Origin of the sequence: Sphingomonas sp. JC676 (assembly GCF_014489075.1) — a bacterium.
Lineage (GTDB): Bacteria > Pseudomonadota > Alphaproteobacteria > Sphingomonadales > Sphingomonadaceae > Sphingomonas.
In genome coordinates, this window is sequence record NZ_JACTGR010000003.1 from 262,501 (window position 1) to 486,110 (window position 223,610).

Annotated in this window: 222 protein-coding genes, 1 tRNA gene and 1 pseudogene (2 of these 224 only partly in view); 119 read left to right on the forward strand and 105 right to left on the reverse strand. The window is 66.1% G+C overall.

The features are described from left to right. On the forward strand, positions 1–1,221 hold the 3' portion of the coding sequence (locus IAG41_RS11845; protein ID WP_187728842.1) for a lipopolysaccharide biosynthesis protein. The gene continues 282 nt to the left of window position 1, outside the view; the window shows 1,221 of its 1,503 coding nt (coding positions 283–1,503); the start codon falls outside the window, past its left edge; the stop codon is at positions 1,219–1,221. Positions 1,222–1,485: 264 nt separating this feature from the next. Here the strand turns inward: IAG41_RS11845 and IAG41_RS11850 are convergent, their stop codons facing one another. Beyond that, the gene (locus tag IAG41_RS11850) at positions 1,486–1,914 is read right to left on the reverse strand and encodes a CBS domain-containing protein (RefSeq protein WP_187728843.1); all 429 of its coding nucleotides are present in this window, start codon (positions 1,912–1,914) and stop codon (positions 1,486–1,488) included. Between the two features lie 65 nt (positions 1,915–1,979). Here IAG41_RS11850 and IAG41_RS11855 point away from each other — a divergent pair, with 65 nt between their 5' ends. Then, positions 1,980–2,291, forward strand: a complete 312-nt coding sequence (locus IAG41_RS11855) for a hypothetical protein (RefSeq protein ID WP_187728844.1) — start codon at positions 1,980–1,982, stop codon at positions 2,289–2,291. On the opposite strand, the gene IAG41_RS11860 is transcribed toward IAG41_RS11855, so the two are convergent. The 7 genes and pseudogenes from IAG41_RS11860 to hisS all read right to left on the reverse strand — a co-directional run bounded on the left by IAG41_RS11860 (position 2,288) and on the right by hisS (position 9,652). After that, positions 2,288–3,832 carry a DUF4139 domain-containing protein gene (locus IAG41_RS11860; protein ID WP_262408629.1) on the reverse strand — a complete coding sequence of 515 codons (1,545 nt, stop codon included), beginning with the start codon at positions 3,830–3,832 and terminating at the stop codon, positions 2,288–2,290. The two genes, IAG41_RS11855 and IAG41_RS11860, sit on opposite strands and share 4 nt — an antisense overlap. Before the next feature lie 22 nt (positions 3,833–3,854). Beyond that, entirely contained in the window at positions 3,855–5,333 is a 1,479-nt protein-coding gene (locus IAG41_RS11865; protein WP_187728846.1) for a DUF4139 domain-containing protein, read from the reverse strand. 103 nt (positions 5,334–5,436) lie between these two features. After that, positions 5,437–5,565 carry a hypothetical protein gene (locus IAG41_RS23480; protein ID WP_316251154.1) on the reverse strand — a complete coding sequence of 43 codons (129 nt, stop codon included), beginning with the start codon at positions 5,563–5,565 and terminating at the stop codon, positions 5,437–5,439. A gap of 513 nt (positions 5,566–6,078) precedes the next feature. Continuing rightward, positions 6,079–6,267: pseudogene (locus IAG41_RS23485) on the reverse strand (DUF4167 domain-containing protein); the annotation flags it as partial. A gap of 261 nt (positions 6,268–6,528) precedes the next feature. After that, entirely contained in the window at positions 6,529–7,341 is an 813-nt protein-coding gene (gene prmC / locus IAG41_RS11875) for a peptide chain release factor N(5)-glutamine methyltransferase (protein ID WP_187728848.1), read from the reverse strand. After that, the gene (prfA, locus tag IAG41_RS11880; protein ID WP_187728849.1) at positions 7,338–8,411 is read right to left on the reverse strand and encodes a peptide chain release factor 1; all 1,074 of its coding nucleotides are present in this window, start codon (positions 8,409–8,411) and stop codon (positions 7,338–7,340) included. The genes prmC and prfA overlap by 4 nt, the downstream gene beginning before the upstream one ends. Next, the gene (gene hisS, locus IAG41_RS11885) at positions 8,408–9,652 is read right to left on the reverse strand and encodes a histidine--tRNA ligase (protein WP_187728850.1); all 1,245 of its coding nucleotides are present in this window, start codon (positions 9,650–9,652) and stop codon (positions 8,408–8,410) included. The genes prfA and hisS overlap by 4 nt, the downstream gene beginning before the upstream one ends. A gap of 276 nt (positions 9,653–9,928) precedes the next feature. Between hisS and IAG41_RS11890 the strand changes: the two genes are divergently transcribed. The 3 genes from IAG41_RS11890 to IAG41_RS11900 are packed head-to-tail and all read left to right on the forward strand — an operon-like array spanning position 9,929 to position 15,798. After that, positions 9,929–11,146 carry an efflux RND transporter periplasmic adaptor subunit gene (locus tag IAG41_RS11890; protein ID WP_187728851.1) on the forward strand — a complete coding sequence of 406 codons (1,218 nt, stop codon included), beginning with the start codon at positions 9,929–9,931 and terminating at the stop codon, positions 11,144–11,146. A 6-nt stretch (positions 11,147–11,152) separates the two neighbouring features. Then, positions 11,153–14,344 carry an efflux RND transporter permease subunit gene (locus tag IAG41_RS11895; protein ID WP_187728852.1) on the forward strand — a complete coding sequence of 1,064 codons (3,192 nt, stop codon included), beginning with the start codon at positions 11,153–11,155 and terminating at the stop codon, positions 14,342–14,344. Then, positions 14,341–15,798 (forward strand): efflux transporter outer membrane subunit, encoded by a 1,458-nt coding sequence (locus IAG41_RS11900; RefSeq protein WP_187728853.1) that lies wholly within the window; start codon positions 14,341–14,343, stop codon positions 15,796–15,798. The genes IAG41_RS11895 and IAG41_RS11900 overlap by 4 nt, the downstream gene beginning before the upstream one ends. A 36-nt stretch (positions 15,799–15,834) precedes the next feature. Here the strand turns inward: IAG41_RS11900 and IAG41_RS11905 are convergent, their stop codons facing one another. Beyond that, positions 15,835–18,849 (reverse strand): TonB-dependent receptor domain-containing protein, encoded by a 3,015-nt coding sequence (locus tag IAG41_RS11905; RefSeq protein ID WP_222950666.1) that lies wholly within the window; start codon positions 18,847–18,849, stop codon positions 15,835–15,837. A 267-nt stretch (positions 18,850–19,116) separates the two neighbouring features. On the opposite strand from IAG41_RS11905, the gene IAG41_RS11910 reads away from it, so the two are divergent. Together IAG41_RS11910 and IAG41_RS11915 are read left to right on the forward strand one after the other, a co-directional pair. Continuing rightward, complete coding sequence (locus tag IAG41_RS11910; RefSeq protein WP_262408631.1) at positions 19,117–20,667, forward strand: permease; 1,551 nt, start codon at positions 19,117–19,119, stop codon at positions 20,665–20,667. Next, positions 20,664–21,668, forward strand: coding sequence for a serine hydrolase domain-containing protein (locus IAG41_RS11915; protein ID WP_187728854.1), 1,005 nt, complete (start codon positions 20,664–20,666; stop codon positions 21,666–21,668). The genes IAG41_RS11910 and IAG41_RS11915 overlap by 4 nt, the downstream gene beginning before the upstream one ends. A gap of 199 nt (positions 21,669–21,867) precedes the next feature. Here the strand turns inward: IAG41_RS11915 and IAG41_RS11920 are convergent, their stop codons facing one another. The 8 genes from IAG41_RS11920 to IAG41_RS11955 form a co-directional block, all read right to left on the reverse strand. Beyond that, positions 21,868–22,293, reverse strand: coding sequence for a DUF1801 domain-containing protein (locus tag IAG41_RS11920; protein ID WP_187728855.1), 426 nt, complete (start codon positions 22,291–22,293; stop codon positions 21,868–21,870). 82 nt (positions 22,294–22,375) lie between these two features. Next, entirely contained in the window at positions 22,376–22,663 is a 288-nt protein-coding gene (locus IAG41_RS11925) for a hypothetical protein (RefSeq protein WP_187728856.1), read from the reverse strand. A 118-nt stretch (positions 22,664–22,781) separates the two neighbouring features. Further along, positions 22,782–24,209, reverse strand: coding sequence for a D-alanyl-D-alanine carboxypeptidase/D-alanyl-D-alanine-endopeptidase (gene dacB, locus IAG41_RS11930; RefSeq protein ID WP_187728857.1), 1,428 nt, complete (start codon positions 24,207–24,209; stop codon positions 22,782–22,784). Positions 24,210–24,219: 10 nt separating this feature from the next. Continuing rightward, complete coding sequence (locus IAG41_RS11935; protein ID WP_187728858.1) at positions 24,220–25,464, reverse strand: dicarboxylate/amino acid:cation symporter; 1,245 nt, start codon at positions 25,462–25,464, stop codon at positions 24,220–24,222. Next, positions 25,465–27,051, reverse strand: a complete 1,587-nt coding sequence (locus tag IAG41_RS11940; RefSeq protein ID WP_187728859.1) for an N-acyl-D-amino-acid deacylase family protein — start codon at positions 27,049–27,051, stop codon at positions 25,465–25,467. Then, positions 27,048–28,037, reverse strand: coding sequence for an N-acetyl-D-Glu racemase DgcA (gene dgcA, locus IAG41_RS11945; protein ID WP_187728860.1), 990 nt, complete (start codon positions 28,035–28,037; stop codon positions 27,048–27,050). The genes IAG41_RS11940 and dgcA overlap by 4 nt, the downstream gene beginning before the upstream one ends. Further along, positions 27,995–29,029, reverse strand: coding sequence for an N-acetyltransferase DgcN (gene dgcN / locus IAG41_RS11950; protein ID WP_187728861.1), 1,035 nt, complete (start codon positions 29,027–29,029; stop codon positions 27,995–27,997). The genes dgcA and dgcN overlap by 43 nt, the downstream gene beginning before the upstream one ends. Positions 29,030–29,097: 68 nt before the next feature. Further along, positions 29,098–29,982, reverse strand: a complete 885-nt coding sequence (locus IAG41_RS11955; RefSeq protein WP_187728862.1) for a LysR family transcriptional regulator — start codon at positions 29,980–29,982, stop codon at positions 29,098–29,100. 74 nt (positions 29,983–30,056) lie between these two features. Here IAG41_RS11955 and IAG41_RS11960 point away from each other — a divergent pair, with 74 nt between their 5' ends. The 4 genes from IAG41_RS11960 (at position 30,057) to hemW (ending at position 33,247) form a co-directional block, all read left to right on the forward strand. Next, positions 30,057–31,196, forward strand: a complete 1,140-nt coding sequence (locus IAG41_RS11960; protein ID WP_187728863.1) for a serine hydrolase domain-containing protein — start codon at positions 30,057–30,059, stop codon at positions 31,194–31,196. A gap of 530 nt (positions 31,197–31,726) precedes the next feature. Continuing rightward, positions 31,727–31,909: a hypothetical protein gene (locus IAG41_RS11965; RefSeq protein WP_187728864.1), complete on the forward strand. Its 183-nt coding sequence runs from the start codon at positions 31,727–31,729 to the stop codon at positions 31,907–31,909. A 109-nt stretch (positions 31,910–32,018) separates the two neighbouring features. Continuing rightward, a tRNA-Gly gene (locus tag IAG41_RS11970) sits at positions 32,019–32,092 on the forward strand. 9 nt (positions 32,093–32,101) lie between these two features. Further along, entirely contained in the window at positions 32,102–33,247 is a 1,146-nt protein-coding gene (gene hemW / locus IAG41_RS11975) for a radical SAM family heme chaperone HemW (protein WP_187728865.1), read from the forward strand. On the opposite strand, the gene IAG41_RS11980 is transcribed toward hemW, so the two are convergent. Continuing rightward, positions 33,244–34,443, reverse strand: coding sequence for a penicillin-binding protein activator (locus IAG41_RS11980; RefSeq protein ID WP_187728866.1), 1,200 nt, complete (start codon positions 34,441–34,443; stop codon positions 33,244–33,246). The genes hemW and IAG41_RS11980 overlap by 4 nt on opposite strands. A gap of 11 nt (positions 34,444–34,454) precedes the next feature. Here IAG41_RS11980 and rsmI point away from each other — a divergent pair, with 11 nt between their 5' ends. The 4 genes from rsmI to IAG41_RS12000 are packed head-to-tail and all read left to right on the forward strand — an operon-like array spanning position 34,455 to position 37,232. Next, the gene (gene rsmI / locus IAG41_RS11985) at positions 34,455–35,288 is read left to right on the forward strand and encodes a 16S rRNA (cytidine(1402)-2'-O)-methyltransferase (protein ID WP_187728867.1); all 834 of its coding nucleotides are present in this window, start codon (positions 34,455–34,457) and stop codon (positions 35,286–35,288) included. Next, positions 35,285–35,638, forward strand: a complete 354-nt coding sequence (locus IAG41_RS11990) for a YraN family protein (RefSeq protein ID WP_187728868.1) — start codon at positions 35,285–35,287, stop codon at positions 35,636–35,638. Before rsmI ends, IAG41_RS11990 begins: the two co-directional genes overlap by 4 nt. Positions 35,639–35,680: 42 nt before the next feature. Continuing rightward, positions 35,681–36,637 carry a glutathione synthase gene (gshB, locus tag IAG41_RS11995; RefSeq protein WP_187728869.1) on the forward strand — a complete coding sequence of 319 codons (957 nt, stop codon included), beginning with the start codon at positions 35,681–35,683 and terminating at the stop codon, positions 36,635–36,637. Positions 36,638–36,641: 4 nt separating this feature from the next. Next, positions 36,642–37,232: a DedA family protein gene (locus IAG41_RS12000; protein ID WP_187728870.1), complete on the forward strand. Its 591-nt coding sequence runs from the start codon at positions 36,642–36,644 to the stop codon at positions 37,230–37,232. On the opposite strand, the gene IAG41_RS12005 is transcribed toward IAG41_RS12000, so the two are convergent. The 4 genes from IAG41_RS12005 to IAG41_RS12020 all read right to left on the reverse strand — a co-directional run bounded on the left by IAG41_RS12005 (position 37,229) and on the right by IAG41_RS12020 (position 39,955). Next, entirely contained in the window at positions 37,229–37,756 is a 528-nt protein-coding gene (locus IAG41_RS12005) for a GAF domain-containing protein (RefSeq protein ID WP_262408632.1), read from the reverse strand. The two genes, IAG41_RS12000 and IAG41_RS12005, sit on opposite strands and share 4 nt — an antisense overlap. Positions 37,757–37,771: 15 nt before the next feature. Beyond that, positions 37,772–38,665 (reverse strand): tyrosine recombinase XerC, encoded by an 894-nt coding sequence (locus IAG41_RS12010; RefSeq protein WP_316251152.1) that lies wholly within the window; start codon positions 38,663–38,665, stop codon positions 37,772–37,774. A gap of 166 nt (positions 38,666–38,831) precedes the next feature. After that, a complete protein-coding gene (gene fsa, locus IAG41_RS12015; protein ID WP_187728872.1) occupies positions 38,832–39,485 on the reverse strand; it encodes a fructose-6-phosphate aldolase in 654 nt (217 codons plus the stop codon). Positions 39,486–39,556: 71 nt separating this feature from the next. Further along, complete coding sequence (locus IAG41_RS12020; RefSeq protein ID WP_262408633.1) at positions 39,557–39,955, reverse strand: hypothetical protein; 399 nt, start codon at positions 39,953–39,955, stop codon at positions 39,557–39,559. A 103-nt stretch (positions 39,956–40,058) separates the two neighbouring features. Between IAG41_RS12020 and IAG41_RS12025 the strand changes: the two genes are divergently transcribed. Beyond that, positions 40,059–40,751 carry a DUF2490 domain-containing protein gene (locus tag IAG41_RS12025; RefSeq protein WP_187728873.1) on the forward strand — a complete coding sequence of 231 codons (693 nt, stop codon included), beginning with the start codon at positions 40,059–40,061 and terminating at the stop codon, positions 40,749–40,751. 30 nt (positions 40,752–40,781) lie between these two features. Here the strand turns inward: IAG41_RS12025 and IAG41_RS12030 are convergent, their stop codons facing one another. Then, a complete protein-coding gene (locus IAG41_RS12030) occupies positions 40,782–41,240 on the reverse strand; it encodes a hypothetical protein (protein ID WP_187728874.1) in 459 nt (152 codons plus the stop codon). Positions 41,241–41,313: 73 nt separating this feature from the next. Between IAG41_RS12030 and IAG41_RS12035 the strand changes: the two genes are divergently transcribed. The 3 genes from IAG41_RS12035 to IAG41_RS12045 all read left to right on the forward strand — a co-directional run bounded on the left by IAG41_RS12035 (position 41,314) and on the right by IAG41_RS12045 (position 46,692). Then, positions 41,314–43,485, forward strand: coding sequence for a primosomal protein N' (locus IAG41_RS12035; RefSeq protein WP_187728875.1), 2,172 nt, complete (start codon positions 41,314–41,316; stop codon positions 43,483–43,485). A gap of 69 nt (positions 43,486–43,554) precedes the next feature. Continuing rightward, the gene (locus IAG41_RS12040; protein WP_187728876.1) at positions 43,555–45,093 is read left to right on the forward strand and encodes a tetratricopeptide repeat protein; all 1,539 of its coding nucleotides are present in this window, start codon (positions 43,555–43,557) and stop codon (positions 45,091–45,093) included. Positions 45,094–45,159: 66 nt separating this feature from the next. Beyond that, positions 45,160–46,692 (forward strand): S1C family serine protease, encoded by a 1,533-nt coding sequence (locus IAG41_RS12045; protein ID WP_316251147.1) that lies wholly within the window; start codon positions 45,160–45,162, stop codon positions 46,690–46,692. A 3-nt stretch (positions 46,693–46,695) separates the two neighbouring features. On the opposite strand, the gene IAG41_RS12050 is transcribed toward IAG41_RS12045, so the two are convergent. Both IAG41_RS12050 and ada read right to left on the reverse strand, forming a co-directional pair. After that, positions 46,696–47,163 (reverse strand): DUF1203 domain-containing protein, encoded by a 468-nt coding sequence (locus tag IAG41_RS12050; protein ID WP_187728877.1) that lies wholly within the window; start codon positions 47,161–47,163, stop codon positions 46,696–46,698. Continuing rightward, the gene (gene ada, locus IAG41_RS12055; protein WP_187728878.1) at positions 47,160–48,194 is read right to left on the reverse strand and encodes a bifunctional DNA-binding transcriptional regulator/O6-methylguanine-DNA methyltransferase Ada; all 1,035 of its coding nucleotides are present in this window, start codon (positions 48,192–48,194) and stop codon (positions 47,160–47,162) included. Before ada ends, IAG41_RS12050 begins: the two co-directional genes overlap by 4 nt. 184 nt (positions 48,195–48,378) lie before the next feature. On the opposite strand from ada, the gene IAG41_RS12060 reads away from it, so the two are divergent. Continuing rightward, complete coding sequence (locus IAG41_RS12060) at positions 48,379–49,629, forward strand: MFS transporter (RefSeq protein WP_262408634.1); 1,251 nt, start codon at positions 48,379–48,381, stop codon at positions 49,627–49,629. Beyond that, entirely contained in the window at positions 49,626–51,242 is a 1,617-nt protein-coding gene (locus IAG41_RS12065; protein WP_187728880.1) for a glycoside hydrolase family 43 protein, read from the forward strand. The genes IAG41_RS12060 and IAG41_RS12065 overlap by 4 nt, the downstream gene beginning before the upstream one ends. 113 nt (positions 51,243–51,355) lie before the next feature. Here the strand turns inward: IAG41_RS12065 and IAG41_RS12070 are convergent, their stop codons facing one another. Next, positions 51,356–51,727, reverse strand: a complete 372-nt coding sequence (locus IAG41_RS12070) for a winged helix-turn-helix transcriptional regulator (protein WP_187728881.1) — start codon at positions 51,725–51,727, stop codon at positions 51,356–51,358. Positions 51,728–51,812: 85 nt separating this feature from the next. Between IAG41_RS12070 and IAG41_RS12075 the strand changes: the two genes are divergently transcribed. Then, positions 51,813–52,964 carry an alkene reductase gene (locus IAG41_RS12075; protein ID WP_187728882.1) on the forward strand — a complete coding sequence of 384 codons (1,152 nt, stop codon included), beginning with the start codon at positions 51,813–51,815 and terminating at the stop codon, positions 52,962–52,964. An 86-nt stretch (positions 52,965–53,050) separates the two neighbouring features. Here the strand turns inward: IAG41_RS12075 and IAG41_RS12080 are convergent, their stop codons facing one another. Continuing rightward, a complete protein-coding gene (locus IAG41_RS12080; RefSeq protein ID WP_187728883.1) occupies positions 53,051–53,431 on the reverse strand; it encodes a PilZ domain-containing protein in 381 nt (126 codons plus the stop codon). A gap of 272 nt (positions 53,432–53,703) precedes the next feature. Here IAG41_RS12080 and IAG41_RS12085 point away from each other — a divergent pair, with 272 nt between their 5' ends. Beyond that, positions 53,704–55,161, forward strand: coding sequence for a DEAD/DEAH box helicase (locus IAG41_RS12085; protein WP_187728884.1), 1,458 nt, complete (start codon positions 53,704–53,706; stop codon positions 55,159–55,161). A 184-nt stretch (positions 55,162–55,345) separates the two neighbouring features. Further along, positions 55,346–56,059: a PEPxxWA-CTERM sorting domain-containing protein gene (locus IAG41_RS23200; RefSeq protein ID WP_262408635.1), complete on the forward strand. Its 714-nt coding sequence runs from the start codon at positions 55,346–55,348 to the stop codon at positions 56,057–56,059. Between the two features lie 41 nt (positions 56,060–56,100). Here IAG41_RS23200 and IAG41_RS12095 read toward each other — a convergent pair whose 3' ends face one another. Next, entirely contained in the window at positions 56,101–57,012 is a 912-nt protein-coding gene (locus IAG41_RS12095) for a hypothetical protein (protein WP_187728885.1), read from the reverse strand. A gap of 216 nt (positions 57,013–57,228) precedes the next feature. On the opposite strand from IAG41_RS12095, the gene IAG41_RS12100 reads away from it, so the two are divergent. From IAG41_RS12100 to IAG41_RS12125, 6 genes are all read left to right on the forward strand, one after another. Then, a complete protein-coding gene (locus IAG41_RS12100; RefSeq protein ID WP_187728886.1) occupies positions 57,229–57,783 on the forward strand; it encodes a F0F1 ATP synthase subunit delta in 555 nt (184 codons plus the stop codon). A 2-nt stretch (positions 57,784–57,785) separates the two neighbouring features. Continuing rightward, positions 57,786–59,315 carry a F0F1 ATP synthase subunit alpha gene (gene atpA / locus IAG41_RS12105; protein WP_187728887.1) on the forward strand — a complete coding sequence of 510 codons (1,530 nt, stop codon included), beginning with the start codon at positions 57,786–57,788 and terminating at the stop codon, positions 59,313–59,315. Between the two features lie 51 nt (positions 59,316–59,366). After that, the gene (locus tag IAG41_RS12110; RefSeq protein ID WP_187728888.1) at positions 59,367–60,257 is read left to right on the forward strand and encodes a F0F1 ATP synthase subunit gamma; all 891 of its coding nucleotides are present in this window, start codon (positions 59,367–59,369) and stop codon (positions 60,255–60,257) included. Next, complete coding sequence (locus IAG41_RS12115; RefSeq protein WP_187728889.1) at positions 60,257–60,913, forward strand: hypothetical protein; 657 nt, start codon at positions 60,257–60,259, stop codon at positions 60,911–60,913. Before IAG41_RS12110 ends, IAG41_RS12115 begins: the two co-directional genes overlap by 1 nt. Before the next feature lies 1 nt (position 60,914). Next, positions 60,915–62,441: a F0F1 ATP synthase subunit beta gene (gene atpD, locus IAG41_RS12120; RefSeq protein ID WP_187728890.1), complete on the forward strand. Its 1,527-nt coding sequence runs from the start codon at positions 60,915–60,917 to the stop codon at positions 62,439–62,441. 159 nt (positions 62,442–62,600) lie between these two features. After that, positions 62,601–62,852, forward strand: a complete 252-nt coding sequence (locus IAG41_RS12125) for an ATP synthase F1 subunit epsilon (RefSeq protein ID WP_187728891.1) — start codon at positions 62,601–62,603, stop codon at positions 62,850–62,852. A gap of 3 nt (positions 62,853–62,855) precedes the next feature. Here IAG41_RS12125 and IAG41_RS12130 read toward each other — a convergent pair whose 3' ends face one another. Further along, positions 62,856–63,290 (reverse strand): DUF6265 family protein, encoded by a 435-nt coding sequence (locus IAG41_RS12130; protein WP_187728892.1) that lies wholly within the window; start codon positions 63,288–63,290, stop codon positions 62,856–62,858. A 212-nt stretch (positions 63,291–63,502) separates the two neighbouring features. On the opposite strand from IAG41_RS12130, the gene IAG41_RS12135 reads away from it, so the two are divergent. The 4 genes from IAG41_RS12135 to IAG41_RS12150 all read left to right on the forward strand — a co-directional run bounded on the left by IAG41_RS12135 (position 63,503) and on the right by IAG41_RS12150 (position 68,848). Then, entirely contained in the window at positions 63,503–65,473 is a 1,971-nt protein-coding gene (locus IAG41_RS12135; protein WP_187728893.1) for a hypothetical protein, read from the forward strand. Further along, positions 65,470–66,024 carry a hypothetical protein gene (locus tag IAG41_RS12140; protein WP_187728894.1) on the forward strand — a complete coding sequence of 185 codons (555 nt, stop codon included), beginning with the start codon at positions 65,470–65,472 and terminating at the stop codon, positions 66,022–66,024. The genes IAG41_RS12135 and IAG41_RS12140 overlap by 4 nt, the downstream gene beginning before the upstream one ends. 67 nt (positions 66,025–66,091) lie before the next feature. Continuing rightward, positions 66,092–67,648 carry a CpaF family protein gene (locus IAG41_RS12145; protein ID WP_187728895.1) on the forward strand — a complete coding sequence of 519 codons (1,557 nt, stop codon included), beginning with the start codon at positions 66,092–66,094 and terminating at the stop codon, positions 67,646–67,648. A 51-nt stretch (positions 67,649–67,699) separates the two neighbouring features. Continuing rightward, a complete protein-coding gene (locus tag IAG41_RS12150; protein WP_187728896.1) occupies positions 67,700–68,848 on the forward strand; it encodes an aspartyl protease family protein in 1,149 nt (382 codons plus the stop codon). Positions 68,849–68,881: 33 nt separating this feature from the next. Here the strand turns inward: IAG41_RS12150 and IAG41_RS12155 are convergent, their stop codons facing one another. Continuing rightward, positions 68,882–69,412 (reverse strand): dihydrofolate reductase family protein, encoded by a 531-nt coding sequence (locus IAG41_RS12155; protein ID WP_187728897.1) that lies wholly within the window; start codon positions 69,410–69,412, stop codon positions 68,882–68,884. Positions 69,413–69,523: 111 nt separating this feature from the next. Next, entirely contained in the window at positions 69,524–69,715 is a 192-nt protein-coding gene (locus IAG41_RS12160; protein WP_262408636.1) for a hypothetical protein, read from the reverse strand. 49 nt (positions 69,716–69,764) lie between these two features. On the opposite strand from IAG41_RS12160, the gene IAG41_RS12165 reads away from it, so the two are divergent. Together IAG41_RS12165 and IAG41_RS12170 are read left to right on the forward strand one after the other, a co-directional pair. Then, positions 69,765–70,583, forward strand: coding sequence for a class I SAM-dependent methyltransferase (locus IAG41_RS12165; RefSeq protein ID WP_187728898.1), 819 nt, complete (start codon positions 69,765–69,767; stop codon positions 70,581–70,583). Between the two features lie 125 nt (positions 70,584–70,708). After that, positions 70,709–71,749, forward strand: a complete 1,041-nt coding sequence (locus IAG41_RS12170) for a methyl-accepting chemotaxis protein (protein ID WP_222950668.1) — start codon at positions 70,709–70,711, stop codon at positions 71,747–71,749. A gap of 14 nt (positions 71,750–71,763) precedes the next feature. Here the strand turns inward: IAG41_RS12170 and phaR are convergent, their stop codons facing one another. Continuing rightward, positions 71,764–72,333, reverse strand: a complete 570-nt coding sequence (gene phaR, locus IAG41_RS12175) for a polyhydroxyalkanoate synthesis repressor PhaR (RefSeq protein ID WP_187728900.1) — start codon at positions 72,331–72,333, stop codon at positions 71,764–71,766. A gap of 77 nt (positions 72,334–72,410) precedes the next feature. Here phaR and IAG41_RS12180 point away from each other — a divergent pair, with 77 nt between their 5' ends. Further along, positions 72,411–73,415 (forward strand): alpha/beta fold hydrolase, encoded by a 1,005-nt coding sequence (locus tag IAG41_RS12180; protein ID WP_187728901.1) that lies wholly within the window; start codon positions 72,411–72,413, stop codon positions 73,413–73,415. 38 nt (positions 73,416–73,453) lie between these two features. Further along, positions 73,454–74,629, forward strand: a complete 1,176-nt coding sequence (locus tag IAG41_RS12185; protein WP_187728902.1) for an acetyl-CoA C-acetyltransferase — start codon at positions 73,454–73,456, stop codon at positions 74,627–74,629. A 33-nt stretch (positions 74,630–74,662) separates the two neighbouring features. On the opposite strand, the gene IAG41_RS12190 is transcribed toward IAG41_RS12185, so the two are convergent. Genes IAG41_RS12190 through IAG41_RS12200 form a run of 3 tightly spaced genes read right to left on the reverse strand, consistent with a single transcriptional unit; the run spans position 74,663 to position 77,697 of the window. Continuing rightward, positions 74,663–75,046 carry a VOC family protein gene (locus IAG41_RS12190; protein WP_187728903.1) on the reverse strand — a complete coding sequence of 128 codons (384 nt, stop codon included), beginning with the start codon at positions 75,044–75,046 and terminating at the stop codon, positions 74,663–74,665. Between the two features lie 25 nt (positions 75,047–75,071). Beyond that, entirely contained in the window at positions 75,072–76,088 is a 1,017-nt protein-coding gene (locus IAG41_RS12195; protein WP_187728904.1) for an alanine racemase, read from the reverse strand. Positions 76,089–76,098: 10 nt separating this feature from the next. After that, entirely contained in the window at positions 76,099–77,697 is a 1,599-nt protein-coding gene (locus IAG41_RS12200) for an MFS transporter (RefSeq protein ID WP_262408637.1), read from the reverse strand. 235 nt (positions 77,698–77,932) lie between these two features. Between IAG41_RS12200 and IAG41_RS23205 the strand changes: the two genes are divergently transcribed. From IAG41_RS23205 to IAG41_RS12225, 5 genes are all read left to right on the forward strand, one after another. Beyond that, positions 77,933–78,667, forward strand: coding sequence for a PEPxxWA-CTERM sorting domain-containing protein (locus tag IAG41_RS23205; RefSeq protein WP_187728905.1), 735 nt, complete (start codon positions 77,933–77,935; stop codon positions 78,665–78,667). Positions 78,668–78,782: 115 nt separating this feature from the next. Next, entirely contained in the window at positions 78,783–78,962 is a 180-nt protein-coding gene (locus tag IAG41_RS12210; RefSeq protein ID WP_187728906.1) for a hypothetical protein, read from the forward strand. A 1-nt stretch (position 78,963) separates the two neighbouring features. Further along, a complete protein-coding gene (locus IAG41_RS12215) occupies positions 78,964–80,136 on the forward strand; it encodes an NAD(P)/FAD-dependent oxidoreductase (RefSeq protein WP_187728907.1) in 1,173 nt (390 codons plus the stop codon). Positions 80,137–80,438: 302 nt separating this feature from the next. Beyond that, a complete protein-coding gene (locus IAG41_RS12220; protein WP_187728908.1) occupies positions 80,439–82,313 on the forward strand; it encodes a TonB-dependent receptor plug domain-containing protein in 1,875 nt (624 codons plus the stop codon). A gap of 56 nt (positions 82,314–82,369) precedes the next feature. After that, complete coding sequence (locus IAG41_RS12225; protein ID WP_187728909.1) at positions 82,370–82,747, forward strand: hypothetical protein; 378 nt, start codon at positions 82,370–82,372, stop codon at positions 82,745–82,747. Here the strand turns inward: IAG41_RS12225 and metH are convergent. From metH to IAG41_RS12245, 4 genes are all read right to left on the reverse strand, one after another. Beyond that, on the reverse strand, positions 82,744–85,347 hold the full coding sequence (gene metH / locus IAG41_RS12230) for a methionine synthase (RefSeq protein ID WP_187728910.1): 2,604 nt from the start codon (positions 85,345–85,347) through the stop codon (positions 82,744–82,746). The genes IAG41_RS12225 and metH overlap by 4 nt on opposite strands. A 101-nt stretch (positions 85,348–85,448) precedes the next feature. After that, entirely contained in the window at positions 85,449–86,495 is a 1,047-nt protein-coding gene (locus IAG41_RS12235; protein ID WP_187729147.1) for a homocysteine S-methyltransferase family protein, read from the reverse strand. Between the two features lie 13 nt (positions 86,496–86,508). Then, complete coding sequence (gene metF / locus IAG41_RS12240; protein WP_187728911.1) at positions 86,509–87,426, reverse strand: methylenetetrahydrofolate reductase [NAD(P)H]; 918 nt, start codon at positions 87,424–87,426, stop codon at positions 86,509–86,511. Beyond that, the gene (locus IAG41_RS12245) at positions 87,423–88,376 is read right to left on the reverse strand and encodes an ArsR/SmtB family transcription factor (protein WP_187728912.1); all 954 of its coding nucleotides are present in this window, start codon (positions 88,374–88,376) and stop codon (positions 87,423–87,425) included. The genes metF and IAG41_RS12245 overlap by 4 nt, the downstream gene beginning before the upstream one ends. Positions 88,377–88,625: 249 nt before the next feature. Between IAG41_RS12245 and IAG41_RS12250 the strand changes: the two genes are divergently transcribed. From IAG41_RS12250 to IAG41_RS12270, 5 genes are all read left to right on the forward strand, one after another. After that, a complete protein-coding gene (locus tag IAG41_RS12250) occupies positions 88,626–88,868 on the forward strand; it encodes a hypothetical protein (RefSeq protein WP_187728913.1) in 243 nt (80 codons plus the stop codon). Between the two features lie 10 nt (positions 88,869–88,878). After that, positions 88,879–89,052, forward strand: coding sequence for a hypothetical protein (locus tag IAG41_RS12255; protein WP_187728914.1), 174 nt, complete (start codon positions 88,879–88,881; stop codon positions 89,050–89,052). Then, a complete protein-coding gene (locus tag IAG41_RS12260; protein ID WP_187728915.1) occupies positions 89,049–89,999 on the forward strand; it encodes an aldo/keto reductase in 951 nt (316 codons plus the stop codon). The genes IAG41_RS12255 and IAG41_RS12260 overlap by 4 nt, the downstream gene beginning before the upstream one ends. Before the next feature lie 153 nt (positions 90,000–90,152). After that, positions 90,153–90,377 carry a hypothetical protein gene (locus IAG41_RS12265; RefSeq protein WP_187729173.1) on the forward strand — a complete coding sequence of 75 codons (225 nt, stop codon included), beginning with the start codon at positions 90,153–90,155 and terminating at the stop codon, positions 90,375–90,377. Positions 90,378–90,413: 36 nt separating this feature from the next. Then, the gene (locus tag IAG41_RS12270; protein WP_187728916.1) at positions 90,414–90,596 is read left to right on the forward strand and encodes a hypothetical protein; all 183 of its coding nucleotides are present in this window, start codon (positions 90,414–90,416) and stop codon (positions 90,594–90,596) included. A 55-nt stretch (positions 90,597–90,651) separates the two neighbouring features. Here IAG41_RS12270 and IAG41_RS12275 read toward each other — a convergent pair whose 3' ends face one another. Further along, positions 90,652–90,885 carry a hypothetical protein gene (locus IAG41_RS12275; RefSeq protein ID WP_187728917.1) on the reverse strand — a complete coding sequence of 78 codons (234 nt, stop codon included), beginning with the start codon at positions 90,883–90,885 and terminating at the stop codon, positions 90,652–90,654. A 370-nt stretch (positions 90,886–91,255) separates the two neighbouring features. Here IAG41_RS12275 and IAG41_RS23210 point away from each other — a divergent pair, with 370 nt between their 5' ends. Then, on the forward strand, positions 91,256–91,951 hold the full coding sequence (locus IAG41_RS23210; protein ID WP_262408638.1) for a PEPxxWA-CTERM sorting domain-containing protein: 696 nt from the start codon (positions 91,256–91,258) through the stop codon (positions 91,949–91,951). A gap of 75 nt (positions 91,952–92,026) precedes the next feature. Here the strand turns inward: IAG41_RS23210 and IAG41_RS12285 are convergent, their stop codons facing one another. Beyond that, entirely contained in the window at positions 92,027–92,461 is a 435-nt protein-coding gene (locus IAG41_RS12285; RefSeq protein WP_187728918.1) for a VOC family protein, read from the reverse strand. A gap of 28 nt (positions 92,462–92,489) precedes the next feature. Next, positions 92,490–92,894, reverse strand: a complete 405-nt coding sequence (locus tag IAG41_RS12290; protein ID WP_187728919.1) for a GFA family protein — start codon at positions 92,892–92,894, stop codon at positions 92,490–92,492. A gap of 86 nt (positions 92,895–92,980) precedes the next feature. Between IAG41_RS12290 and IAG41_RS12295 the strand changes: the two genes are divergently transcribed. Then, positions 92,981–93,682, forward strand: a complete 702-nt coding sequence (locus IAG41_RS12295; RefSeq protein WP_187728920.1) for a helix-turn-helix transcriptional regulator — start codon at positions 92,981–92,983, stop codon at positions 93,680–93,682. A 9-nt stretch (positions 93,683–93,691) separates the two neighbouring features. Here the strand turns inward: IAG41_RS12295 and IAG41_RS12300 are convergent, their stop codons facing one another. After that, positions 93,692–93,940 (reverse strand): DUF3606 domain-containing protein, encoded by a 249-nt coding sequence (locus IAG41_RS12300; protein ID WP_187728921.1) that lies wholly within the window; start codon positions 93,938–93,940, stop codon positions 93,692–93,694. Between the two features lie 177 nt (positions 93,941–94,117). Continuing rightward, complete coding sequence (locus tag IAG41_RS12305) at positions 94,118–94,279, reverse strand: Flp family type IVb pilin (RefSeq protein WP_187728922.1); 162 nt, start codon at positions 94,277–94,279, stop codon at positions 94,118–94,120. 281 nt (positions 94,280–94,560) lie between these two features. Between IAG41_RS12305 and IAG41_RS23215 the strand changes: the two genes are divergently transcribed. Further along, complete coding sequence (locus IAG41_RS23215; protein WP_187728923.1) at positions 94,561–95,709, forward strand: TIGR03118 family protein; 1,149 nt, start codon at positions 94,561–94,563, stop codon at positions 95,707–95,709. A gap of 196 nt (positions 95,710–95,905) precedes the next feature. Here the strand turns inward: IAG41_RS23215 and IAG41_RS12315 are convergent, their stop codons facing one another. Then, positions 95,906–97,282: a short-chain fatty acyl-CoA regulator family protein gene (locus IAG41_RS12315; RefSeq protein WP_187728924.1), complete on the reverse strand. Its 1,377-nt coding sequence runs from the start codon at positions 97,280–97,282 to the stop codon at positions 95,906–95,908. Positions 97,283–97,629: 347 nt separating this feature from the next. Between IAG41_RS12315 and aceA the strand changes: the two genes are divergently transcribed. Further along, on the forward strand, positions 97,630–98,913 hold the full coding sequence (gene aceA, locus IAG41_RS12320) for an isocitrate lyase (RefSeq protein WP_187728925.1): 1,284 nt from the start codon (positions 97,630–97,632) through the stop codon (positions 98,911–98,913). Positions 98,914–98,927: 14 nt separating this feature from the next. Next, a complete protein-coding gene (locus IAG41_RS12325) occupies positions 98,928–99,083 on the forward strand; it encodes a hypothetical protein (RefSeq protein WP_187728926.1) in 156 nt (51 codons plus the stop codon). 43 nt (positions 99,084–99,126) lie between these two features. Here the strand turns inward: IAG41_RS12325 and IAG41_RS12330 are convergent, their stop codons facing one another. After that, a complete protein-coding gene (locus IAG41_RS12330; protein WP_262408639.1) occupies positions 99,127–100,575 on the reverse strand; it encodes an MFS transporter in 1,449 nt (482 codons plus the stop codon). Positions 100,576–100,716: 141 nt separating this feature from the next. Here IAG41_RS12330 and IAG41_RS12335 point away from each other — a divergent pair, with 141 nt between their 5' ends. Both IAG41_RS12335 and IAG41_RS12340 read left to right on the forward strand, forming a co-directional pair. Then, positions 100,717–101,862, forward strand: coding sequence for an acyl-CoA dehydrogenase family protein (locus IAG41_RS12335; protein WP_187728927.1), 1,146 nt, complete (start codon positions 100,717–100,719; stop codon positions 101,860–101,862). A gap of 117 nt (positions 101,863–101,979) precedes the next feature. Further along, entirely contained in the window at positions 101,980–102,768 is a 789-nt protein-coding gene (locus IAG41_RS12340; protein WP_187728928.1) for an SDR family oxidoreductase, read from the forward strand. Here the strand turns inward: IAG41_RS12340 and IAG41_RS12345 are convergent. The 4 genes from IAG41_RS12345 to IAG41_RS12360 all read right to left on the reverse strand — a co-directional run bounded on the left by IAG41_RS12345 (position 102,765) and on the right by IAG41_RS12360 (position 107,370). Further along, a complete protein-coding gene (locus IAG41_RS12345) occupies positions 102,765–103,094 on the reverse strand; it encodes a UrcA family protein (protein ID WP_187728929.1) in 330 nt (109 codons plus the stop codon). The two genes, IAG41_RS12340 and IAG41_RS12345, sit on opposite strands and share 4 nt — an antisense overlap. An 87-nt stretch (positions 103,095–103,181) precedes the next feature. After that, on the reverse strand, positions 103,182–104,669 hold the full coding sequence (locus IAG41_RS12350; protein ID WP_187728930.1) for a M56 family metallopeptidase: 1,488 nt from the start codon (positions 104,667–104,669) through the stop codon (positions 103,182–103,184). Beyond that, complete coding sequence (locus IAG41_RS12355) at positions 104,669–105,043, reverse strand: BlaI/MecI/CopY family transcriptional regulator (RefSeq protein WP_187728931.1); 375 nt, start codon at positions 105,041–105,043, stop codon at positions 104,669–104,671. The genes IAG41_RS12350 and IAG41_RS12355 overlap by 1 nt, the downstream gene beginning before the upstream one ends. A gap of 68 nt (positions 105,044–105,111) precedes the next feature. Continuing rightward, on the reverse strand, positions 105,112–107,370 hold the full coding sequence (locus IAG41_RS12360; protein WP_187728932.1) for an NADP-dependent malic enzyme: 2,259 nt from the start codon (positions 107,368–107,370) through the stop codon (positions 105,112–105,114). Between the two features lie 240 nt (positions 107,371–107,610). Here IAG41_RS12360 and mutS point away from each other — a divergent pair, with 240 nt between their 5' ends. Together mutS and IAG41_RS12370 are read left to right on the forward strand one after the other, a co-directional pair. After that, positions 107,611–110,190, forward strand: a complete 2,580-nt coding sequence (mutS, locus tag IAG41_RS12365) for a DNA mismatch repair protein MutS (protein WP_187729149.1) — start codon at positions 107,611–107,613, stop codon at positions 110,188–110,190. Then, positions 110,187–110,414, forward strand: coding sequence for a hypothetical protein (locus IAG41_RS12370; RefSeq protein WP_187728933.1), 228 nt, complete (start codon positions 110,187–110,189; stop codon positions 110,412–110,414). The genes mutS and IAG41_RS12370 overlap by 4 nt, the downstream gene beginning before the upstream one ends. A gap of 140 nt (positions 110,415–110,554) precedes the next feature. On the opposite strand, the gene IAG41_RS12375 is transcribed toward IAG41_RS12370, so the two are convergent. Further along, positions 110,555–111,058 carry an SRPBCC family protein gene (locus IAG41_RS12375; protein ID WP_187728934.1) on the reverse strand — a complete coding sequence of 168 codons (504 nt, stop codon included), beginning with the start codon at positions 111,056–111,058 and terminating at the stop codon, positions 110,555–110,557. Next, on the reverse strand, positions 111,042–111,398 hold the full coding sequence (locus IAG41_RS12380; protein WP_187728935.1) for an ArsR/SmtB family transcription factor: 357 nt from the start codon (positions 111,396–111,398) through the stop codon (positions 111,042–111,044). The genes IAG41_RS12375 and IAG41_RS12380 overlap by 17 nt, the downstream gene beginning before the upstream one ends. A gap of 215 nt (positions 111,399–111,613) precedes the next feature. Between IAG41_RS12380 and IAG41_RS12385 the strand changes: the two genes are divergently transcribed. Further along, positions 111,614–112,555 (forward strand): glutaminase, encoded by a 942-nt coding sequence (locus tag IAG41_RS12385; RefSeq protein WP_187728936.1) that lies wholly within the window; start codon positions 111,614–111,616, stop codon positions 112,553–112,555. A gap of 12 nt (positions 112,556–112,567) precedes the next feature. Here the strand turns inward: IAG41_RS12385 and IAG41_RS12390 are convergent, their stop codons facing one another. The 6 genes from IAG41_RS12390 to uvrB form a co-directional block, all read right to left on the reverse strand. Beyond that, the gene (locus tag IAG41_RS12390) at positions 112,568–113,038 is read right to left on the reverse strand and encodes a YybH family protein (RefSeq protein ID WP_187728937.1); all 471 of its coding nucleotides are present in this window, start codon (positions 113,036–113,038) and stop codon (positions 112,568–112,570) included. Between the two features lie 102 nt (positions 113,039–113,140). Next, positions 113,141–113,548, reverse strand: coding sequence for a hypothetical protein (locus IAG41_RS12395; RefSeq protein ID WP_187728938.1), 408 nt, complete (start codon positions 113,546–113,548; stop codon positions 113,141–113,143). Between the two features lie 429 nt (positions 113,549–113,977). Then, a complete protein-coding gene (locus IAG41_RS12400) occupies positions 113,978–114,532 on the reverse strand; it encodes a hypothetical protein (protein ID WP_187728939.1) in 555 nt (184 codons plus the stop codon). A 57-nt stretch (positions 114,533–114,589) separates the two neighbouring features. After that, complete coding sequence (locus IAG41_RS12405; protein ID WP_187728940.1) at positions 114,590–115,018, reverse strand: hemerythrin domain-containing protein; 429 nt, start codon at positions 115,016–115,018, stop codon at positions 114,590–114,592. An 87-nt stretch (positions 115,019–115,105) separates the two neighbouring features. Continuing rightward, on the reverse strand, positions 115,106–116,260 hold the full coding sequence (locus IAG41_RS12410) for a glycoside hydrolase family 5 protein (RefSeq protein WP_262408640.1): 1,155 nt from the start codon (positions 116,258–116,260) through the stop codon (positions 115,106–115,108). A gap of 127 nt (positions 116,261–116,387) precedes the next feature. After that, on the reverse strand, positions 116,388–118,583 hold the full coding sequence (gene uvrB / locus IAG41_RS12415) for an excinuclease ABC subunit UvrB (RefSeq protein ID WP_187728941.1): 2,196 nt from the start codon (positions 118,581–118,583) through the stop codon (positions 116,388–116,390). Between the two features lie 493 nt (positions 118,584–119,076). Between uvrB and IAG41_RS12420 the strand changes: the two genes are divergently transcribed. Beyond that, a complete protein-coding gene (locus tag IAG41_RS12420) occupies positions 119,077–119,430 on the forward strand; it encodes a hypothetical protein (protein ID WP_187728942.1) in 354 nt (117 codons plus the stop codon). 706 nt (positions 119,431–120,136) lie between these two features. Here the strand turns inward: IAG41_RS12420 and IAG41_RS12425 are convergent. Further along, positions 120,137–120,781, reverse strand: coding sequence for a hypothetical protein (locus IAG41_RS12425; RefSeq protein WP_187728943.1), 645 nt, complete (start codon positions 120,779–120,781; stop codon positions 120,137–120,139). A gap of 205 nt (positions 120,782–120,986) precedes the next feature. Between IAG41_RS12425 and IAG41_RS12430 the strand changes: the two genes are divergently transcribed. Then, complete coding sequence (locus IAG41_RS12430; protein WP_187728944.1) at positions 120,987–122,618, forward strand: hypothetical protein; 1,632 nt, start codon at positions 120,987–120,989, stop codon at positions 122,616–122,618. 134 nt (positions 122,619–122,752) lie between these two features. Next, positions 122,753–123,301 carry a DUF3617 domain-containing protein gene (locus IAG41_RS12435; RefSeq protein ID WP_187728945.1) on the forward strand — a complete coding sequence of 183 codons (549 nt, stop codon included), beginning with the start codon at positions 122,753–122,755 and terminating at the stop codon, positions 123,299–123,301. Positions 123,302–123,376: 75 nt separating this feature from the next. On the opposite strand, the gene IAG41_RS12440 is transcribed toward IAG41_RS12435, so the two are convergent. Both IAG41_RS12440 and IAG41_RS12445 read right to left on the reverse strand, forming a co-directional pair. After that, a complete protein-coding gene (locus tag IAG41_RS12440) occupies positions 123,377–123,841 on the reverse strand; it encodes a hypothetical protein (protein WP_187728946.1) in 465 nt (154 codons plus the stop codon). Between the two features lie 63 nt (positions 123,842–123,904). Next, positions 123,905–125,134 carry an MBL fold metallo-hydrolase gene (locus IAG41_RS12445; RefSeq protein ID WP_187728947.1) on the reverse strand — a complete coding sequence of 410 codons (1,230 nt, stop codon included), beginning with the start codon at positions 125,132–125,134 and terminating at the stop codon, positions 123,905–123,907. Positions 125,135–125,198: 64 nt separating this feature from the next. Between IAG41_RS12445 and ligA the strand changes: the two genes are divergently transcribed. Further along, on the forward strand, positions 125,199–127,337 hold the full coding sequence (gene ligA / locus IAG41_RS12450; RefSeq protein WP_187728948.1) for an NAD-dependent DNA ligase LigA: 2,139 nt from the start codon (positions 125,199–125,201) through the stop codon (positions 127,335–127,337). A 155-nt stretch (positions 127,338–127,492) separates the two neighbouring features. Then, positions 127,493–130,261, forward strand: a complete 2,769-nt coding sequence (locus IAG41_RS12455; protein ID WP_187728949.1) for a TonB-dependent receptor — start codon at positions 127,493–127,495, stop codon at positions 130,259–130,261. 84 nt (positions 130,262–130,345) lie between these two features. Here the strand turns inward: IAG41_RS12455 and IAG41_RS12460 are convergent, their stop codons facing one another. Then, positions 130,346–130,951, reverse strand: coding sequence for an HD domain-containing protein (locus IAG41_RS12460; RefSeq protein WP_187728950.1), 606 nt, complete (start codon positions 130,949–130,951; stop codon positions 130,346–130,348). A 178-nt stretch (positions 130,952–131,129) separates the two neighbouring features. On the opposite strand from IAG41_RS12460, the gene IAG41_RS12465 reads away from it, so the two are divergent. From IAG41_RS12465 to IAG41_RS12480, 4 genes are all read left to right on the forward strand, one after another. Beyond that, positions 131,130–132,164 (forward strand): sensor histidine kinase, encoded by a 1,035-nt coding sequence (locus IAG41_RS12465; RefSeq protein ID WP_187729151.1) that lies wholly within the window; start codon positions 131,130–131,132, stop codon positions 132,162–132,164. Beyond that, positions 132,161–132,961, forward strand: a complete 801-nt coding sequence (locus IAG41_RS12470) for a LytR/AlgR family response regulator transcription factor (protein WP_187728951.1) — start codon at positions 132,161–132,163, stop codon at positions 132,959–132,961. The genes IAG41_RS12465 and IAG41_RS12470 overlap by 4 nt, the downstream gene beginning before the upstream one ends. After that, positions 132,958–133,392 carry a hypothetical protein gene (locus IAG41_RS12475; protein ID WP_187728952.1) on the forward strand — a complete coding sequence of 145 codons (435 nt, stop codon included), beginning with the start codon at positions 132,958–132,960 and terminating at the stop codon, positions 133,390–133,392. Before IAG41_RS12470 ends, IAG41_RS12475 begins: the two co-directional genes overlap by 4 nt. 96 nt (positions 133,393–133,488) lie before the next feature. Beyond that, positions 133,489–134,247: an isocitrate lyase/phosphoenolpyruvate mutase family protein gene (locus tag IAG41_RS12480; RefSeq protein WP_187728953.1), complete on the forward strand. Its 759-nt coding sequence runs from the start codon at positions 133,489–133,491 to the stop codon at positions 134,245–134,247. Positions 134,248–134,337: 90 nt separating this feature from the next. On the opposite strand, the gene IAG41_RS12485 is transcribed toward IAG41_RS12480, so the two are convergent. The 3 genes from IAG41_RS12485 to IAG41_RS12495 all read right to left on the reverse strand — a co-directional run bounded on the left by IAG41_RS12485 (position 134,338) and on the right by IAG41_RS12495 (position 136,729). Next, complete coding sequence (locus IAG41_RS12485) at positions 134,338–134,610, reverse strand: DUF3297 family protein (RefSeq protein WP_187728954.1); 273 nt, start codon at positions 134,608–134,610, stop codon at positions 134,338–134,340. Between the two features lie 17 nt (positions 134,611–134,627). Then, positions 134,628–136,286: an FAD-dependent oxidoreductase gene (locus IAG41_RS12490; RefSeq protein ID WP_187728955.1), complete on the reverse strand. Its 1,659-nt coding sequence runs from the start codon at positions 136,284–136,286 to the stop codon at positions 134,628–134,630. Between the two features lie 92 nt (positions 136,287–136,378). Further along, on the reverse strand, positions 136,379–136,729 hold the full coding sequence (locus IAG41_RS12495; RefSeq protein WP_187728956.1) for a hypothetical protein: 351 nt from the start codon (positions 136,727–136,729) through the stop codon (positions 136,379–136,381). A 144-nt stretch (positions 136,730–136,873) separates the two neighbouring features. On the opposite strand from IAG41_RS12495, the gene IAG41_RS12500 reads away from it, so the two are divergent. Beyond that, complete coding sequence (locus IAG41_RS12500) at positions 136,874–137,272, forward strand: EVE domain-containing protein (RefSeq protein ID WP_187729152.1); 399 nt, start codon at positions 136,874–136,876, stop codon at positions 137,270–137,272. On the opposite strand, the gene IAG41_RS12505 is transcribed toward IAG41_RS12500, so the two are convergent. After that, positions 137,269–137,661, reverse strand: coding sequence for an acyl-CoA thioesterase (locus IAG41_RS12505; RefSeq protein WP_187728957.1), 393 nt, complete (start codon positions 137,659–137,661; stop codon positions 137,269–137,271). The two genes, IAG41_RS12500 and IAG41_RS12505, sit on opposite strands and share 4 nt — an antisense overlap. Before the next feature lie 65 nt (positions 137,662–137,726). Here IAG41_RS12505 and IAG41_RS12510 point away from each other — a divergent pair, with 65 nt between their 5' ends. Then, positions 137,727–137,939 carry a hypothetical protein gene (locus IAG41_RS12510; protein WP_187728958.1) on the forward strand — a complete coding sequence of 71 codons (213 nt, stop codon included), beginning with the start codon at positions 137,727–137,729 and terminating at the stop codon, positions 137,937–137,939. On the opposite strand, the gene IAG41_RS12515 is transcribed toward IAG41_RS12510, so the two are convergent. The 5 genes from IAG41_RS12515 to IAG41_RS12535 form a co-directional block, all read right to left on the reverse strand. Beyond that, the gene (locus IAG41_RS12515) at positions 137,936–138,811 is read right to left on the reverse strand and encodes an MliC family protein (protein ID WP_262408641.1); all 876 of its coding nucleotides are present in this window, start codon (positions 138,809–138,811) and stop codon (positions 137,936–137,938) included. The genes IAG41_RS12510 and IAG41_RS12515 overlap by 4 nt on opposite strands. 58 nt (positions 138,812–138,869) lie before the next feature. Next, complete coding sequence (locus tag IAG41_RS12520) at positions 138,870–139,277, reverse strand: ExbD/TolR family protein (protein ID WP_187728959.1); 408 nt, start codon at positions 139,275–139,277, stop codon at positions 138,870–138,872. Between the two features lie 94 nt (positions 139,278–139,371). After that, positions 139,372–139,965, reverse strand: a complete 594-nt coding sequence (locus IAG41_RS12525) for a YdeI/OmpD-associated family protein (protein WP_187728960.1) — start codon at positions 139,963–139,965, stop codon at positions 139,372–139,374. Between the two features lie 60 nt (positions 139,966–140,025). Next, entirely contained in the window at positions 140,026–140,370 is a 345-nt protein-coding gene (locus IAG41_RS12530; RefSeq protein ID WP_187728961.1) for a DNA primase, read from the reverse strand. A 78-nt stretch (positions 140,371–140,448) separates the two neighbouring features. After that, positions 140,449–141,684 carry a multidrug effflux MFS transporter gene (locus IAG41_RS12535; protein ID WP_187728962.1) on the reverse strand — a complete coding sequence of 412 codons (1,236 nt, stop codon included), beginning with the start codon at positions 141,682–141,684 and terminating at the stop codon, positions 140,449–140,451. Between the two features lie 107 nt (positions 141,685–141,791). On the opposite strand from IAG41_RS12535, the gene IAG41_RS12540 reads away from it, so the two are divergent. The 3 genes from IAG41_RS12540 (at position 141,792) to IAG41_RS12550 (ending at position 144,862) form a co-directional block, all read left to right on the forward strand. After that, on the forward strand, positions 141,792–142,292 hold the full coding sequence (locus IAG41_RS12540) for a hypothetical protein (protein ID WP_187728963.1): 501 nt from the start codon (positions 141,792–141,794) through the stop codon (positions 142,290–142,292). Positions 142,293–142,518: 226 nt separating this feature from the next. Next, positions 142,519–143,469: an isopenicillin N synthase family dioxygenase gene (locus IAG41_RS12545; protein WP_187728964.1), complete on the forward strand. Its 951-nt coding sequence runs from the start codon at positions 142,519–142,521 to the stop codon at positions 143,467–143,469. Positions 143,470–143,569: 100 nt separating this feature from the next. After that, the gene (locus IAG41_RS12550) at positions 143,570–144,862 is read left to right on the forward strand and encodes a homoserine dehydrogenase (RefSeq protein ID WP_187728965.1); all 1,293 of its coding nucleotides are present in this window, start codon (positions 143,570–143,572) and stop codon (positions 144,860–144,862) included. Here IAG41_RS12550 and IAG41_RS12555 read toward each other — a convergent pair whose 3' ends face one another. Further along, the gene (locus tag IAG41_RS12555; RefSeq protein ID WP_187728966.1) at positions 144,863–145,243 is read right to left on the reverse strand and encodes a hypothetical protein; all 381 of its coding nucleotides are present in this window, start codon (positions 145,241–145,243) and stop codon (positions 144,863–144,865) included. It abuts the gene before it with no gap. 113 nt (positions 145,244–145,356) lie between these two features. Between IAG41_RS12555 and glpX the strand changes: the two genes are divergently transcribed. The 3 genes from glpX to IAG41_RS12570 are packed head-to-tail and all read left to right on the forward strand — an operon-like array spanning position 145,357 to position 148,965. Continuing rightward, positions 145,357–146,328, forward strand: a complete 972-nt coding sequence (gene glpX, locus IAG41_RS12560) for a class II fructose-bisphosphatase (RefSeq protein ID WP_187729153.1) — start codon at positions 145,357–145,359, stop codon at positions 146,326–146,328. Continuing rightward, positions 146,328–147,065, forward strand: coding sequence for a CPBP family intramembrane glutamic endopeptidase (locus tag IAG41_RS12565; RefSeq protein WP_187728967.1), 738 nt, complete (start codon positions 146,328–146,330; stop codon positions 147,063–147,065). The genes glpX and IAG41_RS12565 overlap by 1 nt, the downstream gene beginning before the upstream one ends. Positions 147,066–147,117: 52 nt before the next feature. Then, positions 147,118–148,965, forward strand: coding sequence for a CocE/NonD family hydrolase (locus IAG41_RS12570; RefSeq protein ID WP_187728968.1), 1,848 nt, complete (start codon positions 147,118–147,120; stop codon positions 148,963–148,965). A 264-nt stretch (positions 148,966–149,229) separates the two neighbouring features. Here the strand turns inward: IAG41_RS12570 and IAG41_RS12575 are convergent, their stop codons facing one another. Beyond that, positions 149,230–150,408 (reverse strand): calcium-binding protein, encoded by a 1,179-nt coding sequence (locus IAG41_RS12575; RefSeq protein WP_187728969.1) that lies wholly within the window; start codon positions 150,406–150,408, stop codon positions 149,230–149,232. Between the two features lie 217 nt (positions 150,409–150,625). Continuing rightward, positions 150,626–151,222 (reverse strand): CGNR zinc finger domain-containing protein, encoded by a 597-nt coding sequence (locus IAG41_RS12580; protein WP_187728970.1) that lies wholly within the window; start codon positions 151,220–151,222, stop codon positions 150,626–150,628. A 71-nt stretch (positions 151,223–151,293) separates the two neighbouring features. Between IAG41_RS12580 and IAG41_RS12585 the strand changes: the two genes are divergently transcribed. Then, the gene (locus IAG41_RS12585) at positions 151,294–151,800 is read left to right on the forward strand and encodes a lipocalin-like domain-containing protein (RefSeq protein WP_222950669.1); all 507 of its coding nucleotides are present in this window, start codon (positions 151,294–151,296) and stop codon (positions 151,798–151,800) included. A gap of 7 nt (positions 151,801–151,807) precedes the next feature. After that, the gene (locus tag IAG41_RS12590; RefSeq protein ID WP_222950670.1) at positions 151,808–152,647 is read left to right on the forward strand and encodes an SDR family oxidoreductase; all 840 of its coding nucleotides are present in this window, start codon (positions 151,808–151,810) and stop codon (positions 152,645–152,647) included. A gap of 43 nt (positions 152,648–152,690) precedes the next feature. On the opposite strand, the gene IAG41_RS12595 is transcribed toward IAG41_RS12590, so the two are convergent. From IAG41_RS12595 to IAG41_RS12615, 5 genes are all read right to left on the reverse strand, one after another. Further along, complete coding sequence (locus tag IAG41_RS12595) at positions 152,691–153,461, reverse strand: ABC transporter permease (RefSeq protein WP_187728971.1); 771 nt, start codon at positions 153,459–153,461, stop codon at positions 152,691–152,693. Beyond that, positions 153,458–154,408 (reverse strand): ABC transporter ATP-binding protein, encoded by a 951-nt coding sequence (locus tag IAG41_RS12600; protein WP_187728972.1) that lies wholly within the window; start codon positions 154,406–154,408, stop codon positions 153,458–153,460. The genes IAG41_RS12595 and IAG41_RS12600 overlap by 4 nt, the downstream gene beginning before the upstream one ends. A 66-nt stretch (positions 154,409–154,474) precedes the next feature. After that, positions 154,475–155,248 (reverse strand): DsbA family protein, encoded by a 774-nt coding sequence (locus IAG41_RS12605; protein WP_187728973.1) that lies wholly within the window; start codon positions 155,246–155,248, stop codon positions 154,475–154,477. Further along, complete coding sequence (locus tag IAG41_RS12610) at positions 155,245–156,627, reverse strand: M48 family metalloprotease (RefSeq protein WP_187729156.1); 1,383 nt, start codon at positions 156,625–156,627, stop codon at positions 155,245–155,247. The genes IAG41_RS12605 and IAG41_RS12610 overlap by 4 nt, the downstream gene beginning before the upstream one ends. Positions 156,628–156,732: 105 nt before the next feature. Continuing rightward, positions 156,733–159,378: a ribonuclease E/G gene (locus IAG41_RS12615; protein ID WP_262408642.1), complete on the reverse strand. Its 2,646-nt coding sequence runs from the start codon at positions 159,376–159,378 to the stop codon at positions 156,733–156,735. Between the two features lie 534 nt (positions 159,379–159,912). Here IAG41_RS12615 and IAG41_RS12620 point away from each other — a divergent pair. The 4 genes from IAG41_RS12620 (at position 159,913) to IAG41_RS12635 (ending at position 165,711) form a co-directional block, all read left to right on the forward strand. Continuing rightward, complete coding sequence (locus tag IAG41_RS12620; RefSeq protein WP_316251153.1) at positions 159,913–161,115, forward strand: N-acetylmuramoyl-L-alanine amidase; 1,203 nt, start codon at positions 159,913–159,915, stop codon at positions 161,113–161,115. 117 nt (positions 161,116–161,232) lie between these two features. Further along, positions 161,233–163,743 carry a penicillin-binding protein 1A gene (locus tag IAG41_RS12625; RefSeq protein WP_187728975.1) on the forward strand — a complete coding sequence of 837 codons (2,511 nt, stop codon included), beginning with the start codon at positions 161,233–161,235 and terminating at the stop codon, positions 163,741–163,743. Between the two features lie 70 nt (positions 163,744–163,813). Further along, positions 163,814–164,941 (forward strand): peptide chain release factor 2, encoded by a 1,128-nt coding sequence (gene prfB / locus IAG41_RS12630; RefSeq protein WP_187728976.1) that lies wholly within the window; start codon positions 163,814–163,816, stop codon positions 164,939–164,941. Continuing rightward, positions 164,938–165,711: a class I SAM-dependent methyltransferase gene (locus tag IAG41_RS12635; RefSeq protein WP_222950671.1), complete on the forward strand. Its 774-nt coding sequence runs from the start codon at positions 164,938–164,940 to the stop codon at positions 165,709–165,711. Before prfB ends, IAG41_RS12635 begins: the two co-directional genes overlap by 4 nt. On the opposite strand, the gene IAG41_RS12640 is transcribed toward IAG41_RS12635, so the two are convergent. Next, positions 165,694–166,113, reverse strand: a complete 420-nt coding sequence (locus tag IAG41_RS12640; RefSeq protein ID WP_262408643.1) for a JAB domain-containing protein — start codon at positions 166,111–166,113, stop codon at positions 165,694–165,696. The genes IAG41_RS12635 and IAG41_RS12640 overlap by 18 nt on opposite strands. A gap of 111 nt (positions 166,114–166,224) precedes the next feature. Here IAG41_RS12640 and IAG41_RS12645 point away from each other — a divergent pair, with 111 nt between their 5' ends. The 4 genes from IAG41_RS12645 (at position 166,225) to IAG41_RS12660 (ending at position 169,762) form a co-directional block, all read left to right on the forward strand. Then, the gene (locus IAG41_RS12645) at positions 166,225–167,019 is read left to right on the forward strand and encodes a thymidylate synthase (protein ID WP_187728977.1); all 795 of its coding nucleotides are present in this window, start codon (positions 166,225–166,227) and stop codon (positions 167,017–167,019) included. Then, entirely contained in the window at positions 167,016–167,489 is a 474-nt protein-coding gene (locus IAG41_RS12650) for a dihydrofolate reductase (RefSeq protein ID WP_187728978.1), read from the forward strand. Before IAG41_RS12645 ends, IAG41_RS12650 begins: the two co-directional genes overlap by 4 nt. Then, complete coding sequence (locus IAG41_RS12655; RefSeq protein ID WP_187728979.1) at positions 167,486–168,658, forward strand: dipeptidase; 1,173 nt, start codon at positions 167,486–167,488, stop codon at positions 168,656–168,658. Before IAG41_RS12650 ends, IAG41_RS12655 begins: the two co-directional genes overlap by 4 nt. Before the next feature lie 177 nt (positions 168,659–168,835). Then, positions 168,836–169,762, forward strand: coding sequence for a bifunctional riboflavin kinase/FAD synthetase (locus IAG41_RS12660; RefSeq protein WP_187728980.1), 927 nt, complete (start codon positions 168,836–168,838; stop codon positions 169,760–169,762). 76 nt (positions 169,763–169,838) lie between these two features. Here IAG41_RS12660 and IAG41_RS12665 read toward each other — a convergent pair whose 3' ends face one another. Then, a complete protein-coding gene (locus tag IAG41_RS12665) occupies positions 169,839–170,084 on the reverse strand; it encodes a hypothetical protein (protein ID WP_187728981.1) in 246 nt (81 codons plus the stop codon). 112 nt (positions 170,085–170,196) lie between these two features. Between IAG41_RS12665 and ileS the strand changes: the two genes are divergently transcribed. The 3 genes from ileS to IAG41_RS12680 are packed head-to-tail and all read left to right on the forward strand — an operon-like array spanning position 170,197 to position 174,021. Continuing rightward, on the forward strand, positions 170,197–173,028 hold the full coding sequence (gene ileS / locus IAG41_RS12670; RefSeq protein ID WP_187728982.1) for an isoleucine--tRNA ligase: 2,832 nt from the start codon (positions 170,197–170,199) through the stop codon (positions 173,026–173,028). Positions 173,029–173,030: 2 nt separating this feature from the next. Beyond that, positions 173,031–173,546: a signal peptidase II gene (gene lspA / locus IAG41_RS12675; protein WP_187728983.1), complete on the forward strand. Its 516-nt coding sequence runs from the start codon at positions 173,031–173,033 to the stop codon at positions 173,544–173,546. Continuing rightward, positions 173,539–174,021, forward strand: a complete 483-nt coding sequence (locus IAG41_RS12680; RefSeq protein ID WP_187728984.1) for a DUF3035 domain-containing protein — start codon at positions 173,539–173,541, stop codon at positions 174,019–174,021. The genes lspA and IAG41_RS12680 overlap by 8 nt, the downstream gene beginning before the upstream one ends. Before the next feature lie 86 nt (positions 174,022–174,107). Here the strand turns inward: IAG41_RS12680 and IAG41_RS12685 are convergent, their stop codons facing one another. From IAG41_RS12685 to IAG41_RS12700, 4 genes are all read right to left on the reverse strand, one after another. Beyond that, positions 174,108–174,887: a TorF family putative porin gene (locus tag IAG41_RS12685; protein WP_187728985.1), complete on the reverse strand. Its 780-nt coding sequence runs from the start codon at positions 174,885–174,887 to the stop codon at positions 174,108–174,110. 206 nt (positions 174,888–175,093) lie between these two features. Continuing rightward, positions 175,094–175,558, reverse strand: a complete 465-nt coding sequence (locus IAG41_RS12690) for a RidA family protein (protein ID WP_187728986.1) — start codon at positions 175,556–175,558, stop codon at positions 175,094–175,096. A 32-nt stretch (positions 175,559–175,590) separates the two neighbouring features. Then, entirely contained in the window at positions 175,591–176,217 is a 627-nt protein-coding gene (locus IAG41_RS12695) for an HAD family hydrolase (protein WP_187728987.1), read from the reverse strand. Further along, positions 176,214–176,480, reverse strand: a complete 267-nt coding sequence (locus IAG41_RS12700) for a DUF3572 family protein (protein WP_187728988.1) — start codon at positions 176,478–176,480, stop codon at positions 176,214–176,216. Before IAG41_RS12700 ends, IAG41_RS12695 begins: the two co-directional genes overlap by 4 nt. A 36-nt stretch (positions 176,481–176,516) precedes the next feature. Between IAG41_RS12700 and IAG41_RS12705 the strand changes: the two genes are divergently transcribed. After that, entirely contained in the window at positions 176,517–176,933 is a 417-nt protein-coding gene (locus IAG41_RS12705; protein ID WP_187728989.1) for a response regulator, read from the forward strand. Positions 176,934–177,000: 67 nt separating this feature from the next. On the opposite strand, the gene rpmG is transcribed toward IAG41_RS12705, so the two are convergent. After that, positions 177,001–177,168, reverse strand: a complete 168-nt coding sequence (gene rpmG / locus IAG41_RS12710; protein ID WP_025560997.1) for a 50S ribosomal protein L33 — start codon at positions 177,166–177,168, stop codon at positions 177,001–177,003. Positions 177,169–177,332: 164 nt separating this feature from the next. Between rpmG and IAG41_RS12715 the strand changes: the two genes are divergently transcribed. Continuing rightward, positions 177,333–177,896, forward strand: a complete 564-nt coding sequence (locus IAG41_RS12715) for a TMEM165/GDT1 family protein (protein WP_187728990.1) — start codon at positions 177,333–177,335, stop codon at positions 177,894–177,896. Between the two features lie 109 nt (positions 177,897–178,005). After that, the gene (locus tag IAG41_RS12720; RefSeq protein WP_187728991.1) at positions 178,006–178,503 is read left to right on the forward strand and encodes a Dps family protein; all 498 of its coding nucleotides are present in this window, start codon (positions 178,006–178,008) and stop codon (positions 178,501–178,503) included. A gap of 39 nt (positions 178,504–178,542) precedes the next feature. On the opposite strand, the gene IAG41_RS12725 is transcribed toward IAG41_RS12720, so the two are convergent. Continuing rightward, on the reverse strand, positions 178,543–178,884 hold the full coding sequence (locus IAG41_RS12725; protein WP_187728992.1) for a hypothetical protein: 342 nt from the start codon (positions 178,882–178,884) through the stop codon (positions 178,543–178,545). 34 nt (positions 178,885–178,918) lie between these two features. Then, on the reverse strand, positions 178,919–179,770 hold the full coding sequence (locus tag IAG41_RS12730) for a metallophosphoesterase (RefSeq protein WP_187728993.1): 852 nt from the start codon (positions 179,768–179,770) through the stop codon (positions 178,919–178,921). A gap of 45 nt (positions 179,771–179,815) precedes the next feature. Between IAG41_RS12730 and IAG41_RS12735 the strand changes: the two genes are divergently transcribed. The 3 genes from IAG41_RS12735 to IAG41_RS12745 are packed head-to-tail and all read left to right on the forward strand — an operon-like array spanning position 179,816 to position 182,789. Continuing rightward, the gene (locus IAG41_RS12735) at positions 179,816–181,399 is read left to right on the forward strand and encodes a cisplatin damage response ATP-dependent DNA ligase (protein ID WP_187728994.1); all 1,584 of its coding nucleotides are present in this window, start codon (positions 179,816–179,818) and stop codon (positions 181,397–181,399) included. 59 nt (positions 181,400–181,458) lie between these two features. Then, a complete protein-coding gene (locus tag IAG41_RS12740; protein WP_187728995.1) occupies positions 181,459–181,899 on the forward strand; it encodes a hypothetical protein in 441 nt (146 codons plus the stop codon). A gap of 56 nt (positions 181,900–181,955) precedes the next feature. Next, a complete protein-coding gene (locus IAG41_RS12745; protein WP_187728996.1) occupies positions 181,956–182,789 on the forward strand; it encodes a DMT family transporter in 834 nt (277 codons plus the stop codon). 71 nt (positions 182,790–182,860) lie between these two features. On the opposite strand, the gene IAG41_RS23490 is transcribed toward IAG41_RS12745, so the two are convergent. Further along, entirely contained in the window at positions 182,861–183,661 is an 801-nt protein-coding gene (locus IAG41_RS23490; RefSeq protein ID WP_187728997.1) for a cold-shock protein, read from the reverse strand. A 210-nt stretch (positions 183,662–183,871) separates the two neighbouring features. Between IAG41_RS23490 and IAG41_RS12755 the strand changes: the two genes are divergently transcribed. The 7 genes from IAG41_RS12755 to IAG41_RS12785 all read left to right on the forward strand — a co-directional run bounded on the left by IAG41_RS12755 (position 183,872) and on the right by IAG41_RS12785 (position 189,555). Next, complete coding sequence (locus IAG41_RS12755) at positions 183,872–184,660, forward strand: TerC family protein (protein WP_187728998.1); 789 nt, start codon at positions 183,872–183,874, stop codon at positions 184,658–184,660. 144 nt (positions 184,661–184,804) lie between these two features. Next, entirely contained in the window at positions 184,805–185,425 is a 621-nt protein-coding gene (locus IAG41_RS12760) for a ribonuclease D (RefSeq protein WP_187728999.1), read from the forward strand. Between the two features lie 44 nt (positions 185,426–185,469). Then, positions 185,470–186,117, forward strand: a complete 648-nt coding sequence (lptC, locus tag IAG41_RS12765) for an LPS export ABC transporter periplasmic protein LptC (RefSeq protein ID WP_187729000.1) — start codon at positions 185,470–185,472, stop codon at positions 186,115–186,117. Next, a complete protein-coding gene (locus IAG41_RS12770) occupies positions 186,114–186,689 on the forward strand; it encodes an LptA/OstA family protein (protein ID WP_187729001.1) in 576 nt (191 codons plus the stop codon). Before lptC ends, IAG41_RS12770 begins: the two co-directional genes overlap by 4 nt. 135 nt (positions 186,690–186,824) lie before the next feature. Next, a complete protein-coding gene (gene lptB, locus IAG41_RS12775) occupies positions 186,825–187,601 on the forward strand; it encodes an LPS export ABC transporter ATP-binding protein (protein WP_187729002.1) in 777 nt (258 codons plus the stop codon). A gap of 5 nt (positions 187,602–187,606) precedes the next feature. Further along, positions 187,607–189,127 (forward strand): RNA polymerase factor sigma-54, encoded by a 1,521-nt coding sequence (gene rpoN / locus IAG41_RS12780; RefSeq protein WP_187729003.1) that lies wholly within the window; start codon positions 187,607–187,609, stop codon positions 189,125–189,127. Positions 189,128–189,165: 38 nt separating this feature from the next. Then, positions 189,166–189,555, forward strand: coding sequence for an STAS/SEC14 domain-containing protein (locus IAG41_RS12785; protein WP_187729004.1), 390 nt, complete (start codon positions 189,166–189,168; stop codon positions 189,553–189,555). A 51-nt stretch (positions 189,556–189,606) separates the two neighbouring features. Here the strand turns inward: IAG41_RS12785 and IAG41_RS12790 are convergent, their stop codons facing one another. Beyond that, on the reverse strand, positions 189,607–190,605 hold the full coding sequence (locus tag IAG41_RS12790) for a ligase-associated DNA damage response exonuclease (protein WP_187729160.1): 999 nt from the start codon (positions 190,603–190,605) through the stop codon (positions 189,607–189,609). Between the two features lie 18 nt (positions 190,606–190,623). Here IAG41_RS12790 and IAG41_RS12795 point away from each other — a divergent pair, with 18 nt between their 5' ends. The 4 genes from IAG41_RS12795 to IAG41_RS12810 all read left to right on the forward strand — a co-directional run bounded on the left by IAG41_RS12795 (position 190,624) and on the right by IAG41_RS12810 (position 196,945). Then, entirely contained in the window at positions 190,624–193,041 is a 2,418-nt protein-coding gene (locus tag IAG41_RS12795; protein ID WP_187729005.1) for a ligase-associated DNA damage response DEXH box helicase, read from the forward strand. Between the two features lie 77 nt (positions 193,042–193,118). Beyond that, positions 193,119–194,105, forward strand: coding sequence for a retroviral-like aspartic protease family protein (locus tag IAG41_RS12800; RefSeq protein ID WP_262408644.1), 987 nt, complete (start codon positions 193,119–193,121; stop codon positions 194,103–194,105). A 44-nt stretch (positions 194,106–194,149) separates the two neighbouring features. Next, positions 194,150–195,583 (forward strand): mannitol dehydrogenase family protein, encoded by a 1,434-nt coding sequence (locus tag IAG41_RS12805; RefSeq protein WP_187729007.1) that lies wholly within the window; start codon positions 194,150–194,152, stop codon positions 195,581–195,583. A gap of 330 nt (positions 195,584–195,913) precedes the next feature. Then, on the forward strand, positions 195,914–196,945 hold the full coding sequence (locus IAG41_RS12810) for a MerR family transcriptional regulator (RefSeq protein ID WP_187729008.1): 1,032 nt from the start codon (positions 195,914–195,916) through the stop codon (positions 196,943–196,945). A 104-nt stretch (positions 196,946–197,049) separates the two neighbouring features. Here the strand turns inward: IAG41_RS12810 and IAG41_RS12815 are convergent, their stop codons facing one another. From IAG41_RS12815 to IAG41_RS12830, 4 genes are all read right to left on the reverse strand, one after another. Beyond that, on the reverse strand, positions 197,050–198,147 hold the full coding sequence (locus tag IAG41_RS12815) for an ATP phosphoribosyltransferase regulatory subunit (protein WP_187729009.1): 1,098 nt from the start codon (positions 198,145–198,147) through the stop codon (positions 197,050–197,052). Between the two features lie 20 nt (positions 198,148–198,167). Beyond that, on the reverse strand, positions 198,168–199,745 hold the full coding sequence (gene serA / locus IAG41_RS12820) for a phosphoglycerate dehydrogenase (protein ID WP_187729010.1): 1,578 nt from the start codon (positions 199,743–199,745) through the stop codon (positions 198,168–198,170). A 97-nt stretch (positions 199,746–199,842) separates the two neighbouring features. Then, positions 199,843–201,000: a phosphoserine transaminase gene (locus IAG41_RS12825; RefSeq protein ID WP_187729011.1), complete on the reverse strand. Its 1,158-nt coding sequence runs from the start codon at positions 200,998–201,000 to the stop codon at positions 199,843–199,845. A gap of 110 nt (positions 201,001–201,110) precedes the next feature. After that, on the reverse strand, positions 201,111–201,989 hold the full coding sequence (locus tag IAG41_RS12830) for an alpha/beta hydrolase (RefSeq protein ID WP_222950672.1): 879 nt from the start codon (positions 201,987–201,989) through the stop codon (positions 201,111–201,113). A 95-nt stretch (positions 201,990–202,084) separates the two neighbouring features. On the opposite strand from IAG41_RS12830, the gene IAG41_RS12835 reads away from it, so the two are divergent. Both IAG41_RS12835 and IAG41_RS12840 read left to right on the forward strand, forming a co-directional pair. Continuing rightward, on the forward strand, positions 202,085–202,759 hold the full coding sequence (locus IAG41_RS12835) for an extensin family protein (RefSeq protein ID WP_187729012.1): 675 nt from the start codon (positions 202,085–202,087) through the stop codon (positions 202,757–202,759). 38 nt (positions 202,760–202,797) lie between these two features. Next, the gene (locus IAG41_RS12840; RefSeq protein ID WP_187729013.1) at positions 202,798–203,673 is read left to right on the forward strand and encodes an LOG family protein; all 876 of its coding nucleotides are present in this window, start codon (positions 202,798–202,800) and stop codon (positions 203,671–203,673) included. Between the two features lie 127 nt (positions 203,674–203,800). Here IAG41_RS12840 and IAG41_RS12845 read toward each other — a convergent pair whose 3' ends face one another. Next, positions 203,801–204,490: a c-type cytochrome gene (locus tag IAG41_RS12845; protein ID WP_187729014.1), complete on the reverse strand. Its 690-nt coding sequence runs from the start codon at positions 204,488–204,490 to the stop codon at positions 203,801–203,803. Positions 204,491–204,594: 104 nt separating this feature from the next. Between IAG41_RS12845 and IAG41_RS12850 the strand changes: the two genes are divergently transcribed. The 4 genes from IAG41_RS12850 (at position 204,595) to IAG41_RS12865 (ending at position 207,022) form a co-directional block, all read left to right on the forward strand. Further along, positions 204,595–205,488: a prephenate dehydratase gene (locus IAG41_RS12850; RefSeq protein ID WP_187729015.1), complete on the forward strand. Its 894-nt coding sequence runs from the start codon at positions 204,595–204,597 to the stop codon at positions 205,486–205,488. Positions 205,489–205,547: 59 nt separating this feature from the next. Beyond that, on the forward strand, positions 205,548–205,790 hold the full coding sequence (locus IAG41_RS12855; protein ID WP_222950673.1) for a helix-turn-helix transcriptional regulator: 243 nt from the start codon (positions 205,548–205,550) through the stop codon (positions 205,788–205,790). 14 nt (positions 205,791–205,804) lie between these two features. Next, the gene (locus IAG41_RS12860; protein ID WP_187729016.1) at positions 205,805–206,320 is read left to right on the forward strand and encodes a hypothetical protein; all 516 of its coding nucleotides are present in this window, start codon (positions 205,805–205,807) and stop codon (positions 206,318–206,320) included. Between the two features lie 141 nt (positions 206,321–206,461). Next, positions 206,462–207,022 (forward strand): hypothetical protein, encoded by a 561-nt coding sequence (locus IAG41_RS12865; protein ID WP_187729017.1) that lies wholly within the window; start codon positions 206,462–206,464, stop codon positions 207,020–207,022. A gap of 9 nt (positions 207,023–207,031) precedes the next feature. Here the strand turns inward: IAG41_RS12865 and nudC are convergent, their stop codons facing one another. From nudC to IAG41_RS12880, 3 genes are read right to left on the reverse strand one after another with little or no spacing between them, the layout of a single operon-like run. Then, positions 207,032–207,901: an NAD(+) diphosphatase gene (nudC, locus tag IAG41_RS12870; protein WP_187729018.1), complete on the reverse strand. Its 870-nt coding sequence runs from the start codon at positions 207,899–207,901 to the stop codon at positions 207,032–207,034. Beyond that, on the reverse strand, positions 207,898–209,163 hold the full coding sequence (locus IAG41_RS12875) for a serine hydrolase domain-containing protein (protein ID WP_187729019.1): 1,266 nt from the start codon (positions 209,161–209,163) through the stop codon (positions 207,898–207,900). The genes nudC and IAG41_RS12875 overlap by 4 nt, the downstream gene beginning before the upstream one ends. Then, positions 209,136–210,218 (reverse strand): A/G-specific adenine glycosylase, encoded by a 1,083-nt coding sequence (locus tag IAG41_RS12880; RefSeq protein ID WP_187729020.1) that lies wholly within the window; start codon positions 210,216–210,218, stop codon positions 209,136–209,138. Before IAG41_RS12880 ends, IAG41_RS12875 begins: the two co-directional genes overlap by 28 nt. Positions 210,219–210,246: 28 nt before the next feature. Between IAG41_RS12880 and IAG41_RS12885 the strand changes: the two genes are divergently transcribed. From IAG41_RS12885 to IAG41_RS12905, 5 genes are read left to right on the forward strand one after another with little or no spacing between them, the layout of a single operon-like run. After that, positions 210,247–210,780 carry a DUF721 domain-containing protein gene (locus tag IAG41_RS12885; protein ID WP_187729021.1) on the forward strand — a complete coding sequence of 178 codons (534 nt, stop codon included), beginning with the start codon at positions 210,247–210,249 and terminating at the stop codon, positions 210,778–210,780. A 3-nt stretch (positions 210,781–210,783) separates the two neighbouring features. Continuing rightward, positions 210,784–211,473 carry a thioredoxin domain-containing protein gene (locus tag IAG41_RS12890; protein WP_187729022.1) on the forward strand — a complete coding sequence of 230 codons (690 nt, stop codon included), beginning with the start codon at positions 210,784–210,786 and terminating at the stop codon, positions 211,471–211,473. Between the two features lie 30 nt (positions 211,474–211,503). Continuing rightward, positions 211,504–212,265 carry a DsbA family protein gene (locus tag IAG41_RS12895; RefSeq protein ID WP_187729023.1) on the forward strand — a complete coding sequence of 254 codons (762 nt, stop codon included), beginning with the start codon at positions 211,504–211,506 and terminating at the stop codon, positions 212,263–212,265. A 23-nt stretch (positions 212,266–212,288) separates the two neighbouring features. Next, positions 212,289–215,696 (forward strand): chromosome segregation protein SMC, encoded by a 3,408-nt coding sequence (gene smc / locus IAG41_RS12900; protein WP_187729024.1) that lies wholly within the window; start codon positions 212,289–212,291, stop codon positions 215,694–215,696. A 46-nt stretch (positions 215,697–215,742) separates the two neighbouring features. Next, positions 215,743–216,219: a hypothetical protein gene (locus IAG41_RS12905; RefSeq protein ID WP_187729025.1), complete on the forward strand. Its 477-nt coding sequence runs from the start codon at positions 215,743–215,745 to the stop codon at positions 216,217–216,219. Here IAG41_RS12905 and IAG41_RS12910 read toward each other — a convergent pair. The 5 genes from IAG41_RS12910 to IAG41_RS12930 all read right to left on the reverse strand — a co-directional run bounded on the left by IAG41_RS12910 (position 216,216) and on the right by IAG41_RS12930 (position 220,815). Then, on the reverse strand, positions 216,216–216,608 hold the full coding sequence (locus tag IAG41_RS12910) for a hypothetical protein (RefSeq protein ID WP_187729026.1): 393 nt from the start codon (positions 216,606–216,608) through the stop codon (positions 216,216–216,218). The genes IAG41_RS12905 and IAG41_RS12910 overlap by 4 nt on opposite strands. A gap of 24 nt (positions 216,609–216,632) precedes the next feature. Then, on the reverse strand, positions 216,633–217,664 hold the full coding sequence (locus tag IAG41_RS12915) for a glycosyltransferase family 4 protein (RefSeq protein WP_187729027.1): 1,032 nt from the start codon (positions 217,662–217,664) through the stop codon (positions 216,633–216,635). Continuing rightward, positions 217,661–219,232, reverse strand: coding sequence for an alpha-amylase family glycosyl hydrolase (locus IAG41_RS12920; RefSeq protein WP_187729028.1), 1,572 nt, complete (start codon positions 219,230–219,232; stop codon positions 217,661–217,663). The genes IAG41_RS12915 and IAG41_RS12920 overlap by 4 nt, the downstream gene beginning before the upstream one ends. Before the next feature lie 136 nt (positions 219,233–219,368). Next, a complete protein-coding gene (locus tag IAG41_RS12925) occupies positions 219,369–220,484 on the reverse strand; it encodes a glycosidase (RefSeq protein ID WP_187729029.1) in 1,116 nt (371 codons plus the stop codon). A 34-nt stretch (positions 220,485–220,518) separates the two neighbouring features. Then, positions 220,519–220,815, reverse strand: a complete 297-nt coding sequence (locus IAG41_RS12930) for a chorismate mutase (protein ID WP_187729030.1) — start codon at positions 220,813–220,815, stop codon at positions 220,519–220,521. Positions 220,816–220,909: 94 nt separating this feature from the next. Here IAG41_RS12930 and IAG41_RS12935 point away from each other — a divergent pair, with 94 nt between their 5' ends. Beyond that, positions 220,910–221,923, forward strand: a complete 1,014-nt coding sequence (locus IAG41_RS12935) for a polyprenyl synthetase family protein (protein WP_187729031.1) — start codon at positions 220,910–220,912, stop codon at positions 221,921–221,923. A 41-nt stretch (positions 221,924–221,964) separates the two neighbouring features. Here the strand turns inward: IAG41_RS12935 and IAG41_RS12940 are convergent, their stop codons facing one another. Continuing rightward, positions 221,965–222,132 (reverse strand): hypothetical protein, encoded by a 168-nt coding sequence (locus IAG41_RS12940; RefSeq protein ID WP_187729032.1) that lies wholly within the window; start codon positions 222,130–222,132, stop codon positions 221,965–221,967. A gap of 317 nt (positions 222,133–222,449) precedes the next feature. Between IAG41_RS12940 and IAG41_RS12945 the strand changes: the two genes are divergently transcribed. Next, positions 222,450–223,160, forward strand: coding sequence for a histidine kinase dimerization/phosphoacceptor domain -containing protein (locus tag IAG41_RS12945; protein WP_262408645.1), 711 nt, complete (start codon positions 222,450–222,452; stop codon positions 223,158–223,160). Then, positions 223,117–223,518 carry a sensor histidine kinase gene (locus tag IAG41_RS23230; protein WP_262408646.1) on the forward strand — a complete coding sequence of 134 codons (402 nt, stop codon included), beginning with the start codon at positions 223,117–223,119 and terminating at the stop codon, positions 223,516–223,518. The genes IAG41_RS12945 and IAG41_RS23230 overlap by 44 nt, the downstream gene beginning before the upstream one ends. A gap of 45 nt (positions 223,519–223,563) precedes the next feature. Here IAG41_RS23230 and IAG41_RS12950 read toward each other — a convergent pair whose 3' ends face one another. Then, positions 223,564–223,610: the 3' end of a hypothetical protein gene (locus IAG41_RS12950; protein WP_187729033.1), read on the reverse strand. The gene runs 172 nt beyond the window's last position; the window shows 47 of its 219 coding nt (coding positions 173–219); the start codon falls outside the window, past its right edge; the stop codon is at positions 223,564–223,566.

Genomic DNA, 223,610 nt, shown 5'->3' on the forward strand with positions numbered 1-223,610 from the left:
CGGCATGCGCAGCGCCAGCTCTTCGGCATGCTGATCCTCTTGAACCTCGGGCTCGGCGCGATCCAGTTCGCCGCCGCGCCGCTCGCCGCGGCCTATTATCGCCAGCCGATGGTGACCGATCTGCTGCGCGTGCAGGCTCTGCTCTATATCGCGACGCCGTTCATCGCCCTCCCCTATGCCTTGCTCGCCCGCGAGATGGATTTCCGCAAACAGGCGCAGGTGAACTTCGTCTCCGCCGCGGCCGGCGCGCTTGCCGCGCTCGGCGGCGCGCTCGCGGGATGGGGCGTATGGACGCTGGTCGCCGCGCCCATCGCTTTGTTCAGTGTCCGTGCGATCGGGATGACCTTGGCCGCGCGCTCATTGATGTGGCCGAGCTTCAACTTCCGCGGCGCCGGTGACATGGCGCGATTCGGCGCGGTCATGGCGACGGGCCAGATTTTCTGGTTCCTGCAGAGCCAGGCCGATGTGTTCATCGCCGGCCGCCAGTTCGATGCGCACACCTTGGGTATCTATACGACCAGCCTGTTCCTAACCCAGATCTTCGTCTCGAAGTTCGTGCCGCCGCTCAACGAGGTCGCCTTCTCCGCTTATGCGCGGCTGAAGGACGATCGCGCCGCCGTCGGCAAGGCATTCGTCAAGGGCGCGCAGATCATCATGGTGGTGGCGATGCCCTTCTATATGGGTCTCGCCGCGACGTCCGATCCGTTGGTCCAGGTCGTGCTCGGCCCCAAATGGATGGAGGCCGCCCCGATCGTCCATTGGCTCGCGCTCGCCATGCCGATGATGACGATGCAGACGCTGTTCGCCCCCGCGAGCGACGCCTGCGGCCGTCCGGGAATCAGCGCGCGCAACGCCGCGACCGGCGCCGCATTGCTTCCGGTTGCGTTTCTCGTCGGAATCCAATGGGGCATTCAGGGGCTGATCGCGGCCTGGTTCGTCTCCTATCCGCTCTATCTGGCGATCTGCACTTGGCGGACGCTGCCGGTGATTGGCGTCCGGTTGCGCACACTTGTCGAGGCGATCGCGGCGCCGGTGCTCGCGGCCGCGGCGATGGGCCTGCTGGTCGCCAGCGTCGATCATTTGTTGCCGCAGATGGCGCCGCTCGCCCGGCTCGGTATTCTCATCGTCACCGGCGCCGCGGCCTATGGCGCGCTGCTCCTCCTCTTCGCGCGCGCTATGCTGGTCGAAGTGATCGCGCTCGTCCGCAATCGGGCGGGCTAGGGCGCGTCTCTCCAATATCTCGTCATCCCGGCGAAAGCCGGGATGACGAAGGTGAAATCGGCAGCCCCTGCCTTGCAATGTAGGATTTCAAAAGCGATCGAAGGACCCGCTCTTTCTCATCGTTGAACCCTCCGAAAACCGCATTTTTCGGGAAGGAAGGATTTTCCACATAGCAGGTGTCAACCGTGTCAACTTGAACGCGTCGACCCACTGCTCCGGTGGCCCCGGAACCCCTGATTTCAGCCGTCTCCGTTCGCAGTTCGGCTAGACCGCTTGGATATAGGCCCGCATCGCCTCGGCTTCGGATTCGATCTTGTCGATCCGGTACTTCACCAGGTCACCGATCGAGATGAAGCCGACGATCTTGTCGCCGTCGACCACCGGCAGATGGCGCACCCGACGCCGCGTCATCAGCGCCAGCGCGCCCAGCGCGGTCTCGGCCGGGGTGACCGTGATCGCCGGCGCCGTCATCACCTGGCTGACCGTTCGATCGAGCGCCGCCGTCCCGAATTCCTCGAGGCAATGGATCACGTCGCGTTCGGAAAAGATGCCGGCGATCGTGTCGCCGTCGAGCACCGGCACCGCGCCGATTCGTCGCCCCGCCAACAATGTCACTGCTTCGGCCACGGTCCGATCGGCGCTGATCGACACCACTTCATGGCCTTTGCCCCCCAGGATCGCTGCGATAGTCACCGCTTATCTCCGCATACGGGTTCAGGCGATTGTTTCTCCCATGATTCGCGCCCAATTGCAAAGCCATGGATGACCGGCGCGCCAACGACGGACCGGGTCTCGACGACCCCGAATATGCGGCTTTTGCCTGGGGCCGCTATCGCCGAATCCTGGGCTGGATGGCGCTCGTCTCGCTGCTCACCGTCGGCCTCGCCGAACTGGCGCTCTACTGGTCGATGGGCGAGTTGCAGATCGTCACCGCGATCGCCACTTTCTTCGGCGTGTTCCTGACGATGATGCTCGCCGCCGCGCTGATGGGGCTGATGTTCCTGAGCTCGGGCACCGGGCATGACGAACAGGTCGAGGATCCGCTGAAGGGCGAGGTGGATATCGATTAATCGACGATCCGCGTCAGCCGATAGCGCAGCGTCGCGGTGCCGTTTGCCGGCACGCGAACCGCCCAGAGCGTGCGGCCATTCTTGCGCCCGAGACGCGCCGAACGCGGCTCGAGGCGATAGGTCGTGCTGTCAAAGTCCAGCATGGCCTCGAAGCTGACCGGCCATGGGTTCGCATTGCTCACCGAATAGACGAAGTCGCTCGAACGTTGTGCGGCTCCCTCGTCCTGCCTCTCGACTTCCTGCCCCAGCACATGGACCTGGGTGGCCTCGCCGACGGTCACGTCGACATCCTCGCCTACGGCCTTGTCGGGCAGATAGCCCAGGCCGGACAGCGCGTCGGTCGCTCCCAGCGGCTCGAACACCGCGACGGGTCCGGCGGGAAGCGCCACCCCCAGCCCGTCCTCGCGCTTGTTGCGCGCGCGCAGGGTCAATCGAACCGGCGTCTCCTCGTCAGGATCGACGGCATCCAGATCGGCGGCATAGACGATGGCCACCTTGACGCCCGGCTTGTCGTACATCGCGACCTGCTTCTGCGCATTCGACGCGATCGTGGTCGCGATCGGCATGCGATAGAGCTTCAGATCGCCGAGATCCTCGCCCTGGACGGTGACGGGCGTGGACATGAAGCCCATTCTTCGCATGCCGGTCACGACGATTTCACCAATCCCGTCCTGCGTGTCGACCATCCCGGCTTGCATGGCCGGGGCAACCATGGCGAGAACCGGGCGGTAGAAGCAGCGAAACGTCAGCCGTTGCTCCTGTCGCCCGGCATAATTCCGCTCATCTTCGCGATTGAGCTTGCCTGCGACGACCGCCATTTCGGCATCTATAAAGCTGGTCGGATCGCTATTCGCCAGCGTCACCCATGCGGTGAGATCGGCCCGCTCGCCGCCGTCGCGCATCCGGACCACATAGTTGGTCTGCCAGTCGAACCCCCAGGAAAGATAGGACAGGGTCAGGGTCACGGTGGCGGGCGCGGGCGAATCGGTCTCGATCGACAAGGTCGGCCGCGCGGGCAAACCGGGCGGCACGCCGTCATAGACCGGCTCTTCCGCGAGCGACCCGCAATTCACTGCCTCGAACCCGTCCTTGGTCTGCAGGATGGCCGCGCCGTCGGGCCCGGAGCGGATGATAGCCCACTCCTCGCGAACTTCCCCGGTCTTGCGGTTGGTCCGGCGCAAGGTCACCGGCCGGCCGAGCGCACGCGCGTAAAGGTTGCGCGGCGAGAGCAGGTCGGCGTCCAGATTCTTCTCGCGGACGCCCGCCGGCAATCCGGTGACGATCGCGCTTTCCGGCAGCATCCCGCCTGCGACGCCTTCGAACCGGATCACCGCGCGCCCCGCGGGAATCGTCACGGTCCGCCGCTCGGTGACCAGCGCATAGCCTTGCAGCCAGTCGAGATTCATCGCCTCGTCGGATCCGCGCTCTTCCGCACGATAAATGGTGACGGATACTGCTTCCGTCTTGTCGGAGGTGACGATCGCCTGCGCCGCAGCCGGCCCGGCAGCGCCCAGCGCGGCCCCGAGGATCAACCCGATCAAGCCCGGCCGACCCATCGCCGGCTCAGTAGCGCGTGTCGAAATCGGCGGTCAGCACCGTCTCGCCATTGGCCGGAACGGTGACTTGCCACGCCCGCTCGTCGACCGAACGCCGGCTGCCCTTGATGCTCTCATTGGGCACCCGCGTATCGTGCCACCAATTGTCGAGGCCGCCCTGCACCACCTCGACAGTCACTGGAGTCGGCCGGGCATTGGTGATGCGATAGCGCATGCTGGTCCGCCAATAGATCACGGCGCGTTCCCAGGTTTCCTCGCGGACCACGCCCGAGCCGTCGGTAATGCGGAAGCGCGCGGTGCGTTGCCATTCGCCGCTGTCGATTCGGGCACGCTTCTCGACCGTCGGCTGGATCTTCACGTCGAACGCCTCGCCGGTCTTGAGCGCAAGATCCGATCCCATCGGCGTATGCGGGATGGCGTTCTCGCCGATGAATTGCGGCTGGCCGCGCGCATCGCGCATGTAGACGCGCACCGTACCGGCCGGCAGCGCATCGCCCAGCCCGCCCGAGCGCGAGGAGGAGAAGCGCAGCACGGTATCGACGCTCACCGCCTCGTTCGCGCTGCCGAGCCAATCGTTGCGATAGAAATAGCCCTTGCTCGCCGGCGCGCCCGACACGTCGAGGAAGCTCACCTGCTTCTGCTGCGCGTTGGCGATCGTCGTGCGGCCTTCGATCGGATAGACATAATAGTCGCCGAGCCGCTCGCGATTGGCACTTTCGGTACCCGGGCGATTGCCCGAGGGCCGGGGCGGCGAATAGCGATCGCGATTGTCCTGCTGCCCGCCCACCGCGCCGGCGACCAGCAGCGTGCGCGCATTGGGAAAGCTGGTGCCGCTATTGTTTCTCAGCGTGATCCAGCCCTGGACATCGATCTTGCCTGCCCCTTCATCGAACAGTGCGACATAATCGGCGGCCCAGCCAAAGCCCCTCGAGAGATAGCTCAGCGTCACCGGGCGGGACCCGGACCGCGCGGCATCGAGCGTTACCGACAGTGTCGGCCGCGCGCGCAGATTGGGCGGAAGCGACGGAAAGACCACCCGCGCACCCATCCCGCCCAGCACCTCGATCCGATCGCCGATGCGAACGATCGTGCCGCCGTTATTGGCCAGCACCTGCGCGCTCTCGCGCGTCTCGGCGCCGGTGGCGGGGTTGGTGCGGACCAGCGACACGGTCTGGCCGACCGATTTGTCCATCAGCTTGTCGGGCGAAAGCAGGTCATAATCGAAATTCTGCTCGACGATGCCTGCACCTTCCGTCGACAGGGTGACGGTCTCTGGCCGGATCTGGGCGGAAACGTCGGGGAATTCCTGGCGCGCGCGGCCCTTGGGCAGCGTCAGCGTGCGCATGTCCTGCACGAGCGCAAGATCATTGTTGTAGATGGTGACCGAGACATCGCCCTGCGCACTCTGCTCCGGAGACGGCACCGCCGCCGTCTGCGCTTGTGCGGCGAACGGTGCGCCCACAAGAACGAGTGCCCACAAACGCATGGCATCCTCCCCCGATAGTCTCAGGGAAGGATGCTAGCAGGTTGCGCCGCAAGGGCTAGTCTGTCTTGAAATCGTCATTCCGGCAGGCGCCGGGACTACCTAATCAGGAAGTCGAAACCTCGGCATCGTCGCTCTTGGCACGACGGCGGCGCGGCTTCTTGGGTGCCTCTTCGCTCGTCTCGGCAGCGGCTTCGATGCCGAACGCGGGCGGCAACACCGCGACGTCGATCACATGCGGCGCTTCGGCCTCGACGGCTTCGTCGCGGCGAGGGCGACCGCGACGGCGCGGGGCGCGGTCCTGCGCTTCCTCGCTACCGGCTTCGAAAGTCTCGGCCGGCGCGGCTTCGGCATATTGGCTGTTGCCGTTCGCATATCCAGTGGGGCGGCCATTGCGGCGATCGTCACGCGGCTCGCGCGCCTCACGCGGCTCGCGGGCTTCGCGCGGCTCGCGGGCTTCCCGGTCGTCGCGATTGCCACGGGCCTCGCGGTCGTCGCGGTTGCCGCGATTCTCGCGCGGCTCGCGATTGTCTCGCGGCTGCTGAGGCTGCTGCTGACGCGGCTCCTGATAGTCGCGATCCTCGCGATTGCCATCGGCCTCGAAATCGAAATCCTCGTCCTGATCCTCATCGTCGCGCGGGCGGCGATTCTGGTTCTGGTTCGCATTCGGATTCTGCTCCTCGAAGCGCGAGCGGGTTTCGCTCAGCACCCGGAAATAGTGATCCGCGAACTGGAAATAATATTCAGAGTTGACCCGATCGCCCTGCATCTGCGCATCGCGGGCGAGGTTCTTGTACTTCTCGAGCAGTTGAGCAGCATTACCGCGGGCGCGATTGTCGATACGATTACCGTTGTCGCGCTGATTGGGGTTGCCCCCACGCTGCTGTTGCTGACCGCCACGACCGCGACGGCGGCCGTTTGCCTGACGATTGTTCATCAAGGTCTGTTTGTCCTGTCCTACAAAGCCGTCCGTCGGTCCATCATGGGTTCCGGATGCAAGTTACATTTGCGGGGCGCGCCGGATGTCTCCAGCGCTTCCCGCCTGCCACGGCTGCCGGACTGCAGCAGCTCACATGACCATGGAGTGGGCTATAGCCCTATTTTCAACAACTTGGTTGAAAGTGCCTCGCCCCGGCGCCGTTCTTAGCCCGTGCAGCATCAATCTCCAAGCAGAAATATGTGACGTTTTGATGCGATTTCAAGTGAGCCGTATCGCACGGGGACGCCCGCCGAGATCCTTATACACGGTCGGGCCCAGACCGGAATTGCGGGCTATTGCGGATACCGCCTCGGCCTGGGTCCAGCCGATCTCGACAATCGCCGCGCCGCCCGGCTCCAGCAGCCCTGGCAGATCGGGAATCATGCGGCGATAATCGTCGAGTCCGTCGGCTCCGGCGAACAGCGCGGCGGCAGGTTCGTAGCGGCGAACATCCTCGGGCAATGCCTCATCCGTCCCGATATAGGGCGGGTTGGCAAGGATCAGGTCGAAGCGCGAATCCAGGCCCTCCCCCCAATCGCCTGGAACGAACAGGGCGCGGTCCGCCATGCCGAGACGCTCGGCATTCTTACGCGCATAGACAAGCGCCTGCTCCGACTGGTCGACCCCCAGGCCCTTCGCATCGGGCCAATGGTCCAGCGCCGCCAGCAGCAACGTGCCGGGTCCGGTTCCCAAATCGAGTATCGAAACCGGCGCCCGATCCCCGAACCACTCGATCGCAGCCTCGATCAGCGTCTCGCTGTCGGGCCGCGGTACCAGCGCGCCGGGACCGACCTGCAACTCGATCGTCCAGAACGCCCGGCTGCCAGTGATGTACGCCACCGGCTCGTGCGCCAGGCGTCGCGCGACCTGCGCCTCGAAAACATCAGGCACCGGATCGTCGAGCCGCCGCAGAAGCAGTTCATCGCGCGACACGCCCAGCGCATGCGCCATCAGCAGCTCGGCATCGAGCCGCGGCGTGTCGCTGACATTGGCAAGACGCTGGGCAGCGACGGCAAGCGCCGCGCGAATCATGAATCGAGCTGCGCCAGCCGGTCGGCCTCGTCCTGCGCGATCAGCGCGCCGATCAACTCGTCCATCTCGCCTTCCAATATCTCGGGCAGGCGATGCAGCGTCAGATTGATGCGGTGGTCGGTCACCCGGCCCTGCGGGAAATTATAGGTGCGAATGCGCTCCGAACGATCGCCCGATCCGACCATCGACTTGCGCGCGCCGGCCCGCTCGGCATGGAGCCGCTCGCGTTCCTGCTCGTACAGGCGGGTGCGCAGCACCTTCATCGCCTTGGCCTTGTTCTTGTGCTGCGATTTCTCGTCCTGCTGGATCACGACGAGGCCCGTCGGGATATGGACGATGCGCACCGCCGAATCGGTCGTGTTGACCGATTGGCCGCCCGGGCCCGACGAGCGATAGATGTCGATGCGCAGATCCTTGTCGTCGATCTTGACGTCGACTTCCTCGGCCTCGGGCAGCACTGCGACGGTGGCGGCGGAGGTATGGATGCGCCCGCCCGCCTCGGTCGCGGGCACGCGCTGGACGCGGTGGACCCCGCTTTCGAACTTGAGCCGGGCGAACACGCCCTTGCCCTCGACCGAGGCGATCGCTTCCTTGAACCCGCCCGAGTCCGAAGCCGAGGACGAGATAAGCTCGACCCGCCAGCCCTGCCGCTCGGCATATTTCTGATACATGCGGAACAGGTCCCCGGCGAACAAGGCCGCCTCGTCCCCGCCCGTGCCGGCGCGGATCTCGAGCATCGCCGCGCGCTCGTCGGCCGCGTCGCGCGGCAGCAGCGCCAGCGCCAGGCCACGTTCCGCCTGCGGAAGCCGCTCGCGGATCGCGGCGAGTTCCTCGCGCGCCATCTCGCGCAGATCGGCATCGCCATCGGTTTCCATGCCGGTGAGCGTCTCGACTTCCTCGCGCAGCCGCCGCACCTCGCCAGCCGCTTTCGCGACAGGCTCGACCTCCGCATATTCCTTGGAGACCTGGACGAACCTGTCGCCCGACAAGTCGCCGGTCGCCATCAGCGCCTGCAACTCATCCCGCCGCGCCTCGATCGCGGCGATGCGGTCTGCGGGGATGCTGGTCATGCGGTCGCCAGGCCCCGAAGCACCTCTTCCACGCGCACGTGCGCATCGGAAGCCTTCGCAGCTCGAGTATTAACGACAATTTTGTCGTCCCGAACGCCAATGGCCACAAGTGTCGTCGCGAGAATCTTGGCCGCCTTATCATAGCGTTTCTTCGGCGATCCGGTCGCGATCATGTCTGCTGAAAGGCCATTTTCGCGAAGCAGCTTGAGCGCGCGAAACCCGGTACCGATCGCCCGGTCGTCTTCGATCGCAATAATGACGTCCTGCTGCTCCGTCACCGGCTCATCAATCAGCATCGCCAGCCGCTCGACGCCCGCAGCCCAGCCCACACCCGGCGTCTCGGGTCCACCCAGCGAGCCGATCAGCCCGTCATACCGTCCGCCCGCGAGCACGGTGCCCTGCGCGCCCAGCCGATCGGTAACGAACTCGAACGCGGTGTGCCGATAATAGTCGAGCCCGCGCACCAGTCGCGCATTGCGCGTCCAGGCAACGCCCGCCGCGTCGAGCCCGTCGGTCACCGCCTTGAAGAAAGCCCCGGCTTCCTCGGTCAGGAATGCGTCGATCCCCGGTGCGCTATCGGCGATCGGCCGGTCGCGCGGGTCCTTCGAATCGAGGATGCGCAGCGGATTCTTCTCCAGCCGCGTCTGGCTGTCCTCGGACAGTTCCTCGCGATGCTTTTCGAAATGCGCGACCAGCGCGGTGCGCCACGCATCGCGCGTCTCGGCATCGCCCAGCGTGTTGAGCTGCAGCGTCACGCCCTCGGCGATGCCCAGCTCGTGCAGCAGCTGGTCCGCCAGCACGAGCAGTTCGACATCCGCCGCGGGCTCGGCTGCGCCGATGATCTCGGCATCGATCTGGTGGAACTGGCGGAACCGCCCCTTTTGCGGCCGCTCGTAGCGGAACACCGCGCCGCTCGTGACAAGCTTCATCGGCGCATGCTGCTGCCAGCCCTCGGTGATGAAGGCCCGAGCGATGCCGGCGGTGAATTCGGGGCGCAGCGTGATAGAGTCACCGCCGCGATCCTCGAAGGTATACATTTCCTTCGAGACAACGTCGCTGGTCTCACCCATCGAGCGGGCGAACACGCCGGTCGCTTCGAACACCGGGATTTCCACCCGTTGGAAGCAATAGAGCCGGCGCACCCAGTCGAACTTCTCGAGCACGGTCGCGAAGCGCCTTTGCTCGTCGCCGAAAATGTCCTGGGTGCCCCGGATCCGCTTGGGGGTTTCGATACGTGCCATCGCCGCGCGATTAGGCGCGTTCGGCGGCTATCGCAACGCACGAGATCAAGCGCGCGAGAAAGTGCGGCCTCGGCAGCGATTGGCCTCCCGTGTCTGAGCTTTATGCGCCAAGCATCTCCGGTCGCGCTCGAAATCTGAACGGCCGCTATGCTAACCCCGGTCTTTCGCGTTTCCGAGATATTTCTCCTGTGGAACGAGCGAAACTGCATGCCTATGAGCGAGTTTCGCATTGACCTGCGCTCCCGGCCTCTGGGTGCGCGCTGAGCGGGTTCTTGAATGGCTCCAACGTTACCGACCAGCCTTCGCCGATCGGGCCTTACTCTGTTGGCCGCGGCATCGATTCTCACCGCTTGCAGCAGTGGCAGCAGCGACGCGCAGAAAAAGGGGCGTGGCCAGGGCGGTCCGGTTCAGGTCGGCTTTGTCGTCGTCCAGCCGAGCAGCGTTCCGGTCACCACCGAACTCTCGGGCCGCGTGACGGCCTATCAGATGTCGGAGGTTCGTCCTCAGGTTGCGGGTCTCATCCGGCGCCGCTTCTTCGAAGAAGGCGCGATCGTCCAGCAGGGCCAGACGCTTTACCAGATCGATCCGAGCCTCTATCAAGCCGCAGTGGCGCAGGCGCAGGCCAATCTGCAGAGCGCGCGCGCCAATGCCGAAGCCGCACGGGTCCGCGCCGATCGCTACAAGCCGCTCGCCCAGATGCAGGCCGTGGCGCAGCAGGATTATACCGACGCCCTTGCCCAGGCCCGCCAGGCCGAGGCCGCGGTGGCGCAGAACAAGGCACAGCTCGATACCGCGCAGATCAACCTGCGCTTCACGCGGGTTCCCGCGCCGATCACCGGCCGCATCGGTCGCACGCTGGCGACCGAAGGCGCATTGGTCACCACCAACCAGACCGATCCGCTCGCGGTGATCCAGCGGCTCGATCCGATCTATGTCGACATCCAGCAGTCGAGCGCCGACATGCTCGCCTTCCGCAAGGCGCTGACCCGCAGCGGCGTGGTGCCGGCGAGCGCCGCGGTGCGTCTCAAGCTCGAGGATGGCAGCGATTTCGGCCAGACCGGCACCGTCGAGTTCTCCGAAGTGATGGTCGATCAGAACACCGGCACGGTGACGCTGCGCGCGCGCTTCTCCAATCCGCAGGGCGTACTGCTGCCGGGCATGTTCGTTCGCGCGATCTTCGCGCAAGCGATCGACACCCAGGCGTTCCTGGTGCCCCAGCCGGGCATCACCCGCGATCCGAAGGGCAACGCCACCGTCTGGGTGGTCGGGCCCGGCGACCGCGCCGTGGCGCGCACCGTCGTCGCCGAGCGCACGATCGGCCCCAATTGGGTGGTGACCCAGGGGCTGGCGCCGGGCGAGAAGGTCATCGTCCAGGGCATCGCCAATCTGAAGCCCGACACGCAGATCAAGCCCGTCCCCGCGACCGCTCCGCAGCACATCCAGCCGCCCAAGGGTGGCAAGGGCGCAGGCGCGGCCAAGGCCAAGGGCGGCTGATCCTCGATGTCGCGCATCTTCATCGATCGCCCGATCTTCGCGTGGGTGATCGCGATCATCGTCATGCTGGCCGGCGTGGGTGCGATCTTCTCGCTCCCGATCGCGCAATATCCCGATATCGCGCCGCCCCAGGTCAATGTCCGCGCCACCTATCCCGGCGCGTCGGCGGAAACGGTGCAGAACAGCGTCGCCCAGGTGATCGAGCAGCAGCTCACCGGTATCGACGGGCTGCTCTATTTCACCACTTCGTCCACCTCGCGCGGCCAGGTGAACATCTCGGCGACGTTCGAAAAAGGCACCGATCCGGACATCGCCCAGGTCCAGGTGCAGAACCAGGTCCAGCAGGCGCTGTCCCGCCTGCCGCAACAGGTCCAGCAACAAGGCCTGCGCGTCACCAAGTCCAACCCCGATCAGCTGCTGCTGGTCGGCGTCTATGACAAGACAGACAAGCGCACCAATCAGGACGTGTCTGACTGGATGGCGTCCAACATGCAGGATCCGCTGGCCCGCATTCCGGGCGTCGGCGACACCAACGTGTTCGGCGCGCCCTATGCGATGCGCATCTGGCTGAATCCCGATCGGCTGGCGAGCTATTCGCTGATGCCGAGCGACGTGGTCACCGCGATCCAGAACCAGAATACCGAAGTCGCCGCCGGCGAGATCGGCGGCCAGCCCCAGCCGAGCACCCAGATGCTCAACGCCACGGTGACCGCCCAGTCGCGCCTGCAGACACCCGATCAGTTCGCCAAGATCATCCTCAAGACCCAGACCAGCGGCGCCACCGTGCTGCTCAAGGATGTGGCGCGGATCGAGCTCGGTGCCGACAGCTACAACGCAGTCAGCCGCGTCAACGGCCATCCCGGCGCCGGCATCGGTATATCGCTGGCCCCGGGCGCCGACGCGCTGACCACCGCCGATCTCGTCAAGTCGCGCGTCGCGGAGCTCGCCAAGACCTTCCCGGCCGGGTTTGACTATGCCTATGCCAACGACACGACGGGCTTCATCAAGCTGTCGATCGAGGAAGTGGTGAAGACGCTGGTCGAGGCGATCATTCTCGTCGTGATCGTCATGTTCATCTTCCTACAGAGCGTGCGCGCGACTTTGATTCCGTTCGTCGCGGTGCCGGTGGTGCTGCTCGGCACCTTCGCGGTCTTCTATGCGCTCGGCTTCTCGATCAACACGCTGACTTTGTTCGGGCTGGTGCTCGCGATCGGCATGCTCGTCGACGATGCGATCGTCGTCGTCGAGAATGTCGAGCGCCTGATGGAGGAGGATCCAAATCTCTCCCCGCGTGACGCGACGATCAAGTCGATGGAGCAGATCCAGATGGCGCTGGTCGGCATTGCGCTGGTGCTTTCCGCGGTGTTCCTGCCAATGGCGTTCTTCGGCGGATCGACCGGCGTGATTTACCGCCAGTTCTCGGTGACGATCGTGTCGGCGATGGTGCTTTCGGTGCTCGTCGCGCTGATTCTCACGCCGGCGCTGTGCGCAACGCTCCTCAAGAAGAAGAGCGATGAACATCATGGCTGGGTCGAGCAGCGCTTCCCCGCCGTCGGCCGATTCTTCGGCCGCGCGCGCGACGTGTTCAACACCAATTTCGAACGCGGCGTCGAGCGGTACACGGTGGCGGTCAACAGGGTCGTCGACCGCAAATGGATCTTCCTTTTGATCTATGCCGCGATCTGCGCGCTGCTGGTGCTGATGTTCTACCGCCTGCCGACCGGCTTCCTGCCGACCGAGGACCAGGGCGCCGCCCAGATCCAGTTCCGCCTACCCGCCGGCGCGACGCAGAGCCGCACGCAGGACGTGCAATTGGCGATCGAACGCTATTTCCTGAAGGACGAGAGCAATAACATCGCCACCATGTTCACCGTCACCGGTGGCGGTGGCGGTGGCGGTGCCAGCGGCCAGAATACCGGCCAGGGCTTTCTCAATTTCGCCGACTGGTCCAAACGCAAGGGCAAGGACAATACCGCCGACGCGATCGTGGGCCGCGCCTCCGGCGCGTTCCGCAACTTCCGCGACGCCCAGGTTTTCGCGCTGATTCCGCCGTCGATCCGTGGGCTCGGCCAGTCGACCGGCTTCACCATGGAGCTGCAGAATGTCAGCGGCATGTCGCGCGATGATTTCGTCGTCGCGCGCGACAAGTTGCTCGCCGCGGCCAATGCCGATCCCGACCTCGCCCAGATCCGCCTCTCGGACCTGCCCGACGTCGCCACGCTCAAGGTCGATATCGACCAGCAGAAGCTCTCGGCGCTCGGCCTCGCCCAGGCCGACGTCAACAGCACGCTGTCGACCGCCTGGGGCGGACGCTATGTCAACGACTTCATCGATCGCGGCCGTGTGAAGCGCGTCTATGTCCAGGGCGACGCGCAGTATCGCGCCGCGCCTGGCAATATCGGCGAATGGTTCGTCCGCAGCAACAATGGCGAAATGGCGCCCTTCTCCGCCTTCGCGCGGACGAGCTGGGCGACCGCCCCCACCACCATGTCGCGCTTCAACGGCATCCCCGCCTTCGAATTCCAGGGTCAGGCCGCGCCGGGCAAGAGCTCGGGTGAAGCGATGAAGCGCATGGAAGAGCTCGCCGCGCAGATCCCCGGCACCAGCGTCGCCTGGGCCGGCCTTTCCTATCAGGAGCGGCTATCCTCGGGCCAGGCGCCGTTGCTCTACGCGGTTTCGCTGATCGTCGTCTTCCTGTGCCTCGCCGCGCTGTATGAGAGCTGGTCGATCCCCGTCGCCGTGCTGCTGGTCATCCCGCTCGGGTTGGTCGGCGCGATCTTCGCGGTGACGCTGCGCGGGTTGCAGAACGACGTCTATCTCCAGATCGGCCTGCTCACCACGATGGGCCTCGCCGCCAAGAACGCGATTCTGATGATCGAGTTCGCCGAGCGCGCTGAGAAGCAGGGCAAGCGCGTGATCGAGGCGGCGCTGGAAGCCGCGCGCATTCGTCTCCGCCCGATCCTGATGACCAGCCTCGCCTTCATTTTCGGCGTGCTGCCGCTCGCGATCTCGACCGGCGCCGGCGCCAACAGCCGCATCGCCATCGGCACCTCGGTGATTGGTGGCATGCTGACCGCGACGATCCTCGCGATCTTCTACATCCCGCTGTTCTTCGTCATCGTCCGCCGCACCACGCGCGACGCCCTCAACCGACTGCATCATCACCACGACACGCCGCAGCCGGAGGCGCAGCCATGAAGCGCATCGCATTGCTCCTCTGCGCCAGCGCGCTGGCGAGCTGCTCGATGGACCCCAAATATGTCCAGCCCGCAGCGCTCGTTCCGCCGTCATGGCCGGTAGGCGACGCCTATCTCAAACAGAGCGAAGCGACGCTCCCCGCAGTCACCTATCGCGACATCTTCCGCGACGCCCGCCTGCAAAAGCTCATCCAGCAGGCGCTTACCGAGAATCGCGACCTGCGCATCGCCGCCGCCAACATCGCCGCGGCGCGTGCAAACTATCGCATCCAGCGCGCAAACCAGCTTCCTGAGATCGATGCCGGCGCGGGCGCCACCGTCTCCGATGGAAGCACCACCGGCAGCACGTCCTCGAGCTCTGGCACGCGCACGCGCTTCTCGGCGGATGTCGGCGTCACGAGCTTCGAGCTCGACCTGTTCGGCCGAGTGGCATCGCTTACCCGCGCCGAGCAGAATCGCTATTTCGCGACCGAGGCCGGCGCGCGAGCGACCTGGCTAACCCTGGTCGGCGACATTGCCGATGCCTGGCTGAACTATGCTGCAGACGCCAGCCTGCTCAAGATCGCCCAGGATACTGCGGCCAGCGCCGAAAGCAGCGTACGACTCACCCGGGCGCGGCTCGATGGCGGCATCGCCCCGCGCACCGATCTGCGCCAGGCCGAGCAGGTGCTTGCCACCGCCCAGTCCGACGTCGCGCTGCAGCGCACTGCGCTGGCGCAGGACGTCAACGCGCTCCAGTTGCTGGTTGGCGCGCCGATCGACGCCGCGCTGCTCCCGGCTTCGATCGATGAGACTTCGTCGGCCATCGCCGAGCTGCCCGCCGGAATCGATTCGGGCATCCTGCTGCGCCGCCCCGACGTCGTGCAGGCCGAGTATCAGCTCCGCGCCGCCAATGCCGAGATCGGCGCTGCGCGTGCGGCATTGTTTCCGCGCATCTCACTTACCGGATTGTTCGGCTTCGCCAGCGATGCGCTGCGCACCCTGTTCTCGGGCGGCGCGTTCAACTGGTCGGCGGGCGCCAGCGGCAGCTATCCGATCTTCAGCGCCGGTGCCGGTCGCGCCGGCGTCGCGCTCAGTGAAGCGCAGCAGCAGGCGGCAGTCGCTACCTATGAAAAGGCGATTCAGACTGCCTTCCGCGAAGTCTCGGACGCGCTCGCGCGGCGCGGCACCATCGCCGAGCAGCTCCGCGCCGATACCGCCCAGGCCGAAGCGGCTGCCGACACCTATCGGCTGACCGAGGCGCGCTACCGGGGGGGTATCGACACCTTCCTATCCAGCCTCGACGCGCAGCGTTCGCTCTATTCGGCGCAGCGCGGGCTGGTGGGCACCCGCCTCACTCAGGCGAGCAACCTCGTTGCGCTCTACCGCACTCTGGGCGGCGATTCGCTGCTTGAACTGGCCAGCGCCGGTCCGCAGCCGCGCACAAACGAAGAGGGCGCTCCTTCACCGCAGTGAAGACGCGCCCTTCCCCGGAGCAATCGCCAATCGATCCTAGAACTTCACCTCTGCCGCGATGGTGAACGAGCGGCCGCGCGGATCAGCGACGCGCGGATCCCACGAGCTGCCCGCGCCGGTGTTGCCGTCATAGGTGACCGCGAAGGGCGGGTCGGTGTTGAACAAATTCCTGACGCCTGCGGTCAGCTTGTAGCCGGGCGCGAGGCCGGTGTAGCTCAGCGACAGGTTATAGATGATATAGTCGTCGACGAACTCATTGTAGTCGGGGCGCGTCACCGTGCCCGCCGCGATGCCGGGCAGCGCGAAGTTCTTGTAGCCCTTGCGGAAGATCTGGCTCAGCGACAGCGAAATGTCGTTCGTCGTATAGCTGATGAAAGCATTGTGTTTCCACTTGTTGCCCAGGTCGCCCGCAAAGGTGAACACGCCGATCAGGCTCGGGCCATAGGGCGAGGTTGGCGTCAGCTTCTCGCGCTTCTTGAGCAGCAGCGTTCCGTCCAGGCCGGCGGCGAACCGTCCGCCCAGCCCGTCGATCGCGCCCCGCGCCGAGAATTCGAGACCCTGGGTGCGGCGCGAACCGGCATTGGCCCAGGTATCGTCGATCGCCACGATCGTGCCGCCCGCATCACGAATGAACCGATCGGGGAACAACGACGCATTGTCGATCAGCTGACGCAGCGTCAGCAGCTGAATCGTGTTGTCGACCGAGATCGACCACCAGTCTGCCGAAAGGCTGAAATTGGCTGCCGGCTGGATGACGATGCCCGCGCTGAACTGCTTCGCCGTTTCCGGGCCCAGCTCGCTGTTGCCGCCGGTGGCGATGTCCGGACGGATGAAGGCGCAGGCCGGGTTGGTCGCGTTCGGCACGCCGCCCGGGCACTTCACCGGATCCGCTAGGTCGCTGCCGGCATAGGGCGACAGGGTGATCCCGTTGAAGATCTGGTTGAACGACGGCACGCGGAAGCCGGTGTTGAACGATCCGCGGAACATGACCTGGTCGATCGGGCGGAATTTGACCGAAATCTTCGGATTGGTCGTCGAACCGAAGCCGGTATAATCGTCGATGCGCACCGCGCCGGTGATATCCAGGCCGGGCAGGATCGGCACCAGCAGCTCGGCATAGGCCGCCTTCACGTTGCGGGTCTTCGGCGTCAGTGCGTTGACGTTGTCGAACGCCGCTAGGAAAATGACGGGAGCCGTTGCGGCAGCGGCATCGGAGCCGTTGAACGCATAGGTCTCGCGGCGATAGTCGACGCCGGCGGCGAGCTGCACGTCGCCCCCCCAGATATGGAACAGCGGGCCCGAGACCGATCCGTCGAACTGCTTCACTTCGTATTTGCCGCCATAGAGCGTGGCACCACGCGCGGAGACCGATTCGAGCGCTGCAAGGCCGGCGGGTGTCTGATCTAGGCTGAAGGGGTTGATGAGACCGCTGTTCATCACGCCTACGAGACCGCGACCCGCAGTGCCCGCCGCAGCCGGCGCCAGGGGATCGTACGCGCCATTGGCCAGCGTGCCGCGATAATAATAGCCGCTGCCGAGCACCGATGAGGACTCGCTCTTCGCATACGAAGCGCCGGCGCGATAATCCCAACCCTCCCACAGCGGCCCTTCGACCCCGAGCGCGGCGCGGAAGGTCTTGGTGTCGGTCTTGTACTCGCGCGGACCGCAGACTCCGCAGCGCCAGCGATAGGAGATAGGCTGCCCGTAGCGGGCGTCGAGCGCCGCCACCTGCGCCGGGTTTCCGGCAAAGGTCGAACGGATAGCATTAAAGACGCTGTTGTAGGTCGCCGCAGTGGCGCTGTTAAGCGGGTATGCGATCGGCAAGTTGGTCGTGTTGGCCGAAAGCTGGGCGTTCGAGAAGCTCTTGGCCGATTTCGCGTCGGAACCGGTGATTTCGAGCGAAATCTCGTGTTGCCCGGCAACGCGGACAACACCGCGTCCGTAATAGGTCAGCGTCTCGATCGGCTGCTGGATGACCGCGGCGCGGCCCGTATCCCACGAACAGGCATAATAAGCGGTGGGTGCGTTCCACAGGACTTCGTCATAAGGCATGCCACCGTCCATCGTCCCGCAGCCGGCGCCGCCGGGCAGATCGAGGGGATTGATGCCGCCGGCGGCCGCGTTGGCGCCATTGGGAGCCGTGAGGGTCAGGCCGGTGAGCAAGGTGCCGGTCGGCAGTTGGGCGGCGTTGGCGCCGATATTGAAGGCCGTGGCGATCGGCGTGCCGCGCGTGTCGACCGAAAGACCGCGATTGGGCTGGTTGCCATTGACGAAGCTGCGGTCCGAGCCGCGCAGGATCTGGTTCCAGCTATAAGCGACCGCGCCCATCACGTTGAAACCCTGCTTGTCGAGGTCGCCATAGCCGGCGATGCCCGAAAGACGGTAGATATTGCCGCCGCCCTGCTCGGTAACGTCGGTGAAGGCCTGAAGGCCGAGGCCCTGATAGTCCTTCTTGGTGATGAAGTTGATCACGCCGCCGACCGCGTCGGTGCCGTAGATCGCTGAAGCGCCGTCCTTCAGGACTTCGACGCGCTCGATCGCTGCGAACGGGATCTGGTTGACGTCGACTGCGGAGCCGGTGAGGCCGTGCGCGGCGACGCGGCGACCATTGAGCAGCACCAGCGTGGCGGCGCTGCCCTGGCCGCGAAGATTGGCGGCGGAAAGGCCGTTCGTGCCACGCTGCGCACCGCTGGTCACGTCGGCGTTGGAGGCAAGATTGTCCGCGCCGCTGCCGTTGGTGCTCAGGAACATCACGAGCTGCTCGGGGCTGCTGATGCCGTTGCGCGAAAGCTCCTGCGTCGTGATCACCTGGAGCGGCAGGGCGGAATTGTTTGGGTCTTGCTTGATGCGCGAACCGGTCACCAGGATTTCGGCGCCCTTGGCTTCGTCGTCCTGCGCATCCGAGACGGGCGCTCCCGCGCCCGTCGGCGTCGCGGCCTCCTGCGTGTCCTGATCGTTCTGCGTCTGCGCGGCGGCAGGGGTCACAATGGCGAGCGCGGCGAGCGCCGTGCCCGAAACCAGCATCAATTTGAACGACTTCGCAGCAAGCATGGTATGGCCCCCCAAGGACCGCTCAACCCCAGAACGGACCGCGGCATTAAGTAACAAGAATGTTGCGCTGCGCCATAGTTTCTGTTGCACAATCCATAACATCGCGGCATCGCCACGCACAGAAACGTCGCGAAGCGTGTCGTGCGCGCAACACTCTCTCATTTTCCGGCCATTGACGGATCGCGCGGCACAGTCGAGCGTCGCGAAAATGCTGCCCGGGGGATCAACAATTGCTGCGCTCTTCGATTGAATCCGCGAGCCACGCACTTGGCTGACGCGACCCTCGCCCCTCCCGTAATTCGGCCCGGTTTCGGACGGTTGGCGCTGTACCTGTTGCTCGGCTTTGCTGCCGGCCTGCCCTTCTACATGTTCAACGCGGTGCTGCTGCTCCGGCTGGCCAGGCATGGGGTGGACATCGTCACGGTTGGCTTCTTCGCCTGGGTAGCGCTACTGCCGACGTTCAAATTCGCCTGGGCGCCGCTGCTCGACAAATATGACGTGCCCGGCTTCGGCCGCTTCTGGGGCAAGCGTCGCGGCTGGATCATGCTCTCGCAGCTGGGCATCTTTCTCTCGACCGTGGCGATGGCGTTCACCTCCGCCGACACCAACCTGCCGCTAACCGCGTTGTTTGCGGTGCTGCTCGCCTTCTGGACCACCACGCTCGAAGTTGCGGCCGATGCCTGGCGGATCGAGCTCGCCCCCACCGCCGAGCAGCAGGGGCCGATGGTGGCGGCGAACCTATGGGGCTATCGCAGCGCGATGGTCGCGGCGGGTAGCGGCGCGATCCTGATCGCGGCGGCCTGGGACTGGACGGCGGCCTATCTCGTCATCGCGGCGGCCGCCTTCCTGCCCTTCCCGATCCTCGCGGCGATGCGCCCCGATCCCGGACGTGGCGGCGGGCGCGGTACGGCGCTGGCTACCGGGGTGGGCGCCAGCATAGTGGTGCTCGGCGCGAGCTTGGCGATCGCCGCGGCGGTCGGCTGGGTATTGCTCACGGCGATCGGCTCGATCGGGATGAGCAACCCCAGTGTGATGAGCTATTATGTGTTCGGGATCGCGCTGGTGCCGTTCATCGCGCTGGGCGCCGCGGTGCCCTGGATCTCCAAGCTGCCGACGGACCATCCCCTGCTCAACACCTCGGCGCTGGCGCCGTACGCCAACGTGGCATGGCGATACGGCATCCTGATCATTCCGATCCTGCTGTTCGTCTCGGTCTATCGGATGGGGGACGTGATGGCGCTCACCCTCTCCCACCCGCTGTTCAACGCGCTCGGCTATGGGTTGACCCAGATCGGCGTGGCCGACGGGTTCGTCGCGCTCTTCTCGAGCATGCTCGGCGTGGCGCTGGGCGGCTGGCTGGCGGCCAAGGCGCCGATGGGCTGGGCGCTGGTGATCGGCGCAATCATGTCGGCGCTGAGCAACTGGATCTTCGCCTGGCTCGCGCACCAGGCCCCGGGCGGACCGATACTGTTCCATCTCGGATCGATGGCGGTGAGCGCGGGCGATTTCGACCTCTACCTCGCCATGGCGGTCGACCAGTTCGGGCACGGCTTCGAGGGCGCGGTGTTCGTCGTCTACCTCTCGCTGCTCGTAAACCCGCGCTTCCCGGGCGCCCAATATGCATTGCTCTCGGGCCTGGCCTTCCTGATCCCGCGGCTGCTCGCCGGGCTTTCGGGCGTGTTCCAGAAGGCGATCGGCTATGACGGCTTCTTCATCATGGCCGGCGCGATGAGCCTGGGTGCACTGATCTTCCTGCCCTTCATCGTCCGGGCCAGGGCTCGGCCCGACAACAAGCTACCGGAGCCGGCTGTTTCATGATCGACCCCGCATTCGCTCCCGCCGCCGCATCCGTGGCGGAGGGCCGCATCCCCGGCGCGACGCTGGGCCTGGTCACCGCCGACGGCCAGCGCTGGATCCGGCTCGCCGGCATGGCTGCGCTGGTCCCCGAGCAGGAGGTGCTGACCGAGGAGCATTGGTTCGACCTCGCCTCGGTCTCGAAAGTGATCGCCACGACGACGATCATCCTCCAGCTCGCCGACGAGGGCCGGCTCGACCTCGACCGCCCGCTGACCGACGCGATCCCCGACCTGCGCCAGTACGACGTCGCCAACGCCGCCGAGCGCAAGCTGACCTTCCGGGACTGCCTGGCACACCGCACGCATCTGCCTGCGGTCGAGCCGATCTACACCTATGACGGCGACCCTCAGCGGCTGCGCGCCTTCGTCCTGCAGCGCGAGTGGAAGCATGTCGCGCCGGCCTATTCGGACATCAACTTCATCCTGCTCGGCATCGCGATCGAGCGGATCACCGGCCAGCCGCTCTCCGATTGGCCGCTCGGCCCGGAGCTCAGCTTCGGCCCGCCCCCCGGGCCCGCCGTCGCCACCGAATTCTGCCATTGGCGGGGCCGGGTGCTGAAGGGCGAGGTGCATGACGAGAATTGCTCGGCGATGGGCGGCGAGACCGGCCATGCCGGGTTGTTCGGCACCGTCGCCGGGGTGCTGGGCTATGCCCGGGGGCTGCTCGACGGCAGTGGCGCCTCGCCGGCGATGCTGCAGGCGATCCGAACCCCCCATCGCGACCACCGCACCTGCGGTTGGGAAAGAAAATTTGTCGGCTGGTCGGGCGGCCAGGCCTGTTCGGACGAGACGATCGGCCATACCGGCTTCACCGGCACCGGACTATGGATCGATTTCGAGCGCGGCATCGCCTGGACCCTGCTCACCAATCGCGTCCATCCGAGCCGGCATTTCGATAGCGGCATCTTCACGCTGCGCCCCGAGACCGGCGATGCGGTGATCGCGGCATGGGACGCGGGCTGAGCAATCCCCAACCGATCGGTTGAGAGCCCAGCAGGCGAAATCCTACATTGCCAGCGATTTTCGGACAGGAGCGGGATGACCGCTTCGGACCACTGCAGAAGTGGTGGTTTACGCACTGCAGCCGCGCAAGAAATCCCCTCTTCCTGTCGGCATCCTTACCAGTCAGCGCAATTGATCTGACAGGGTATGGCAGCAGCTATCATTTACGAACTTCCAGCCCAAATCGGATTGCCGCTTCAAGCGTATCTATATTTATACCCTTTAAAGTCTTAAATTTGATACAATAACCAGTTACACTAGCCTTACCTATATTTTCCCCATAAACTTGAGATAAGTATTTCTTATCTTCAATACCAATAATGTATATAGAGAGACCCGTCGTATTCGAACTTAGTCCGATCCGGTAAAATTCTCTAGTTTTTCCACCTGCATATTCTATTAACTGATGTCCATACCCTATGTTTGGATTTGAAACTATTTTACCATCGCTATTTTTACCGTCGAGGAACCACAATTTACATTCTGGCGATATGCGAAGTATGAGCTGGTGCAGCTCGTGCATTTCATCCCGCTTTTGCTCAGGTTGATCAGCAATATACTTTTTGATTTGCTCTTGCATGTTCATGTTAGGAGCCCCCAAATCGCAACTTCGCTCAGACGCCCATGCAGGCTGCGAGTGGCCGGCTATACGCTTTCCACGCTGAGATTCAGATGCCGTGACGCGAATTGTCGAACAGGTAAGCGGCGATCCAACATGCCAGTATCAGAGCGCCAAACAGGAGGGACATGCGTTTGCTCGAAGCATCGCTTCGCAGCGAACCGGCCAGCCAAGCCAAATTTCCGATGAGAAATAGCGCCAGGACCGGGGCCGCCATGACGAACCATATAAAGGCGTCCCCTACGCTCGCGCCTGGAACATTTGCCAGTTCAGGTTCGATCCAGGACCGCGATGCCGCCGTTAGAAATGCGGCAATGCCAGCCAGGTTGATTGCCATCCACAAGAGTCGCGAACGGCGTGATCTGAACATGGTCACGCTTCTAATGGACGGCTGTGCATAGCCCGTGCAGGCCTTGTCCGCTTCCCGCCGGGCTTTCATCCCCTTACTGCGCGCCTCAATTCTCCGCCGCGATCAGTTCCAGCGCAGCATCCATCGCCTTGGTCGCGCTCACGCCTTCCGGGACGTCGTTGGCGAAGACCGAGAAGGTGAGCGTCCTGCCGCTCTTGCCGACCATATAGCCTGACAAGGCATTCGTGGCGTTTAGCGTGCCGGTCTTGGCGAAGAGCTTGCCCTCCAGCGGCGTCCCCTTGAAGCGGCGGGCGAGCGTGCCGTCGGCACCGGCATTAGGCAGGGTGCCGCGCCATGCCGCACCCCAGGGCTGCGCGGCGACCCAGCGCAGGAATACCACCACGCCGCGCGGCGCGACGCGGTTATAGGTCGACATGCCCGAGCCGTCGGAGAAGTCATAGGCGCGGCGGGGCACGCCGGCGCCGGCGAGCATCGCCTCGACCACCGCGACGCCGTCAGCGATCGAGCCGCTGCCCTGCTGCACGGCGACGCGGCGCAGGAAGAGCTCGGCGTGGAGGTTCTGGCTGACCTTGTTGGTGAAGGTCAGATCCTCGATCAGCGGCGCGGGGGTGAGTTTGGCGAGCGGTTTGGCCAAAGGCGGCCGCGGCGCGGGCGCGCCCTTGCGCACGGCTGGATCGTCGGACGGCGACAAGGGCCGGTGCCGCGCCAGCGCCTTGCCGGTCACGCGCACGCCACGCGCCTCGAGCAAAGTCTTCAATCGCCACGCGGCATAATCGGCGGGATCGTCGATGCCGAAGCGCAGTTTTTCGGGCTCGGCGCCCGCGACGATCGTGCCCGTCATCCGGATCGTGCGGCTGAGCGGCATCCGGTCGAAACCGATATCGGTCTTGCCCGACGCGACCGTCACCGCGCGGTTCTCGATCTCGAAATAGGGCAGCGTGTCGAGCTTGGGCGCTTCGCCGGCCACGCCGGGGATCACCTGCGCCGGCAGCTCATTATCGTCGAGCGTCAGCGCCGAGATGCCGGTGCCCGAACGGCTGGGAATGTTGTTCCAGCTCATCCCCGGGCTCCAGCGCTCGTCTGGGAAGAGCGTGTCGTCGCCGATCACGTCGCGGACCACGCGGGTCTTCGCCGCGACGGCGTCGGCCAGCGCGGCGAGGCAATCCACCGTGCAATCGGCGGCGCTCGACAGGCGCGCGTCGCCATGCCCCTCCAGCACCACGTCGCGCCCCTCGATCCGGACCGTCGCGCCGCCCGTCGTATCGGGCTGATCGATGCCGGGCAGGGTCGCGAAGGCGGCGGCGGTGGTGAACATCTTGGTGTTCGAAGCGGGGATGAAGCGCCCGTCGGGATTGACCGCGACGATCTCCTTGCCGTCCTCGCCCGCCACGACGAGCCCGAAGCGCACGCCTGGCCCGGCCTCGCCAAGCTTTGCCTCGACGCGGGCCTGCAGGCTTTCCTGCGCGGTTGCGGGCGTGGCGACGAAAACCAGAAGTGCGAAAATGCGGCGCATCTTGTTCCCCTCAAGCCATGTCGGGCGCGCGATAGACTTCCTCGTCCAGCTCGCCTTCCCAGCGTGCGACACAGGTCGCGACGGTAAGATTGGCGCTGGCGCTGGGGACGGTGCGGGTCATGTCGAGCAGCCGATCGAACGGCAGCACGAAGCCGACGACCAGAGCGGTCTGTTCAGGCGCGATGCCGACCGCAGAGAGCACGGCGGCGAGCATGAACAAGGAGGCCGAGGGGACCGGCGCGGTGCCGAACGCGGCGAGCGCCCCGGTGAGCAGCACCATGCCATAGACCTGCGGCGTCAGCGGCGTGCCGAAGGCCTGGAGCGCGAACATGCTCAATAGCCCGACATACATTGCCGTGCCGTCCTTGCCGATGCTCGCGCCCAAGGGGAGCACGGTGGAGAAAACCGGGCGGCCTACGCCCAGATTCTGCTCTGCCACACGCATGGCCACGGGCAGGGTCGCCGAGCTCGACGCGGTGGAGAAAGCGACCACCAGCGCGTCGACGATGCCGCGGAAAAAGGGGAGCAAAGGCAGGCGCGCGAGCAGCCTGAGCATCAGGCTGTGCACCACGATGATCTGGATCAGCGAACCCAGCACCACTGCCAGCGCCAGCCAGCCGACATGGACGAATACCGCCGCACCGTTCGCCGCGACGGCATTGGCGATCAGCGCGAACACGCCGAACGGCGTCGCCTCCATGACGATGCCGACAACCTTCAAGAGGACTGCCGACGTCGACTGGAGCACCGCGGCGAAGGGCTTGCCCGCCTCGCCCGCGATCACCGTGCCGCAGCCGACCAAGATCGCGACAAAGATCAGCGCGAGCATGTCGCCCTTGGCCAATGCGTCGACGATGTTGAGCGGGATGATGCCGATCAGCTGGTCATAGGGGGTGACCGGGACGCCCAGCGCGTGCGGCGCGGCGGTGCCGAGCGGTGCGCCCACGCCGGGGCGGACCAAAGTCGCAACCAGCATGCCGACCGAGACCGCGATCGCGGTGGTGAAGGCGAACAGCCCGATCGTCCGGCCGCCAAGGCCGCCGAGGCGCCTGGGATCGGCGAGCGACGTGATGCCCGATGCGATCGTCACCAGCACGATCGGCGCGACCAGCATGCGGATCGCGCGGACGAACAGGTCGCCGAGGAACTGGACGTGCGGCGTGGCGGACGGCCAGACCAAAGCGAAGACCAGCCCCAGCGCCAGGGCGCCGAGGACACGCTGCCACAGCGCGATGCCGAACCAGGCCTTGAGCACCTAGCGGCAGCTTCCGGGCGTGGGGGTATGCGGCAGCGCGCGGCCGCCGGCCTTGCCGGTCAGCGCGCCCTTGTCGACCGCGATGGTGCCGTTGACGACCACCGTCCGCACGCCGGCAGCGAGCAGGGTCGGCGCCTCATAGGTAGCGCGCGAGGCGTAGGTGCTGGGATCGAACACGACCACATCGGCGAACGCGCCCGGCTTCAAATGGCCGCGCCCCTTGAGCCCGAACCAGTCGGCCGGGAAAGCGGTGCTGCGCTCGATGAACTCGCGCAAGGTCAGGACATGATCGGCGACGACGTACTTCGAATATTTGCGGGCGAAGCTGCCATAGACGCGGGGGTGCCCGCCGGAGGCGTCGGAGCCGGTCATTACCCAGGGCTGGCGCATGAACGCGGCGATGTCCGCCTCGCTCTGGTTGAACGAGACGGTGCCCGAATCACCGAGGCGGATTGCGTTGATCGCAGCGGTTACCGCGTCCTCGCCCCGCACCTTCATCACCTGAGCGAGCGTCTGGTTGGCATATTTGCCCTCGACGATCAGCAATTTCTCGGGGCCACCGCGCTTGCGGAGATTCTCGGTGATGCCGGCGCGTAGCTTCTCGGCCTGCGCGGGATCGTCGAAGCGTTTGAGCAGTGCCGGGCGACCGCCGTCCTGCGCCCAGATCGGCATCAGCGAGGCGACCAGGCTCGTGCCCGATGCGTCCCACGGATATTGATCGGCGGTGACATTCTGTCCCGCCTTCCGCGCGGCCTCGACCTTGGCGATGATCGCCGGCGCCTGGCCCTGCACGTCGATGCCGAGCGCCTTGATATGGCTGATATGCGCCGGGAGCCCGCCCTCGCGGCCGATCCGGATTGCCTCGTCGATCGCTGCCGCCAGCCCGACCGTGTAGGAGGATTCGTCGCGGATATGGCTGTCATAGACGCCACCGCGCTTGCCGGCTTCCTTGGCGAGCTCGATCACTTCCTCGGTCTTCGAGAAGCTCTGCGGCGCATAGAACAGCCCGGTCGAGAGGCCGAGCGCGCCGTGGCACATCGCATCGGCGACGAGCGCCTTTTCCTGCGCCAGCTCCCCGGGCGTCGGCGCGCGGTCCGCCTCGCCGATCACTTTCTCGCGCACCGCGCCGAAGCCGACATAGGCGGCATAGTTTATGCCTACCGGCTTGCTCGCGGCGCTGCCGAGCACCCGAGCGACATCGGGACTCCCGCCGCCGTCATTGCCGATGAACGCGGTAGTGACGCCCTGCATGAGGAACGCCGGGATCAGCCTTTTGGCCGGGTCGTCGGATGCGAGATCCTCGCCCATATGCGTGTGCGGATCGATGAAGCCGGGCGCGACGATCATGCCCTTGGCATCGATCACACTGGTTGCGGTCAGCCGCAGCTTCGAGGGGGCCACGCCGTCGCGATAGCGGATGACCCGGAGGATGCGATCGCCCTTGATCAGCAGGTCGCCGGTGAAAGGCGCCTCGTCCCCCGTATAGATCGTGCCGCCGCGGATCAGCAGATCGGCTTCCTGCGCCGCCGGCGGCGATGCCGCGCCCAGCGTGAAAGCCGCGATTCCAAACAGCAGCGCGACCTTCATGGCGATCCCCAAAAACCCTTTGCCGGCGGTAGCATAAGCCCATGCTCGTCGCGTACCCCACCCGCGCGATCCTCCGCGAGCCAGATCGGACCGTCAAGGTCGACGAAATCGGAGCGGCGCGCGATGTGCAGCGCCGGGGCGATCGACAAGGATGAGCTGATCATGCAGCCGGTCATCAGCCCGAGCCCGCGCGCGCGCGCCGCCTGGGCCAGCTCCAGCCCCGCGGTGAGCCCGCCCGACTTGTCGAGCTTGACGTTGACCACCTGGTAGCGCGCGGCGATGCGGTCGAGATCGGCCGCGACATGCACCGATTCATCGGCGCAGATCGGCACGTCGGGGGTGAAGCCCTCCAGCCATGCATCGTCGTCGGCGGGTACTGGCTGCTCGAGCAGCGACACCCGGTGCTTGACCAGCACGCGCTGCATCGCCTCGACCAGCCGCTGGTTCCAGCTCTCATTGGGATCGACGATCAGCGCGGCATCGGGCGCGGCGGAGCGCACCGCGGCAATCTGCGCATCGGGAAGCGTCGCATCGACCTTGATCTTGATCAGCGGGGCAGCGGCGATGCAGCGGGCCGCGGCGCCCATCATCATCGGCGTGTCGATGCCGATAGTGAGCGCGCTTGCCAGCCGCTCGGGCTCGGGCGCGCCGATCATCGCCGCGACGGACTTGCCCGAGGCCCGCGATTCCAGATCCCATAACGCGCAATCCACGGCGTTGCGCGCCGCGCCGGGCGGCAGCAGCCCGAGCAATTCCTCGCGCCCGGCGCCGGCCTCGATCGCTGGGCGCGCGGCCTCGATCGCCGCGAGTGTGGTCTCGACGTTCTCGCCATAGCGCGGATAGGGCACGCCCTCACCGCGCCCGATGACGCCGTCCGCCTCCACCGTCACCGTCACCACATCCGCCTGGGTCTTGACCCCACGCGAGATGCGGAACGGACGGCTCAGCGCGAAGCGGTCGTGCTGCGCGCGGAGGATTCTAGGCATAGCAGCTCGTCGAGGATCGGATCGACGCCGAATGCGATCGGATCGGTGCAGGGCAGGCCCAACCTATCCGCGGTGGCGGCGCAGAGCCGTTCGGCCTCGGCGCGATCGAGCCGCGAGGTGTTGAGGCACACGCCCACCGCGCGCACATCGGGGCTGGTCAGCCGGGCGACATGCAGATTGGCGGCAAGGCACTCCTCGAGACCGGGCAATGCGCGGCCGGGAATGCCGCGCATATGGCTGCGCACCGGATCGTGGCACATCACGATCGCCTCGGGCTGCGCGCCATGAAGCAGCCCGGTCGAGACCCCGGCGAACGAGGGGTGGAACAGCGAGCCCTGCCCCTCGATCAGATCCCAGCCACCATCGTGGCGCGCGGGCGCGAGCACTTCGATCCCGCCCGAGATGAAATCGGCGACCACCGCGTCGATCGGCACGCCCTCGCCGGCGATGAGGATGCCGGTCTGGCCGGTCGCGCGGAAATCGGCCTTGATGCCACGCGCGCGCAGGCCCTGGGTGAGCGCCAACGTGGTGTACATCTTGCCGACCGAGCAATCGGTGCCGACGGTGAGCAGCCGATGGCCGGCGCGGGGATTGCCGTTGCCCACCACCATGTTGGCCGGCGGCTCGCGCACGTCGAACAGTTGGAGGCTCTTCTCCGCCGCGAGCGCCGCCAACCGCGGCACGTCACGCAGGCGCTGGTGCAGGCCCGCAGCGACATTCATTCCTGCCTCGAGCGCCGCCACGGCATCATCGACCAGGTCGCCGCCCATCATCCCGCCCGAATTGGCGACGCCGAGAACGAAGGTTTTCGCTCCCGCCGCTGCGCCTTCGGCGATCGTCATGCGCGGCAGCCCGAGCGTGAGTGTCGAATCGTCATGACGGAATTCGCCCACGCAATCATCGCGGCGGAACTCGGCGAGCCCGCGCGAGGTCTTGATGCCCGCGAAGTCGGTGCTGTGGCCCAGGTAAAGCAGAAAGGGTGCGGGTATCATCCTGATAACGCTATCGTCGGTGCGCGGCCCCCGCGCATATCAATGGCGCGGCTCGGCATAGCCAGCCGTTATGGCGCGTCGATCACCCCAGCGAGCGTCTTGAGGAAATCGGTGGCAAGCGCGGTGGGCGGCCGATTGAGCAGGAACATTGCATGGACGTCGAACGTCACCTGCGGTTTGAGCGGCCGGATCGAGAGGCCGGGCGCCATCGACGCCTCGGCGGTGAAGCTGTCGACCACCGTCAGCCCCACCCCCTGCCGCACCAAGGCGGTGGCGATATAGAAGGTACGCGCGGATACGATTTCGTCGAGCACGATCTCGGCGCGCTCGAGCTCCTGGGTGAAGAGCTGGCCGATAGGCCCGCTCGCCACCACGCTGATGAACTTGTGGTCGCGCAACCGCTGGAGCTCGATGCGGGGCGGCGCGTCGGGCATATCCTCCTCGCGATAGAGCACCACCAGCTCGCCCTCGCCCAGCCAGCGATGCCCGACCGGCGCGGCGTGCGGCACTTCATACGCGATCGCGATGTCGGTCTCGCGCTCATAGAGTTTGCGGAGAAGATCGTCGTGATGGACCGTCTGGAGATCGAACTTCACGCTCTCGTGCGTCCGCAGGAACTGCGCGACCGCAGTGGGCAGCGCATCGAGCGCGATCGAAGGCAAGGCCGAGACGCGCAGCACGTGCCCGCTGCCGCGGCGCAGGTTCCGGCTCGCCTCGCGCAGCGCATAGACCTTGTCCTGGATCTCGCTGACCTCGGTGAACAAGGTATGCGCGTCGTCGGTGGGCACCAGCCGGCCATTGGTGCGCTGGAAGAGCTGGAAGCCGAGCAAAGATTCGGCGTGGCGCAGCATCTTCGATACCGAAGGCTGCGAAACGTTGAGCGCGCGCGCCGCGCCGCTCACCGACCCGTTGACATAGACCGCATGGAAAATCTCGATGTGGCGCAGGTTCATAGCCACAGCCTAGTCGCGTTTGCGAACGGGGCAACCGCTTGCGCGCATCGCGCCGGTTCGCCTAGCCTTGGGCCATGCTCTTCACCGCCCTGCTGCTCGCAGCCACGCCGCACCCGCTCGCCAGCGTGCGCATCACCTTCGACCGCAAAGGCGAAACCTCGATCCGCCAGCAAGGCGTGGCCGATCTGGCCGCGGGCCGCGGGGTCACCGCCGACGATCCGGTGCGCGTCGCCTCGATCTCGAAGCTGGTGACGTCGATCGCGGTGCTGCGCCTGGTCGAGCAGCACAAGCTCGACCTGGATGCCGATGTCTCCAAATGGCTGGGCTGGAAGCTGCGCAACCCCGCCTTTCCCGACACCCCGATCACCCTGCGGCTGCTCCTGTCGCATCGATCGAGCCTGACCGACACGATCGACTATGTCCTGCCGCTCGATGCCGACATGCGCGGGGTGCTGGGCAATCCCAAGGCGTGGGATGCGACGCACGCGCCGGGAAGCTGGTTCAATTATACCAATTTCAACTTCCCAGTGGTCGCCGCGGTGATGGAGCGCGCGACCGGGGAACGCTTCGACCGGCTGATGGACCGGCTGGTGCTGCGGCCGCTCAGGATCCAGGCCTGCTACAATTGGGCGAGCTGCGACGCGAAGACCGCGGCGCGCGCGGTGGTACTCTATCGCGACGCTCAGCCGGTGCGGGACGACAATCGCGGCGCGGCTCCGCTTTGTCCGGTCACTCCCGCCAGCGATGGCGGCTGCGATCTTTCGAAGTGGCGCGCGGGCGCGAACGGCGCGGTGTTCGCGCCGCAGGGTGGGCTGCGCATCTCGATGCACGGGCTGGCGAAGATCGGCCGGTTGCTGCTCGGCGGCGGCACGGTGGACGGTGTGCGATTGCTGAGCGCGCGCTCGATGGCGCTGCTCGAGGCGCCGCTCTGGACCTTTAACGGCAGCAACGGCGACACCAGCCACGGCTTCTATTGCAGCTATGGCCTGGCGATCACGTATCTCGCGACGCCGACGCAGGGGTGCCGCGACGATCCGTTCGGCGACAGCGTCCGCCGCATCGGCCATGCCGGCGAAGCCTATGGCCTGCGTTCGGGGCTGTGGGTCGATCGCGAGACGGGCACCGGCGTGGTCTATTTCGCGACAGATGTGGTCGATGGGACGGGCGCGCGATCCGCCTTTACCCCCATCGAAGAGACGCTCGCCCGGCCCTGAGTCTAGTTGCGTATCCGGGACTTGAGTCTCCATTGTCGCCCCGGCCTGGTGCCGGGGTCCACTATGCCGGACGCGAGCCGCTCCGGGCTCGATCACGTCGCCCAGATGCTTGGTGGACCCCGGCACAATGCCGGGGTGACGAAGGAAGGTGCGGTCGTTGAACGCCGGCCGAGCCCGCGCATTCGTCGCACGTTCGTCGCGGCTAGGCGGACATGCCGGGCCGATTCGCCTATCCGACAAATGTCCCGTTCACTCCCCCGGTAGCGGTGACGCCGTGCTTCGCCCCGCCCCAGGGCAGGCGCATCGACGGCCATCCGGACCCGCTCCGGATGGCCGTTTACATTTTGGTCGCTTCAACGCGCGGGGTCGCCGCTTCATCCCATGCTGCACCGCAACCGACGCAGCTTCGTCGCTCCGGTCGCGGGACCGGTGTGTGAGCTGTCATAGCTATATAACACACCTCGGGCGGTCGATAGTAGCCGACGCGGAATTGCGGGCCGGATGCCCGACATCATCCAGGGAATTGACCAATGCGTATCACCATCCTTCTGGTTCTCGCGGCCGGCGCCACGCTGGCTGGTGGCCGATCGGCCCAGGCGCAGACAAGAACGGCTACCGCATCCGCACCCGCGTCGAGCGAGTATCGCCACACCGAATTTGGCGACGACCTCTCGCGCCACCAGGTGCTGGCCGGAGTCGACTACCGCTTCTGAACCAAGGCGATCCCCTGCGGGTCGCAAGGGTGGGGCGGCGTCGGGTAATCGGCGTCGCCCCTTAGCGGTTGACCATGTGCGCCGGGTTGTGCCAATCGGCGCGCGGCTAGCGGGTATAGTACAATGGTAGTACAGCAGCCTTCCAAGCTGAATACACGGGTTCGATTCCCGTTACCCGCTCCAGCCCTTGCTATGAAAACCGACACTCCCCCGCTCGCACTCTATGTGCACTGGCCGTTCTGCGTGTCGAAATGCCCCTATTGCGACTTCAACAGCCATGTCCGCGAAAGCGTCGACCAGGCGGCGTGGCGCGCCGGGCTGCTCGCCGATCTGGCGCATGAGGCGGCGCTGCTGCCGGGGCGCCGGCTGGGATCGATCTTCTTCGGCGGCGGCACGCCCTCGCTGATGCCGCCCGAAACCGTAGCGGCGCTGATCGAGGCGGCGGGGCGGCACTGGGCTTTCGAGCCGGATATCGAGATTACTCTCGAGGCCAATCCTTCCTCCGTGGAAGCCGCGCGTTTCGCCGATCTAGCGGCAGCGGGCGTCAACCGGGTCTCGCTGGGGCTCCAGGCGCTCGACAATGACGCACTCGCCTTTCTCGGCCGCGCGCATGACGTGGACGAGGGGCTGGCGGCGCTGGACACCGCGCAACGGGCGTTCGGCCGCGTCAGCTTCGACCTGATCTATGCCCGGCCCGGCCAGTCGGCTGCGGCGTGGGAAGCCGAGCTCACCCGCGCGATCGGCTTCGGCACCGAGCATCTCTCGCTCTACCAGCTCACCATCGAGCCGGGCACGCGCTTCGCCACGCTCGCGGCACAAGGTGCGCTGACCATTCCCGATGCAGATACGGGCGCCGACCTGTTCGAGACGACGCGCGCGATCACCGCCGCCGCGGGCCTGCCCGCCTATGAGATCTCGAATCACGCCCAGCCGGGCGCCGAGAGCCGGCACAACCTGACCTATTGGCGCTATGGCGACTATGCCGGGGTCGGCCCCGGCGCGCATGGCCGGCGCGCGGGCCTCGCGACGGTGCGCCACAAGAAGCCCGAGAACTGGATGGCGGCGATCGACCGCAACGCCAACGGCCTCCAGGTCGAGGAAAAGCTGACGCCGCACAATCGCGCGACCGAAGGTCTCGTGATGGGCCTGCGCCTGCGCGAGGGCGTCGATGTCCGACGCATCGCGGCGCTGGCGGGCGGCACCGCGCCGCTCCACGATCTGGCGATCGCGCGGCTCGCCGATCAGGGCCTGATGGCGCGCGACGGCGACCGCCTGCGCGCCACCGAGGCGGGGATGCCCGTCCTGGAGGCGATCCTGCGCGAGATCGTGCTCGACTAGTCGACGTTCGCCGGCGCGGGTGAAACCGTCACGATCGTGCCGCCGCGGATCTCCTGCACTTCGAGCGCGCGATCGGCGACGCCGTCCCTGCCGAAGCGGAATGCCCCGTCGACGCCGCCGAAGCCGCGATTGGTGAGTTGCTGCGCCGGGAAATCCTCGCCCGGCCGCCATTCGCGCGCGATGCGGACGGTCAGCAGTACCGAATCATAACCGAGCGTCGAAAGCCGGTAGGGCGCGGTGCCGAAGCGGGCGCGGTACTTAGTCGCATATTGGCGATAGAAGGTGTCGGGCACGCTCGCGAACCAGGCGCCGCCCAGCACGGGCTTGGCGCCGATCGACGAATCGCTGTTCCACAGCTCGGTGCCCAGCACGCGCGCGGTCTTGCCGTTGGGCGACTTGCGCAACGTCGGAAGTGCCGCGACCGCGCTGCCGCTGCTGCCGCCGATCAGCACCGCCTGATACGGCACACGGCCGAGCTTGGTGATCGCATTGGTCATCGAACCCGGGCGCGCATCGAAGGTCTCGAGTGCCAGCACCTTGCCGCCGGCTTCCTCGACGGTGCGCAGGAAGGAGGTGGAGACGCGCTCGCCATAGACGCCAGTGGGAATCAGGCCGGCGAACTGACTGATGCCGTTGGTGCGGGCATAGGCGACTACGCGCTCGATCGACTGGGTAGGCGAATAGCCGAGCAGGAAGGTGCCGTTCCCCGCCGCGCTGACATCGTTGGAGAAGCTCAGCACCGGGACATGCGCCTTGCGCGCGATCGGAGCGACCGCGCGGGCGTCCTCGGCGAGCAACGGGCCCAGGATCAGCTTGTTGCCGTCCGCCACGGCCTGTTCGGCTGCGGCCGCGGCGCCGCCGGGAGCGGTGGTGTCATAGGTGGTGATGCGGATCGCATCGGTGCCGGTGTCGAGGATCGCGAGCTGGGTCGCGTTCTGCAGCGACTTGCCGACGCCGGCATTGGCGCCGCTCATCGGCACGAGCAAAGCGACGCGGTGCCGCTCGGTATCCTGGGGCAGGCCGGGCTGGATCACCGGCGGCCGCGTCACCGGCCGCTCGACCGGCGCAGGCCGTGTGGGCTCGGGTACAACCCGCGGCCCGGAGGCGCAGCCGGCGATGAAAAGAGCCGTGCCGACCACCGCCCAGCGCAGGCAGGCGAAAAGCCCGTGTTGCCGTATCCCTTTGGCGTCTGCCATGACTCTCCCCGATGAAACCTGTTCTAGCGCCCGGCCTCTACATTGTTGCCACGCCAATCGGCAATCTCGGCGACCTGTCCCCGCGCGCATCGCAAATACTCTCGGCGGCCGATGTGGTTGCAGTTGAAGACAGCCGTGTGACTGCGGGTTTGCTCAGGCATATCGGCGTGAAGCGGCCGATGCTGCCCTATCACGACCATAATGCCGATGCGGTGCGTCCCGGATTGATCGCGCGAATGGCGAGCGAGGCGGTGGCTTTGGTCTCCGACGCGGGGACGCCTTTGATCTCCGATCCCGGCTATAAATTAGTCCGCGATGCGCGGGCGGCGGGGCATCTGGTGGTTACGATTCCCGGACCCTGCGCGGCGGTGGCGGCGCTCACGCTGGCGGGCTTACCGACCGATCGCTTCCTGTTCGTTGGCTTCCTGCCGTCGAAGCAGCACGCCCGGGCCGAATCGATCGCCGAGATCGCCTCGGTGCGCGCTACCCTCGTCTTTTACGAATCGGGTCCGCGCCTGTCCGCCTGCCTGGCCGCGCTTGCCGAGGGACTGGGCGACCGAGAGGCGGGCGTCGCGCGCGAGATCACCAAGAAGTTCGAGGAGTGCGTGACCGGCACGCTCTCGTCGCTTGCCGCGCGCTATGCCGATGCGCCGCCCAAGGGCGAGATCGTGATCGTCGTCGCTCCGCCGGGCGAGGCGCCGCCGGCATCGGCCGAGGATGCCGACACCGCGCTCGCCGAGGCGCTCACCCGCCTTCCCGCATCCAAGGCGGCGGGGGAAGTGGCGAAGAAGCTCGGGCTGGACCGGCGGGAGCTCTATGCCCGGGCGATGGAGATGAAGGGGTGAGGGACCGCCGTGCCGCCGAAATTCGCGGCCGCGACGGTGAGCGGCGCGCGGCATGGTGGCTGTGGCTGCGCGGCTGGAAGATTCTCGACCGCCGCGTCCGCACGTCCGCGGGCGAAGTCGATCTGGTCGTCCGCAAAGGGAATCTGATCGCCTTTGTCGAGGTGAAGACCCGCCGCACCGCCGCCGAGTTGGACTTCGCGATCGACCAGTTCCGCCTCTCGCGCGTCGCCGCGGCGGCCGAGGTGCTGATGCCGCGCTACGCCGGCCCCGGCGACGATATCCGCGTCGATGTGATCCTCATTGCCCCCAAGACGCTGCCTCGCCATATCGAGAACGCCTGGATAGGGTGACTTAGTTCGATAAGTCACCTAAGGGTGTCAAAAGGAGGCCGAATGTCGCTCACCGTCGCCGTGCAGATGGACCCGCTGGACGCGATCAACATCGCAGGCGATTCGACCTTCGCACTGATGCTGTCGGCGCAGGCGCGCGGCCACCGGCTGTTCCATTATGCCGCCGAGGATTTGAACTATCGCGACGGCCGCGTCTGGACGCGGGCGCATCCGGTCACCGTCCAGCGTGTGGCGGGGGATCATTTCACGTTTGCCGATCCGGTGAAACTCGACCTGGGCGAGGAAGCTGATGTCGTGCTGATGCGCCAGGATCCGCCCTTCGATCTCGGCTATATCACCGCCACCCACCTGCTAGAGCGGATCGCCCACAAGACCCTTGTGGTCAACGACCCCGTCAATGTCCGCAACGCACCCGAAAAGGTCTTCGTCCTCGACTACGCCCGCTTCATGCCGCCGACCCTGGTGACGCGCAGCCTGGACGAGGCGCGGGCATTCCTGGCCGAGCATGGAGAGATCGTCGTCAAGCCGCTCCATGGCAACGGCGGCAAGGCGATCTTCAAGGTCGGCCGCGACGGCGCCAACCTCTCCGCGCTGATCGAGGTGTTCAACACTGCCTATCGCGAACCGCACATGATCCAGGCGTTCCTCCCCTCGGTGGCGTCGGGCGACAAGCGCATCGTGCTGGTCGACGGCGTGGTCGCGGGCGCGATCAACCGCATCCCGGGCGAAGGCGAGATCCGCTCGAACCTCGCGGTCGGCGGCTCCGCGGCCAAGACCGAGCTCACGCCGCGCGAGCAGGAGATCTGCGCGGTGCTCGGCCCCGAGCTCAAGCGCCGCGGGCTCCTTTTCGTCGGCATCGACGTCATCGGCGGCGAATGGCTGACCGAGATCAACGTGACTTCCCCCACCGGCATCGTCGCGATCGACCGGTTCAACGGCAGCGACACGGGAGCGATGATCTGGGAAGCGATCGAGCGCCGCGTCGCTGCGCGCGGCTGAGGCCATGATCCATTGGCTCGATTGGGGTTATTTCGGCATCTTCCTGCTGATGGTGCTGGAAAACGTCATCCCGCCTGTCCCATCCGAGCTGATCATGAGCCTGGGCGGCATCGCCGCCGGCCAGGGCAAGATGGACTTCCTGCTGCTCGTGCTGGTCGGCACTGCGGGCTGCGCGGTGGGCAATCTCTTCTGGTGGGAGATCGGCCGGCGCTTCGGTTATGAGCGATTGCAGCCCGCGATCGAACGCTGGGGCCGCTGGCTGACGCTGGAATGGGAGGATGTCGAGAGGCTGCGCCGCTTTTTCGATCGCTGGGGCGGTATCACCGTGTTCGTGTTCCGCTTCATGCCGATCGGCCGCACGGTGATCTCGATCCCCGCCGGCCTGCTCCACATGCCGTTCTGGCGCTTCGTGATCTACACGACCGCGGGCAGCGCCGTGTGGAACACGATCCTGGTCGGGGTCGGCTATTGGCTGGGCACCAATTTCGAGACGATCGACCATTGGATCGCGCCGGTGGTGACCGGCGTCATCGTGCTGATGGTTCTGTTCTACATCTGGCGCGTCCTCACTTGGAAGCCGCGCACGCAGCGCTAGGCGGGCACGCGGCGAAGCCCGTCGAGCGCCTGGCCGATCGTCCGGGCGAATTCCTGGAGCTGTCCCACAACCTCCGCCAGCGACCTCGTGCGCTGAGCGGGATCGATCGCGCACAGCGTGCCGAAGAAACTGCCATCCTCGAGCACGATAGGAAGCGAGACATAGCTCTCGAAACCATAAAGCGCGGGTACGGGATGCGTCCGCCAGTGCGGATCGCTGCCGACATGATCGATAAACACGCCCTTCCCGCTGGCGCGTATCTCGTCGCAGATCGTCGTCTTGATCTCGAGCTCGTCGCCCGGATGGAGCCCGAACTCGATCTTGTCGAGCACCTGGCAGGCGACCCAGCGCTCGCCGGTGACCCGCGCCACGGCGGCGAAGCCCATGCCGGTGAGCGTGCAGACCTGCTCGAGCATTTCCCGGATGCCGGGAATATCGTGAACGGCTGCGATGTCGGCGCGGAAACTGTCGGTCATTCCAACGGTGTAATGTAATTCCGCCGCGGGATCACCAACGTGGATCATAGCGTGGTCCCGCGCTCAGGCGCGCGGATGGGCGTTCCGATAGACGTCGAGCAGATGCGCTGCGTCCACCGCCGTATAGATCTGAGTCGAGCTCAGGCTTGCGTGCCCGAGCAGCTCTTGCAGTGCGCGCAGATCGGCGCCGCGGCCCAGCAGATGCGTCGCGAAGCTGTGGCGCAGCGCGTGGGGCGTGGTCCGCTCGGACAGTCCCAGCGCAGTGCGTGCCGAGCGCACGACCTTGCGGATCGCTCCGGGCGGCAGCGGCCCGCCCTTGGCGCCACGAAACAGCGGCGCTTCGGCCGAAACGCCGTACGGACACATCTTGGCATAGGCGTCGATCGCCTCGCGGACCTGGGGCAGCAGCGGCACGATCCGCGTCTTGTCGCGCTTGCCGGTGACACGCATCGTCGCGCCCAGCGGCAGCATCGCCCCGGTCAGTGCAACCGCCTCGCCGATGCGCAGCCCGGCGCCGTAGAGCAGCAGCAGCACCGCCCAGTCGCGCGCCGCGATCCAGGGCTCGCTTGCCTCGTCCGAGGCCCATTCGGCGAGCGCCACCGCCTCGTGCGGCGCGATCGGGCGCGGCACGCCCCTTTTGACCTTCGGCCCGCGCAATCGCGGCAGATCGGCATGATCGCCCGTCGCGAATTTCAGGAAGCCGCGTACCGCCGAAAGCTCGCGCGCCGCCGATGCATTGCCGAGCCCTTCGTTGCGACGCTGCGCAAGAAACGCGCGCAGATCGGCGGAACTCACCTTGGCCAGCGCCTCGGGCGTCACCGCGCCGCCCCAATGCCCTTGCAGGAACGCCACCAGCCGCTCCGCCGTAGCGCCGTACGCGCGCACAGTATGCGCCGATCGCCGCCGGTCGCGGGCGAGATGCTGGGCGTAAAGGAGGGGGAGCGCGGGTTCGGTCACGAGTGCATAGTACAGGTCCTCCCTGAGCTTGTCTCGGGGAGGGGGACCGCCGCCGAAGGCGGGGTGGGGGGCACGGCGGGTCACCGCCGCGTTCCGCAGCGGCCCCTCCACCATTCGCTCCGCGAATGGTCCCCCTCCCCCAGCAAGCTGGGGGAGGATTGAGAAGTCAGCCGATCTTCTGCCCGGTCTTCGCCCAATCGGCGAGGAAGCCTTCGATGCCCTTGTCGGTCAGCGGGTGCTTGACGAGCTGACGGATCACCGCGGGCGGCGCCGTCATGACGTCGGCGCCGATCTTGGCGGCTTCCAGCACATGGATCGGGTGGCGCACGCTGGCGACCAGGATCTCGGTACCGAAATCGTAATTGTCGTAGATCTGCCGGATGTCGGCGATCAGTTCCATGCCGTCGAAGCCGTTGTCGTCGTGGCGGCCGACGAACGGCGACACGAAGGTCGCGCCCGCTTTGGCGGCGAGCAGCGCCTGGTTCGCCGAGAAGCAGAGTGTGACGTTGACCATCGTGCCCTCGTCGGTGAGCGCTTTGCACGCCTTCAGCCCCGCGAGCGTCAGCGGCACCTTGACCGCGACATTGTCGGCGATCTTCCGCACGATCTCGGCCTCGCGCATCATGCCCGCGAAATCGAGCGCGACGACTTCGGCGGAGACGGGACCGTCGACGATCCCGCAGATCTCGGCGACCACTTCGAGAAAGTCGCGACCGGCCTTGTGGATCAGCGACGGGTTGGTGGTGACGCCGTCGAGCAGCCCGGTTTCGGCCAGGTCGCGGATGTCGGCGGTGTCGGCGGTGTCGGCGAAGAATTTCATGGGGATACCTTTCCGGCGGGAATCGCGCACCGCCTAGCCGAGCACGCCGGATCGGGCAAACGCTAGAGGGCCTAGCGCCGCTCGCCCGCGACCAGCAGCAGCTTGACCCGCGGTGCCTTTAATTGCCGCACTTCGACCCGGTAGGTGCCGGGCCGCAGCCGGTAGCGGATGATCTTGCGGATCGTCGAGCATGCCGGGCCACGGCTTTCGGAGGCCATTTCCAGTGCCTTGCCCTGTCCGCGATAGAGATCGACCCAGCCGTCCTGGTCCACCGCGACGCCGAATATGCCCGCCTTGCGGATTCGCACGCTCGTGGTGACCGCCTTGCCGCGCCCCGCCGCCAGGGTGACCGCGTGCCCGGTGTCGAGTGTCCGCCCGAGTCGCGTCCAGCCGGCCAGCGGCCGCGGCAGCGTGGTGTCCAGCGTACGGCACGGCGCCGCCATCGTCAGTGCAAGCGCGGTCAGGAACATGATTCGCCTCCCCCTCGGTCGCTCTTGTTCTATTTTCGTTCCGATACCGAAACAAGCCCCTTCGAAATGACTTGGGAATGACAAACGTGTACGGGACACCGCGATGCACCGCGCGCTTCTCGCCCTGCTCCTGTTCGCTCCGCTGCCGGCATTCGCCCAGCGGACCGACGAGCAGCTCTGGCTCGCCGCCAACGCCTCGGTTCCGGTCGGGGACAAGGCCCGCGTCACGCTCGAATCGATCGGGCGGTTCAGTGATCGCGCGGGCGGCTTCTTCCATTCCGAGTTCGGCGCACTGGGCAGCATGGTGGTCGCGAACGGCGTCGAGATCGCCGCGGGCTATCGCCATGTCGAGGATTGGGACCATGGCCGCGCGCTGCCCAACGAGGAGCGGCTTCGCCAGATCGTCACGGTCACGCTGGGCGGAGGCTTCGCCACCCGCCTGCGCCTCGAGCAGCGCTTCAACAGCAGCGGCAGCGGGGTGGGCGTGCGCTTTCGCCCGCAGCTCCGCTTCACCCTCCCGCTGGCGCGCAAGGGGCCCACGCTGTTCGCCACGCATGAGGACTTCCTCAACCTCAACGATACGCGCTGGGGCCAGCGCTCCGGCTATGAGCGGATGCGCAACTCGATCGGCATCACCGTGCCGCTTGCGCGGAGGCTGTCGACCGATGTGGGCTATCTCAACCAGTATCGCTTCGGTCGCGGCGGCGCCCGCGACCAGATGGATCACGCGATGACCCTGACCCTATCCTTGACGCTCGATGGGGTCTTTTCCGGACATCATGGCGATGCGGACTAGCGCGCACTCGAAACAAATGTGAGCCCGCGACTATTCGCCGACCACCAGCATCACCTTCGCCTTGGGCTGGGCGAGGCCGGTCACGTAGAGGCGATAGGCGCCCGGATCGAGCTTGAAGCGCACGATCTTCTTGATCGTCGAGCATTCCGGACCATGACCGTGCGCGACCGAGGTCAGCGCGGTGCCGCCCGTGGCGCCCGGCAGCACGTCGATCCAGCCGGGCTGGTCGAGCGCGATGCCATAGGTGCCGGCGGTCGTGATCCGGAATGCGATCGTCGCGGCCTTACCCGGCTTGGCGCCGGCAGGCAGCCCTTTCAACGCCACGGCATCGACGGTGTCGAGCGAGACCGCCTTGTCAGGCGTGAGTTCATCGCCCGGGGCGGTCCAGCCCGTCAGCGCGGTGGGGAGCGAGGCATCGGCCGCCTTGCAGGCAGTGGCCTGGTCGGCAGGGGCAGTCTGGACGAGCAGCAGCGCGGCAAAGAGCAACATGGCGAGCCTCCTGGCGGGTATAACGCGCGATACGGGATTCCCGTTCGCCGCAAAATCCCCATATGACGCGGCCATGCCCGGCAACCGCGCCCGTATCCTCGTCCTGCATCCCGTGCTCGGAGTCCTCGATTATCGCGTGCCGCACGGCATGACGGTCGAGCCCGGCTCGATCGTCGTCGTGCCGATCGGGCCGCGCCAATATGCCGGCGTCGTCTGGGAGCCCGAGCGGCTGCCCACCGAGGAAGTCGGCGACAACCGGTTGCGCAATTTACTCGCGGTGGCCGACGCGCCGCCGATCCCCGCATCGGTCCGCCGCCTGGTCGAGTGGACCGCCGATTACTATCTGAGCCCGCCTTCCGCCGTGCTCGCCATGGCGCTGCGCACCTCTGCGGCGTTCGAGAGCGCGCCGACGATCGTCGAATATCGCGCGACCGGGCTAATCCCCGGTCGCCTCACCCCGCAGCGCGCCCAGGCGCTCGAGCGGATCGGCGAGCGCCAGGGGCTGGTGCGCGAGCTGGCGACGATCGCCGAAGTCTCCGACGCCGTGATCCGGGGCCTCGTGAAGACCGGCGCGATCGAGGCGGTGGTGGTCGATACCGACATGCCCTATCCGATCCCCGATCCCAATTTCGGGCCGCCCGATCTCAGCGTCGATCAAGCCGACGCCGCCAGCATCCTGCGCCAGGCGGTGAGTACCAAGGCGTTCCAGCCCTTCCTGCTCGACGGGGTCACCGGATCCGGCAAGACCGAAGTCTATTTCGAGGCGGTCGCGACGGCACTCGCCGCCGGCAAGCAGACGCTCGTCCTGCTCCCCGAGATCGCGCTCACCGAGCCCTTCCTCACCCGCTTCGCCAAAAGGTTCGGCTGCGAGCCCGTCGCCTGGCATTCGGGGCTGCGCACCTCGCAGCGGCGCCGCGCCTGGCGCGCGATCGCGAGCGGCGAGGCGATGGTGACGGTGGGGGCACGCTCGGCGCTGTTCTTGCCCTATCCCAATCTCGGCCTGATCGTGGTCGACGAGGCGCACGAGACCAGCTTCAAGCAGGAAGACGGCGTCCATTATCATGCGCGCGACGTCGCGGTGATGCGCGGCAAGTTCGAGGAATGCCCGGTCATCCTCGCCTCCGCCACGCCGGCGATCGAGACGCGCCACCAGGTCGAGCTCGGCCGCTACGAGGAATTGAAGCTCCCCGCCCGTTTCGGCGTCGCCGAGATGCCGCGGATCGAGGCGATCGACCTGATCCAGGAACCGCCCGAGCGCGGCCGCTGGCTCGCGCCCCGCTTGGTCAAGGCATTGCAGGAGACGCTCGAGCGCGGCGAACAGTCGCTGCTGTTCCTCAATCGCCGCGGCTATGCGCCGCTGACGCTCTGCCGCAACTGCGGGCACCGGTTCCAATGTCCCAACTGCACCGCCTGGATGGTCGAGCACCGGCTGCTGCGCCGCCTCTCCTGCCACCATTGCGGCCACACGATCCCGGCGCCGAGCCTGTGCCCCGAATGCAAGTCGGAGGACACGCTCGTCGCCTGCGGCCCCGGCGTCGAGCGCATCGCCGACGAGGTCGCCGCGCTCTTTCCCGAGGCGCGCACCGCGATCGTCACCTCGGACACGCTCTGGTCGCCCGCCAAGGCCGCCGAGTTCGTCGCGCGCATGGAGCATGGAGCGATCGACATCATCATCGGCACGCAGCTCGTCACCAAGGGCTATCATTTCCCCAACCTCACCCTGGTCGGGGTCGTGGATGCGGATCTGGGCCTCGACGGCGGCGACCTGCGCGCCTCGGAACGCACCTTCCAGCAGATCAGGCAGGTCTCGGGGCGTGCGGGGCGCGGCGAGAAGCCGGGCACCGTCTATATCCAGACCCACGCTCCCGATGCGCGGGTGATGCAGGCGCTGATCAGCGGCGATGCCGAGGCCTTCTACGCCGCCGAGACCGAGGCGCGCCGCGACGCCGATGCCCCGCCTTATGGCCGCTATGCCGCGATCATCGTCTCGTCGGAGGACAAAGCGGCGGCGGAGGAGACTGCCCGGATGATCGGCCGCGCCGCGCCGCAGCTGCCTGAGATGCATGTCTACGGCCCCGCCCCCGCACCGATGGCGATGCTGCGCGGCCGCCATCGCTTCCGCCTGCTCGTCCACGCCAAGCGGAGCTTCGACGTGCAGGATGTGATCCGCGACTGGCTGGGCAGCCTCAGCTGGGGCGCCAAGGTCCGCGTGGCAGTCGACGTCGATCCCTACAGCTTCGTGTAGCCCCGGCCATATCCTTGCTTGCTCGCGCGAAAAGCGATTTCTATTGTTGCGCGCACGGGGGAGAAATTCATGCTTCGCAGGCTGTTGTTCGTCGCTTCTTTGGTCGCGCCCTCGGTTGCGCATGCGCAGTGGAGCGAGGCCAGTTCGAGCCATTTCGTCGTCTATTCCGAAGGCGCGCCCGAGAAATTGCGCGCGTTCACCGATGAGCTGGAACGCTTCGACCAGGCACTGCGCATCGTCACAGGCACACCGGACCGGCCAATCAGCCCCAATGCGCGGGTGACCGTATTCTTCGTCGATAATGTGAGCACCATCGAGAAGCTGATCGACCGCCGCAATATCGCGGGCTTCTTCAAGGCACGGGCGTCGGGGTCGGTTGCGTTCGTTCCGCGCAGCGCGGGCGGCGGCGGACTCGGCGCACGCGAGATTCTTCAGCACGAATATGCCCATAACTTCATGTTCTCCAGCTGGCCCGGTGTCGTGTTCGCGCCCTGGTTCATCGAGGGATTTGCGGAGTTCGTCGCTACCGCCACCACGCGCACCGATGGCAGCGTCGTTATCGGCCGGTCACCAAGCTACCGGGCCGGCTGCATCGATCGCGCCGGAGCGCTGCCCGCGCGCCAGCTCGTCAAGCTCGACCCTGGCAAACTGAGTGACGAGCAGACCTGCGTCCTTTATGCCCGTGGGTGGCTGCTTACCCATTATCTGATCCGCGGCGGCCACGCCGACCAGCTCGCGCAATATATCGGCGCGATCAACGCGAACAAATCGATCGAAGAAGCCACGCAGGCACTAGGCGATCTCGACAGTCTCGACAGCAAGCTGACCGTCTATGCCAAGCGTAGCACGCTGACCGCCTCCCAAGTGGATGCCGATAAGCTCAAGGTGGGCAAGATCGCCATTCGCCAGCTCACCGCCGGCGAGGCTGCGGTAATGCCGGCACGCATCCTTTCGGAGAATGGCGTGGACGAGGCCGCGGCCAAAACAACCGTGGACCTCGCCCGACGTCTGGCGGCGCCCTATCCCAACGATGCCGGGGCGCAGAACGAACTCGCGGAAGCGGAATATGACGCGGGCAATTACGCCGCCGCAGAGGCCGCTGCAAATCGCGCGCTCGGGGCGGATCCGAAGTCGGTCCATGCCTTGCTCTATAAGGGCATGGCACAGACAGAGATTGCGCGTAAGGCCAGCGAAACCGATCCCGCCAAATGGCGCGCGATCCGCCAATGGTTCATCACGGCCAACAAGGCCGACACCGAATATGCCGAACCACTGATCCAATATTATTACAGCTTCCACGCCGCAAAACAGGCCCCGCCCAAGAGCGCGCTCGACGGTCTGATCTATGCCTATGCGCTCGCACCCTATGACCGGGGCCTTCGGATGAACGCCGGCATTGCATTGCTGGAGAAGGGCAACGCCAAGGCGGCCCGCATCGCGTTCGAGCCCGTCGCTTATGGCCCGCATCGTTCCGGCGAATCCAATCTCGCAGCCGATATCATCACCGCACTTGATGAAAAAGGCACGGAAGGCGCTCTGGCGGTGATCCGCGGCATGGGACAAAAGCCCAAGCCAGACGCATCAACAGAACCCAAGAAAGGTGCGTGATCCGGCGTCCCGCTTGAACCCCTTGTGATTTTGCCCGAAAGCGGCGCCTTCGAACAGGCGGGGCATATGATGCGGCGATTGCTGATCCTGGTGGCGCTGATCCTCGCTTGGGGTTCGTCGGCGCGCGCCGACGATATCTCCGCCTCGGGCCGCGGCGTCGTCCGCATCGTCACCATCGCGGTGGTGGGCGATGAGGTGGTCGGCTTCGGCCATGGCAGCGGCTTCGCGGTCGCGCCCAACCGCATCGTCACCAACGCCCATGTCGTCGAACTCGCCTCGCGCTACCCCGACAATGTCGTGATCGGCGTGGTGCCGTCCGAAGGCGACAAGTCGTTCCAGGGCACGCTGATCAAGATCGACACCGCGCGCGACCTCGCGCTGATCGAATTCACCGGCGTCAAGCTGCCGCCGCTCACCCTTTATTCGGGCGGCGTGCAGGATGGCGAGCCGCTGATCGCGCTAGGCTATCCGGGCAATGTCGACCTGGCCACCGCGCGGTCCGCCGCCGATTTTATCACGCCGCAATCGCCGGTGCGCTCGCAGGGCGGGTTCGCCGGGCTGCGCATGCTCCAGGGTACCAATGTGCTGCTCCACACTGCGAGCATTGCGCGCGGCAATTCGGGCGGTCCGCTGCTCGATCGCTGCGGCCGCGTGCTCGGCGTCAATTCGGCGATCACCCGCGCCGACGAGGGCGACTCCACCTTCGCCTTCGCCATTGCCGGCAGGGAGCTTGCGGACTTCCTGCGCGAGGCCAACCAGCCCTTCGCCACGGTCGACATCGCCTGCACGAGCATCGAGGAGCGGATGGCGGCGGATCGGAGTGCCGATGAAAAGGCGCGGGTCGATGCCGAGGAAAAGGCGCGCGCCATCGCGGCCAAGGCCGAATCCGACCGTCAGGAGGCCGTCGCCCAGGCGCGCAGCCGCAACGAGGCGATGCGCGAGAATTATATGGCCGGCGCCGCGGTGCTGCTCGTGCTCGGCGCGCTCGCCCTGGCGGGCGGCGGGTTGCTGGTATCGCGTGATCGCAGGCGCGAGGGCTATGGCGTCGCTGCCGGTGGCGGCGTGCTGATCCTCGGCGCGGTCGCACTGTTCTTCAGCCGCCCCGGCTTCGACGAGACCAAGATGCTACCGATCCCCGAGGCGAACCAGGCCGCGGCGACGGTCAGCAGCGCCGCGCTCGGCAAGATGGTCTGCACGCTGGTTCCCGAGCGCAGCCGCGTCACCGTCACCGCGATCGGCACGGTCAATCTCGATCTGGGCAATGACGGCTGCGTCAACGGCCGCACCCAATATGCCGAATCGGGCAAGCACTGGCAGCGCGTGCTGGTTCCCGACCAGGAGCAGACCGTCTCGGTGCTCGATTTCGATCCCGACACGCGAACCTATACCAATACCCGCTACTTGCTCTCGTCCGATCAGATGGAGCGGACCCGTCAGCTCCGCTCGACCGTGCCGCTCAAGTCGTGTTCGTCGGACCAGAGCGCGCGCGCCGCGCTCGCCACCCAGCAGCAATCGGTCCGTGCCTCGCTGCCGCCGGTCTATAACGAGAAATTGGTCTATAACTGCTCGGCCGCGCCGGACGGCCCGCCCGCGGAATAAGGCTCAGGCGCGATCCACGCGTGCCGCGAAGCAGCCGCGCTTTGCGTTGTGGACGTGCAGGAATTCGGTCGCCGGGTCCTCGAAATATCTTTTTATTGTCATTTCCAGCTCATCTCCGCCGACAACCTCCGCGTTTGTCATCATGGCGTAACGATCGAACGCTCGTACCGACAGCAGCCGAGCCGCAAGTTGTTCCGGTATCTCGTCAATATGGCGCGCTAGCGTCTCGGCACCCTCTCGCACGAAGATCGCATGGCGCGAACGATAGGGGTTCGCCACCGGAAGATGTTCGTAGTTGAGCAGCAACAGGCTCTCGCCGGGCTCTGCATCCTCCAGGGTCACGCGACAGGGAAAGCCGGGCTTGCTGTCCGCGACGACGCGCACGACGCCCAGGCCCGCCAGCGCGGCGTCATCGAGGCCGTAGAGCGGACGGAAGGGTGTGGGGTCGAGCCCCGCAATGACATAGCTCATTCGGATACTCCTTCGCGCTTCCTGAGCGCCAGTTTGCGATCGACGCCGTAGGCATAGCCGCCAATGCTGCCGTCGCTCCGCTGGACGCGGTGGCAGGGAATGACGATCGGGACATGGTTGGCACCGCATGCGGTTCCCGCCGCGCGCACCGCGCCGGGACTGCCGGCTTCGGCAGCGATCTGGGCATAGCTGCGCGTCTCGCCCGCGGGGATGGCACGCAGCGCATTCCACACCGCTTCCTGGAACGCCGTGCCCTGCACATCGACGGGCAGGTCGGTATGGCGCCCGGGATTCTCGACCTCGCCCACCACGCGCGCCGCCAACGCGGCGAGCGCGGCGCCGCCCATCACGATCTCCGCCGCCGGAAAGCGCCGGGCGAGCGCGAACTGGTCTTCCTCGAACGCGATGCGGCACAGCCCCTTGTCGGTCGCCGCGATCAGCAGCGGGCCAAGACTGGTCTCCGCGACGGTCCAGCGGATCGTCACACCTGCGCCGCCACGCTTCCACGCGCTGGGCGTCATGCCCAATCGCGCATTGGCGGTCTCGTAGAAGCGGCTCGGCGCCGAATAGCCGGCCTCGTAGATCGCCTCGGTCACGCTGCCCTCGTTCAAGGCCTCCGCCGCACGCTTGGCGCGCAAGCCGCGCGCATAAGCGGCCGGCGTCACGCCAGTGGCACGCTTGAACAGCCGGTGGAAATGATGCGGCGCATAGCCAACCCGTTCGGCCAGCTCGTCGAGCCCTAGCGGGTCCTCCGCCGCCTCGAGCAGCGCGACCGCCTCGGCAACCGCGATGCGGTCGCGCCCCACTTCGTCGGGCTTGCAGCGCAGGCAGGCGCGGAAACCGGCCTCGCGCGCTGCCTCGGCGTCGCCATAGAAGCGGACATTCTCGCGCAGCGGCCGCCGCGCGGGGCAGGTCGGCTTGCAATAGATGCCGGTGGTGATCACCGCGACGATGAACCGCCCCTCAAAGGCGCGGTCGCGCGCTTCGAAGGCGGCCCAGGCGGCATCGTCGGAAAGGGTCATCTGGTTCATGCCCCCGATATAGGCGCACGGCGCGCGCCCCACATCCCGCCGCTTGCGCTCAAAGCAGAAGCGCCTCCACCTAACCGTCACCGAGAGAGAGGACACATAACTCGGACAAACCCCTTGCCCCATGCCCCGCTTCCCGCCACCGTTAGCGCTAACGGGCGCTCAGACGCCCAAGTGGAGAGGGCGATTGGGCTTCTGGCAACGCACCCGCGCGCTGCGCTGGTGGATCATCGCGATCGTCATGCTCGGCACGATCGTCAATTATCTGACCCGCAGCACGCTCGCGGTCGCCGCGCCCACCTTCATGGCCGATCTCAAGATCGACGAGCATCAATATTCCTACATCACCGCCGCGTTCCAGGGCGGGATCATGCTCCAGCCCTTGGTCGGCTATATTCTCGACACGATCGGGCTGCGCACCGGCCTCGCATTGTTCGCCACCGGCTGGGGCGTGCTGACCATGGCGCATGGCCTGGCGATCAACTGGCAATGGCTGTTCGTCCTGCGCGGGCTGCTGGGCTTTGCCGAGGGCACCTCGCACACCGGCGGACTGAAGGTCGTCGCCGAATGGTTTCCGGCGCGCGAGCGCGGCTATGCCGGTGGGGTCTACAACCTCGGCGCGTCGGCGGGATCGGCGCTGGCCGCGCCGCTAGTGGCAGCGTCGATCTATTTCTGGAACTGGCGTGCGGCGTTCGTCGTCGCCGGGCTGCTCGCCTTGCTCTGGGTCGTGCTGTGGCTGGTCTGGTATCGATCGCCCGCCAACCATCCGTCTATCTCGCAGGAGGAACGCGACCACATCCTCGCCGGGCAGGAAGCACATATCCAGGCCGCCGGCACGCGCCCGTCGATCCCCTCGATCCTGCGCCAGCGCAACTTCTGGGGAATCGCGATCCCGCGCTTCCTCGCGGATCCGACCTGGGGCACGCTCACCTTCTGGATGCCGCTCTATCTGAGCAGCGTGCGCGGCTTCAACCTGGGCGAGATCGCGCTCTCCGCCTTCCTCCCCTTCGTCGCCGCCGATCTCGGCTGCCTGTTCGGGCCGACGGTGGTGGTGTGGCTCGAGCGGCGCGGGGTCAGCCTGATCAACGCGCGGCGCTGGACCTTCACTTTGGGTGCGGTGCTGATGACGGGGATGATGTTCGTCGGCACGGTGGAGAGCGCCTGGGCGGCGGTCGCCTTGCTTTGCCTGGGCGGGTTCGCGCACCAGACGCTGTCGGTCACCTGCATCACCATGGCGACCGACCTGTTCCGCAAGAACGAGCTGGGCACCGTTGCCGGGCTGGCCGGGCTGCTTGCCAATTCGAGCATCCTGATCTTCTCGCTGCTGATCGGCGGACTGGTCTCGACGATCGGCTACAACCCGTTCTTCGTCGCGCTCGGATTGCTCGATCTCGTCGCCGCGGCTCTGCTATGGACCCTGGTGAAGGCCCCTGAATGATCCGCAACCCGATCCTGCCCGGCTTCAATCCCGATCCGTCGATCTGCCGCGTCGGCGACGATTATTATATCGCGACCTCGACCTTCGAATGGTTCCCCGGCGTCCAGATCCACCACAGCCGCGACCTCGCGAACTGGACATTGCTCACCCGCCCGCTGCGCCGCGCCAGCCAGCTCGACATGCGCGGCGATCCCGACAGCTGCGGTGTGTGGGCGCCCTGCCTCTCCCATGACGGCGAGCGCTTCCACCTAATCTACACCGATGTGAAGCGCTACGGTCGCACCACCACCGCCGGCGCCACCGGCGGGGCATTGCGCGACTTCCACAATTATCTCGTCACCTGCGATACCATTGACGGCGACTGGTCGGATCCGATCTACCTGAATAGCAGCGGCTTCGACCCCTCGCTTTTCCACGACGCGGACGGCCGCAAATATCTCGTCAACCAGCTCTGGGACCATCGCCCCGGCCACAACCGCTTCGCCGGGATCGTCCTCCAGGAATATTCTCCGCAAGAGCGCCGGCTGGTCGGCGAGCGCGCGAACATCTTCGCCGGCACGCCGCTCGGCCTCACCGAAGCCCCGCATCTCTATCGCCGTGGCGACTGGCATTATCTGCTGACCGCCGAGGGCGGCACCGGCTGGAACCACGCCGTGACGATGGCGCGCGCCCGCGATCTGCTCGGCCCGTACGAGCTCCATCCCGACACCTACATCCTGAGCAGCCGCACCCGCCCCGATGCGCCGCTGGCCCGCGCCGGCCATGCCGATCTGGTCGACACGCCCGACGGCGAGACCTTCATGGCCTATCTCTGCGGGCGCCCGCTGCCCGGTCGCGGGCGCTGCGTGCTGGGCCGCGAGACCGCGCTCCAGCCGATGCACTGGGCCGAGGATGGCTGGCTCTACACGCACGACCGCACCGGCCTGCCGATGCTCGAGGCCCCCGCGCCCGATCTTCCGCCCTCGCCGCCGCGCGCCACCGAGGCACGCTATGACTTCGATACGGCTGCGCTGCCCATCGATCTGCAATGGCTCCGAACCCCCGAGCCCGACACGATCTTCAGCCTGACCGAGCGGCCCGGTCATCTGCGGCTATACGGCCGCGAGACGATCGGCAGCCTGTTCACCCAGGCGCTCGTTGCCCGGCGTCAACAGGCATTCTGCTATTCGGCGTCCTGCGCGATGGAATTCGAGCCCGAGCATTTCCAGCAGGCCGCAGGGCTGGTCGCCTATTACAATGGCGCCAAGTTCCATTACCTCCACGTCACCCATGACGCCGAGATCGGCCGCCACCTCCGCGTGATGTCCGCGCTCCCCGACGGCACCCAGGCCGACGCTTTCACCCCGCCGATCGCGATTCCGCAAGGCCCGATCGAGCTGCGCGTCGAGGTCGATTACGAACGCCTTCGCTTCGCCTGGCGCATCAAGGGCGACGACTGGGCCTGGCTCCCGGAGCAGTTCGACGCCTCGATCCTCTCCGACGAAGCCACCGCCCCGGGCCTTCCCAATTTCACCGGCGCGTTCGTCGGCATGGCGTGTCAGGACATGGCCGGCACGGGGCACGCGGCCGATTTCGACTGGTTCGCGTATCGCGAGCGCGCATTTGCCGCTTGACCACGCGCGCACGCCAAGATCGCTTTCGGACCGACCGCAGACATAAGGGACCGCGCTGCGCCGCGGTCCAGCCCTTCAACATGCGGGGAGAGGACCGCTAAGCTGCCGCTGGTTCACCGCTCCCGAACAACGGCCTCGCATGGCAAAAGCCTGTGCGCCTCATCGAGCTCCCTGGCGTGATGGGCTCCCCATTCCATCAACGACGCCAGGATCGGCTGAAGGCTCGAGCCGAGCGGCGTGAGCAGATATTCTACCCCTTGCCCATCCCCGGTGCTCGGCTGCCGGCGCACCATTCCATGTTCCTCGAGCGCATGCAGCTGCTCGATCAAAACCTTCTGCGAGAGGCCGACGACGCGGCTCTCAAGCTCGCAAGTGCGTTGCGGACCGTCGAGCAGCGTGTGGAGGATGACCGCCTTCCACCGCCCGGAAAGGACCTTGAGCGCGCGCTCGACCGGCAAGCCCGGCAACCTGTTGAGGATCTTCATCTGACACCACTGACCAAACGGTGTGCAGATAGGAATGCCTGTCGAGGAGTAAACCTTCGATCCACACCGATCGAAGGAAGACCCTGTGAAAGACCTGTTCGACTCTCTCTTGCTGGGCGGCGCGGTTCCGCTGAAAAGCCGCATCGTCATGGCCCCGATGACTCGCACTCGGACGTCCGAAGGGGACGTCCCGAATGCGCTGATGGCCACGTATTACGGGCAGCGCGCCGTCGCCGGCCTGATCGTCTCCGAAGTGATCAACGTCGCTGCCTCCAGCAAGGGCTATGCGCTGATGCCCGGCCTCTACACGGAAGCGCAGCGCCAGGGCTGGCAATTAGTGACCGATGAGGTTCATCGACGCGGCGGCACGATATTCGCGCAGATATTCCACGTCGGCAGGATGGCGCACCCGTCGCTCATGCCGAATGGTGAGGCCCCCTGGGGTGTGACCGACGAACGGGCAGAGGGTTCGGACGTGTTCGCTCACGATGCCGAGGGCAAGTTGACCTATATGCCGGCGGGCACGCCAAGGCGCCTTGAGACGGAAGAAGTGTCGGCTTTGGTCGGCACTTTCGCGCAAGCCTTCGCCCGCGCGCGGCAGTCCGGTTTCGATGGCGTCGAACTCCACGCAGCCAACGGCTATCTGTTCGACCAGTTCATGAACTCGGTGCTGAACACGCGTACCGATCGCTATGGCGGCGGCAGCCCGGAAGACCGCACGCGGTTCCTGATGGAAGTCGTCGATGCGGCGGTGCGTGAAATGGGCCCGGGACGCGTCGGCGTTCGCCTCGCCCCGTTCGGCGCGTTCAACTCCATGCCGGCGGATCCTCTTGCCGAAGAAACCCTGCTGTACGTCGCGGAGCAATTGGGCCGCCGCGGCGCCGCATATATGCATCTGGTCTACGAGTTGATGCCTGCGGGAAACATGGAGACCGCCGACTTCGAGAAGCGCCATCTCGACCATGCTTTCCTGGCCAAGGTGCGCGCTACATTTCCGGGCGCGATCATCTGGTGCGGCGGTTTCACCAGCCGCAAGGAAGCGCAAACCGCCCTCGACACCGGATTGGTGGACCTGATCGCCTTCGGGAGACCCTTTATCGGAAACCCGGACCTGCCGGAACGCCTCAGGCACGACTGGCCACTGACCGAAGCCGACCGATCCACTTATTATACCCGTCGCGGCGCGGTGGGCTTCACCGACTTTCCGGCATATTCGAGGGCAGGCACACACGTTTGAACATGGACCCGGTGCCCGTCATTTGGTCCGGCGCGGTTTTTTGCCTGTTCCGTCAGATCCAAAATGTCCGCGGCACCGCAGGTCTCCTAGCGCCGCCCTTCGCGTGCCCGGCGCAGCAGCGCTTCGAGCTCCGCAACCACCTGCGCCTGCCCCTTGAAGGCATGCACCAGCTCGCGCTTGGGCAACGGCACCAGGAATTCGCAACCATGTTGCTGTCCGTCACGGCGTACGACCTTGGCCTCGCGCGCGCCGGCGCCCGCCAGCCCGACCGAGACCAAAGTCCCCACCGGCAGATCAACGTCACCGACGAACAGGAAGCCCGTGCGCGAGAAGTTCTCGACGGTCACGTCGAAGGGCTTGCCGTCCATGCCGCGGATCGTCGTCGCGCTGTCCACCGCGAAGCGGATCGCACCGCGTTCGTCGACTTCGCCCATCACTTCCAGCCGCGCGACCAGCAAACCATGCACTCCAATGTTTCCGGAGTGCAATTCTAAGACGGAGACCGTTAAAGGTTTCGTAACCCGGTGCGCCCGGTGTCACCTTGACTTTGGTCAGCCTCGCTGCCATATGCGCCGCCATCGAGGCATCATGCAGCGTGATGGGCCGCCCCCTTTCGAGGGAAAGCGCCCGGCTCTGCCTCGGTCAAGACCCCGGCTTCCCTAATCACGCGGGTTGTCATTTTTGACACCGCTTCCGCGTCCGGATTCCGCGCGCGTCGGCCGCATTTGAAAGTTCCATAATGCAATTCAAGCACCTCGGCCTGTCCGAGACTGTCCTCGCTGCGCTCGCGGCGAAGGGCTATTCCGAAGCTACTCCGATCCAGGAGAAGTCGATCCCGTCGCTGCTCGAAGGGCGCGACCTGCTCGGCATCGCCCAGACCGGCACCGGCAAGACCGCCGCATTCATGCTCCCCTCGATCGATCGTCTGATCGCGAGCGGAAAGCGCGCAGCGCCGCGCGGCTGCCGCATGCTCGTCCTCGCCCCCACGCGCGAGCTGGCCAGCCAGATCGCCGAGAGCGCACGCGCCTATTCGAAGGGCACCAAGCTGTCGGTGACCACTTTGTTCGGCGGCACCTCGGTCCACAAGAACAAGACCGATCTCGCCCGCGGCGTCGACATCGTCGTCGCCACGCCGGGCCGCCTGGTCGACCTGATCGACCAGCATTACGCGATCCTGCTCGGCATCGAGATACTCGTGCTCGACGAAGCCGATCAGATGATGGACCTGGGCTTCATCCACGCGCTGAAGCGCATCGTCCGCGAGCTTCCCTCGAAGCGCCAGACCCTGTTCTTCTCGGCGACCATGCCCAAGACGATCCGCGAGCTCGCCGGCCAGTTCATCAAGGACCCGGTCGAAGTGAAGGTCACGCCCGAGGCGACGACCGCCGAGCGCGTCGAGCAGCGCGTCACCTTCGTCCAGCAGGCCGAGAAGCAGTCGCTGCTGACGCTGGCGCTGCGCGATCCGTCGATCGAACGCGCTTTGATCTTCACGCGCACCAAGCATGGCGCCGATCGCGTCGTCCGCCTGCTCGGCGGCAGCGGCATCGCCTCGAACGCGATCCACGGCAACAAGAGCCAGCCCCAGCGCGAGCGCGCACTGAGCGAGTTCAAGTCGGGCAAGGTCAAGGTGTTGATCGCGACCGACATCGCCGCGCGCGGCATCGACGTGTCGGGCGTCAGCCATGTCTTCAACTTCGAGCTGCCCAACGTGCCCGATCAATATGTCCACCGCATCGGCCGCACCGCGCGCGCCGGCGCCACCGGCATCGCGATCAGCTATTGCGCCGATGACGAGCGTCCGTATCTCCGCGACATCGAGCGGCTCACCCGCCAGAAGGTGACCGTCGAGCCGCTGCCGGCGGACTTCGTCAACGAATCGAACAAGATCAAGTCGAGCCGCTCGCCGATGCCGGTGAGCCGCGACGAGGCGAATGGCCGCAGCGGCCGCGCGATACAGCACCAGGGCCAGCGCCGCGACAGCCAGCCGCGCGGCGGCGAGCGCCGTGATGGTCCGCCGCGGGGCGACCAGCAGCGCCGGCCCGAGGGTCCGCGCAGCGATCAGCCGCGGCGTGCCGATGGCCCCCGCGCCGATGCGCCGCGCGGCGATGCGCCGCGCAGCTATGCGCGCCCCAAGAGCAAGTGGCAGGCCCGTCCTGCCCAGGGCGGTCCGCGCAACAACGCCAGCCGCCCGCGCTGAACTTCATGCTCCCCTGTCTGCGGGCGGGGGAGCATCGTTACGTATTCAGTTCAGGTTTCCGGTTATTGTGCCATTTCGGCACGTCTTGTTCCGGAACGACTGCACATTGATCTAAGTCTATCGCATTTTGCCCCAAAATCGTGCATCGTCTTAACGGTATTTTAACGATGCTTGGGGGGATTCGATGCGTAAGACCTTGATGACGGCCGCGCTCCTTGCAGCCGCTGCCTTTCCGCAGACCGCCAATGCGCAGGTCATCATCAACAGCCTGACGCCCGATCCCGGCTATCTCGCGGCATCGACACTCAACTATACGCCGCTGGGCTATGTCTTCGGCAATCCCGGCATGAGCCGCTTCCACGTCGTCGGCACCGATAACGGAACGCCGTTCGACATCTTCACCTATTGCGTCGATGCTCTGCACGCCTTCCATCCGGGCGCGTTCGCCTGGGCGGACATCTCGGTGATGGTCCCCGATGCCGGCCGCCAGGATCAGCTCCTGACCTTGCTCACGAACTCGGACCTCGTGCTCGCCGCCGAAAGCGACACACTCGCCCGCAAGACCATCTCCGCCGCGACCCAGCTCGCGATCTGGGAGATCGTCCATGACAGCCAGGACACGCCCTACGACACGACGTCGGGCGATCTCTTCACCGTCGGCGGCAATAGCGGCGACGCCCGTGCGCTTGCCAACACCTATCTGCAGAAGATCGCCGATGGCAGCTGGACCGCGATCGCGGGCCACAAGCTCCAGGTACTCTTCGCCGGCGACAATCAGAGCCAGGTCTATGTCACCGCGGTACCCGAGCCGGCGAGCTGGCTGACGATGATCGGCGGCTTCGCGCTGGTCGGCGGCGCGGTCCGCCGGCGCCGCGTCACGGCCTATAAAGCCGCCTGACCCTATTCCCGGGAACGGCAAGCGCTTCCCGGGAAACCAGCTCAAGATCGCCGCCGGGCCCTCTCGGCGGCGTCTTTGCGTCCGACAATCAGCCGCATCGCCCGGTCCGCGCCGTCGGCCGCCTCGCCGCCGCGCCCGCCGATCAGTGGCTGTGCCTCGCGATAGAGCGCCAGCGCCGCGTCGTACTCGCCGTGCTGCTCGGCGCAGAGGCCCAGGTTGAACACCACCGACGCGTTGCCCGGCAGCTGGCGGTTCATCGAATCCCAGCCCGCGCAGGCGCCGCGAGGATCGCGCTTGGATAGCGTCACCAGCCCCTTGAACTGCTTCGCCACGTCCTTGGGCATCCCCTTGCCGCTCTCGCGCACCCGGATGCGATAGGTTTCCACATGCGGCGCGATCTCCATCCGGAAGCCGCCCGCGATCCCCTGGAGCAGGTCGGAGATCCTATCCTCGGCAGTCTGGTTTGGCCGTTCGTTCTTGCACCAGCTCACATCGTCGCCCGCGCGCTTGGTGTCGGAGTAGAGGATGCGCCCGTCGCTGTTGCGCACCACGCGCAGGTCCGCGTTGATGGTAATCAAACGCCGCCGGCAGTTGATCTCGACCTGCTCCTCCTTCAGGCATTTGCCGTCCTTATCCTTGGACGTGCACTGTTTCTCCTTCCGCTTGAACGGCGCCTCCTCCACGCCGGTGGAGACCGCGCCCGAGATGCCGCCTTCTGCGGTCTCCCGGCCGGTGCGCCCCGCCAGCACTTCGAAATGTGTGCCCGAAAGCGCGCGCTCGATCGCGATGCCCAGTGCCGGTCCGTCCTGCCCGCCGATCCGCTCGATCGCGATCGAGCCCAGCATGCTCGCCTCGCGGTTGCTCGCCGGAAATTCGCCGGTGACCTCGATCACTTCGGCCCGCGCCGTGCCCGCGAGCAAAGTCGCCGCGAGCAGCCCCGATATTCGCTTCATATCGCCCCCTCGATTTCCCCAAGCATCCCTGACATCCATGCGAGTCAAAGAAAAGAAGCGGGCGCACGAGACCCGCCCGAAATCCCTGTATTCGACTCGGGTTGCATCCCCGGCCCCCCGATGCTAGCAGCCCGCCAACCCATAGGGGCGCCCTTCCGGTGCTGCCCCTTTTTTGCATGGGGCCACCTTTCGAACCTCCAAGAGGAACACAATCGCGTGGAGAATTCCGGCGGTATCCAGGCCAGCTTAAGCGGACGCTATGCCACCGCTCTGTTCGAGCTCGCCCGCGACGCGAAGTCGATCGACACAGTCGAGGCGAGCCTCGCCACGGTGCGGCAGGCGCTCGACGAATCGGCCGACTTCAAGGCGCTGACCACCAGCCCGCTGATTGCCCGCGGCGCTGCGGTGAAGGCGATCGAGGCGGTCGCCGGCGTGCTCAAGCTCGACGCGACTACCGCGAAGTTCCTGGGCGTGCTGGCCGAGAATCGCCGGCTGGCTCAGCTCCCGGCGATCATCCGCGCCTTCCGCGAGCTCACCGCCCGGCATCGCGGCGAGATCACGGCCGAAGTCGTCTCCGCCCATCCTCTCGATGCCGCACAGGTCGACGCGCTCAAGCAGCAGCTGCACGCCCGCACCGGCCGTAAGGTTACCGTCGACCTCTCGGTCGATCCCTCGCTCCTTGGCGGGCTGGTCGTGAAGATCGGCAGCCAGATGATCGATTCGTCGATCAAGACCCGACTGAACTCCCTCGCGCACGCGATGAAAGGCTGAACATGGATATCCGCGCCGCAGAAATCTCGAAGGTCATCAAGGACCAGATCGCCAATTTCGGCACCGAGGCCCAGGTCTCGGAGACCGGCCAGGTGCTCAGCGTCGGTGACGGCATCGCGCGCATCCACGGGCTGGACAATGTCCAGGCCGGCGAGATGGTCGAGTTCGCCAACGGCATTCAGGGCATGGCGCTCAACCTCGAGGCGGACAATGTCGGCGTCGTGATCTTCGGCTCGGACGCCGAGATCAAGGAAGGCGACACCGTCAAGCGCACCGGCACCATCGTCGACGTGCCGATCGGCAAGGGCCTGCTCGGCCGCGTCGTGGACGGCCTCGGCAATCCGATCGACGGCAAGGGCCCGATCGTCACCGATCAGCGCAGCCGCGTCGAGGTGAAGGCGCCCGGCATCATCCCGCGTCAGTCGGTTTCCGAGCCGATGCAGACCGGCCTCAAGGCGATCGACGCGCTCGTCCCCGTCGGCCGTGGCCAGCGCGAGCTGATCATCGGCGATCGCCAGACCGGCAAATCGGCCGTCGCGATCGACACGTTCATCAACCAGAAGAACGTCAACGCTGGCGACGACGAGAAGAAGAAGCTCTACTGCGTCTATGTCGCGGTCGGCCAGAAGCGCTCGACCGTCGCGCAGCTCGTCAAGACGCTCGAAGAGAATGGCGCGATGGAATATTCCATCGTCGTCGCCGCGACCGCTTCCGAGCCGGCGCCGCTGCAGTTCCTCGCGCCCTATACCGGCACCGCGATGGGCGAGTATTTCCGCGACAACGGCATGCACGCGCTGATCGTGTTCGACGACCTTTCCAAGCAGGCCGTCGCCTATCGCCAAATGTCGCTGCTGCTGCGCCGTCCGCCGGGCCGCGAAGCCTATCCGGGCGACGTCTTCTATCTCCACAGCCGCCTGCTCGAGCGCGCCGCCAAAATGTCGGACGCCAACGGCGGTGGTTCGCTCACCGCGCTGCCGATCATCGAGACCCAGGCGGGCGACGTTTCGGCGTACATCCCGACCAATGTGATCTCGATCACCGACGGCCAGATCTTCCTCGAGACCGACCTGTTCTTCGCGGGCATCCGCCCCGCCATCAACGTCGGCCTGTCGGTGTCGCGCGTCGGCTCGGCCGCGCAGACCAAGGCGATGAAGAAGGTCGCCGGCTCGATCAAGCTCGAGCTCGCCCAGTATCGCGAGATGGCGGCGTTCGCGCAGTTCGGCTCGGACCTCGACGCCTCGACCCAGCGCCTGCTCAACCGCGGCGCGCGCCTGACCGAGCTGCTCAAGCAGCCGCAGTTCAGCCCGCTGCCCTTCGAGGAGCAGACCGTGTCGATCTTCGCGGGTACGCAGGGCTTCATCGATGCCGTCGCGGTGCAGGACGTGGTCCGCTACGAGGCTGCGATGCTCGCCGACATGCGCGCGAACCATGCCGACATCCTGGGCGCGATCCGCGACTCCAAGGACCTGTCGGACGACACCCGCGCCAAGCTCAAGGACGCGTTGACGGCGTTCGCGAAGACCTTTGCCTAATTGAGTTCCCTCATCCCTTTGCAGGGGTGAGGGAGTAGAAGGAAAACACCCTTGGCCTCTCTCAAGGCACTCAAGATCCGCATCGGCTCGGTGAAGTCGACGCAGAAGATCACCAAGGCGATGAAGATGGTCGCCGCCGCCAAGCTGCGCCGTGCGCAGGAAGCGGCGGAAGCCGGCCGTCCCTATGCCCAGCGCCTCGAGAGCGTGGTCGCGAGCCTCGCCTCGAAGGTGACCGTCAGCGAGTCCAGCCCGAAGCTGCTCGCTGGCACCGGCAAGGACCAGGTCCATCTCCTGGTCGTCGCGACCAGCGACAAGGGCCTGGCCGGCGCGTTCAACTCCAATATCGCCCGCCTCGCCCGGCGTCGCGCGCAGGAGCTCACCGCCGAAGGCAAGACAGTCAAGATCTACACGATCGGCCGCAAGGGCCGCGCCGTGCTCAACCGCCTGTTCCCCAAGAACATCATCCACTCGATCGAGCCCGGTGACCTCGGCAAGCTCGGCTTCGCCGATGCGCGCGGCTATGCCGACGATCTGATAGCCCGCTTCGAGGGCGGCGAGTTCGACGTGGCGACGCTCTTCTATTCCAACTTCAAGTCGGTCCTCACCCAGGAGCCGACCGAGCAGCAGATCATCCCCGTCGCGGTCCCGGCCGCTGCGGCTGCCGCTCCCACCGGCGGTGCCGCCGACGCCGCGGTGACCTATGAGCCCGACGAGGAATCGATCCTCGCGGACCTGCTGCCGCGCAACGTCGCCATCCAGCTCTACCGTGCGATGCGCGAGAACGCCGCGTCCGAGCAGGGTTCGAAGATGACGGCGATGGACAATGCCACCCGCAACGCCGGCGATCTGATCAATCGCCTGACGATCCAGTACAACCGTACCCGCCAGGCCGCGATCACGACCGAGCTGGTCGAGATCATCTCGGGCGCCGAAGCCCTGTAATGCGCGCTGCGGCCGCCCTTCTCCTTATCGCCTGCGGCCTCGCGACCGCAGCCTGCGGCCATGCGCCGCAGGCGGACGCGGCGATGAACGAGGAAATGGCGGCCAAGGTTGAAAACCGCCTGATGGATCCGGACAAGGTGATGGCCGATCGCTGGAAGGGCATGTTCGCCAATCCGGCCCGAGTCGTTTCCGCCGCCAACGAATTCGACTATCAGAGCGGCGCCTATCGACAGTCCGGCACCGGCTGGCGCGCCGTCGGCAAGGAGCAACTGCTGCCCAAGGACGCCGATCCGGCTATCCTGGTCCGGACCGGCTTCGCCGCCACCGGCGCCAAGGCCGACTTGATCGATACGGTTAGCTTCACCTTCGATTTCGTTCAGAAGCGCAAGGCGAAGACCCAGAAGGAAGCCGATTCGCTGCGCTATCCGCCGCGCATCGTCGGCGGTTTTCTCAGCCGCTTCGAGGTCGGCACCGGCGACGAAATCCGGAACGCGCTCCAGGGTCGCACTTCGGCCTCCCGGGAAAAATACGGCGTCGCGATGCGCGTCAATGCCCAGCCGATTCCGGGCGGCAAGCCCGACGATCGCCACCTCACCGTGACTTTCACCCGCACCGGGGCTAGTGCCCCCGTCAACAGCCAGACCCAAGGAAAGTAAGATGGCCACCGCAGCCCCGACCGCAGAGAAGCCCGCGCGCAAGCCGCGCGCCACGAAGGCCGCCGCGACGGCGACCACGGCCCCGGCGACGACCAACAATGTCGGCCGCATCAGCCAGGTGATCGGCGCCGTCGTCGACGTGTCGTTCGATGGCGGCGTGCTGCCGGCGATCCTTTCGGCGCTCGAGACCGACAATAACGGCAACCGCCTGGTCCTCGAAGTCGCGCAGCATCTGGGCGAGAACACCGTCCGCACGATCGCGATGGACGCGACCGAGGGCCTCACCCGCGGCCAGTCGGTCACCGATACCGGCTCGCAGATCCGCGTTCCGGTCGGCCCCAAGACGCTCGGCCGCATCCTCAACGTCATCGGCGAGCCGATCGACGAGCGCGGCCCGGTCGATGCCGAGATGACCTCGCCGATCCACGCACCGGCTCCCCTCTTCGTCGACCAATCGACCGAGAGCGCGATTCTCGTCACCGGCATCAAGGTCATCGATCTGCTCGCGCCGTACGCGAAGGGCGGCAAGATCGGCCTGTTCGGCGGCGCCGGCGTGGGCAAGACCGTGCTCATCCAGGAGCTGATCAACAACATCGCCAAGGGCCATGGCGGCACCTCGGTGTTCGCCGGCGTCGGCGAGCGTACCCGTGAGGGCAACGATCTCTATCACGAGTTCCTCGACGCGGGCGTCATCGCCAAGGACGCCGACGGCAACGCCATTTCCGAGGGCTCGAAGGTGGCGCTGGTTTATGGCCAGATGAACGAGCCGCCGGGCGCCCGTGCCCGCGTCGCGCTGTCGGGCCTGACGATCGCCGAATATTTCCGCGACGTCGAAGGCCAGGACGTGCTGTTCTTCGTCGACAACATCTTCCGCTTCACCCAGGCCGGCGCCGAAGTGTCGGCGCTGCTCGGCCGTATTCCTTCGGCGGTGGGCTATCAGCCGACCCTGTCGACCGACATGGGCGCGCTGCAGGAGCGCATCACCTCGACCAACAAAGGCTCGATCACCTCGGTGCAGGCCGTGTACGTCCCCGCGGACGATCTTACCGATCCGGCGCCGGCCACCTCGTTCGCCCATCTGGACGCGACGACCGTGCTCAACCGCGCAATCTCGGAGCTCGGCATCTATCCGGCGGTGGATCCGCTCGATTCGACCAGCCGCGTTCTCGAGCCGCGCATCGTTGGCCAGGAGCATTACGACACGGCCCGCGCCGTCCAGTCGACGCTCCAGAAGTACAAGTCGCTGCAGGACATCATCGCGATTCTCGGCATGGACGAGCTTTCCGAAGAGGATAAGCTGACCGTGTCGCGCGCCCGCAAGATCCAGCGCTTCCTCAGCCAACCGTTCCACGTCGCCGAAGTCTTCACCGGCATCGACGGCAAGTTCGTGCAGCTCGAGGACACCATCAAGTCGTTCAAGGCGGTGGTGAACGGCGAGTATGACCATTTGCCCGAGAGCGCCTTCTACATGGTCGGCGGCATCGACGACGCCATCGCCAAGGGCAAGAAGCTGGCCGAAGAGGCGTAACCTGGACTAACCCCTCCCTTTCAAGGGAGGGGTTGGGGGTGGGTCGCGAGCGCAGCGAGCGTCCCGAACTCACCTCCAAAGCGACGCCGGGGCATCGAGCCCCGTCGCCGCTGCCCCACCCCTAACCCCTCCCCTGAAGGGGAGGGGCCGGAGCTTGATATGCTGCACTTCGAACTCGTCACTCCCGAACGTCTCGTCCGCTCCGAGGACGTGCACATGGTTGTCGTCCCCGGCACCGAGGGCGATTTCGGCGTGCTCGAAGGGCATGCCCCGCTGATGTCGACCATCCGCGACGGCAATCTCGAAATCTACAAGGCCGGCGCCACCACGCCCGAGACGATCCGCATTGAGGGCGGCTTCGCCGAGGTCAATGCGCGCGGCCTGACCGTGCTCGCCGAAAAGGCCGAATAACCTTCAATGCTTCACGCGGTGGTACGTCCACCGCATCGGCTTGCCGCCGTCAGCCAGCGAAATCTCCGCCATCAGCAATTCGCCGTCGCGCCAATAGCGGACGCGCTGCGGGTAATCGTGCGCACGATTCTCGAATGTCAGCTCGGAAGGCGCGTAATCGCGCACGGTCGACTGGAAATCGGCAGCTGCCTGCCCCTTGGGCTCGGCGTGGAATACCAGCCTCCCCGCATGGTCGATGATCCGCATCGTCTCCGCCGACACTGTCTCCGCGCCACGCCGGGTCTCGCTGACACCGCGCATCTCGTGCTTCGCCATCGGCGCCCAACGCTCGCAAGTCTGTTCGCCCTGGCTGGGTTCGGTGCACCATTCGCCGACCAGCCAGCCGAGCGGCGGATCCTGCGCAATCGGCGCGGCGACAATGAGCAGCGACAGCAGCATGATCCTCTCCCGTTAGTCGGCCCAGTCTCCCATGCGCGCGCGCAGGCGGCAAGCCAGCGTCAAAGCCCTGCGATCCAGCGACGCGGCGCCGCGGTATCGCCCATGTCGCCGGTCCAGGCATATTTCGGCACCCGCTAGGCCCAAGAGAAAAGTAAAAACTAGCGGGCCATTAACTATGTTCGGCCTAGACCGCGCCAGGTGACGGTGGCGCGATGACCTATTTCCTTCAGGACCTGGGCGGGCTCGCGCTCGGCACCTTGCTCGCGCCCCTGCTCGGCCTGCTTCCGGGCTTCGCGCTGCTCGTGTTTCTCGAACGCTTGGGATTCGGCGCGGGCACGCCTTGGCAGCGCATGGGTTGGGCCGGCCTCCTCGGCCTGGCATTGCTCCCGGCGCTCGACGCCCTCCTCGTCCGCTTCGTTGGCATGTCGGTCACGATCGGTCTCCATTTCGTGCTCGCTGCGATCGGCGGCCGGGCGATGCTGCGCGCCAGGCTCGATCTGCGCTGGGGCTATGTCGCGACATTGCTCATCTGGTGGGCTGCGGTCGCCATCGCCTTCGTCGATTTCGATCACGCCGGTCGCCTCAACCAGAGCATCGTCATCATCGATCTGGTCAAGCACGCCGCCGTGGTCGATGCGGTCGCCCGCGTGGGGCTGCCCCTGCAGGATCCGTTCTTCGCCCGCGATGCCGCCGCGGGCTATTATTATTTCTACTATCTCTGGCCCGCCGAGCTCCACTGGCTGGTGCCCGCGATCGACAGCCGCATGGCCTTCGCCGCGACGCTGTTCTGGACCGGGCCGGTGTTTCCAGCCCTGCTCTGGCGACTCGGCCACGCCGCGAAGCTGATCCGCCCGGGCCGCGAGCGTCGCTTCCTCGCGCTTTGCGTCGCGCTCTGCTTCGTTACCGGTCCTGATCTCGTCCTGATGCTGCTCCGCTTCCTAGCCTCGGGCGTGATCGAGCCACAGGTCGATTCGTGGAACGAAGAAGTCCGCTTCGCGATGACCTCCTTGTTCTGGGTGCCGCACCATATCGCCGCTTTGATCGCCTGCTGGTGCGGACTCCTGGTGCTCGACGAGGCGCGCGGCGCGGCACCCCGCACCCGCGTCGCCCTGTTCGTCGCCGCGGGAATAGCCTTCGCCGCCACCTTCGGCATGTCGGTGTGGATCATGCTCACCGCCGCCCCGATCCTGAGCATCTGGGCATTGATCGAGCTGCGTCGCGGCGACCGCTTCCCGCTGATGGCGCTCGCTGTCGCCAGTGGGATCGCGCTCGTCGTCGCCGCGCCCCAGATCGTCGATCTCCTCCACGGCCGCGCAGACACCGACATGCCCGTCGCGCTCACGGTCCGCCGCTTCCTGTGGTGGCAGCCCGAAATCGCCGGCTGGCTGGCGATCCCGCTGATTCTTATCCTGCCGCTCAACTATGCGCTGGAATTCGGCGTCTTTGCGGCCGGTGCCGGGCTCTGGCTGCGCACCCGGATGCGCAGCAACGGGATGGGCCGGTTGCTGCTCGTTTCGGCGATTGCCGCACTTTTGATTGCAGGCTTCCTTCGCTCGACGATCATCAACAACGATCTCGGCTGGCGCTCGATCTGGTTCGCGCAACTGCCCGCGATGCTGTGGACCGCGACGATCCTCCAGAACATGCCGCGCCTGCTCAAGCCGAGCCTGGGCTTCAGGCTGCTCGTCCTGGTCGGCGTGCTCGGCAATGTCTGGGATCTGGTCGGCATGCGCGTGATCCGACCGCCGCTCTTCCCCACTTCCTGGCCCGAGCTCAATGCCGCACCCGCCAACGACTATTCCCAGCGCACCGCCTATGGCTGGGCGCGCGCGCATCTGCCGCGCGAATGGGTGCTCCAGCACAATGCCGGACTCCAGCATCGCCTGTTCGCCTTCGGCCTCTATGGCAGCCATCGTATTGCCGCGTCGGACGACGAAGCCAATCTGTTCGGCGCCGGCCGCCGCGAGGCCTGGGCGCGCATCCGCGCCCTGCGTCCGGTGTTCGAAGAGGCGATTCCCGCCGCCCGGCGCTATTCCATTGCCCGCGGCGAGGGTATCGACGCGCTCGTCTTCACCGATCTCGATCCGGTGTGGAAGAATGTAGGCCATCTGCCCGCCGACATCTCCTGCCTCTATCGCGACGCGCATGTCTGCATTGCCGCCGTCTCCGGAGCCCGCAAATGAAGCGATTCGCCGTCCTGATGCTGACGCTCGGCCTCGCGGTCGCTGCCGGCTTCCTCGTCTATCTCGGCCTCACCAACACGCCGCTCTTCGCCGGCATCTCGATCCTCTTCTATCGCGGCGTGCTGCTCTGCATGGCGAGCGCGATCCTGCTCGCCGCCGCGCTAGCGCTGGCCGGCCGCTGGAAGCCGCTCGCGCTGGAAACGGTCGTCGCTGCCGCCGCCTTGTCCTTCGCGTTCAACCTGAGCTTCCTGGTGATCTTCCCGGTCACCCTCGATCGCTCGATCAGCGTGTTCCTGCTTGCCGAGATCGAGGCACATGACGGCCTCGACACGCCCGCGCTCGAGCGGCTGTTCGTCGATCGCTATGTCCGCGACATGGCCCAGATCGACCGCCGAGTCGCCGAACAGGCGCAATCGGGCAACATCACGGTCCAGAATGGACATATCCGCCTCACGGCAAGCGGCCGCCGCTTCCTCGCGCTCTCGCGCCACATCGGCAGCGCATTCGCGACGGATCCGCGCTTCGTCCACCCCGAAGCACCCCGGCGCTGAGTTGGTTAGCTAATTCTCAAGCCTTCGCCGCTAACCCTGCCGCTCCGATGGGGATGATGAGCCTGCGATGAGTGCTTTCGGTCGACGCAATGGTTTGGGTGGCGGCACGGGTGGCCGGCCCGCATTCGGAGTCGCGAAGCCGATGCAGGGCCCCGGCCCGGCCGGCCGTCCCGACGCGGCGCCGCTCGGCGGCGAACAATTCCCTCCGATCAACAGCGTGCCCCTGCCCGGTGCCGGCGCGCCCGATCCGATGGCCGAGCGCGATCCTTCGGGGCCCAGCCTCGCCAGCAGTGACGCGCTCCAGCGCCTCGCCGACCGTCAGGCCGCATCCGGCGATGCCGGCAGTTCGCGCATGGAAGGCTTCGAAGCCTCGATTCACCGCATCAAGGAGCAGGTGCTTCCGCGCCTGCTCGAGCGTGTCGATCCCGAAGCCGCCGCGACGCTCAGCAAGGACGAGCTGGCCGAGGAATTCCGCCCGATCATCGGCGAAGTGCTCGCCGAGCTGAAGCTCACGCTCAACCGCCGCGAGCAGTTCGCGCTCGAAAAGGTCCTGGTCGACGAACTGCTCGGCCTCGGACCGCTCGAAGAATTGCTCTCCGATCCGGCGATCTCGGACATCATGGTCAACGGCCCCGAGCAGACCTATATCGAGCGCAAGGGCAAGCTCGAGCTCGCCAACATCCAGTTCCGCGACGAGGAGCATCTGTTCCAGATCGCACAGCGTATCTGCAACTCGGTCGGCCGCCGCGTCGACCAGACCACTCCGCTCGCCGACGCCCGCCTCAAGGACGGCAGCCGCGTCAACGTGATCGTGCCCCCGCTCAGCCTGCGCGGCACCGCCATCTCGATTCGTAAATTCTCGGCCAAGCCGATCACGCTCGACATGATGGCGAACGGCGGATCGATGAGCCCCAAAATGGCGACGATGCTCAAGATCGCCGGCGCCAGCCGCTTCAACATCGTCATCTCGGGCGGTACCGGCTCGGGCAAGACGACGATGCTCAACGCCATCTCGAAGATGATCGACCCCGGCGAGCGCGTGCTGACGATCGAGGACGCCGCCGAGCTTCGCCTCCAGCAGCCGCACTGGCTGCCGCTCGAAACCCGCCCGCCCAATCTCGAGGGCCAGGGCGAGATCAGCATCCGCGACCTCGTCAAGAACGCGCTGCGTATGCGCCCGGATCGCATCATCCTGGGCGAAATCCGTGGATCCGAGTGCTTCGACATGCTCTCGGCAATGAACACCGGCCATGACGGCTCGATGTGCACGCTTCACTCCAACTCGCCACGCGAGGCGCTGGCACGTATGGAGAACATGGTGATGATGTCGGACATCAAGGTGCCCAAGGAAGCGATCTCGCGCCAGATCGCCGATTCGGTCGATCTGATCATCCAGGTGAAACGCCTGCGCGACGGTTCTCGTAGAGTCACCAACGTCACCGAGGTGATCGGCATGGAAGGCCCCGTCATCGTGACGCAGGAGCTTTTCAAGTTCGAATATCTGGACGAGAGCGCCGATGGCAAGATCATCGGCGAGTATCGCTCGATGGGCCTGCGCCCCTATACGCTCGACAAGGCCAAGCAATACGGCTTCGACCAGGCGATGCTCGAGGCGTGCCTGTAACCTTCTTTCCCGCGTGATCCGCCCGGCGGCCGGCGCTAGGCTGGCCGGGTGATGTTCCCGCTGCTTCTCGCGCTCGCCGCGTCCCCGCCGGCCACCGCCATGCTGGCCCCGGACGCCGAGGCGCGCTGGGTGCCGTTCGAGCTTACCGCCAACAACCACATCCTGTTCAGCCTCACGCTGAACGGCAAGCCCGCCACCGCGATCCTCGATACCGGCATGACCGACACGATGGTGTCCGAGCGCTTCGCCGCCGTGGCCGGCCTCAAATCGCGCCAGCGCCAGCGCGGCACCGCGATCGGCGGCCAGGTCGCGATCGGCTGGACGGCCGGCCCCGTTTTCGTGATCGGCGGCCTCACCCGCAGCGGCGGACGCATCGGCATCGCGCCGATGGAGACGCCGGCCGAAGCCAATGTCGTCACCGCCGACATGCTCATCGGCGCCGACATATTGTCGTGCTGCGCGCTCGATATCGACTATCCCGGCCGCCGCTTCCGCATCATTCCCAGCGGCCGGATGCCCTTCACCGGCTTTACCGCGCCGCTCGCGCATGGCCGCGGCCGCAGCATCTGGGTCACCGAGCTCGCGATCGCCGGCACGCGGCTGCGGCCGATGCTGATCGATACCGGCGACGGCACCTGGCTATCGCTCACCCGCCCCGCCTGGCTGTCGACCGGCTATCACGGCTCGGCGGTCACCACGACGCTCGGCTATGGCCTGGGCGGACCCTCGGTCACCGAAGCCGCCGTCATCCCCAATGCGACGATCGCGGGCACCGACACCGGCGAGGCCGAGATCCGTATCGAGGAAGCGAACGGCTATTCGGGCCGCGCCGGCCTGGCGGGCCGGATCGGATCGGCGCTGCTGATGCGCTTCCGCATCCTGTTCGACGTCAAGGCCGGCCATATGGTGCTGCAGCCCGCCGCCCCGAATGCCGCGCCTTATATCCGCTCCACCAGCGGGCTGCTGATGGGCTATGCCGAGAACATGCTGCGCGTGCTGCATGTGATGCGCGGCTCGCCCGCGGCGCAGGGCGGCTGGCGCGCGGGCGATACGATCTGCGCCGCCAATGGCACCCCGATCACCGACGCCGCCTCGGCCCAGGCGCTCTCCGGCTGGACGGCGGGCATGCCGGGCACCATTGTCCGACTGACGCTCTGCGACGGCACCGAACGCACGCTGACGCTGCGGAAATTCTACTAGAGCGTAGACCTAGCGCGCTGGTCGATCGCGCGCCTATGCGGGAACATAGGTCAGCCTGATCACGTCGCCGCCGATTCGCTCGCTGGCCACGAGGTGCAGCGGCGGCCGCGGACCGGCGAAGAGCGGCTTGCCGCTGCCAAGCACGACGGGATGGATATACAGCCGATACTCGTCGACAAGACCAAGGTCGGTCAGGCTTCGCGCCAGCCCGGGTCCGGAAACTTCGATCACCCCGTCCAGTCGCGCTTTCAACCCGCGTACCGCCGCCTCCAGGTCGTCCGCGACAAGCGTGGCGTTCGGGCCGACCGACTTCAGTGAGCGCGACACGACCCATTTCGGCTGGCTCCGCCACGCCGCCGCATAGTCGCGTTCCGCCTCGTCCCACTCGGCATGGTCCTCGTCCCAATATTGCATCACCTCGTACATGCCGCGGCCGTACACGCTGCCGGCCAGGGCACGCACGTCATCGATGAAATGGCGAAAGAGCGCGGCATCGGGCGCAAATGCCATGTGGTCGACATACCCATCCAGGGACTGGTTCAACGCGAACACGAGCTTCGCCATGCTGCGGGATCTCCTCTCCAAGTTCCCCAAAAGCTTTGAGCCGAGGCTAGGCAGAAATGCAGTTGGTGACAATCTAGCCGCCGCGCCGCCCGCTCTGGGTCACGCCGCGCCCTAGCGCATGTTGAGCGCCACGCTCACCAGGATCACCGCGCTCAGCACCGCCAGCACCTGCACCATCGCCCAGGGCATGAAGCCCACCCGATCGAGGTTGCGCCGCTTGCGCCGCCGGCTCTCGCCGACACCGCTCACCACCGCGAGTAACAGTGCTGCAACAGCCCCGCCCCATAATTGTTGTTGCATCATACCGTCGCGCTCCCTCATGCCCGACCCAGCATCTAGGTAAGGAATCGCAATGCGCCAGACCCTCGCCATCGCCGCGATACTCACCACCGCGGTCGCTATCGCAAGCGTCGCTGCGGGCGAACCCGCCACGCAGCGTCATTCGCTCGAAGAGGCCGTCGCCGCGACCACGCGCACGCCCGCCAACATCGCCCGCGACAAATATCGCCACCCCGTCGAGACCCTGGCCTTTTTCGGCGTGAAGCCCGGTGACACCGTGGTCGAGATCTGGCCCGGCGGCGGCTGGTACACCGAGATCCTCGCGCCACTCACCAACGCCAAGGGCACGCTCTATGCCGCAACCCCCTGGCCCGACGGCGCCAAGGGCATCCAGGCACTCCAGGCGAAAGACGCCGCCAACTTCGGCAAGGTGAAGCTCGCCGCCTTCCCGGTCACCGCCGCCGATCAGCCCAAGGTGCCCGACGGCACCGCCGATGTCGTCCTCACCTTCCGCAACGTCCATAACTGGCGGATGGGCTATCAGCGCGGCGGCCAGGATTATTCGGGCGAGGCGTTCAAACAGATGTACGCGATGCTCAAGCCCGGCGGCATATTGGGCATCGAGGACCATCGCCTTCCCGAGAGCGCCAGCGACGAGCGCGAGCTTAAGTCAGGCTATTTGAAGGTCTCCACCGTCCGCCGCCTCGCCGAGCAGGCAGGCTTCAAATATGTCGGCGCCTCGGAAGTGAACGCCAATCCCAAGGACAGCGCCGACTGGCCCAACGGCGTTTGGACGCTGCCGCCCACCTATCGGCTCAAGGATGTCGATCGCGCCAAATATGAAGCGATCGGCGAAAGCGATCGGATGACGCTCCGTTTCCGCAAGCCCTGATCCCGAGCTACCCGCGGCAAGGCTTTGCGGACGCGCAAGGATTCTGTAGATTCGGCGCGGATTCTCCACACGGCGTTAACCATTGCGATTTACGCCAGTGAATCGTGCCGCGCCGCATCCGATCCTTGCTGTCCGTCCTGAGGGACGAGGTCGACACCTATGCCAGTACGAGCGAGGAAATCGCCGTGCGGACCAATCTGCTCGCGCTTAACGCCGCGATCGAGGCCGCCCGCTCGGGCGAGGCCGGTCGCGGTTTCTCGGTCGTCGCGCAGGAAGTGAAGGCGCTGGCGCAGCAGGCGCGCGGCGCCTCCCATGAATTCCGCTCCGAAGTCCGCGAGCGCCTGGCGCTCGGCGCGGGCATCGCCGACGAGATGGTCAGTGAGATCGAGGGCACGCGCCTGGTCGAGCTCGCCCAGGCGCTGATCCAGAACGTCACCCGTCAGCTCTACGGCCGCAGCATCGATCTGCGTGTAATGGCTTCGGATGCCGAGATCGTCGCCGCGACGCTCGATCCGACGCCGGAAAAGCTCACCGCGGCGCAAGGTCGACTCGAGCAGCTCGTCGATACCTCGCCCTATTACGTCAACGCGTTCATCGCGAACGCGGAAGGGCGCGTGCTGCTCTGCTCGAATCCGAATGCGCGCGTGCTCAGCGTCGATCTTTCCGATGCGCCGCAATATCTGAACGCGATGGCCAGCCGCCGCCGCGACGAATGGTTCACCGACGAAGTCTGGGAAAATCCCTATTCGGACGGGCGCGCGGTGCTCGTCTTCGTCACCGGCATCCGCCCGCGCGGCACCGATGGTGCGCCGGCGGGCGTCTTCTATCTCGAGTTCGACTGGCAAGGCCATGTCCCCGCGATCATCTCGGACAAGTCGCTGTTCAGCGACAAGGACTGGGCGCGCACGCGCATCTCGATCGTCGATCCGGCCGCACGCATCGTCGCCGATACCCAGGGCAAGCGATTCGGCCAGATCGTGCCGCTGCCGGCGCTTGCCGTGCGCGGCACCGAGAGCCGCGGCGAATCGATCGTCGCTTTCGCTACCGCCGCCGATTATCACGGCTTTTCGGGGCTCGGCCTGCGCTGCGTCATCGAGCAGCAGATGCTGAGCACCGAAGAGATCGAAGCCGAGCTCGGCGGCCTGGGGGCACGCCGAGCAGGCTGACCGCTCCGAACGCGTTACTTGCCGAGCTTCTCGATCTTGTCCTGCAACCGCGCGAGTTCGGCCTTGAGCGCCGCGACATCGTCGTCACCCGATTCGGCTGCAGGCGCAGCCGCGGCCGGTGCCGCCTCTACGCCGCCGGCACCCGGCTTGAACGCATTGGCCGCCGCCTCGAACATCGCAATGTTGCGCTTGGCGATCTCGGCGAAGGGCGAATGCGCGAACGCGCCCTCGACCGCCGACTTGAACTGTTCCTGGTTGCGGCGGAAACTGTCCATCGACGCTTCCAGATAACCCGGCACCATCGCCTGCATCGAGTCGCCATAGAGCGCGATGAGCTGCCGCAGGAAGTTGACCGGCAGCATCGTCTGGCCGCGCTGCTCCTCTTCCATGATGATCTGGGTCAGCACATTGTGCGTGATGTCTTCCTCGGTCTTCGCATCGATGACCTTGAAGTCGCGGCCCTCGCGCGTCATCGCGGCGAGATGGTCGAGCGTTATGTAGGATGAGGTTTCGGTATTGTAGAGTCGGCGGTTCGCATACTTCTTGATGATGACGGGACCAGTACCAGGCGTAGCTTTCTTCATGGGGACCCCCGCGCGTGACAGACGCACACCTAACACGGTTTTTTTCCGCATCGCAACAAGGCCCTCGCCCGCTCCCGTTGTTTCTTGAGCTGCTGCGCAGCGAAACTGCAGCATCGCCGGATCGACGCGCTGCGGCATTGGCGGGATTGGCGGCCTATCAGGCCGCGGAACGCCCGGCGCCGCTTGTGCCCAAGCCGGCGATCGCACGCCGGGGCCGCGCCGTGCTGCGCGATTATGGTGGCCGCGGCCGGCCGGTGGTCTTCGTCCCCTCGTTGATCAATCCGCCGATGGTGCTGGACCTGTCCCGCGGCAATTCGCTGCTACGCTGGCTCGCGCGCCAGGGTGTGCGGCCGATGCTGGTCGATTGGGGCGTCCCAGACCGGGACGCGCGCGACGAGGACGTGACCGCGCATGTCGAGCAATTGCTGCTGCCCTTGCTGCGCACCCTCGATCGCCCGCCGGTGCTCGTCGGCTATTGCCTGGGCGGCACGATGGCGCTCGCAGCCGCGGCGGCAAGCGAGGCCGCCGGGCTCGTCACCATCGCCGCGCCCTGGCATTTCTCGGGCTACGGCCCATCGCTCGAATCGATCTCGGCGCTCTGGGAACAGGCGCAGCCGACCTGCGAGAAATTGGGCATGGTGCCGATGGAGGTGCTCCAGTCGGGCTTCTGGCAGCTCGATCCCGCACGCACGATCGCGAAGTTCGAACGGTTCGGCCGCCTGGCGCCGCGCAGCAGCGCCGCCAACGCCTTTGTCGCGCTCGAGGATTGGGCCAATGGCGGCGCCCCGCTCGCTTATGCCGCCGGCCGCCAGCTGTTCGACGATTTCCTCTCCGCCGATCTGCCCGGGCAGGGCCATTGGCAGGTCGCGGGCGCGGCGGTCCGCCCCGAATCACTCGTCTGCCCGTCGCTGTCCTTCATCTCGACCACCGACCGCATCGTTCCCGCAGCCAGTGCGCCTCGCCTCGCCGAGAGCCGCGAGCTTTCGATCGGCCATGTCGGCATGATCGTCGGCGGTCGCGCGCGAGACCTAGTCTGGCAGCCACTCGCGGACTGGCTATGCGCGCTTCCTGCCACTAGATAGCCCGCAACCATAGAACACACCCGCCGCAGGAGTCCTTCATGACCGAAGTCGTCATCATCGCCGCCAAGCGCACCCCCGTGGGCAGCTTCCTCGGCGCATTCGCCGCAACCCCCGCGCACGAGCTCGGCCGCATCGCGATCGAGGCCGCGCTCGAGCAAGCCGGCGTCAGGGGCGAGGAAGTCAGCGAAGTCATTCTCGGCCAGGTGCTCACCGCGGCGCAGGGCCAGAACCCCGCGCGCCAGGCATCGATGGCGGCCGGCGTGCCAAAGGAGATCCCCGCCTGGGGCGTCCAGCAAGTCTGCGGCTCGGGCCTCCGCGCTGTGGCGCTCGCCTATCAGGCGATCTCGACCGGCGACGCGACGATCGTCGTCGCGGGCGGCCAGGAGAGCATGTCGATGTCGAACCACGCCCAGTCGCTGCGTCCTGGTACCAAGATGGGCGACCTCAGCCTGGTCGACACGATGATCAAGGATGGCCTGACCGACGTGTTCAACGGCTATCATATGGGCATCACCGCCGAGAACCTTGCCGAGCAGTACCAGGTCACCCGCGTCGAGCAGGACGAGTTCGCCGTCCGCTCGCAGAACCGCGCCGAGGCCGCGCGCGCTGCGGGCAAGTTCAAGGACGAGATCGCACCCGTCACGATCAAGGGCCGCAAGGGCGACACCATCGTCGCCGACGACGAATATATCCGCGCTGGCGCCACGCTGGAGAGCGTTGCGGGCCTGCGCCCCGCCTTCAAGAAGGACGGCACCGTCACCGCCGCCAATGCATCGGGCCTCAACGACGGCGCCGCTGCGCTGGTCATGATGAGCCGCGAGGAGGCCGAGAAGCGCGGCGCCCCGATCCTCGCCACGATCAAGAGCTGGGCCTCGGTCGGCGTCGACCCGTCGATCATGGGCATCGGCCCGGTGCCGGCGTCGCGCAAGGCGCTGGAAAAGGCCGGCTGGACGCTCGCCGATCTCGACCTGATCGAAGCCAATGAGGCGTTCGCCGCGCAGGCGCTGTCGGTCGGCAAGGAACTCGGTTGGGACGCCGAAAAGGTCAACGTCAACGGCGGCGCGATCGCGATCGGCCACCCGATCGGCGCCTCGGGCGCCCGCGTCCTCACCACGTTGATCTATGAGATGCAGAAGCGCGACGCCAAGAAGGGCCTCGCCACGCTCTGCATCGGCGGCGGCATGGGCATCGCCATGTGCGTTGAGCGGGACTGACGAGTTAGGGAGGCCGGGAAGCGACCTCCGGCCTCACCTTTCCTCCCAGGCAAAGTCGTAGAAGACGCGGAAATAATTCCCGTCCAGATCCTGGGCGAAGAATTCGTAGAGCTTGTGCGGCTGCGCCTCGGGACGACTTGCGATAGTTGCCCCTGCCGCACTCCACTCCGCGTGCAGCGCATCGATCTCGGCCCGGCTGGAGAGATTCAGCCACAGGACGAGCGGCCCCTGGTTGCCGAGAACCGATCGATAGGCAGCCGCGCTCATGAACATTCGGGTTTCGCCGCGCGACACGCCGGCAAGCCCGAGCTCCTCGTCCGACCAGTCGATCGTGAAGCCGAATTTGTCCCGGTAATAGGCCAGAGCTGGTGCCAGATCGCGGACCGGGATTTCCGGACAGGCCGAGGGAAACTGCATCTGGGGATCCTCCGTCGCGACGGTATCAATACCAGATTCGGTCGAACCGCGCTCCCAACCCGGTCAGCAACTCGTACTGCGACAGCCCGCTCAGCTTCGAAGTCGCGGGCAGGTCATAGTCCAGCGCCACCCAGTCGCCCTCGCCCAGCCCCGGCGCCGCGTCCACGCCGATCGCCACCAGGTCCATCGACACGCGCCCGAGCACCGGCAGCACGGCATCGCCCGTCCGTGCCAGCCCCTTGCCCGAGAAGCAGCGCAGATAGCCGTCGGCATAACCGATGTTGAGGATCGCGACGTCCATGTCCATCGGAGCAGTAAAGGTGGCGTTGTAGCCCACCGTGTCGCCCGCGCGCACGCGCCGCCGCTGCAGCACCTGCGACTCGGGCGTCACCACCTGGCGGATGCCGGCATGCCCCGGTCCCTGCACCCCGCCGTACAGCGCGATCCCCGGCCGGGTCAGGTCGAAGGCGTAGTCTGCCCCCAGCGCGATCCCGGCCGAATTGGCGAGGCTCATCCGCTTCGCTGAAGTCCGCCCCTTGAGCGCCGCGAAGCCGGCCAGCTGTCGTGCATTGAGTGGCGATTCCTCATCGGCACAGGCGAGATGGCTCAGCAGCGTCTCGATCCGCAATCCGTCGAGCAACCCCGCCCCGATCTCCTCCGCCGAAACCCCCAGCCGGTTCATGCCGGTATCGACCATCACGTCGCAGGGTAGCCCGGTCGGCCTCCAGCGCGCGACCTGCTCGGCGGTGTTCAGCACCGGCCGCAGATTGGGCGCACCCAGCGGATCCTCGGCGCGCACGCCGTGCAGCACCGATATCGCCACGCCCAGATCGGCCAGCGCCAGCCCTTCCGCCCAGGTGGCGACGAAGAAGTCTCGGCACCCCGCCGCTGCCAGCCGCTCGGTCACGCCGCGCGCACCAAGCCCATAGCCATCGGCCTTCACCGCCGCGCCGCATGCGGCGGCGCCGCTCATCCGGTCGAGCAGCTTCCAGTTGGCGACGAGCGCGTCACCATCGAGACGCAGGCGGGAGGGAGCGATCATCCCCGAGCGGTTAGCGGCGCAGCGGCCTCTGCGCCACCGTCTCCTTCAATCCCCATGCGGTCACCACCAGCGCCATCGCCACCACTACGATAGTGTACCAGAGCCCGGCATAGGGATCGCCGCTCTTGGCGACGATATACTGGCTGATCAGCGGCAGGAATCCGCCAAAATAGCCGGTGCCGATATGATAGGGGATCGACATCGAGGAGTAGCGGATGCGGCTGGGGAACATCTCCGCCAGCAATGCCGCGACCGGGCCATAGGTCGCGCCCGAAAGCGCCATCAGCGCCAGGATCGCGAGCACGATCACCACGATGTTGCCCACGGGCGGCACCACCTTGGTCAGGTCGTATCCCGCGGTGCGGAGTGCTGCGTCGAGCGCCGCGGGGCTCGTATCGCCCATCATTTGTCCGCCGATCGTCACGTCCAGCGAAGACGCCTCGGCAGTCGTGTAGGCGACGCCCTTTTTCGAGAAATAATCGAGCAGCTGGCCACAGGCTTCGGCCTGTTTGGCGGCGAACGGATCATAGGTGCAGTTGGGGCCGGACACGACCACCGGTGCGCGCTTCGCCGCCGCGGCCAGCCCCGGATTGGCCGCGCTGCCGATCGCCCAGAACAAGGGGAAGAGCAGCAACAGGGTCAGCGCATAGCCGATCACGATGGGCTTCTTGCGCCCCACGCGATCGGACAGGCTGCCGAAATAGATGAAGAAGACGAGACCGAGCAGCGCCGATCCGCCGCAGATCAGTTGCGCCGCGGTCGCGTCCACCCGCATCGGCCCGGTCAGGAACGACAGCACCGAGAACATCGAGGTGTACCAAATCACCGTCAGCCCAGCCGAGATGCCGAACAGCGCGACGAACAGCCTTTTGCCGTTGCCGGGATAGGTGAAACTCTCGACGAACGGGTTCTTCGCGGTCTCGCCGGCGTCCTTGATCGCCTTGAACACCGGGCTCTCGGAGAGCTTCAATCGCATCCACAGCGATACCGCGAGCAGCACGATCGAGAACAGGAACGGCACCCGCCAGCCCCATGCGTCCCACTGCGCGGCCAGCGCGAACTTGGCGGCGAGCACCACGACCAGGCTCAGGATGAACCCGCCGACCACGCTCGCCTGGATGAAGCTGGTGTGGAAGCCCGCGCGGCCCTTGCCCGAATGCTCGGCGACATAGATCGCCGCGCCGCCATATTCGCCGCCCAGCGCGAGGCCCTGGCAGATGCGCAGCAGGATGATCAGCACCGGCGCCAGCGCGCCGATCGCGGCATAGCCGGGGATCAGGCCGATCCCGGCGGTCGCCAAGCCCATCAGCGTGATCGTGACGAGGAACGTGTATTTGCGCCCGAGCTTGTCGCCCAGATAGCCGAACAGGATCGCGCCCAGCGGGCGGAAGCCGAACCCCACCGCGAAGGTCGCCCAGGCCATCAGCGCGCCCAGGATCGTGTCGCCGGAGGGGAAGAAGGTGCGGCTGAGGATTCCCGTCGCGGTCAGTGTCCCCCAGATGAAGAAGTCATACCATTCGAAGATCGTGCCCAGCGACGAAGCGCTGATCACCAGCCGCATCTCCTTGGCACTGGGCTCGGCCTGCGGCGCCCCTTCCGCAATTGCCATCATTTCCTCCCCATATTCTATCGGAAGGTTTAGCGGGTTGGCCCGGCGCGGCAAGCGTTGCGACGAGCCGAGCCGCAAAGCACCGCAAACGCGACGAACGTGGTTAACCACCCGTTTACCCAAAATGGCTCCCGCCCTATCAACCCAGACGCGAACCAATCCGAAAATGCGAGGATCGGGGCGCCAGTGAAAAAGTTGGGGTTGCAAGAATCAACCGCTTTCTAGGGGACTTGCGATGAAGTTGCGTTTGGTATCGGCGGCATGCGCCGCACTCCTTATGTCGGGCGCGGCCAGCGCCCAGACGGTCTACAGCAATGATTTCGACGGCAATGTCGTCACGGGCGCCGGAGTTTCGGTGACCTCTTCGAATGCGTCGGGCACCGGCACCGCGACCAGCGGCAGCTGGAACGCGTCGGGCTGGGCAGGTAGCTTCCTGCGCAACGACAGTGTTTCGCCCATCACCACCACAGAATTCAGTTTCAGCGGGCTCGGGTCGCATACCCAGATCGCGCTGGGCGGCGTGCTCGGCATGCTGGACAGCTGGGACTCGACCAACGGCAATCCGGCGCCCGATTGGCTCCAAGTGCTGGTCAATGGCAATGTCGTTGCACAGCTCACCGCGAACAACGCCAGCGGCAACAACACCGAATATGGTGGCGGCACCGTGATCGCACTGCACCAGAATACCGATGGCCAGACCACGTACAGCGACACGCTGGTCGATTTCGCCAACTCGCCCTGGGCGACCTTCGCGCATACCGGTTCGACGCTGACCATCGCCTTCCGCGCTGCCGGCGCCGGTTGGCAGGGCGGCGCCGACGAGAGCTGGGGCCTCGATGATTTCAGCGTGACCGCGTCGGGCGCCACCAGTCCGGTGCCCGAGCCTGCGGCCTGGGGCATGATGATCGGCGGCTTCGGCCTGGCCGGCATGACAATGCGTCGCCGCCGCGCGGGCGTCGCGTTGGCCTGATCCTCTGCCGACAAGGAAAGAGGGCGCGGTTCTGCCGGGAGCCGCGCCCTTTTTCGTGCCGCCTCGACTGTGCTCCGCACCGCGCCTAAGGCTCGGCCCGAGGAGCAAGACGATCATGGCCGAACGTTTCGAACGCCACCGCCAGCCCTGGCGCCAGGACGAGGTGCAGAAGCTGCACACGCTCGCCAAGAAGGGCATGCCGCTGAAGGCGATCGCCAAGGCACTCACCCGCAGCGAGGAATCGGTCAAGGAACGCGCCAAGGCCGACGGATTGTCGATCGCCAAGCTGCACTGAAATGACCGAATATGACGCGATCGTGCTCGGCGCGGGCGCGGCCGGATTGATGTGCGCCGCGGTCGCCGGGCAGCGCGGCCGCCGCGTGCTGCTGGTCGAGCATGCCGATGCGCCGGGCAAGAAGATCCTGATCTCGGGCGGCGGGCGCTGCAACTTCACCAATATCGGCACCGCGCCCGATCGCTATCTCTCGGCCAATCCGCATTTCGCCAAGTCGGCGCTCAGCCGCTACACCGCGCAGGACTTTCTCGCCCTGGTCGAGCGCTACGGCATCGCCTGGCACGAGAAGACGCTGGGACAGCTCTTCTGCGACGGCTCCGCGCGCCAGATCCTCGACATGCTGCTCGACGAATGCGCCAAGGGCGGCGTGGAGCTGGTGCTGGGCAGCGCCGTCACCTCGGTCGATCACGCCGATGGCCGTTTCCGCCTCGTCACCGGCCGTGGCGAAGCCACCGCCCCCGCGCTGGTCATCGCCACCGGCGGGCCGTCGATCCCCAAGATGGGCGCGACCGGCTTCGCCTATGATCTCGCGCGCCAGTTCGGCCTCAAGGTGGTCGAGCCGCGCCCCGCGCTCGTGCCACTGACGCTCGGTCCTGACGAGGCGCTGTTCCGCGACCTCTCCGGCGTCGCCGCGCCGGTCGTCGCCCGGGCGGGCAAGGCCGCGTTCCCCGAGGCCGCGCTGTTCACCCATCGTGGCCTTTCGGGTCCCGCGATCCTCCAGATCTCGTCCTATTGGCGGCATGGGGAATGCATCGGGATCGATTTCCTGCCCGCCCGCCCCGCGGGTTGGATTGCCGCCGCCAAACGTGCCGAGCCTCGCGCGACGCTCCGCCGCCTGCTTGCCCGGGACCTGCCCGATCGCCTAGCCGATGTGCTGGCCGAGCGTCTCGCGCTTCCCGCCGAGCTCGCCAATATCCGTGACGCCGCATTGGCCGAAGCCGAACGCCACCTCGCCGATTGGCGCTTCAAGCCGAGCGGCACCGAAGGTTTTGCGAAGGCCGAAGTCACGATCGGCGGCATCAGCACCGCCGATCTCTCGTCGCAAACGATGGAGGCGCGGAAAGTCTCCGGCCTCTATGCGATCGGCGAAGCGGTGGACGTCACCGGATGGCTCGGCGGTTATAATTTCCAATGGGCCTGGGCCAGCGCCTGGGCGGCCGGTCAGGCGCTGTAGAGCGCGGCCCCAGATACACACCAACGGCGCGTAGAGTTAATACTTCCATTTTGGAAGCAACCACTTATGGCGCGATTCTGTAACGCACGATACCGATCCATCGGGGGTATCTGGGGGGTTAGTACATCGTGTGTGGGTTGCGTATTATCGGCGGGGCGCTCTGCGCCTTCGCCCCGCCCGCGCTGGCGCAACAAGCGCTTCCCCAGGATGCTTCCGCCGCGCAGGGCCCTGCGACACAGGGTAACACCCTGGTCTTCGCACCCGGATTCTTCGCCAGCGCGCGCCCGGACAGTGCGTATGAAATGATCCAGCGCCTGCCCGGCTTCACGCTCGATCTCGGCGACAGCGCCACGCGCGGGCTTTCGGGCAGTTCGGGCAACGTCCTGATCGATGGCGCGCGCCCTTCGTCCAAGAGCGACAATCTGTTCGAAATCCTCAAGCGCATCGCGGCCAAAAGCGTCGCGCGGATCGAATTGATCCGCGGCGGCGCGCCGGGCATCGACATGCAGGGCCAGACGATCGTCGCCAATGTCGTGCTCCGGCCCAGCGCGACCACCGAGATCGCACTCGCGACCGAAACCTATCTCTATGACGACGGCTATGTCGGTCCCGCCCTGCGCCTCCAATATTCGCGCCGCGAAGGCGACAAGCAGACCGAGCTCGCCGCCTATGCCACCACCGATCGCTCGGGCGGCACCGCCTGGGGCGATCGCACCCGCCGCGACGCCTCGGGTGCGCTCGTGCAGAGCGCCGATCTCGCTTTATGGGACCGCTATCGCAACGCCAGCCTGCGCGGCGTGGTCCAGCGCTCCGCCGGCGGCGGCAAGCTGCGCGTCAACGGGCTGATCGAGACCACCCAGCTGCGCACGCGTCAGGACATCGCGATCCTCTCCGGTGCCGGGCTCGATGCGCATAGCGAGGATGACGACCGCTATCTGAATGGCGAGTTGGGGCTGAACTGGACGCGCGCACTGGGCCCGCGCACATCGCTCGAGATTACCGCACTCCAGCGCGCCTATCGCGAGCGTTACGATTCGCTCTCGTCCGAATCCGACGGCTTTGTCTCGACCTTCACTGGTCGCTCGACCGCCGGCGAGAGCATCGCGCGCGCCGTCGTCAAGTTCCGTCCGAACGATCGCTGGGCGTTCGAGAGCGGCGGCGAAGGTGTCTATAATTTTCGCGACAGCCACACCGCTTATGCCGAGGAAGCAATGGCGGTGGCGCTGCCCAATGATTCGGTCCGCGTGGACGAATTGCGCGGCGAGGTGTTCGGGCAGGCGACCTGGCGCCCCGATGTCAGGCTGACCCTGGAGGGCACGCTGCGTGTCGAAGTCTCGCGCATCGGCCAGTCGGGCGACACCGATCAGTCCAAGTCGTTCGTCTACCCCAAGCCGCGCTTCCAGCTCACCTGGGCCCCGGCCAGGGGCCACCAGTTCCGGCTGCGCTTCGAGAAGACCGTAGGCCAGCTCGATTTCAGTGATTTCATCGCGTCGACCGAAATCAATCTCGGCACGGTCGAAGGGGGCAATGCCGATCTCGTTCCCGAGCGGACGACGATCTTCGAGGCCGCCTATGAGCACCGCTTCTGGGGCAAGGGTGTGTTCCAGCTCACCGCCAGCCACAGCGCGATCGCCGATGTGATCGACCTGATCCCGCTCGCCGGCGGGTTCGATGCGGTCGGCAATATCGGTAATGGCCGGCTCGAGAAACTCGAGACCAGGCTGACCCTGCCGTTCGACCGCATCGGGCTGAAAAACGCGATCCTGAGCGGCCGCGCCACCTTCAGGCGTTCGCGCGTCACCGATCCGCTGACCGGCGAGAAGCGCCGCCTCTCGGCCGAGCAGCCGTTCAGCTGCAGCGTCTCCTTCGATCAGGATCTGAAGGGCGGCCGCTTCTCCTGGGGCGCCCAGCATAGCTGCCGGACCAAATATACCAGCTACCGCGTCCGCGAGGTCCGCACGATCGACAATGATCCGTCGCTATCGATCTACGGCCAGTGGAAACCGCGCAAGGACCTCACGATCCGCGTCGATCTCGGCAACGTCACCGATTATGGCGCGCTCAATCTGCGCAACGTCTATACCGGCCCGCGCAACGCCGCAGCCCTGCTCTACCGCGAGCGGCGCGCGCTGACGCACAGCCGCTATCTGTTCCTGCAGGTCCGCAAGGCGCTCTGAGCGGAACTCGCCTGCACCTCGCGCGCTTCCGCTCCTTCAAGGCGAAGGAAGAAACGATGCCGAAATCCGTGCTCATCATCGGCGAGGATCCGGCGATGATCGATTTCGCTGCCCCCGGTGCGCCCACGGGGGTGACACCCGAATCGATCCTCGCGGGCCTTGAGGGTGCGCGCGACCGTCTACGCAGCGTCGGCCATGCTGTGGAAATCCTGCTGACGCGCGAAAATGCCGAGGAACAGGTCTCCGATGCGCTGCGCCACGCCCGTCACGACGTGATCGTCATCGGCGCCGGACTACGCACGCTCCCGCAGATGGCCGCCAAGTTCGAGCGGATCATCAACGTGGTTCATGAGCAGGCTCCGACGACCGCCATCGCCTTTAACACCAGGCCCGATGATTCGGACGTCGCCGCGCTGCGCTGGCTGAACGCCTAGTCCAGATTCGGCCGCAGATAGCGCTGCGCGAGCTCCAGGCTGATGCCGCGCCGCTGGGCATAATCCTCGAGCTGGTCCTGCCCGATCCGCGCCACGCCGAAATATTCGGCCTGGGGGTGGCCGAAATAGAAGCCCGAGACCGCCGCGGTCGGCAGCATCGCGAAGCTCTCGGTCAGCGAGATGCCGGTGCGCTTGTGCGCGTCGAGCATCTTGAACAGGATCGGCTTGAGGCTGTGCTCGGGGCAGGCCGGATAGCCCGGCGCCGGGCGGATGCCGCGATACTGTTCCTTGATCAGCGCCTCGTTGGTCAGCTGCTCGCCTTCGGCATAGCCCCACAAGGCCGTGCGGACATATTGATGCAACCGTTCGGCGAACGCCTCGGCCAGCCGGTCCGCCAGCGCCTTCAGCAAGATGTCCGAATAATCGTCGATCGCCGCCTTGAACTTGGCGAGGTGCGGCTCGATCCCGTGGATGCCCACCGCGAAGCCGCCGATCCAGTCGCCGTCTTGGTCGATGAAATCGGCCAGGCACATGTTCGCCCGGCCCTCGCGCTTGGCGATCTGCTGGCGCAGCATCGGCAGCGTGACATGGGTTTCGTCCTCGACATGGACGATGATGTCGTCGCCGTCGCGCGCGCACGGCCACAGCCCGGCGACGCCGCGCGCGGTCAGCCATTTCTCCGCGATCAGCTTGTCGAGCATCGCCTGCGCGTCGGCAAACAGCGAGCTTGCGCTCTCGCCCACCACTGCATCGGTCAGGATCGCGGGATAATTGCCCGCCAGCTCCCAGGCGCGGAAGAACGGCGTCCAGTCGATATAGGAACGCAGATCCGCGAGATCCCAGTCGAGGAACTCGTGCACGCCCGGCATGCGCGGCTTGCCCGGCTTCAGGCTCATGTCCGCGTCGAAGCCATTGTCGCGTGCCTTGCCGATCGGCACCAGCTCGCTCTGCCCACGCCCGGCGCGCGCGACGCGCACCGCCTCATACTCCTCGGCGATCTTGGCGACATAATCGTCGCGGATCGTCTCCGAGACGAGCGTCGTCGCCACGCCCACCGCGCGGCTCGCGTCGAGCACATGCACCACCGGGCCCTTATATGCCGGCTCGATGCGCAGCGCGGTATGCACGCGGCTCGTCGTCGCGCCGCCGATCAGCAAAGGCATCGTCATGCCCGAACGCTGCATCTCCTCGGCGACCGTCACCATCTCGTCGAGGCTCGGCGTGATCAGCCCCGAAAGACCGATCATGTCGGCGTCGTTCTCGTTGGCGGCCTCCAGGATCTTGGTCCAGGGTACCATCACGCCCAGATCGACCACGTCGAAGCCGTTGCACTGCAGGACCACGCCGACGATGTTCTTGCCGATGTCATGCACGTCGCCCTTCACGGTCGCCATGATGATCTTGCCCTTGCCCTTGGCGCCCTCTTCCTTGGCGGCCTCGATATAGGGGAGCAGATGCGCGACGGCCTTCTTCATCACGCGCGCGGACTTCACCACCTGCGGCAGGAACATCTTGCCCGAACCAAACAGGTCGCCGACCACGTTCATCCCGTCCATCAGCGGGCCCTCGATCACCTCGATCGGGCGCGGAAAGGCGAGGCGGCATTCCTCGGTATCCTCGACGACATACATGTCGATGCCCTTGACCAAAGCATGCTCGAGCCGCTTGGCGACCGGCCAACCGCGCCACTCGGCCGCCTGCTTCTCGGCCACGGCATCGGTGCCGCGGAACTTCTCCGCCAGCGCGACCAGCCGGTCGCCCGCCTCGGGATCCCTGTTGAGGATCACATCCTCGCAGGCGGTGCGCAGCTCGGGCTCGATCTGGTCGTAGATGTCGAGCTGGCCGGCGTTGACGATCGCCATGTCCATGCCCGCGGGGATCGCATGATAGAGGAACACCGAGTGCATCGCCTTGCGGACGACCTCGTTGCCGCGGAACGAGAAGCTCAGGTTCGACAGCCCGCCCGAGATATGGACGTGCGGGCAGCGCGCCTTGATCTCGCGCACCGCCTCGATGAAGTCGACGGCGTAGTTGTTGTGCTCCTCGATCCCCGTCGCCACGGCGAACACGTTCGGATCGAAGATGATGTCCTCGGGTGGAAAGCCGATCCCGACGAGCAGCTTGTAGGCGCGCTCGCAGATCTCGATCTTGCGGTCCTTGGTATCGGCCTGGCCGACCTCGTCGAACGCCATCACGACCACGGCAGCGCCATAGGCCATGCACAGCCGCGCATGATGGAGGAACTGCTCCTCGCCTTCCTTCATGCTGATCGAATTGACGATCGGCTTGCCCGAGACGCACTTGAGCCCCGCCTCGATCACGCTCCATTTCGAACTGTCGATCATCACCGGCACCCGCGCGATGTCCGGCTCGGCGGCGATCAGCTTGAGGAAGGTCGTCATCGCGTGGTGCGCGTCGAGCAGGCCCTCGTCCATGTTGACGTCGACCACCTGCGCGCCGTTCTCGACCTGCTGGCGCGCCACCTCGACGGCACGCGTATAATCGCCCGCCATGATCAGCTTCTTGAACGCCGCCGAACCGGTGACGTTGGTGCGCTCGCCGATATTGACGAAATTGGTCGAAGAGGTGGTGGTGTTCATATCAGTCCTAAGTTCGTCATCCCGGCGAAAGCCGGGATCCAGGGTCACAGGCGACACTGCTCTTGGCTCTGGGCCCCGGCTTTCGCCGGGGTGACGTGAAGTTACGCCGCCATCGTGAACGGCTCGAGCCCGGCCAACCGCGTCCGCACCTCCGGCGTCACGATCGCGCGCGGCGCCAGCCCGGTCACCGCCTTGGCGATCGCCGCGATATGCGCCGGTGTCGATCCGCAGCAGCCGCCAAGGATGTTGACCTGCCCTGCATCGGCCCATTCCTTGACCAGCCCCGCCGTGGTCGCGGGCATCTCGTCATAGGCGCCCAGCTCGTTGGGCAGGCCCGCGTTCGGATAGACCATGATCAGCGTATCGGCGAGCGCGCTCAGCGTCTTCACATGCGGGCGGAGCTGCTCGGCGCCGAACGAGCAGTTGAGCCCGATCGTGATCGGCTTGGCATGCCGCACCGCGTGCCAGAACGCCTCGACCGTGTGACCCGACAGGTTGCGCCCCGAAAGATCGGTCAGCGTCATCGACAGCATGATCGGCAGGTCCCGGCCGAGATCGTTGCCCGCCTCGATCGCCGCCATGACCCCAGCCTTGGCATTGAGCGTGTCGAACACCGTCTCGATCAGGATGAAGTCGACGCCCCCTTCCACCAGCGCGTCGATCTGCTCGCGATACACCTGCTTCAGATAATCGAAGTCGATCTCGCGATAGCCGGGATCGTTGACGTCGGGGCTCAGCGACAGCGTCTTGTTGGTCGGCCCGATCGCGCCGGCAACGAAGCGCGGGCGGCCGTCCTTCGCCGCATATTCGTCGGCCAGCCGCCGCGCGATCTGCGCACTGGCCACGTTGATCTGCTTCACCAGATGCTCGGCGCCATAATCGGCCTGGCTGATCACGTTCGCGGAGAAGGTGTTGGTCGAGACGATGTCCGAGCCCGCGTCCAGATATTCGCGCGTGATCGTCTCCGGCACCTCGGGCTTGGTGATCGCGAGGATGTCGTTATTGCCCTTCTGGTCGTGGCTCAGCCCCAGATCGCCGGCATAGTCCGCCTCGACCAGCTTCCAGTTCTGGATCTCGGTGCCGAAGGCGCCGTCGGTCATCAGGATGCGCTTCGCGGCTTCGGCCAGCAGTTTCTCGCGTGGTGTCATCGTCATTGTCCTATCAAGCCGCCACCAGCTCCGCCGGCACCGTCGGCCGCAGCCCCAGCAGATGGCAGATCGCGTAGCTCAGCTCGGCCCGGTTGAGCGTGTAGAAGTGGAACTGCCGCACGCCGCCCGCATAGAGCTTGCGGCATAGCTCGGCCGCCAGGGTCGCCGCGACCAGCTGGCGCGCCGCGGGATGCTCGTCGAGCCCCTCGAACAGTCGCCCCATCCAGGCGGGAACCTCGGTGCCGCACATCCCCGACATCCGCACCACGCTGGCATAGTTCATCACCGGCATGATCCCCGGCACCAGCTCCGCGCTGATCCCCGCCGCCGCCGCATCGTCGCGGAAGCGGAAGAATGCCTCGGGCGTGAAGAAGAATTGCGTGATCGCCCGGGTCGCGCCCGCATCGATCTTGCGCTTGAGATTGTCGAGATCGGCGGTCGCGTCGGGCGAATCCGGATGGCATTCGGGATAGGCCGCGACCGAGATTTCGAACGGGTGGAGCTTCTGCAGCCCCGCCACCAGCGCCGCGGCATTCTCGTAGCCGCCGGGATGCGAGCGGAATTTCTCGCCGACGCGCGGCGGATCGCCGCGCAGCGCGACGATATGCCGCACGCCCGCCGCCCAATATTCCTCGGCGACCTGATCGATCTCCTCCTTGGTCGCCTCGACGCAGGTGAGGTGCGCCGCCGCCGGAATGCCGGTCTCGCGCGCGATCCGCGCCACCGTGTTGTGGGTGCGCTCGCGCGTCGTCCCGCCCGCGCCATAGGTCACGCTCACGAAGCGCGGCCCCAGCGGCGAGAGCGTCTGGATCGACTCCCAGAGCGTCTCTTCCATCTTCTCGGTCTTGGGCGGGAAGAACTCGAAGCTCACATCCACATCGCCCGCCACATCGGCGAACAAGGGCGGCGCCAGGGGATCCACGATACTCATGCCGCCTTCACCTTCTCCGTAACTTCGCCGGTCTTGCGACCGAGCCACAATTTAACCGTCAGTTCGCCACCGCCGAGCGTCTCGATCTTCACCGGGGCGAGGCCCGCATTCTCGAACCAGCCGAGCATCTGCTCGTCCGAAAAACCCAGCCGCGCATGTGCGTCGCGGGTGCGCAATTCCTCGCGCTCGTGCGGCGCGAAATCGACGATCAGCAGCCGTCCCCCGGCCGAGAGAACGCGCGCCGCCTCGCCGATCGCGGCGCCCGGCTGCTGCGCGAAATGGAGCACATGGTGCAATATAGCCGCGTCCGCCCCGCCATCCTGCAGCGGCAGCGCATAAAGATCGGCCTGCCTGAGCTCGGCATTGGCCAGCCCGCGCTCGGCGAGCTTGACCCGCGCGAGCCGCAGCATCTCCGACGAGCGGTCGATCCCCAGCGCATATCCGGCCTGGGGCGCGAACAGTTCGAGCATCCGCCCGGTCCCTGTGCCGATATCGATCAGACAGTCGAGCGGCGCATCGCCCAGCGCAGCCGCCATCGCCGCCTCGACTTCGCTCTCGGCGATGTGAAGCGAGCGGATCGCGTCCCACTGGCCCGCATTCGCCTCGAACCATTCCGCCGCCGCGCTCGCCCGATCGGCACGCACCGCGGCAAGCCGAGCCTCGTCCGCCACGGCCCAGGGGTCGGCCTCGTCCCAGCCATCCAGCGCGGTGAGCACCGGATCGACAATGGCGGGCTTGCCCAGCGCGACGAACACCCAGCTGCCTTCCTTGCGCCGCTCGGCCAGCCCGGCGTCGCACAGGATCTTGACGTGCCGGCTCACCCGCGGCTGGCTCTGCCCCAACACCTGCGCCAGCTCGCCCACCGACAGCTCCATCGAGCGGAGCAGCGCGAGGATGCGCAGCCGCGTCGAATCCGCGAGAGCTCGGAAGATGGCAAGGGCAAGTTTCATGGTTCGCATATAGATATAAAGATATCTTTATATCAGGTCAACGCGCGTTCATTGTCACCTCGGATTGGTCCGGGGTCCACGGTGCCGCGAGCGCTGGATTGGAGCCTCTTGCTGACTGCCGTGACGCGCGGTGGATCCCGGACTAAGTCCGGGGTGACGAAAACGGCGGCCAGCTCGGCCACCCATCGCTTGCGCCTGCCCGGCACGCTCGGCTAGCCCATTGCCAAGCCAGTCCCCGAAAGGAATCTCATGCGCAAGGCCCTGCTCCTTCCCGTCGCCGCCCTCGCTCTCACCAGCCTCGCCGCCTGCGGCCAGAAGGCCAAGAACGAAGCCGCCGAAGCCAATGAGGCGATGACCGGCGACAGTAACACGATGGGCGAGGCCGTGGCCGATGTGAACGCCGCGCAGGACGCCGCCTTCGCTGATGCAGAGAACGCCTATACCGCCACCGGCAATGAGAGCGACGCCGGCAGCAACGAAATCGTCGACTGACCGTTTGTCCGTGCGAACCTTCCTCCTGCTTCTCCCGCTCGCGCTCGCCGCCTGCGGCCAGTCGGACAATGACGCCGCCGGCCCCGACGGCGTCACGCCCGCCGAAGCGCGCCAGCTCGACGACGCCGCCAAGGCGATCGACATCAACACGACCACGGCCAACGCCACGGAGGCTCCGCAATGACCGAATCTCGCGAACTCGGTGCCAGTGGGCTCAAAACGCCCCCGCTCGTGCTCGGCGGCAATGTCTTCGGCTGGACGGTCGACAAGGCCCAGAGCTTCCGCATCCTCGACGCCTTCGCCGATGCCGGCGGCGTGATGATCGACACCGCCGACGTCTATTCGTCCTGGGTCGACGGCAACAAGGGCGGTGAATCGGAGACGATCATCGGCGAATGGCTCCGGCAATCGGGCAAGCACGACAAGGTGCTGATCGCCACCAAGGTCGGCATGCTCGACGGCGAAGGCGGCGCCAAGCTCGCCCCCGCGCGCATCGCGGCCGCCGCCGAGGCGTCGCTCGCCCGGCTCGGCGTGGATACGATCGACCTCTACTTCGCGCACCAGGACGATGAGGACGTGCCGCAGGAGGATGTACTCGCCGCGTTCGACCTGTTGATCAAGGCGGGCAAGGTCCGCGCGCTCGGCGCGTCCAACTTCCACGCCGCGCGCCTCAAGTCCGCGCTCGACATCGCGATGAAGAACAGCCTGCCGCACTATCGCGTGCTCCAGCCCGAATATAATCTGGTCAGCCGCCATAAGTTCGAGGGCGAGCTCGAGGATATCTGCATCACCCACAATGTCGGGGTCATCCCCTATTACGGCCTCGCCTCGGGCTTCCTTACCGGCAAGTATCGCAGTCAGGCCGATTACGGGAAGAGCGTTCGCGGCGGCCGGATGGCGGCGTTCCTCGAAGGCAAGGGCAAGGCCGTGCTCGAGGCGATGGACCAGGTCGCGGCGGAAAGCGGCGCCACGCACGCCCAGATCGCGCTTGCCTGGCTCGCAGCGCAGCCGGGCGTCACCGCGCCGATCGCCAGCGCCACCAGCGTCGAGCAGATTGGCGAGCTGGTCGGCTGCTGGGACGTTCGTCTGAGCGCGGAGCAACTCGACCGGCTGACCGCTGCGGGCGCCTGAGCGCCTCGCGCCCCGCCCTGCTTTACGCCTTGCTTATGGCCGCGCCCAAGCTCCCCGTGGAAGCTTAATGCGGCGTCGCCCCATATCGCTGTCGGCGGCGCGGTCGCGCCGCTCCCGGGCCGGCGGGAGATGCGCCGGCAATGGAGTAGCCAGATGCAACCCTGCTCGGCATGCGCCGACAGTCCGGCTGATCATGTCCTTCTCGTCGGACGTGATCGTGATGGCCGTTGGGTCGTCCAGGAAAATCACGGCCTGATCGAGGGCCTGTTCATCAATCGCGCGGCGGCGTTGCACTTCGCACATTGCGAGCGTCATGCCTTCCCCGCGGCCCGGATCGAGCTCGCCACTGCGCCGCTCACTTCGATCCTCAGCCGCTGATCCCGCGAGCCATGGTCACTAAAGATGAGCGCTTTCATGCTGCTGACGCTGGCCCTGATGGGCCTCGCGCTGACCAATCTGGTCCTGGTGTTCATGCTCGCAAGGCGCCTGAAGCGGCTCAGGCGGCTCGAGCAGCGGCGGACGGAGGCGCTGGCGCGGCGCCCTCGGCCGCGCCGACGCCTCGATCCCACCAGCGGATTCAGGGATCCCTGTCGCTGAGGCGCTTCCGGGATAAGGGGGGCGGGAAGCCGCGCTGATCCGCACGGCCTCGACGTTATTTGTGCAGTTGCGCGAGCGCAGCGAACACCGCGATCAGCGTCACCGCGCCCAGGATCAGGTTGAGCGGCTTCTGCGCGCCCAGCCAGTCGGTCACGGCGCGCCAGCGGCGCTGGGCCGGGGTTTCGAGGGGCTGGAGGCGGTTCGGCGACATGCCCTGATGGATGCGGCGGCGATTTGGCATGGCGGCGATATGGGGCAGCCCGCCATTAAGCTTCGAGAGCGAATGCACCGTCGCCCCGTAAAGCTTGCATAAAGCAGGCTGCGCGAGACCAGCTGGCCTCGAAAACCATGATCGGGACAACAGTTTTGTCCAAGTGCCGGACAAGTCCCATTTTCCCCGCGACTCGGCGCGCCGGTTGCCGCCTTCGATGCTCCGGCGGAGTCACTCAGATCGGGACTCCGGGCGCGCGCTGCGAAGCCCTCCAATCTCATCATTATTGCATATCTATCCGTGAATGCAGCATAATCTCCCCGCGAAACAGGGGCAAGCTACACTGTGTCGAATCCGGTTCTACTTTTGGCTAATTTTGAGTAAACTACGAGACATAACAATGGTCGCGATGGATCAGCGCAGTATTGCGCGCATGAGGGGATCAGACATGTCCAAGAAGATCGCGTTCGCCGTTGTAGCTGCGCTCACCGTAGCGGCGCCTGCTTCGGCCCAAAACCTTGTTACCAATGGCAGTTTCGAAAGCGGCTTCGGCGGCTGGCTTCTCGGCAATGTGGGCGGTGGCACCGCTCCAGTCGTGATACCCTATGGCAGCCCGAGCGGTTATCCGGGCGGCGCGTTCGGCGAGCCGATCGGCCCGAACGCCGTCATGACGCTGAGTCCGGATCCGACGGGCGCCAATGTCGCCTATTTCTCATCGGATACCGCCAATCCCGACTCGCTGACGCAGACGATCAACCTGGTCGCGGGCACCACCTACAATATCGGTTTCGATTATTATGCGCCGGCGAACGGCATCGCGAATCCCAATGACGCGACGCTTGCGTTCCTGATCAACGGCCTGTCCGTGGGCAGCACGCTGACCGCAGGCAGCGGCGCAGGCACGCCGGCTCAGACCTGGTTCAACTTCAACACCTCGTTCGTCGCGATGGCGAGCGGCCCGGCTTCGCTTACCTTCGAGTTCCGCGGGCTGGGCGTGACGGCAGCCGACTTCGCCATCGACCGCGTCTATGCGATCGCAGCGGTTCCCGAGCCGGCGGCTTGGGGCATGATGATCGGCGGCTTCGGCATGGCCGGCATGGCGGTCCGCCGCCGCCGTCCCTCCAAGGTTGCCTACGCGGCCTGATCCTTTATCGCGAATATCGAAACGGGGCGGAGCCGGCATTGCCGGCTCCGTTTCGTTTGAGCGTGCCCGCCCGGATCACATCTCGAAGTCGATCGTCACGCTGTCGGCCGATCGCTCCGCCGGGCCGTGGAACACCGCCTCGATATTGTTGCCGTCGGGATCGAGCAGGAACGCGGCGTAATAGCCGGGATGATAGGGCCGCTCACCCGGCGCGCCATTGTCACCGCCGCCATGCGCCAGCCCCGCCCTGTGAAAGGCATCGACGGCCGCACGGTCCTTCGCCTGGAAGGCGAGATGGTGCCGCCCGGTCAGCTTGCCCAGCGCGGCCTTGCTGTCGGCGGTGGAGACGAACAGCTCGTCCACCCAGAAATAATCCCCGGCCTCGCCGCCGATCGGCACGCCGAGCACGCCGAACACGGCCTCGTAGAATTTCCGGCTGGCGGGCAGGTCGCGCACGACGAGCTGAATATGATCGATCAGCCGTCCGCGATGCAGTTGCATGGCTTCCATCGGTCGTCCTCCTTTCGATCCCCGCGCCTCAGAGATACGCAGTCACCTTCGGCGCGTTCCACCAATTGTTGTTACGCCCATCGGCATGGCGCACCGGCACGGCGGCCATTTCCTCGGGGCTCACTTCGTCGAGGCAGTTGAGCGCGATCGAGACATAGGCGCCACCGATCGCCTCGACATGGCCGTCGCCGAATGGCGCGCAGCCACAGTTCGAGCAGAAGCGGTGGTGCCCGCTCTTGGTGCCGAACTGATAGTCGCTGAGCTTGTCGGCGCCGCGCAGCAGACGGAATGCCTCGGGCTTGATCAATATGCCCCAGGCGCGGCGCTTCACGCAGATCGAGCAATCGCATTTGCCCGATCCCTGCGCCAGGTCGATCTCCGCCTCGAACGTCACTTCGCCGCAGTGGCAGCTGCCATAATAGGTCTTCAGCATCGTCGGTCTCCCAGGAGGTTGCCCGCTGGACCTACTGCCACACTGCTGCCAGCATGGTGTCAGCAGCGTGGCAGTAGGGTTCCGGAATGCGCAAGGCCGACCGTCTCTTCCAGATCGTCCAGATCCTCCGCCGCACCGGCAGGCCGGTAACCGCGGACGCTATCGCCGAGGAGCTCGAGACCTCGAAGCGTTCGGTCTATCGCGACATCGCCGCGCTGATCGGCCAGCGCGTGCCGATCCGGGGCGAGGCCGGGATCGGCTATGTCCTCGAAGGCGGGTTCGATCTGCCGCCGCTGATGCTGACCGCGGACGAGATCGACGCAGTGTCGCTCGGTGCGCATTGGGTCGCGGGCCATGCCGATCCCGCGCTCGCCCGCGCCGCGCGCGACGTGCTGGCAAAGGTGGTGAGTGTGCTGCCCGAGGAGATGCGCCCCTTCCTCATCGATTCCGCGGCGCGCTCGATACCCGTGTGGAACGCACCATCGGACGGTGTCGACGTCGCCGAGCTGCGTGCCTGCATCCGCGCCGCGAAGAAGCTCGCGCTCACCTATAGCGATGAGACCGGTCGCATGACCCAGCGCACCGTCTGGCCGCTGCTGATCGGCTACCAGGACGCGACCCGCCTGCTCGTTGCCTGGTGCGAACTGCGCCAGGATTTCCGAACCTTCCGGCTCGACCGGATCCAGCAGGCGATGTTCCTGGAGGACGCGATTCCGGGCCGGCCGGCGCTACTGCGGGCGCAATGGCTCAAGTGGATGGAGGAATGCGCCCGCGCCGCGAACGCCTGATCCTGGCGCTTAACCCGCCTGCCGCTCGGAATGCTCGGCGAAGCCGTGCCGGGCATGCGAGGGCCAGCGGCGGACGCCGGCGGCATCGTTCAGATAGGCCCGGACGAAGCGGGCCGATGTGCCGACGGCCTGGATGGCCTCGTACAGCTCCCCGGGACCGACCCCCAATTCCCGCATCCAGAAGCAAAGTTCGTCGTCGTCGGAAATGTCGATTCGTCTTCGGTGCAGGCTGGAAACGGACGACGCGGACGATGCCATGCAACTTGATCCCATAGTTGTGCGGGTGCGAACGGATATCGGCGGATGCGGTTCCGCAACGATCGCATTTGCGGCAGCTTGCTGCGGGAACACGCCCCGGCTCTGCGATGAGCGGTTGCGCGGGCTAACGGTCCGCCGATTTGGTCGGCGGCGGGCGGTGCGTCGTCCGTACGGACCTCAAACCTTCATCGCGTTGGTCGCGGTCTCGAAGATGTTGGCCAGGTTCAACCCGAGCGCCTGGAACGCCATGATGCAGGCGATGCTGATCAGCGCGGCAATCAGTCCATATTCGATGGCTGTGGCTGCGGTCTCGTCCCGAATGAGATTGCGGTAGCGCACGTCTTGTCCCCCATGGTCGGGGAATAGTCGGTCGGGGAATGTTGCCGAAAGGTTAACAGGATCGGCGCCGGCGCCCGTAGGCCAAAAAAGTGCGTGGAGAATGAACCGGGCGAGCCTCGGCCCCCACTAAGGAATGGCACCGCCAAGCGCCTCATCTCCCCGTGCCCAGTTCGAAGGCAATACGCCTCGCGGTGCCGACCCGATTAGGGAGCGCAGTTTGCGCAAAGGAGGACAAGATGGTTTCGCAAGGATCAGCTCGAATTCGCGCCATCCGTTTTGCCATGGCCGCGAGCACGTTCATGTTCTGGGCATGCCCGTCGTCTGCCCAGTACGTGTCTCAAACCAATCTAGTGACCGACAATCAGGAAGCGCTCGCGGACCTTGGCTTTACGGCCGCGGCATTTGTCGACCCGAACCTCATCAATCCATGGGGCATGTCGTTCGTCGGCACGAGCCCGTTCTGGGTTTCCGACCAGGGGACCAACGTTTCCACCCTGTACCGCGGTGACGGTTCGATCGTGCCACTGGTAGTCTCGACGCCAGTCACTGTATCGGGACCGCAGGGGCCGACTGGGCAGGTGGGGTATGGCGGGTCCGGCTTCCTGCTCAGTAATGGCCAATCGGGGCGATTCTTCTTCGCCAATCTGAACGGCACCATCTCGGCCTGGAACTCGGGCTTCGGCACGTCGGCCCAGACGGTCGCAACCACGCCGGGCGCCGTCTATACCGGCCTGGCGTCGGGCACGATCGGCACAGCCAATTTCCTGTACGCCGCCAACGATTCGATGGGCCGGATCGACGTGTTCGACGATTCGTTCTCGCCCGTGAACATTCCCGGCGGGTTCGTCGATCCCGGGTCCAATCCGGACAACCTCGTTCCCTTCAACATCGCCAATATCGGCGACCGGCTCTTCGTAAGCTATGCGCCAGGCGGGCCTGACGCCGACGAGTCTGCGCTCGGTACCGGCTTTGTGAGCGAGTTCATGCTCGACGGCACGTTCGTACGTCGTGTCACGGACGGCGGGCCGCTTGCGTCGCCCTGGGGAATGACGCTCGCACCAAGCAGCTTCGGCGATTTTGCCGGCAGCCTGCTGGTCGGCAATTTCAACGAGGATCATGGCCAGATCAACGCCTTCGATCTGGGTACGGGCGCTTTTCTCGGAAGCCTGCTCAACCCCGATGGAAGCGCGGTAACAATCCCGTATCTGTGGCAGATCACACCGGGCAACGACGGCAATGCCGGCAGTTCGCAAGCCTTGTTCTTCGCTGCCGGTATCGGAGACGAGGAACACGGGCTACTCGGCCGATTCGACGCGGTTGCCGTTCCCGAAGCGACGAGCTGGGCGATGATGATCGCGGGATTCGGCATGATCGGTGCGGTTGTACGCCGTCGCGGCAAGGCGGAACGAGCCCTTTCGCTTTCGGCGTAATGCAGCGAGTGTTCGGGATCGTCGGTCCCCTGAGAAGCAACGCTCGAAAGAAAGGGCGTTCGCTTCGCAGGGAGGCCGGCCGCCGATCCATGATCGAAGGGCATCTTCCAGGATCAGGTAATCGGCCGCTGAAGGCGCCATTGGGCGCAAAGCGGACATTTGCCCGCGCCCTTGAAGGCATTCCAAGGGCGAGGCCCTAGTCCCCCGCAAACCCGAACGCCGTCACCCCGCGCTCACGGTCGCTGACCACCAGCCCGCGTCCCGCCGGCGGCGCCGACCGCTGGGGGCAGTCCATCCGCGTGCAGGCGCGGCAACCCAGCCCGATCGGCACGGCGCTCGCTTCCAGGTCGACGCCGCGTGCCGCTGCGAGACTCCCCGCGTCGCGCGCGGGCAGGCCGAGCGCGATCGCAAAGCGCGGCCGCACGCCCGCCACCGTCCCGGCATGCGGATGGGTGCACCGCGCCAGCGTGAACCAGCGCGATCCGTCCTCCAGTTCGACAAGCTGGGTCACGCTCTCGTCCGCCCGCGCAAACGCGTCGAACGCGTTCCATAAAGGGCAGAGCGCCACGCTCTCCGCCAGCGGCGATCCGCTCGCGCCGGCATAGCGGATCGAGACCTGCCCCGCCCGATCGGTCCGCACCAGGAAGAAGGGCAGCCCGCGCGCGCCGATCTTCTGCAAGGTCGTCAGCCGGTGCGCGACCTGGGCGAAGCTCGCGCCGAAGCGCCGCTGGAGCAGCTCGACATCATATCCGCTCGCCTCGCATGCGCGCAGGAAGCGGGCATAGGGCATCGTCACCGCCGCAGCGAAATAGCGCATCAGGTGCCGGCGGAAGAGCCGTTCGCTGACCCGGTCCAGCGCCGCGCCGCGCACCAGCCCGTCGATCTCGGTCCGAGCCTCCACCGCCAGCTGCTCGGCCAGCGCGAAGCTGCGCGCCGATGACGGCAGCATCTCGGAAAGCTGCACTTGCCGCGCATGCAGGTCGAGCCGCGTCACCCGGTCGGGCATCACCTCGGCGGGCAGGATCCGCACGGACAGCTGGTGCTTGACCCGCAACCGCTCGGCCATCGCGCCATACAGGTCGCCCGCCATCCGCAGTTCGTCGGCCAGCGCTTCGGCCGCCGCGTCGAGATCGCCAAAATGGTTGCGCCAGCGCTCGATCTCGCGGCGCACCTGGCTACCCGGATCGGCCGCCTGGCCTTCCGGACCGGGGGCGGCGCCCATCCGGTCATAGGCGCGCGCGAACGCTTCCGCCCCGCCTGGCGCACCGGCCAGCCATTCCTCGAGCTGGTGCCGGTCGATCTCGAGATCGGCGAAGACCGGATCGGCCAGCCGCCGCCGCATCGCCTCCGCCCCGCCGCCTGGCTCGCTCGCCGAAAGTGTGCGCGGATCGAAGTCGTATGTCTCGGCGAGCCGCAGCATCAGCGATGCCGAGAGCGGCCGCTGGTTGCGTTCGACCAGGTTGAGATAGCTGGGCGAGACATCCAGCGCCTCGGCCATCGCCGCCTGGGTCAGCCCCATCTGCCGCCGCAACCGGCGCACCGCATGTCCTGCGAAAAGCTTGCGTTCGGCCACGCCTCAACTCCTCCCCGAGCTTGTCTCGGGGAGGGGAACCGCCGCCAAAGGCGGTGGTGGAGGGGTCGATCCCGCGGCCTCCGCAACGCCCCTCCACCAGCCTGCGGCTGGTCCCCCTCTCCGAGACAAGCTCGGGGAGAAACTATGCCGCGCTGGCAATGCAGGAAAGTTCTCCATATGTTCCTATTACCCCGGCCTGATCTCTGTAAATAATTTACAACAAGACAACTCGTCAACGATTGCCTTCGACACCAACACCCAGAAACCGGCCCGATTTGCCTATACCACCGGGTCAAATTCGACAATCGATACACACAAGCAATCGGTATCTTGTCAAGGAAAGCACAATGTCCCAGCGTTTCGAGGATCTGGTCCCCGCCCCCGCCGGCCGCTTCGACGGTATCGCTCGGCCGTACAGTGCCGACGATGTGGCGAAGCTGCGCGGGTCGTTCCCGATCGAGCATACGCTGGCCCGCCGCGGCGCGCTCAAGCTCTGGGAGTTGCTCAGGAACGAGGATTATGTCCACGCCCTCGGCGCTATGTCGGGCAACCAGGCGATGCAGCAGGTCCGCGCCGGGCTGAAGGCGATCTATCTCTCCGGCTGGCAGGTCGCCGCCGACGCCAACACGGCGGGCGCCATGTATCCCGATCAGTCGCTCTATCCGGCCAATGCCGGCCCCGAGCTCTGCAAGCGGATCAACAACGCGCTCCAGCGCGCCGACCAGATCGAGCATATGGAGGGCGGCGCCACGCGCGACTGGTTTGCGCCGATCGTCGCCGATGCCGAGGCCGGCTTCGGCGGGCCGCTCAACTGCTTCGAGATCATGAAGGCCTATATCGCCGCAGGCGCCGCCGGGGTGCATTATGAAGACCAGCTCGCATCGGAAAAGAAGTGCGGGCACCTCGGCGGCAAGGTCCTGATCCCGACCCAGGCGCATATCCGCAACCTCGACAGCGCGCGCCTGGCGGCGGACGTCTGCGGCGTTCCCACCGTGATCTGCGCACGCACCGATGCGGAATCGGCGAAGCTCATCACGTCGGACGTCGACGAGCGCGACCAGGAGTTTCTCACCGGCGAACGTACCGCCGAGGGCTTCTTCCGTCTGCGCGAAGGCACCGGCGTCGATCACTGCATCAAGCGCGGCCTGGCATTCGCACCGCACGCCGATCTTTTGTGGTGGGAAACCAGCAAGCCCAATCTGGCCGATGCCCGCCGCTTCGCCGAGGCGATCCGGCGCGAGCATCCGGACAAGATGCTGGCGTACAATTGCTCGCCCAGCTTCAACTGGGAGAAGAATCTCGACAAGGACGATATCGCCCGCTTCCAGCGCGAGATCGGCGCGATGGGCTACAAGTTCCAGTTCGTGACCTTGGCGGGCTTCCACCAGCTCAACTACGGCATGTTCGAGCTTGCCCGTGGGTATAGGGACCGCGGCATGGCCGCCTATTCCGAGCTGCAACAGGCCGAATTCGCCGCCGAGACGAACGGCTACACCGCGACCCGCCACCAGCGCGAGGTGGGCACCGGCTATTTCGACCAGATCGCCCAGACTGTCGCGGGCGGATCGAGCTCGACCACCGCGCTCGGCGAATCGACCGAAGCCGACCAGTTCAACAAGCAAGCTGCCTGAAAGGAGTGACTGTCATGACCAACGAACCCCAGCGCAGCCGCGCTGTCTTCTCGACCGAGGATTTCCGCCTGATCCGCGAAGCCGTCGGCACCCATCTCCAGCAGATCAAGGATTCGCCGGAATCGGTCAAATATTCGAACCTCTATCACCGGCTAGGCCGCGTCGCCTGACGTAGCCCGAAGTTTTCCTGGGGAGGAAAGGTGCCCGCCGGGACTATTTCCCGGCGGGCATTTCCGCCTTCGCCAGGTGCGCCACCCGCGCCAGATGCTCCGCCCGCCCGAAGGGAAAGCGCCGGTAGAAGAACGCCGCGGTAAAGCCCAGGCCCATATAGAGGAGGATGAACATCAGGGTCAGCCGGTCGACCGTCGCCTCGGGCACCTTGCCGGGCTCGGCCAGCGCCGGGAAGCCGGCGATCGAGAGGATCGTCCCCGCCGCGAAGATGCCGAGCCCGCTGGTGCATTTCTGGACGAAGAAGCCGCCGGCGAAGAACACACCCTCCGATCGCCGCCCGGTCTCGACCTCCGAATGCTCGACGACATCGGCCATCATCGAGGCGCCGAGGATGGTGGAGGAGACGCTGCACGTCGCATTGACGGTGAAGATCGTGAACAGCACCGGCACCAGCCAGGGGCTGCCGGGCTCGGGAAACACGCCCGCCAGCCGCAGGACGTACGGCCCGGTGAGCAATATCGCCGCGGCAATCATGAAGCCCATCGCGGCGATCGGCTTGCCCGTCCTCTTGGCCACCCGCGGCGCGATCAGGAAGGCGACGACGACGCCGAGCAGCAGGGTCAGCGCCAGCATTTGATAGGCCCAGGGCGGCAGCTGCCAGACATAAGCGTAGAGATAGTTGGAGAGCGCGAAGCTGATCCCCTGCGCCGAATAATAGCAGATGCCCGCGCCCATCAGGATCAGGAACGCCCGGTTGCGCACCGTTTCGCCCAGTTCGGCCAGGCTGGCGCGGAAGGGCTGGCGGGCGATCTCGACTTTGGGCAGCCGCTTGATCTCGCTGTGCGTGCCGAGTGCCGAGACCAGGATCGCGACGAACATCGCCACCGCCCCGCCGATCGCGAACCCCGGATAGCCGCTCCGGTTGAGCACGCCGCCGGCCAGGAACCAGCCATAGGCCGCCATCATCATGCCCATCCCGCCCGCCCAGCCGAACAGATAGCGATAGGCCATGATCCGCGTCCGCTCGTCATAATCGGCCGAAAGCTCGGGGCTCAGCGCCTGCGACGGCACCTCATAGGCGGAGACCGCGGTACGGACGACCACCGCGGTTGCGAACACCCACACCAGCATGCCGTAATGCGACAGCGCCGGCGGGTTCCACAACAGCAGCCACCCCGCCACGATCGGCACCGCCGACGCATACATCCAGGGATGCCGCCGCCCCCAACGGCTCTTGGTCCGGTCCGAAAGGAACCCGATCGCCGGATCGATCACCGCGTCGAACAACAGCGCGCACATGATCGCGAATCCCACCTCGGCGGAGGGCAGCCCGATCACCTGGTTGTAGAACAGCAGCAGAAAGGTCGAGAAGCACAAGTCCTTCACGCCATAGGCGGCTGCGCCAAACCCATAAGCGAGCATCGTCGGCGTCGCGACGCGCCGGACCGGCGGAATCGCGCCGACCGCGACCTGTTCTGCGTCCGATTGCATGCGATCCCTTTCCAAAGACGGGCGCAGCATAGGTGGGGGCGTGCCGGGGTCAATCGAAAGCGATTGGAAGATCGGGTACGGCTTGTCCGCAGCCACCTGTCCGGTATAGCCTCGCGCTTCGAACAAAGAGAACGGCTGACGATGGCACTCGACCCGGAAATCTTCGACGCCCTGCTCGATACCATCCGCCGCTTCGTCGCCGAGCGGCTGCGACCATTGGAAGCCGAAGTCGAAGAGGCCGACGCGATTCCCGAGAGCGTGGTCGCGGAGATGAAGGCGCTCGGCCTGTTCGGCCTGTCGATCGCCGAAGACTATGGCGGGCTGGGCCTCACCATGAGCGAGGAATGCCGCGTCGCGATCGAGATGGGCCGCACCACCCCCGCCTTCCGCTCGGCCTTCGGCACCAATGTCGGCATCGGTAGCCAGGGCCTCGTCATGGCCGGCACGCCCGAGCAGAAGGCCGAGTGGCTGCCGCGCATCGCCTCGGGCGAGATCGTCACCAGCTTCGCGCTCACCGAGCCCGATGTTGGATCGGATTCGGGCGCGGTGAAGGCCCGCGCGGTGCGCGACGGCAACGTCTATCGCCTCACCGGCACCAAGCGTTTCATCACCAATGCCGACAAGGCGCAGCTTTTCACCGTGATGGCGCGCACCGGCGACGAACCGGGCGCCCGCGGCGTCTCCGCCTTCCTGGTGCCGCGCGACCTGCCCGGCGTCTCGATCGGCGAGCCTGAGAAGAAGATGGGGCAGAAGGGCGCCAAGGTCGCCGACGTGATCTTCGACGACACGCCTGTCCCCGTCGCCAATCGGCTGGGCGGCGAAGGCGAGGGTTTCAAGATCGCGATGCAGGTGCTCGATCGCGGCCGGTTGCACATTTCGGCGGTCTGCGTGGGGGTCGCCGAGCGGTTGATCGCCGATTGCGTCGCCTATGCCTCGACACGCAAGCAGTTCGGCAAGCCGATCGCCGAGCACCAGCTCATCCAGGCGCTGCTCGCCGATTCCAAGACCGAAGCGCTCGCTGCTCGCGCGCTGGTGCTCGAGACCGCCGCCGCAAAGGACGGCGGCGCCAACACCACGATGGAGGCGGCCGCCGCCAAATATTTCGCCAGCGAGATGGTCGGCCGCGTCGCCGATCGCGCCGTGCAGATATTCGGCGGCGCGGGCTATATCGCCGATTACGGCATCGAGCGGCTCTACCGCGACGTGCGGCTGTTCCGGATCTACGAAGGCACCAGCCAGATCCAGCAGCTCATCATCGCGAGGGAAACGCTGAAGCGGGGCGGATAGAAAAGCCCTCTCCCGCCTGCGGGAGAGGGTTGGGTGAGGGTGAGTCCCCACCACAAACATTGCCGTTCGCGGAGAGACCCCGGCCCTCTCCCGCGAGCGGGAGAGGGAGTAGAAGACATGGACACCACAACACTCTTCCGGCTCGACGGCCGGGTCGCCCTCGTCACCGGCGGGTCGCGCGGTATCGGCCGGATGATCGCGGCAGGCTTCATCGCGCAGGGCGCCAGGGTCTATGTCTCCTCCCGCAAGGCCGAGGCCTGCGAGGAGACCGCCGCAGCACTCGGCCCGAACTGCATTGCATTGCCCGAGGACGTCTCCACCGTCGCGGGCTGCAAGGCGCTGGCGGAAAAGCTCGCCGCCCTAGAGCCCCGGCTCGACATCCTGGTCAACAATGCCGGCGCCGCCTGGGGCGAGCCGTTCGAGACCTTCCCGGAAAAGGGCTGGGACAAGGTCATGGACCTCAACGTCAAATCGCCCTTCTTCCTGACCCAGGCGCTTCACGAGCTGCTCAAGGCCGGCGCATCGGCGGACAAGCCCGCCAAGGTGCTCAACATCACCTCGATCGACGGCCAGCGCCTCAATCCCTGGGAGACCTACAGCTATCACGCGTCCAAATCGGCGCTGATCTACCTGACCAAGCGCATGGCAGCGCGGCTGATCCGCGATCATATCAACGTCACCTCGATCGCCCCCGGCGCCTTCGCCAGCGAGATGAACAAGGCCGCGCGCGATCACGGCGGCGCGGTATCCAAGGCAATCCCGGCGAAGCGCATCGGCGTCGACGAGGACATGGCCGGCGCCGCGATCTACCTCGCCAGCCGTGCCGGCGACTATGTCGTCGGCGACACGATCACGGTCGATGGCGGGCTGGTCAACGCATCGCTGGGGAGCAGCATCGACGGCTAGAGCCGCCGGCCGCGCACACCTGCTTCACGCCGCGCGAGCGCGTAGGCGCGCCGCGTCGCGGGCGACATCTCGTGCACGATCCACGAGCGCAGCATGTCCGGGCAATAATAGGGATCCGCACGCGAGTCGTGCGGCGTCACCTCGGCGTGATGCGCCGCGCAGTAACTTTGCGCCGCCTCCGCCACGCGGGACCGCAGATGCGCCCGGCCTTCGCGACTATCGAGGCGCAGATCGGTATAGCTCAGGCGTATCTTCACCTCCATCGCCTGCGCTGGCATGCATGCGCCCAGCACTCCCGCCGCCGCGGCCAAGATAATTACGCGCATCGTCAACCTCCCTCTAGAATTCGGACAAGCCTGTCCCGTGGCGCGGAATCGCGCGATTTTCAGTTCGCTTGGGGTTGCGGCCGGGCGCTACGGCGCGCCGAGCATCGCCTTTGCTTCGCTTTCCAGTTTCGCCGCCTGGTTGCGCAGCGATTGCGCAGCCCGGCGATGCCCGTCGCGCGCCGACGCGGTGAGGCCGTCCTCGTCGGCGCTTTCCTCCAGGTCCATCGCCTGCTCGCGCAGCTCGGCCGCGCTCTCCATCAGATTGCCGATCGCTTCGCCACGGCTTGCGGCGCCCTGACGCTGGCCTTCGACCGCTGAACCACGCCCTTCCTCCTGCGGATTCGCGATCGTAACCTGTTGCTGAACCGGCACGGCGATCACGAGCTTGTCGGACTTCGACAGGATCACCGCGCCCGGCTGCGAAGCGGACGGCTGCGGGGTTGGCGCCGGTGGCGGAGCGACGGGCGGAGCCTGAACGGGGGGCTTCTCCCGCCCGGGCACGGACTCACGCGCCGCCTCGCCTCGCTCGCGATTGCCTTCCACCTTGAATGGGGCGGCGAGAGCAGGAGCGATCGACACGGTCCGCAAGCTCGCCTCCGGACCGGCCGGGGAAGCGGCGGGCACCAGTTTCATCGCTGCCAGCGGAGCCGCCACGCCCAGCCCGCCCACCAGCAGCGCCACGGACAAGGCCCTGTTGGCGCGCCGGTGGGCACCTCCTTCGAGCAAAGTCGCAATACGGTGCGGCAGTGTCCCCTGCGCCAGCGCCATGCCGTTGGCGATGCGCGGCCCCGCCGGACGCGCGGCGACCGAAAGCAGCACCTGTGCATAGTCGGCGCAGGCAATCTCGCGGACCGCATCGCTGTCGGCAGCAAGCTCGGCCTCGCGCATCAGCCGTTGCCGCAGCATCCAGACCAACGGGTTGAACCAGTACAGCGCCACCGTCAGGTGCGCCGCCACCAGCGCGAGCCAGTCGAAGCGCCGGATATGCGCGATCTCGTGCGCGATCACCGATTCCGCCTGCTCGGGGCGGGCTGCCGTTTCCGGATCGATCAGGATCCAGGCCGGCGCGATTCCCCAGCTCAGCGGCGTGCTCGCATGCGGCGATACCAGGAGCCGCACCGCTCGCCGCCCCTTCCCGGCGCGCTGCAGCGCCGCCAGCCATTGCCGGTCCGCGACCGGTTGGCCGCGCCGTGTCCAGTGTGCCAGCGTCGCTATCCCGACCGCGAGATGCGCCAGCATCAGCGCCGCGCCGCCCAGATAGAGCAGCCATAGCAGCGCGGCAGGCTCCGGGCTGCGCTCGGCGGGCGGTATCCGAAGCGTGATCGTGGCTTTCTGCTGGGGCAACGACGTCGCCATCTCGGTTGGTGCTACCGCCTGTGGCGCCGGCAGCAGCGGCACCTCCGCGGCGGGAAGCGCCAGGGTCAGCAGCGGTAGCGCCAGCAGCGCCGCCAGTGCCACGCGGAGCAGTGCCACGCGTTCGGCGGCGGGCCGCCTGCGCATCGCCCATGCCCCTCCCAGCGCCACGACACAGAGGAGCGCGGATTTCCAGGCGAGCGCGATCAGCAGCGGCGGCATCACTTCGCGTCCTCGCGCGCGCGGTCGATCGCCCGCTGGAGCATCTCGATCTCCTCAGCCTTTAGCCGCGGCTCCATGCCGAGCAACGCAGTCGCCGCGCCCGCCGCCGATCCGTGGAAGAAGGTCTGAACGATGCGCTGCAGCGCCGTCTCGGCAACCGCCTCGGTCTGCGTCGCGGGCGCATAGACATAGGCCTGGTTGGCGGTGCGGTGCGTGACCAGCCCCTTGGCCTCAAGCCGCCCGAGCAAGGTGCGCACCGCCGAATCGCTCGGCGGATCGGTCATCGCCGTCCGCACTGCCGAGGCGGTCGCCTCCTGCAGACTGCACAGCACCTCGAACACCTCGCGCTCGCGACGCGGCAGCGACTCGATCATAACCGCCTCCTGCTACATTTGTAGCATGCTACAAATGTAGCAGCAAGGGCGACTTCATTTGTTGGACGTCAGCGCGCGATCCCGCCCGCCGCGAGCACCGCCAGGGTCACCAGCTCGCTCGCCGTCGCGGTCATCGGCGCGATCTGGACGGGCTTCTCCAGCCCGACCAGCATCGGGCCGATCGTTGAATCGCCGCCCAGCTCGCGCAGCAGCTTGGCCGAGATGTTGGCTGACTGCAGCCCCGGCATGATCAGCACATTCGCCGGGCCCGAGAGCCGCGCGAACGGATAATTGGCGAGCTGGCGAGGATTGAGCGCCACGTCGGGTGCCATCTCGCCCTCGTATTCGAACTCGGCGCCGCGCTCGTCGAGAATCTTTACCGCGCCGCGGACATTCTCCAGCCAGCGGCCCTCGGGATTGCCGAAGGTCGAATAGCTGAGGAACGCGACGCGCGGCTCATGCCCCATCCGACGCGCCACCTGCGCGGTGCCCACCGCGATATCCGCCAGCTCCTCGGCATTGGGCCGCTCGTTCACCGTCGTGTCGGCGATGAACACCGTGTGCGACTGGCCGACCATGACATGGATGCCGAACGGCGTGCGGCCGGCCTCGGGATCGATGACGCGGCGCACTTCGCGGATCGCCTGGGCATAGGTGCGGGTGATGCCAGTGATCATCGCATCGGCCTCGCCCAGCTGGAGCAACAGGGCGCCAAAGATGTTGCGGTCGCGATTGACCATCCGCTCGGCCTCGCGGCGGAGGTAACCGCGGCGCTGCAGCCGCTGGTAGAGGAACTCGACCATCCGCGGCACCAGCGGCGAATTGACGCTGTTATGCACCTCGAACTCGTCCGGATTGACGCCGAGCGCGCGCAGCCGGTCGTGCACCGACTCCCGCCCGACCAGCACCGGCACGCCATAACCGCCTTCCTTGAAGGCGATCGCCGCGCGCAGCACGACTTCCTCCTCGGCCTCGGCGAAGATCACCCGCTTCGGATTGGCGCGCGCGCCCTCATAGGCAAGACTCAGCACCGAGGTGGTGGGATTCAACCGCGCGCGCAGCGACTGGCGATAGGCCTCGAAATCCTCGATCGGCTTGGTCGCCACCCCCGAATCCATCGCCGCCCTGGCGACGGCGGCGGGAACGATCTCCATCAGCCGCGGATCGAATGGCGCCGGAATGATGTAGTCGGGGCCGAAGCAGTGCTGCACGCCATAGGCCGCAGCCACTTCCTCGGGCACCTGCTGGCGCGCGAGCGCCGCCAGCGCCTCGGCCGCCGCAACCTTCATCGCGTCGTTGATCGTCGTCGCCCGCACGTCGAGCGCGCCGCGGAAGATGAAAGGGAAGCCGAGCACGTTGTTGACCTGGTTCGGATAGTCCGAACGACCGGTGGCGATGATCGCGTCGGGCCGCGCCGCCTTGGCGACGGGCGGGCTGATCTCGGGATCGGGATTGGCCATCGCGAAAATGATCGGCTTGGGTGCCATCGTCTCGAGCAGCTCGACCGGCAGCGAATTGGCCGAGGCGAGCCCCAGGAACACATCCGCACCGTCCAGCGCGTCGGCCAGCGTGCGCCGCGTGGTGTCGACGGCGTGCGCCGACTTCCACTGGTTCATGCTTTCCTCGCGGCCCTGGTAGATCACGCCCTTCATGTCGAGCATCAGCAAATTGTCGTGCGGCAGCCCCATCGCCTTGATCAGCTCGGCACAGGCGATCGCCGCGGCGCCAGCGCCCAGCACCACCACCTTGGTCGTCTTGATGTCGCGCCCGGTGAGATACAGCGCGTTGATGATGCCGGCAGCGGCGATGATCGCGGTGCCGTGCTGATCGTCGTGGAACACCGGGATGTTCATGCGCTCGCGCAGGGTCTGCTCGATGATGAAGCATTCGGGGGACTTGATGTCCTCCAGATTGATCCCGCCAAAGCTGGGCTCCAGCAGCTCGATCGCGTCGATCAGCCGGTCGACATCCTCGGTGTTGAGCTCGAGGTCGATCGCGTCGACATCGGCGAAGCGCTTGAACAGCACCGCCTTGCCTTCCATCACCGGCTTGGAGGCGAGCGCGCCGAGATTGCCCAGCCCCAGGATCGCCGTGCCGTTCGAAATCACCGCGACCAGATTGCCCTTGGCGGTATAGTCATAGGCAAGCGCCGGGTTCTCCGCGATCGCCAGCACCGGCACCGCGACCCCCGGCGAATAGGCCAGGGCCAGATCGCGCTGGGTCGCCATCGGCTTCGACGCGACGATCTCGATTTTGCCCGGCCGTCCTTCCGAATGATAGCGAAGCGCCTCGCGATCGGAAAACTGGACGTTGCTGTCTTCGGACATTCTTCTCTCCCGGGATTACCCTCCCTTTAGGGTCGGCGCACCGGCCCCGCAATGAGCCGAATCGACGTCGCTCCACGGAGAGAAGCCCGCAATCGGCTTCGATAGCCCCAATCGCAGTCCCAACATGTGCGATATTCCGCACAGTCTCGTTTGTCCCCAGGAAAAGGCCGGACGGATGTTTGACGCCTCCGCCGGTTCGGCTACCGAAAGGCCCGCATGTCTTCCGCCGCTCCCACTCCGATGATGGCGCAATATCACGCGCTCAAGGCCGAGGCCGAGGATTGCCTGCTCTTCTACCGGATGGGCGACTTCTTCGAATTGTTCTTCGACGATGCCAAGGTCGCAAGCGCGGTGCTCGACATCGCCCTGACCGCGCGCGGCGAGCATGACGGCGAGCGCATCCCGATGTGCGGTGTCCCCGCGCATGCGATGGACGGCTATCTAGCGCGCCTGATCAGGGCCGGCTACCGCGTCGCCATCGCCAACCAGACCGAGACGCCCGAGGAAGCGAAGAAGCGCGCCGGATCCAAGGCGCTGGTCGCCCGCGCGATCGTCCGCGTCGTCACGGCCGGCACGCTGACCGAGGAATCACTGCTCGACAGCCGCGCCGCCAATTGGTGCGTCGCGCTCGGCGAGGCCGGGGGCCAGGTCGCGCTCGCCTGCGCCGATGTCTCGACCGGGCGGTTCGAGCTGATCGAGACCGATGCCGAGCGCGTCACCGCCGAGATCGCCCGGCTGAACCCCGCCGAGACCGTCGCCAGCGACGCCTCCGCCTTCGCCGATCTCGCGACCGTCCAGCGTCCTCGCATGGATTTCGAGAGCGGCAATGGCGAGGTTCGCCTCAAGCGCCTGTTCGGCGTCGCGACGCTCGACGGCTTCGGCCAGTTTTCGCGCGCCGCGCTCTCCGCCGCGGGCGGCCTCGTCGCCTATCTCGAGCATACCGCCAAGGGATCGCTCCCCTTCCTCCGCCCGCCGCGCCTCAGCCGCGCCGATGCGGCGATGGCGATCGACGCCGCGACGCGCGAGAGCCTCGAGCTCACGCTCAGCGCCGCGGGCGCTCGCAAGGGCAGCCTGCTCGACAGCGTCGACCGCACCGTGACGGGCGCCGGCGCCCGTCTGCTCGGCACCGACATCGCCGCACCGCTGATGGACCGCGGCCAGATCGACGCAAGGCTCGATCTCGTCCAGCGCTTCCACGACGATGCCGGTCTGCGCGACAGCATCCGCAATGCGCTGCGCGCTCTGCCCGATATTGGCCGCGCGCTCGGCCGCCTCGCCGCCGGACGCGGTTCCCCGCGCGATCTCGGCCAGCTCCGCGACGGCCTCGACGGCGCCTGGCGCCTCGGCGAGCGGCTCGGCGGCATAACCGACGTGCCCGCATTGCTCCGCGACCTCATCCCCCAGCTGCGCGGCCACGGCGCGCTGATCGACCTGCTCGCCCGCGCGCTCGTCCCCGAGCCGCCGATCGACGCCGACAAGGGCGGCTATATCGCCGAAGGCTATGACGCCGCGCTCGACGACCTGCGCGACGCCGGTGCCGGCGGCCGTCGCGCCATCGCCGCGCTGGAAGCCGACTACCGTACCCGCACCGGCATCGCCTCGCTCAAGATCCGCCACAACGGCGTGCTCGGCTATCATATCGAGGTTCCCGCCCGGAACGCCGATCCGCTGATGAAACAGGACAGCGGCTTCACCCATCGCCAGACGCTCGCCGGCGTCGTCCGCTTCAACGCCCCTGAACTCCACGAAGTCGCGATCAAGGTCACCCAGGCCGGCGCGCACGCCCTCGCCGCCGAAGCCGCGCATCTCGAAGATCTGACCGGCACCGCGCTCGATCGCTGCGAGGCCATTGCCGCCACCGCCGACGCGCTCGCCCGGATTGACGTCGCCGCCGCCCTCGCCGAGCGCGCGGCCGAGGGCGGCTGGGCCCGCCCCATCCTGGTCGAGCATAGCTGCTTCGAGATCGAGGGCGGCCGTCACCCGGTGGTCGAGGACGCCGTCGCACGGTCGGGCGGCCGCTTCGTCGCCAATGACTGCTCGCTCTCCGAAAGCTCGCGGCTCTGGCTGGTCACCGGCCCGAACATGGGCGGCAAGTCGACCTTCCTCCGCCAGAACGCGCTGATCGCCGTGCTCGCCCAGGCGGGCAGCTACGTCCCCGCCACCAGCGCAACGCTCGGGCTGGTCGATCGCCTGTTCAGCCGCGTCGGCGCCTCGGACAATCTTGCGCGCGGCCGCTCGACCTTCATGGTTGAGATGGTCGAGACCGCCGCGATCCTCGCCCAGGCGACCCCGCGCAGCTTCGTCATCCTCGACGAGGTTGGCCGCGGCACCAGCACCTATGACGGCCTCGCCATCGCCTGGGCGGTCGTGGAGGCGATCCATGAGGACAATCGCTGCCGCTGCCTGTTCGCCACCCATTATCACGAGCTGACCCGCCTCGCGGAGCGCTGCGACGCGCTCACCCTCCACCATGTCCGCGCCCGCGAATGGAAGGGCGATCTCGTCTTGCTCCACGAAGTCGCCGAGGGTCCGGCCGACCGCAGCTATGGAATCGCGGTCGCGCGCCTCGCCGGCCTGCCCCCGATCACGATCAAACGCGCCAAGTCGGTGCTCGACAAGCTCGAGGCCGGCCGCGCCAAGACCGGCGGCCTCGCTGCGGGTCTCGACGACCTGCCCCTATTCGCCGCGGCGGCCGAGCAGGAGGAAGAGAAGATCGACACGCTACGCGCCGAGCTGACCAGCCTCGACCTGGACGCGCTCAGCCCTCGCGAGGCGCTGGAAACGCTCTACCGGTTGAAGGGCCTGGCGAGCGAGGCATGACCGGCGACGACCTGATCGACCGCTTCCTCGCCCGGCTGCTGCGCGAGCAGGGCGGCACCCGCCGCCGCTGGCGCAATGTGCTCGGTGCGGTCCGCGTCTACAGCGCCGCGACGCACGCGCATTGCAACTGGTCGATCACCCCCACCGGGAGCGCGGCGGACGTCGCGGCGGTGGAGGCGGTGTCCGATGCGCTCCGCTCGGAATATCCGATCCTTGTGACTTGAACGCGGACACGAACCGGAGATTTGCTTCTAAACCGAGTTGCGGAGGTCAGACAGGGGCAGCTTTGCGCCCAGCTCCGGAATGGCCGGTGGAGTCACTTCCCAAGAACAGACGTTCCCCCGGGGCGAGTTTCCCGACCGCGCTACTCGCTTATGCTGGAAAGCAATTCGTCGAGCTGCTCCAGCTGCTCCGGCAATCCGGCCGCCGAGCCCTGCAGTGCTTCCTCAAGCGCCTCCTTGGACGGATAGACTTCGTGGAAATTCAGCAGCGTCTTCCCACCCTGGTCCTCGAAGGTCACGGTCGTGATCGCGCCCTCTTCGCCCTCATCGTTGGTCCAGACGATGCGCTCGTTCGGCACCACCTCGAGATACTTGCCATAGAAGGCCATGGTATCCGGGCCGCCGGCGCTGAATTCCAGCCGATATTTGCCGCCGGTACGGACGTCCATATCGCACGATACGAGCGAAACGCCGGATACCGATTTTGGCACCCACCAGCGCTGGAACAGTTCGGGCTGGCTCCACGCTTTGTAAACAATGCTCGGCGGCGCATTGAACGTCCGCGTTACGACGAGTTCGCGATGCCCCTTGCGCTCGACTGACGTGCGGTTCTGCGCACCACCTGCACTGCTAACTTGCTGATCCATCGCTTTCCTCCTGTTTCATTTCGCTGATGATTTCGTCCAATGCTTCGAAGCGGGCCTCGAAGAGTTTGCGGTGCGCCTCGATCCACTCGGCCTCCGCCTTGAGGCCGCGTTTCCCAAGCGCGCAGGTTCTCACCCGTCCGACCTTCTGCGTGACGACGAGCCCCGCCCGCTCCAGAACCTGGACGTGCTTCTTCATGCCAGTCAGCGTCATCTGGAACTTATCCGCGAGACTGGTGATCGACGCGTCCCCTCGCCCAAGCTGATCGATGATCCCGCGGCGGGTCGCATCGGACAGCGCCGCAAACGAGAGATCGAGGGGAGGGCTTGAATACTGAACCATATAGTTCAGTGTCTAACCTGCTCGCGCACGAAGCGCAAGCACCCCGGACTTCCCTGCTCTAGACCAGTCATTCGAGGTCATGCATCGCGGCGGCGGCAGCAAAAAATCGTATGCTGCGGGTCAAAAGCGGACCTTCCCCGACCCCAGCTCGCCTTTCCAAAGCGCAAATCTCCGCGCCATCTTGCTCCGCCTCCCACACCGTCTAGCAATGAAGCATGCCCGAGCTCTCCCAGATCGTCGCCGACATCGCCGCCGAAATCCGCGCCACCACCGATCGCGGCACGGTCGCCGACTATATCGAGCCCCTCGCCAGGATCGATCCGGCCTGCTTCGGTATCGCGATCACCACCGCCGACGGCACCGAGCATGTCGCAGGCGATGCCGACGCGCCCTTCTCGATCCAGTCGATCTCCAAGGTCTTCGCGCTCACCCTCGCGCTCGGCGCGGTCGGCGATCAATTGTGGAAACGCGTCGGCCGCGAGCCCTCGGGCAGCGCGTTCAATTCGATCGTCCAGCTCGAGACTGAGCATGGCATCCCACGCAATCCCTTCATCAATGCCGGGGCGATCGTCGTCTCGGACATATTGCTCGGCCGCAGCGCGCCGGGCGAGGCGATCGGAGAGCTGCTACGCTTCGTCCGCGGCCTCGCCGGAGACGAGGCGATCTTCATCGACGAAGCCGTCGCGCGCGCCGAACAGGATACCGGCTTCCGCAACATCGCGCTCGCCAATTACATGCGCGCCTTCGGCAATCTGGTGAATTCGCCCGAGTGTGCGCTGGGCGTCTATTTCCACCACTGCGCGCTGGCGATGAGCTGCCGCCAGCTCGCGCGCGCCGGGCGGTTCCTGATGAACGGCGGCGTGATCCCGGAGACCGGCCACAGTATCGTCTCGCCGCAGCGCGCGCGCCGCATCAACGCGCTGATGCTCACCTGCGGTCATTATGACGGCTCGGGCGAGTTCGCCTATCGCGTCGGCCTGCCCGGCAAGTCGGGGGTCGGCGGCGGCATCCTCGCAGTCGCACCGGGCATCGCCTCGATCGCGGTCTGGTCGCCGGGTCTCAACGAACGCGGCAATTCCCAGCTCGGCGTGCTAGCGCTCGAGCGGCTGGTGGCGCGCACCGGCTGGTCGATATTCGAGCCGCGCGAAGGCGGCTGAAGCACGCCGGGGTTATTTGACCGGCGTCGCGTTCGGCCCGGTCCAGGTCCAGGCGGCGATCTTCCAGCCCGCAGCGGTCTTGCGCAGCGCGAAGGTCATCTGCGCGACCTCGGACATGGCGGTGCCCTTCTGCTTGAAGCGATAGGTCGACGGCACGATCACATAGGCGCTGTCCCCCGTGACGAGCGTGCGCGTCGGCGTGCCGAGCTCGACCGACTGATCGGTGATGCCCTGCGCCGCGCTGTCTTTCATCAGATCGGCGACCCAGGCGTCGAACGCGCCGGGCCCGCGCCAGATATAAGGCGATACTTCGTCGACGATCACTGCATCGGCATGGTGCGTCGCGCGCGCCGCGGCGACATCGCCCTTGTTGAAGCCGTCCATGAACTGGGAGATGGGCGCCGAAACCGCGGCGTCCTGCGCCATGGCCTGCCCCGGAAATAATGCGAACAGCGCCAGCAGCGCGGCAATCATCGTCTTCATGGCATTCCCCGTTCCTGTGCCGGGAGCGTAACCCGAGCGCCCAGTTGAGTCACGCGGCGAGCCCTGTCCCATTGGGGCTAGACGGACGGCCAATTGGCCCGCTCAGGTGCAAAGCGCGTTGCGCAGCCCTTCGATCTTAGTCACGCGGTTCTGCTCGGCGCTCCACCAGATACGGGCGATCTGGACACAGGGCACGCCCTTGCGCTGCCATTGCGCATAGTGCGACGGTGGACTGACCTTGAAACCCTGCGCGAGCAGTTCGGCGATCACGGCCGATTCCGGCGTCCCGACAGGAAAACGGGCACGCGCGCGATCCGTCAGCGCCCCGGTTGCCGCCTCATAGGTCTGGGGAAGGCCACGCAGCAGCGGCGGCTCGGATGCCTCGCGTGGCTCGGGAAACAGCAGATTGCCGACGAGCACGACGACCAGACCCAGCACGACCCCGCCGATCACGGTGCGCACCCAGCGAATGCGGGGTCGCGAGCTATCTGTCTGTGCGGACGTTTCCATCGGCGCGCCATAGCAGAAAATGAAAGAGGCCGCCGGGCCCCGTCAGGGTACCCGGCGACCTCCGACATGGTCAGCGGCCGGAAGCTCCAGCAGGGGAGACCATGCGGACCGCTTTGCTGCCAGCGGGCGAGCGTTGGTTGGAGGAGGATACCTCCCGCTCACCATACGGACGGAGGGCTTCCGTCCGCGCTTTCAGCTCAGCGGCGCGTCTCCCGAACGAACTGAACCGACCCCATTGCTGAACCATGAGACATCGGATCACCTCCTTTCGCTAGTTGAAGAACGAGCGTGCGTCACTGCACGAACGAATCATGAATCACCCTGAGTCGCAGAACAAGTCTTGTAATGTTTTTTTATATGAGCGATTCTGGAAGTCTTGGGGATGAGCGAAGCGTAACGCCGCCTCCGGTTCCTGGAATTCCCCGATTTTCAGCCGCGGCAGTCTTCCACGACGCGCAGCGTCTCGGCCCAGGCAGGCACCACCAGCTCCTGCAGGCCGTCCACCTCGACCACGAACCGCCCGCGGCTGAAGCCGATCGCGTCGAGCAACGGATCGCGCGCACCAAGCTCGACCGCGAGATAGGGAGGCGTACCGCCGGTCGGCAGCGCCGCGAGCCGGCGCTCCAGGCTGGTCGTGCGGATTCTGTATCCGCCGCCGCCCTCGCCCCGGCGCGAGAGGTAGATGCGCCCGCGTGCGCGGTCGCAGCGCAACGTCAGCTCGGCATCCTGACCCGCACGTCCGAACAGCGCGATGCTGCCGCGCTCGTCCTGGCGATAGGCCCAGGTGCCCGGCGTCAGCGGCCAGTCGCGCCAGTCCTCGGAACGGGGCATCGGCAGACCAGCCGTCCCATAGGGCAAGGTTTCCGTCACGGTTACGGGCGCGGGCGCAGCGGGCGCCGGCACCACCTTGGCGGTGGTCGAGCATCCGCCCAGCGCGAGCGCGGCTGACGAAACAAGGCTGGCGAGCACTAGGATGCGGCGCATGGCGCGCCTTATGGGGGAAGAGTCCGGGAGGCTCAACCTAGTGTCAGCGGGCCCCGGTCATGCCGCGGCGCGGCGCTGCGCCAGCCGCTCGACATGCGCGTAGAGCACTTGCTCCTCGAGGAAGATGCGGCTGTTGAGGTGCATCACCATCGCCTCGGTCTCGGCGCGGAAGGCTGCCCATTCGCTGGCGACCCGGTCGACCGGCCAGGCCCCGATATAGCGCGAGAAATCGGGGGCAAGCTGGCCATGTTCCTGGCGGTAGCGCCAGGCGACCGCCGTCGCCGACGCGTCGCCCGAAGCGACGAGTTGCTCATACACGACGCGATCCTCGCGGACGCAATGGTCGCTCAGCTTCTGCGCCATCCGCCAGCGCAGCATCGCCACCGCGGCGGGATCGGGGACGAGGTTCTGCACGACGCGAAGCAGCGTTGCCGCCTGCTCCTCGAGTTCACGATGCTCGATACGAAGGTCGAGAATCGACGTCATGCGTTCCCCTTTCGACCGGCATAGAGCAGCTTCCGGCCAGAATGGGCATTCCGTAGAGTCCCGTGGGGCTTGCCCCGCGCGCCGCCGCTATTGCAGCGTCGTCGTGGTCCGGATCGCCTCGACCATGCCGGGCAGCCAGGTGTTGCCGTCGCGCAGCCGGAAGGTGTTGGTATAGGCCCAGGCGCAGCTCTGCACCCCGATCGACGCGTATGCGGCGGTGATCGTGCCGTAATAATTGACCCGCTCGGCCAGCGGCACGCCGGGATCGTCGTTGGCGCCATATTCGCCGACGAACACCGCGCGGCCCGTCCGCGTCATGTAATCGCGCACCTTCTGCAGATTGGCGTCGAGTTCGGCCTTGTCGGCCGCGTCCCCGAACGTCCGGCCGAGCGGCGGCGTCGGCGTGATCCAGCTCGCGCCCTGATGGGTGAAGGCGAACGGGTCATAGGTATGAATCGTCGCGATCACATAGGGGTCCGCCGGCAGCGCCAGGGTCGCCAGCGACGCCACCCCGCTCCAATTCTGCCCGCCGACGATCACCGGCCGCGTCGGATTGGTGGCGCGGACATTGGCGAGCGCCGGCGCGAGTATGCCGGGCAAATTGCTGTCGTTGAGCGCGCCGTTGGGCTCGTTCATCAGCTCGAACCAGACGCTCGCCACCGGCTCGTCGGCGAACGCCGCGCCGATCTGCTTCCACAACTCGGCGAAGCGCGTGGCGTGCGCGGCGGGATCGGTCGCCATCTCGTCATAGTGATGCAGGTTGAGGATGACGTTCAGCCCCGCGGCCCGCGCGGTATCCACCACGTGCCGCACCCGCGCCATCCACGCCGCGTCGATCGTATAGGGCGCCGCGGCCAGCGCATGCGTCGACCAGCGCACCGGCAGCCGGATCGTGTTGAACCCCGCCGCCCGGATGGTTGCGAAGTCGCCGTCCACGATCGCGCGGCCCCAATCGCCTTCGTTGGGCGCTTCCAGATGGTTGCCCATGTTCACGCACTTGCCGATCGGCAGCGCAATGCCGGCGCTCGGGCGGAACGCCACGGCCGGCGCATAATCCGCCGCGCTCGCCTTAGGCGCGGGAGCGGGCGTCGGCAGCGGGGTGGGAGAAGGCGTGGGAAGCGGGATCGGCGTTGGCGTGGGCGTCGGCATGGGCGCGGGGTTCATCCCCGAAGAGCCGCCGTCACTGCACGCGGTCAGGCCGAGCACGACCAGGCTCGAGAAGAACAGGCTGTTGCGCAACATCGTATCTCTCCCAAACGCCCCCGCTCGGGATGGAAACTCGCATTTCCGTGCATGCTTAACGCCGGAAACACTTTACGCAAGAAACTGTAAAATCAGGCGGCGGGGGGTTTGTTCCCGGTCCGCAACGTCAGCGCGTCCTGCCCCCGCTTATCCGCATCTTCGACTGCTTGCCGTAGCGCGTCTTGCGCGTCCCCGGCTTGCCTTCGTTGCTGCGGCCCATGATCGGCGCCTTGTGCTCGCCCGCCGGCAGGCCGAGCTCCTCGGCCTCGAGGCTGCGGATCTCGTCGCGCAGCCGCCCGGCTTCCTCGAACTCCAGGTTCGCCGCGGCGTCGCGCATCTTCTTCTCGAGGCTCTCGATATACGAGCGCAGATTGTGCCCCACCATGTGCGGCCGATCCTCGTCGATCGCGACCGTCACCTGGTCCTTCGACGCCACATGCGCGATGATGTCGCCGATGTTGCGCTTGATCGTCGCGGGCGTGATGCCGTGCTCGGTATTGTAGGCATGCTGCTTCTCGCGCCGCCGCCCGGTCTCCGCCAACGCCCGCTCCATGCTGCCGGTGATGCGGTCGGCATAGAGGATCACCCGCCCCTCGACGTTGCGCGCCGCGCGGCCGATCGTCTGGATCAGCGACGTCTCCGAGCGCAGGAACCCTTCCTTGTCGGCATCGAGGATCGCGACCAGCCCGCACTCGGGGATATCGAGCCCCTCGCGCAGCAAATTGATCCCCACCAGCACATCGTACACGCCCATCCGCAAATCGCGGATCAGCTCGATCCGCTCCAGCGTCTCGGTGTCCGAGTGCATGTAGCGGACCTTCACCCCCGCCTCGTGCATATATTCGGTCAGATCCTCCGCCATCCGCTTGGTCAGCGTCGTCACCAGCGTGCGATACCCCATCTCGGCGGTCTTCTTCGCCTCGACGATCAAATCCTGCACCTGCTCCTCGACCGGCTTGATCTCCACCGGCGGATCGATGAGGCCCGTGGGGCGGATCACCTGCTCGACGAACACGCCGCCGGTCCGCTCCATCTCCCATGAGCCCGGCGTCGCCGACACATACGTCGTCTGCGGCCGCATCGCGTCCCATTCGTTGAACCGCAAAGGCCTATTGTCGATCGCGCTCGGCAGGCGGAAGCCGTACTCCGCCAGCGTGATCTTGCGCTTGTGGTCGCCCCGCGACATGCCGTTGATCTGGCCGATCGTCTGGTGGCTCTCGTCGACGAACAGCAGCGCATTCTCCGGCAGATATTCGAACAGCGTGGGCGGCGGCTCGCCGGGCAGGCGCCCGGTCAGGAAGCGCGAGTAATTCTCGATCCCCGCGCAGCTTCCCGTTGCCGCGATCATCTCGAGGTCGAAATTGGTCCGTTGCTCCAGCCGCTGCAGCTCGAGCAACTTGCCCTCGATCTCCAGTTCCTTCAGCCGCTCGGTCAGCTCGTGGCGGATGCCCTCCATCGCCTGCTTGAGCGTCGGCCCCGGCGTCACATAGTGCGAGTTGGCGAAGACGCGGACATAGTCCAGGCTCGCCACCTTGCTGCCCGTCAGCGGATCGAACTCGACGATCTCCTCCACATCGTCGCCGAAGAACGACACGCGCCAGGCGGTGTCCTCATAGTGCGACGGGAAGATCTCCAGGCTGTCGCCGCGCACCCGGAAATTGCCGCGCGCAAAGGCGGCGTCGTTGCGCTTGTACTGCAGCGCGACCAGCTTGCGGATGATCTCGCGCTGGTCGACCACCTGGCCCTTCTTCAAATCGAAGATCATCGCCGAATAGGTCTCGACCGAGCCGATGCCGTACAGGCACGAGACCGAGGCGACGATGATCACGTCGTCGCGCTCCAGCAAAGATCGCGTCGCCGAATGCCGCATCCGGTCGATCGCCTCGTTCACCGAGCTTTCCTTCTCGATGTACGTGTCGGAGCGCGGCACATAGGCCTCGGGCTGGTAGTAATCGTAATAGCTGACGAAATACTCGACCGCATTCTCGGGAAAGAAGCTCTTGAACTCGCCATAGAGCTGCGCGGCCAGGATCTTGTTGGGCGCCAGGATCAGCGCCGGGCGCTGCAATTCCTCGATCACCTTGGCCATCGTATAGGTCTTGCCGGAGCCGGTGACCCCGAGCAGTACCTGGTCCCGCTCGCCGGCCAGCGCCTGCTCGACCAGCTCGGGGATCGCATAGCGCTGGTCGCCCGAGGGTTCATAGTCGCTGACGAGCTTGAAGCGCTTGCCGCCCTCGATCTTGTCGGGACGGTTCGGGCGATGGGGGACGAAGTCGGTCCCGGTCTCGGGCTCGGCTAGGCTGGTGCGGATCTGGATTGCCATAAGGGGAATATGGGGCTCCGAGGGGGACGGTGCAATCGAACGCTGTCCGCGGCCTGCCGCCGGATCACAACAAGTTAGCGGCTAGCCCCGTATAGCGTGTTCTGCTTATGTTCTCAAGACGGCAACTCACGATTCACTCCTGATCCAGCACGCGATGGCAGTCCTCCGCAGTTCGATTGCGGAAGAGGGGCTGGGAAGGCCGCTTACGCCGTGCGAGAAGCTGGCGTACCGCGCTCTGTTGCCCGTGCTAGGCAAGCGCTCGCTGGTGCACTTCTGCGACCTCGTGAACAGCTGCGACCCGCTCTATCGGCGATCGCATCTATCGCTGGCCTATGACGCTATGGAGCGGAACGTACAGCGCACCATTCGCACTTGTTCCAAATGACGTTGGTATCGACAATTTTTTGGAGTTTGCGGAGATCGAAGAGTTGCAGGTGTGCTGGCCTTGCAGCCGACAAAGGTTGAAAACGGGCGCAACGGAGGGAGAGGAAAAATGGATTTCAAGGGCTTCGAACCCGGCAAAAAATATCGATATGGTTGGTATCGGCCTCAAACCAGAAACCCCCTCCAGAGAGGAAACGTAGACCCCCCGGTTACTCTGGGAGATTGGATAGAATATCAACGCCACACCAGCTTCATTCCTCAGCTTAAACCTATAGTAATCGACTTTCTCGCGCTTGACGCTGAGGCAGCATCAGCGGCAACTCTTAACGAAGATGTTGTCGCAACTTTGGGCGATGACCTGATGAAGCCTATTACCTTGGAAACTCTGGCCTTGGCCCAGCGGAGGGTGAATGCTTTTCTTGCAGCTGCGAGCGGTTTCGAGAAAGGGCTCTGCATTATGTAAGCGAAGAATGGGGTAGCGACAGCACCCAAAGGAAATCACTTAAAGATCATTATTCGTTCTTATATGATGAATATTTTAGCTATCGTTTTCTTCACAATTTACGCAACTATTCTCAACACCGGTCCCTCCCTCTATCTAATATACGTACCTACGCTGAGCCATCACCAAACGGTGAATTCTTATTTCGGGCTGAGATACAAATCGACTCTGTTAAAATTATACAAGAAGACAAAACAAACGCAAAAGTTCGCGCGGAACTGAAAAATTTAGACGCCCCAAATATAGACGTTGTACCGATGCTAATTGAATATCGAGAGATATTGTCATCTATAATGATGGAAGTATTGTATTTGTATGAAAATAACTTAAAATTATTCGCCGATTACAAAAAGTTGCTATATAAAGGACTTCGGGTCCCGTCCGGAGTGGTTCCGGTTATATGGGAGGAATCCACAACGATAAGTGGTCAGGCAATAAGCCATCATTTCGGATTCGATGATCTTGCCAAGATAGTACAACTTCGTACGCGGCTAATGGCCCAACTTACTTCGCCAACGTAATTATTCCTGCAGGAACGGGCATATCATTAAGCCGAGATTGCCATCCCTAGGTTGGCCGAAGATAACCCGCCCAATGCCGCCCAAGAAATATTAGAAATCGGTAGTTTACTCCTACCTTGCTCGGTAATGCGGTTCGCGCCACGTTATTACGAGATTCTTTTGATCAACTTGGAAACTTGAGGAACGGAAAGCCGAATGTAGGGCTTACTTTCATCATCCACCTCCCATGCGGCACGAACTTCATTCTCCCACTTCTTGTCGATGTTTTTGTAGAATGGCCCCTCGGGCAGGACTTCGCCACTCCGATCGACATCGCTAGAACGTCGGCAATATCGAACGGGTTGGCAGTCATAATTTCCAAGCAGCCCTCCTGAGGCGAGCTTTATTTGCCAAGCGAATTCCCGAAGATTCTCTATAAAAAATATGTGCTCGCCCATATCCGCTCGGCGCAAGTCCGGCTGCGAAGACGCACAGAATACATAGAAGGGCTGCACGCGGAATTGGAAGCTACAACCTTCGAATGAATGACCACTTCCCATCATGGCCTCCATTCTCCGAGACAAAAAAACTTGCGCCGGATTGAACACTCCCCCCGGCATACCAGCCCAAATCCTTTGGGCGCTGTATCTGACGACCCCCTCGAGCTGATCGGCTCTATCCCCTTCCATTTCGCGATAAGCGTTAAGTGTCGCGAGCTGAATCGACTCGCCACTCGCAAACGCGTCCCCGAACTTCGCAGGAACATGCTTGTAAGCCGAGATCGCGGATGGCGGGATTGCTAAGATCGACATGAGATCCGCCTTATCACGGCAGCTTTCCTCGACCACTATCCCGGGCAACGCACCCGGAGGAGAGCGCACGCACCGCCTTATCGCCGCGAAGACCGGCAAGGAGAAGCTCGCCCCCCCTAGCCCTCCCATGAACAACCCCCTCACGGCCAATTCAGGAACGTAGGCGCATTCCCCATGGTTGAGGGGGCATCGAGGAGAGGATGCCATGACCAACCGTTTCCGAATGCGTCGCCGCGGCGCGACGATGACCGCGATCGTCGCGCTTGCGGCTGTGCTGGCGGGCTGCAACCCGGGTCCCGCGAGCCAGACCGGCGCGGAAAATCCCGATCTCAACCAGTCGGCGGCGCTGCCGCCCTTGCCCGCCACGCTGCCGCTCGACGCCGGCGCCGCGACCGCGATCGCCGCCGCGCCGCCCGCCGCGCGGCTTCCCGCCGCCCGGCCGATCCAGACGGTCCGCGTCGCCCGGCCGGATGACGCCTGGGCCTATGCCGACGATGCGCGCGATTTCAGCGAGGTCGTCTATGACGCGCCGCCCGATTACGGCTTCGACTATGACGGGGTCGAGCCCTGGGCCTGGCAGGGCTATGACGATTCGCAGGTCTTCGCCGAGCCGGTCGATGACGGCTATCGCTATTATTATTACCGGCCGGGCGCCAACCGGCCCTATTATGTCCGCGATGCCGATTATGGCTATGGCTATGACGGCGATCGCCTCGCCGTGGTCTATGGCCCGCGCGGCGACGTCCTCCCTTATGACAGCTACGGCCAGCGCGCCGATTATGCCGGACGCTATCTGAACCGGGGCGAGGCGCTCTATCGCGCGTCGCGCGAGCGGCAGCGCCGCGCCGTCATCGCCGCCAACTGGTCCGCGCGCCAGCAGGCGATCGCCCTATCGCAGCGGCGCTGGGCGGCCGAGCAGGCGCAGCAGCGCGACTGGCAGGCCTATCATGCCCGCAACGCCCCGCGCGCCAACGGCTATTGGCAGCAGGAGCGTGTGCGCCGCGTCGCCGATACGCGCCAATATGCCGAATGGCGCGGCCGCGGTTTCAACGCCGCCCCGCCACCGCCGCGCGTGATCCCCGAGCGCTGGCAGAGAGCCGATTGGGCGCGCGATCGCACCCGCTATGTCGCCGATGTCCGGCAGGCCGCCGAGGAGCGGCAACAAGCCGCGCAACGCCAGCAGGCCGAGCAGCGCCAGCAGGCGGCGCAGCATGCGCAGCTCCGCCAGCGCCAGGTCGCCGATCAACGCCTCCAGCAGCAGCAAGTCCGTCAGCAACAGGTCGCGCAGCAACAGGCGCAGCGCGCCACCCAGGCCCAGCGCCAGCTCCAGGTCCGTCAGCAGCAGGCCGCCCGGCAGCAGGCGCAGCGCGTCCAGGGTGAGCGCCAGCAACAGGTCGCGCAGCAACAGGCGCAGCGCGCCACCCAGGCCCAGCGCCAGCTCCAGGTCCGTCAGCAGCAGGCCGTCCAGCAACCGGCGCAGCGTGTCCAGGCGCAACGCCAGCAGCAGGTAGCGCAGCAACGCGCCCAGCAGGCGCAGGTCCAGGCGCGTAGCCGCCAGCAGCAGCGCGAGGCCCAGCAGCAGAGCCAGCGCGCCACGCAGGTCCGCGCACAACAGGGGCAGGCGGCGCGGAACGCCCAGGCCGACCGGGCACGCCAGATGCAGGCCCAGCGCCAAGTCCAGGTCGCCCAGCGCCAGGCCCAGGTCGCGCAGGCGCGCCAGGCCCAAGCCGCGCAGCGCCCGTCGCAGCCGGCGCGGGTCCAGCAGGCCCGGCCTGTCCGGCCGGTAGCCGGCCCGCCGAAACGTCCGGACCGCCCGGACCGGAAGGATCACCCCTAGAACCCGGGAAGGGGCGGCCTGCACGGGCCGCCTTTTTCAACGTCCGCGGCTATCGCATTGCCATCGCGCCCGAACCCGGCGACACTCCGGGACAAACTCATGGGAGAGATGCCGATGCCCGCCTGATCGCTGCCTTGCCCGTCCTTTTCGCCCTCGCCGCCTGCAACCAGCAGCAGTCCACCGCCGATACCGCGGCGAAGACCGGCGAGGTATCGCTCACCAATGCCTCGGCCGCCGAAGTCGCGAAGCAGGCCCAGGCGGCGGGGGGCGCGCATTTCACGCCCGGCGAATGGGAGACGACGGTCGAGGTCACCGATATGGAGCTGCCCGGCGTGCCGCCGCAGATGCGCGACCAGATGAAGAAGACGCTGATGTCCACCAGCAAGGTGGTCAAGACCTGCATGACCCCCGAACAGGCCGCCAAGCCCGAAGCGGGCGTGCTGACCGGCAAGAATGACGGCCGCTGCACCTACAAGAACTTCAATATGGCGAGCGGCCGGATCGATGCGACCATGATCTGCGCGGGCCAGCAGGGCGCCGAGATGACGCAGACGATCGCGGGCACCTATACCGATACCAGCTTCGCGCTCGCCTCCTCGATGGACGCGACCGGCGGCCCCGGCGGCGGCATGAAGATGAAGGCGAAGACCGCCGGCCGGCGCATCGGCGAGTGCAAGGGCTGACGGCGGAAGGGTCGCGCGATCTCCTAATTCGCCACCCCGGCCCGAGTGCCGGGGTCCACGCCTCCGGCCGCGCGGCTATTCGCTCCGGCGATAGGCGATTCGCCACATCACCACGCCGATGGCGCCCGCGGCCAGCGCCAGCACCGCGCTCGACAGGATCGCGCTCACCCAGCGGTAGAGCAAAGCGCGGCCGTCCATCGGCGGCATCTCGAACAGCCCGAAGCCATAGGTCTGCGCGCCGACGAAGATCGCCATCGCGGTGACCGCGCCGACCAGGGCGGCGTGGCGGGCACGGCGAAGGCCGGCGACGTGCATGACGAGCCAGAGCGGCCCGCCCACCGCGGTGATGGCGATCGCGGCGAAGATGCTGCCGATCATCCAGCCGCTGACGATCGACACCGGATCGTGCCGCCCGCCGGCGAGCACCAGCACGACGATGATGATCCCGGCCAGCAGGCTCCCCGCGCCGAGTGCGATGCCGGCGCGGTCGATGCTCGTGTCATAGCGGTGCCCGGCGCTGCGGGCGCGTCTGTCGGTCACGTTGCGGGCTCCCCTCCCGACGCGCAGGGATACGCCGGTGAGCGCCCGTCCTCAAGTCGCGGATCAGCGCAATGCGGCGAACCGTCCGTCCCGTTCGCAGACAGTGATCGCGGCGAGATCGGGCGGCGGAGGTACCGCACCGAGCGGCGCGATCGCCACGGGCTTGCCGATCCGCACCGCGGCGAAACGTGAGGGGTCGGATCCGCCACAGCGCAGCATCCCTTCGAGCATGCGGGGCGGCGTGGCATAGCCCTCCCGCGAAAGCCGGAAGGTGCCCCAATGGATAGGGATGGTCTGGGGCCTGCCCAATATGCTCCACACCCGGATCGCGCCTTCCGGGCCGATATGGCTGCCGCTCGCCATCTGCCCCTCTTCGAAGCGGAACGCCCCGATCGGAATTGCCGCCAGCCGGATCGGTCCCAGCGCCGCGGCCTCGGCAGGCCATTTGCCGTCGCCGAGTCCGGTATCGCCCGCGAAGAAGAAATTGCCGTGCGGAAGCTGGACCACGAAGCTCGACCACAGCGCCCGGTTGCGGTCGGCGAACCAGCGGCTGTCCCAGTGATGGCTGCGGGTGACATGAACCTTGGCGATCGGCGCCGCCAGGCACGGCGGAGGGATCCGGCCCTTTGTATCCGGTACTGCGGGCAAATGTGCGCACGGGTGCGCGACCAGCGCCACGCCGCCCCAATCGCGCGGTTCCGCGTGTACGCCAACGCCTCCGATCACGCCATCATTGCCGAGCGCGGTGACGATCATCGGCCGGTCACGGTCCCAGATCCGCTTGAGCGTCGCCAGGTCCATATGGTCGTAATGGTTGTGGCTGACGAGCACGAGATCGATTCTGGGCAGGTCCTCGAAGCGGATGCCCGGCTCCGCCACTCGCCTGGGCCCGATGCCGAACGGCCCTACGCTGTCGCTCCACACCGGATCGGTCAGGATGTTTACGCCGTCCGCCTGTACCAGCAGCGTCGCATGCCCCACCCAGGTGGCAAGCATCGCCCCGCCCTCGACCCGCGCCGGCGGCCTGGACGGCGTCACCGCGACATGATCGGGCCAAGGGGGGTCGGTCGGATCGCCGAAGATCCGCTTCCAGAGCAGGCCGAACCGGACCCCTCTGGTCAGCGCGTCGTCCTCGCCATCCGGATTGAAGAAATGCTGACCGTCGAAATGCCCGCTCACCGGCCCGCGATAATATATCCGGTCCAGATAATGCGGCACGATCGTTACGGTGAGACAGAGCGCGACGATGGTCCAGAGGAGCAAGGCGCCCGCGCGGCGCAGCCAGGGTTTCATGGCTTTGCTCCATCCGCCAGAACGGTCTTGCGATCAACGCCCCTCATCCCCTAGCGCTGCATGCATGAAGCTGCCCGAAACAGCCCCAGAGACTCCGGAAGATGCCGCCGTCGAGCTCGAACGGCTCGCCGCCGAGATCGCGCACCATAACCGGCTCTATCACGGCCAGGATGCGCCCGAGATTAGCGACGCCGAGTTCGACGCGCTGATGCGGGCGAATGCGGCGATCGAGGCCGCCTTTCCCGACCTGGTCCGCGCCGATTCGCCTTCGCGGATCGTCGGGGCGGCGCCGTCGGGGCACCTCGCCAAGGTCGCGCACGCCCGGCAGATGTTCAGCCTCGACAACGGCTTTTCGGACGAGGATGTCGCCGATTTCCTCGGCCGCGTCCGCCGCTTCCTCAAGCTTCCCGAAGACGCGCCCATCGCGCTCACCGCCGAACCCAAGATCGACGGCCTCTCCTGCTCGCTGCGCTACGAGAAGGGCTTGCTGGCCCAGGCGCTCACCCGCGGCGACGGCCAGATCGGCGAGGATGTGACTGCCAATGTCCGCACCATCGCCGACATCCCCGCGCGAATCGAAGGCGCTCCGGACGTGTTCGAGGTGCGCGGCGAAGTCTATATGGCCAAGGGCGATTTCACCGCGCTCAACGCCCGCCTGCTCGCCGAGGCGGAGGCCAGCGGCAAGGAAGCGCGCCAGTTCGCCAATCCGCGCAATGCCGCCGCCGGCTCGCTGCGCCAAAAAGACGCGTCGGTCACCGCGTCGCGTCCCTTGCGCTTCCTCGCTTGGGGCTGGGGCGAAGTTTCGGAGGACCCCGCCGACAGCCAGTACGCCGCGATGCTGCGCATCAAAAGCTGGGACTTCCCTGTCTCCGACATGCTGATCCGCGCCGAGACGCTCGACCAGGCGCTCGCCCAATACCGCGCCATCGAGAAGCAGCGCGCCGACCTTCCGTTCGACATCGACGGCGTCGTCTACAAGGTCGACCGGATCGACTGGCAGCAGCGGCTCGGTTTCGTGGGCCGCGCCCCGCGCTGGGGCCTGGCGCACAAATTCCCCGCCGAGCGCGCCCAGACCACGCTCAACGATATCGAAATCCAGGTGGGGCGCACCGGCAAGCTGACGCCCGTCGCCAAGCTCGAGCCCGTGACGGTGGGCGGCGTGGTGGTGCGCAACGCGACGCTGCACAATGCCGACGAGATCGCGCGGCTCGGCGTCCGCCCCGGCGACCGCGTCGTCCTTCAGCGCGCGGGTGACGTCATCCCGCAGATCGTCGAGAACCTCACCCGCGACGAGACCCGTCCCGCCTATGTCTTCCCCGATCACTGCCCGATCTGCCATTCCGAAGCCGTGGCAGAGGAAGGCGAAGTCGATGTCCGCTGCACGGGTGGGCTGATCTGTCCTGCGCAACGGCTCGAGCGGCTCAAGCATTTCGTCAGCCGCGGTGCGCTCGATATCGACGGGCTGGGTGAGAAGACGCTGATCGAGCTGATCGACCTTGGCTGGATCACCGAGCCGGGCGACATCTTCCGCCTCGCGCCCCATCGCGAGGAGCTGCTCGGGCGTGAGGGCTGGCAGGAAAAATCGGTTGATGCTCTGCTCGCCGCAATCGAGGCCAAGCGCGCGCCCGATGCGGCGCGCCTGCTCTTCGGTCTCGGCATCCGCCACATCGGCGCGATCACCGCGCGCGACCTGCTCAAGCGCTACGCGACGCTCGCCGCGGTCCGGGCGCTGGCCGACGAGCTCATCGCGCTGCGCGAGGCGACTCCGCCCGCGCTCGGCGAGGCCGAGCTGAAGCATCGGACGCGCCTCGACAAGGCGATCACCGAGCATATCGGGGTCGAGAATGTCGGCGGCGCCGTTGGCCACGCATTGGCCGATTTCTTCCATGAGCCGCACAACCGCGCCGTGTGGGAAGACCTGCTCGGCGAAATCGCCCCACCGCCCTTCGTCATCGAAACCCGCGACTCAGAAGTCACCGGCAAGACGCTGGTTTTCACCGGCAGTCTCGAGTCGCTGAGTCGCGACGAAGCGAAGGCGCAGGCCGAGTCCCTGGGCGCCCGCGTCGCCGGATCGGTATCTGCCAAGACCGATCTCGTCATTGCCGGTCCGGGCGCCGGATCGAAGCTCAAAAAGGCCGCCGAACTGCAGATTCCGGTGATATCAGAGAGCGATTGGGCGGAGATCGTCGCCCGCGCGAGGTGATGCTATTTTGCAACGCACAACGGCTGAATGGCAGGTTAACGCGGACTCCAATTGACTGTCATCGAAGCGCAATAAAATAACGCCATGGGCGGCGAAGACGGTGAACCGCACCGCGTGAGTGCATCTCAGAGCACACCGAAAGGGAAATAACCAAAATGCGCACCAAGCTATTTGCGGGCGTGGCTTTTGCCGCGCTGATGATTCCGGCGAGCGCGTACGCGCAGTCGACCGGTTCCGTGGATTTCGAAGACCAGGGTACCGAGATCGTTGTGACCGGCAGCCGCGTCAATGACGGCGTCAACGGCATCGTCGTGCCGGACACGTCCAAGGCGAAGGCAGTGCTGACGTCGGAATTCATCCAGCGCCAGGCACCCGGCCAGTCGGTCAACGAACTGATCAACCAGCTTCCCGGCGTCAGCTTCCAGAACAACGATCCCTATGGTTCGTCGGGCGGCTCGATGAGCATCCGCGGCTTCGACAACTCGCGCATTTCGCAGACCTTCGACGGCGTTCCGCTGAACGACTCGGGTAACTACGCGATCTATTCGAACCAGCAGCTCGATCCGGAGCTGATCGAGCAGGTCAACGTCAACCTCGGCTCGACCGACGTCGATAGCCCCACCGCCTCGGCGACCGGCTCGACCGTCAACTACCGCACCATCATCCCGACCCAGGATTTCGGCGTGAAGGTGATCGGTTCGGTCGGTGACTTCGACTATTTCCGTACGTTCGGCCTGATCAACACCGGCGAGTTCACCTCGTTCGGCACGCGCGCGTTCATCTCCGCCAGCCAGGCGCGCAACCACTCGCCGTTCAACAACGATTCGCAGATCGAGAAGCAGCAGTATAACGCCCGCATCTATCAGCCGCTCGGCAGCGGCGGCGACTTCCTCTCGATCGCCGGCAACTGGAACGTCAACCGCAACAACTTCCAGGGCTCGGTGCCGCTGCGTTGGGACACGGTGCAGCGCTCGGTCACCGGCACGGCGCCGAACCAGACGATCACTACGACCCCGCGCAACGTCGGCCCCAACGCGACCGACCGCTTCCCGATGAACCTCGACGAAGCTCACTACTCCGTCGCGCCCTGCACGACCAACCAGGTCGCGCGTCCGGGCGTCGCCGACGCGGCGAACAGCTGCGGCTCGGTCTTCGACGAGCGTTTCAACCCGTCGAACACCGGCAACATCCGCGGCTCGTCGCGCTTCACGCTCTCTGACGGTCTCGTCCTCACGGTCGATCCGAGCTACCAGTATGTGAAGGCAAACGGCGGCGGCACCGTGGTCGGCCAGGAAGGCCGTCGTGACGTGTTCCCGGCAGGCGGCGCTGCCAACTGCGCCAACACGCCGAACGGCGCCCAGGTCAGCTGCCAGGTCGGCTATATCGGCGGCACGCCCTATTACGGCCGCGACCTCAACGGTGACGGCGACACGCTCGACACGGTCCGCGTACTGGCCCCGAGCCAGACCGGAACGAACCGCATCGGCGTCATCGCTTCGCTGCGCTACGACATCACGCCGGAGCACACGATCCGCGTCGCCTACACCTATGACCGCGCACGTCACCGCCAGACTGGCGAGACCGGCTTCCTGCAGCTCAACGGCAAGCCGTTCGACGTCTTCCCGGTCAATGACGGCCTCGCCGATGTGAACGGCCGCATCTTGCAGAAGCGCGACCGCCTGTCGTTCGCGATCCTGCATCAGGCTTCCGCCGAATATCGCGGCGAGTTCTTCGATGGCCAGTTCGTCGTCAGCGCCGGCATCCGCGCACCGTTCTTCAAGCGTAACCTGACCAACTATTGCGCGACCTCGAGCGCCGGCGGCTTCGTCGAGTGCTTCGGCAGCGATAGCGCGGGTCTGGCCTCGTTCCTCGCCGGCACGCCCACCCAGTCGGTGGTTCCGAGCGCGGCCGCGGCGGCAGGCGCGACCTGCACCGGTACGCCGGCGGTCTGCACCTTCCCGACCCAGGGTGCGCAGCAGCGCATCTTCAACTACAAGAAGCTCCTCCCGAGCTTCGGCTACACCTGGTCGCTGACCCCGCAGGTCGATATCTTCGGCAACTATTCGAAGAGCATCCAGGTCCCGGGCACGGACAATCTGTACAACTCCTTCTACTTCCCGGTCGGTGCCGATCGCGCCAACCCGAAGCCGGAGACGACCGATAACTTCGATCTCGGCGTGCGCTATCGTTCGTCGAAGATCCAGGCGCAGCTGTCGGGCTGGTACACAAACTACCAGAACCGTCTGGCCTCGTCCTACGACCCCGAGCTCGACAAGTCGGTCTATCGTAACCTCGGCAAGGTGAAGAAGTACGGCATCGACGGCACGATCGCCTATCAGCCGGTTCGCCAGCTCAGCGTCTATGCCTTCGGTTCGTATCTCAAGTCCGAGATCCAGAACGACGTCGAGGCCTTCCGCACCACGGCGGCGGGTCCGCTCGGCCCGATCGGCACGATCGTCTATGCCCCGACCGCCGGCAAGCGCGAGTCGAACGCCCCGACCTACACCTTCGGTGGCGGCGCGACGCTCGACCTGACCTATGTCAGCCTGGGCGTGAACGTGAAGCGCACCGGTCCGCGTTATCTGTACGACACCAACGAGCCGGCTCGTCAGATCCTGACCGTGAATGGTTCGCCCCAGACCTTCAACATCTTCGACAGCAAGGCCCCGGCCTACACCCTCGTCAATCTCGACGCCCGGGTGGGTCTGGATTGGGCTGGCCTGAACAAGAACACCTACTTCCAGCTCAACGTGTTGAACGCATTCAACCAGTTCTGGGTCGGCAGCATCAACAGCGGCAACGGTTCGCTGAACCAGGGTCCGACCTACAATGCGCAGGGCGCGATCACAGGGTACGGCAGCGCGCTGAACACCCAGATCGGCTATCCGCGTACCTTCGTCGGTTCGCTGGTGGTGGGCTTCTAAGCAGCCCGCTCCCGCACGGGACAACGAAGCCGCCGCCCCAGCGATGGGGCGGCGGTTTTCGTTTTGGGAATATTTCGATCGAAATCAGGCCGCGTCGGTCTCGACCACGGCGGCGTACATGCTGTGCAACGGCCGCGCGAATATACGGCGGACCATCGGCTCGAAGAAGTCGAGCGGTGCACTGTCATAGGCAGGGTCGAACGCCGCCTGGTCGTAGAGCCGGCAGAAATCGGCGCAGGCCTCGAAATGCTGATGCCCGCGAAAGCGCTCGCGCACGTCGCGGTCCATCCCCAGATAATGGAAGAAATAATAGCCTTGGAAGGCGCCGTGCTGCTCGGCGATCCAACGCAGTTCCTCGCTGACGAACGGCTTCAGGATCGCGGCGGCGATATCGGGATGATTGTAGGTCCCTAGCGTGTCGCCGATGTCGTGGAGCAGCGCCATCACCACATAATCCTCACCCCGGCCGTCGCAGTGCGCGCGCGTCGCGGTCTGGAGCGAGTGCTGCATCCGGTCGATTGGGAAGCCGCCGAAATCGCCGTCGAGCAGCTTCAGATGCCCCAGCACGCGATCGGCCAGCCCGCCCGCGAAATGGCGAAACTGCCCGCCGATGATCGCCCAGTCTCCCGCCGTGCCTTCGCTCATCGCATGGAATTTTGCCCGCTCTGCCGGCTCATGGATTTCGCTCATCCGCCCTCTCCTGCGTTTCGCCCGAGTCTACGCCTCTTTGCCGCCGCTTGTCAGCGGTGTTAGAGGCACAGGCGTGGCGAGCGTATTGAACCCTGCCGATCGGCGGACACCGCCGGCGATCAAACAGCCGGGATTGTTCTCCCGGCCGTTCTTCGAGGACAAGAGCCGCGCCTTCTGGATGCTCCAGGCGGCCGGCTGGAGCGGCTATCTGCTGCTACGCACGGTCTCGTCGGTGTCCAACACCTTCTCGGTCGAAGGCATCATCAGGGCGATCATCGAGGCGATCGTCGGCTATTGCCTGACGCTACTGCTTTCCTCGCTGTACGGTTATTATCGCCGCCTGCCACGGATTCCCAGCGTGATCCTGACGCTCGGCACCCTCGTCGCGGCCGCACTGATCTATGCGGTGCTGGAGGCCTTCACCTTCTCGTTCACCGCCGCTGAGCCCGGCATCACGCTAACGCGCGTGTTGGGCTACACCTTCCTCACCTTCACCGTGCTCGCCGGCTGGTCGGCACTTTATTTCGGGATCAACTTCTATCTGATCGTCGAGCAGCAGATCGATCAGATGGAGATCCTCGAGAACCAGGCATCGAGCGCGCAGCTCGCGATGCTGCGCTATCAGCTCAACCCGCATTTCCTATTCAACACACTCAATTCGATCTCGACGCTGGTGCTATTGAAGCAGACCGAGCGCGCTAACGTCATGCTTTCCCGCCTGTCTTCGTTCCTGCGCTACACGCTCGCCAACGAGCCCACAGCGCATGTTACCCTGGCGCAGGAAGTCGAGACGCTGAAACTCTATCTCGAGATCGAGAAGATGCGCTTCGACGAGCGGATGCGCCCGCATTTCGACATCGATCCGCGGTGCGCCAAGGCCCGGTTGCCGTCGCTACTGCTCCAACCGCTTGTCGAAAACGCGATCAAATATGCCGTCACGCCCCAGGAAGAGGGCGCCGATATCACCGTTTCCGCTCGGCTCGCCGGAGAACGGGTGCAGATCGCCGTATCGGACACCGGACCGGGATTGATCGAAAGCAAACCGCGGCCGACCCTTTCAACTGGCGTGGGGCTCGCCAATATCAGGGAGCGACTGGTGCAGGCTTTCGGGCCTGACCATCGTTTTGAAACGCGAACGAACCCGGGGCAGGGGTTCAGCGTTGAGATTGAGATACCGTTCCAGCTTGAGGAACCGAACCGAGAGGCCGCATGACCATCCGTACCATCCTCGTCGACGACGAACCCCTGGCTATCCAGGGGCTGGAGCTCCGGCTCATGGAGCATGAGGATGTCGAAATCATCGACAAATGCTCCAATGGCCGCGAGGCCATCCGCTCCATCAAAACCCATAAACCCGACCTTGTCTTCCTCGACATCCAGATGCCCGGCTTTGACGGCTTCTCGGTCGTCCAGGGCCTTATGGAAGTCGAACCGCCTTTGTTCGTCTTTGTCACCGCCTATAGCGACCACGCCATCCGCGCCTTTGAGGCACAGGCGATGGATTATCTCATGAAGCCGGTCGAGCCCGCCCGGCTCGCCGACACGCTCGACCGCGTCCGCCAGCGCCTCACCGAGAAGCGCGGCGTCGAGGAGGTAGAGAAACTGAAGGAAGTCCTTGCCGAGGTCGCCCCCGACGCGGTCGAGGAAATCACCGACAGCAACCCCGAGCATGCCGCCAACCGCTTCGAGAAGCTCATCAACATCAAGGATCGCGGCCAGATCTTCCGCGTCGATGTCGACACGATCGAGCGGATCGACGCGGCCGGCGATTACATGTGCATCTATACCGGCGATAACACGCTGATCCTGCGCGAGACGATGAAGGACCTCGAAAAGCGTCTCGATCCGCGCCGTTTCCAGCGCGTCCACCGCTCGACGATCGTCAACCTGGATCTCGTCAAACAGGTGAAGCCGCACACAAATGGCGAGTGTTTCCTGGTGCTTAACTCGGGCGCATCGGTGAAGGTCAGCCGCTCCTATCGCGACGTCGTGGCACGGTTCGTCCATTGATCGCGGCACTGCTCGCGCCGGTTGCGCTGATTGCCCAGGCACAGGTGTACACGGCCGAGCAGTTCGCCACGCTCAAGTTCCTCGAAGGGCGCTGGACGGGCACGGCGCCCGACGGGACGGCGTTCTTCGAGCAATATGACCTGGGTGCGACGATCCTCCGGATGCGCCGTTTCGGCGATCCCAGCTTCGTCACGATGAGCGACGAGAGCCAGATCATGCTGGAGGGTGGCAGGATAGAATCGCGCTGGGACGACCATAGCTGGCACGCGGTCGAGCTGGGCGACGGACTGGTTCGTTTCGAGGCGATCGACGCGCCGAACGGATTTTCCCTGCGCCGCGTCGATGCGAACACCATCGAGGTCCAGCAGCGCTGGCGCAATGCCAAGGGCAAGCCGCAAATGCACGCGTTGCGGCTCCATCGCCTCAAATAGCCGCAATTTTCGCTCTTTTGAAGGTTTGCGGTCGGTTCCGGGCTTGCCGCGGAATCGTTCGCCCTTTAGAACAATAGAGGAACAAGGGAGCGGTTCATGACCGAGAAATTCGAAAGCTTCGTTGCGCTGCACATCGCTGGCGATCCGGTGATCCTGTTCAACGTCTGGGACGCGGGCAGCGCCGTCGTCGCCGAAAAGGCGGGAGCAAAGGCGATCGCCACCGGCAGCGCCTCGGTGGCGACCGCGCACGGCGTGGACGATGCGGAAGGCCTGACGATCGACCTCGCGATCGCCAATGCGGCGCGCGTGGTGGCGAGCACGTCGCTGCCCGTCTCGATCGATTTCGAGGGCGCCTATGCCGTCCATCCGGAACGCGCCGCGTCCAATGTCGCACGCCTCGCCGCCACCGGCGCGATCGGCTGCAATTTCGAGGACCAGGTCGTGGGCGCCGAGCCCCGCACGATGCACGCTACCGAGGCGCAGGCCGCGCGCATCGCCGCCATCCGATGGGAGACCGGCCCCGCCTTTTTCATCAACGCGCGCACCGACATCTTCCTGATCGCCAGCCCCGATACGCATGACGGCGCGATGGTCGATGCGGCGATCGCGCGTGGCCTGGCCTATGCCGAAGCGGGCGCGAGCGGCTTCTTCGTGCCCGGCCTGGCGGACCTCCGCCTGCTGGAGCGTGTCTGCAAGGCGGTGCCGCTGCCAGTTAACTTCATGGCCTTCCCGGGGGCGCCGTCGGCGAAGGATGTGGCAACCACCGGAGTTGCGCGGATCAGCCATGGTCCCTTCCCGCACATGTTAGCGCTGAAGGCATTCGAAGAGGCGGCGCGCGCGGCTTTCGCGGAATAGCGGAAGCCGCTCGGACGCGGCTTCGAAACCCGGCTCAGGCGCCGAGCAACGGTTTTGATCCGCGACCGGCGTATCGCCGGCCTTCAGAAATCAGCCTTCGACGCTTTCTTCGGCTGCGCCAGCGGCAGGCCGTTCGAACCATGCTTCGACCGGGCCGGTCAGCTTGATCGTCAGCGGGTTGCCCTTGCGATCCACCTTGTTGCCCAGAGCGGCGCGGATCCAGCCTTCGGAGATGCAATATTCCTCGACGTCGCGGCGCTCGACACCCTTGAAGCGGATGCCGATCCCGCGCTCCAGCAGCTCGCGCTGGAAATAAGGGCTGTTCTGGTTGACCGAGAGCCGGTCGGGAGGAGTATCGCTCATGGCGGCGCCCTTAGCCGCTATTGGGGCGTCGGTTCAAGATAACGGTGGATCGCTGAGACCACGACCGAGCCTTCGCCCACGCCCGACGCGACCCGCTTGACCGATCCCGAACGCACATCGCCCACCGCGAACACGCCCGGCTTCGAGGAGCAGAAGAACGTCACGCCGCTCCCCGTCTTCACGAAGCCCGCCGGATCGAGCTCCAGGCAATCATCGAGCCAGTCGGTATTGGGCTGCGCGCCGATCATCACGAACAGCGCGCCAACCTCGTGCTGTTCGACCTCGCCGGTCTTGCGGTTGGTCCAGCTGAGCGCGCGGAGATGCTTTTCCCCCTCCAGTTCGGTCACTTCGCAGAAGGGATGGAGCGTGATCTTCTCCGAGGCCTCGATCCGCTCGATCAGATAGCTCGACATCGTCGCGGCGAGCCCGGGCCCGCGCACCAGCATGTGGACGTGCCCGGCGGTCTTCGACAGATAGATCGCCGCCTGCCCCGCCGAATTGCCGCCGCCGATGACCACCGCGGCCTGATCGCCGCAGATCCCCGCCTCCATCGCGGTCGCGGCATAATAGATGCCGTTGCCCTCCAGCTCGAGGTAATGCGGCAGGTCGAGCTTGCGATAGCGTGCGCCGGTGGCGACCACCACGGTCCGCGCCTTGAGCGACGCGCCGTCGTCGAGATGGACGCGGAACGGCCGCCCATCGCAGTCGATACCCCTGGCCGAGCGCGAGACCAGCAGCCGCGCGCCGAATTTCTGCGCCTGCACCTGGGCGCGGCCCGACAATGCCTGGCCCGAAATGCCGGTCGGGAAACCGAGATAATTCTCGATGCGGCTGCTCGTCCCCGCCTGCCCGCCCGGGGCGACGGCCTCGATCACGATCGTGTCGAGCCCCTCGGATGCGGCATAGACCGCAGCGGCCAGTCCGGCTGGCCCGGCGCCCACCACGGCGACGTCATGGACGTGGTCTGGATCAAGCGCCGATGTCAGCCCCACCGCATCGGCGATCTGGGCATTGGTCGGATTGCGATAGACGCGACCTTCGACGACGATGACTGGGAGGTCGCTCTCGCTGAGCGCCAGGCATTCCATGAAGCCCACGGCATCGGAATCGATCTCGGTGTCGATGCGGCGGTGGGGAAAGCCATTGCGCGTCAGGAAGGCCTGGATCCGCCCCATATCGGCGGCATGCGCCGGCCCAACCAGTGCTACGCCCGCCTCGCCGTATCGGATCATGCTGACGCGGCGCAGGATGAAGGCGCGCATCACGATCTCGCCGATGTCGGGCTCGGCGGCCATCATCCGTCGAAAGGCGCTGCGTTCGATCCGGACGACGCGGGTGCCGGGCAGCGCGCGGCCGCTCACCAGGATGGTCCGGTCGTTGAACAGATCGAGCTCGCCGGTGAACTGGCGCGACTGATGGACATGGATGACGCGGTCGCATCCCTTGGCACCGCGATCGAGGATCTCGATCTGTCCGTCGAGGCACAGGAAGAAATCGACGCTCCGGTCGCCGCGGCTAAACAGCATCCCCCCTTCTGGAAAGGATTCCTCGACCCCAAACGACGCAATCCGCTCGCTCATCTCCTCCGACAGTGTCGGAAAGGTCTGGGCGGTCCGCGCAAGGGGATCGGACGGATCGGATACCTCGGGCCGGGCGAGCGAATCTACGGTTGCCATGGGCGCAGTGTACGCCACTCTGCGGCCAAATCGACCCGTCCGAATGGGTGACGCGGGCCTCCCCGCGTCACCCAGGATGTCAGGCCGAAACCTTAGCAGTAGCGGACGAGGACGCGGCGGCCCTCATAGGGGTCCCATACGCGGCGGATTTCGCAGCGCTCGTACCCGCGATAGCGGCGATAGTGCTCGCGATAATAATAGCCGTCGCGCGGATAATAGCCGCGTTCGCGATAATAGCGGCGGTCGTAATCATAGCGCCGGTCGCCGCTGGCGAGCGCTGCACCGATCGCCAGGCCCGCGATACCCGCGACCACCGCGGTGCCGGTATCGTCGTGATGGCGATAATGGCGGTAGCGCTGGGCCTCTGCGACCGGGGCGACGGCGGTGAGAACGGTGGCGCCGAGGACGGTGCCGAACACTGCCTTTTTGACGAGATTGGTCATGGTCTTCCTCCTCGAATTGCTGGCACCAGACCCGTCTGCACAATCTGCGAGTCGCGGCGCTGAGTGTGAAGAAGTAACGCACCGCGCCTGAACTGGTTCGGAATCGGGTGTTCAGCCGCGGTTTAGGGAGGTAATGGCGTGGCCATGGCCTATTGGATCCTCCGCTCCGAACCCGATGCCTATAGCTGGGATGATCTCGTCCGCGACGGCGCCACCGAATGGAACGGCGTGCGCAACTATACCGCGCGCAATTTCCTCAAAGACATGCACCCCGGCGATCAGGCGCTCTTCTACCATTCGAACACTGAAAAGGCGGCGGTGGGAATCATGGAGATCACTCGCGCCTGGCAGCCAGACGGCGACGACGGCAAATGGGCGAGCGTCGCGGTGAAGCCGGTGCGCAAGCTCGCCAGGCCGGTGACGCTCGCCGACATCAAGGCCGAACCGCGCCTCGCCGCGATCGAGATGGTCCGCCAGTCGCGCCTCTCGGTCACCCCGGTCCGCGACGCGGAATGGAAAGTGCTGCTGGAAATGGGCGCCTAGGCCAGAAAGGGCGCCGACACTTCGGCGGGCACCCGCACCAGCCGCCCGGTGGCGCGCTCGATCAGCGCCCAGGTCGTCTTCGCCTCGACCCGAATTTTCCCGTCATCGCCGAGGAACCGCATGTGCCGGTCGAACCGCGCTCCGCGCGGCGGCTCGGCCACCCAGGTCTCGGCGCGCACCGCCTCGCCCTCGGAGACGTTGCCGCGATAATCGATCTCGTGCCGCGTCACGACCCAGACATAGGCGTCGCGATGCTCGGGCGGCGCGATCGCCAGCCAGTGCGCCACCGCGACGTCCTGGATCCACTTCACCCACACCGCATTGTTGACGTGCCCGAGCATGTCGATGTCGTCGGGCCCTGCGGTGATGCTGGTCGTGTAGCGCGCCATTGGCCTATTCTAACTTAACCAGCTTTCGAAGCGCAGCGTTCATTCCGATGTGCGACAAGCCCCGCATGCTCCCGCGCAATCCCAGTAAAATCTTCCGCAGCCGCTGGTCGGCGCTGTTCTGGGCCGCCGGCGTGCTCGTCACTGCCGTGACCACCATAGGCTTTGGCAGCGCCAAGACCGACGCCAAGCCCGGAGCCGAATCAGCGCTCACCGACGATTCGGGCGCCGAGGTCAGCAACGCCGACCTAGCGGTGCTCCGCAACTATCTCGCCAACTAACGGATCACCGTGCAGGCGATCGTCGGCGCATTCGGCGCGGTGAACGTCATCATGTCGCCCTTGCCGCCGAACGAATAGCCGCCGCCGGCATAGCGGATACCGGTGCTGGTGCCCTGGCGCTTCAGCATACGCGACGGGGCGTTGCCATGCTCCAGCGCCACCTCCCCGTTGTCGGGATCGAAGCGCGCGGTGAGCTTGGTCCCGTCCATGCAGCGATAGCGCGCCACCGAGCGATTATCCTCGGTCGCCTCGGGCGTAGGCGAGGCCCCCGGCACCGGCCGCGCGACCAGATCGGCGGAGCGGATCCCCCACTTCTTCTGCTCGGCGGTCGCCCCGTCGATGTCGCCTGCCCGGTGCAGCGTCACGCTGCCGAGCTGGTTGAACGGCTGACCGTCCTTCATCCGGCCATAGGCCTGGACCGGCACGGTCACATAACGCTGCCCGGCGCCGGCCTCGACTGCCCCCGGCGCACCGATGTTGGCGTGATATTCCGAATAGCGCCCGAAGCTCGCCGCGAACGCCTGCGGGCTCATGCCGGAAGCCTTGCCCTCATTGCCCCACAGCGCCCAGGCTTGGCGGTATTTCCTCGCCTCGATCAGCGCATAATAGGTCTGAACGACATTCCCCGCCCCTTGCGCGCTTTCCTCGGTGAACGGCGCCTCGCTCACCGGCGTCATGTCGTTCGCCAAGCCGCCGGGCTCGCCCGGCGCGGGCGGGTTGAGCGGCGCCTGCACGTTCGCGGTGGAAGTCGCCGCGGAATTGCTGTCCGGCTCGATCGACGCGTTCGCGGGTATGGGCGCGTTGCTGCTGGGCTGGGACGAACAGGCGGCCAGCGCGCAGCCGGCCAGGCTCAGGATCGGGGTCAGGCGCATTCGGTGAATCCTCTTCGTTCGCGAGCGAAACGAACGCTGCACCGAATGCGCCAGTTCCTCAATCCTCGAGCGGACGATTTCCCACAAAGCCGAGCCGTTCGATCCCGGCACGCTTTACCACCGCCAGCACTGAATCGAAGCGCTCATAGCGCGCCTCGGGATCGGTCTGCATGTGGAGCACGCCCGCCGGATCGGCTCGGAGCGCAGCGAGAGCGTCCGGCAGCGCCGCGTCGCCGATCGGCTTGCCGTCCCAATAGAGCGCGCCGCCGCGATCGATCGCGAGCTTGTGCGGGGTCTCCACGGCACCCGAGGGAGGTCCATTCGGCAAATCGATCGGAACCTTGTGCGTCATCACGGGCACGCTCAGGATCATCACTATCAGCAGCACCAGCATCACATCGATGAATGGTGTCACGTTGATCCCGCTGATGGGAGCGGGTTCGGGAATGCGGGCAGTTCTGGCCATGGCATCTCTCCTCGTGATGATGATGTAACATATCATGCCCGAGGCAGTTGGCAATGCCATTCTCCTCTCCCGGTGGGGAGAGGGCTTTCAGGGATCAGCAATTCTCATATTTCCAGTTGCGCCTCTTGCCCTCGCGTATCCAGCTCACCGCTTCTTCGACGCGCCTGGCCCTGGTCTCTGGCCTTTTGGCCTCGGCGATCCACTCACAATATTCGCGGCGGCAGCCCGGCGGAAAGGCGGTGAATGTCGCGGACGCGGCTTCGTCCTTCGCCAGCGCCTCGGCCAGTTCGAGCGGCACTTCGGCCTCGGGCTTGGGCGCGCGCGCCGGGCGGGCACGTTTCACGCCGGCGTCGAGCAGGGCCGCGGCTTCGCGAATTTGCGCTTCCATCTCGGCGTCAGCAGGCAAGTTGCCTAGCGACTCGATACGGCCGAACTGGCCCATCGCCTCGCCTTCCTTGCCGGTCGCAAGTTCCTGCCGGTTCCAGAAACCGAAGCTCACATGTGCCTTGAACGCCGCCATATTGGCCAGCGGCCGGCCGTTATGGCTGAAGAAGGGCATGCTCCATTTGATGCCTTCCTCGGCACCGGGCACCGCGGCGTGCACGCGTGCGCGCAGCCATGCGAGGATCGGTCGCGCGAATTCGGCGCGGCTCTCGATATAAGCATCGACGCGGGGATCGAAGGGCATGGCGCATTTCCCGTTTGAAGGACGCGCCATGCTTCTTCACGAGTCCGGCGGCGTCAAGCTTCAGGGCTCGAGTGCGTCCTTGTCGGCGTCGTCCAGGTCCTCGTCGTCGTCGAGCTCGTCGTCGTCCTCGTCGAACTCGTCCTGGACCTCATCTTCGTCCTGGTCGGTCTCGGCCTGCTCGACATCGTCGTCCTCCTCGCCGAGCTCGTCGTCCTCCATCAGGAGGTCGTCCTCGTCGTCGTCGGAATCGTCGCCGAGATCGGGCATCAGATCGGTCAGGAGATTACCATCGGTCGGGCCGTCGCCGGTCACTTCCAGGATCTCGGCGCGCTGGCTCTCATCATAGCCTTCTTCATCGAAACCGTCGTCACCCGGGCCTTGTCCGGTAACCTGATAGCCGCCCATCGCCGATCCTTCCGTTTCGCCCGCCGGAAATCGCCGGGTTCAAGAGCGCGAACGGCGATACGGGCCGACTCGTTCCACTCAGGTCGGCCGGAACAGCCTTCCGCGCTCCGCAATCGCTACTATCACGAAAGCGATGACACCCATGAGTACGAATCCGCTGTAGAGCGGCACGGTGGTGCCGTTGAACGACTGGCCGATCACCGCGCCGATCACCGCACCGCCCAGCGTGTTGACGAATCCTTGCAGGCTGGAAGCGGTGCCGGCGATCTCGCCCATCCTCTCCATCGCCATTGCGGAGAAATTGGACGTCGCCAGGCCAAAACACGCCATCATCAGCGCCTGGAGCAGCACAAAGCTCCACAGCGCCTCCAGCCTCGCGACCGTGACGGCGAGGTGGATCGACGCGATCACGACCAGAGCGGCGAGCGCGGTATGCGAAATTCGCCGCGTACCCAGATGCATCACGATCCGCGAATTGAGGAACGATCCCACCGCCATCGTGCCCGCTACCATCGCGAAGACGATCGTCAGCAGCTCGGGCCGGCGGAACACTACCTCCATCACCTGCTGCACCGATCCGATGAATCCGAACATCGCGCCCGAGAGTAATGTCGTCGCGAGCGTGTAGCCCACTGCCGCGCGGTCGCGCAGCATCAGGCCGTAATCGCCGATGATCCGCTCGGGCCGTAGCGATTGCCGCGCATCCGCCGCCAGCGTCTCGGGCATGCGCCAAACGAACCACAAGGCGACGATCGCCGCCGCGCCCGCCACGCCCCAGAAGATCATCCGCCAGGTGCCGCCGGCCCACAGCACCGCCTGGCCGAAGGTCGGCGCGAAGATCGGCGCGGCCATGAAGACCATGAACGCCAGGCTCATCACGCGCGCCATCGCCCGCCCCGAGAAACAGTCGCGGACCAGCGCCACCGTCACCACGCGGCAGCCCGCTGCCGCCGCGCCCATTGCGGCGCGCGCGATCAGCAGAAGGTCGAAGCTGCCCGAAATCGCCGCGATCCCGCTGGTCACGACATAGGAAACCAGAGCCACGCACAGCACCGGCCGACGACCGAAACGGTCGGACAAGGGGCCATAAGCAAGCTGCGCCACGGCGAACCCGATCAGATAGGCGGTGATCACATATTGGCGATGGTTGGGCTCGATGACGTCTAGGCTCGCGCCGATCGCGGGCAGCGCAGGCAGCATCGAATCGATGCCGAGCGCGGTCAGCGCCATCATCGCCGCGACGAGCGTGACGAACTCGCCGAACGCCAGAGGTGCCCGGTTCGCGGATTGCGTGCTGAGATGCGGCTCTTCCATTGCCCGCGCAGATGGCCGATCAAAGGCGGCGCGTCACCCCCTTTGGTTGACGCGGATCGCCTTGGCACTTAGTGCATTATGCAACTAATACACTCACGGAGACTGGAATGTCGCGTCTCGTACTCCTGCCGTTCGCTCTCTCGTTCGCGCTCGCCGCATGCGACGGATCGGGCACCAGCATCTCGATCAACTCCAAGGATGACGAGGGCAATTCCGTCATCTCGACCGATGCCAACGGCCAGGTCGACATCAAGGTGCCCGGCTTCACCGCCTCGGCCCGGCTGCCCAAGATCCATATCAATGCCGAGGATTTCGAAGTGAACGGCGTCAAGCTCTATCCGGGCTCGACGATCGATGATTTCCGCGCCGATGCCGAGGACAAGGGCGGCAATGATGACAAGGGCAAGGTCACCATCCGCTTCCACAGTCCCGCCGCGTCCACCACGGTGCGCGACTGGTTCCGCGACAACATGACCAAGCAGGGCTTCAAGGTCGAGACGCACGGCAACGGGCTGATGGGCACCACTGAGGACGGCCAGCCTTTCACGGTGCAGCTGGATGCCGATGGCGACGGCAAGTCGAAAGGCCGGATGGAAGTCGGCAAATAGCGCGGCGTCGGCTTTACTTGTAGGATTTGGGATGCTCGCATGGCCGCGATGCGACCGCGCCGGCCTTTTCCTGCATGTCGACGAAAAGCGCCCGCGTCACGCACGGCAAAGTACACGAATGACCTGCGACTCCGTGAACTTTACCGCCAGGCGCGCCGCCAACACCCGCGGCTTGTTCAACCCCGGCCCCCGGGTCTAACGGGGAAGCAATTCCCGGAGACTCGTCATGTTAGATTCCCTCGCCGAAATCACGCCCGTCTCGATGGCGGACCAGCAATCCGATCCCGAAGGCTTCGCCCGGGCATTCGGCGAATCCTTCCAGCGCTTCGGCTTCGCCGTGGTCAGCGATCATGGCGTGCCCCATGCACTGATCGAGCGCGCCTGGGCGATGGCCAAGGCGTTCTTCGATCTGCCGGAAGCCGGGAAGCGCAGCTATTTTGTCGAGGGCGGCGGCGGCGCACGCGGCTACACCCCGTTCAAGACCGAGATCGCCAAAGGAGCGCAATATGTCGACCTGAAGGAATTCTGGCACGTCGGTCGCGAACTGGCCAAGGGTCACCGCTTCGAGGCGGAAATGGCGCCCAATATCTGGCCCGACCGTCCCGAAGGCTTTCGCGAGACCTTTCTCGAGCTGTTCCAGGCATTCGACGATGCCGGCGACAAGTTGCTCTCGGCGATCGCACGCTATCTGGGGCTCGCGCCGAACTGGTTCGACCCGGCGGTCAAGGACGGCAATTCTGTCCTCCGCCTACTCCACTATCCGCCGGTCGACGCCAACGCTCCTGAGGTCCGCGCCGGCGCGCATGAGGACATCAACCTGATCACCCTGCTGCTCGGTGCTGAGGAAGCCGGGCTCGAGCTGCTCGATCGCGACGGCAAGTGGCTGCCGATCAAGCCGCCCGAGGGTGCGATGGTCGTCAATGTCGGCGACATGCTCCAGCGGCTGACCAACCATGTCCTGCCCTCGACCACGCACCGCGTCGTCAATCCGCCGCCCGAGCGCCGCGGCAATTCGCGCTATTCGATGCCGTTCTTCCTGCACCCTGCGCCCGATTTCCTGATCGAGACGCTGCCGGGCTGCATCGGCGCGGATCGCCCGAACCGTTACCCCGAGCCGATCACCGCGCATGACTATCTCCACGAGCGGCTTGTCGAGATCGGCCTGATCAAGAAGTAAATCTTACTTCCCCTCCCAGAAAGGGAGGGGCTAGGGATGGGTTTAGCGGCGGACGGGGCTCGATGCCCCGGCCGCCGCTTCCACCAGAACGGGGGCTGCATTGACCGAACCACTACGCGTTGCATTGGCTGGCCTGGGCACCGTCGGCGGCGGGGTTATCCGCGTGCTCGATGCGAACGGCGAACTGATCGCACGGCGTGCCGGTCGGCCGATCGAAGTGGTCGCAGTCTCGGCGCGCGACCGCACCAAGGATCGCGGCGTCGACCTTTCCCGCTTCGACTGGGTCGATGACACGGCCGCCCTGGCGCATCATGAAAAGGCTGACGTGGTGGTCGAGCTGATCGGCGGATCGGACGGCCCCGCGCTCGCCCTCGCCCGCTCGACCTTCGCGCAGGGCAAGAGCTTCGTCACCGCCAACAAAGCGATGATCGCGCATCACGGGCTCGAGCTCGCCCGCGCCGCCGAAGCCGCCAATGTCGCGCTCAAGTTCGAAGCCGCGGTCGCGGGCGGCGTACCTGTCGTTAAGGGCCTGCGCGAGGGCGCTGCGGCGAATGTGATCGCCCGCGTTTATGGCATCCTCAACGGCACCTGCAATTTCATCCTGTCAAAGATGGAAGCCGAGGGCCGCGACTTCGCCGATATCCTCGCCGAGGCGCAGCGGCTGGGCTATGCCGAGGCCGATCCGACCTTCGACATCGACGGCATCGACGCCGCGCACAAGCTCTCGATTCTCGCCAGCCTCGCGTTCGGCACCCAGCCAGCGTTCGACGATCTCAGCGCCGCCGGCATCCGCCACGTCATCGCCGCCGACATCGCCGAGGCCGCGGCACTCGGCTATCGCGTGCGCCTGCTCGGCGTCGCCGATGCCGGCCCGCACGGCCTGTTCCAGCGCGTCCATCCGCATCTCGTGCCGGTCAGCCACCCGCTGGCGCATGTCGTCGGATCGACCAATGCCGTCGTCGCCGAGGGCAATTTCGTCGGCCGGCTGCTGTTCCAGGGCGCCGGCGCCGGCGACGGCCCCACCGCCTCCGCCGTGGTCGCGGACCTCATCGACATCGCCCGCGGCGAATTCGGCCCGCCCTATGCGATGCCCGCCGACGCGCTCGCGGCACAGCCTCCCGCCGACAGCGGCGAGCGCCGCGGCCGCGCCTATGTCCGCTTCACCGTGGTCGACAAGGTCGGCGTGCTCGCCGAGATCGCCGCGGCAATGCGCGACGCCGGCGTCTCCATCGAGAGCCTGATCCAGCGCGGCGTGATGCCCGACGGCAGCGTGCTCGTCGCCATCGTCACCCATGAGGGGCCCGAGCGCAGCGTCGCCCAAGCACTGGACAAGCTGCGCGGCTCGTCCAGCCTGGCCGGCGAGCCGATGTGGATGCACATCCTGGACGATTGATCAGGGCGCCAGCGGACGCTCCGAAGTGTGCGTGCCGCCACCGCTATCGACCGTGACCCCCACGCCCACCGAGCCGCATCGGGCCATGAAGGCGCCCTTGCCGCAGGGCGCGAACCCTGCCGCGTCGCTGCTGAGGAGGTAATTCAGCCGTTCGCCCGAAGCCTCGCGTCCCGCGCTCGAGGTAATGAGCGGCACGCGATACCGGTCCGCATCGCGCCGGGCGCACACCACGATTTCGTTCTCATCCGCGGCCCGAGTGCAGGGAACGTCGGCGCGGGTCTTTTCGCGATACGCCTTCAGCGCCGCCTCGATGCTGACATCCTGGGCAAGCAGCAGAAGCACCGGTAGCAGCATGGGCAGGTCCCGAATCGCGAGATTCATACGCTAGCGCAACGATGTGGCGGAAATAGGAAAGACCTGACAACGTTAGCATGGTCGACATCAACGAGCGCGCCGCCTATCGCCGCGACGAAATCATAGAGGCTTTCCACGACATGCAGCAGACCGCCAGCCACATGCTCGACCGCGTCCTCGTGCTCGAGATGGTGCGTGTAACCGAAGCCGCGGCGATCGCCGCCTCCACCCTGGTCGGGCGCGGCGATGAGAAGGCCGCGGACCATGCCGCGGTCGAGGCGATGCGCGACGCCCTCAACAAGCTCTATCTCGACGGCACCGTGGTGATCGGTGAGGGCGAGCGTGACGAGGCGCCGATGCTGTTCATCGGCGAGAAGGTCGGCGCCGCACAGGGCAAGGGGCCCAAGATCGACATCGCCCTCGATCCGCTCGAAGGCACCACGATCTGCGCCAAGGCCGGCCCCAACGCGCTGGCGGTGCTCGCGGTCGCCGAGCAGGGCGGTCTGCTCAACGCCCCCGACGTCTATATGGACAAGATCGCGGTCGGCCCGGGCTATCCCGAGGGTGTGATCGACCTCAACCGGACGCCGACCGAGAACGTGCACGCAATCGCCGCCGCCAAGGGCGTCGCGCCGCACGAGATCATCGCCTGCGTGCTCGATCGCCCGCGCCACGAGGCGCTGATCGCCGAGCTGCGCACGATCGGTTGCGGTGTCGTGTTGATCGGTGACGGCGATGTCGCCGGCGTTATCGCGACGACCAATCCCGACACGACGATCGACGTCTATATGGGCACCGGCGGCGCACCCGAAGGGGTGCTCGCCTGCGCGGCTCTGCGCTGCGTCGGCGGACAGTTTAAGGGCCGGCTGCTGTTCCGCAACGACGACGAGCGCGGCCGCGCGCGCAAATGGGGCATCGAGGATCTCGACAAGGTCTATGACCTGACCGAGCTCGCCAAGGGCGACTGCATCTTCGCCGCCACCGGCGTGACCGACGGCTCGCTGCTCCAGGGCGTCAAGCGCATGAAGGGCAAGATGACCACCGAGAGCGTCGTCATGCGCGCGAGCTCGGGCACGGTGCGCTGGGTGAAGGGCGAGCACCGGATCGGCTGATGCTGCTCGCCGCGCTGCTGCTTGCGGTGGCGATCGGCGCCTACGCGCATTTCGTGCGGCATGACGCGAGGGTCTTCTCCCGCTTCAAGACGGTGACCGAAACGCAGGCACGCCAGCGCGTTTTCCTGCGCTGGACGTGGCAGGCCGCGGCTTATTTCCTCGGCATGCCTCTGATCGGGCTCGCGCTGCTCGGACGGATCGAGGCGCTATGGTCCTTCCCCGCCGAATTCGCCCCGGCGGCGACGGATATGCCCGAGATCGGCGATATGTCGGCCGGCTTTATCGGTGCGCTGGCTGGAGCGGTATTCGCCGGAGGCGTGATCGGCGGCGTCCTGGCGTCGCGCAGGCGCAAGCCCGCCAAACCACGCAAGGCGATCGACATCGACGCGATGATCCCGCGCAACCGCGCCGAGACCCTGCGCGTCGCGTTGCTCGGAGCGAATGCCGCGCTCACCGAGGAAGTCTGCTTCCGGCTCTATATCCCGCTCCTCTTCATGCCGCTCGGGGCCAGCCCCTGGATCGGCTTCGGGGCGGCGGCGCTGCTGTTCGGGGCGATGCACCGCTACCAGGGCTGGCTGGGCGTGGTCTTGACGAGCCTACTCGGCATGATGTTCGCCTTCGCCTATCTCGCCTCCGGCGGCCTTGCACTACCGATCCTTCTCCATCTGCTGCTCAACTGGAACGGGCTGATCCTCCGCCCCATGATCAAGGCGCTGGCCTCGCGCCGCGCCGATTGACAGGCGGCGCGGCCCCCCTTCTAGTCCGCGCCAAACTCGGATGGAGGATCGCATGAAGAAGCGGATGTTGGTTGTTCTGGCGCTGAGCACCGCCGCCCTGCCGCTGACATCGGCCCCCGCCCGCCAAGGCCAGACTGCCCCGTCCGAATCGCCCTTCATCCTCGAAGAGGCGATGATCCCGATGCGCGACGGGGCCAAGCTCCACACCGTGATCCTGCGTCCGCGCAACCAGACTGGTCCGTTACCGATCATGTTTGGCCGCACGCCCTATGGCACGTCGAACCAAGCGCCCCGCTCCATTCCCGCGAGCTGGGCGGCGCTGGCGAAGGACGGCTATATCTTCGTCAACCAGGACATGCGCGGCCGCTTCACCTCCGAAGGCGGCCCCTTCACGCTCTCGACCGAGATCAAGACCGGCAAGGGCGCGGTCGACGAAGCCACCGACGCCTATGATTCGATCGACTGGCTGGTGAAGCATGTCGCCAACAACAACGGCAAGGTTGGGATGTTCGGCGTGTCGTACCCCGGCTTCGCCGCCGCGGCGGCGCTTGCCCGGCCGCATCCCGCGCTGAAGGCGGTCAGCCCGCAGGCGGCGTGGATCGATTACTGGATGAACGACGACCTGCACCGCTACGGCGCGATGCGGCTCACCTATGCCACCGACTGGGTCTCCAGCCTGCAGATGGCCAAGGACAATTGGGAATTCCCGTACGACCGCTTCGATACCTACCAGTGGTTCCTCGAGGCTGGTTCGCCCGCCGATATCGAAGCAAAGTACTTCAAGGGCGGATCGCCGCGCTACCGGGAGATGATCGATCATCCCGACTATGACGATCACTGGAAGAAGCAGCGCTGGTCCGACAGCCTGAAGCGCACCACCGTCCCGACCCTCAACGTCGCCGGCTATTGGGACCAGGAGGATCCCTGGGGCAGCTGGAAGATCTTCGAGAAGCAGAAGCAGGACGATCCCAAGGGCCTGTCGCTGATGGTCGCCGGCCCCTGGGCGCACGGCACCTGGCGCTCGCCCGCCAATGCGCTGGGCCGCATCCCGTTCGGCGTCGACAGCGGCACCCAGTTCATGGAGCAGGTCGAGGCGCCCTTCTTCGCCTATTGGCTGCACGGCAAGGGCACCAAGCCCGACTATGCGCTCAAGAGCTTCCAGAGCGGATCTTGGCAGTGGAAGACCTATGCCAAATATCCGCTGCCCGAGGCCAAGGCGACCAGCCTCTATCTGCACGCCAACGGATCGCTGAGCTTCGACGCGCCGGCGGCGGGCGAGGCGTGCCGCGACTATGTCTCCGATCCCGCGCGGCCGGTGCCGTTCCGGGTGCATCCGATGTCCGCCACCTATGCGACGCCCGACTGGCGCTGGTGGGAAGCGGAGGACCAGCGCTTCGTCGACGATCGGCCCGACGTGCTCAGCTATGCCAGCGCACCGCTCGATGCCGACCTAACGATCACCGGCAATGTCGCCGCCAAGCTGATGGCTTCGACCAGCGGCACCGACAGCGATTTCGTGGTCAAGCTGATCGACGTCTTTCCGGAGGACTATGAGCAGACCGGCCGCCAGCCCGGCGCCTATGCCAGATCGCTGAACGGCTATGAGCTGCCCATCGCGATGGAGATCCGGCGCGGCCGCTATCTCCAGTCGTTCGAGAAAGCGACGCCGCTGGTGCCGAACCAGGTAATCGCATGGGACGTGCCGCTCAGGGACCACGACCATGTCTTCAAGAAGGGCCACCGGCTGATGGTCCAGGTCCAGTCGAGCTGGTTCCCGGTGATCGACCGCAACCCGCAAAAATTCGTGCCGAACATCTACAAGGCGAAGCCCGAGGACTATCAGAAGGCGACGCAGAAGGTGTGCTCAGGCTCGGCGGTGATGCTGCCGGTGGTCAAATAGCGGCCGGCCGGGCCGAATCGGCGTGCGATTCGGCGCTTCCGTGCTCTGCAGACTAAAATCGTAAAAAATCCGTGGCTTTTTCCGATTCCGGGCCACGATCGGTCGGCGCCAAGTTGACACGGTTGACACCTACTATGCGGAAAAACATTCCTCCCCGGAATTCCGCGCTTTTGGTGACCTCGACGATAAGAAAGAGCCGGCCGGAGGATTGCAGGCGAAATCCTACATTCCAAGCCTCCGCGCCGCCCCCCAGATCGCGCAGGTTCAGGTGAAGATGAAATCGGCGGCTGTGATGCTATGAGCAGTCAGCGTGCCCGATGGATCGGCAAGGTCGATGTGGAACGCCACGCCTGCCGAGGTGACGACATCCACGCTGACATCGCCGTTGGCTAGGTCGTGCGCAAAGACCGTGCCCGCCTGCCCGCCGCTCTTGAATGCGGTGACGCCCAACTTCTCCAGCACGATCTTGTCGATCCCGTCCTGGAAGTCCTCGATGCGGTCGCCGCCGTCGAGCGCACCGGCGCCCTTGAAGATGAACCAGTCCGCCCCGGCATCGCCCCAGAGCTGATCCGCGCCCAGTTCGCCGAACAATTTGTCGACGCCCGTACCGCCATGGATCCGGTCCGCGCCGTCGCCGCCGAGCATGTAATCGTCGCCGTCGCCGCCGAACATCTGGTCGTTGCCGGCCTCGCCATTCATGTTGTCGGCGTCGTTGCCGCCCTCCATGTAATCGTTGCCCGCACCGGCCTGCAGATTGTCGCGCCCGTCGCCGCCGAGCAGCACGTCCGCGCCGTTCTCGGCCGAGAGGATGTCGTCGCCGGCATTGCCTTCGAGCCAATTGTCGCCGTCGCCGCCATCGACCCGGTCATTGCCGTCGCCGCCATAGACATGGTCGTTGCCCGACTGGCCCTTGAGCTTGTCATTGCCGCCTTCGCCATAGATGGTGTCATTGCCCGCGCCGCCGCCGACCGCCTGGGTGGTCAACAGTCCCGTCGCGGGATTGATCTCGTTGAGGAAGCCGTCGTCGCCCGCGCCGGCATAGATGATGTCGTCGCCAAAGCCGCCATCGATATAGTCGCGGCCATCGCCGGCGTAGATGGTGTCGTTGCCGGCATCGCCGAGAATCTGGTCGTGCCCGATCCCGCCGTCGATGTAATCGTCATTGTCGCCACCGGAGATGATGTCGTTGCCGTCGGCGCCGATCAGCCGGTCGTTGCCCACGCCGCCATCAAGCCGGTCATTGCCATTCTCGCCGTAGAGATAGTCGGCGCCGGCCCCGCCGATCAGATAGTCATTGCCGTCGCCGCCATAGATGTCGTCGTCGCCGTTGCCGCCGTTGACCTGATCTGCGCCCGCCTTGGCGAGAATCAGATCGTTCAGGCTCGTGCCCTGAATGATATCGCCATTCAGCGTGCCCTGAATCGTATTTGCGAAAGTCCTCATGTCCACCCGCTCTATGCTCAACCATTAACCCGCCGAACGGCTCTTCAGGAGGAGCCCGCTTCAACAAGGAGTACTTCCAACCGACAACCGTCCCGAAGGCCATAGGCTTTCGATCACTGGAGCACAGGGCGAGGCGGGCCGAAGCCGGGGCCTGAAAGGAAAATGTGGTCTGTCCGTTAACCCCCATTCCCGGACGTGCAGAGACGGCCCATCGGGGTCACGTACCGGACGGCGACTCGCGCTTGCGCCGCCGAAACTCCGCCACCTTGGCTTTGTTGCCGCAGGCGGACATCGAGCACCAACGGCGATCGCCCGAACGCGAGGTATCGACGAAGAAGATCGTACATGTCGATGACTGGCATTGACGGATGTGCGCGGCGTTCTCGCCGCCGAACAGATGCACCGCCTCTCTCGCCAGGAACGACAACAGCCCTGCGACCGATCCATCCATCGCCACACTGCCGTCCGCGCGCAGCACCGGAGCCGCGGCAGGAGCCGCAGCAATCCGGTTGAGCACGTCACGCGCATCGGCGTCGAGAGCCGCCCCCCCCAAGCCGCCGGCAAGAACGAAGATCGCTTCCCGCAAGGCGCGCGCTGTCGCCAAGTCCGCCTCGGCCGCACCAGGCGACGACTTCACCAGCCCTGCCGATACCAGCCAGCGGTCGAGATCTACCGGCGCTGCCAGCAACTCGCGCGGTGCGGGCTTCAGTCTGGCCTGAAGCGTCGCTGCCAGATCGATAGCGGCGCTGCCGCCCCGGAACCGAAAGCCGTCCCGGTCCTCAGGGAGGGAAACCGCCGCGCGATGTTTTGACATGTAACCTCATTGACAGGTTTCCAAAGATGGCACAATAGTAACCTATCAATAGGGTTACACAGGAGATTCTCGTGAGCTATCGTGTCCCGTTTGCCTGTATCGCAGCTTCGCTTCTCGCCGGCGCCGCACCAGCGCAGTCCCCGGAAAGCCTCGTATCGCTCCAGGGCACGTGGGAGATGGTCTCCGCCTACGAAATCAAGGCCGATGGCACGCGGTCGACTAATTATGGCGAGCATCCACTCGGCCTCCTGACGGTCGATGCGGCGCACCGGTACAACATGCAGATTTTCAGGGTCGGCCGGCCTGCCTTCGCCAGTGGCGACAAGGCGCGCGGAACGCCGGAGGAGTACCGGCAGGCGGTCGTGGGATCGAGCACCCACTTCGGCACCGTCACGATCGACAGTGCCAAGCACCAACTCGTGTTCGACGTGAAAGCCGCCTCCTTTCCCAATTGGGAAGGCAAGCGGCAGGTGCGCGACTACACCTTCAAGGACGGCCTCCTGAGCTACGCCGTTCCGGCCAGTGCATCGAGCAGCGGCATCGTCGCTTACTCGATCTGGCGCCGCGTCGCGCCGTGAAGAGATCATGATCGAAGACTTTGCGAGTCCGGCATGGGCTGAACACCACGCCCGGGTTTCGACGGACCTCGCTGACCTGTTCGCAGGCCTTCAGCGCCGTCTCAACCGGTTCATGCCGGCCCTTCACCTCCCAAGGGGCACGCAAACGATGGGCAAAATACTTCTGAACCAGACCGTTGTCGTGATCGGAGGCGGCAGCGGTATCGGCGCAGCCGTTGCCGAACTTGCACGCGCGAAGGGCGCTCGCGTCGTTGCGATCAGCCGATCCGGCTTCGCCCCCCAAGGCGTGGAGCCGATCCCGCTCGACGTCTGCGATCTCGAAGCACTTGGCAGCACATTCGCCACAATCGGCCCCATCGACCATCTCGTGCATACGGCAGGCGCGAGAACCGCCGCGATCGCATTACCGCTGCTCGAATGGGACGCCTTGTCTCTGGCGTTCGACATCAAGCTCTTCAGCGCGATTCAAGCCGTCCGAGTGGCACTGCCGCACCTCTCGGCGCAAGCATCGATCACCTTCACCTCGGGCCAGGCGTCCCGCAAATACGGCACCGGCAGCATGGTCAAGGGCGCGGTCAATGCGGCCGTCGATGCGGCTGGCCGCCATTTGGCGAAGGAACTCGCCCCACGTCGCGTCAATGTCATCAGCCCGGGCGTGGTCGACACCCCAATTTGGGGAGAGAATGGGTCCGACGCTCGTCTGGCGTTCCTCACCCGTGTGGCAGCTGCGCTCCCCGTCCAGCGCGTTGGCGCGCCCGAAGATCTGGCCCGCGCCTATCTCTTCGCCATGACCAACGGCTTTGTCACGGGATCGGTAATCGACGTCGATGGCGGGGGTCTTTTGTAGAATGGCGGGGTAGCAGGCAGCCGCGGATCCAGGCGTCTACAGCCTAGTTCTTCAGCCGGTATCCCGTCCGGAAGATCGCGATGATCAACCCCAGGCACAGCGCGAGGAAGGCACCGGTGAAGCCCAGGCTCCACAATATGTCGACATCGCCCTTGCCGAAGAAGCTCCACCGAAAGCCGCTGACCAGATAGACCACCGGATTGAACAGGCTGATCGTGTGCCAGGGCTGGGGCAGCATATCGATCGAGTAGAAGGCACCGCCGAGGAAGGTGAGCGGAGTCACCAGCAGCGCGGGCACGATATTGAGCTGCTCGAAGCCCTTGGCCCAGATGCCGATGATGAAGCCGAACATGCTGAAGGTGATCGAAGTGAGCAGCAGGAAGGCGATCATCGCGATCGGGTGATCGATGCGCAGCGGGACGAACAAGGCCGAAGTAGCGAGGATGATCAGCCCGATCACCACCGATTTGGTCGCCGCCGCACCGACAAAGCCGATCACCAGCTCGACCGCCGAGATCGGCGCCGAGAGCAATTCGAACACCGTGCCGGTGAATTTGGGGAAGTAAATGCCGATCGAGGCATTCGCGATGCTCTGCGTGAGCAGCGAGAGCATGATCAGGCCGGGCACCAGGAAGCTGCCGTAATTCACGTCACCGATCGTCTGGATACGGCTGCCGATCGCGCCGCCGAAGACGATGAAATAGAGCGAGGTGGTGATGACCGGCGTGACGATCGATTGCCAGAGCGTGCGCAAGGTGCGCGCCATCTCGAACTTGTAGATCGCCCAGATGCCGTGGAAATTGATGCCAGTCATGCCGCGGCCCCTTCGTTCGAAGCTTCCCTGTGCTCGACCAGATCGACGAAGATGTCCTCCAGGCTCGACTTGGAGGTGTCGAGATCCTTGAAGCCTAGCCCCAAGTCCGCGAGCTTGCGCAGCAGCGACGGGATGCCGGTGCGTTCGGCCTGCGCGTCGAAGGTGTAGCGCAGGTATCGCCCCTCGTCCTCGAGCGCGAGATGCCATTCGTCGAGCTCAGCGGGAATCGTAGCGAGCGGCTCGACCAGCGACACGACCATCTCGCGCTTGCCGAGCTTCTTCATCAGCGCGGCCTTCTCCTCGACGAGGAGCAGCTGGCCCTTGTTGATGACGCCGACGCGGTCGGCCATCTCCTCGGCCTCTTCGATATAATGCGTGGTCAGGATGATCGTGGTGCCGCGCTCGCGCAGACCGCCGATCATCTTCCACATGTCGCGGCGCAGCGACACATCGACGCCCGCGGTGGGCTCGTCGAGGAACAGGATCTCGGGTTCGTGCGCGAGCGCCTTGGCGATCATCACCCGACGCTTCATGCCGCCCGAGAGCTCCATGATCTTGGAATCGCGCTTGTCCCACAGGGACAGATCCTTGAGGACCCGGTCGAGATGCGCCTGGTCGGGCGCCTTGCCGAACAGCCCGCGCGAGAAGCGCAAGGTCGAGCCGACGGTGGAGAACATGTCGACCGCGATCTCCTGGGGCACCAGGCCGATCCGCGAGCGCGCCTCGCGCGGGGACCGGATCGCGTCATGGCCGTCGACCAGGATCGTGCCGGAACTCGGCGTGACGATGCCGCAGATGATCGAGATCAAAGTGGTCTTGCCGGCGCCGTTGGGGCCGAGCAGCGCGAAGATCTCGCCGCGCTTGATGTCGAGATCGACATGGTCGAGCGCCTTGTGGCCCGAGCCATAGGTCTTGCTGACCTGGCTGACCGAAAGAATGGATTGCATTGGGTGCCCCTGGCCGGAAGGACCCATAACTAGGTGGCCGTTACGCACCCGGCAAGGCGCGGAGGCTTATTTGCTCTTGCGCGCCGCCGCCACGGCCTCGGCCAGACCGGCATAATCGCGCGCGCCGTAGAGCAATTGATCGCCGATCACCCAGCTCGGCGTGCCGGTCATCACCAGCTTCGCGCCGAGCTGGTGATTGGCGGTGATTTCCTTCTCCACCGCTTGGGATTTGATCGCCTTCTGGGCGGCGGCCTTGTCGAGCCCCGCCTTGTCCGCGGCGGCGGCGATGCCCTCGGCGCTGGGTCCGGCGGCATAGAGCGCGTCGTGGAAGGCGCGGAACTTGCCCTGTTCCGCCGCGGCGAGCGCCCAGCGCGCGGCTACGATGCTCTCCTCGCCGAGTACCGCATATTCGCGATAGACGATGCGGACGTTCGGATCCTTGGCGAGCAGTTCGTCGATCCCGGGCAGGCTGGCGCGGCAATAGCCGCAGGCATAGTCCATGAACGCGACGATGGTGACGTCGCCCTTGGGATTGCCCGCCCAGGCGCCGGCATAGGGCGTACGGAGCGCGGTGAGATGCTGGGGTACCGTTTTCTGCGCATCGTCCTGCGCCTTTTGCAGCCGCTGCGTATCGCGCTCCTGCAGGCGAGTCATCGCCTCGGGCAGGATCTCGGGATGCTCGAGGATATAGTTGCGTACGACGGTCTCGATCCTGGCGCGGTCGCCGGCGACGCCCGGCAACGCCGCCTGGATCAGCGCAAACAGCAGTGCGCCGAGCAGCGCGCACGCGACGAACGCGCCGGCCAGCGCCAGCGGGTTGCGCAACAGCTTGTCGATCATTGGAGGTTGCGTCCCCGACCCTTGCGCTTGTCCTCGTCGACCGCGGTCTGCGAGACCATCATGATGTCCTGCGCGCGGATCCAGTCGGACGAGCCCTGGGGCAGCCCCGCCATCGCGGTATGTGCGCTGACCAAAGCGGTGCGGGCATCGCCCATCAGATTGGCGCGCTCGGCGGTGGCCAGTGCGGTGCGCGGCTCGTCGCCCTTTCGCTCATAGACGGTGCCCAGGTTGAACCAGGCGAAGGGGTTCTCGTCGTCGCGCGCCACCGCCTGGCGCAGGATGCGTTCGGCCTCGTCCAAATTGGCCTTGTCCTCGGTCGCGATCAGCGCGTGGCCGAAGGTGGTGGCGATCAGCGGCTGGTTGTTCGAACGCTGGGTCGCTTCGCGCAGTGGCGCGAGCGCTTCGGCGGGCTTGCCTGATTCGAGCAGAATCTGCCCTTCGAGCTCGAGGAAATAGGGATCGTCGGGCGCGGCCTTGACCAGGGCCGCGGTCTCCGCCGCTGCCTGATCGGGATAGCCCGATTTGTGATAGGCATAAGCGCGGGCATAATGCGCGGGCACCGAATTGTCGGTCTTGGGATAGATGCGCAGCGTCACCTCGGGCTCGTTGACATAGCCGCGCAGCTTGGCCTGGACGCGCTTGAAGCGGGCCTCGAGCCCCTTGTCGAGCGGCGCATTCCACGACGGCGCGGCCTGGAGGTCATGCCGCAGCGTCTCGACGCGATCGGCCGACATCGGGTGGGTCTGGGCGAAGGGATCGACCTCGGGATCGGTGGTGTAATAGCCGTAGCGGTGCATCTGGGCGGTCAGCTTGTCGAAGAAGCTGAGCATGCCCTTGCCGGAGACGCCGGCGGTGTTGAGGAACTTGCTGCCGGCGGCGTCGGCCGAGGATTCCTGGACGCGGCTGAAGGCGAGATACTTGCCGATCGCGGCGCGCTGGCCCGCCATCAGGATGCCGGTGCCCGCCTCGGGCGATCCCGCCGCCATCGCCGCGACGCCCAGCAACAGGCTGAGGATCGAGACATTGGTGTAGCCGCCATCGCCCTGGAACACCGCGTGACCGCCGACGATATGGCCGATCTCGTGCGCGATGACGCCCTGGACCTCGTTGGCATTGTCCGCCGCGTCGATCAGGCCCGAATGGACATAGACGATCTGCCCGCCCGCGACGAAAGCGTTGATCGAGCTGTCTTGGATCAGCACCACCTTGGCATTGGCGGGCGACAGGCCGGCCGCCTGGAACAACGGGCGCGCCATATCGGCCAGCAGCGCCTCAGTCTCGGCATCGCGAAGCACCGATTGCGCAGCGGCGGGCTGGGCGGCGAAGCTGGTCAGGCAAAGCAGCGCCAGCATCGTGGCGAGGCGCTTCAGACGCGGCATCATCGACTCAAGACTCCTTGGCCGTACGCTTTCATGGCCCGGCCCTGAACCGGGTGTGAAGGTGCGAGGGGCGCGCGGCAACAAGCCGCGCTCCCCTCGGCATCCTTATGCTCCGAAGGTCCGCTGCCACCAGCCGCGGCGCGGCCCGCCACCTTCGCCATCGGGCGCTTCGCCAGTCTCGGCAGGCGCGAGATCCTGCTCGATCGCGTCCGCGGTTTCGGCAACCGGCTCGGCGGTCAGCGTCTCGGCTTCCGCAGCGACGGCAGCCTTGCGGCGGCTCGCGCGCTTCTTGGGCGCAGGTTCCTCGACGGCGACCGGCTCGGGCTCGGGCGCCGGCGCGGCTTCGACCTCGGCGACAGGCGCTTCGGCTTCGGCGTCGACCTTCTTGCGGCGCGAACGCTTGGGCTTCGGCGCGGGCTCCTCGACCGCTTCGACCACCGGGGCTTCGACCACCGCTTCCGCAACCGGCTCGGCCGGCGCTTCCACATCGGCCTTCTTGCGGCGCGAGCGCTTGGGCTTCGGCGCAGCCTCGGCTTCGACGACCGGCTCGGCTTCCGCCATCTCGGCGACATCGCTCACCGGCTCGGCTTCGCCCTCGGCTGCGGCAACGCCCTCCTCGGTGTTGCCCCGGCGACCGCCACGACGACCGCGGCGACGGCGCTTGCGGCCACGCTCGCCTTCATCAGCGCGCGCTTCCGGAGTCTCGCCCTCGGGACGCTCCTCGCCTTCCTCCTGCTCGGCGGCTTCGCCTTCGGAATCGGAAGTCTCCGAAGCCTCGGTGCTGCCATCGCCCTCACGACCACGGCGGCCACGGCCACGACGGCGGCGGCGGCGCTTGCCGCGGCCTTCACCCTCGCCTTCGTCACGCTCGCCGCGCTCGGCACGCGCCGGACGCTCCGAAGCCTCGGCCTCGGCTTCCAGCTCTTCCTCTTCCTCCTCGATCTCCTCGACATAATCGTCTTCGGGCTCTTCGAGGAGCTGGTCGATCCGAGGCGCATGCGCCGGCGGCGGGCCCGAGGCCTCGACCGACATGCGCGCGCCTTCGAGCTCGCCGTCGGGCGCGACTTCGATCGCCACGCCATAGCGGTCCTCGATCTCGGCGAGCTCCGAACGCTTGCGGTTGAGCACGTAGAAGGCGGCTTCCTGGCTGGCGCGCAGCGTGAGCTGCGAGCCGCGGCCGCGGGCGGCCTCGTCCTCGATGAGACGTAGCGCCGAGAGACCTGCCGACGAGGCGGTGCGGACCAGGCCGGTGCCTTCGCAATGCGGGCACTGGCGGGTGGAGGCTTCGAGCACACCGGTGCGCAGGCGCTGGCGGCTCATTTCCATCAGGCCGAAGGCCGAGATGCGGCCGACCTGGATGCGGGCGCGATCGTTCTTGAGCGCCTCTTTCATCGCCTTCTCGACCTTACGGACATTGGATCCGTGATCCATGTCGATAAAGTCGATGACGACGAGGCCGGCCATGTCGCGCAGGCGCAGCTGGCGGGCGATTTCCTGCGCCGCTTCCAGGTTGGTCTGGGTCGCGGTCTGCTCGATATTGTGCTCGCGGGTCGAACGGCCCGAGTTGATGTCGATCGAGACCAGAGCCTCGGTCGGATTGATCACCAGATAGCCGCCGGACTTCAGCTGGACGACCGGATGGTACATCGCGGCGAGCTGATCCTCGACATGCGCGCGCTGGAACAGCGGCACCGCATCGGCATATTGCTTCACCTTGCGGGCATGGCTGGGCATCAGGAGCTTCATGAAGTCCTTGGCCTGGCGATAGCCTTCCTCGCCCTCGACGATCACCTCGTCGATATCGCGATTATAAATGTCGCGGATCGCCCGCTTGATCAGGTCGCTGTCGCCATAGACGAGCGCGGGCGCCGAGGATTGCAGCGTCGTCTCGCGGATCCCGTCCCACAACCGGGCGAGATAGTCGAAGTCGCGCTTGATCTCGACCTTGGTGCGCTGGAGGCCGGCGGTGCGGACGATGCAGCCCATCGTCGGCGGCAGCTTGAGGTCCGCCATGATGCCCTTGAGGCGCTTGCGATCGGCGGCCGACGAAATCTTGCGCGAGATGCCGCCGCCATGTGCGGTGTTGGGCATCAGCACGCAGTAGCGGCCGGCGAGCGAGAGATAGGTGGTGAGAGCCGCGCCCTTGTTGCCGCGCTCTTCCTTGACGACCTGGACCAGCAGCACCTGGCGGCGGCGGATCACGTCCTGGATCTTGTAGCGGCGGCGCAGGTTCATGCGGCGCTGGCGCAGGGCCTCCGCCTCGTCGCCATTGCCGCCACGCTTGCCGCGGCCACGACCGCGCCCGCGATTGCCCTCGGACGATTCCTCACCCTCAGAAGCCTCGACCTCGCCTTCGCCATCCTCGTCGTCATGCGGAGGCTCGATTACCTCGAAACCGTCCTCATGATCGTGATCATGGTCGTCGTCGCCGTCCTCGTCGCGCAGCGCGGCTTCCTGCGCGGCATGCTCGGCCTCTTCAGCGAGCAGCGCGTCGCGATCTTCCTTGGGGATCTGGTAATAATCGGGATGGATTTCGCTGAAGGCCAGGAAGCCATGGCGATTGCCGCCGTAATCGACGAACGCCGCCTGGAGCGACGGCTCGACGCGGGTGACCTTGGCTAGATAGATATTGCCTTTGAGCTGCTTGCGCTCGGCGGACTCGAAATCAAACTCCTCGATCCGGTTTCCCTTGACGACGGCCACCCGGGTTTCCTCCCGGTGGCGTGCGTCGATCAGCATACGCATGGTCATTTATTATTCTCCAGGCGCGCCGGCCTGAGTCCCGAGGGAGCTGGGGCGCGTGCGCGCGGTATACAATGCGGCCCTGGCCGGCGGCGCCGGCTGCGGTCACGCAGGTTTCAAAAGATGCCGTTGCTGCAAGGGCACGCACGGACCGGCGGTCCGATTGCTCCACCGCCATCCAGCCGCCGGCCGAGGCCAGGCGATGCGGATGGTGGGAAAATTGCCTCATGCGAGCGTCAACCTGAACTGTCGCGGCGAATGTGGCCGCGGAACCATTACGGCGCAAGGCCGGAACCCAAGCTGCGTAGCACCGCATGCACGATGCGGCAACCGGCACAGCGTCTTCGCGCAATTTGTTGTCGAAGCGGTACGATACCGCCGCACACTCTCTACGATCCAACAAGTTAGGACAAGATTAACCATTTCGATTAACCGCGACTTGAAGCCGCGCTCCTATTCCGTCCAGCCTCGGTTCCCGGCGTCGCGAGTGTCTCAATGGTTTTTGGCTGGACCCTTTGCGGGCAGGCGCGGCATAGCGTGCGGGTGCTCTTCCTGCTCGCCCTGCTCTCCGGCTGGCTGACCGGTGCTCCGAGCTGGGCAGGCGTGGTCCAACAGGTGCGCGTGCAGGGCGACCGCGTCGTCGTCACCTTCGATACGCCGGTGCGCGACGCCAGCGCCTTTCTCCTCGCCGGGCCGCAGCGCATCGCGCTCGACATCCAGGGTGCAACGCCCGGCACCAAGACGCTCACCGGCGGCGCGGTCTCGGCGATCCGCCAGGGCGCGCGCGGCGGCGACGGCACGCGCATCGTGTTCGACCTGTCGCGCCCCGCGATCGTCACCGAGGGCAGCTTCGGCTCGGACGGCCGCAAGCTCATCCTGCAGCTGCGCACCGTCGATGATGCCAGCTTCGCGCGCGCCGCGGCCGAGCGCCGCCTGAGCTTCCTGCCGCCGCTCACCTTCCTCCAGCCGGCGCGGCGCCACGCGTACAGCGTCTCGATGGCGATCCCGGCGCGCCTGCCCGCCTCGGCGCTGCCGCACGTCTATGGCGACGCAAGCCGTCCGCTCGTCGTGATCGACGCGGGCCATGGCGGGCACGATCCCGGCGCGGTCTCGCCCTCGGGCGCGCTGCGCGAGAAGGATTTGACGCTCCAGACCGCGCTCGCGATCAAGGACGCGCTGCTCGCCTCGGGGCGGGTCCGCGTCGCACTCACCCGCGAGGACGACCGCTTCCTGGTGCTCCAGGAGCGCTACGGCATCGCCCGGCGGCTCAAGGCCGACCTGTTCATCTCGGTGCATTGCGACAGCGCCGGCAACGAGGAGGCGTCGGGCGCCACTGTCTACACGCTCTCCGAAGTGGCCTCGGACAAGGAAGCCGCGCGGCTCGCGGCGCGCGAGAACAAGGCCGACATCATCTCGGGCGTCGATCTCGGCACCCAGAATGCCGATATCTCGTCGATCCTGATCGATCTCACCCAGCGCGAGACGATGAACATGTCCGCGAGCTTCGCCCGGCTGCTCGGCCGCGAGGCGCAGCCGCTCATTCCGATCAAGGCCAATTACCACCGCATGGCATCGCTGATGGTATTGAAGGCGCCCGACATGCCCTCGGTGCTGTTCGAGACCGGCTATATCTCCAACACGGGCGATGCCGAGTTCCTCGCTTCCGAGGAAGGCCGCAAGAAGGTCGCCGAGAGCGTGCGCAAGGCGGTCGAGATCCATTTCGCCACGCGGCTGGCGGCGCGGTAGAGCGGATCATCCTGCATCCGTCACCCCGGCCCCCGGTGACGAAACGAGGGAGCCCTGCGCCAGCCATCCGATTACCCCGCTGGCATCCCGGCGGAATCTTGCTAAACCGCGCGTCGCATGTCGGACGATGACACTCCCATCACAACGCTGAAGATCAAGCGCGCGCCTGGCGACGGCTTTTTCGCGCGCCTGCGCCGCCGCTGGTGGTTCCGCGTGCTCGCGGTGCTCGCATTGCTCGCCGGGCTGTTCGTCTTCCTGATCTGGCTGTTCATCGCGCGCAACCTGCCGTCGATCGACAAGCTTCGGACGTATGAGCCGCCGCTGCCCACCTATGTGCGCTCGGTCGATGGCCTGCCGGTCCACAGCTATGCGCGCGAGCGGCGCGTCCAGCTCAGCTATGCCGAATATCCGCCGCTGCTGGTCAGGGCCTATATGGCCGCCGAGGACCGCACCTTCTTCGAACATCACGGCCTGGATTTCCCCGGCCTGGTGCGCGCCGCCTTCCAGGGCGTGGTGAGCGGCGAAACGCCGCGCGGCACGTCCACCATCACCCAACAGGTGGCCAAGAACCTGCTCGTCGGCAACGAGACGAGCTATATGCGCAAGCTCAAGGAGGGCATCCTCGCCTGGCGCATGGAGGATACGCTCACCAAGCAGCAGATCATGGAGCTCTATCTCAATTCGATCGAGCTCGGCCGCAACGCCGGCGGGGTCGAGGCGGCGAGCCAGGCCTATTTCGGCAAGGAGCTCGACCAGCTCACTTTACCGCAGATGGCCTATCTGGCGATCCTGCCCAAGGGGCCCTCCAATTACGATCCCGAGCGCCATACCGAGCGCGCGTTGGAGCGGCGCAACTGGGTGCTGGGCCAGATGCTCCAGAACGGGTTCATCGACCAGGCCCAGCACGATTCGGCGGTCGCCGCGCCGCTCGGCACCGTCCCGCGCCAGACGCCCAAGTTCGAGCGCGTCGGCGGTTATTACATGGAAGAGGTCCGCCGCCAGCTGATCGACAAGTTCGGCGAAACCGACAAGGACAGCCCCTATAGCGTCTATTCGGGTGGCCTGTGGGTGCGCACCTCGCTCGATCCCAAGCTCCAGGAATATGCCCAAAAGGCGCTCCGCGACGGCCTGCTCCGCTATGATCGCGGACGCGGCTGGAGCGGGCCGATCGGCCGGGCGGAGATCAAGTCGAGCTGGCAGCAGGCGCTGCTCAACACCAATATCGGCGTCGACTATGAGAATTGGCGCGCGGCGATCGTAATCGACCAGGCCGGTGGCGGCTGGCAGCTCGGCTTCGAAGACGGATCGACGGGCACCCTGCCCGAATCTGCGGCGACGATGCCCGTGCGCGGCCAGGGCGGCGAGGCGTTCGACGCGATCAAGCGCGGCGACATCATCGCGGTCGCGCCCGAGGGCGGCGCTTATGCGCTGCGCAACGTGCCCAAGGTTTCGGGCGGCATGGTGGTCGAGGATCCGCGCACCGGCCGCGTGCTGGCGATGCAGGGCGGGTTCGATTCGCGCCTCCAGGCGTTCAACCGCGCCACCCAGGCGCTGCGCCAGCCGGGATCGACAATCAAGCCGATCGTCTATGCCGCCGCGCTCGAGCAGGGGATGACCCCGGCATCGATCATCGTCGATGGCCCGTTCTGCGTATGGCAGGGCGCGGGGCTCGGCCAGAAATGCTTCCGCAACTTCGGCAACATGCGCGGCGCAGGCCCGCACACGATGCGCTGGGGCATCGAGCAGTCGCGCAACCTGATGACCGTCCAGGCCGCCAACCAGACCGGCATGCCGCACGTCGTCGACATGATCCAGCGGATCGGCGTTTCGAAGGGCAAGTTCCCGCCCTATCTCTCTTATGCGCTGGGCGCGGGCGAGACGACCGTGATGCGGATGGTCAACGCCTATTCGATCCTGGTGAACCATGGCCGCGCGCTCAATCCGACCGTGATCGATTTCGTCCAGAACCGCCGCGGCGAAGTGATCTGGCCCGAGAATTGGCGCGCCTGCGAGGGCTGCAACGCGCCCGATTGGAACGGCGCGTCGATGCCGCGCCCGATCCCGCGCGCGCGCCAGATCGTCGATCCGCTCAGCGCCTATCAGATCGTCCATATCACTGAGGGCGTGATCCAGCGCGGCACCGCCACCGTGCTGCGCGATCTCGATCGCCCGCTGATGGGCAAGACCGGGACAACCTCGGGGCCCACCGATGTGTGGTTCGTCGGCGGCAGCCCGCAGATGCTCGCCGGCCTGTACATGGGCTATGACAGCCCGACCAACCTGGGCGGTTACGCCCAGGGCGGCACGATGGCGGCGCCGATCTTCAAGGAATTTGCGATCCCCGCGTACAAGGATCTGGAGAAGGTCCCCTTCACCGCGCCCGCCGGCATCCGCATGGTCCGCATCGATCGCGCCAGCGGCAAGCCCGTCTATGGCGCCTGGCCCGGCAACGATCCGCTTTCGTCAGTGATCTGGGAAGCGTTCAAGCCCGAGAGCGAGCCGCAGCGCCGTCGCCGCGAAAGCGACGCGGTCCAGGCCGATGCCAAGGCGGTCGAGAAGAAGACCGCACCCCAGGCGGAAAGCCCGGGCGACAGCGATTTCTTGCAACGTGAGGGCGGAATCTACTAGCGCCGCGCCTCCGTCCCTATCTTGATGCCGTGCCCTTGTTGGGCGAACGCGTTTGTTTGGAGAGTAGAAGATGCGCGCCGAAGCGCAGGCCCATGCCGACAAGATCAACGATGCGCTGGCGCTGTTGCGCCGGTCGCTCGATTGGGACCGCGCGCTGCGCCGGCTCGACGAACTGAATGCGCGGGTCGAGGACCCGACTTTGTGGAACGACGCGAAGGCGGCGCAGGACGTCATGCGCGAACGCCGCCGGCTCGACGAGGCGATCGGCGCGACCCGCGCGATCGAGACCGAGCTCAGTGACACCGCCGAGCTGATCGAGATGGCCGAGGCCGAGGGCGACGAGGAGATGGCGAGCGAAGGCACCGCGGCGCTCGCCGCGCTCGCCGCGCGCGCCGACACCGACAAGGTCAAGGCATTGCTCTCGGGCGAGGCCGACCCCAACGACACCTATATCGAGATCAACTCGGGCGCCGGCGGCACCGAGAGCCAGGACTGGGCGGGCATGCTCCAGCGCATGTACACGCGCTGGGCCGAGCGCCACGGCATGAAGGTCGAGCTGATCGACTATCACGCCGGCGAGCAGGCCGGGATCAAGTCGGCGACCCTGCTGATCAAGGGCGAGAACGCTTACGGTTACGCGAAGACCGAGAGCGGCGTGCACCGCCTCGTCCGCATCTCGCCCTATGACAGCGCGGCGCGGCGCCACACCAGCTTCTCGAGCGTGTGGGTCTATCCGGTGATCGACGACAATATCGACATCGAGATCAACGAGAGCGAGCTGCGCATCGACACCTATCGCGCCTCGGGCGCGGGCGGCCAGCACATCAACACGACCGATTCGGCGGTGCGCATCACCCACCTCCCCACCGGCATCGTCGTCCAGTGCCAGAACCAGCGCTCGCAGCACAAGAACAAGGCCGAGGCCTATAACCAGCTCCGCGCCCGCCTCTACGAGCGCGAGCTCGCCGAACGCGAGGCGGTGGCGGACGCGCAGAACGCGACCAAGACCGATATCGGCTGGGGCCACCAGATCCGCTCTTATGTCCTCCAGCCGTACCAGCTGGTGAAGGACCTGCGCACCGGCGTGACCTCGACCGCGCCGGGCGACGTGCTCGACGGCGCGCTCGATCCGTTCATGGCGGCGGCGCTGTCGCAGCGGGTGACCGGCGAGACCGTCGAAGTGGAGGATGTCGATTGATCCGGATCGCGCGGGCGCTGGGGATTGCCGCGACGCTGCTGCTGGCGGCGTGCGACGGTGGGCCCATCGCGACGCGCGACGCGAAGCAGGAGCCGCATACCGGCTTCCCCGCCGCCGACCGGCCCGTGGCGACGATCGTCTCGGCGCGCTGGTCGACCGAGGAAGCGCGCGACCGGCTCAACGAGGCCGGCCAGGTGATGAACCTCGCAAGGATCCAGCCGGGCATGACCGTTGCCGATATCGGCGCCGGCGAAGGCTATTACACGATCCGCCTGGCCCAGCGCGTCGGCGACAAGGGGCGCGTGGTTGCCGAGGACATCGTTCCGGATACGATCGAGAAGCTGGCGACGCGTGTGGTGCGCGAGCGGCTCAACAATGTCAGCGTGCGCCTCGGCCTCCCCGCCGATCCGCGGCTGCCCGAGGCCAGCTTCCACCGCGTGCTGATGGTCCACATGTATCACGAGATCGAATCGCCCTATGAGTTTCTGTGGCGGCTGCGCCCCTCGCTGACGCCCGACGGCCAGGTGGTGGTGGTCGATGCCAACCGCCCGACCGAGCATCACGGCACCCCGCCCGAATTGCTCAAATGCGAGTTCGCCGCGGTCGGCTATGCGCTGGTGGCGATGCGGCCGATGCCGTCGGCGGGCGGTTATCTCGCAATTTTCAAGGCCGAGGGCGAGCGCCCCGAGCCGAGCGCGATCCGCGCCTGCCGCACCGGCAAGACCGCCACGCCGGCGGCGATGGCGACCCAGTCAAAGCAGTCCGAGTAGGCGAAAGCTGGTGATGCCGCCCGCGGCGATCACCAGATGGTCGATCAGCCTGACGCCGAGCGGATCGAGCGCGCGCGCCAGCAAGTGCGTAACCTCGCGGTCAGCGGCGCTCGGTGTCGGATCGCCGCTAGGATGGTTATGCGCCATCACCACCGCGAACGCATCGAGCGCGAGCACGTCCGCCACGATCGCGCGAATCGGCAGCTCGATCCGGTCGATCGCCCCTCTCCCGGCGCGACGGAGCCCGAGCAGCCTTTGATCGCCGGCCAGATAGGCGAACGCCGCCACTTCGGCCGCCTCCCGCGCCAGGTCCGCGAACAGCGCGCCCGCCGCATCCGGATCGGCGATGCGGCGCGGCGGCGCGGCAGGTTTGGGCAACATCATCGCCGCGAAGGGTGGCATCGCCGTCGCTTCGCCCGAAGCCCATCCTCGTCCGATCCGGAGCCGGGTTTGTCCACAACGGAGCAAAGTCCGGCGCTTGGCGCGAACGCGCGAGGCAGCTAGGCTTCGCGCATGCGTCAATATCTCGACTTGATGGCCCGCGCGCTCCACCAGGGCGCGGAGACGATGGACCGCACCGGCACCGGCACGCTTTCGGTATTCGGCCACCAGATGCGCTTCGACCTGGCCGAGGGCTTCCCGGTCCTCACCACCAAGAAGCTGCACCTGCGCTCGATCATCGTCGAACTGCTCTGGTTCCTGCGCGGCGACACCAATGTCCGCTGGCTCCAGGAGCGCAAGGTGAGCATCTGGAACGAATGGGCCGACGAGGCGGGCGAGCTCGGCCCGGTCTATGGCAAACAGTGGCGCCATTGGGAGACCGCCGACGGCAGGGAGATCGACCAGATCGCCGAATTGCTCGAGACGATCCGCAATAATCCCGGCTCGCGCCGGCAGATCGTCTCGGCCTGGAACCCCGGCGAACTCCACGCCATGGCGCTGGCACCCTGCCACTGTCTGTTCCAGACGCATGTCGCGAACGGCAGGCTGAGCCTCCAACTCTACCAGCGCTCGGCCGATATCTTTCTGGGCGTGCCGTTCAACATCGCCAGCTACGCGCTGCTGACGATGCTGCTCGCCCAGCAGGCCGGCCTTGAGCCTGGCGAGTTCATCTGGACCGGCGGCGACTGCCACCTCTATTCGAACCATCTGGAGCAGGCCCGCGAACAACTGGCGCGCGAACCCGGCCCGCTGCCCCGCCTCGAGATCCTCCGCAAGGCGCCGTCGATCGACGCCTATGAATATGAGGATTTCGCGATCCATGATTACGCCCCCCAGGCGCATATCAAGGCACCGGTGGCGGTTTGATCAGCTTCCACCTCGCGCGAGCCGATAACGGCGTGATCGGGCGCGAGGGCAAGCTTCCTTGGCATCTGCCGGCCGACCTCAAGCGTTTCAAGGCGCAGACCATGGGCAAGCCGATGATCATGGGGCGCAAGACCTTCGAGAGCTTTCCCGCGCCCCTCCCCGGCCGCCGGCATATCGTGCTGACCCGCGACCGGAGCTGGCAGGCCGCGGGCGCCGAAGTCGCGCATACGCCGGAAAAGGCGCTGGCGCTGGCGGGCGACGACGCGGCGGTGATCGGCGGTGCGGAGGTGTTCGCGCTGTTGCTCGACCGCGCCGACCGGATCGAACTCACCGAAGTCCATATCCAAGCCGAGGGCGACGCCACCGTCCCCGCATTCGGCGCAGGCTGGCGCGAAACTGCGCGCGAGGATCATCAGAGCGAAGCGGGGCGTCCCGCCTACAGCTTCGTCACATTGGAGCGGGGGCAATGAGAAAGAAGATATTGTGGGGGCTGGTCATCGTCCTGGTGCTGGGAGCGATCGGTTTTTTCGGCATCGCGCCCGGCTATGTCGAATCGAGCATGAACAAGGTGGAGAAGAGCAATCTCCCCAAGGTGACCGCGCAGACCCAGGCGCTCCACGCCAAACTGCAGATCGCCGACATGCATGCCGACACGCTGATGTGGCGCAGGAGCCTGCTCGACCGTGCCGGGCGCGGCCAGATCGACCTGCCGCGGCTGATCGAGGGCAATGTCGCGCTCCAAATCTTCTCGTCGGTGACCAAGACGCCGAAGGGCCAGAATTACGACGCCAATGGCGACGATACCGACAATATCACGCTGCTCGCCATCGCTCAGCTCCAGCCGCCGCGCACCTGGGGCTCGCTGCTCCAGCGCTCGCTCTGGCATGCCGAGAAGCTTGATCGCGCCGCGCAGAAGTCCGACGGCCATCTCCGCGTGATCCACACCCCGGCCGATCTCGACCGGCTGCTGGCGGACCGCGCCAAGGGCCAGAAGGTCGTCGGCGGCATGCTCTCGGTCGAGGGGCTCCAGGATCTCGAGGGCCAGATCGGCAATCTCGACAGGCTCCACACCGCCGGCTTCCGCATGGCGGGGCTCGCGCACTTCTTCGACAACCAGGTCGCCGGATCGATGCACGGCATCAAGAAGGGCGGGCTGACGCCGCTCGGGCAGCAGGTCGTGCGCCGAATGGAGGCGCTCGGCATGATCGTCGATATCGCGCATTCGAGCCACGCCACGGTCGCGCAGGTGCTGGCGATGGCGAAGCGCCCGGTGGTCTCCAGCCATGGCGGCGTTCAGGCGACCTGCAAGGTCAACCGCAACCTCACCGACGCGGAGATCAAGGGCATCGCCCGCACCGGCGGGGTGATCGGCATCGGCTATTGGGACGCCGCGGTCTGCTCGACCGCTCCTTCGGCGGTCGCCGACGCCATCGCGCATGTCCGCGATTTGGTCGGCGTGAATTATGTCGGCCTGGGATCGGACTTCGACGGCGCGGTGACCACCGGCTTCGATTCGTCTCAGCTGGTCGAAGTGACCCAGGCGCTGGTCGATCGCGGTTTCAGCCAGGACGAGATCCGCAAGGTGATGGGCGGCAATGTGCTGCGGGTGATCCGGGCGGGGATCGTGGCGAAGCCTTAAAAATCCTCCCCGAGCTCGTCTCCGGGAGCGGGACTAGCCGCAGGCTGGTGGAGGGGTGCGCCGGTGAACCGGGCGCGTTCCGCGCCGCCCCTCCACCACCGCTTCGCGGCGGTCCCCCTCCCCCAGCAAGCTCGGGGAGGATTGATTGCGCCGTTCGCCTCGCCCATAGCCCCATGCATGCAGCGGCTGGACGGCGGCTCGGCGGTTCCGCCTCCCTTCCGGGGTGCGATCGTCGCGCTTGGTAATTTCGATGGGTTTCATCTGGGCCACCAGGCGGTGGTCGGCCGCGCGGTGGCGGACGCGCACGCCGCTGGGCGCCCGGCGATCGTCGGCACCTTCGATCCGCATCCGCGCCGCTATTTCAAGCCTGACGCCGATCATTTCCGCTTGACCACGCTCGACCAGCGCCAGCGCCTGTTCGCGGCGGCCGGCGTCGATGCCATGCTGGTCTTCCCCTTCGACGCCACGCTGGCGAGCCTCAGCGCGCATGCCTTCGCCGCCGAGCGGCTGGTCGAGGCATTCGGCGTCGGCGGCGTGGTGACCGGCATCGACTTCACCTTCGGCAAGGGCCGCGAGGGCGATGTCGCAAGGCTCGTCGCACTGGGCGACGAGCTCGGCTTCACCGCGGTCGCGGTGCCGCCCGTGGGGCTGGGTGGCGAGACCGTCTCCTCCAGCCGCATCCGCGAGCATCTGAAGGCCGGGCGCCCGCGCGACGCCGCGACGTTGCTCACCCGCCCTTTCGCGATCGAAGGCGTGGTCGAGCACGGTGGCAAGCTCGGGCGCCAGCTCGGCTATCCTACAGCGAACATGTCCCTCGCCCATTATCTGCGCCCCGCCTACGGCATCTATGCGGTGCGCGGGCGTCTTGCCGACGGGCGCATCCTGGACGGCGTCGCCAATCTGGGCATCCGTCCCAGCTTCGATCCGCCGGTGGAATTGCTCGAAAGCTATTTCTTCGATTTCGACGGCGATCTCTATGGCCAGACGATCGAGGTCTCGTTGATCGACTATCTGCGGCCCGAGGCGAAGTTCGACGATCTCGATGCGCTGAAGGTCCAGATGGACGCCGATGCGGCGAAGGCGCGCGCGTTGCTTCGCGGCTAAAGCGAATCGCTATCTATCTGCCCTTCTCGTCACACCGGACTTGTTCCGGGCTGACGAAGTGGGAGATCGATTCTGCCTAGTGCGCCACGTGGCAGCCCAACCGCCGCGCCACGGCCTGTTCGCGCTTGAACCGCAGCAGGCGGAACCGCACCCGATGCCACATGCTCATATCGTCCCAGCGCGAATCACTCTCCGCGCGGTCGATAAGCGCCTCGACCCGCTCGACGCCGCGCAGCCCGGGCTCCAGCAGGTACTGCCGGGCCAGATCGGCGATCGCGTCGCCTTCCTGGGGGTATCCCTTGCCAAATGCTTGCGGTTTCATGGCAGTTCGACGCGCGGGCCTCCCTCGTCGTTCCGCCCAATCGTGCCTAACCAATCCCTAACAACATCGGCTTTGCATGTCGGCAAGCCATCCTCTAATCCCCCGCGCACCCATGAGCGAACCTATCGACTACCGCGACACCGTCTTCCTGCCGAAGACCGATTTCCCCATGAAGGCCGGCCTTGCCCAAAAGGAACCGGCTATCCTGGAGCGCTGGGCGCAGATAGGCCTCTACGAGAAGCTGCGCGAGGCCCGCGCGGGTCGCGAGCGCTTCCTGCTCCACGACGGTCCGCCTTATGCGAATGGCGATATTCACATGGGCCACGCGATGAACAAGATCCTCAAGGACATCGTGGTGCGCTCGCAGTCCCTGATGGGCAAGGACGCGCCCTATGTGCCCGGCTGGGACTGCCACGGCCTGCCGATCGAGTGGAAGGTCGAGGAGGCGTATCGCGCCAAGAAGCTCAACAAGGACGAGGTCGACCCCGTCGCCTTCCGCGCCGAATGCCGCGCTTATGCCGAGAAATGGGTCGCCGTGCAGCGCGCCCAGTTCGAGCGGCTGGGGGTGATGGGCGACTGGGACGATCCCTATCTCACGATGAAGTTCGAGAGCGAGGCGATCATCGCCGGCGAGCTGCTCAAGTTCGCCGAGAGTGGACAGCTCTATCGCGGCGCCAAGCCGGTGATGTGGTCGCCCGTCGAGAAGACCGCATTGGCCGAGGCCGAGGTGGAATATGAGGATGTGGTGTCGACCCAGATCGACGTCGCGTTCGAGATCGTCGAGGCGCCAAATGCGCCCGAGCTGGTCGGCGCGCATGCGGTGATCTGGACGACCACGCCCTGGACGATCCCGGTGAACCAGGCTTTGGCCTATGGGGCTGAGATTGAATATGATCTGGTCCAGGCAGCGGATGGCACCGGGCCACGTTTCCTGATCGCCAGCAATCTATTCAACGCGTTTGTCTCGCGCGTCCGTGGTGACTGGATCACCATCAACGATTTCCCCGGCACAAACCTCGCCGGCGCGGTCGCCCGCCACCCGATGCACAAGCTCGGCGGTTTCTTCGCCAAGCCGCGTCCGTTCCTCGACGGCTCCAGCTTCGTCACCACCGATGCCGGTACCGGCCTCGTCCATATGGCGCCGGACCATGGTGAGGACGATTTCCTGCTGTGCAAGGCGCACGGGATCGATCCGGTGTTCGCAGTCGACGGCGCGGGCTTCTATCGCCCCGACTGGCTGTGGCTCGGCGGCCAGGGCAGCGTGATCAACAAGAAGTTCGTCGCGCCCGACGGCCCGATCTGCTCCGACCTCCGCGAGGCCGGCGCGCTGCTCGCCGCGACCGAGGATTTTGCGCATAGCTATCCGCACAGCTGGCGTTCCAAGGCGAAGATCATCTTCCGCGCCACCCCGCAATGGTTCATCCCGATGGACCGCAGCGCGACAAGCGACCGCAACTTGGCTGATCTGGCTTTGGGCGACGCGGTTGATGAGACGCTGCCCCTCTCCCCTGAAGCGAGGGGCAACGGCCCCACCTTGCGCGGCATCGCGCTCGACGCGATCGAGCGTACCCGATGGGTGCCCGAGCGCTCGATCAACCGCATCCGTTCGATGGTGGAGGGTCGCCCCGACTGGGTGATCAGCCGCCAGCGTGCCTGGGGCGTGCCGATCGCGCTCTACGTCAACCGCAGGACCGGTGATTACCTCCGCGATCCGGCGGTCAATGCGCGCATCCTCGACGCCTTCCGCGACGGCGGCGCCGATGCCTGGTTCCAGGCGGACCACCAGGCCTTCCTCGGCCCCGACTATGCGCTCGCCGATTACGAGGTGATCACCGACATTCTCGACGTCTGGTTCGATTCGGGCTCGACCCACAGCTTCGTGATCGAGCAGCGCTATGGCGAGGGCGTCCGCGCGAACCTGTATCTCGAAGGCTCCGACCAGCATCGCGGCTGGTTCCAGTCATCGCTGCTCGAATCCTCCGGCACGCGCGGCCGCGCGCCCTATGACGCGGTGCTGACCCACGGCTTCGCGCTCGACGGCAATGGCCGGAAAATGTCCAAGTCGCTGGGCAATGTCGTCGATCCGCTCAAGATCATCGGGGAGAGCGGCGCGGACATCCTGCGCCTCTGGGTCGCGCAGACCGATTATTTCGAGGACGTCCGCATCGGCAAGGAAGTGCTTGCCGGCACCGGCGACACCTATCGCAAGTTGCGCAACACCTTCCGCTACCTGCTCGGCGCGCTCGAAGGCTTTGACGACGGCGAGAAGCTGCCCGTCGCGCAGATGCCCGAGCTGGAGCGCTACATCCTCCACAAGCTCGCCGAACTCGACGCCGAGCTGAAGGCCGCCGCGAACGATTTCGAGTTCAACCGCTACAGCCGCGCACTGACCGATTTCGCCAATGAGGATTTGTCGGCCTTCTTCTTCGATATCCGCAAGGACTCGCTCTATTGCGATGCGCCCACGGATCCGAAGCGGCGCGCCTATCGCACCGTGCTCGACATCCTGTTCCACGCGCTGGTCCGCTACGCCGCGCCGATCCTCGCCTTCACCGCCGAGGAAGTCTGGCAGACGCGTTTCCCGAACGAGGACGAATCGGTCCATATGCTCGAATGGCCGGTGCTCCCCGCGCTGGGCGGTGCCCTTACCGCCGACTGGGCCGAAGTCCGCGCGCTGCGCCAGGCAGTGACCGAGGCGATCGAGCCCTATCGCCGCGAGAAGCAGGTCCGTTCCAGCCTCGAGGCCGAAGTCACCGTGCCCAAATTGCCGATGTCGGGCGCCGACCTCGCCGAATTGTTCATCGTCTCCTCGGTGACGAAAGGCGACGCGATCACGGTGACGCCCACCCAGCGCCACAAATGCGGTCGATGCTGGCGCCATCTTCCCGAAGTTGCGGAAGACGGGATGCTGTGCGACCGCTGCGCCGGAGTTGTGGGCAAGTGAATATGACGCGTTGGATCGGCCTTGGCGTGGCGGTGCTGGTGTTCCTGCTGGACCAGTTCGCCAAATATTATGTGACCGGCCCGCTGGGGCTGAACGTGCAGGATGCGTCGCTGACGATCCTGCCGATCTTCGACCTGCGCTTCGTCAAGAATGTCGGCGTGTCGCTGGGGCTGCTGCCCGCGAGCGGCGCGACGATGCGCTGGCTGCTCGTGGCGATGACCGGCGCGATTGCGGCGGGCGTGCTGTGGTGGATGCTGCGCGAGAAGAAGCGGCCCGACGTGCTCGCCCTCGGCATGGTGCTGGGCGGTGCGCTGGGCAACATTCTCGATCGCACGCGCCTCGGCTATGTCGTCGATTTCGCCGATCTGCACTTCGGCAATTGGCGTCCCTTTTTGGTCTTCAATGTCGCCGATGCGGCGATTACCATCGGCGTGCTGATCCTGTTGATCCGCGCCCTGTTCGTGCGCGATAAGACGGCCAAGTCGCCGGCCCCTCTGGAGAATGAAGTCAATGCGTAAGCTTATCACCCTTGCGGCGGGCGTCGCGCTCGTGGCCACGCTCTCCGCCTGCGGCAAGAAGGGCTATGACCGCGCGCGTCCCGATGAATTCGCCGTCGCGCGCCAGGCGCCGCTGGTGATTCCGCCCGATTTCGCGCTCGTCCCGCCCCAGCCCGGTGCCCCGCGCCCGCAGGATACCTCGCCCTCGAACCAGGCGCTCGATGCGCTGTTCGGCGGATCGGCTGCGCGCAGCGCGTCCGAGAATGCGACGCTCGACGCCGCCGGCCGTACCGGTGCCGATGCCGGTGCGCGCACCACCGCGGGCAGCCCCTCGACCAACGTCGTCGACAAGGGCAGCACCACGCGCGACATCGTCGCCGCGCCCGAAGGCGATGGCCGCGACGCTCGCGCCAGCGCGCCGGGCGCCGCTGCTCCCGCTCCCGCTCCCGGTCCCGGTCCCGCGGCGACTCCGCCGGCCACCAGCACGCCGCAATAAGCGACGCGGATCATCCGATACGGAAAAGGGCCGGCCCGCACTCTGCGGACCGGCCCTTTTCTTTGGCCTGTTATGGCCGACTTGGCTTAGAAGCTGACGCCGATCGAGCCGAGCACGCCACCCTTGCTGGCATTCTTGCCGGTCGGGGTGATGAAGTCGCCGTCGGTGTCGACATAGGAAACGCCGAAGGTCAGCGCCTTGTAGGTGTAGGTCGCACCCACGCTCCAATCGGTATATTCCTTGCCGATCGACAGCCAGCTCGGGCCGAAGGTGTGGCCGAGATGGGCGGTCAGGCCCAGCGGCACGCCCGGAATGGCGCCCGAGAGATCACCGGCGATATAGACGTTGTCGTTCTTCTTCAGCGTGTTCGAGGCACCCTGATCGAGCGCGAGCGCCTTCTGCTTCGGCGCATAGTTGACCGTGCCCTTGGCGGTAACCGGGCCGATCGCATACGAGATCGAGGCATAGGGCTCGATGAAGTCGGACGCGCTGTTGTCACCCGAGGCACGCGTGCCCGGATAGACATAATAGAGCGCACCGACGTCGAATGTCGCGCCGCCGAACGTCTTCTTGAAGCCGCCGATCAGGTCGATTTCTTGGTGCGCGCTGCCATGGGCAGTCACATAGTCATCGACCGACGAACCCCAGACCGAGACATAGAAGCCCGATTCGTGGCTGACGGTGATGCCGCCCTGGACCGCGAAATTGCCGTCGGTCTGCGAAATGCCGCGGAACTTGTAGTCGCTGACTACAGTCGCGCTGCCATTGATCGTGATCGCGGGCGCGGGCGCCGTTTCGTCTTGCGCCATTGCGGGCGCGGTGGAGGCGAGCAAAAGCGCGCCAAAGCTGATCATCGAGAAGCGCATGGAATCCCTTTCAATAAATTCCTAAAGGGTCCCCACCTGCCGTCGTCCGACGCTGCATCTATGTGGCTCGATGGCCGGGGCAGCTTTCATTCGACGCGCCATCAATGCCGAATTACGCTGCGACGCACAATGAAAATTGCTGTTCTATGACAGGATCGTAAGAAACTGTTGCTGGGCCGCAACAGGAGCCGAATGCCCTTGGGCGGTCAGCGGACTGCGACGATTGCGTCCACTTCCACTGCGGCGCCGAGTGGCAGTGTCGGCACGCCCACGGCGCTGCGGGCATGACGCCCGTCCTCGCCGAACAGCGCCTGCATCAGCTCGGACGCGCCGTTGGCGACCTTGGGCTGGTCGGTGAAATCGGTGGCGGAATTGACGAACACGCCCAGCTTCACGATCCGCACGACGCGCGAGAGATCGCCGTCGAGCGCCTTCTTGATCTGCGCGACGAGCATCAGCGCGCAGCGCTGCGCCGCTTCGGCGCCGAATTCGAGATCGCGTCCATCACCCAGCCGCCCGGTCATCAGCGCACCGTCCTTGAACGGCAGCTGCCCGGAGATGTGGAGCAGCCCGGCCGCCTCGACGGCAGGAACATAGGCGGCCACGGGGGCGGCGGCTTCGGGAAGGGAGAGGCCGAGCTCTTCCAGCTTGCGATCGATGGCGGTGGTCATGCGAGCGGATCAACCACTCGCGGCGGGGACGGTCAAGCCCCGGCGGGCACGCCCGCGGCGAAGCGCGCCGCGATCCAGCCCTGCGCCTCGCGCCAATCGTCGATTCGGGCATGGGCATAAGGCGCAGGCGGCACGCTGGGCGCCAGGCTGGGCTCGGCGATCATGTGGAGGCGGAACACGCCCGGCGCATGCTTGGCCACCGATTCGTGGTGGACGGCAAGATCGTCGACGAACACCGTGACCGGCGCGCCGAACTCCTCGACCAGCCTCGCCACCGGCGCGCCCTTGCCGCCCTGGTTGCACTCGACCCGATGCGCGATGCCGTGTGCTGCGAGCTGCGCGATCCGGTGCGTGCGGCAATGATCGCCCAGATTGGTGAGCACGACGATCTCGGCCTCCTCGGCAAGCGCCGCCAGCGCTTCGCGGGCATGCGGCACCAGCGTCTGGCGGTCCATCTCGTCGGGGAAGAAGCCGTCGAGCAGCCCCCACATCTCCGCGCTCCCGACCAGGCTCTGATCGTGGCGGCGACGCATCGAATTGGCGAACTCGCCGCCGTTCGGCGCGAAATCGATCGCGTGCTCCTCGTCGAGCCAGACGCCGAAATGGCGCACCATGTGGAGCAGCACTTCGTCGCAATCGGTGATCAGCAGCGGCTTCATGCGCGTTCCAGTTCCATGCGTGCGGCGACGAGCGCGGCCGGCTTCACCTCCAGCGCGTCGGCGCAGGCGAGCAGATCGGGCTCATATGCTTCGAGAAAGCCGAGCGTCGCGGCGAGCAGCGATGCCTCGCCCGCCCGCGCCCGAAGCGACGCGGGGTCGAGTCCGGTCAGATCGAGCAGCCGGCTCGCGCGCTGCGAATCGGTCAGAGTCCAGGCGAGCGCCTGCAGCGCCAGCGCCGCGGCATTTGTTTCCGACGCCGCCATCGCCTAGAGAGTCTCCGAAAGCATAGGGTAGAGCGCGTGGCAAAAAGGGTGCTCGTTGTCGAGGACAACGAACTCAATCTGAAGCTGTTCTGCGATTTGCTGCGTGCGCACGGCTTCACCACCGAGCCGGTGAAGGACGGGCGCGACGCCGTTGCCGCCGCACGCGCGTTCGAGCCCGACCTCGCGATCATGGATATCCAGCTGCCGCATGTCAGTGGCTACGAGCTGATCCAGCAGATGAAGCTCGACGTCGATCTGCGTTCGATCCCGATTATGGCGGTCACCGCCTATGCCGGGCATGAGGACGAGGAGCGCATCCGCGCTGCCGGCGCGAATGCCTATGTCTCCAAGCCGATCTCGCTGGCGCGCTTCATGGAAGAAGTCCGCGCGTTGCTGCCCGCCGAAGCCGCGGCGGACACGGAGCCGGGCACAGAAGAAGCCCCACAGCCATAAGGCCTGGGGCTTCGTTGAAAGCGGTCCCCGCTTTCGCGGGGATATAGTAAGTCAGGCTGCGCCCGACTTACTTAATCTTCGCTTCCTTGAACTCGACATGCTTGCGCACGACGGGGTCGTACTTGCGGAACGAGAACTTCTCGGTCTGGGTGCGCGGATTCTTCTTCGTGACGTAGAAGAAACCCGTGTCCGCCGTGCTGACGAGCTTGATCTTGACAGTGGTCGGCTTGGCCATGACCCGAAACCCTTGAATCTGCTAAAAAGAAAGAGCGGCACGCGAGGCGCACCGCTTCCAGACGGGGGCACCTGCGCGAGTCCGCCGCAAAAGTCAAGGCGCGAGCCGCTTGACGCGGCCTTAACCGTGCCTGGGCCAAGCTCGGCTCCGCACAGGGGAGGCACATGGAAGCGATCGTCCCGGCCTTCCTTTTGGCCGTCTTGACCCAGCTCGGCGAGCGTCCCGCGGCGCTCACGGCGATTCTGTCGGATCGTTTCCGCCGCCCGATCCTCGTCGCGCTGGCCGCCGGGCTTGCGCATGCGATCGGCAACGGCGCGGCCGCTGCCGCCGGCATGGCGATCGCGCCGATGATGACCCCCAATGCGCAAGCGCTGTTCCTCGCGGTCGCGCTCGTCTTCGGCGGGGTGGGCGGGATCTGGCCGGTCAAAGCGCCCGACCGGCTGGAGCGCTGGCGGCTGGGCGCGGTCCTCACCCCGCTGCTGGGCGTGCTTATCCTCGCGTTCGGCGAGCGGACGCAATTCTTCACGCTGGCGATTTCGGTGCGCGGCCTGCCCTGGCTCGCGGCGGCAGGCGCGACGATCGGCGCCTTCGCGGTGGCGTTCGTCGCGGCGGTTCTCGGCGAAAAGCAATGGATGGCGATTCGCTTCGGCTGGCTGCGGATCGGCTCCGCCATCCTCTTCCTGATCGCCGGCGCCTGGATCGGCCTGGGCGCGGTTCGGCTGCTCTGAAACGTCGCCGAATCGATCACCGTCATCGGCATAAATCCGATGTGCGGGCACGGACCCGGCACTATATGGCGTTCGTTGACCCCACGAATCGATTTCCGGAGGACGAAAGATGGCAGACAAGACCGCGGCGCTCCAGACGCCCACCGACCTCAACCGCAATGACACCAAGAGCGTCGCCGATGCGCTGAACAGCGCGCTGGCAGATTGCTTCGCGCTCTATCTCAAGACCAAGAATTTCCACTGGCACGTGTCGGGCCCGCATTTCCGCGACTATCACCTGCTGATGGACGACCAGGCGACGCAGATCTACGGCGTCACCGATGCGATCGCCGAGCGCGTGCGCAAGACCGGCAACGTCACACTACGGTCGATCGGCGACATCTCGCGCCACCAGACGCTGACCGACAATGATGCGGATTATGTCGCGCCGGGCGACATGCTGTCCGAGCTGCGCGACGATAATCTCAAGCTCGTCGAGAGCTTCCGCGTGGTCAAGGAAGCCGCCGAGGCGGCCGGCGACAATGCCACCAGCGGCATCGTCGACGAATGGACAGACCAGGCCGAAGAGCGCGCCTGGTTTCTGTTCGAGGCCAGCCGCAAGGGTTGAATTTAGAAAGGGCCGGGGATCACCCCGGCCCTTTTCGCATCACTTGATCGCGGCGAGGTCGGTCTCGACCTTCTTGAGCAGCTCGTCGGTCAGCTTGTCCGGCGCGAAGGGCTGCACCTGGCGCAGGCTCATCGCCTTGAAGCTCTCATAAGCAGGATTTGCGGTCACATCGGCGCCCAGGCTGGTGGCGAGCACGGCCTTCGCTTTCTCGTCGGCCACGATCGTCTCGATCGGCGTGTCGAGGTTGAACTTCGCCGTAGACGCAGCCGCGGCAGGAGCCGGCGTGGCGGCCGGGGCGGTTGCGGGCGCAGGCGCAGTCTGGGCGAGTGCGGCGACAGGGGCCAGGCAGGCAAGCGCTACCGCGGTCAGGACGAGCTTCATATAATGGGGAACTCCATCGGGTGGAGCGCCAATCCTAGCGTGCTGCACGGACCTTCGCCAGCGCCTGCGCAGGGCCAACAGTAACCAGCCACCAGTCGGGCGGCGCCCCGAGTCGGAAAGGCACGATGCTGGTGCCCCAGCCCGCGCCTACCACGATCGTGCGACCGCTTTCGTGGATCACCCCGCAGCGATAGCGGTCGCCATAGCGCGACGCGCTCGCGAGCTGGCCGTACCAGGGCAGTACGATCTGGCCGCAATGCGTGTGTCCCGCCAAGACCACGCCGAATTGCGACGGCAGGCGCGGAATCACGTCGGGGCTGTGCATGAACGCCAGGATCGGCCCGGGCATCCGGGCGGCGGCGAGCACCACGGCGGGGACGGCGGCATGGCCCGAATGCACGTCGCCGATACCCGCCAGCGTCAGTACGCCCACGTGTTGCACGCGATTGTCGAGAACGCGGATGCCAACCCGTTCGAGCGCCTCCCACATCCGCGGAATGCCCCGGTATGTGTAATCATGGTTGCCGAGTACCGCATAGACGCCGAGCGGCGCGGAGAGCCGGGCGAGCGGCGCGGCGATCTCGGCATCCGAATAGTCGCGCGTACCCAGCACCCGATCGCCAACGAAATCGCCTGCGAGGAGGACGATGTCGGGATGCTGGGCATTCACCTGTTCGACGATCCGCGCGACGCGTTCGGGCGGCATGTCGGGGCCCTGGACATGCACGTCGCTGATCAGCGCCACGCGCAGCGGCGCAGCACCGGCCGGCCAGCCGGGGACCGCGATGGTCGCGCGCCGTACGATCGGATCGGCCAGGATGTTGAGATAGCACCAGCCCGCCAGCGCGAGCACGAGGACGAGAATCACTCCGAGGGCGCGCAGCATGGCCGGGGTCTGGCACAAACCGCCGCCCGAAACCATTAATAGCCCATGCGCGCATTCGCCGATCTGCTCGATGGCCTGATCTACACAAGGTCGCGCAACGCCAAGCTTCGGCTGATCGGCGATTATCTCAAGGCCACACCCGATCCCGACCGCGGCTGGGCGATGGCCGCGCTCACCGGGGGGCTCGATCTGCCCGCGGTCAAGCCGGCGCTGATCCGCGCGATGGTCGAGGAACGTGTCGATCCGGTGCTGTTCGCGATGAGTCGCGATTTCGTCGGGGATTCGGCCGAGACGATCGCCTTGCTCTGGCCCGAGCCAGCGACACCACCTCCCGAAAGCTCGCCGCTCACACTTTCCCGGGTCGTCGCCACGCTCGGCACCATCTCCAAGTCCGATGCCCCCGCCATGCTCGCCTCGATGCTCGACCGGCTCGAGGCCGACGAGCGCTTCGCCCTTCTCAAGCTCGCCACCGGCGCGCTGCGTGTGGGCGTATCGGCGCGGCTCGCCAAGACCGCGCTCGCCCAGGCTTTCGGCCTCGATGTCGATGCCGTGGAGGAGGTCTGGCACGGGCTCGTCCCGCCCTACGCCCCCTTGTTCGATTGGGCCGAAGGCAATGGCACCCAGCCGACGCCGCAGAACGTCCCCGTCTTCCGCCCCTTCATGCTCGCGCATCCGCTGGAGGAAACGAGCGTCAGCCTCGACGATTACGCCGCCGAATGGAAATGGGACGGCATCCGCGTCCAGATCGTCCATGTCGCGGGCGAGACGAGGCTCTACAGCCGCGCGGGCGACGACATCACCCACAGCTTTCCCGAAGTGGCGAGTGCCTTCGCCACGCCAGGCGTGCTCGACGGCGAATTGCTGGTGAAGGGCGAGTTCCAGGGCGGTGAAGGCGGCGCGGCTAGCTTCAACGCCCTCCAGCAGCGGCTCGGCCGAAAGGCGGTCTCCGCGAAGACGCTCGTCGAATATCCCGCCTTTGTCCGGCTCTACGACATCTTGTTCGACGGCGCGGAAGATCTGCGCGCGCTAGGCTGGTCCGATCGCCGCACCCGGCTCGAGGGCTTCGCCACGCAGCTCGATCCCGATCGCTTCGACGTCTCGGCAGTAATCGAAGCCGCGGATTTCGCCGCGCTCGAGGAAATCCGCGCCGGCGCCCGTGACGCCTCGATCGAGGGCGTGATGCTCAAGCGCCGCGATTCGCCCTATGTCGCCGGCCGCCGCACCGGGCTGTGGTACAAATGGAAGCGCGATCCGCTCATCGCCGATTGCGTGCTGATGTATGCCCAGCGCGGCTCGGGCAAGCGCTCGTCCTTCTATTCGGACTATACCTTCGGCGCGTGGACCGAGACGCAAGAGCTGCTGCCCGTCGGCAAGGCCTATTTCGGCTTTACCGACGAGGAGCTGAAATGGCTCGATCGGTACGTCCGCAACCACACCGTCAACCGCTTCGGCCCGGTGCGCGAGGTCGACAAGACGCTGGTGCTCGAAGTCGCGTTCGATTCGATCCACCAGTCGAAGCGACACAAATCGGGCGTCGCGATGCGTTTCCCTCGGATCAGCCGCATCCGCACCGACAAGCCGGCGAGCGAGGCCGACACGATCGAGGGACTGAAGCGGCTAATCAGCTAATTGCGCGCGCGCGAAAGGCACGCCAGACTGCGGGTAAGCCATCGTGTCGGGGAGCTGGGATGCGCATAGCCAAGATAGTGCTGGAGCGGCTGTCCCTGGTGTTCCTGGGGGCGCTGGCCGCGTTGATCTGCGTCCAGTTGATGATGGATACTTCGCCGCCCGAAGTGGAACGCCTGCGCAAGCTGGCACTCTGGCTTTGGATCAGCACGGTTTACGTAGGATTCTGGTTCCGCACCGCCAGGAAAAACGCGCCCGCCCGGGAGCTTTCACCTGCGAAAAGTGGCACGGGCGTCGTGGTCGGCACCGGATTGGCGGCGGCATATTTCGTCACGCGGGATTCGAGCGGCAGCGCGGCTGTCCTTCTTCCGGCTGCGATAGGATTGCTGACCATCGTCACCGCCTGGTTCGTCTTCCGGTTCGCCTCGAAGCACGCGGACGAAATCGGCGAAGCACGCTTCGTCACCACGAACCCCGACGACGGCAAGAGCGGCGGTGTCTAGCCGATTGGGCCGGCTTCGGCTGGCGGGGCGCTGCTTGCCGGCTAAGACTGTTCCAAATGTCGACTAGCTTCCTCGCCCCCGCGATGATGATCGCCTCGGGTTCGATCCATGCCGTGGTCAATGCCATCCTCAAGGGCGGCAAGGACAAGATGGCAGGCCGCGCGATCATCGACGGGTCGAGCGCGGTGATCCTGCTTCCGGCGACGCTGCTGGTGCCGCTGCCCGAAGGCGCCTGGGGCTGGCTCGCGACGACGGCAGTGCTCCACAGCCTCTATCTCTTCGCGCTGGTCCGCGCGCTCGAGACCAGCGACTTCTCCGCCGCCTATCCGATCCTGCGCGGCACGGCGCCGCTGATCACCGCGGCGCTGGCGATCGGCGTGTTCGGCGAGCCCGCGAGCCCGCGCGAGTTGATCGGTATCGGCTGCATCGGAGCGGCGATGTTCGTGATGGTGAGCGGCCGCCATATCGAGGCCAGGGGACTCGCCTGGGCGCTGTTCACCGGCGTGATGATTGCGAGCTACACCGTGATCGACGCACAGGGGGTGCGTGCGGCGCCGACACCGATGAGCTTCATCGTCTGGATGTTCGTGCTGATGGGCAGCGTGACCGTGACGATGTTCGGCCTGGTCTCGCGCGGCGCGATCTTCGCCTCGGCGGTGAAGCAATGGCGTCCGGGCGTGATCGCGGGCGCGCTTTCGATCCTCACTTATGGCCTAGCACTCAGCGCCTTCGCGCTCGGTCCCACCGCGCCGCTGGCGGCGTTGCGCGAGACCGGCATGGTCACCGCGCTGCTGATCGCCACGTTCGTGCTCAAGGAGCGCGTTACCCCGGCGCGCGCGGTGGGCGTGCTCGGCATCCTGGCGGGCGCAGTGCTGATCCTGACGCGCTGAGGGACAACCCCCGAAACGAGAAAGGGCCAGGCGTTTCCGCCCGGCCCTTTCCGATTCGCTTGTGCAAAGCCTTACGCCATCGGCGTGAGGTTCACCGCTGCATACTTGCCGCGACGATCGACTTCGAGTTCGAACTCGAGACGGTCGCCTTCGTTGAGCGTGGGCATGCCCGCGCGCTCGACGGCGGAGATATGGACGAATGCGTCCGGCTGGCCGTCATCGCGCTGGATGAAGCCGAAGCCCTTCATGGCGTTGAAGAACTTGACCGTTCCGGTCGCCTTCTCGCCAGTCAGCTGACGCTGCGGGCCGCCGGCGCCGCCACGGGGTCCACCCGGGCCTGCGTCGCGGTCGCGCGGCGGGCCGCGGTCTTCGACCGGAAGCGGTTCGCCGTCGATCTTGAGCTCGGTCGCCGAGATGCGGCCGCCACGATCGACGAGCGTGAAGCCCATCGGCTGGCCTTCCGCCAGGCCGGTCAGGCCTGCCTGCTCGACTGCCGAGATGTGCACGAACACGTCCTCGCCGCCGTCATCGCGAACGACGAAGCCGAAGCCCTTCTGTGCGTTGAAAAATTTGACCACGCCGGTCGCTTCGCCGACCACCTGGGGGGGCATGCCGCGGCCACCGCCGCCGCCACCGCCACCAAAGCCGCCACCGCCGCCACCGAAGCCGCCGCCACCGCCGCTGCGGAAACCACCGCCGCCGCCGAAGCCGCCACCACCGCCGCCGCCGCCGCCGAACCGGTCGCCGCCGCCGAAGCCGCCACGATCACCGAATCCACCGCCGCCATAGCTGCTGTCGTCGCCACCAAAACCGTCGCGCTTGTCTCTGCCGCGCCCGCCGCGATCCCCACGGCGCCCTCGATCAAAACTCATGCCCTGTTCGTCTTCCCGGTTCGCCCTTGTACCAATCAAAACCCGAGCGCCGGACGAAAAACGCAGGTCTTCGAGCACTAAAATAGTGCGCCTAGAATCGGTCATAGCCCAAAAAACTGGCCTGCGCGAACGAATTTCGACGGGATTGCGGCAATTCCGGCCGAACTGCGGCGCTTGCGCCACGCGGCACCAACCGGCAGGGAGGACGACATGGAAGCGATCCTCGAACTCGTCACCAGCCCGGCGGCCTGGCTCGCGCTAGTTACGCTCATCGTGATGGAGGTGGTGCTCGGCATCGACAACCTCATTTTCATCTCGATCCTGTCGAACAAGCTGCCCGAGCATCAGCGCACCCGCGTCCGCCGAATCGGCATCAGCCTGGCGCTGATCCTCCGGATCGTGCTGCTGTCGTCGCTGGTTTGGATCACCAAGCTCACCACGCCGGTATTCGATCTCGGCATCAGCCTGCCCGGCGAGCATGGCGAGCCCGCGCTCGAGACCGCCTTCTCGGTCCGCGACCTGATCCTGATCGCCGGCGGCGTGTTCCTGGTCTGGAAGGCGACCACCGAGATCCACCACAGCGTCGATCCCCAGCCCTCGGGCGAGACGCTCGACAAGAAGGGCCGCGCGATTTCGAGCTTCGGCGCGGCGATCATCCAGATCCTGCTGCTCGACATGGTCTTCTCGATCGATTCGATCCTCACCGCGGTCGGCATGTCGGACGATCTGCCGGTGATGGTCACCGCGGTGGTCTTCGCGGTCGGCGTGATGCTGTTCGCCGCCGACCCGCTGGCCAACTTCATCAGCCGCAACCCGACCGTCGTGATGCTCGCCCTGGGCTTCCTGCTGATGATCGGCGCGATCCTGATTGCCGACGGTTTCGGCGTCCACGTCCCCAAAGGCTATGTCTATTGCGCCATGGCGTTTTCCGCCGGGGTGGAGACCCTCAACATCTGGGCGCGCAAGGCACGGGCCAAGCACGGCGATCCGCATCCATAGGCTTTCAAAGTAGCATTTTGGCCTGCTTTGCCGGGGAAATGCCCATCTCAGGAGGGCGGAAGTGAACGAATGGGCCTCGCGTTCCTTCACTTTCGCGCATGCCGCACCATTGAGAAGCGCGGCGAACGCGGCTAGGCGAGCGCGATGACTGTTTACTTCCACGAAGAAGACCTGCCGGAGGGCGTATTCGCTCCCGGCGCCTCGATCGCCGTCGATACCGAGACAATGGGGCTGATCACCCCACGCGACCGGCTGTGCCTCGTCCAGCTCTCCGATGGCTCGGGTGACGAGCATCTCGTCCGCTTCGGCTCGCATTCGGCCTATGACGCACCGAACCTGCGCGCCGTCCTCTCCGATCCGGAGCGGCTCAAGCTCTATCATTTCGCACGCTTCGATCTCGCGGCGATCCGCTTCTATCTCGGCGTCGTCGCCGGCCCGGTCTATTGCACCAAGATCGCGTCGCGGCTCGTACGCACCTATACCGATCGCCACGGGCTCAAGGACCTGGTCCGCGAGCTGACCGGCAACGAAATCTCGAAGCAGCAGCAATCGTCCGACTGGGGCGGCCCCGAACTTTCGGACGCGCAGAAAGACTATGCTGCGTCCGACGTCCGTTATCTTCACGCGATGAAGGTGGAACTCGACAAGCGTCTCGAGCGTGAAGGCCGCATGCCGCTTGCCCAAGCCTGTTTCGATTTCTTGCCGTGGCGCGCCGATCTCGATCTCGCCGGCTGGCCGGAGGTCGATATCTTTGCGCATATCTGACGCCCTGCTTGTCCGGCGGCCTTCCGCTCCCCACAAAGGCACGCATGTCTGAAGTCGCCGCCCGTTTGCGCTCGCAGCGCCGCTTTTGGGCGCATCCGGGCAGCAACCACGACCGTCTCGTGCGCCTGTCGCTGGTCGTGCTGCCGATCGGCATCGGCGTGCTGACGGCATTCCTGGTCACCGCACCCTTGTTCATGGGCGGCGACGTCAGCTTCGTGCTCGACAAGAACAAGGTGGCGATGGCCGAGGAGCGGCTGCGGATCGACGCGGCCGATTATCGCGGCCAGGACGAGAAGGGCCAGCCCTTCCAACTCCATGCCGGCTCGGCGATCCAGAAGAGCTCGGCCGAGCCTATCGTCCAGCTCCGCGACCTGAACGCCCAGATCGGTCTACCCGAAGGCCCCGCCTCGGTCACCGCCGATCGCGGACGTTACAACATGGATACCCAGAAGGTCGCGGTCGATGGCCCGATCCGCTTCCAGACCGCCGACGGCTATACGCTGAACACGCATGATTCGACGGTCGATCTGAAGACGCGCGTGATGCAGAGCGGCGGCGCGGTGACCGGCAACACGCCCACCGGCACCTTCAGCGCGAACAGCATGACCGCCGATCTGGCACAGCGGACCATACGCCTCGATGGCAATGCACGCTTGCGGATAATCCCTAAGCGCGCGAATAGGCGGCCATGACCCGCAGCCTCGCCTTGCTGGCCCTGACCCTTGTCGCCGCCGTTCCGGCGGCCGCGCAGACGCGCCACGATTCGGCCGCGCCCATCGATTTCGCGTCGGACCATATCGAGCTCCAGGACCGCGCCAACCGCGTCCTGCTCACCGGCAATGTCAGGATCGTCCAGGCCGAGATGACGCTCACCTCGTCGCGGATGATCGTCACCTATACTGGCGAGATCAGCAACGGCTCGCCCCAGGTCTCGCGGCTCGACGCGTCGGGCGGCGTGACGGTGTCGCGGCCCGATCAGACCGCGCGCTCGCAATATGCCGTCTATGATCTCAACACCCGGATCATCACGATGGTCGGCGGCGTGACACTGCGCCAGGGCGCCAACAACGTCTCGGGCGGGCGGCTATCGATCAATCTCGACACCGGTCGCGCAACGATCGACGGCTCGGGCGTCGGCGGATCGACGCGTCCCGGCCAGCCCGGCGTCCAGAGCCAGGGTGGCCGCGTCACCGGTCGCTTCTCGGTCCCCAAGCGCCAGGGCGACGCTACGCAACCTGCGCCCGCGCCCGCGCCGAAACAATAGAGCCGATTTCCAACGGCACGGCCTACAAGCCCTTCCCTTGGCCGATTTTCTCATGCAGGAATCCTGCCAATCGGCTTTGGGATGGGTTGCCCGTAAAAGAACCGGGTCCATATCGGGTCCATGCAGGATACTGCCATGAACGACGTCGCCACGCTCGAGATGCCCGTCACCGATCCGGCGCCGCTGCCGGATCGCGGCCTTGCGGTCGTCTCGATCGCGAAATCCTATGACAAGCGCGTGGTGCTCACCGACGTGTCGGTCTCGGTCGGCCGCGGCGAGGTTGTCGGCCTGCTCGGTCCCAACGGCGCGGGCAAGACGACCTGCTTCTATTCGGTGATGGGGCTGGTGAAGCCCGATTCGGGCCGCATCATGCTGGACGGCGAAGACATCACCAAGCTGCCGATGTATCGCCGTGCGATCCTGGGCCTCGGCTATCTACCGCAGGAAACCTCGATCTTCCGCGGGCTGAGCGTCGAGAAGAACATTCTTGCAGTGCTCGAATTGTCCGAGCCCGATCGCAACGCCCGCTTCGCCCGGCTCGATACGTTGCTTGACGAATTCGGCCTCACCCGCCTCCGTGATGCACCCGCGATGGCGCTGTCGGGCGGCGAGCGCCGCCGCGCTGAGATCGCCCGCGCGCTGGCCGCCGATCCGACGATCATGCTGCTCGACGAGCCCTTCGCCGGCATCGACCCGCTCTCGATCAGCGACATCCGCGACCTCATCTGCGAGCTGCAGAAGCGCGGCATTGGCGTGCTGATCACCGATCACAATGTTCGCGAGACGCTCGACATCGTCAACCGCGGTTACATCATCTATGACGGCCGCGTGCTCTTCGCCGGCGCGCCCGACGATCTCGTCAACGACGAGAACGTCCGTCGGCTCTATCTGGGCGAGAGCTTCTCGCTCTAGATGCCATGAGTCTCGCGCCTCGCCTCGATCTCCGGCAGTCGCAATCGCTGGTCATGACGCCGCAGCTCCAGCAGGCGATCAAGCTGCTGGCGCTGTCGAACCTCGAGATCGAAACCTTCATCGCCGAGGAGGTCGAGAAGAACCCTTTGCTCGACGCCCAGAGCGGCGGCGGCGCCGAGGAGGCTCCCGATTCGGCGCCCGAGCCGGAACGAGATTTCGACGAGGTTCGCGACGGTCCGGCCGACGCTGCGGAGCTGCTCGCCGGCGGCGGCGAGGCGGCGGGCGAAGCCGCGCTCGACGTCGATTTCGCCGCGGAGACCTTCCATCACGACGGCCCCACCGATTCGATCGGCGGTCTCGACGGCAGTCTGGGCCTGACCGGCGCCAGCAGCGGCGGCATGTCCGAGGATGGCCCCGATTTCGACAATCTCGGCGCGTCCGAACTGAGCCTCGCCGATCATCTGATGGCCCAGGCCGGCGCCACGATCGACGGCAGCGACCTGTTCATCGCCGCGCACCTGATCGATCAGATCGACGAGACCGGCTACCTCACCGTGCCGCTGCTCGAAGTCGCGAATCGGCTGGGCGTACCGCTCGCCCGGATCGAGGCGGTGCTGGCGGTGATCCACACCTTCGAACCCACCGGCGTCGGCGCGCGCAACCTCGCCGAGTGCATCGCGCTCCAGGCCAAGGAGGCCGATCGCTATGATCCGTGCATGGCCCGGCTGATCGACAATCTCGATCTCGTCGCGCGCGGCGACATGGCCCGCCTCAAGCGCATCTGCGACGTCGACGACGAGGATCTGGCGGACATGATCCGCGAGCTCAGGAGCTACGATCCCAAGCCCGGCTGCGCCTATGGCGGCGAGCCGATGCGCGCGGTCACCCCCGATATCTTCGTCGCTCGCCGAAGCGGCGGCTGGGCGATCGAGATCAACGCCGCGACGCTGCCGCGCCTGCTCGTCAACCGCGCTTATTATGCCGAGGTCTCGGCGGGACCGCAGGACAAGACGAGCAAGGCCTGGCTGTCGGACATGCTCGCCAGCGCCAACTGGCTGGTCAAGGCGCTCGACCAGCGCCAGCGCACGATCATCAAAGTCGCGTCGGAAATCGTGAAGCAGCAGGAAGCCTTCTTCCTGAAGGGCGTCGCGCATCTCCGCCCGATGACGTTGCGCCAGGTGGCGGAAGCGATCGAGATGCACGAATCGACCGTCAGCCGCGTCACCTCGAACAAATATCTGAGCTGCGCGCGCGGGCTCTACGAGCTCAAATATTTCTTCACCAGCGCGATCCAGTCCTCCGACGGCGGCGACGCGGTTTCGGCCGAAGCGGTGAAAAGCGCGATTCGGGCGCTGATCCAGACCGAGGATCCCAAGGCAATCCTCTCCGACGACACGCTGGTCGACATGCTGCGCGAGAAGGGCTTCGACATCGCCCGGCGCACCGTCGCCAAATATCGCGAGGCGCTCGGCATCGGCAGCTCGGTTCAGCGCCGTCGACAAAAAGCGCTCGAAGGCGTCGGCTGATTCAGAATTTGGTAGGCGATGTTTCGTAATTTTCGGGCATGAGCGCCGAATATTCGATCCAGGTCGACCCTTCGCGGGACCTCATCCGCATCCGGATGAGTGGCTTCTTCACGCTTGCCGATGTCGATGGTTTCCTGGCTGCGCGCGCAAAGGCGCATGCCGAGCTGACCTGCCGGCGCAATGCCCATCTGACAATCAACGACCTTCGCGAGATGAAGATCCAGTCGCAGGAAATCGTCGACGCCTTCCGCGCCATGCTCGCCGCGCCGGAATATCGCTCGCGCCGTCTGGCCTTCATTGTCTCCTCGACGCTGGCGCGGAGCCAGCTCGGCCGCGCCCTCGCCAATCGCCATGCGCGCTGCTTCGAGGATTCCGATGCGGCCGAGGCCTGGTTGCTCGGCGCAGGCGAGGAATCCCAGGCGGCCTGATCGAGTTCGGCCTTAGCTAATCTCCGCGCGTGACGAGCAGCGGAACCGGCCTCAATCGTCCTCGTCCTCATATCCCGCCAGATCGAGCGCGCGCGCCTTGATCTGGCGCATCCGACACCAGTGAACCAGCGCATCCTCGCGGCCGTGCGTCACCCAGACCTCTTTGGGCTCGATCTCCTGGATCGTCCTGGTCAGCTCGTCCCAATCGGCATGGTCGGACAGGATGAGCGGCAGCTCGACATTGCGTTGGCGGGCACGCTGGCGCACCCGCATCCAGCCCGACGCCATCGCGGTGATCGGATCGGGCAGCCGCCGCGACCAGCGATCGTTGAGCGCGCCCGGCGGACACAGGATGATCCTCCCCTCCAGCTCGCTCTTGGCGACCCCGGTGGCGGGCCGCAGATCGCCCAGATCGACGCCCAGCTCGACATAAAGGTCGCACAGCCGCTGCAGCGCGCCGTGGATATAGATCGGATCCTCGAACCCCATGACGCGCAGTTCGCGGATGACCCGCTGCGCCTTGCCCAGCGCATAGGCGCCGACCAGCACGCAGCGCGTCGGATTGGCCCTGAGCGCGGTCAGCAATTTGTCGAGCTCGTCATGGGTTTCGGGATGGCGGAACACCGGCAGGCCGAAGGTCGCCTCGGTGACGAAGATGTCGCACGGCACTGGCTCGAACGGCGCACAGGTAGGATCCTCGCGCCGCTTGTAATCGCCCGAGACAACGATGCGCTCGCCGCGATGCTCGAGCACCACCTGTGCCGATCCCAGGACATGTCCCGCCGGCACGAAGCGCACATCGACCCCGCCCAGTGCCAGCCCCTCGCCATAGGCCACCGGCCGGCCATTCTGCGGGCCGTAGCGCGTTTCCATGATCGCCAGCGTCTCGGGCGTCGCCCATACCTCGCCATGTCCGCCACGCGCATGATCGGCATGGCCATGCGTGATCAGCGCGCGCGGCACCGGCTGGCTCGGATCGATCCATGCATCCGCCGCGGGCACATAGACCCCCGAGGGTCGCGGATCGATCCAGTCGCCGAGCTTCGCCATCATGACTATATGGTTGCGATGCCCGCAGGTTCCCAGCTTCCCCGGCAACTCGAAGACTGGTTCGCCTCGCGCGGCTGGTCGCCGCGTCGTCACCAGCGCGACATGCTCGCAGCCGCACGCGCCGGCGACCATGCGCTGCTCGTCGCGCCCACCGGCGCGGGCAAGACGCTGGCCGGCTTTCTCCCGACTCTGGCCGAACTGATCGAGGCGCCCACCGACCGCCTCCACACGCTCTATATCTCGCCGCTCAAGGCGCTCGCGGTGGACGTCCAGCGCAACCTGCTGACGCCGATCGAGGAAATGGGCCTGCCCATCCGAGTCGAGACACGCACCGGCGACACCCCGTACGATCGCAAGCTGCGCCAGCGCGCGCGGCCGCCCGAGATCCTGCTGACCACCCCCGAATCGCTGAGCCTGTTGCTATCCTACGAAGACAGCCTGACGATGTTCTCGGACCTGAAGACGGTGGTGATCGACGAGGTCCACGCCTTCGCCACCGGCAAGCGCGGCGACCTGCTCGCGCTCGCGCTCTCGCGGCTCCAGCGCTTCGCGTCAGGGCTGCGCCGCGTCGCGCTCTCCGCCACCGTCGCCGATCCCGACGGCTATCGCGCCTGGCTCGCGCCGCATGGCGACATCCATAGCGTGACCTTGGTCCAGGGCGAGAAAGGCGCAGACCCCAATATCGCGATCCTGCTCCCCGAGGACCGCGTCCCCTGGGCCGGCCATTCGGGCACCTATGCGATCCCCCAGGTTATGGCCGAGATCGAGACGCACAAAACGACGATCGTCTTCTGCAACACGCGCGGGCTGGCCGAACTGACCTTCCAGCAATTGTGGAAGGTCAACGAGCTCAAGCTGCCGATCGGCGTCCACCATGGCAGCCTCAGCCTGGAGGCCCGGCGCCGTGCCGAGCAGGCGATGGCCGACGGGCAACTGCGCGCGTTGGTCGCCACCGCCAGCCTCGATCTCGGCGTCGACTGGGGCGATGTCGATTGCGTCATCCAGATGGGCGCGCCCAAGGGTTCGTCGCGCCTGCTCCAGCGGATCGGCCGCGCCAATCACCGGCTCGACGAGCCGAGCGAGGCGGTGCTCGTCCCCGGCAACCGCTTCGAATATCTGGAGGCGCGCGCCGCGCTCGACGCGGTCGAGCAGGGCGAGCTGGATCCTGACATCTTCCGCCCTGGCGCACTCGACGTACTTGCGCAGCATATCATGGCCTGCGCCTGCGCCGCACCATTCGAGGCGAGCGAAATGCTGCAGGAGATCCGCGCAGCATTGCCCTATTCGGCGCTCGAACAGGAGATTTTCGACCGCGTCCTGAACTTCATCGCCGATGGCGGCTATTCGCTGCGCGCCTATGACAAGTTCAAACGGCTGACTCTCGGCCGCGACGGGCTTTGGCGCGTCACCAAGCCCGCTTTTGTTGCGCAGCATAGACTCAATGCGGGCATCATCGTCGAGGCGCCGATGCTCGAGGTGCGCTTCAAGAACGGGCGCCGTCTCGGTCGAATCGAGGAGGGCTTCGGCAGCACGCTCTCGCCGGGCGACACCTTCTTCTTCGCCGGGCTCGCGCTCGAAGTCGAACGCGTCGAGACGACCGACCTGATCGTGCGCGCCACGTCCAAGCAGGCGCGCTTCGTGTCGTACATGGGCGCACGGCTGGCGATCACCGCGACGCTGGCGAACCGCGTGCGGGTGTTCCTGCACGATCGCAGCCAGTGGTCGCGCTTTCCCGACGATGTCCGCGAATGGCTGGAGGTCCAGGCCTATCGCTCCGCACTGCCCGCCCCGGGCCAGCTCCTGGTCGAGACCTTCCCCCATGAAGGCCGTCATCACATGGTCGCCTACAGCTTCGAGGGCTGGAACGCGCACCAGTCGCTCGGCATGCTGATCACGCGCCGGATGGAGGCGATGGGATTGAAGCCGCTGGGCTTCGTCGCCAACGATTATGCGCTCGCCGTCTACGGTCTGGAGAAGATCGAGGACCCGCGCCCGCTCTTCTCGCCCGATATTCTGGAGCATGAATTCGTCGATTGGGTGCAGCAATCGGCGCTGCTGAAGCGCGCCTTCCGCGAAGTCGCGATCATCGGCGGGCTCGTCGAGCGCCAGCACCCCGGCAAGAAAAAGACCGGGCGCCAGGTCACCTTCTCGACCGACCTGATCTACGATGTGCTCCGTAAATACGAGCCCGATCACCTGCTGCTGCGCGCCGCCTGGGCCGATGCCCGCGCGCGGATGACCGATGTCGGGCGCCTCGCCCATCTGCTCGACACCGCCGGCGACACGATGCTCCATATCGACTTGCCGCGCGTCAGTCCGATGGCGGTGCCGGTGCTCATCATGATCGGCCGCGAGACGGTCGCGCAGGGCACGGCGGATGACGCGCTGTTGCTGGAGGCGGAGGGTATCGCGGCGGAGGCAATGCGGCTCGATTAAAAACTGTTTCTGCCAGATTGCTGCGCAGCACGGATGGGTATACCTTCCGACTCATGACTGGAGTTTGGCACCCGTTATTGCTCCTCCTCCTGCCGCTTGGCGCTGGCGTGGACGGCCGCGACTTGCCGTCGCAGGACCCTGAGCTGATCGCGTCCGATCTGCATATCGACACGACGATGCTGACCTTGGGAGAGGTTGATTCGCGCCTCACCGTTCCCGTCGCGGTGGGTGGCAAGGGCTCTTACAATTTCATCATAGATACCGGTGCCGAGCGCACCTCCGTCTCGCGCGAACTCGCCGGCTCGCTGCGGCTGACTGCGGGCAATCCGGTTATGGTGACGTCGATGACCGGTCAGTCGCGAGTCGATACGGTCGTCATTCCCGATCTTTCGATCAAGTCGATCGGCCAGTTGCATAGGGTGATCGCCCCCGCCTTTGCGGCGCGGAATCTGGGCGCGGCCGGCCTGCTGGGTATCGACACGCTGAGCAGCCATCAGGTCACCATCGATTTCGAGAAGGGCACGATGAGCGTGCGCGCCAGCGAGAAGCGCAAGAGATTCACGCGCCGCGATCCCGACGAGATCGTCGTCACCGCCAAGAGCCTGTTCGGCCAGTTGATCGTCACCGATGCCTATTATGGCGGCACGCGCATCCAGGTCGTGCTCGATACCGGCTCGCAGGTGACGATGGGCAATAGCGCGCTCCGCAAGCGTGTCGGACGCCGCGCCGGTCAAATGCAGCCCATCAGGCTCACCAGCGTGACCGGCGAGCAGGCGACCGCCGATTATGCGAATATCCCCAACATCAAGGTTGGCGAAGTGGCGTTCAGTTCGATGCCGGTCGCGTTCGCGGATGTCGCGCCGTTCGCGCGCTTCGGCCTGACCAAGCGCCCGGCGCTGCTGCTCGGCATGGATGCGCTGCGCAGCTTCCGCCGCGTCGATATCGATTTCCCGAACCGTCAGGTCCGCTTCCTGATGCCGAAGGATACACGGGTGACGCTGCCGCAGTGGAGTTCGCCGCTGATTCCCGGCGCGCGCGGTGGCTCGTCGACCAAGACTCTCTGAAGCCCGATTGACTTTGCCCGCGTGCCGCTGCTTGGGCGAACGCGATGACCAGCCTTTCCCGCACCGCACTCGCATCGCTCCCCGCCGGCATCGTCCGGCCGGGCCATGATCCGCAATCGATCCGCACCGGCATCGTCCATTTCGGCCCCGGTGCCTTCCACCGCGCGCACCAGGCCGCCTATGTCGATCGCGTGCTTGATAGCGATCCGCGCTGGGGCATTGCCGCGGTTTCGCTGCGCAGTCCCGGCACCGTCGATGCGCTGAAGGCGCAGGATGGGCTCTACACGCTGGCGGTGATCGATCGCGAACCAGCGATGCGCGTCCTCGCCGCCCATTCGGACGCGATCGGCCCCGGCGAAGGCGCTCGGCTGCGCACCCTGCTCGCCGATCCCGCCATCCGCATCGCCACCAGCACCGTCACCGAGAAGGGCTATTGCCTCACGAACGACGGCACGCTCGATTTCGCCCACCCCGACATCGTCCACGACCTCAAGCGCCCCGCCGAACCGGCGAGCGTGATCGGCTGGATCGTCGCTGGCCTCGCCGATCGCCGCGCCGCGGGCACCGCGCCCTTCGCGATGCTCTGCTGCGACAACATGACCGGCAATGGCGGCAAGCTTCGCGCCGCCTGCACCGCGCTCGCCCGCCAATATGATCCCGCGCTCGCCGCATGGATCGAGGCGGAGGTCGCCTTCCCGGATTCGATGGTCGATTCGATCACGCCGGCGAGCGATCCCGCCTTCCTCGCCCATGTCGCGCACGACCTGCATGTGACCGACAAGGCCGCCGTGCAGCGCGAGAGCTTCACGCAGTGGGTGCTCCAGCGCTTCGAACAGGCGGACGGCCCCGATCTCGCATCGGCGGGCGTCACGCTCACCAACGACGTGCGCGGCTATGAGCAGGCCAAGCTGCGCATCCTCAACGGCGCACATTCGAGCCTTGCCTATATCGGCCTGCATCTCGGCCTCGAGACGGTGTTTGAGGCGATGTCCGATCCCGCGCTTGAGCATTTCGTGTCGCGGCTGATGCATTACGACATCGCCGCGTCCTTGAAGCCGGTCGAGGGGCTCGACATTGCGGGCTATGCCGATGCAGTGTCGAACCGCTTCCGCAATCCGGCGATCCGCCACTTGTTGTCCCAGATCGCCTGGGACGGCTCGCAGAAGCTGCCCTATCGCCTGCTCGACACGGTGCAGGACGCGCTCGACAATGGCCGCAGCATCGAGCGTCTCGCGGTGCCGGTAGCCGCCTGGATCGCATTCGTCCGTCGCAAGGCGCAGGCGCACGAGAAGATCACCGACCCGCTGGCCGACATTCTCGCCGCGGCGGCCACCGGCAGCGACGTCTGCCTGGCGATGCTCGGGCTGCGTCAGGTCTTCCCCGAGCGCCTCGCCACCGATCCGCGCTTCCGCCATGCGGTTGCCGATGCGCTGATGCACTTCCTCGATGGCCATATCGAGCCGCTACTGGCGCGGTAAGCGAGGTCGTTCCTGCGTGTCGGTTAACCAAGTTGAGGCGTGGAGCGGGTGAATTTCCGTCTCCCCAGAGGCGCGGGTTTGTGGCGCGCCAATAAGGCGACAGGGACGTGCGCAAGCGGCATTCGCCACTGGTCCGACCTGCGCTTATTCAATTTCAAAGAGCGGCACCGCCAAGGCGAGGGCGCCGCAGCCAGGCGCATGGAATCCTACATTGCAAGCGCGTGGCGGAAGCGGACGATACTTCCGATGCAAGGGCCAACACTTACGCCTTGACCTGGCCGCTGGGGCCGGACGGATAGGAGGCAGGTTCAATGCTGATAGAGGTGCCTTATGAACCCGCCACGCCGCAATCTCACTCCGTCGCAAGCAGCCGCGCACCTCGGTGTCTCGACGAAAGCCCTTCGACTCTATGAACAGCAAGGTCTGCTCGCCCCTGATCGGTCGTCGGCGGGATGGCGGCTTTACCGTCCCGAGGATGTGGAGCGGGCAGCGACGATCGTGTCGCTGCGTGTGCTGGGCCTCAGCCTCGCGGAGATTGCCCGTGTAATGGACGGCGATCCGAGTGCGCTGGAAGCCGGGCTGGTTGCCCATGAGGAACGCCTTTGGCAGCAGGCACAGCATATCGAGACGGCACTCCAAAGGATACGGAGCCTTCGCGACAACATAGGCCAAGGGAAGGCGCTGGACGCCGCCGCGCTGAGCATAGTGTTCGGCCGGGATGCGACGATCGCCACGGCCTTCGAACTTCCTTGGCCATGGGACGGAGAATGGTTCGAAACTTGCGACGTTGGGCCGCTCAATTTTATCACCGGCCCGCTCGGCAGCGGCAAGACCCGTTTTGCGGAGCGATTGGCAGGTGAACTTCCCAATGCCGAATTTCTGGGTCTCGACCGCCTTTCCAATGCAGGCATTGGCCGACTTCTTGAAGAAGATGCCGCCCTAACCGCGCGCGTGGAACATATGCTTGGCCGCCTGGAAGAGGAGGGAGCAGAACGAACGCAAGCGTTGCTCGCGCTTGTGGTCGCTCTCGAAACCGAGAGGCCCGCAATTCTCGTCGTAGATATGGTGGAAGAGGGGCTGTGCGATACAGCCCAACGTGCCTTGATCGCCCGTTTGCGGGTGAAGCCCGGAAACAAGCGCGCCCTGTTCCTGATGACGCGCTCGTCATCGATCCTGGACCTTGATCGAGTCCGCGCCGATGAAGCCGTCTTCTACTGTCCCGCCAATCACAGCCCGCCGTTTCGCGCCCACCTGTATCCGGGTGGGCGAGGATATGAAGCTGTAGCGACTTGCGTCGCCACTCCGGTGGTCCGGGCTCGCACCACCGGTATTATTGCAATCCCACCCGGTGCGGTCGGTTAGCGCGTACGGCAGCTAACCACGATAAGCGGTCGTCCGCGGGCTTATACCGCTCAGCATCGGTTTTGAATAAACTTCGGAGTATCGACCTGGCAGGTAAGCCCGACCTACAGCGCCCGCGCTTTTCCATCCTGCCAGACATGGCTGCAGAGCTGCGCCTCCGGCGTATCATCGACCTCGAGCGCGGCGACGGTGACCCAGCCTTCGCCGCGCAGTCTCGCGCCCACTTCCGGCGGAATGCCGAGCGGCAGGAACAGGCGGCGACGGGCATCGGTGCCGACGCCGGTATCGAGGATCGGATCGGCGAATAGCGAAAAGCCGACGGCCGGCTCCTCGCGGCCACCGTCATGGACGATCGTGTAGCTACCACCGCGGCCGATCTCGCCGCGGATGCCGGTCGAGAAGATCGAGAAACCCAGCCAGCTCTGGAATTCAAAGCCATGGCGCTCGGTAGGATCGAGCGTCAGCGCCGCCTGGCCTTCGATGCTGGCCGCAATCTCGGCCAGCCCGTCGAGCCGGCTGCCCAGCGCCTTGCCCGCATCGATCGCACGCAGCCGCGCCATCGCCGCGTCGAATGGTCCCGCCGCCTCGATCAGCGGCAGATAGCGGGGATCGATCGCGGCGACGCCGCCAGCATCCTTGGCATCGAGCCGTTCGCGCAGCAGCGCCAGCGTTTCCGTGTCCAGGGTGTCGCCCACCAGCCGATCGACCAGATCGGGCAGCGTGAAATCCACTGCCAGCCCGGTCACGCCCGCCGCCTGCAACGCCTCGATCGCCACCCGCACCACTTCGGTCGCCGCAGCGACGGTGTCGAGCCCGACCAGCTCGCAGCCGATCTGCCGCATCGCGCGCTGCGGGTTAAGTTCGGAGGCGCTCAGCTTCATCACCGCACCGGCATAGGAGAGCCGCACCGGGCGCGGATGGTGGCCCATCCGGGTCGCCGCGATCCGCCCGACCTGCGCGGTCAGGTCCGGCCGGATCGCCAGCGTGCGCTGCGAGACCGGATCGACGAAGCGCACCGCATCGCGCAGCCCGCCCGCTTTCAGCCGGCTGCCGAGCTCGTCGGCGAATTCGGCGAGCGGCGGATCGACCTGCTCATAGCCATAGAGCCGCGCGACGCCGAGCACGCGCCCCTCCAGCCGCGCCGCGGCATCGGCCGCAGGCGGCAGACGGTCGTGAAAACCCTCGGGGAGGAGTCCGGTCATGGCCGCCTCCCCTAATGGCTTCAGAACTTGAGCGCCATCGCGGTCTTCACGCCGGGCAGCGTGCGGACCCTGGCGATCAGTTCGGGCGAGACATCGTCGTCGAGCGAAAGCAAAAGCACCGCCTCGCCGCCCGCGCTCCGCCTTCCGAGATGGAAGGTGCCGATGTTGACGCCCGCCTCGCCCAGGGTCGTGCCGAGCCGGCCGATGAAACCAGGCGCGTCCTCGTTGACGATGTAGAGCATCGGACCCGCGAGATCGGCCTCGACCTTGATGCCGAACAGTTCGACCAGGCGCGGCGCCTGGTTGCCGAACAAGGTGCCCGCCACCGAACGATCGCCCGCCTCGGTGCCAACGGTGACGCGGACCAAAGTGTGGTAATCGCCCTCGCGCTCGTGGCGCACTTCGCGCACGTCGAGCCCACGCTCCTTCGCCAGGAAGGGCGCATTGACCATGTTCACCGTGTCCGAATGGACGCGCATCAGGCCGGCGAGCACCGCGCCCGTGATCGGCTTCTGGTTAAGTTCGGCGGCAGCGCCCTCGACTTCGATCGAGATATTGCTGAGCGAGCCGTGCGACAGCTGTCCGACCAGGCTGCCCAGCCGCTCGGCCAACGCCATGTAGGGCTTGAGCCGCGGCGCTTCCTCGGCCGACAGGCTCGGCATGTTGAGCGCGTTGGTCACGCCGCCCGAGACGAGGAAATCGGCCATCTGCTCGGCGACCTGGATCGCGACATTGACCTGCGCCTCGTTGGTCGACGCGCCGAGATGCGGCGTCGAGATGAAGTTCGGGACGCCGAACAAAGGCGAGGCCTTGGCCGGCTCTTCTACGAACACGTCGAGCGCAGCGCCGCCGATATGGCCCGATTCCAGGCCCGCCTTCAGCGCCGCCTCGTCGATCAGCCCGCCACGCGCACAATTGATGATCCGCACGCCCTTCTTGGTCTTGGCGAGATTCTCGGCCGAGAGGATGTTGCGGGTCTGATCGGTCAGCGGCGTGTGCAAGGTGATGAAATCGGCGCGCAGCAGCAGATCGTCGAGGCTCATCTTCTCGACGCCCATCTCGATCGCCCGCTCGGGGGTGAGGAAGGGATCATAGGCGATCACCTTCATCTTGAGGCCCAGCGCGCGGTCGGCGACGATCGAGCCGATATTGCCCGCGCCGATCAGGCCGAGCGTCTTGGCGGTCAGCTCGACGCCCATGAAGCGGTTCTTCTCCCACTTGCCGGCCTGGGTGGAGGCGTCGGCCTCGGGCAGCTGGCGGGCGAGCGCGAACATCAAAGCGATGGCGTGCTCGGCGGTGGTGATCGAGTTGCCGAACGGGGTGTTCATGACGACCACGCCCTTCGCGCTGGCCGACGGGATATCGACATTGTCGACGCCGATGCCGGCGCGGCCGACGACCTTGAGGTTGGTCGCGGCTTCGAGGATTTCCTTGGTCACCTTGGTCGAACTGCGGATGGCGAGGCCGTCATACTGGCCGATCATCGCCTTGAGTTCGTCCGGCGTCTTGCCGGTGATCTCGTCCACCTCGACGCCGCGGGCGCGGAAGATTTCGGCGGCCTTGGGGTCCATTTTGTCGCTGATAAGTACTTTGGGCATTTTGTTTCTCCACCCGTCACCCCGGCGAAGGCCGGGGCCCAGGGTTACAAAGGGCGTCGCTTGTGGCTCTGGATCCCGGCTTGCGCCGGGATGACGATCAGGAGGTGCGTGCGGCCGAATAGGCCCAGTCGAGCCAGGGGCCGAGCGCCACGATATCGGCGGTGTCGACGGTCGCGCCGCACCATATGCGCAGCCCCGGCGGAGCGTCGCGATAGCCGGCGACGTCGTAGGCGGCCTCTTCCTTCTCGAGCAGCGAGGCGAACTTCTTGATGAAGGCCTCGTCCGCGCCCTCGACGGTCAGGCACACGCTGGTCTTCGAGCGGATGCCCTTGTCGACCGCGAGATGGCCGAGCCAGTCCCGCTCGCCGACGATCTTGTTCAGCGCCTCGGCATTGGCGTCCGAGCGCGCGATCAGGCCGTGCAGACCGCCCAGCCCCCTGGCCCATTCGAGCGCGAAGATCGCATCCTCGACCGCGAGCATCGACGGCGTGTTGATCGTCTCGCCCTTGAACACGCCCTCGGCGAGCGCGCCCTTGGAGACGAGGCGGAAGACCTTGGGGAGCGGCCAGGCCGGAGTATATTCGGTGAGACGCTCGACGGCGCGGGGGCCGAGGATCAGCACGCCGTGGCCGCCCTCACCGCCCAGCACCTTCTGCCACGAGAAGGTGGCGACATCGATCTTGTCCCAGGGCAGGTCATAGGCGAACACCGCGCTGGTCGCGTCGGCGAAGCTCAGGCCCTCGCGATCGGCCGGGATCCACTCGCCGTCCGGCACGCGCACGCCGGAGGTGGTGCCGTTCCAGGTGAACAGCACGTCGTCGGACCAGTCGATTTTGTCGAGATCGGGGAGCTGGCCGTAATCGGCGCGGACCACGTTGGGCTCGAGCTTCAATTGCTTGACCGCGTCGGTCACCCAGCCCTCGCCGAAGCTTTCCCAGGCGAGCGTGGTGACGCCGCGCGCGCCGAGCATCGTCCACATCGCCATCTCGAAGGCGCCGGTGTCGGAGCCCGGGACGATGCCGATGCGATGGGTGTCCGGCAGCTTCAGCATCTCGCGCATCAGATCGATGGCGTATTGGAGGCGGACCTTGCCGATCTTGGAGCGGTGCGAGCGGCCGAGCGATTCGGTCACGAGCTTCGACGCATCCCAGCCCGGAGGCTTGGCGCAGGGACCGGAGGAAAAATAGGGGCGGGCCGGCTTGGTGGCGGGCTTCGCAGACGCAGCTGTGGCGTCGGTAACGGCAGAATCAGTCATGTCAGTCTCTCCTTGCAGAGAGCACGCGCGGCGTTGGGACCGCGTGGCCCGTCGACGGCCCTAGCGGCGAGCACGCCAAAGTCAATCACGTGTTGCGCCGCAGCGTGCCGTCACGGCGCAGGTTTCGGCACCAGCAGACCGCGGTCGGTCATCCAGTCGGTGATGCGCTCGGGCCAGTGGCGCAGCGCGACCATCGGGGTGGTCTCGCCCATGTTGAAGGCGTGGCCGCCTGCCGCATACATGTGCAGCTCCGACGAGGCGCCGGCGGCGCGATAGGCGGCGAGCAGGTCGAGGATCGGCTGCGAGCAGCAATTGTCGTCGTTGGTGGCGGCCATCAGCAAAGGCGGCGAGGTGTTGGTGATGTGCTCCTCGGCATGGAGCGGCCCGGGAAAGACGAGGATGCCGAAATCGGGCCGGGCGGAGAGCTTGTCGATCGCGTCGCCTGGACCCGGCGCAGGCACCGGGGCGCTGAGCAGCGTCACGCGCGCAAGCTCGCCGCCGGCCGAGAAGCCGACCACGCCGATTCGCTTCGGGTCGAGCTTGTACTGGTCCGCGCGGCTGCGGATCAGCCGCATCGCCCGTTCGGCATCCTGGCGGGCATTCTCGAACTTGTACGGCGAATCCTTGCCGCGGAAGAGCCGGTAGCGCAGCACGAACGCCGCAACGCCGCGCTCGTTGAACCAACGCGCGACATCATTGCCCTCGGTCGTGATCACCAGGAACTCATGCGCACCGCCCGGCATGATCAGCACCGCCGCGCCGGTCTCGCGGCCGGACCGCGCCGGATAATAAGTGATGCTCGGGTTGTTGATCGGCTTGGTCCAATAGGCCTCGGACGTCTCCGGAATGTTCGCACGCGCTTCGAACCCCGGTGCGCCCTTGTCCCACAAGGCGATTCGCTCGCCCTGAACGGGCGGCTGCTGCGCGAAAGCGGGAGCGCCGAACAGCGCGGCAAGCGCGCAGACGAAAGTCATGAGCAACCGGGGCATCAATCTCTCCTGCGTGCGGCTCCGGTGGCCGCATCGCGTTTGATGGTAGCGGTAACAAGCTCGCTGTCAAACGCGGCTCTGGCTATGCTCGCCCGATGCGCCGGGGGACTATTCTGGCATTGTTGCCGCTCCTTCTCTCCGCCTGCGTGTTCGGCGGCGGGGACAAGCGCCCCGCGCCGATCCGCGAGCGCCCCTCTGGCCCGACCACCCTGACCGGCCCGACCCCGCGCGAGACGCAGCAATGCTTCTCGGACCTGTCGCGCGAGCAGGTGCGCTACAGCCCGCTGCCCGATCGCGATTTCGGCAGCGGCTGCATTGTCACCGGCGCGGTCGAGCTGCTCGACATCGGCGTACCGGTGACCAACCTGAAGTCGATGCGCTGCCCGCTGGCGCGGACTTTCACCGCCTGGGTGCGATTCGCGGTGGCGCCGGCCGCCAAGCAGATCCTCGGCAGCGAACTCGTCCGCGTCGAGAGCATGGGCACCTATTCGTGCCGCGCGATCATCGGCAGGGGCGCGGCTTCCGCCGGGCGGATCTCCGAGCACGCTCTGGGCAACGCGGTCGACGTCTCGGGCTTCGTGCTGAGCGACGGCCGGCGCATCACCGTGCAGGCGAACTGGCGCTCGGACGACCCGCAGATTCGCGAATTCTTCACCGTGATCCATGCCTCCGCGTGCAAGCGCTTCAGGACGGTGCTGAGCCCGGATTACAACGCAGCGCACCACGATCATCTCCACCTCGACATGGGCCGTGGGCCGTTCTGCGCATGAGGTTTGCAGCGCCGGGGCGATGCGCCTAACGGACCTGAATGAACGATACTCGTGTACCCTCGCGCGTCTTCCGCCCTGCCCAGCAGGAAGCCGAGAGCGCCAACACCGCCAGCGGCACGCCCCAGACCGAGCATCCCGCCTATCGCCTCGCCTTTCAGGACATGGATTTCCTGCTGCGCGAGGATCTGCGGCCCGTCCGCTTCCAGCTCGAGCTCCTGAAACCGCAATTGCTGCTGGACGAGGCGAATATCGCATCGACCTTCGTGGTCTATGGCTCCGCCCGCATCCCCGAGCCCGCCAAGGCCGAGGCCGTGCTGGCGCTTGCCGAGACCGACCAGCAGAAGCGCATCGCCGAACGGCTGGTCGCCAAATCCAAATATTATGACGTGGCGCGCAGGCTGGGGCAGATCGCGAGCAACTTTCCGCTCGACCAAGCCGGCAAGAAGCATTTCGTGGTGACCTCGGGCGGCGGCCCCTCGATCATGGAAGCGGCGAATCGCGGCGCGCGCGACGTGGGCGCGGAGACGATCGGGCTCAACATCGTGCTGCCGCACGAACAGGCGCCGAACCCCTATGTCACGCCGGGCCTCAGCATGCAGTTCCACTATTTCGCGCTGAGGAAGATGCACTTCCTGCTCCATGCGCGCGCGGTGGCGGTGTTCCCCGGCGGCTTCGGCACGTTCGACGAGAGCTTCGAGCTGCTGACCTTGATCCAGACCGGCAAGATCGATCCGATCCCGGTACTGTTCTACGGCCGCGAATTCTGGGAGCGCGTCGTCAATTTCGAGGCTTTGTGCGACGAGGGCGTGATCTCGCCGCGCGACCTGAGCCTGTTCCGCTTCGTCGAGACGGCGGAAGAAGGCTGGGAGATCGTCCAGCAATTCTGGCAGGAAAAGGAAAAGGCCCGGGGGTGACCCCCACCTTCCGCTTCGCGGCGGCCCCCATCCTCCGCCGCGAAGGCAGGAGAGGAGTCTGAGGACAAACAAAAGGGCGCAGCCGAAGCCGCGCCCTTTTTTGTTGGCGTAGTCGATCTGCGAAAGCTTACTTGACGCCCTTCTTCTCGGCCTGGATCGCGCCCGAATTGGTCTTTGCCGGCGTGCCTTCGCCCGGGGTCGCCTGGTTGACGATGTTGTCGCCCGGAGCCGCTGCAGTCGCATTGGCCTCGGCAGCGTCGCTCGAATTGCCCGGCGCGGCGCCCGCGGCGGGCGGAGCCGGCAGCGGCAGGTTCGAGCCCTGGCTGTTGAGATAGAGGATCACGTTCGCGCGCGCCTGCGGATCGGAGATGCCGGCAAAGGTCATCTTGGTGCCGGGGGCCATCTTGCGCGGGCTCGTGAGCCACGTGTTCATCTTGTCGAAGTCCCACTTGCCGCCAACGGCCTTTAGCGGGTCGGAGAAGGCGAAGCCGCCCTTGCCCTCGGCTACGCCCTCGCCGAGCGTGGCATAGAGATTCGGGCCGACACCGTTCGCGCCTCCCTGGTTGATCGTGTGGCACGCGGCGCACTGCTTGAAGACCTCGGCGCCCTTGGTCACATCGGCGGTGGCGAGCAGCGTGGCGATCGGCACCGCGGCGGCCGCGCCGCCGGCGCTCGCATCTTCGGCGCCTTCGATCGCATATCCCATATGCTCGGGACGCTCTGACTTGAACGCCATGCCGCTGACGATCGACAGGCCCAGCGCGGCAATGCCGCCGGCCAGAGCCCAACCCGCGATCGTATTGAAGCGATTGTCCATCACGTGCCCCTGAGGAGAAAAAATCGAGCCCCTTTAGAACTGCCGTCGGGGCGAACGCAAGCGGGCTTGCCGCATGTCGAGCGGACGTCTAGCCCGCGCTCCCTATGGAGAACTTCGCAGCCCCCGCGCGGCCGATCGTCGCCAAGATGATCGAAGCCGCCGAACAGGCGCCCGAACGCGCGGTCGCGTTCCAGGGCGCGCCCGGCGCCAATTCGCATATCGCGGCGCTCGAGGCCTTTCCCGACGGGTTGCCCTTACCCTGCTTCTCGTTCGAGGACGCGATCGACGCGGTGAAGGAAGGCCGTGCCGATTGCGCGATGATTCCGATCGAAAATTCGTTGCACGGTCGCGTCGCCGACATCCATTTCCTACTCCCCGAATCGGGGCTGGTGATCACTGGCGAGCATTTCCTGCCGATCCGCTACGGGCTGATGGGCGTGGGCGAGATCGATCGAGTGAAGGAGGCGATGAGCCATCCCCAGGCGCTGGGCCAGTGCCGCCACTGGCTGAAGGCACACGGCATCGCGCCCGTCGCCTATCCCGACACGGCTGGCGCCGCCGCGGTGATCGCCGAGATGGCAGATCCCGCCGTGGCCGCGCTCGCGCCGCCCGGGGCCGCCGCGCTCTACGGCCTGAAGCTGTTCGCTACCGACCTTGCCGATGCCGAGCACAACATGACCCGATTCGTCGTGCTCGCCCGCGCCGCGCCGCCGATCGACGGCCCCGGCCCGTTCATGACCACCTTCATCTTCGAGGTGAAGAACGTCCCCGCCGCGCTCTACAAGGCGCTGGGCGGTTTCGCGACCAACGGCGTCAACATGACCAAGCTGGAGAGCTACCAGCGCGGCGGCAGCTTCGCGGCGACCGAATTCTATGCGGACATCGTCGGCAGCCCCGAGGATCCTGCCATCGCCCGCGCGCTCGAGGAGCTCAAATTCCATACCAAATGGACACGCCTGCTCGGCACCTATCCCCAGGCACGCGCGCGCCCGGAATAGTTGACTCTCCCGACGATATGTTGTGTATACACAACGACTCGTTGGATTGAGGCGTAGCTTTGCCGAGCATTCACAACCGGATTGCGCTGTTTCGTGCCGAGCGCGGCCTCAGCCGCCGCGACCTGGCCGACGCCGTGGGGGTGAATCCCCAGACGATCGGCTATCTCGAGCGGGGCGATTACAGCCCCAGTCTCGAGCTCGGCATGAAGATCGCGCGCGAATTCGGCGTGCCGGTCGAATTGCTCTTTTCCTTCGAGCCATTCGAATCCGTCGCCGCGGCGCTGCGCCGCGCGGCCGAATGAGCCGGGAGTTTTCGATGCCCAAGCTGACCAACAAGGCGATTTTTGAGGCGCTCGACGCCGTCGCCGAACGCACCGGCATTCCTGCCTATGCCGCAGGCAAGGCGAAGCGGCGGCACCTGCGCTGGCTCCCGATCGTCGCGCTCGTGATCGCTACCATCGGCATGGCGATCATGTTCGCCTTTGCGGGCTGGCGCGAACGCGCTCTGGGTCAGGGCATGGTATTTTTCGGCCTAATGCTGGCAATATTGCTGCCGATGTTCGGGCCGGTGAAGCTGTGGGGCAGCGGTGAGCGGGTCGACGAGTTCGACCGCGACGTGCGGCGCAACGCCTTCCTCGTCACCTTTGCGACTGTCAGCGCCACGGCGATATGCGGCATCTGGCTGATCCTCGGCCTTGCCTTGCTCGGCAATTGGGACCGTTCGGCGTTGCTCCAGATATTGTCTGCCTTCACCTGGTACCTGATGACGCTCTATTCGGCGGTGCCGACGCTCCATGCGAGCTGGGCGACCCGACCGATCGGCGAGGACTAGGCCGTGCACCCGTAAAGGCGCAAGGATTGCCAACGGGCCGGCTGCGAACATCGATTCTTCATTTTTTCCTCACGCCCTGCTCACGCGGCGCATCCAAACTCGTGCCAAGATGAGGTGCTGATTCCCACAGGAGGCAAGCAGATGATTGGATCGAGCGAACAGGGCGGCGCGGGGGCCTGGGACTATTGGCGGATCGCGCGCTGGACCGGGGCATTGGCATTGCTGCTCACGCCGCTGGTGATGATGCAGATCAGCGACGAATGGCACTGGACCATCGGCAGCTTCCTTTTTGCCGGTATCATGATTGGCGGTGTCGGGCTGCTCTACGAGCTTGCCGAAAGAGCGAGCGGAAGCCGGGCCTATCGCGCGGGTGTTGCCATCGCGCTCGTGGCGTCGTTCCTGACCGTGTGGACCACAATTGTTCGCGATGACGGCACCGGCATTGGCTTTTTCCTGGTGATCATGGCGGCAGCGGTAGGTGCGTTCTCCGCCTGGTTTCAGCCCGCCGGCATGGCCCGGACCATGCTTGGCGTGGCGATCATGCAGGCATTGCTCAGCATAGCCATTGCGACCGCACCGTCGACCGCGAGCATGCCCGGTGGCGCGTTCAAGGCCCTGTTGTTCGGCGGTTTCTTTACGGCGCTGTGGCTAGTGTCGGCAACTTTCTTTCGTTCCGCCGACAGGGCCATTCGCGCTTCATAGGTCGTCTATCTAGGCACCTTCCATCCACGCACCGAGCAGCGTGTGCGCGATCGCATAGGGCGGCGGTGCGCCGAAGGGGGCGGCGGGATCGCGGGCCATCGCCAGCCGCACCTCTTCCCGCGTGAACCAGCGCGCATCCTCCAGCTCGTGCGTGTCGATCGTGAGCGCGTCGTCCTCGGCCACGCCGATGCACGCGACCATCAGCGACGAGGGGAAGGGCCAGGGCTGGCTCGCGACATAACGTATGTCGCGCACCCGTACGCCGGCTTCCTCGTGGATCTCGCGCGCCACCGCTTCCTCGATCGATTCGCCGACCTCGAGGAAGCCGGCGAGCGCCGAATAGCGGCCCGGCGGCCAGGGCGGCTGGCGGCCGAGCAGCACGCGGTCGCCGATTTCGGCGAGCATGATCACCACCGGATCGACGCGCGGGAAATGCTCGGCGCCGCAATGCGGGCATTTGCGCGCCCAGCCGGCGCGAAAGATCGCGGTGGCGGTGCCGCAATTGGCGCAGAAGCCGTGGCGGCCGTGCCAGTCGACCAGGCTGCGCGCGGCGGCATAATTGGCGGCGTCTGCAGGCGCGAACCGGTCGAGCATCGCGAACAAAGCCGGCGAGCGGCCCGGCGGCACGGGGTGGCCGGGCGGCAGCGCCGAGGCGAAGCACGGCACGCCCGAATCAAAGCCGAGAAACAGCAGCGCTCCCGCCGCCGCATCCAGCCCGGTCCAGGTCAGGTGCCCGGCATCGTCGAGCACCGGATCGAGCCCGTCCAGCACCAGCAGCCGCGCCGCCGGATCGGCCAGCGCGGCATCGAGCAATGCCGGATCGTGACGAACCGGGTCGGCACGGTCGAGCGTGCCGCCGGTGAAACCCGGCGCCTTCACCGCGCCAGATCGGCGTAGACCGCCCGGCCCACCTCGCGCTTGAGCGCGGTGTCGGCCAGCAACAGGTTGATCATGCCGACACCGCGCACCTTGTTGACCGGATCGGCCCAGGCGATCGTGCCTGCGGCGCCGCCCCAGCCGAATGTGCCCTTGCCCTGCCCGCCGGGTCGAGCCGCCAGATAGACCGATCCACCTGCGCCGAAGCCCATCGGCACGCCGGTATCCCTGGTCATATCGTCGAGAATCGACTGGTCGACGCCCGCCGGGAGTAGATTCGACATCGCCAGCGCGACCGTCTCCGGCTTGAGGATACGCGCGCCGTCCAGCTCGCCGCCGTTCACCAGCATGTGGAGGAAGCGGTCATAATCGCGCGCGGACATCACCAGTCCGGCGCCGCCATAGGGAAAGCTTGGCGGCTTGAGCCAGACCGAGGTCGCGCCGGGATCGAGCGCGATGCGGTTGCCGCCGACGACGGCATAGTCGGTCGCGAACGAAGCGACCTTGTCGGCCGGCACTGTCCAATAGCTTTCGCGCATCTTGAGCGGCGCGAAGATGCGCGTGTTGACGAAGGTGTCGAACGGCATGCCCGATGCGACTTCGATGACGCGGCCGAGCACGTCGAGCCCGATCGAATAGCTCCATTTGCTGCCGGGCTCGGCGATCAGCGGCAGCGTCGCGACGCGGTCCGCGAATTCCTCGAGGGTCGCCGGGCGGGTAGCGCGTGCCTGCGCCTCGAAGGACACGCTCACCGCCGCGGGATTGATCCCCAGCCGGTTATACTCGTCAAGCAAAGGGCCCTTGGTGATGATGTTGTAGCCCAGGCCCGCGGTGTGGGTGAGCAGGTTGCGCACCGTGATCGGGTGCGTCGCCGGGCGGCTGGTCAGGTCCTTGGCGGGATCGACCAGCACCTTCATGTTCTTGAACGCGGGGATGAAGTCGCTGATCGGCTGGTCGAGCTTGATCTTGCCTTCCTCGATCAGGATCATCGCGGCGATGCCGGTGATCGGCTTGGTCATCGAATAGACGCGCCACAGGCTGTCCGCATCGGCTGCCCGCGCCGTCGGCTCGTTGGCAATGCGGCCCTCGGCGATCACCTTGAGCGGGGCGTCGCCCTTGGCATAGGTGATGACGATGCCCGGCACCGTGCCGTCGGCGACATAGCGCTTGGCCAGCGCGGGCGCCTCCGTCGGCGCAACCTGCGCGGTCGCCCACGGCGCGAGCGCGAGCGCTCCGATCAATCCAATTCCGAACCGTCCGCGCATCGCATTCTCCCGAAAATCCGCGCCGCCTTGGCGAATACCGTCGGCAGCCCCGCCGCTTCCAGATCGGCAATCGGCCACCATTCGCCTCCCACCTCTTGGATGAGTGCGGCGTCTGAATGCTCCCCGATTGTTGCAGCGGCAAGCATGCAATCGAGGTTGAAGTGCGTGAAGCCGTGCATCGCGTGTTCGTCGAGCATTTGCCACGCGATATCGAAAGGTGCTCCCATTAGTCCCGGAGGCGAATCGCTCCACGGGCCGGTCGGCAGGGCACGCATTCCGCCGAGCAGGCCCTTGGCCGGGCGCGTCACCAGCAGCACCAGCCCGTCGCGCTCGGCCCAGAACATCGTGCCATGGCGCTGGGGCTTGGGCGCCTTCTTCGCCTTGACCGGGAACATCTCGGGCGCGCCGGTGGCGAAGCCGTCACATTGCGCGCGCAAAGGACAGAGCAGGCAGCGCGGCGATTTGGCGGTGCAGATGCCGCTGCCCAGATCCATCATCGCCTGGGCGAAATCGCCCGCGCGCGCATCGGGCGTCACCGAATCGGTCAGCGCGTAGATGCGCGATCTGGCACCCGGCAGCGGCTCTGCCACCGCGAACAGCCGCGAGACGACGCGCTCGACATTGGCATCGACCACCACCGCGCGCCGGCCGAATGCGATCGCCGCGATCGCCGCTGCGGTATAGCCGCCGACGCCCGGCAGCTTGCGGAGTGCCTCTTCGGTGTCGGGGAGCGCGCCAATCGCCGCCACTTCCCGCGCGCAGGCGAGCAGGTTTCGCGCCCGGGCATAATAGCCGAGCCCGGCCCAGGCGGCCATCAGGTCGCTATCGTCCGCCGCCGCCAGCGCCGCGAAATCGGGCCAGCGCGACGTGAACTTCTCGAAATAGGGGATGACGCTGGCGACCTGGGTCTGCTGGAGCATCACCTCGGAAAGCCACACCCGATAAGGTTCCGTCGCATTGGCGCCCGGCCGCGCCCGCCAGGGCAGATCGCGGGCGTGGGCATCGTACCATTCAAGCAGCGGAGCGGCGATTGCGCGAGGGACGTTGTCGGGCACGCCCCGGCTATGGCATGGGTTGGCGGCAATGACGAAGCCCCCGCGCACAACCACTCCCAAGCCGCGCCCGGAGCCGCAGCGCAGCAACCGCGTGCAACCGGTTTCAGACCTGCTCGGCAATGTCGGCCGCGCGACCTTCCGCAAGTTCGGATTCGTCCAGCATTCGATCGTCAGCCGCTGGAGCGAGATCGTCGGCGAGCGCTATGCCCGCGTCTCCGCGCCCGAATCGATTCGCTTCCCGCAGGGCAAGCGCGCCGAGGGGGTGCTCCATCTGCTCGTCTCGGGCGCCCATGCGCCGATGATGCAGCATATCGCCCCCGAGATCGTCGACCGGGTCAATCGCTTCTTCGGCTATCCCGCGGTCGCGCGGCTCGCGATCCGCCACGGCGACGTGAAACGCCCCGAAAAGCCCGTGCCGCCGCCCAGCCTCAAGCCCTTGTCCGAGGAAATGGGCGCGAGCCTGCGCGGCATTGTCGATCCCGAACTCAAGGCAGTGCTCGAAGCGCTTGCCGCCGGCGTCGCCGCGAGCGACGAAAAACCCAAGATCGGCCGGATCGACTGACATATGAAGCGCCTGTTTCTCATCGCCGCATCGCTGCTGCTGCTATCGAATTCGGCGCCGCGTCCGGTCGCCGACTGGGTCGCTACCGTGACCGCAACACCCGAGGGCGGCTATCGCCAGGGCAATCCGGACGCGCCCGTGAAGTTGATCGAATATGGCTCGCGCACCTGCCCGACCTGCGGCCGTTTCGCTGCCGAGGGTATGGCGGAACTGCGCAGCCAATATGTCGCGACGGGCAAGGTCAGCTACGAATATCGCGATTTCCTGATCCATGGCGCGCCGGACTTCGCGCTCGCTCTGCTGAACCAGTGTGTGCCAACGCCACGCTTCTTTTCCGTGCTGGACGCGATCTATGCCAACCAGCCGGCGTTCGCGGAGAAGCTCGAGCAATTGATGAAGACCCGCTCGAGCGAAGTGACCGCCTGGCAGAAGCTGCCACCGCCGCAAATGGCGACTCGCTTCGCCGAGGCGTTGGGCTTCGTCGACTTCATGAAGGCTCATGGCGTGACCGAGGCACGGGCGCGCCAATGCCTTTCCGATCCTGCGTTGATCAAGCGTGTCGCCCAGACCAATGCCGACGCCGTCAATCAACAGGACATCGACGGCACGCCGACCTTTATCGTCAATGGCCGCAAGATGCGCGCCTCCGACTGGCTCCATCTCCAGCCCGAACTATGGGCGGCGGGAGCCTGACCGAAACCATTCCCCTGGAGAAGTGAAGACATGCGCGTAGCCCCAGCCCTGATTGCCCTGCTCCCCGTCCTGGCGCTCGCCGCATGCGGCGGCGAATCGTCGAACAGCTCGGCGCCGGTCCAGGCGTCCACGCCCGTCACCGCCGCGGCGCCCCCTGCCGGCAAGACCTGGATGGACGTCGTCGCCAAGACCCCCGAGGGCGGCTACGTCCAGGGCAATCCGGACGCGCCGATCAAGCTGGTCGAATATGGCTCGCGCAACTGCCCGGTCTGCGGCCGTTTCGCCGTCGAGGGCGTCGAGCCGCTGCGCCAGAAGTATATCTCGACCGGCAAGGTCAGCTACGAGTTCCGCGACTTCCTGGTGCACGGCGCGCCCGATCTCGCCCTGGCGCTGCTCAACCAGTGCGTGCCGACCGAGAACTTCTTCACGGTGATGGACCAGATCTACGCCAACCAGCCGACGTTCCTCGACCGCACCCAGGCGCTCGTCGAGAAGAACCCGCAGGTCGCGCAGCAGCTCCAGTCGATGCCCGCACCCCAGGCGGCGGTGGGCTTTGCCGATCAGTTGGGCTTCGTCGAGTTCATGAAGCAGCACGGCCTGCCCGAAGCCAAGGCGCGCGCCTGCCTGGCCGATCAGAAGACGATCGAATCGATCGCCAAGGTCAATGGCGACGCGGTCAACAATGGCGAAGTGACCGGCACGCCGACCTTCTTCATCAACGGCAAGGTCGTGCCGAACACCGCGGCATGGGAAGCGCTGGAGCCCGCGCTCCAGGCAGCCGGCGCGCGCTGACGCCGGGCAGATAAGGAGCGGCGATGCAGATCAAGCGGCTGCGGCTGACAGGCTTCAAGAGCTTCGTCGACCCGGCTGACTTGCGCATCGAGCCGGGGCTGACGGGGATCGTCGGCCCCAATGGCTGCGGCAAGTCCAATCTGCTCGAAGCTTTGCGCTGGGCGATGGGCGAGAGCAGCGCCAAGTCGATGCGCGGCGCCGGCATGGAAGATGTGATCTTCGCCGGCACCGCCACCCGCCCGGCCCGGGATTTCGCCGAAGTCTCGATCCTCGCCGAGCAGGTGGGCGAGGATGGCGAGCTCGAAGTCGTCCGGCGGATCGAGCGCGGCGCGGGCTCCGCCTATCGGATCAACGGCCGCGACGTCCGCGCCAAGGACGTCGCGCTCGCTTTTGCCGACGCCGCCACCGGCGCGCATTCGCCGGCGCTGGTGAGCCAGGGCAGGATCGGCGCGATCATCCAGGCCAAGCCCGGCGAGCGCCGCGCGATGCTGGAGGAGGCGGCGGGCATCGCCGGGCTGCATGTGCGCCGCAAGGACGCCGAGCAGAAACTGCGCGCGACCGAGGCCAATCTCATCCGCCTCGACGAAGTGATCGGCGACCAGGAGGCACGCGCGGCGGCGCTCAAGCGCCAGGCACGCCAGGCCGAACGCTATCGCGAGCTATCGGACAAGATCCGCGTCGCCGAGGCGCGGATGATCTTCGCGCGCTGGCGCGACGCGGCCGCCGCGGCCGATGCCGCCAAGAAGGAAGCCGCCGGCGCCGAGGCCCTGGTCGCCGAACGCACGCAAGCGCATGATATCGCCGCCGCCACGCAACAGGAGGCCGCACAGGCGCTTGCCACGCTGCGCGCCGAATCGCTTGGCCTGCGCGACCGCGCCACCGATGCGATGCATCGGCTGGCGACGCTGCGCAGCGAGCGCGCGACGGTCGAGCGACGGATCACCGAACTGCAGGACGCCGAACGCCGGCTGACCGAGGACCGCGGCCGCGAGGGCGCGCTCGCCCGCGACGCCGCTGAGGCGCTGGCGCGTCTGGCCGAGGAATCGACCGCGCTCGACACGCGCATCGCCGAAGCCACCGCGCGCATGCCCAATCTCGATGCCGCGCTGGCCGAAGCCGAGCGCGCCGCGCGCGATGCCGAAGTCGCGCTCGCCCAGGCGCTCGCCGCGCAAGCCAGCGAAGCCGCCGAGGCACGCGTCGCAGAAGCCGCGCTCGCCGCCGCGCGCACCAGGGTCGAGCGATCGGGCCGCGACCATGCCCGGCTCGAGGCCGAACTGCACGCGCTCGCCGATGCCGCGCCGCTCCAGGCCGAGAAGACCCGCGCCGCCGAAGCGCGCGCCCAGGCGCTGCGCCAGGCCGAATCGGCGCGCACGGGGCTCGCCCGCGCCGATGCCGAGGAAAGATCGGCGATCGAGGCGCGCAACCGTGCCCAATCCGCGCGCGCCTCCGCGCATGCCGAACTGAGCCAGCTCGACAGCGAAGCCGCCGCGCTCGCCAAGGCGACCCGGCCTTCGGGCAGGGACCGGCTGCTCGATTCGCTCAAGGTCGACGCGGGATATGAGCGCGCGCTCGCCGCCGCGCTGGGCGACGATCTCGAGGCCGGGCTCGATCCGGCTTCCGAGCGCTATTGGGCCGGCGCCGAATCGCTGCCGGGCGATCCTGGCGCGCCATCCGAGACCACGCCGCTCGGCCAGCATGTCCAGGCGCCGCCGGCGCTTGCCCGACGGCTGGCGCAGATACTGGTCGCCGAGCGCGACACCGGCCAGCCGCTTGCGGTGGGTCAGCGGCTCGTCACTCTGGCGGGCGTGCTGCGGCGCTGGGACGGCTACACAGCCAAATCGGGCGGCGCCGCGGCGGCCGAGCGGCTCGAGCGCGTCAACCGCCTCACCGCGATCGAAAAGGCGCGCCCCGCCGCAGTCCGCGCGGTCGAGTCCGCCGATACCGAGCTGGCGCGCATCGACGAAAGCATCACAGAGGCCCGCCGCGCCGCCACCGATTGCCGCCGGGTGCTCGATCATGCCGAGAATGCCGGACGCGAAGCGGGCCGCGCCGAGGATCGCGCCGTCTCGCAGCTCGAACGGCTCGAATCGCAGCGCGCCGACCTCGACAGCCGCGCACGCCGCATCGCCGCCGAGCAGGACGAGGCATCGGGTGAGCTGACCCGGGCCGAAGCTGCCAAGGCCGCGCTTCCCGACGGCACCGCCACGCGCGAGCGTGTCGCCACGCTCTCCTCCGAGGCCGAGGTCCGTCGCGCGACTTCCGCCAGCGCGCGCGCCGAACGCGGCACGCTCGACCGCGAGATTGCCCAGGCGCGCGAGCGCCACGCTGCCGCCGCCGCCGAGAGCCGGAGCTGGAAGTCGCGCGCCGGCGAGGCCGCGCGCCGCGCCGCCGAGATGGACAAGCGCGCCACCGAGCTGGCCGAGGAGAGCAAACGCCTGTCCGGGCGCCCCGCCGAGCTCGATGCACAGGTCACCGAGGCCGAGGCCGCGACCGAGGCTGCGCGCGCCGACTCCGCCGTCGCCCAGGCTGCCGAGCACACCGCCGAGGCGACGCTGCGCGCGACCGAAGGCGATGTCCGCGCCGCCAATGAATCGCTCGCTTTGGCGCGCGAAGCGCGCGCCGGCGCGCTGGCGCGGGCCGAGAATCAGGAGATGCGCCGCATCGAGATGGGCCGACTGTCGGGCGAACGCTTCGAATGCCCGCCACCCTTGCTCCCCGAACAGGCCGGCTTCGATCCGGAGACGGTGCGCGATCCGCAGCACGAATCGGTCGGCCATGACCGGCTGATCGCCGAGCGCGAGCGGATCGGGCCGGTCAATCTGGTCGCGGAGAGCGAGCTGGCCGAGCTGGAGGCGGCCTATACCGGCAACGCCAAGGAGCGCGACGAGCTTGCCCAGGCGGTGAACCGGTTGAGGGGCTCGATCGGCACGCTCAACCGCGAGGGGCGGCAACGGCTGCTCGCTGCGTTCGAGGCAGTCGACCAGCATTTCCGTCGGCTATTCTCCACCCTGTTCAACGGTGGCCAGGCGCATCTGGAGCTCGTCGATTCGGACGATCCGCTGGAGGCCGGGCTCGAAATCATGGCGCAGCCGCCGGGAAAGAAGCTCCAGTCGCTGACCCTGCTTTCGGGCGGCGAGCAGGCGCTGACCGCGGTGGCGCTGATCTTCGCTTTGTTCCTGACCAATCCCGCGCCGATCTGCGTGCTCGACGAAGTCGATGCGCCGCTGGACGACGCCAATATCGAACGCTTCTGCGACCTGCTGGAGGCGATGACGCGCGAGACCGCGACGCGCTATCTGATCGTCACGCACAACGCCGCGACGATGAGCCGGATGCACCGGCTGTTCGGTGTTACCATGGTCGAACAGGGCGTGAGCCGGCTGGTGTCGGTCGATCTGGGCGGGGCGGAGAATTTGCTGGCGGCGGAGTAAGCGTGTCTCATGCCACTCCGCCCCGGCGGCAATGGGAGGAAATGCGATGCGATCCATCACGATCGGCCTGGTTCTGGCGGTGGCAGTTGCCGCGCCCGCTTATGCGCAGGACCAGAAGCCGCAGACGACCACCGAGAAGGCCGGCGATATCGCCACCCAGCCCGCGCGCGACGTCGGCGCGGTGAAGACCAAGATCCCGCCGGTGCTGCAGGACGCGGCGGCCAACCCGTACAGCCTGGACGGCCTGTCCAAATGCGGGGACATCCGCGCGGCGATCGCCGATCTGAGCGGTGCGCTGGGCCCCGACTATGAGGGCGCGGTCGATCGCAAGAAGAGCCGCAAGATCAAGGTGACCGGCAACACCGTCGCCGGACTGATCGTGCCGTTCCGCGGCGTCGTCCGCGAAGTGAGCGGCGCGGCATCGGCGCAGCGTGAGCTCAACGCGGCAACTGATGCGGGCTTCGCGCGGCGCGGCTTCCTGCGCGGCACCTATGAGGCACGGCGGTGCAAGCCTGCGCTCTAATGGGGCGTCCCGGGAGCGAACCAGCCGGTAACGTCGCGGCCGCATCGGATCATCCATCCGCCATCGGATAGCCGCAGCGCATGATCGCTTGCGCGTCGGAAACGCATATTGAAGGTCGTCCCGCGATCCGTGGGCATGGCGCCGTCGCCAGGTTCGATGACGCGCTGAAACAGCGTGTCGCCGCGAATCCACCATTTTCCATAGTCGCCGATCGCGATGCCGATCCAATAGCCGCGCCGGCTGAAGACGACCTGATCGCCGCCGCCATCGCCATTGCATGCCTCGCCCGGTCGCTGGCTCGGGCCGATATATTGCCAGCGTCCGACCATCCAGCCGGGGTGCGGGTCCGGCGCGGCGGTCATCAGCAACAACGCGAAAAACGACGGCATCAGGCCTCCATTCGGAGGAAAAGCCTAGATTAAAGCGGTTACGGAAGGATTTCCGGCGAGGATGAGGCGGTACAGCGCGAGATACTTGTCCGCCATCGCCTCCACCGAGAAGCGCGCCGCCACGGCTGCGCGGCAGGCGGCGCGATCGATCGCCGCGACACCGCCCAGCGCGGTGATCGCCTCGCCGGCCGATCCCACCAATAGCCCCGTCACGCCATCGTCGATCAGTTCGGGCATCGAGCCGCGGTCCACCGCGATCACCGGCGTACCGCAGGCCATCGCCTCGATCACCGAAAGGCCGAACGGCTCGTCGAAATTGATGAGGTGGAGCAACGCCTGGGCCTTGCCGAGCGCGCGCAGCCTTTCCGCACCGCCGACCGCGCCGTGGTAGACGATCCTGTCATCGAGATGGGGCGCGACTTCGCGCTCGAAATAGCCCTGGTCCTGGACGATGCCGTAGAGATTGAGTCGGCGGCCGGTCGCCTTGGCCACTGCGATGGCCTCAGCCGCGCCCTTGTCGGGATGCATCCGGCCAAAGAACAGCAGGTCCTCGCCGCCGTCCGCCTCGAACGGGAATTCGTCGAGCCGGACGCCGTGATGGATCGTCGCGGCATATTTGAGCGAAGGGTGCCGGTCCGCTTCGCTGATCGCGACGAAATGCACGCGATCCTCGTACGGCTTGTACATCGGCAGGATGCGATCGGACGAGAAGCCGTGGATCGTCGTCACCATCGGCGTGTCGATCAGATTGGCGTAGGCGTGGGCCGGGAAATCGGCCTGGTTGTGGATCAGGTCGAACTCGCCGGCGCGCTCGAAAAGATGCGCCTGATGGGCATATTCCCAGACCTTGGCGTCAATCGAAGGATCTTCCTCATAGCCGCGCGGCACGACCCCCGCGAGCTTGCCCGTGGTGATCGAATCCTGCGTTGCGAACAGGGTCACGTCGACGTCGCGCGCGACCAAAGCCTCGGTGAGCAGGCTCGTCACCAGCTCCCATGGGCCATAATGCCTGGGCGGCGTGCGCCAGGCGATCGGCGCCAGCATCGCGATCTTCATCCCAGGATATATCCTTCGTTCGGGCCGAGCAGCGCTGGATCGTTCGCTCCTTGCGCGGAGACCAGGACCGAAAGTCCTTCCGCCCATTCGGGGATCGGGAAATTCTGCGGGCTGGTGCCAAGGTTAAGTACCACGACGATCCGCGCGTCACCCAGCCGACGCTCATAGACAAGCAGGTCGCCGCTGCTTTCGATGCCGTGATACTCGCCGATCGCCAAGGCAGGCCGGGCGTGCCGCAGCGTCAGCAATGCCTGGGTGAAGCGCCACATCGAGCGCGGATCGTCGCGCTCCGCCGCCACGTTGCGCGTCGGCCAATCGGCGTGGAGCGGCAGCCAGGGCTCGACGCTGGAGAAGCCGGCATGGACGTTCGCGTCCCAGGCCATCGGCGTGCGCACCGGGTCGCGGCCCATGCCGATCCCCGGCTCGTTCAGCTCGCGCGGATCCTGGATGCGCTCCGCGGGGATCGCGACATCGGTGATGCCGAGTTCGTCGCCATAATAGAGCGTCGGCGTGCCCCGCAACGTCAGCAGCAGCAGCATCGCCACGCGCGCCTGTGCCTCGCCCACCCTGGTCGCAATGCGAGGCCGGTCATGGTTGCCGAGCACCCAGTTGGGCCAGCCGCCGCCCGGCAGCGCGCCTTCGTACTCGGCGATCATCTTCGCCAGCGACCGCGCATTCCACTCGGCGCCGATCAGCTGGAAGTTGAAGGGCAGATGCACGCCCGGCTTCTCGGGCAGGCCGTAATAGGTCACGAGTTTCGGCACGGGCAGGTAGATCTCGCCGACGAGAACGCGCGCGCCATATTCGTCGGCGATGCCGCGCATCTCGGCGGCGATGTCGTGGACCTCGGGCTGGTCAGTCGAGTGGAGCTGGTGGACGGTCATGTACTCCGGCAAGCCCTGCTGCCATTCGGCATTGGCCGGATTGTCCGGGAAATCCTGGTGCTTCACCATGTGCCACAGCACGTCGATGCGAAACCCGTCGACGCCGCGCGCGAACCAGAAGCGCAGCACGTCCATCATCGCCTTGCGCACCTCCGGATTGCGCCAGTTGAGGTCCGGCTGCTCCTTCAGGAAGGCGTGGTAATAATATTGGCCGGTGGCCGCGTCCCACTCCCAGGCCGAACCCCCGAAATCGCTGATCCAGTTGTTGGGCGGCCCACCATCGGGTTTCGCGTCGCGCCACAGATACCAGTCGCGCTTTGGGTTATCGCGGGAAGAGCGGCTCTCGACGAACCAGGGATGCGCGTTCGACGTGTGATTGGGCACGAAATCGAGCAGCAGCTTGAGGCCCCGCGCATGCGCCGCGGCGAGCAGCGAATCGAAATCGTCGAGGCTGCCGAAGCGCGGATCGACGCCGCGATAATCGGCGACGTCATAGCCGAAGTCCGCTTGTGGGCTGGGGAAGATCGGCGAGATCCAGATCGCGTCGACCCCCAGCTCCTTCAGCGCGTCGAGCCGCTGCTCGATGCCCTTGAGATCACCGATCCCGTCGCCGTTCGAATCCTGGAACGAGCGGGGATAGATCTGGTAGATGACGGCGGATTGCCACCAATGCGGATCGGTCATGCCGCGTCCCTCTTTTCGTCACCCCGGACTTGTTCCGGGGTCCACTTCGCCGCACGCACCGCATTCGAGCCTCGAACCCATCGCTCGCCTCCCGGCGGCCCCCGGAACAAGTCCGGGGTGACGGTGGACACGGGCCTCACGCGAACCGCTCCTTCGCTATATGGGTGATCCGGCACGCCAGGTCCGCCTCGCCCGAGGCCAGGATATAATGGTCGCCCGCATCGACGAGCCCGGTGGTGAACACCACCGGCGTCGGCAGGTACATCTGGTGCGCGATCGCGGCGGTCAGCGCCGGATCGGCCTCGAGCACCGGATCATTGTCCTCCTGGCGCAGGATCTTGGTGGGGTCGTCCTTGTCGAGCAGCGCCCAGAAGCTGCGATAGATGCCCACCGCATCCTTCTTCTCGACGCCGTGATAGATCAGCATCCAGCCGTCTTCGGTGAGAACGGGCTGGCTGCCGCCGCCGATCCGCTGGTTCGAGGTCGAGCCCTTGCGCGCCCGCAGCCCCGGCGCGTCGAGCGGCTTCCAGTGCAGTCCGTCGGGCGATTGCGCGAGGTTGATCGAGGGGCCGCCGAGCCAGGGCGAATCGTCGGGATAGGCGAAATAAACCTCGCCCAGCGGCCGGGTGAGCGCCATGAATTTCCCGCCCACTTTACCCTCGAACAGGATCATGTCCTTGTTCTGGTGATCGAGCACCACACCGAGCAGCTCGTAATCGAGCCCGTTGGCGGAGCAATACATCGCGGTGCAGTGGCGCTCGGCCGAGACCCCGCACACGGTCATCCACCAGATGCCGTCGATCCGCGTGATCCGCGCATCCTCGACGCCATATTCGAGGTAGCTCGCGCTCGGCGCGATCGCCTTGTCATAGTGCACCGCGACGATCTCGCGCGCATCGGCGCTCAGCTCCACCGGCAGCAGCCACGAGAGCGAGGTCAGCCCCAGCAGCCGGGGATTGCGGTCCTTGAGCGCGAACTGCCTGGGATCGCCCATGTCGACCCCGGCCAGCGCATGCGCGTCGAGCACATAGCCTTCGGGCGTCCAGCGGATCGCCTGAGCGCAGTCCCCGGCGACCGGCTCCCGCAACGCCTCTGCCACGCGCACCATCAGCACCAGATTGCCGTTCGGCAGCCGCGCGAAGCCGGGGTTGAACGCCCCCAGCACATAGGTCGCCTCGTCGATCCCGTGCCGGAGCGGCGAACGCGCGAGATCGACGTCGTCGGGGCGGAAGATCAGATAATCCTGGGCCAAAAGGTCCCCCTTGTCTGCCGGGGACCGAACGGCATCAGGCGCTTCCGGTTCCGGCCTGCTGCGCCCGCTGATGGTGCCGGATCACTTCGTCGATGATGAAGCGCAGGAATTTCTCGGAGAATTCGGGATCGAGATCGGCATCCTTCGCCAGGGCCCGCAGCCGCGCGATCTGCGCTTCCTCGCGGCCCGGATCGGCGGGCGGCAGCCCCGTCTCGGCCTTGTAGCGCCCCACCGCCTGGGTCACCTTGAATCGCTCGGCGAGCAGGAAAACCAGGGCCGCATCGATATTGTCGATGCTCTGGCGATAGCGTTGCAGCGTCTCGTCGGGCAATTCCGGTCTCCCTCGCGCCCCTTTCGCCCGCTGCACGCGGCCTTGCAAGCCCGCGCTCTTGCCTTTGTGCGATGCACGCGCCAGAGCGCGGGTAATGAGCGCCACCATTCACCGCCTGGGCTCGCGCGGAGAGCCGTCGCTTGATCCGATGATGGCGCTCGTCGCGCACGACATGAACCTGGTCAATGCGGTCATCCTCGATCGCATGCAGTCCGACATTCCGCTGATCCCCGAGCTTGCCGGCCATCTGATCGCCGGCGGCGGCAAAAGGATGCGGCCGATGCTGACGCTCGCGAGCGCGCAGCTGCTCGGCTATTCGGGCACGCGGCATCACCGGCTCGCCGCCGCGGTCGAGTTCATCCACACCGCGACGCTCCTTCACGACGATGTCGTCGATTCATCGGACCTGCGCCGCGGCCGCCGCACCGCCAACATCATCTGGGGCAATCCGGCGAGCGTGCTCGTTGGCGACTTCCTGTTCAGCCGCTCGTTCGAGCTGATGGTCGAGGATGGCAGCCTCAAGGTGCTCAAGATCCTGAGCAACGCGTCGGCGGTGATCGCCGAGGGCGAGGTCAACCAGCTCACCGCGGTGCGCCGCCTCGACATTTCCGAGGAGCGCTATCTCGACATCATCGGCGCCAAGACCGCTGCTTTGTTCGCCGCTGCCTGTCGTATCGCGGCGGTGCTCGCAGAGCGATCGGAAGGCGAAGAAGCGGCGCTCGACACCTATGGCCGCAACCTCGGCGTCGCCTTTCAGCTCGTCGACGACGCGATCGATTATGTCTCGGACGCGGGCACGATGGGCAAGGATGCCGGCGACGATTTCCGCGAGGGCAAGATGACGCTGCCCGTCATCCTGGCCTATGCCCGTGGCGGCGACGCCGAGCGCACCTTCTGGAAGGACGCCATTTCGGGCCGTCGCGCATCGGACGAAGATTTCGCCGAGGCGATCCGCCTGGTGCGGAGCAGCCGCGGGGTGGACGATACGCTCGCCCGCGCCCGACACTACGGCCAGCGCGCGATCGACGCGCTCGGCGGCTTCGCGCCGGGCAAGGCCAAGGACGCGATGGTCGAGGCAGTCGAATTCGCGGTGGCGCGCGCTTATTGAGCTGGACGTGCGATGCCGCGGCTGACCGTCGCGGCATGGCTTCAGCGAAGGGCAACGCCCGGCGAAACCGTCGTCGGAAATGCTACCCGGCGCAATCTCGCATATCCGCGCGCCAGGCCCTCATGGGCGATCCGCGCTTCGACGCTGCGGGCCGCGCTGGCCCGCATGAGCGAAATCTGCTCCCGCTCAAGTAGATAGTTGATATCCATGGCGAAACTCCCTCGGGGAGCGAGAGCATTGCGTCTCTCAGTCACACGGTGCTCGGAACGACTCGGTGATGGAGCATGCTATCACGGTTCGCACCGCGCGGTCGCCTTGTTCCAGGGGCGCTAACACGACTTTCGCTCGCGTCATCTCAAAACCGCCCCAGTTTCCGATCGGGAAACTCCCTCGACAATAACCGACCGAAATGTAGCAAGGTTGCGAGCGAGAACGTGCTATGGTTTCCGCACAGGTCGAATGCGCCGGTCAGATTGACCGCAGCCGCCGGATCTTCGCACGAAGTCCACAGACCGAAAGGGCTCCAATGCCTCCCGCAACACCGAGCGACACTGATCTCACTCTCAACCTCGCGCTGGCTGTCATCGCCTCGTCGCACGCGCCGGTCTTGCTGCTCGACGAAAGCCGCGTGGTTATCGCCGCGAGCGACGCTTTCTGCCACGCCTTCGAGATCGATTCCGGGACGATTGGCGGTCAGGAATTCGCCTTGTTGGGTGCGGGCGAATGGGCGATTCCGCAGCTCCAGTCGCTCCTCAAGGCAACCGCCTCCGGCTTCGCCGAGGTCAAGAATTACGAGTTCGACCTCAAGCGCGAAGGTCGCGGCGATCGCCGCCTGATCCTGAACGCACACAAGCTCAATTATGGCGAAGGGCAGGAGGTTCGGCTCCTGCTCGCCATCGCCGATGTGACGGAAGCGCGAATCGCCGAGCGGATGAAGGACGATCTGGTTCGTGACAAAAGCATATTGCTCCAGGAACTTCAGCATCGCGTGGCCAATAGCCTCCAGATCATCGCGAGCGTGCTGATGCAGAGCGCCAAGAAGGTACAATCGGACGAGGTACGCAGTCACTTGCGCGATGCCCATAATCGCGTGATGTCCGTAGCCGCCGTCCAGAAGCAGCTCACGGTTTCACCGGCCGACGAGGTGAATCTCCGGGCGTATCTGGGACAATTGTGCGAGAGCATCGGCTTCGATGATCCACGATCACGACCAGGTCACGCTGCAAGTCGAAAGTGACGAGAGCCTGGTCGGGGCAAATGTTTCGGTCAGCCTTGGCCTCGTCGTGACCGAACTCGTCATCAATTCGCTGAAACATGCTTTTCCTGAGGCACGCCACGGGAAAATCATGGTGAGCTATCGCAGCAAGGGCGTCGACTGGGCCCTTTCGGTTGCCGACGACGGTGTCGGCATGCCGACGGAGCCCCAACTGGCCAAACCCGGCCTGGGCACCAGCATCATCCAGGCGCTTGCCGATCAACTGGGCGCCCATATCACCGTCTTGGACGGCATGCCGGGGACGGTAATATTGCTCGAGCACGCGCAGCCGGCCTCAGCCGCAACCGGCAATGCATCACACGCCGCCCCGCCGATCTAGCGAGAACAGCCTGACGCGCCACGCGTGCGCGCCAGGCGCCGCCCGCTATTCCTCAACGCCTTCGGCCTCGTCGGCATCCTCATCCGCACCCA

Coding starts and splice junctions, on each gene's coding strand:
- dacB (WP_187728857.1), bottom strand. CDS start 24,209: ATGCGCCGCATTTTCGCACTTCTGGTTTTCGTCGCCACGCCCGCAACC.
- IAG41_RS12140 (WP_187728894.1), top strand. CDS start 65,470: ATGAAGCGATTCGCCGTCCTGATGCTGACGCTCGGCCTCGCGGTCGCT.
- IAG41_RS12895 (WP_187729023.1), top strand. CDS start 211,504: ATGCGCGTAGCCCCAGCCCTGATTGCCCTGCTCCCCGTCCTGGCGCTC.
- IAG41_RS12770 (WP_187729001.1), top strand. CDS start 186,114: ATGACCCGCAGCCTCGCCTTGCTGGCCCTGACCCTTGTCGCCGCCGTT.
- hemW (WP_187728865.1), top strand. CDS start 32,102: ATGAAAACCGACACTCCCCCGCTCGCACTCTATGTGCACTGGCCGTTC.
- IAG41_RS12680 (WP_187728984.1), top strand. CDS start 173,539: ATGCGTAAGCTTATCACCCTTGCGGCGGGCGTCGCGCTCGTGGCCACG.
- IAG41_RS12490 (WP_187728955.1), bottom strand. CDS start 136,286: ATGGCAACCGTAGATTCGCTCGCCCGGCCCGAGGTATCCGATCCGTCC.
- IAG41_RS12220 (WP_187728908.1), top strand. CDS start 80,439: ATGATCCAGCGCCTGCCCGGCTTCACGCTCGATCTCGGCGACAGCGCC.
- IAG41_RS23215 (WP_187728923.1), top strand. CDS start 94,561: ATGGCCGCGAGCACGTTCATGTTCTGGGCATGCCCGTCGTCTGCCCAG.
- IAG41_RS12835 (WP_187729012.1), top strand. CDS start 202,085: ATGCGCCGGGGGACTATTCTGGCATTGTTGCCGCTCCTTCTCTCCGCC.
- IAG41_RS12160 (WP_262408636.1), bottom strand. CDS start 69,715: ATGATGCAACAACAATTATGGGGCGGGGCTGTTGCAGCACTGTTACTC.
- IAG41_RS12370 (WP_187728933.1), top strand. CDS start 110,187: ATGACCGGCGACGACCTGATCGACCGCTTCCTCGCCCGGCTGCTGCGC.
- IAG41_RS11920 (WP_187728855.1), bottom strand. CDS start 22,293: ATGAACATGCAAGAGCAAATCAAAAAGTATATTGCTGATCAACCTGAG.
- IAG41_RS12070 (WP_187728881.1), bottom strand. CDS start 51,727: ATGAAGATCCTCAACAGGTTGCCGGGCTTGCCGGTCGAGCGCGCGCTC.
- IAG41_RS12740 (WP_187728995.1), top strand. CDS start 181,459: ATGCGCATAGCCAAGATAGTGCTGGAGCGGCTGTCCCTGGTGTTCCTG.
- IAG41_RS11960 (WP_187728863.1), top strand. CDS start 30,057: ATGCTCTTCACCGCCCTGCTGCTCGCAGCCACGCCGCACCCGCTCGCC.
- IAG41_RS12225 (WP_187728909.1), top strand. CDS start 82,370: ATGCCGAAATCCGTGCTCATCATCGGCGAGGATCCGGCGATGATCGAT.
- IAG41_RS12115 (WP_187728889.1), top strand. CDS start 60,257: ATGCGCGCTGCGGCCGCCCTTCTCCTTATCGCCTGCGGCCTCGCGACC.
- IAG41_RS11955 (WP_187728862.1), bottom strand. CDS start 29,982: ATGAACCTGCGCCACATCGAGATTTTCCATGCGGTCTATGTCAACGGG.
- IAG41_RS12790 (WP_187729160.1), bottom strand. CDS start 190,605: ATGGCGAAGCTCGGCGACTGGATCGATCCGCGACCCTCGGGGGTCTAT.
- IAG41_RS12150 (WP_187728896.1), top strand. CDS start 67,700: ATGTTCCCGCTGCTTCTCGCGCTCGCCGCGTCCCCGCCGGCCACCGCC.
- IAG41_RS12085 (WP_187728884.1), top strand. CDS start 53,704: ATGCAATTCAAGCACCTCGGCCTGTCCGAGACTGTCCTCGCTGCGCTC.
- IAG41_RS12760 (WP_187728999.1), top strand. CDS start 184,805: ATGACTGTTTACTTCCACGAAGAAGACCTGCCGGAGGGCGTATTCGCT.
- lptC (WP_187729000.1), top strand. CDS start 185,470: ATGTCTGAAGTCGCCGCCCGTTTGCGCTCGCAGCGCCGCTTTTGGGCG.
- aceA (WP_187728925.1), top strand. CDS start 97,630: ATGTCCCAGCGTTTCGAGGATCTGGTCCCCGCCCCCGCCGGCCGCTTC.
- prfA (WP_187728849.1), bottom strand. CDS start 8,411: ATGACCAGCATCCCCGCAGACCGCATCGCCGCGATCGAGGCGCGGCGG.
- IAG41_RS12135 (WP_187728893.1), top strand. CDS start 63,503: ATGACCTATTTCCTTCAGGACCTGGGCGGGCTCGCGCTCGGCACCTTG.
- IAG41_RS12555 (WP_187728966.1), bottom strand. CDS start 145,243: ATGAATCTCGCGATTCGGGACCTGCCCATGCTGCTACCGGTGCTTCTG.
- IAG41_RS12405 (WP_187728940.1), bottom strand. CDS start 115,018: ATGACGTCGATTCTCGACCTTCGTATCGAGCATCGTGAACTCGAGGAG.
- IAG41_RS11900 (WP_187728853.1), top strand. CDS start 14,341: ATGAAGCGCATCGCATTGCTCCTCTGCGCCAGCGCGCTGGCGAGCTGC.
- IAG41_RS12660 (WP_187728980.1), top strand. CDS start 168,836: ATGCAGCGGCTGGACGGCGGCTCGGCGGTTCCGCCTCCCTTCCGGGGT.
- IAG41_RS11890 (WP_187728851.1), top strand. CDS start 9,929: ATGGCTCCAACGTTACCGACCAGCCTTCGCCGATCGGGCCTTACTCTG.
- IAG41_RS12520 (WP_187728959.1), bottom strand. CDS start 139,277: ATGGCCAGAACTGCCCGCATTCCCGAACCCGCTCCCATCAGCGGGATC.
- IAG41_RS12385 (WP_187728936.1), top strand. CDS start 111,614: ATGCCCGAGCTCTCCCAGATCGTCGCCGACATCGCCGCCGAAATCCGC.
- IAG41_RS12185 (WP_187728902.1), top strand. CDS start 73,454: ATGACCGAAGTCGTCATCATCGCCGCCAAGCGCACCCCCGTGGGCAGC.
- IAG41_RS12245 (WP_187728912.1), bottom strand. CDS start 88,376: ATGAAACTTGCCCTTGCCATCTTCCGAGCTCTCGCGGATTCGACGCGG.
- IAG41_RS12465 (WP_187729151.1), top strand. CDS start 131,130: ATGCTCCAGGCGGCCGGCTGGAGCGGCTATCTGCTGCTACGCACGGTC.
- atpD (WP_187728890.1), top strand. CDS start 60,915: ATGGCCACCGCAGCCCCGACCGCAGAGAAGCCCGCGCGCAAGCCGCGC.
- IAG41_RS12350 (WP_187728930.1), bottom strand. CDS start 104,669: ATGCCGCCGCTGCTGATCGCGCTCGCCTGGAAATCCGCGCTCCTCTGT.
- IAG41_RS12935 (WP_187729031.1), top strand. CDS start 220,910: ATGAGCGCCACCATTCACCGCCTGGGCTCGCGCGGAGAGCCGTCGCTT.
- IAG41_RS12945 (WP_262408645.1), top strand. CDS start 222,450: ATGCCTCCCGCAACACCGAGCGACACTGATCTCACTCTCAACCTCGCG.
- gshB (WP_187728869.1), top strand. CDS start 35,681: ATGTCGCTCACCGTCGCCGTGCAGATGGACCCGCTGGACGCGATCAAC.
- IAG41_RS12455 (WP_187728949.1), top strand. CDS start 127,493: ATGCGCACCAAGCTATTTGCGGGCGTGGCTTTTGCCGCGCTGATGATT.
- IAG41_RS12395 (WP_187728938.1), bottom strand. CDS start 113,548: ATGGAAACGTCCGCACAGACAGATAGCTCGCGACCCCGCATTCGCTGG.
- IAG41_RS12210 (WP_187728906.1), top strand. CDS start 78,783: ATGGCCGAACGTTTCGAACGCCACCGCCAGCCCTGGCGCCAGGACGAG.
- IAG41_RS12540 (WP_187728963.1), top strand. CDS start 141,792: ATGTCGCGTCTCGTACTCCTGCCGTTCGCTCTCTCGTTCGCGCTCGCC.
- ligA (WP_187728948.1), top strand. CDS start 125,199: ATGAAGCTGCCCGAAACAGCCCCAGAGACTCCGGAAGATGCCGCCGTC.
- IAG41_RS12035 (WP_187728875.1), top strand. CDS start 41,314: ATGCCCGGCAACCGCGCCCGTATCCTCGTCCTGCATCCCGTGCTCGGA.
- IAG41_RS12445 (WP_187728947.1), bottom strand. CDS start 125,134: ATGAAACCCTGGCTGCGCCGCGCGGGCGCCTTGCTCCTCTGGACCATC.
- IAG41_RS12805 (WP_187729007.1), top strand. CDS start 194,150: ATGACCAGCCTTTCCCGCACCGCACTCGCATCGCTCCCCGCCGGCATC.
- IAG41_RS12260 (WP_187728915.1), top strand. CDS start 89,049: ATGACCGAATCTCGCGAACTCGGTGCCAGTGGGCTCAAAACGCCCCCG.
- IAG41_RS12685 (WP_187728985.1), bottom strand. CDS start 174,887: ATGCGCTTCTCGATGATCAGCTTTGGCGCGCTTTTGCTCGCCTCCACC.
- IAG41_RS12545 (WP_187728964.1), top strand. CDS start 142,519: ATGTTAGATTCCCTCGCCGAAATCACGCCCGTCTCGATGGCGGACCAG.
- IAG41_RS12400 (WP_187728939.1), bottom strand. CDS start 114,532: ATGCGCCGCATCCTAGTGCTCGCCAGCCTTGTTTCGTCAGCCGCGCTC.
- IAG41_RS12420 (WP_187728942.1), top strand. CDS start 119,077: ATGGATTTCAAGGGCTTCGAACCCGGCAAAAAATATCGATATGGTTGG.
- rsmI (WP_187728867.1), top strand. CDS start 34,455: ATGAAACCTGTTCTAGCGCCCGGCCTCTACATTGTTGCCACGCCAATC.
- IAG41_RS12655 (WP_187728979.1), top strand. CDS start 167,486: ATGAGAAAGAAGATATTGTGGGGGCTGGTCATCGTCCTGGTGCTGGGA.
- IAG41_RS12915 (WP_187729027.1), bottom strand. CDS start 217,664: ATGAAGATCGCGATGCTGGCGCCGATCGCCTGGCGCACGCCGCCCAGG.
- IAG41_RS12300 (WP_187728921.1), bottom strand. CDS start 93,940: ATGGCATCGTCCGCGTCGTCCGTTTCCAGCCTGCACCGAAGACGAATC.
- IAG41_RS23210 (WP_262408638.1), top strand. CDS start 91,256: ATGTCCAAGAAGATCGCGTTCGCCGTTGTAGCTGCGCTCACCGTAGCG.
- IAG41_RS12040 (WP_187728876.1), top strand. CDS start 43,555: ATGCTTCGCAGGCTGTTGTTCGTCGCTTCTTTGGTCGCGCCCTCGGTT.
- metF (WP_187728911.1), bottom strand. CDS start 87,426: ATGAGTATCGTGGATCCCCTGGCGCCGCCCTTGTTCGCCGATGTGGCG.
- IAG41_RS12410 (WP_262408640.1), bottom strand. CDS start 116,260: ATGTTGCGCAACAGCCTGTTCTTCTCGAGCCTGGTCGTGCTCGGCCTG.
- IAG41_RS12340 (WP_187728928.1), top strand. CDS start 101,980: ATGGACACCACAACACTCTTCCGGCTCGACGGCCGGGTCGCCCTCGTC.
- IAG41_RS11865 (WP_187728846.1), bottom strand. CDS start 5,333: ATGCGTTTGTGGGCACTCGTTCTTGTGGGCGCACCGTTCGCCGCACAA.
- IAG41_RS12095 (WP_187728885.1), bottom strand. CDS start 57,012: ATGAAGCGAATATCGGGGCTGCTCGCGGCGACTTTGCTCGCGGGCACG.
- IAG41_RS11915 (WP_187728854.1), top strand. CDS start 20,664: ATGATCGACCCCGCATTCGCTCCCGCCGCCGCATCCGTGGCGGAGGGC.
- IAG41_RS12430 (WP_187728944.1), top strand. CDS start 120,987: ATGACCAACCGTTTCCGAATGCGTCGCCGCGGCGCGACGATGACCGCG.
- IAG41_RS12265 (WP_187729173.1), top strand. CDS start 90,153: ATGCAACCCTGCTCGGCATGCGCCGACAGTCCGGCTGATCATGTCCTT.
- IAG41_RS11855 (WP_187728844.1), top strand. CDS start 1,980: ATGGATGACCGGCGCGCCAACGACGGACCGGGTCTCGACGACCCCGAA.
- IAG41_RS12270 (WP_187728916.1), top strand. CDS start 90,414: ATGCTGCTGACGCTGGCCCTGATGGGCCTCGCGCTGACCAATCTGGTC.
- dgcA (WP_187728860.1), bottom strand. CDS start 28,037: ATGCCTAGAATCCTCCGCGCGCAGCACGACCGCTTCGCGCTGAGCCGT.
- IAG41_RS12645 (WP_187728977.1), top strand. CDS start 166,225: ATGCGTCAATATCTCGACTTGATGGCCCGCGCGCTCCACCAGGGCGCG.
- ada (WP_187728878.1), bottom strand. CDS start 48,194: ATGAACCAGATGACCCTTTCCGACGATGCCGCCTGGGCCGCCTTCGAA.
- IAG41_RS12890 (WP_187729022.1), top strand. CDS start 210,784: ATGAAGCGCCTGTTTCTCATCGCCGCATCGCTGCTGCTGCTATCGAAT.
- IAG41_RS12345 (WP_187728929.1), bottom strand. CDS start 103,094: ATGCGCGTAATTATCTTGGCCGCGGCGGCGGGAGTGCTGGGCGCATGC.
- IAG41_RS12335 (WP_187728927.1), top strand. CDS start 100,717: ATGGCACTCGACCCGGAAATCTTCGACGCCCTGCTCGATACCATCCGC.
- IAG41_RS12565 (WP_187728967.1), top strand. CDS start 146,328: ATGCTGCTCGCCGCGCTGCTGCTTGCGGTGGCGATCGGCGCCTACGCG.
- IAG41_RS12195 (WP_187728904.1), bottom strand. CDS start 76,088: ATGATCGCTCCCTCCCGCCTGCGTCTCGATGGTGACGCGCTCGTCGCC.
- IAG41_RS12810 (WP_187729008.1), top strand. CDS start 195,914: ATGAACCCGCCACGCCGCAATCTCACTCCGTCGCAAGCAGCCGCGCAC.
- IAG41_RS12045 (WP_316251147.1), top strand. CDS start 45,160: ATGATGCGGCGATTGCTGATCCTGGTGGCGCTGATCCTCGCTTGGGGT.
- IAG41_RS11895 (WP_187728852.1), top strand. CDS start 11,153: ATGTCGCGCATCTTCATCGATCGCCCGATCTTCGCGTGGGTGATCGCG.
- IAG41_RS12850 (WP_187729015.1), top strand. CDS start 204,595: ATGGAGAACTTCGCAGCCCCCGCGCGGCCGATCGTCGCCAAGATGATC.
- IAG41_RS12190 (WP_187728903.1), bottom strand. CDS start 75,046: ATGCAGTTTCCCTCGGCCTGTCCGGAAATCCCGGTCCGCGATCTGGCA.
- IAG41_RS12825 (WP_187729011.1), bottom strand. CDS start 201,000: ATGACTGATTCTGCCGTTACCGACGCCACAGCTGCGTCTGCGAAGCCC.
- IAG41_RS12690 (WP_187728986.1), bottom strand. CDS start 175,558: ATGACCACCGCCATCGATCGCAAGCTGGAAGAGCTCGGCCTCTCCCTT.
- IAG41_RS11980 (WP_187728866.1), bottom strand. CDS start 34,443: ATGGCAGACGCCAAAGGGATACGGCAACACGGGCTTTTCGCCTGCCTG.
- IAG41_RS12625 (WP_187728975.1), top strand. CDS start 161,233: ATGTCGGACGATGACACTCCCATCACAACGCTGAAGATCAAGCGCGCG.
- IAG41_RS12590 (WP_222950670.1), top strand. CDS start 151,808: ATGATCGAAGACTTTGCGAGTCCGGCATGGGCTGAACACCACGCCCGG.
- IAG41_RS12390 (WP_187728937.1), bottom strand. CDS start 113,038: ATGAAGACGATGATTGCCGCGCTGCTGGCGCTGTTCGCATTATTTCCG.
- IAG41_RS12025 (WP_187728873.1), top strand. CDS start 40,059: ATGCACCGCGCGCTTCTCGCCCTGCTCCTGTTCGCTCCGCTGCCGGCA.
- IAG41_RS12505 (WP_187728957.1), bottom strand. CDS start 137,661: ATGGCGCGCTACACGACCAGCATCACCGCAGGGCCCGACGACATCGAC.
- IAG41_RS12745 (WP_187728996.1), top strand. CDS start 181,956: ATGTCGACTAGCTTCCTCGCCCCCGCGATGATGATCGCCTCGGGTTCG.
- lspA (WP_187728983.1), top strand. CDS start 173,031: ATGACGCGTTGGATCGGCCTTGGCGTGGCGGTGCTGGTGTTCCTGCTG.
- IAG41_RS23200 (WP_262408635.1), top strand. CDS start 55,346: ATGCGTAAGACCTTGATGACGGCCGCGCTCCTTGCAGCCGCTGCCTTT.
- IAG41_RS12865 (WP_187729017.1), top strand. CDS start 206,462: ATGATTGGATCGAGCGAACAGGGCGGCGCGGGGGCCTGGGACTATTGG.
- IAG41_RS12730 (WP_187728993.1), bottom strand. CDS start 179,770: ATGCTGCGCGCCCTCGGAGTGATTCTCGTCCTCGTGCTCGCGCTGGCG.
- IAG41_RS12165 (WP_187728898.1), top strand. CDS start 69,765: ATGCGCCAGACCCTCGCCATCGCCGCGATACTCACCACCGCGGTCGCT.
- IAG41_RS12580 (WP_187728970.1), bottom strand. CDS start 151,222: ATGTCAAAACATCGCGCGGCGGTTTCCCTCCCTGAGGACCGGGACGGC.
- IAG41_RS12030 (WP_187728874.1), bottom strand. CDS start 41,240: ATGTTGCTCTTTGCCGCGCTGCTGCTCGTCCAGACTGCCCCTGCCGAC.
- IAG41_RS12330 (WP_262408639.1), bottom strand. CDS start 100,575: ATGCAATCGGACGCAGAACAGGTCGCGGTCGGCGCGATTCCGCCGGTC.
- uvrB (WP_187728941.1), bottom strand. CDS start 118,583: ATGGCAATCCAGATCCGCACCAGCCTAGCCGAGCCCGAGACCGGGACC.
- IAG41_RS12920 (WP_187729028.1), bottom strand. CDS start 219,232: ATGACCGATCCGCATTGGTGGCAATCCGCCGTCATCTACCAGATCTAT.
- IAG41_RS23230 (WP_262408646.1), top strand. CDS start 223,117: ATGATCCACGATCACGACCAGGTCACGCTGCAAGTCGAAAGTGACGAG.
- metH (WP_187728910.1), bottom strand. CDS start 85,347: ATGAACACCACCACCTCTTCGACCAATTTCGTCAATATCGGCGAGCGC.
- glpX (WP_187729153.1), top strand. CDS start 145,357: ATGCAGCAGACCGCCAGCCACATGCTCGACCGCGTCCTCGTGCTCGAG.
- IAG41_RS12910 (WP_187729026.1), bottom strand. CDS start 216,608: ATGCCGTCGTTTTTCGCGTTGTTGCTGATGACCGCCGCGCCGGACCCG.
- fsa (WP_187728872.1), bottom strand. CDS start 39,485: ATGAAATTCTTCGCCGACACCGCCGACACCGCCGACATCCGCGACCTG.
- IAG41_RS12515 (WP_262408641.1), bottom strand. CDS start 138,811: ATGCGCCTGACCCCGATCCTGAGCCTGGCCGGCTGCGCGCTGGCCGCC.
- IAG41_RS12200 (WP_262408637.1), bottom strand. CDS start 77,697: ATGGCAATTGCGGAAGGGGCGCCGCAGGCCGAGCCCAGTGCCAAGGAG.
- IAG41_RS12050 (WP_187728877.1), bottom strand. CDS start 47,163: ATGAGCTATGTCATTGCGGGGCTCGACCCCACACCCTTCCGTCCGCTC.
- IAG41_RS11905 (WP_222950666.1), bottom strand. CDS start 18,849: ATGCTTGCTGCGAAGTCGTTCAAATTGATGCTGGTTTCGGGCACGGCG.
- IAG41_RS12000 (WP_187728870.1), top strand. CDS start 36,642: ATGATCCATTGGCTCGATTGGGGTTATTTCGGCATCTTCCTGCTGATG.
- hisS (WP_187728850.1), bottom strand. CDS start 9,652: ATGGCACGTATCGAAACCCCCAAGCGGATCCGGGGCACCCAGGACATT.
- IAG41_RS12470 (WP_187728951.1), top strand. CDS start 132,161: ATGACCATCCGTACCATCCTCGTCGACGACGAACCCCTGGCTATCCAG.
- IAG41_RS12905 (WP_187729025.1), top strand. CDS start 215,743: ATGCGATCCATCACGATCGGCCTGGTTCTGGCGGTGGCAGTTGCCGCG.
- IAG41_RS12815 (WP_187729009.1), bottom strand. CDS start 198,147: ATGACCGGACTCCTCCCCGAGGGTTTTCACGACCGTCTGCCGCCTGCG.
- IAG41_RS12795 (WP_187729005.1), top strand. CDS start 190,624: ATGCCCGCAGGTTCCCAGCTTCCCCGGCAACTCGAAGACTGGTTCGCC.
- IAG41_RS12005 (WP_262408632.1), bottom strand. CDS start 37,756: ATGATCCACGTTGGTGATCCCGCGGCGGAATTACATTACACCGTTGGA.
- atpA (WP_187728887.1), top strand. CDS start 57,786: ATGGATATCCGCGCCGCAGAAATCTCGAAGGTCATCAAGGACCAGATC.
- IAG41_RS12785 (WP_187729004.1), top strand. CDS start 189,166: ATGAGCGCCGAATATTCGATCCAGGTCGACCCTTCGCGGGACCTCATC.
- IAG41_RS12235 (WP_187729147.1), bottom strand. CDS start 86,495: ATGACACCACGCGAGAAACTGCTGGCCGAAGCCGCGAAGCGCATCCTG.
- IAG41_RS12830 (WP_222950672.1), bottom strand. CDS start 201,989: ATGCCCCGGTTGCTCATGACTTTCGTCTGCGCGCTTGCCGCGCTGTTC.
- IAG41_RS12700 (WP_187728988.1), bottom strand. CDS start 176,480: ATGGCGGCGTCGGAAACAAATGCCGCGGCGCTGGCGCTGCAGGCGCTC.
- dgcN (WP_187728861.1), bottom strand. CDS start 29,029: ATGATACCCGCACCCTTTCTGCTTTACCTGGGCCACAGCACCGACTTC.
- IAG41_RS11965 (WP_187728864.1), top strand. CDS start 31,727: ATGCGTATCACCATCCTTCTGGTTCTCGCGGCCGGCGCCACGCTGGCT.
- IAG41_RS12125 (WP_187728891.1), top strand. CDS start 62,601: ATGCTGCACTTCGAACTCGTCACTCCCGAACGTCTCGTCCGCTCCGAG.
- IAG41_RS12500 (WP_187729152.1), top strand. CDS start 136,874: ATGGCCTATTGGATCCTCCGCTCCGAACCCGATGCCTATAGCTGGGAT.
- IAG41_RS12755 (WP_187728998.1), top strand. CDS start 183,872: ATGGAAGCGATCCTCGAACTCGTCACCAGCCCGGCGGCCTGGCTCGCG.
- IAG41_RS12885 (WP_187729021.1), top strand. CDS start 210,247: ATGACGAAGCCCCCGCGCACAACCACTCCCAAGCCGCGCCCGGAGCCG.
- IAG41_RS12480 (WP_187728953.1), top strand. CDS start 133,489: ATGACCGAGAAATTCGAAAGCTTCGTTGCGCTGCACATCGCTGGCGAT.
- IAG41_RS12215 (WP_187728907.1), top strand. CDS start 78,964: ATGACCGAATATGACGCGATCGTGCTCGGCGCGGGCGCGGCCGGATTG.
- IAG41_RS12510 (WP_187728958.1), top strand. CDS start 137,727: ATGCTCCCGCGCAATCCCAGTAAAATCTTCCGCAGCCGCTGGTCGGCG.
- IAG41_RS12460 (WP_187728950.1), bottom strand. CDS start 130,951: ATGAGCGAAATCCATGAGCCGGCAGAGCGGGCAAAATTCCATGCGATG.
- IAG41_RS12145 (WP_187728895.1), top strand. CDS start 66,092: ATGAGTGCTTTCGGTCGACGCAATGGTTTGGGTGGCGGCACGGGTGGC.
- IAG41_RS12285 (WP_187728918.1), bottom strand. CDS start 92,461: ATGGAAGCCATGCAACTGCATCGCGGACGGCTGATCGATCATATTCAG.
- IAG41_RS23490 (WP_187728997.1), bottom strand. CDS start 183,661: ATGAGTTTTGATCGAGGGCGCCGTGGGGATCGCGGCGGGCGCGGCAGA.
- IAG41_RS12295 (WP_187728920.1), top strand. CDS start 92,981: ATGCGCAAGGCCGACCGTCTCTTCCAGATCGTCCAGATCCTCCGCCGC.
- rpmG (WP_025560997.1), bottom strand. CDS start 177,168: ATGGCCAAGCCGACCACTGTCAAGATCAAGCTCGTCAGCACGGCGGAC.
- IAG41_RS12380 (WP_187728935.1), bottom strand. CDS start 111,398: ATGGTTCAGTATTCAAGCCCTCCCCTCGATCTCTCGTTTGCGGCGCTG.
- IAG41_RS12130 (WP_187728892.1), bottom strand. CDS start 63,290: ATGCTGCTGTCGCTGCTCATTGTCGCCGCGCCGATTGCGCAGGATCCG.
- IAG41_RS12325 (WP_187728926.1), top strand. CDS start 98,928: ATGACCAACGAACCCCAGCGCAGCCGCGCTGTCTTCTCGACCGAGGAT.
- IAG41_RS12605 (WP_187728973.1), bottom strand. CDS start 155,248: ATGATCGACAAGCTGTTGCGCAACCCGCTGGCGCTGGCCGGCGCGTTC.
- IAG41_RS12020 (WP_262408633.1), bottom strand. CDS start 39,955: ATGTTCCTGACCGCGCTTGCACTGACGATGGCGGCGCCGTGCCGTACG.
- IAG41_RS12875 (WP_187729019.1), bottom strand. CDS start 209,163: ATGCGCGGACGGTTCGGAATTGGATTGATCGGAGCGCTCGCGCTCGCG.
- phaR (WP_187728900.1), bottom strand. CDS start 72,333: ATGAAGAAAGCTACGCCTGGTACTGGTCCCGTCATCATCAAGAAGTAT.
- IAG41_RS12735 (WP_187728994.1), top strand. CDS start 179,816: ATGCGCGCATTCGCCGATCTGCTCGATGGCCTGATCTACACAAGGTCG.
- IAG41_RS12640 (WP_262408643.1), bottom strand. CDS start 166,113: ATGCCACCCTTCGCGGCGATGATGTTGCCCAAACCTGCCGCGCCGCCG.
- IAG41_RS12610 (WP_187729156.1), bottom strand. CDS start 156,627: ATGCCGCGTCTGAAGCGCCTCGCCACGATGCTGGCGCTGCTTTGCCTG.
- IAG41_RS12375 (WP_187728934.1), bottom strand. CDS start 111,058: ATGGATCAGCAAGTTAGCAGTGCAGGTGGTGCGCAGAACCGCACGTCA.
- IAG41_RS12155 (WP_187728897.1), bottom strand. CDS start 69,412: ATGGCGAAGCTCGTGTTCGCGTTGAACCAGTCCCTGGATGGGTATGTC.
- IAG41_RS12495 (WP_187728956.1), bottom strand. CDS start 136,729: ATGACCAATCTCGTCAAAAAGGCAGTGTTCGGCACCGTCCTCGGCGCC.
- IAG41_RS12535 (WP_187728962.1), bottom strand. CDS start 141,684: ATGGAAGAGCCGCATCTCAGCACGCAATCCGCGAACCGGGCACCTCTG.
- IAG41_RS12485 (WP_187728954.1), bottom strand. CDS start 134,610: ATGAGCGATACTCCTCCCGACCGGCTCTCGGTCAACCAGAACAGCCCT.
- IAG41_RS12250 (WP_187728913.1), top strand. CDS start 88,626: ATGCGCAAGGCCCTGCTCCTTCCCGTCGCCGCCCTCGCTCTCACCAGC.
- IAG41_RS12570 (WP_187728968.1), top strand. CDS start 147,118: ATGAAGAAGCGGATGTTGGTTGTTCTGGCGCTGAGCACCGCCGCCCTG.
- IAG41_RS12600 (WP_187728972.1), bottom strand. CDS start 154,408: ATGCAATCCATTCTTTCGGTCAGCCAGGTCAGCAAGACCTATGGCTCG.
- IAG41_RS23205 (WP_187728905.1), top strand. CDS start 77,933: ATGAAGTTGCGTTTGGTATCGGCGGCATGCGCCGCACTCCTTATGTCG.
- IAG41_RS12860 (WP_187729016.1), top strand. CDS start 205,805: ATGCCCAAGCTGACCAACAAGGCGATTTTTGAGGCGCTCGACGCCGTC.
- serA (WP_187729010.1), bottom strand. CDS start 199,745: ATGCCCAAAGTACTTATCAGCGACAAAATGGACCCCAAGGCCGCCGAA.
- IAG41_RS12595 (WP_187728971.1), bottom strand. CDS start 153,461: ATGACTGGCATCAATTTCCACGGCATCTGGGCGATCTACAAGTTCGAG.
- IAG41_RS11925 (WP_187728856.1), bottom strand. CDS start 22,663: ATGGCAATCAACCTGGCTGGCATTGCCGCATTTCTAACGGCGGCATCG.
- IAG41_RS12525 (WP_187728960.1), bottom strand. CDS start 139,965: ATGCCCTTCGATCCCCGCGTCGATGCTTATATCGAGAGCCGCGCCGAA.
- IAG41_RS12695 (WP_187728987.1), bottom strand. CDS start 176,217: ATGAAGCCGCTGCTGATCACCGATTGCGACGAAGTGCTGCTCCACATG.
- prmC (WP_187728848.1), bottom strand. CDS start 7,341: ATGATTCGCGCGGCGCTTGCCGTCGCTGCCCAGCGTCTTGCCAATGTC.
- IAG41_RS12575 (WP_187728969.1), bottom strand. CDS start 150,408: ATGAGGACTTTCGCAAATACGATTCAGGGCACGCTGAATGGCGATATC.
- IAG41_RS12360 (WP_187728932.1), bottom strand. CDS start 107,370: ATGTCCGAAGACAGCAACGTCCAGTTTTCCGATCGCGAGGCGCTTCGC.
- IAG41_RS12725 (WP_187728992.1), bottom strand. CDS start 178,884: ATGAAGCTCGTCCTGACCGCGGTAGCGCTTGCCTGCCTGGCCCCTGTC.
- mutS (WP_187729149.1), top strand. CDS start 107,611: ATGATGGCGCAATATCACGCGCTCAAGGCCGAGGCCGAGGATTGCCTG.
- rpoN (WP_187729003.1), top strand. CDS start 187,607: ATGAGTCTCGCGCCTCGCCTCGATCTCCGGCAGTCGCAATCGCTGGTC.
- prfB (WP_187728976.1), top strand. CDS start 163,814: ATGCGCGCCGAAGCGCAGGCCCATGCCGACAAGATCAACGATGCGCTG.
- IAG41_RS12845 (WP_187729014.1), bottom strand. CDS start 204,490: ATGGACAATCGCTTCAATACGATCGCGGGTTGGGCTCTGGCCGGCGGC.
- IAG41_RS12065 (WP_187728880.1), top strand. CDS start 49,626: ATGATCCGCAACCCGATCCTGCCCGGCTTCAATCCCGATCCGTCGATC.
- IAG41_RS12715 (WP_187728990.1), top strand. CDS start 177,333: ATGGAAGCGATCGTCCCGGCCTTCCTTTTGGCCGTCTTGACCCAGCTC.
- IAG41_RS12530 (WP_187728961.1), bottom strand. CDS start 140,370: ATGGGCGGCTATCAGGTTACCGGACAAGGCCCGGGTGACGACGGTTTC.
- lptB (WP_187729002.1), top strand. CDS start 186,825: ATGAACGACGTCGCCACGCTCGAGATGCCCGTCACCGATCCGGCGCCG.
- IAG41_RS12290 (WP_187728919.1), bottom strand. CDS start 92,894: ATGCTGAAGACCTATTATGGCAGCTGCCACTGCGGCGAAGTGACGTTC.
- IAG41_RS11940 (WP_187728859.1), bottom strand. CDS start 27,051: ATGAAGGTCGCGCTGCTGTTTGGAATCGCGGCTTTCACGCTGGGCGCG.
- smc (WP_187729024.1), top strand. CDS start 212,289: ATGCAGATCAAGCGGCTGCGGCTGACAGGCTTCAAGAGCTTCGTCGAC.
- IAG41_RS12665 (WP_187728981.1), bottom strand. CDS start 170,084: ATGAAACCGCAAGCATTTGGCAAGGGATACCCCCAGGAAGGCGACGCG.
- IAG41_RS12615 (WP_262408642.1), bottom strand. CDS start 159,378: ATGACCATGCGTATGCTGATCGACGCACGCCACCGGGAGGAAACCCGG.
- IAG41_RS12940 (WP_187729032.1), bottom strand. CDS start 222,132: ATGGATATCAACTATCTACTTGAGCGGGAGCAGATTTCGCTCATGCGG.
- ileS (WP_187728982.1), top strand. CDS start 170,197: ATGAGCGAACCTATCGACTACCGCGACACCGTCTTCCTGCCGAAGACC.
- IAG41_RS12840 (WP_187729013.1), top strand. CDS start 202,798: ATGAACGATACTCGTGTACCCTCGCGCGTCTTCCGCCCTGCCCAGCAG.
- IAG41_RS12720 (WP_187728991.1), top strand. CDS start 178,006: ATGGCAGACAAGACCGCGGCGCTCCAGACGCCCACCGACCTCAACCGC.
- IAG41_RS12425 (WP_187728943.1), bottom strand. CDS start 120,781: ATGTCGATCTTAGCAATCCCGCCATCCGCGATCTCGGCTTACAAGCAT.
- IAG41_RS12355 (WP_187728931.1), bottom strand. CDS start 105,043: ATGATCGAGTCGCTGCCGCGTCGCGAGCGCGAGGTGTTCGAGGTGCTG.